This window comes from Glycomyces albidus, assembly GCF_009451885.1.
GTDB classification, from domain to species: Bacteria; Actinomycetota; Actinomycetes; order Mycobacteriales; family Micromonosporaceae; genus Glycomyces; species Glycomyces albidus.
In genome coordinates, this window is the sequence record NZ_WIAO01000007.1 from 1 (window position 1) to 191022 (window position 191022).

The 191022-nt window shown below is 72.4% G+C and carries 165 protein-coding genes and 5 pseudogenes; 81 read left to right on the top strand and 89 right to left on the bottom strand.

Translation table 11 applies throughout. The features are described 5' to 3' along the window. Positions 1-132, top strand: a pseudogene (locus GFD30_RS07845) (integrase core domain-containing protein); the annotation flags it as partial. On the opposite strand, the gene GFD30_RS07850 reads toward GFD30_RS07845, so the two are convergent. The 3 genes from GFD30_RS07850 to GFD30_RS07860 all read right to left on the bottom strand — a co-directional run bounded on the left by GFD30_RS07850 (position 129) and on the right by GFD30_RS07860 (position 3350). Beyond that, positions 129-1727 carry a CotH kinase family protein gene (locus tag GFD30_RS07850; RefSeq protein ID WP_153024643.1) on the bottom strand — a complete coding sequence of 533 codons (1599 nt, stop codon included), beginning with the start codon at positions 1725-1727 and terminating at the stop codon, positions 129-131. The pseudogene GFD30_RS07845 and the gene GFD30_RS07850 overlap by 4 nt on opposite strands. Before the next feature lie 17 nt (positions 1728-1744). Then, complete coding sequence (locus GFD30_RS07855) at positions 1745-2428, bottom strand: DUF4956 domain-containing protein (RefSeq protein ID WP_153024644.1); 684 nt, start codon at positions 2426-2428, stop codon at positions 1745-1747. Between the two features lie 85 nt (positions 2429-2513). After that, complete coding sequence (locus GFD30_RS07860; protein ID WP_153024645.1) at positions 2514-3350, bottom strand: polyphosphate polymerase domain-containing protein; 837 nt, start codon at positions 3348-3350, stop codon at positions 2514-2516. Between the two features lie 326 nt (positions 3351-3676). Here GFD30_RS07860 and GFD30_RS26780 point away from each other — a divergent pair, with 326 nt between their 5' ends. Further along, entirely contained in the window at positions 3677-4585 is a 909-nt protein-coding gene (locus GFD30_RS26780) for an alpha/beta hydrolase (protein ID WP_153024646.1), read from the top strand. Between the two features lie 161 nt (positions 4586-4746). Here the strand turns inward: GFD30_RS26780 and GFD30_RS07870 are convergent. After that, positions 4747-5559: pseudogene (locus GFD30_RS07870) on the bottom strand (helix-turn-helix transcriptional regulator); the annotation flags it as partial. A gap of 192 nt (positions 5560-5751) precedes the next feature. Between GFD30_RS07870 and GFD30_RS07875 the strand changes: the two are divergent. Then, positions 5752-6579, top strand: coding sequence for an oxidoreductase (locus tag GFD30_RS07875; RefSeq protein ID WP_407648998.1), 828 nt, complete (start codon positions 5752-5754; stop codon positions 6577-6579). A gap of 430 nt (positions 6580-7009) precedes the next feature. Further along, positions 7010-7711, top strand: a complete 702-nt coding sequence (locus GFD30_RS07880; protein ID WP_153024649.1) for a glycoside hydrolase family 11 protein — start codon at positions 7010-7012, stop codon at positions 7709-7711. Between the two features lie 150 nt (positions 7712-7861). On the opposite strand, the gene GFD30_RS07885 is transcribed toward GFD30_RS07880, so the two are convergent. Continuing rightward, complete coding sequence (locus tag GFD30_RS07885; RefSeq protein WP_153024650.1) at positions 7862-8872, bottom strand: MsnO8 family LLM class oxidoreductase; 1011 nt, start codon at positions 8870-8872, stop codon at positions 7862-7864. Positions 8873-9256: 384 nt separating this feature from the next. Between GFD30_RS07885 and GFD30_RS07890 the strand changes: the two genes are divergently transcribed. The 3 genes from GFD30_RS07890 to GFD30_RS07900 all read left to right on the top strand — a co-directional run bounded on the left by GFD30_RS07890 (position 9257) and on the right by GFD30_RS07900 (position 12435). Further along, positions 9257-9736: a carboxymuconolactone decarboxylase family protein gene (locus GFD30_RS07890; protein ID WP_153024651.1), complete on the top strand. Its 480-nt coding sequence runs from the start codon at positions 9257-9259 to the stop codon at positions 9734-9736. A 79-nt stretch (positions 9737-9815) separates the two neighbouring features. Beyond that, positions 9816-10985: a serine hydrolase domain-containing protein gene (locus GFD30_RS07895; protein WP_153024652.1), complete on the top strand. Its 1170-nt coding sequence runs from the start codon at positions 9816-9818 to the stop codon at positions 10983-10985. Position 10986: 1 nt separating this feature from the next. Further along, a complete protein-coding gene (locus GFD30_RS07900; protein ID WP_153024653.1) occupies positions 10987-12435 on the top strand; it encodes an MFS transporter in 1449 nt (482 codons plus the stop codon). Positions 12436-12672: 237 nt separating this feature from the next. On the opposite strand, the gene GFD30_RS07905 is transcribed toward GFD30_RS07900, so the two are convergent. Beyond that, positions 12673-13242: a TetR/AcrR family transcriptional regulator gene (locus GFD30_RS07905; RefSeq protein WP_153024654.1), complete on the bottom strand. Its 570-nt coding sequence runs from the start codon at positions 13240-13242 to the stop codon at positions 12673-12675. Between the two features lie 108 nt (positions 13243-13350). Between GFD30_RS07905 and GFD30_RS07910 the strand changes: the two genes are divergently transcribed. From GFD30_RS07910 to GFD30_RS07925, 4 genes are all read left to right on the top strand, one after another. Then, entirely contained in the window at positions 13351-13710 is a 360-nt protein-coding gene (locus tag GFD30_RS07910) for an alpha/beta fold hydrolase (RefSeq protein WP_153024655.1), read from the top strand. A gap of 99 nt (positions 13711-13809) precedes the next feature. Further along, positions 13810-16533, top strand: coding sequence for an ATP-binding protein (locus GFD30_RS07915; protein WP_194201889.1), 2724 nt, complete (start codon positions 13810-13812; stop codon positions 16531-16533). 479 nt (positions 16534-17012) lie between these two features. Further along, positions 17013-18434, top strand: a complete 1422-nt coding sequence (locus tag GFD30_RS07920; protein WP_153024657.1) for an FAD-dependent monooxygenase — start codon at positions 17013-17015, stop codon at positions 18432-18434. Positions 18435-18636: 202 nt separating this feature from the next. Next, positions 18637-19212, top strand: coding sequence for an SMI1/KNR4 family protein (locus GFD30_RS07925; protein ID WP_153024658.1), 576 nt, complete (start codon positions 18637-18639; stop codon positions 19210-19212). Between the two features lie 208 nt (positions 19213-19420). On the opposite strand, the gene GFD30_RS07930 is transcribed toward GFD30_RS07925, so the two are convergent. Together GFD30_RS07930 and GFD30_RS07935 are read right to left on the bottom strand one after the other, a co-directional pair. After that, positions 19421-20083, bottom strand: a complete 663-nt coding sequence (locus GFD30_RS07930; protein WP_153024659.1) for an NADPH-dependent F420 reductase — start codon at positions 20081-20083, stop codon at positions 19421-19423. A gap of 204 nt (positions 20084-20287) precedes the next feature. Beyond that, complete coding sequence (locus GFD30_RS07935) at positions 20288-20767, bottom strand: hypothetical protein (RefSeq protein ID WP_153024660.1); 480 nt, start codon at positions 20765-20767, stop codon at positions 20288-20290. Between the two features lie 171 nt (positions 20768-20938). Here GFD30_RS07935 and GFD30_RS07940 point away from each other — a divergent pair, with 171 nt between their 5' ends. Next, positions 20939-24052, top strand: a complete 3114-nt coding sequence (locus tag GFD30_RS07940; RefSeq protein ID WP_153024661.1) for an AfsR/SARP family transcriptional regulator — start codon at positions 20939-20941, stop codon at positions 24050-24052. Between the two features lie 21 nt (positions 24053-24073). Here GFD30_RS07940 and GFD30_RS07945 read toward each other — a convergent pair whose 3' ends face one another. Further along, the gene (locus GFD30_RS07945) at positions 24074-24601 is read right to left on the bottom strand and encodes a DoxX family membrane protein (RefSeq protein WP_153024662.1); all 528 of its coding nucleotides are present in this window, start codon (positions 24599-24601) and stop codon (positions 24074-24076) included. A 234-nt stretch (positions 24602-24835) separates the two neighbouring features. Here GFD30_RS07945 and GFD30_RS07950 point away from each other — a divergent pair, with 234 nt between their 5' ends. Both GFD30_RS07950 and GFD30_RS07955 read left to right on the top strand, forming a co-directional pair. Continuing rightward, complete coding sequence (locus GFD30_RS07950) at positions 24836-25822, top strand: glycosyltransferase family 2 protein (RefSeq protein WP_194201890.1); 987 nt, start codon at positions 24836-24838, stop codon at positions 25820-25822. After that, the gene (locus tag GFD30_RS07955) at positions 25819-26775 is read left to right on the top strand and encodes a lysylphosphatidylglycerol synthase domain-containing protein (RefSeq protein ID WP_153024664.1); all 957 of its coding nucleotides are present in this window, start codon (positions 25819-25821) and stop codon (positions 26773-26775) included. The genes GFD30_RS07950 and GFD30_RS07955 overlap by 4 nt, the downstream gene beginning before the upstream one ends. On the opposite strand, the gene GFD30_RS27810 is transcribed toward GFD30_RS07955, so the two are convergent. From GFD30_RS27810 to GFD30_RS07995, 8 genes are all read right to left on the bottom strand, one after another. Then, a complete protein-coding gene (locus GFD30_RS27810; RefSeq protein WP_322633061.1) occupies positions 26739-27860 on the bottom strand; it encodes a glycosyltransferase family 4 protein in 1122 nt (373 codons plus the stop codon). The two genes, GFD30_RS07955 and GFD30_RS27810, sit on opposite strands and share 37 nt — an antisense overlap. A gap of 9 nt (positions 27861-27869) precedes the next feature. Beyond that, a complete protein-coding gene (locus GFD30_RS07965) occupies positions 27870-29009 on the bottom strand; it encodes an endonuclease/exonuclease/phosphatase family protein (protein WP_153024665.1) in 1140 nt (379 codons plus the stop codon). A gap of 8 nt (positions 29010-29017) precedes the next feature. Beyond that, positions 29018-29962: a UbiA prenyltransferase family protein gene (locus tag GFD30_RS07970; protein WP_153024666.1), complete on the bottom strand. Its 945-nt coding sequence runs from the start codon at positions 29960-29962 to the stop codon at positions 29018-29020. Then, positions 29910-31025 (bottom strand): NAD-dependent epimerase/dehydratase family protein, encoded by a 1116-nt coding sequence (locus GFD30_RS07975; protein WP_322633062.1) that lies wholly within the window; start codon positions 31023-31025, stop codon positions 29910-29912. Before GFD30_RS07975 ends, GFD30_RS07970 begins: the two co-directional genes overlap by 53 nt. Continuing rightward, positions 31022-32434, bottom strand: a complete 1413-nt coding sequence (locus GFD30_RS07980; protein WP_153024667.1) for an aspartate aminotransferase family protein — start codon at positions 32432-32434, stop codon at positions 31022-31024. Before GFD30_RS07980 ends, GFD30_RS07975 begins: the two co-directional genes overlap by 4 nt. Then, the gene (locus GFD30_RS07985) at positions 32421-33455 is read right to left on the bottom strand and encodes a glycosyltransferase family 2 protein (protein ID WP_153024668.1); all 1035 of its coding nucleotides are present in this window, start codon (positions 33453-33455) and stop codon (positions 32421-32423) included. The genes GFD30_RS07980 and GFD30_RS07985 overlap by 14 nt, the downstream gene beginning before the upstream one ends. 188 nt (positions 33456-33643) lie before the next feature. Next, complete coding sequence (locus GFD30_RS07990; RefSeq protein ID WP_153024669.1) at positions 33644-34624, bottom strand: aldo/keto reductase; 981 nt, start codon at positions 34622-34624, stop codon at positions 33644-33646. 19 nt (positions 34625-34643) lie between these two features. Then, the gene (locus tag GFD30_RS07995; protein ID WP_153024670.1) at positions 34644-35450 is read right to left on the bottom strand and encodes an AfsR/SARP family transcriptional regulator; all 807 of its coding nucleotides are present in this window, start codon (positions 35448-35450) and stop codon (positions 34644-34646) included. A gap of 416 nt (positions 35451-35866) precedes the next feature. On the opposite strand from GFD30_RS07995, the gene GFD30_RS08000 reads away from it, so the two are divergent. From GFD30_RS08000 to GFD30_RS08010, 3 genes are all read left to right on the top strand, one after another. Then, the gene (locus tag GFD30_RS08000) at positions 35867-36445 is read left to right on the top strand and encodes a GNAT family N-acetyltransferase (RefSeq protein ID WP_227995949.1); all 579 of its coding nucleotides are present in this window, start codon (positions 35867-35869) and stop codon (positions 36443-36445) included. 368 nt (positions 36446-36813) lie between these two features. Next, positions 36814-37689, top strand: coding sequence for an NAD(P)-dependent oxidoreductase (locus GFD30_RS08005; protein WP_153024671.1), 876 nt, complete (start codon positions 36814-36816; stop codon positions 37687-37689). Positions 37690-37963: 274 nt separating this feature from the next. Beyond that, positions 37964-40570 carry a DNA/RNA non-specific endonuclease gene (locus GFD30_RS08010; RefSeq protein WP_153024672.1) on the top strand — a complete coding sequence of 869 codons (2607 nt, stop codon included), beginning with the start codon at positions 37964-37966 and terminating at the stop codon, positions 40568-40570. Positions 40571-40845: 275 nt separating this feature from the next. Here the strand turns inward: GFD30_RS08010 and GFD30_RS08015 are convergent, their stop codons facing one another. The 3 genes from GFD30_RS08015 to GFD30_RS08025 form a co-directional block, all read right to left on the bottom strand. Next, positions 40846-41370 carry a hypothetical protein gene (locus GFD30_RS08015; protein WP_153024673.1) on the bottom strand — a complete coding sequence of 175 codons (525 nt, stop codon included), beginning with the start codon at positions 41368-41370 and terminating at the stop codon, positions 40846-40848. 309 nt (positions 41371-41679) lie between these two features. Further along, the gene (locus tag GFD30_RS08020) at positions 41680-42168 is read right to left on the bottom strand and encodes a MerR family transcriptional regulator (protein WP_153024674.1); all 489 of its coding nucleotides are present in this window, start codon (positions 42166-42168) and stop codon (positions 41680-41682) included. Positions 42169-42177: 9 nt separating this feature from the next. Beyond that, positions 42178-43029, bottom strand: coding sequence for an SDR family NAD(P)-dependent oxidoreductase (locus GFD30_RS08025; RefSeq protein WP_153024675.1), 852 nt, complete (start codon positions 43027-43029; stop codon positions 42178-42180). 431 nt (positions 43030-43460) lie between these two features. Between GFD30_RS08025 and GFD30_RS08030 the strand changes: the two genes are divergently transcribed. The 3 genes from GFD30_RS08030 to GFD30_RS08040 all read left to right on the top strand — a co-directional run bounded on the left by GFD30_RS08030 (position 43461) and on the right by GFD30_RS08040 (position 45650). Continuing rightward, entirely contained in the window at positions 43461-43967 is a 507-nt protein-coding gene (locus tag GFD30_RS08030) for a DUF4383 domain-containing protein (protein ID WP_153024676.1), read from the top strand. A gap of 144 nt (positions 43968-44111) precedes the next feature. Beyond that, positions 44112-44717 carry a ribosomal protein L7/L12 gene (locus GFD30_RS08035; protein WP_227995950.1) on the top strand — a complete coding sequence of 202 codons (606 nt, stop codon included), beginning with the start codon at positions 44112-44114 and terminating at the stop codon, positions 44715-44717. Between the two features lie 192 nt (positions 44718-44909). After that, complete coding sequence (locus tag GFD30_RS08040; protein WP_153024678.1) at positions 44910-45650, top strand: class I SAM-dependent methyltransferase; 741 nt, start codon at positions 44910-44912, stop codon at positions 45648-45650. 52 nt (positions 45651-45702) lie between these two features. Here GFD30_RS08040 and GFD30_RS08045 read toward each other — a convergent pair whose 3' ends face one another. Beyond that, positions 45703-46137 (bottom strand): DUF418 domain-containing protein, encoded by a 435-nt coding sequence (locus GFD30_RS08045; RefSeq protein WP_153024679.1) that lies wholly within the window; start codon positions 46135-46137, stop codon positions 45703-45705. A gap of 180 nt (positions 46138-46317) precedes the next feature. Between GFD30_RS08045 and GFD30_RS08050 the strand changes: the two genes are divergently transcribed. After that, positions 46318-46920 carry a class I SAM-dependent methyltransferase gene (locus GFD30_RS08050; protein WP_153024680.1) on the top strand — a complete coding sequence of 201 codons (603 nt, stop codon included), beginning with the start codon at positions 46318-46320 and terminating at the stop codon, positions 46918-46920. A gap of 21 nt (positions 46921-46941) precedes the next feature. Here GFD30_RS08050 and GFD30_RS08055 read toward each other — a convergent pair whose 3' ends face one another. Continuing rightward, positions 46942-47520 (bottom strand): hypothetical protein, encoded by a 579-nt coding sequence (locus tag GFD30_RS08055; protein WP_153024681.1) that lies wholly within the window; start codon positions 47518-47520, stop codon positions 46942-46944. A 196-nt stretch (positions 47521-47716) separates the two neighbouring features. Between GFD30_RS08055 and GFD30_RS08060 the strand changes: the two genes are divergently transcribed. Then, entirely contained in the window at positions 47717-48256 is a 540-nt protein-coding gene (locus tag GFD30_RS08060; RefSeq protein ID WP_153024682.1) for a DinB family protein, read from the top strand. 127 nt (positions 48257-48383) lie between these two features. Here the strand turns inward: GFD30_RS08060 and GFD30_RS27815 are convergent, their stop codons facing one another. The 3 genes from GFD30_RS27815 to GFD30_RS08075 all read right to left on the bottom strand — a co-directional run bounded on the left by GFD30_RS27815 (position 48384) and on the right by GFD30_RS08075 (position 52998). Then, positions 48384-50963 carry a caspase, EACC1-associated type gene (locus GFD30_RS27815; protein WP_153024683.1) on the bottom strand — a complete coding sequence of 860 codons (2580 nt, stop codon included), beginning with the start codon at positions 50961-50963 and terminating at the stop codon, positions 48384-48386. A gap of 6 nt (positions 50964-50969) precedes the next feature. Beyond that, on the bottom strand, positions 50970-51344 hold the full coding sequence (locus tag GFD30_RS08070; RefSeq protein ID WP_153024684.1) for an effector-associated constant component EACC1: 375 nt from the start codon (positions 51342-51344) through the stop codon (positions 50970-50972). Positions 51345-51531: 187 nt separating this feature from the next. After that, the gene (locus tag GFD30_RS08075) at positions 51532-52998 is read right to left on the bottom strand and encodes an MFS transporter (protein WP_153024685.1); all 1467 of its coding nucleotides are present in this window, start codon (positions 52996-52998) and stop codon (positions 51532-51534) included. Positions 52999-53117: 119 nt separating this feature from the next. Between GFD30_RS08075 and GFD30_RS08080 the strand changes: the two genes are divergently transcribed. From GFD30_RS08080 to GFD30_RS08090, 3 genes are all read left to right on the top strand, one after another. Next, on the top strand, positions 53118-53486 hold the full coding sequence (locus GFD30_RS08080; RefSeq protein ID WP_153024686.1) for a YciI family protein: 369 nt from the start codon (positions 53118-53120) through the stop codon (positions 53484-53486). After that, positions 53483-54673, top strand: coding sequence for an RNA polymerase sigma factor (locus tag GFD30_RS08085; RefSeq protein WP_322633063.1), 1191 nt, complete (start codon positions 53483-53485; stop codon positions 54671-54673). Before GFD30_RS08080 ends, GFD30_RS08085 begins: the two co-directional genes overlap by 4 nt. Positions 54674-54894: 221 nt before the next feature. Further along, positions 54895-56268 (top strand): serine hydrolase domain-containing protein, encoded by a 1374-nt coding sequence (locus tag GFD30_RS08090; RefSeq protein WP_153024687.1) that lies wholly within the window; start codon positions 54895-54897, stop codon positions 56266-56268. Between the two features lie 153 nt (positions 56269-56421). On the opposite strand, the gene GFD30_RS08095 is transcribed toward GFD30_RS08090, so the two are convergent. Beyond that, positions 56422-56823: a nuclear transport factor 2 family protein gene (locus tag GFD30_RS08095; protein WP_153024688.1), complete on the bottom strand. Its 402-nt coding sequence runs from the start codon at positions 56821-56823 to the stop codon at positions 56422-56424. An 87-nt stretch (positions 56824-56910) separates the two neighbouring features. On the opposite strand from GFD30_RS08095, the gene GFD30_RS08100 reads away from it, so the two are divergent. Together GFD30_RS08100 and GFD30_RS08105 are read left to right on the top strand one after the other, a co-directional pair. Continuing rightward, positions 56911-57477 carry a TetR/AcrR family transcriptional regulator gene (locus tag GFD30_RS08100; RefSeq protein ID WP_153024689.1) on the top strand — a complete coding sequence of 189 codons (567 nt, stop codon included), beginning with the start codon at positions 56911-56913 and terminating at the stop codon, positions 57475-57477. 240 nt (positions 57478-57717) lie between these two features. Beyond that, positions 57718-58542, top strand: coding sequence for an alpha/beta fold hydrolase (locus GFD30_RS08105; protein ID WP_227995951.1), 825 nt, complete (start codon positions 57718-57720; stop codon positions 58540-58542). Positions 58543-58586: 44 nt separating this feature from the next. On the opposite strand, the gene GFD30_RS08110 is transcribed toward GFD30_RS08105, so the two are convergent. After that, on the bottom strand, positions 58587-59984 hold the full coding sequence (locus tag GFD30_RS08110; protein ID WP_153024690.1) for an FAD-binding oxidoreductase: 1398 nt from the start codon (positions 59982-59984) through the stop codon (positions 58587-58589). A gap of 361 nt (positions 59985-60345) precedes the next feature. Here GFD30_RS08110 and GFD30_RS08115 point away from each other — a divergent pair, with 361 nt between their 5' ends. Beyond that, positions 60346-60825, top strand: coding sequence for a hypothetical protein (locus GFD30_RS08115; RefSeq protein WP_153024691.1), 480 nt, complete (start codon positions 60346-60348; stop codon positions 60823-60825). A gap of 176 nt (positions 60826-61001) precedes the next feature. Here the strand turns inward: GFD30_RS08115 and GFD30_RS27820 are convergent, their stop codons facing one another. The 9 genes from GFD30_RS27820 to GFD30_RS08160 form a co-directional block, all read right to left on the bottom strand. Next, positions 61002-61877 (bottom strand): C40 family peptidase, encoded by an 876-nt coding sequence (locus GFD30_RS27820; protein WP_194201891.1) that lies wholly within the window; start codon positions 61875-61877, stop codon positions 61002-61004. A gap of 631 nt (positions 61878-62508) precedes the next feature. Next, entirely contained in the window at positions 62509-63120 is a 612-nt protein-coding gene (locus tag GFD30_RS08125; RefSeq protein WP_322633064.1) for a dihydrofolate reductase family protein, read from the bottom strand. Between the two features lie 72 nt (positions 63121-63192). Then, positions 63193-64035, bottom strand: coding sequence for a helix-turn-helix domain-containing protein (locus GFD30_RS08130; RefSeq protein WP_153024693.1), 843 nt, complete (start codon positions 64033-64035; stop codon positions 63193-63195). Positions 64036-64162: 127 nt separating this feature from the next. Continuing rightward, entirely contained in the window at positions 64163-65071 is a 909-nt protein-coding gene (locus GFD30_RS08135; RefSeq protein WP_153024694.1) for an OmpA family protein, read from the bottom strand. Beyond that, positions 65068-67587 (bottom strand): Hsp70 family protein, encoded by a 2520-nt coding sequence (locus GFD30_RS08140; protein ID WP_153024695.1) that lies wholly within the window; start codon positions 67585-67587, stop codon positions 65068-65070. Before GFD30_RS08140 ends, GFD30_RS08135 begins: the two co-directional genes overlap by 4 nt. After that, a complete protein-coding gene (locus GFD30_RS08145) occupies positions 67571-68080 on the bottom strand; it encodes a hypothetical protein (protein WP_153024696.1) in 510 nt (169 codons plus the stop codon). The genes GFD30_RS08140 and GFD30_RS08145 overlap by 17 nt, the downstream gene beginning before the upstream one ends. Next, complete coding sequence (locus GFD30_RS08150) at positions 68077-69642, bottom strand: hypothetical protein (RefSeq protein ID WP_153024697.1); 1566 nt, start codon at positions 69640-69642, stop codon at positions 68077-68079. The genes GFD30_RS08145 and GFD30_RS08150 overlap by 4 nt, the downstream gene beginning before the upstream one ends. An 8-nt stretch (positions 69643-69650) precedes the next feature. Then, positions 69651-70508, bottom strand: a complete 858-nt coding sequence (locus GFD30_RS08155) for a serine/threonine-protein kinase (protein ID WP_153024788.1) — start codon at positions 70506-70508, stop codon at positions 69651-69653. A 180-nt stretch (positions 70509-70688) separates the two neighbouring features. After that, positions 70689-71093, bottom strand: coding sequence for a DUF1801 domain-containing protein (locus tag GFD30_RS08160; RefSeq protein WP_153024698.1), 405 nt, complete (start codon positions 71091-71093; stop codon positions 70689-70691). Positions 71094-71272: 179 nt separating this feature from the next. On the opposite strand from GFD30_RS08160, the gene GFD30_RS08165 reads away from it, so the two are divergent. After that, a complete protein-coding gene (locus GFD30_RS08165) occupies positions 71273-72463 on the top strand; it encodes a cellulose binding domain-containing protein (protein ID WP_153024699.1) in 1191 nt (396 codons plus the stop codon). Between the two features lie 99 nt (positions 72464-72562). Here the strand turns inward: GFD30_RS08165 and GFD30_RS08170 are convergent, their stop codons facing one another. After that, the gene (locus tag GFD30_RS08170) at positions 72563-73081 is read right to left on the bottom strand and encodes a winged helix-turn-helix transcriptional regulator (protein WP_153024700.1); all 519 of its coding nucleotides are present in this window, start codon (positions 73079-73081) and stop codon (positions 72563-72565) included. 81 nt (positions 73082-73162) lie between these two features. Here GFD30_RS08170 and GFD30_RS08175 point away from each other — a divergent pair, with 81 nt between their 5' ends. The 4 genes from GFD30_RS08175 (at position 73163) to GFD30_RS08190 (ending at position 76695) form a co-directional block, all read left to right on the top strand. Beyond that, positions 73163-74503 carry an MFS transporter gene (locus GFD30_RS08175; RefSeq protein ID WP_153024701.1) on the top strand — a complete coding sequence of 447 codons (1341 nt, stop codon included), beginning with the start codon at positions 73163-73165 and terminating at the stop codon, positions 74501-74503. Positions 74504-74649: 146 nt separating this feature from the next. After that, positions 74650-75093, top strand: a complete 444-nt coding sequence (locus tag GFD30_RS08180; RefSeq protein WP_153024702.1) for a DoxX family protein — start codon at positions 74650-74652, stop codon at positions 75091-75093. Between the two features lie 91 nt (positions 75094-75184). Beyond that, the gene (locus GFD30_RS08185) at positions 75185-75523 is read left to right on the top strand and encodes a YciI family protein (RefSeq protein ID WP_153024703.1); all 339 of its coding nucleotides are present in this window, start codon (positions 75185-75187) and stop codon (positions 75521-75523) included. A 2-nt stretch (positions 75524-75525) separates the two neighbouring features. Next, positions 75526-76695, top strand: a complete 1170-nt coding sequence (locus GFD30_RS08190) for an RNA polymerase sigma factor (RefSeq protein WP_322633065.1) — start codon at positions 75526-75528, stop codon at positions 76693-76695. A gap of 142 nt (positions 76696-76837) precedes the next feature. Here the strand turns inward: GFD30_RS08190 and GFD30_RS27825 are convergent. Next, positions 76838-78475 (bottom strand): annotated as a pseudogene (locus tag GFD30_RS27825) (CBM35 domain-containing protein); the annotation flags it as partial. Between the two features lie 202 nt (positions 78476-78677). Here GFD30_RS27825 and GFD30_RS08200 point away from each other — a divergent pair. The 6 genes from GFD30_RS08200 to GFD30_RS08225 all read left to right on the top strand — a co-directional run bounded on the left by GFD30_RS08200 (position 78678) and on the right by GFD30_RS08225 (position 85245). Next, positions 78678-79700 carry a LacI family DNA-binding transcriptional regulator gene (locus GFD30_RS08200; protein ID WP_153024704.1) on the top strand — a complete coding sequence of 341 codons (1023 nt, stop codon included), beginning with the start codon at positions 78678-78680 and terminating at the stop codon, positions 79698-79700. Positions 79701-79774: 74 nt separating this feature from the next. Further along, positions 79775-81031, top strand: a complete 1257-nt coding sequence (locus GFD30_RS08205; RefSeq protein ID WP_153024705.1) for a sugar ABC transporter substrate-binding protein — start codon at positions 79775-79777, stop codon at positions 81029-81031. 16 nt (positions 81032-81047) lie between these two features. Beyond that, positions 81048-82034 (top strand): carbohydrate ABC transporter permease, encoded by a 987-nt coding sequence (locus tag GFD30_RS08210; protein WP_153024706.1) that lies wholly within the window; start codon positions 81048-81050, stop codon positions 82032-82034. Then, positions 82031-82846: a carbohydrate ABC transporter permease gene (locus GFD30_RS08215; protein WP_153024707.1), complete on the top strand. Its 816-nt coding sequence runs from the start codon at positions 82031-82033 to the stop codon at positions 82844-82846. Before GFD30_RS08210 ends, GFD30_RS08215 begins: the two co-directional genes overlap by 4 nt. Positions 82847-82849: 3 nt before the next feature. Beyond that, positions 82850-84766, top strand: a complete 1917-nt coding sequence (locus GFD30_RS08220) for a glycoside hydrolase family 127 protein (protein ID WP_227995952.1) — start codon at positions 82850-82852, stop codon at positions 84764-84766. A 35-nt stretch (positions 84767-84801) separates the two neighbouring features. After that, the gene (locus GFD30_RS08225; protein ID WP_153024708.1) at positions 84802-85245 is read left to right on the top strand and encodes a hypothetical protein; all 444 of its coding nucleotides are present in this window, start codon (positions 84802-84804) and stop codon (positions 85243-85245) included. A gap of 155 nt (positions 85246-85400) precedes the next feature. Here GFD30_RS08225 and GFD30_RS08230 read toward each other — a convergent pair whose 3' ends face one another. The 4 genes from GFD30_RS08230 to GFD30_RS08245 all read right to left on the bottom strand — a co-directional run bounded on the left by GFD30_RS08230 (position 85401) and on the right by GFD30_RS08245 (position 88921). Continuing rightward, a complete protein-coding gene (locus GFD30_RS08230; RefSeq protein ID WP_153024709.1) occupies positions 85401-85544 on the bottom strand; it encodes a hypothetical protein in 144 nt (47 codons plus the stop codon). 230 nt (positions 85545-85774) lie between these two features. Next, positions 85775-86602: a fructosamine kinase family protein gene (locus GFD30_RS08235; RefSeq protein ID WP_153024710.1), complete on the bottom strand. Its 828-nt coding sequence runs from the start codon at positions 86600-86602 to the stop codon at positions 85775-85777. Between the two features lie 151 nt (positions 86603-86753). Continuing rightward, complete coding sequence (locus GFD30_RS08240; protein ID WP_153024711.1) at positions 86754-88088, bottom strand: erythromycin esterase family protein; 1335 nt, start codon at positions 88086-88088, stop codon at positions 86754-86756. Between the two features lie 128 nt (positions 88089-88216). Then, positions 88217-88921, bottom strand: coding sequence for an RraA family protein (locus GFD30_RS08245; RefSeq protein ID WP_153024712.1), 705 nt, complete (start codon positions 88919-88921; stop codon positions 88217-88219). Positions 88922-89188: 267 nt separating this feature from the next. On the opposite strand from GFD30_RS08245, the gene GFD30_RS08250 reads away from it, so the two are divergent. From GFD30_RS08250 to GFD30_RS08260, 3 genes are read left to right on the top strand one after another with little or no spacing between them, the layout of a single operon-like run. Next, positions 89189-89578 (top strand): hypothetical protein, encoded by a 390-nt coding sequence (locus tag GFD30_RS08250; RefSeq protein ID WP_227995953.1) that lies wholly within the window; start codon positions 89189-89191, stop codon positions 89576-89578. 8 nt (positions 89579-89586) lie between these two features. Further along, entirely contained in the window at positions 89587-90003 is a 417-nt protein-coding gene (locus GFD30_RS08255; RefSeq protein ID WP_153024791.1) for a MerR family transcriptional regulator, read from the top strand. Between the two features lie 13 nt (positions 90004-90016). Further along, on the top strand, positions 90017-90349 hold the full coding sequence (locus GFD30_RS08260; protein WP_153024713.1) for a YnfA family protein: 333 nt from the start codon (positions 90017-90019) through the stop codon (positions 90347-90349). Positions 90350-90388: 39 nt separating this feature from the next. Here GFD30_RS08260 and GFD30_RS08265 read toward each other — a convergent pair whose 3' ends face one another. The 3 genes from GFD30_RS08265 to GFD30_RS08275 form a co-directional block, all read right to left on the bottom strand. After that, a complete protein-coding gene (locus GFD30_RS08265; RefSeq protein WP_153024714.1) occupies positions 90389-91789 on the bottom strand; it encodes an MFS transporter in 1401 nt (466 codons plus the stop codon). Positions 91790-91875: 86 nt separating this feature from the next. Next, on the bottom strand, positions 91876-92235 hold the full coding sequence (locus GFD30_RS08270; protein ID WP_153024715.1) for an ArsR/SmtB family transcription factor: 360 nt from the start codon (positions 92233-92235) through the stop codon (positions 91876-91878). Positions 92236-92451: 216 nt separating this feature from the next. Further along, positions 92452-93267: a helix-turn-helix domain-containing protein gene (locus GFD30_RS08275; RefSeq protein ID WP_153024716.1), complete on the bottom strand. Its 816-nt coding sequence runs from the start codon at positions 93265-93267 to the stop codon at positions 92452-92454. A gap of 89 nt (positions 93268-93356) precedes the next feature. Here GFD30_RS08275 and GFD30_RS08280 point away from each other — a divergent pair, with 89 nt between their 5' ends. Next, positions 93357-94628: a glycoside hydrolase family 27 protein gene (locus GFD30_RS08280; RefSeq protein WP_227995954.1), complete on the top strand. Its 1272-nt coding sequence runs from the start codon at positions 93357-93359 to the stop codon at positions 94626-94628. A gap of 61 nt (positions 94629-94689) precedes the next feature. Here GFD30_RS08280 and GFD30_RS08285 read toward each other — a convergent pair whose 3' ends face one another. Beyond that, positions 94690-95610, bottom strand: coding sequence for an alpha/beta fold hydrolase (locus tag GFD30_RS08285; RefSeq protein WP_153024717.1), 921 nt, complete (start codon positions 95608-95610; stop codon positions 94690-94692). Positions 95611-95793: 183 nt separating this feature from the next. Here GFD30_RS08285 and def point away from each other — a divergent pair, with 183 nt between their 5' ends. Then, positions 95794-96351, top strand: a complete 558-nt coding sequence (def, locus tag GFD30_RS08290) for a peptide deformylase (protein ID WP_153024718.1) — start codon at positions 95794-95796, stop codon at positions 96349-96351. Positions 96352-96389: 38 nt separating this feature from the next. Here the strand turns inward: def and GFD30_RS08295 are convergent, their stop codons facing one another. Next, positions 96390-97622 (bottom strand): Gfo/Idh/MocA family protein, encoded by a 1233-nt coding sequence (locus tag GFD30_RS08295; protein WP_227995955.1) that lies wholly within the window; start codon positions 97620-97622, stop codon positions 96390-96392. 114 nt (positions 97623-97736) lie between these two features. On the opposite strand from GFD30_RS08295, the gene GFD30_RS08300 reads away from it, so the two are divergent. Together GFD30_RS08300 and GFD30_RS08305 are read left to right on the top strand one after the other, a co-directional pair. Beyond that, entirely contained in the window at positions 97737-98558 is an 822-nt protein-coding gene (locus GFD30_RS08300) for a helix-turn-helix domain-containing protein (protein WP_153024720.1), read from the top strand. Positions 98559-98743: 185 nt separating this feature from the next. Next, the gene (locus GFD30_RS08305) at positions 98744-99430 is read left to right on the top strand and encodes a hypothetical protein (protein ID WP_153024721.1); all 687 of its coding nucleotides are present in this window, start codon (positions 98744-98746) and stop codon (positions 99428-99430) included. A gap of 138 nt (positions 99431-99568) precedes the next feature. On the opposite strand, the gene GFD30_RS08310 is transcribed toward GFD30_RS08305, so the two are convergent. Next, the gene (locus GFD30_RS08310) at positions 99569-99790 is read right to left on the bottom strand and encodes a hypothetical protein (protein WP_153024722.1); all 222 of its coding nucleotides are present in this window, start codon (positions 99788-99790) and stop codon (positions 99569-99571) included. 1016 nt (positions 99791-100806) lie between these two features. Here GFD30_RS08310 and GFD30_RS08315 point away from each other — a divergent pair. Beyond that, the gene (locus tag GFD30_RS08315) at positions 100807-101976 is read left to right on the top strand and encodes a sensor histidine kinase (protein ID WP_153024723.1); all 1170 of its coding nucleotides are present in this window, start codon (positions 100807-100809) and stop codon (positions 101974-101976) included. Further along, a complete protein-coding gene (locus GFD30_RS08320) occupies positions 101973-102620 on the top strand; it encodes a response regulator transcription factor (protein ID WP_322633068.1) in 648 nt (215 codons plus the stop codon). Before GFD30_RS08315 ends, GFD30_RS08320 begins: the two co-directional genes overlap by 4 nt. A gap of 128 nt (positions 102621-102748) precedes the next feature. On the opposite strand, the gene GFD30_RS08325 is transcribed toward GFD30_RS08320, so the two are convergent. After that, positions 102749-103372: a TetR/AcrR family transcriptional regulator gene (locus GFD30_RS08325; RefSeq protein ID WP_322633069.1), complete on the bottom strand. Its 624-nt coding sequence runs from the start codon at positions 103370-103372 to the stop codon at positions 102749-102751. Positions 103373-103496: 124 nt separating this feature from the next. Between GFD30_RS08325 and GFD30_RS08330 the strand changes: the two genes are divergently transcribed. After that, positions 103497-104474 (top strand): SDR family NAD(P)-dependent oxidoreductase, encoded by a 978-nt coding sequence (locus GFD30_RS08330; protein WP_153024724.1) that lies wholly within the window; start codon positions 103497-103499, stop codon positions 104472-104474. 159 nt (positions 104475-104633) lie between these two features. Here GFD30_RS08330 and GFD30_RS08335 read toward each other — a convergent pair whose 3' ends face one another. Further along, complete coding sequence (locus GFD30_RS08335; RefSeq protein WP_153024725.1) at positions 104634-105050, bottom strand: tautomerase family protein; 417 nt, start codon at positions 105048-105050, stop codon at positions 104634-104636. Positions 105051-105205: 155 nt separating this feature from the next. On the opposite strand from GFD30_RS08335, the gene GFD30_RS08340 reads away from it, so the two are divergent. After that, the gene (locus GFD30_RS08340) at positions 105206-106222 is read left to right on the top strand and encodes a sigma-70 family RNA polymerase sigma factor (RefSeq protein WP_153024726.1); all 1017 of its coding nucleotides are present in this window, start codon (positions 105206-105208) and stop codon (positions 106220-106222) included. A 120-nt stretch (positions 106223-106342) separates the two neighbouring features. On the opposite strand, the gene GFD30_RS27830 is transcribed toward GFD30_RS08340, so the two are convergent. Continuing rightward, the gene (locus tag GFD30_RS27830) at positions 106343-107221 is read right to left on the bottom strand and encodes a DUF2867 domain-containing protein (RefSeq protein ID WP_322633070.1); all 879 of its coding nucleotides are present in this window, start codon (positions 107219-107221) and stop codon (positions 106343-106345) included. 51 nt (positions 107222-107272) lie between these two features. Between GFD30_RS27830 and GFD30_RS08350 the strand changes: the two genes are divergently transcribed. After that, on the top strand, positions 107273-107845 hold the full coding sequence (locus tag GFD30_RS08350; protein ID WP_227995956.1) for a TetR/AcrR family transcriptional regulator: 573 nt from the start codon (positions 107273-107275) through the stop codon (positions 107843-107845). A gap of 60 nt (positions 107846-107905) precedes the next feature. Here the strand turns inward: GFD30_RS08350 and GFD30_RS08355 are convergent. Both GFD30_RS08355 and GFD30_RS08360 read right to left on the bottom strand, forming a co-directional pair. Next, positions 107906-108119: pseudogene (locus GFD30_RS08355) on the bottom strand (AAA family ATPase); the annotation flags it as partial. Further along, positions 108118-108999, bottom strand: coding sequence for a helix-turn-helix transcriptional regulator (locus tag GFD30_RS08360; RefSeq protein WP_322633071.1), 882 nt, complete (start codon positions 108997-108999; stop codon positions 108118-108120). The pseudogene GFD30_RS08355 and the gene GFD30_RS08360, both read right to left, overlap by 2 nt. Before the next feature lie 186 nt (positions 109000-109185). Between GFD30_RS08360 and GFD30_RS08365 the strand changes: the two genes are divergently transcribed. The 7 genes and pseudogenes from GFD30_RS08365 (at position 109186) to GFD30_RS08395 (ending at position 119532) form a co-directional block, all read left to right on the top strand. Next, the gene (locus tag GFD30_RS08365; protein ID WP_153024729.1) at positions 109186-110202 is read left to right on the top strand and encodes a zinc-dependent alcohol dehydrogenase family protein; all 1017 of its coding nucleotides are present in this window, start codon (positions 109186-109188) and stop codon (positions 110200-110202) included. Positions 110203-110519: 317 nt separating this feature from the next. Beyond that, positions 110520-111473: a carbohydrate ABC transporter permease gene (locus GFD30_RS08370; RefSeq protein WP_227995958.1), complete on the top strand. Its 954-nt coding sequence runs from the start codon at positions 110520-110522 to the stop codon at positions 111471-111473. 10 nt (positions 111474-111483) lie between these two features. After that, positions 111484-112299 (top strand): carbohydrate ABC transporter permease, encoded by an 816-nt coding sequence (locus tag GFD30_RS08375; RefSeq protein ID WP_153024730.1) that lies wholly within the window; start codon positions 111484-111486, stop codon positions 112297-112299. Between the two features lie 106 nt (positions 112300-112405). Next, complete coding sequence (locus GFD30_RS08380; protein WP_194201892.1) at positions 112406-113725, top strand: ABC transporter substrate-binding protein; 1320 nt, start codon at positions 112406-112408, stop codon at positions 113723-113725. A 28-nt stretch (positions 113726-113753) separates the two neighbouring features. Beyond that, positions 113754-114740: pseudogene (locus GFD30_RS28230) on the top strand (LacI family DNA-binding transcriptional regulator); the annotation flags it as partial. 50 nt (positions 114741-114790) lie between these two features. Continuing rightward, the gene (locus tag GFD30_RS26810) at positions 114791-117355 is read left to right on the top strand and encodes a carbohydrate-binding protein (protein ID WP_153024732.1); all 2565 of its coding nucleotides are present in this window, start codon (positions 114791-114793) and stop codon (positions 117353-117355) included. Between the two features lie 101 nt (positions 117356-117456). Next, on the top strand, positions 117457-119532 hold the full coding sequence (locus tag GFD30_RS08395) for an alpha-galactosidase (RefSeq protein WP_153024733.1): 2076 nt from the start codon (positions 117457-117459) through the stop codon (positions 119530-119532). A gap of 21 nt (positions 119533-119553) precedes the next feature. Here the strand turns inward: GFD30_RS08395 and GFD30_RS08400 are convergent, their stop codons facing one another. The 4 genes from GFD30_RS08400 to GFD30_RS08415 form a co-directional block, all read right to left on the bottom strand. Next, entirely contained in the window at positions 119554-120405 is an 852-nt protein-coding gene (locus GFD30_RS08400) for an arylamine N-acetyltransferase family protein (RefSeq protein ID WP_153024734.1), read from the bottom strand. Between the two features lie 43 nt (positions 120406-120448). Then, positions 120449-121654 (bottom strand): ROK family transcriptional regulator, encoded by a 1206-nt coding sequence (locus tag GFD30_RS08405; RefSeq protein ID WP_153024735.1) that lies wholly within the window; start codon positions 121652-121654, stop codon positions 120449-120451. Positions 121655-121771: 117 nt separating this feature from the next. Beyond that, positions 121772-123907 (bottom strand): alpha-galactosidase, encoded by a 2136-nt coding sequence (locus GFD30_RS08410; RefSeq protein WP_322633072.1) that lies wholly within the window; start codon positions 123905-123907, stop codon positions 121772-121774. After that, positions 123904-125154, bottom strand: coding sequence for an ROK family transcriptional regulator (locus GFD30_RS08415; RefSeq protein WP_153024736.1), 1251 nt, complete (start codon positions 125152-125154; stop codon positions 123904-123906). The genes GFD30_RS08410 and GFD30_RS08415 overlap by 4 nt, the downstream gene beginning before the upstream one ends. A 142-nt stretch (positions 125155-125296) precedes the next feature. Here GFD30_RS08415 and GFD30_RS08420 point away from each other — a divergent pair, with 142 nt between their 5' ends. The 8 genes from GFD30_RS08420 to GFD30_RS08450 all read left to right on the top strand — a co-directional run bounded on the left by GFD30_RS08420 (position 125297) and on the right by GFD30_RS08450 (position 137031). Further along, positions 125297-126976, top strand: coding sequence for an ABC transporter substrate-binding protein (locus GFD30_RS08420; RefSeq protein ID WP_153024737.1), 1680 nt, complete (start codon positions 125297-125299; stop codon positions 126974-126976). Positions 126977-127007: 31 nt separating this feature from the next. After that, positions 127008-127997, top strand: coding sequence for an ABC transporter permease (locus tag GFD30_RS08425; RefSeq protein ID WP_322633073.1), 990 nt, complete (start codon positions 127008-127010; stop codon positions 127995-127997). A gap of 15 nt (positions 127998-128012) precedes the next feature. Further along, positions 128013-129038, top strand: coding sequence for an ABC transporter permease (locus tag GFD30_RS26210; RefSeq protein ID WP_194201893.1), 1026 nt, complete (start codon positions 128013-128015; stop codon positions 129036-129038). After that, positions 129035-129934: an ABC transporter ATP-binding protein gene (locus tag GFD30_RS26215; protein ID WP_194201894.1), complete on the top strand. Its 900-nt coding sequence runs from the start codon at positions 129035-129037 to the stop codon at positions 129932-129934. The genes GFD30_RS26210 and GFD30_RS26215 overlap by 4 nt, the downstream gene beginning before the upstream one ends. Further along, entirely contained in the window at positions 129931-130839 is a 909-nt protein-coding gene (locus GFD30_RS08435; RefSeq protein WP_153024738.1) for an ABC transporter ATP-binding protein, read from the top strand. The genes GFD30_RS26215 and GFD30_RS08435 overlap by 4 nt, the downstream gene beginning before the upstream one ends. Beyond that, positions 130836-132920 (top strand): beta-galactosidase, encoded by a 2085-nt coding sequence (locus tag GFD30_RS08440; RefSeq protein WP_153024739.1) that lies wholly within the window; start codon positions 130836-130838, stop codon positions 132918-132920. The genes GFD30_RS08435 and GFD30_RS08440 overlap by 4 nt, the downstream gene beginning before the upstream one ends. A 47-nt stretch (positions 132921-132967) precedes the next feature. Then, on the top strand, positions 132968-135499 hold the full coding sequence (locus GFD30_RS08445) for a glycoside hydrolase family 2 protein (RefSeq protein WP_153024740.1): 2532 nt from the start codon (positions 132968-132970) through the stop codon (positions 135497-135499). 158 nt (positions 135500-135657) lie between these two features. Continuing rightward, on the top strand, positions 135658-137031 hold the full coding sequence (locus GFD30_RS08450; RefSeq protein WP_153024741.1) for an MATE family efflux transporter: 1374 nt from the start codon (positions 135658-135660) through the stop codon (positions 137029-137031). A 69-nt stretch (positions 137032-137100) separates the two neighbouring features. On the opposite strand, the gene GFD30_RS08455 is transcribed toward GFD30_RS08450, so the two are convergent. Then, positions 137101-137256 (bottom strand): hypothetical protein, encoded by a 156-nt coding sequence (locus GFD30_RS08455; protein WP_153024742.1) that lies wholly within the window; start codon positions 137254-137256, stop codon positions 137101-137103. A gap of 116 nt (positions 137257-137372) precedes the next feature. Between GFD30_RS08455 and GFD30_RS08460 the strand changes: the two genes are divergently transcribed. Further along, complete coding sequence (locus GFD30_RS08460; protein WP_153024743.1) at positions 137373-138209, top strand: MBL fold metallo-hydrolase; 837 nt, start codon at positions 137373-137375, stop codon at positions 138207-138209. A 29-nt stretch (positions 138210-138238) separates the two neighbouring features. Here the strand turns inward: GFD30_RS08460 and GFD30_RS08465 are convergent, their stop codons facing one another. After that, positions 138239-138775, bottom strand: coding sequence for a glyoxalase superfamily protein (locus tag GFD30_RS08465; RefSeq protein ID WP_153024744.1), 537 nt, complete (start codon positions 138773-138775; stop codon positions 138239-138241). A gap of 265 nt (positions 138776-139040) precedes the next feature. Here GFD30_RS08465 and GFD30_RS08470 point away from each other — a divergent pair, with 265 nt between their 5' ends. The 3 genes from GFD30_RS08470 to GFD30_RS08480 all read left to right on the top strand — a co-directional run bounded on the left by GFD30_RS08470 (position 139041) and on the right by GFD30_RS08480 (position 141745). Next, the gene (locus tag GFD30_RS08470) at positions 139041-139601 is read left to right on the top strand and encodes a YbaB/EbfC family nucleoid-associated protein (RefSeq protein ID WP_153024745.1); all 561 of its coding nucleotides are present in this window, start codon (positions 139041-139043) and stop codon (positions 139599-139601) included. Then, complete coding sequence (locus GFD30_RS08475) at positions 139574-140770, top strand: NAD(P)/FAD-dependent oxidoreductase (protein WP_153024746.1); 1197 nt, start codon at positions 139574-139576, stop codon at positions 140768-140770. Before GFD30_RS08470 ends, GFD30_RS08475 begins: the two co-directional genes overlap by 28 nt. Before the next feature lie 78 nt (positions 140771-140848). Then, positions 140849-141745: an RNA polymerase sigma-70 factor gene (locus GFD30_RS08480; RefSeq protein ID WP_153024747.1), complete on the top strand. Its 897-nt coding sequence runs from the start codon at positions 140849-140851 to the stop codon at positions 141743-141745. A gap of 37 nt (positions 141746-141782) precedes the next feature. Here the strand turns inward: GFD30_RS08480 and GFD30_RS08485 are convergent, their stop codons facing one another. The 5 genes from GFD30_RS08485 to GFD30_RS08505 all read right to left on the bottom strand — a co-directional run bounded on the left by GFD30_RS08485 (position 141783) and on the right by GFD30_RS08505 (position 146939). Next, positions 141783-142541 (bottom strand): alpha/beta fold hydrolase, encoded by a 759-nt coding sequence (locus tag GFD30_RS08485; RefSeq protein WP_194201895.1) that lies wholly within the window; start codon positions 142539-142541, stop codon positions 141783-141785. Beyond that, complete coding sequence (locus GFD30_RS08490) at positions 142538-143662, bottom strand: lyase family protein (RefSeq protein WP_153024749.1); 1125 nt, start codon at positions 143660-143662, stop codon at positions 142538-142540. The genes GFD30_RS08485 and GFD30_RS08490 overlap by 4 nt, the downstream gene beginning before the upstream one ends. 363 nt (positions 143663-144025) lie before the next feature. Further along, positions 144026-145264 carry a D-mannonate dehydratase ManD gene (manD, locus tag GFD30_RS08495; protein WP_322633074.1) on the bottom strand — a complete coding sequence of 413 codons (1239 nt, stop codon included), beginning with the start codon at positions 145262-145264 and terminating at the stop codon, positions 144026-144028. 171 nt (positions 145265-145435) lie between these two features. Further along, positions 145436-146371 (bottom strand): cation diffusion facilitator family transporter, encoded by a 936-nt coding sequence (locus GFD30_RS08500; protein ID WP_153024751.1) that lies wholly within the window; start codon positions 146369-146371, stop codon positions 145436-145438. A gap of 133 nt (positions 146372-146504) precedes the next feature. Further along, the gene (locus GFD30_RS08505; RefSeq protein ID WP_407648994.1) at positions 146505-146939 is read right to left on the bottom strand and encodes a CBS domain-containing protein; all 435 of its coding nucleotides are present in this window, start codon (positions 146937-146939) and stop codon (positions 146505-146507) included. Between the two features lie 231 nt (positions 146940-147170). On the opposite strand from GFD30_RS08505, the gene GFD30_RS08510 reads away from it, so the two are divergent. Beyond that, a complete protein-coding gene (locus GFD30_RS08510) occupies positions 147171-148151 on the top strand; it encodes a hypothetical protein (protein WP_153024752.1) in 981 nt (326 codons plus the stop codon). Between the two features lie 55 nt (positions 148152-148206). On the opposite strand, the gene ligA is transcribed toward GFD30_RS08510, so the two are convergent. From ligA to GFD30_RS08525, 3 genes are all read right to left on the bottom strand, one after another. Beyond that, the gene (gene ligA, locus GFD30_RS08515; RefSeq protein WP_407648995.1) at positions 148207-150294 is read right to left on the bottom strand and encodes an NAD-dependent DNA ligase LigA; all 2088 of its coding nucleotides are present in this window, start codon (positions 150292-150294) and stop codon (positions 148207-148209) included. A 196-nt stretch (positions 150295-150490) separates the two neighbouring features. Next, the gene (locus GFD30_RS08520; RefSeq protein ID WP_153024754.1) at positions 150491-152116 is read right to left on the bottom strand and encodes a right-handed parallel beta-helix repeat-containing protein; all 1626 of its coding nucleotides are present in this window, start codon (positions 152114-152116) and stop codon (positions 150491-150493) included. Positions 152117-152436: 320 nt separating this feature from the next. Continuing rightward, positions 152437-152877, bottom strand: coding sequence for a DUF6223 family protein (locus GFD30_RS08525; protein ID WP_153024755.1), 441 nt, complete (start codon positions 152875-152877; stop codon positions 152437-152439). 227 nt (positions 152878-153104) lie between these two features. On the opposite strand from GFD30_RS08525, the gene GFD30_RS08530 reads away from it, so the two are divergent. Both GFD30_RS08530 and GFD30_RS08535 read left to right on the top strand, forming a co-directional pair. Next, entirely contained in the window at positions 153105-154232 is a 1128-nt protein-coding gene (locus tag GFD30_RS08530) for a sensor histidine kinase (RefSeq protein ID WP_153024756.1), read from the top strand. Beyond that, positions 154229-154891 (top strand): response regulator transcription factor, encoded by a 663-nt coding sequence (locus GFD30_RS08535; RefSeq protein ID WP_322633076.1) that lies wholly within the window; start codon positions 154229-154231, stop codon positions 154889-154891. The genes GFD30_RS08530 and GFD30_RS08535 overlap by 4 nt, the downstream gene beginning before the upstream one ends. Positions 154892-154905: 14 nt before the next feature. On the opposite strand, the gene GFD30_RS08540 is transcribed toward GFD30_RS08535, so the two are convergent. The 3 genes from GFD30_RS08540 to GFD30_RS08555 all read right to left on the bottom strand — a co-directional run bounded on the left by GFD30_RS08540 (position 154906) and on the right by GFD30_RS08555 (position 156906). Continuing rightward, complete coding sequence (locus GFD30_RS08540; protein WP_227995960.1) at positions 154906-155181, bottom strand: LysR substrate-binding domain-containing protein; 276 nt, start codon at positions 155179-155181, stop codon at positions 154906-154908. A 253-nt stretch (positions 155182-155434) separates the two neighbouring features. Beyond that, complete coding sequence (locus GFD30_RS08550; protein WP_194201896.1) at positions 155435-155941, bottom strand: AAA family ATPase; 507 nt, start codon at positions 155939-155941, stop codon at positions 155435-155437. A gap of 59 nt (positions 155942-156000) precedes the next feature. Continuing rightward, entirely contained in the window at positions 156001-156906 is a 906-nt protein-coding gene (locus GFD30_RS08555) for an NADP-dependent oxidoreductase (protein WP_153024757.1), read from the bottom strand. A gap of 155 nt (positions 156907-157061) precedes the next feature. Here GFD30_RS08555 and GFD30_RS08560 point away from each other — a divergent pair, with 155 nt between their 5' ends. Then, a complete protein-coding gene (locus GFD30_RS08560) occupies positions 157062-158327 on the top strand; it encodes a helix-turn-helix transcriptional regulator (protein ID WP_153024758.1) in 1266 nt (421 codons plus the stop codon). A gap of 94 nt (positions 158328-158421) precedes the next feature. Then, positions 158422-159585 (top strand): hypothetical protein, encoded by a 1164-nt coding sequence (locus GFD30_RS08565; RefSeq protein ID WP_153024759.1) that lies wholly within the window; start codon positions 158422-158424, stop codon positions 159583-159585. A 54-nt stretch (positions 159586-159639) separates the two neighbouring features. On the opposite strand, the gene GFD30_RS08570 is transcribed toward GFD30_RS08565, so the two are convergent. The 5 genes from GFD30_RS08570 to GFD30_RS08590 all read right to left on the bottom strand — a co-directional run bounded on the left by GFD30_RS08570 (position 159640) and on the right by GFD30_RS08590 (position 167259). Beyond that, positions 159640-162084, bottom strand: a complete 2445-nt coding sequence (locus GFD30_RS08570) for an ATP-binding protein (protein ID WP_194201897.1) — start codon at positions 162082-162084, stop codon at positions 159640-159642. 274 nt (positions 162085-162358) lie between these two features. Then, complete coding sequence (locus tag GFD30_RS08575; protein ID WP_153024761.1) at positions 162359-164563, bottom strand: MMPL family transporter; 2205 nt, start codon at positions 164561-164563, stop codon at positions 162359-162361. A gap of 148 nt (positions 164564-164711) precedes the next feature. Continuing rightward, on the bottom strand, positions 164712-166370 hold the full coding sequence (locus GFD30_RS08580; protein ID WP_153024762.1) for a DEAD/DEAH box helicase: 1659 nt from the start codon (positions 166368-166370) through the stop codon (positions 164712-164714). 70 nt (positions 166371-166440) lie between these two features. Beyond that, positions 166441-166650: a cold-shock protein gene (locus GFD30_RS08585; RefSeq protein ID WP_153024763.1), complete on the bottom strand. Its 210-nt coding sequence runs from the start codon at positions 166648-166650 to the stop codon at positions 166441-166443. A 144-nt stretch (positions 166651-166794) separates the two neighbouring features. Continuing rightward, positions 166795-167259, bottom strand: a complete 465-nt coding sequence (locus tag GFD30_RS08590) for a heme-degrading domain-containing protein (protein WP_153024764.1) — start codon at positions 167257-167259, stop codon at positions 166795-166797. Positions 167260-167586: 327 nt separating this feature from the next. Here GFD30_RS08590 and GFD30_RS08595 point away from each other — a divergent pair, with 327 nt between their 5' ends. The 5 genes from GFD30_RS08595 to GFD30_RS08615 are packed head-to-tail and all read left to right on the top strand — an operon-like array spanning position 167587 to position 174364. Beyond that, positions 167587-169269, top strand: a complete 1683-nt coding sequence (locus tag GFD30_RS08595) for an ABC transporter substrate-binding protein (RefSeq protein WP_227995961.1) — start codon at positions 167587-167589, stop codon at positions 169267-169269. A 46-nt stretch (positions 169270-169315) separates the two neighbouring features. After that, a complete protein-coding gene (locus GFD30_RS08600; RefSeq protein WP_153024765.1) occupies positions 169316-170338 on the top strand; it encodes an ABC transporter permease in 1023 nt (340 codons plus the stop codon). A gap of 5 nt (positions 170339-170343) precedes the next feature. Continuing rightward, on the top strand, positions 170344-171264 hold the full coding sequence (locus GFD30_RS08605) for a carbohydrate ABC transporter permease (protein WP_153024766.1): 921 nt from the start codon (positions 170344-170346) through the stop codon (positions 171262-171264). A gap of 56 nt (positions 171265-171320) precedes the next feature. Further along, a complete protein-coding gene (locus tag GFD30_RS08610; RefSeq protein WP_153024767.1) occupies positions 171321-173681 on the top strand; it encodes a beta-xylosidase/alpha-l-arabinosidase in 2361 nt (786 codons plus the stop codon). Then, positions 173678-174364, top strand: a complete 687-nt coding sequence (locus tag GFD30_RS08615; RefSeq protein WP_153024768.1) for a DUF624 domain-containing protein — start codon at positions 173678-173680, stop codon at positions 174362-174364. The genes GFD30_RS08610 and GFD30_RS08615 overlap by 4 nt, the downstream gene beginning before the upstream one ends. Here GFD30_RS08615 and GFD30_RS08620 read toward each other — a convergent pair. After that, the gene (locus GFD30_RS08620; RefSeq protein WP_153024769.1) at positions 174355-175065 is read right to left on the bottom strand and encodes an alpha/beta fold hydrolase; all 711 of its coding nucleotides are present in this window, start codon (positions 175063-175065) and stop codon (positions 174355-174357) included. The genes GFD30_RS08615 and GFD30_RS08620 overlap by 10 nt on opposite strands. Before the next feature lie 422 nt (positions 175066-175487). Here GFD30_RS08620 and GFD30_RS08625 point away from each other — a divergent pair, with 422 nt between their 5' ends. Further along, positions 175488-176267: a class I SAM-dependent methyltransferase gene (locus GFD30_RS08625; RefSeq protein ID WP_153024770.1), complete on the top strand. Its 780-nt coding sequence runs from the start codon at positions 175488-175490 to the stop codon at positions 176265-176267. A 439-nt stretch (positions 176268-176706) separates the two neighbouring features. On the opposite strand, the gene GFD30_RS08630 is transcribed toward GFD30_RS08625, so the two are convergent. The 13 genes from GFD30_RS08630 to GFD30_RS08690 all read right to left on the bottom strand — a co-directional run. Continuing rightward, the gene (locus GFD30_RS08630; RefSeq protein ID WP_153024771.1) at positions 176707-177771 is read right to left on the bottom strand and encodes a glycosyltransferase family 9 protein; all 1065 of its coding nucleotides are present in this window, start codon (positions 177769-177771) and stop codon (positions 176707-176709) included. Then, positions 177762-178442 carry an SDR family oxidoreductase gene (locus tag GFD30_RS08635; protein WP_153024772.1) on the bottom strand — a complete coding sequence of 227 codons (681 nt, stop codon included), beginning with the start codon at positions 178440-178442 and terminating at the stop codon, positions 177762-177764. Before GFD30_RS08635 ends, GFD30_RS08630 begins: the two co-directional genes overlap by 10 nt. A gap of 15 nt (positions 178443-178457) precedes the next feature. Further along, complete coding sequence (locus GFD30_RS27835) at positions 178458-179849, bottom strand: PfkB family carbohydrate kinase (RefSeq protein ID WP_322633077.1); 1392 nt, start codon at positions 179847-179849, stop codon at positions 178458-178460. Continuing rightward, positions 179846-180421 (bottom strand): D-sedoheptulose-7-phosphate isomerase, encoded by a 576-nt coding sequence (locus GFD30_RS08645; protein ID WP_194201898.1) that lies wholly within the window; start codon positions 180419-180421, stop codon positions 179846-179848. Before GFD30_RS08645 ends, GFD30_RS27835 begins: the two co-directional genes overlap by 4 nt. Then, complete coding sequence (locus tag GFD30_RS08650) at positions 180418-181446, bottom strand: glycosyltransferase family 9 protein (protein WP_153024773.1); 1029 nt, start codon at positions 181444-181446, stop codon at positions 180418-180420. Before GFD30_RS08650 ends, GFD30_RS08645 begins: the two co-directional genes overlap by 4 nt. Continuing rightward, positions 181443-182858, bottom strand: coding sequence for an HAD-IIIA family hydrolase (locus tag GFD30_RS08655; RefSeq protein WP_153024774.1), 1416 nt, complete (start codon positions 182856-182858; stop codon positions 181443-181445). The genes GFD30_RS08650 and GFD30_RS08655 overlap by 4 nt, the downstream gene beginning before the upstream one ends. Continuing rightward, positions 182855-184480 (bottom strand): carbamoyltransferase family protein, encoded by a 1626-nt coding sequence (locus GFD30_RS08660; RefSeq protein ID WP_153024775.1) that lies wholly within the window; start codon positions 184478-184480, stop codon positions 182855-182857. The genes GFD30_RS08655 and GFD30_RS08660 overlap by 4 nt, the downstream gene beginning before the upstream one ends. Before the next feature lie 162 nt (positions 184481-184642). Then, positions 184643-185827, bottom strand: coding sequence for a glycosyltransferase (locus GFD30_RS08665; protein ID WP_153024776.1), 1185 nt, complete (start codon positions 185825-185827; stop codon positions 184643-184645). Between the two features lie 9 nt (positions 185828-185836). Continuing rightward, positions 185837-186817, bottom strand: coding sequence for a glycosyltransferase (locus GFD30_RS08670; RefSeq protein WP_153024777.1), 981 nt, complete (start codon positions 186815-186817; stop codon positions 185837-185839). Between the two features lie 56 nt (positions 186818-186873). Then, a complete protein-coding gene (locus tag GFD30_RS08675; protein WP_153024778.1) occupies positions 186874-187281 on the bottom strand; it encodes a four-helix bundle copper-binding protein in 408 nt (135 codons plus the stop codon). A gap of 134 nt (positions 187282-187415) precedes the next feature. Beyond that, positions 187416-188618, bottom strand: a complete 1203-nt coding sequence (locus GFD30_RS08680; RefSeq protein WP_153024779.1) for a sulfotransferase family protein — start codon at positions 188616-188618, stop codon at positions 187416-187418. Positions 188619-188711: 93 nt separating this feature from the next. Continuing rightward, the gene (locus GFD30_RS08685) at positions 188712-189557 is read right to left on the bottom strand and encodes a deoxyribonuclease IV (RefSeq protein WP_153024780.1); all 846 of its coding nucleotides are present in this window, start codon (positions 189555-189557) and stop codon (positions 188712-188714) included. Positions 189558-189813: 256 nt separating this feature from the next. Beyond that, a partial coding sequence (locus GFD30_RS08690) for a molybdopterin-dependent oxidoreductase (RefSeq protein WP_153024781.1) occupies positions 189814-191022 on the bottom strand: 1209 nt, incomplete at its 5' end.

The following is a 191022-nucleotide window of genomic DNA, read 5'->3' on the forward strand; positions in this document are numbered from 1 at the left end:
ACCTCAGAAACCGAGCGCAGGCAAGCCCTGCCGGGCTGGCTCCACTTCTACAATCACCACCGAGCCCACTCCGCCATCGGAGGCCAGCCACCGATCACCCGACTGAACAACCTCCCCGAACATCACATCTAGCCGGCGCCGAGTTCTGCCGCGAGGAACTCAGTGCGCTCCTGGATGACCGCCTTGAGCGACTCGGCGGCCTCAGCGGTGCCCGCGGCACCGCTCAGGGCGGCCGCGGCCGCGGCTTCGTCGACCGCTTCGAGCGCGGTCCCGGAGGCGTACAGCTGCTCGTACAGCTCGCTGTACGCCGTCGTGTACTCGTCATGGAACGCCTCGATGAACCGGGTCTTGAATTCCCCGGCTCCGCCGCTCATGCCGCCGAAGCCGCCCCCGCCCTCGGGCATCTCCATGCCCTCGGGCATCTCCATGCCTTCAGGCATTTCCATGCCTTCAGGCATTTCCATGCCTTCAGGCATTTCCATGCCCTCGGGCATCTCGCCGCCGCCGGGGAAGCCGCCTTCTCCTCCCATGCCGCCGCCCATCATCGAAGGCGTGTCGCCCGGGGCGAGCGTGGCGTCGGAGAGCGTCAAGTCCAGGTCCCAGGTGATGACGCTGATCAAGCCGGTGTCGTAGTCGTACCAGAGGTAGTAGTTGCTGCCCGGCCCTGACATGTCGTCGCCGTTGGTGAGCAGGTTCTGCAGCGCGGCGTAGTTGGCGAACGAGTCGACGTCGACCCACTCGCCCAGTTCCTCCTCGAAGGTCGCGTCGTCGGCTCCGTCGAGCCACTTGAGGAAGTCGACGAGGTACTGCAGTTCGTCGTTGCCCTCCATGTTGACCTGCTTGAAGTCGTCCTCGTAGTCGTCGGGGTCCTCGCCCTGGTAGGCGAATTGGCCGCCCGCGCGGGCCTTGTAGAGGACGCCGGCGTTCGCGCCGTACTCCTCGGTGGCCCACGTGGTGTCCATGACGTCCACGACCCGGCGGGTGACGGCCTCGGAGCCGTTGACGGACATGGTCGAGTAGGTCCAGCCGTAGCTCGCCTCGCCGCTGGCCTCGACCAGTTCCATCGAGACCGCCTCGTGGAGCGTGGACCCGCTCAGCCCGGAGTCGACGCGGAAGCTGATCTGCTGGTTGCCCTGGTACACCTGCCCCTCCACGAACTTCGAGAAGTCGACCAGCCAGGGGAGCCCCTCGGGTTCGTCGAAGCTCAGGTCGGCCATGCCGCCCATGCCGCCGCCGCCGGGCATCTGCATCCCGCCGTCCTCGCCGGCACCCTCGGGCATCTCCATCCCTTCGGGTATCTCCATGCCTTCGCGACCTTCCATGCCCTCGCCCATGCCGCCCATCGAGATGCCGCCGCCGAGCGAGGAGAGCGTCGAGTTGCCCTTCAGCCGGATGCCGACGTCGTGGATGGTGGTGCCGTCGATCGTGATGTCGGCCTTGATCCACTCCTTCTCGCCGGAGTCCTGGAAGATCGCGATCATCTCTTGGTAGTCGTCCTCGTCGTACTCCAGGCTGATCTCGTGCGCGACCGAGGTGTCGAACAGGTCCACGGTGCCCTCGATGTCGTAGCTCACTGCGAACCCCTCGTTGGAGTCGGAGTAGGCCAGGGCCGAGACCCGGACGGTGCCGATGACGAGGGCCAGCACCAGGAGGAGCCCGACCGAGCCGGCGATGAGCCTCCAGTAGTGCCGCAGACTCGCCGGGATCCGGTGGTGCAGCTTCCTCATGCCCTTGGCCCCCACCGCTACAGGTCCGTCTGGTCGTAGCCGGTCAGCACCGTGACCTGCTGGCCCTGCGTGACGTCGCGCAGCGCCGCGAGCAGGTCGGCGGAGGTCTTGCCCCGCTTGAGCTTGACGGTGTAGGTCATCTCGGTCAGCGCCCCGCCCCGTATGGTCTCGATGCTCACCTGCTCGTACTCGTCGGTGTGGCGGATGAGGACGTCGTCGATGTCGCCGGAGAGGTCCTCATGCGCCGGCACCTGGGCCTTGACGACCTGCCGCTGCACGTTGTGGTGGAACCAGTTGAAGCGGTGCATGATCAGCAGCGCCAGGCAGATGACGACGGTGGCGATGACTGCGAGGGTGTAGAAGCCGGTGCCGCAGGCCATGCCCACGCCCATGACCAGGAAGATGTACCCGACGTCGCGGGTCTCTTTGAGCGCGTTGCGGAAACGGATGATCGACAGGGCGCCGACGAGCGCGAACGCGCGGGCGACGTTGGAGCCGATGATGAGCATGATCATCGCGATGATCACGCCCATGACGATCATGGTCTGCACATAGGACTGGGAGTAGGAGACGTTGCGGTGGGTCTTGCGATAGACGATGCCGATGACGCAGCTCAGCAGGAACGACAGCGACAGTGCCAGCGCGATGTCCAGGTAGCTGAACTCGCCGGTGTTGTCGCTGAGGTTGGTCAGGAAATCCATTGAAGCAGGTTGCTTTCCATTGAGGCGAGGGCGCATCGCCCTCGCGTTGGGCCGTTGAAGAAGAGAGGTCGGGCGCTCACCGGCGCTAGGGAACCCGGGCGGTCTCGCTGTGCTCGGGTTTGGAGTGCACGGCGTAGTCCTCCTCGACGGGCACGTGGAAGACCGAGCGCGGTGCCTTGCCGAACGCCTCGATGCTCTGGCAGTACTTGGACACCCGCACCACTCCCATTCCGAGCCGGGCGGCGGTGTCGGTGACCCAGTACGGGACCCGCTCGTTCGCCTTGACCTCGACGATCGCCTTCTGCGGCGGGATGATGAGCCGGTTCTCGACCTCGGCGCCCAGGTGGAAGTCGCGATCGCGCCCTCGCACCCGGTGGTCGATGGTGACCCGCAGACCGAGGTCGGCGTCCGAACCGAGGTACGCCTCCCTGCTGTAGGAGGTGATCGCGGTCGGCCGCAGGCCGTGCCCTTCGATCAGGCTGAGCACCTCCTCCAGGAACGGGCGCTGCTCCGGTGCGTGGTCGATGAGGACCGCCTCGTCGCAGAGCCTGCGCGCCAGCCGGTACGGCACCTTCACGCGCCGCTTCTGGGTGACACGGTTGACCCGCTGCTTGATCTCGATGAACACGGGCGACTCGTCCGTGAGCTCGTGCCGCTCGCCGTAGTTGCGGATCCGCAGCTTGCGGCGGAACCGCAGGCCCTCGATCTTCTCCCAGTAGTACCGCAGCGAAGGCGAGTCGTAGTACAGGCTGCTCACCGGGTAGCCGCCCCTGACGGTGAACGGGTCGGCCTCCATGCGCGAGCGCAGGACCTCCCGCAGCCGGGGCACGTCTTGATAGGAGAGCAGGTACTTGATTTCGAACCGGTTGAACGAGTGCAGTGCGCTCGCAGTGCGGCGCAGGTGGCCGGCGTCTTCACTCATAGGCGCTCCTTGGTCGCTTGGGAACGACACGAGTGAAGCCCGAGTAGCTCTAACTGAACTTCCGGTGAACTCAAAGTTGCCTCAAAGAATCAGCCCAAATCAACCAAGGCGCACATACCATCACACTCCGTGATGATGCGCCGCAGGTCTGATCTGTTCCTTCCCGAATCACTGCACTGTGGACATCCGGCGGCAGGGCGTCGACCGTGCGATCGCACGTGGCGGTGTGACGACCGAGAGATTGGTCACTAACGGAGCTTGTCGGCTAAGCTCAACGCCGAGCACGGACATCGCGTCGCTTGGCGCATCGCCCGAACGGAGAGCTAATGACCACGACCTCGGCCACCAGCGACGCGCCCGCGGCGACCGAGCAGCACGGGATGACGCCGATCGAGATCCCCGCCCAGCCCGACGCGATCGAGCTCGGAACGGGGCAGCTGCCGGAGGCTTCGGCACCAGAGGCATGGCACAGCGAGTACGGCAGCATGTTCGCTCGCAACGTCAGCACCGCCACGCTCACCCCTTTCCTGCCGGATCCGGCCAAGGCCACGGGCACCGCCGTGATCGTGGCTCCTGGCGGAGGATTCATGTCCCTGTCCATGGAGAACGAGGGCTGGGACGTTGCGCGAGCGCTCGCGCACCGCGGCGTCGCCGCCTTCGTGCTGAAGTACCGGCTCAAGCCGACCCCGGAGGGTCTTGACGACTTCGCTGCGGCGATCAGGGTGATGCTGGCCGGACCGCGCCCATCGCACAGGCATGACCCGGCCACCGCGCTCCGCGCCCTGGACCCTCAGATCGCCGACGCCCGCGCAGCGTTCGCGCTCGTGCGCAGCCGAGCGACCGAGTGGGCGATCGATCCCGAGCGCGTCGGCATGCTCGGCTTCTCCGCCGGTGCCATGCTCACCGTCGCCACCGCCCTTGTCGGTGAGGATGCGAACCCGGCGTTCATCGGCGATATCTACGGTCCGCTCGCGGCGTTCGAGGTACCCGAGGACGCGCCGCCGCTGTTCATCGCACTTGCCGCAGACGATGGGCTGATGGACCCGAGCGGGTTCCCCCTTGTCGAAAGCTGGCGCGCTGCCGGGCGGCCCGTGGAGCTCCACTTCTACGAGCAGGGCGGGCACGGGTTCGGTATGTATCCGAAGGAGACGACCAGCACCGACTGGTTCGACTCCTTCGTGAGCTGGATGAGGATGCACGGTCTGCTCGAGCGCGCTGAGCCGACATCCCCCTGACGCCGCCTTCCTCGCACCCATACTCGGCTGACCGCGAGCTGCGGACCCGGCAACCGGCCTCCTGCTTCCGAGACCGCTGGAGCCCGCACTCCCAGGTTGGTCGTGTGGCCTCCATCTGGTGACGCTTCGGCAGCGGGCGGTAACGCCTCCTGCCCGAGGCGTCGGGTGGCTGCGAGGGTGCCCAGCAGGGCGAGCGCCTCAGCGCTCGCGGTATCGGGCTCGGCGTGGTAGACGATCAGTTCCTGGCCGGGCGCGGACTTCACGTCGAAGGCGTTGATGTCGAGCGTGATCGCGCCGACTTCGGGGTGCGTGAAGGTCTTGCGCTGCAGGCGCTCGCCGCGGGCGTCGTGACGTTCCCAGATCACTGCGAACTCCGGGCTCCGGGCCAGCATGAGCCGCAATACTTCGGCGATGCGCGGGTCGTCGGAGAACATCCCGTGCAGGACCCGGAATCCGGCGACGGTGTACGAGGCGACCTGCTCCCAGTCAGGGTAGAAGGACCGCGCGGCCGGGTCGAGGAATAGCTTCACCAGCAGGTTCGGGCCGTGCTGGAAGCCGTCGAACAGCGCATACGCCAATCGGTTGCCGGCGAGGACGTCGTAGGCGCGGCCGAGCACGATCGCGGGGTTGTCCGGCCACATGTCCATGAGCCGCAGCAACTGCGGGTCGATCCGCTCGGGGCCCGGGCGGCGCGGGCGCGGGCTGAGCCCCGCGATCCGGAACAGGTGCAGCCGGGCGTCGTCGTCCAGGTGCAGCGCCCGGCTCAGCGAGTCGAGGACGTTCGCTGAGGGATGCCGTTCGCGGCCCTGCTCCAGCCGGACGTAGTAGTCGACGCTGACCTTCGCGAGCACGGCGACCTCCTCGCGGCGCAGGCCGGGGACACGCCTGGCTCCGTAAACGGGAAGGCCCACTTGGTCGGGGCCGACCTGCCCGCGGCGGGCGCGCAGGTAGTCGCCGAGCCGGTTCTCAACCATGCGACCCATGCTAGTGCCGTTCGGCCGCGCGAGCCTGGGTGCGGGACTCCCAGGGGAGCCGCTGCCTTCTCCGGTGGCGGGGACCGTGCGAAGTTTGACGCCACGGCCTGCGCCGTTCCGGCGAGCGCGCCTTCCCGCGCGGCCTGTCGAGTTCGACAGGCGTCGCGCATTCCTCCCACCGCTGCAAGGAGCATCGACATGAAAACCTGGCTGATCACCGGCGCGTCGAAAGGACTCGGGCGCGCCTTCGCCGAGGCGGCCCTCGAACGCGGGGACCGCGTCGCCGCCGCCGTACGCGACATCTTGGCGCTCGAGGACCTCCGCGACCGGCATCCGGGCCTGCTCGTCCTGCCTCTCGACGTCACCGACGCCGCGTCCGTCCCGGAACGGGTCGCCGAGGCCGAAGCGCGCCTGGGCTCTATCGACATCTTGGTCAACAACGCCGGATACGGCCACTTCGGCGCCGTGGAGGAACTCACCGACGCCGAGCTGCGCGACCAGTTGGAGACCAACGTCTTCGGCGCCCTCCGCGTCACCCGGGCCGCGCTGCCGGCGATGCGCGAGCGCCGATGCGGCCACATTGTGCAGATCTCCTCGATCGGCGGCGTCGGCGCCTTCGCGAATCTCGGCGCCTACCACGCGTCGAAGTGGGCGCTCGAAGCGCTCAGCGAGTCGCTGTCGGTCGAGGTCGAGCCGTTCGGCGTACACGTCACACTCGTCGAGCCCGGCGGCTTCGCCACCGACTGGGCCGGCCCCTCGGCCCGACGGAGTACGCCGCACCCGGCCTACGACCCGATGCGCGCCGCGGCCGCCGCCCGACGCGGCGGCCAGGCCCCCGGCGACCCCGCAGCGGCAGCCCGCGCACTACTGGAGGTCGTCGACGCCCCCGAACCGCCGCTCCGCGTGCTCTTCGGTGCGCTCGCCGCCGGCATCGTCACCGGGATCTACGAACGCCGACTCCAGGAGTGGGCGGCATGGGAGGAGCTCGCCGTCCGCGCCCAGGGCGCCTCGGGGGACTGAGCGCCGAACCAGTAGTGCGATCACCGAAAGTGCCGCCCGATCAGACGATGCGGACGTCCTCGCTTGTGTCCCATCGGTCGAGGATTACCTGTCCGGTGCTAGATGGATCGCCCGGCGAACCACGGTAAACCTTGGAAAACGCGTATGAGGGCCGGACTTGTGTTTGACGCAGCGGAGTCGAGGGGTGGCCGTTGCGCCGCCGGGGTCCGGCCCGCCACGCAGTGGCCGCCGCCGTCGGGATGTTCCTGAGCTTTCTGTTGTCGAGGTGGGCCGGCTCCTCGGGTCCGACCCGCTCGGTGCGGCGGCTGCGGGCGATGCGGGCCGAAACTTCCGGAGAAAGTTCCGAAAGTTCTTCGAAACTTATTGACGAGCCTCGATGCCATGCGCATACTTCGTAAATCCATACTTTTCAATGCGATTTGGAGGACGCATGTCTGAGGCACAGCCCCAGAAGGAACTCTCAAGCCCGTTCAGCCGCAGGGGACTCTTGCTCGGCGGCGGGGCGCTCGCCCTCGGTGCGGCGTCGGCGCTCGTCGTGCCGGGCGCCGCGAACGCGCAGACGCTGACGCAGAACGCGACCGGCACCCACAACGGCTACTACTACTCGTTCTGGACCGACAGCCCGGGCCGGGCCTCGATGACCCTCGGCTCGGGCGGGAACTACAGCTCCCAGTGGAACGGCGCCAACAACTGGGTCGGCGGCAAGGGCTGGGCCAACGGCGGGCGCCGGACGGTGAACTACAACGGCTGGGTTCTCCACGGCAGCAACGGCTACCTCGCCCTCTACGGTTGGACCTCCAACCCGCTCGTCGAGTACTACATCGTCGAATCGCACGGCCCCTACAACCCCAGCAGCGGCGCCACGAACCGCGGCACCGCCTACATCGACGGCAGCAACTACACCCTCGGGCACTCCATGCGCTACAACGCGCCTTCGGTCGAGGGCACGAAGACGTTCGCGCAGTACTGGAGCGTCCGCCAGAACCTCCGCAGCAGCGGCACCATCAACACCGGTGCGCACTTCGACGCGTGGGCGCGCGCCGGGATGAACCTGGGCGCTTTCAGCTACTACATGATCATGGCGACCGAGGGCTATCAGTCCACCGGCAGCTCCAACATCACCGTCAGCTGACCCCAGTGGAGGGAGGCGCCCCGCGCGCCTCCCTTCTCCATGTCTCGATTTGGAGCCGGACCCTACTCAGTCGGGGGCGGGTACCGGTCTGCCGCACCGGCCCCATCGCCGGCCACAAAAGCGTCTTGAGCCGGCCGAGTGCCTCGCCTGCTAGGGGCGTGGGAGGCCGGCGAGTTCGGCGAGGCGGCGGTGGGAGTCAAAAAGGGCCTTGCGGTCATAGGATGAGGTGCCGATGAGGAGTTCGTCCGCGCCGGTGGCCTCGACCAGGTCGGCCAGGCGCGGCGCCACCTCGTCGGCGGTGCCGTAGATCGCGCCCGCCAGCGCCTGCTCGAGGTGCTCGGACTCGCGGCCGGTCTTCTCGACCGCCCTGATCTCGTCGGCTGGTCGCAGCGGCCGGAACTCGCCTTTGGTGCGGGACAACGCGGTCGACCAGTACTCGGGCAGGAGCAGGTCCTCGGCCGCCTCGCGGGTTTCGGCGACGGCGACGCTCTGCGCCACCACGACGTACGGCTCGGACCGCCATGCGGAGGGCCGGAAGTCGTGCCGGTAGGCGTCGATCTTGGCGCGGGTCCCCTCGAGTCCGTTGGACGGGGCGATGACCAGGCCTACACCGTGCCTCGCGGCGTACTCGCCGCCCGAGCCCACCGCGAGGACGAAGGGGTCGGGGCGCAGCCCTTCGCCGGGTCGGGCGTGCACGCCCGGGTGAGCATCCTGCTCGCCGGTGAAGTAGCCGAGGAGTTCGGTCAGGAGTTCGTCGAAGCGGTCTGCCTCGTCCAGGTCGTGGCCGAGCGCGGCTCGTACGGCCGGGACGAAGCCGAGGGTGCGTCCGAGGCCCATGTCGATGCGGCCTTCGAAGAGCGACTCGAGGACGCCGAACTGCTCGGCGACCACCAGCGGGCGGTGGTTGGGCAGCATGACGCCGCCGGTGCCGACCCGGATCCGCGAGGTCGCTGCGGCGACGGCCGCCGCCAGGACGGTGGGCGCCGAACCGGCGATGCCGGGCACGCTGTGGTGCTCGGCCACCCAGTAGCGGTGGAAGCCCAGTTCCTCGGCCTGCTCGGCATTGGCGACGACGTCGCGCAGGGTCTCGGCGGGCGTCTCGCCCTCGGCGATCACGGCGCGGTCGAGCAGTGAGAGCCGGAGGGGGTGCGGAGTCCTCATATGCCGCGCAACGCCCGCGCGGCCGCGATTGTTTCGCGATCCGCGCCGATCGTGCCCGGCCTCACCGGCCCGTTCGAGGCCGAGGTCCGGTCGCGGTCACCGACCATGGTCGGTCCGCGCTTCCGGCCGCTCGTTGTCTTGCCATGGGTGTTCACACCCCGGGTCGAGTCGCGCGATCGAGGACTCGGAATGTCAGAACGCTTGCAGCTGAGGAGTGTTCGCCGCGGCGTCACTGGCGGCGGCCGTCGGTCTCGTGCAGGAATTCGATCCGCCTGCTCAATGACGCAGGTCTCATCAAGCTCTCGGCCGTCGGCGGTCACGTCTGCGACGTCGGATCCGTCATGCGGGTGAATCACGACGACCACCACCCAGAGAGGGACCGACATGAGCACCACTCCGCGTTTTCCGAACCCCGCCGTCCTCAATCCCGCCATCGTCGAGTCCGGTGCGGTGATGCGCGGCATCGCCGCGAACGGGTCGCTGCCGCGACCGACGGTCTCCATGGTGCAGCTGCGTGTCGGGCAGCTTTTCGGAAGCGACTACCTGACCGCGCTCCACACCGGCCTCCTCCGCGCCGCCGGTGAGACCGAGGAGCGCATCGCCGCAGTCGCGGACTGGAAGCACGCCACGCAGCTCACCGATGCCGAGCGGGCGGCGCTCGCGCTCGTCGATGCCGTCTACGCCCCGGAAGTGTCCGACCGGCACGTCTCCGACGCCTTGTACGCCGAAGCCGCGAAGCACTACGACGAAGCGGCCCTGATGACCCTCGCCGGCGTCATCGGCCAGGTCGGCTTCTTCGTGCCCCTGGCCCTGATCGGCCTCCCCGCCCCCGGCCTGCCCCCGGAGCAGCAGTGGCGCGAGTGAACCGGTGACATCCGCGGGGCCCGCCCTCCGAGCGGGCCCCTCGCCCGGCCGACATCAACAGCACCCTGAAAGGAAACCCATGAACACCACCCGCATCGAAGGAACCGTCGCGACCGGCTTCGAGTCCGTCCGCGACGAGTTCGCCGCCTTCGTCACCGAGACCGACGGCCAGACGGGCTCGCAGCTCGCCGCCTACCACCATGGACGCCTGGTCGTCGACCTGTGGGCCGGCGACGGCACCGGCCCCGACACCCTCACCGGCGTCCACTCGGTCACCAAGGGCGCCACCACCCTGGTGACGGCGCTGCTGGTCCAAGACGGCCTGGTCGACCTCGACCTGCCCGTCGCCCGGTACTGGCCGGAGTTCGGCCGGGCCGGCAAGGCCGCCATCACCGTCCGCGACGTCATGAGCCACCGCAGCGGCGTCATCGGCATCCCCGGCGGCTTCACCGTCGAAGAGCTGGTCGACGAGCGCCTGGTCGCGGACCGCCTCGCTGCGGAAGCGCCGCTGTGGCGGCCGGGCACCGCCCACGGCTACGCCGGGTTCACCGTCGGCGCGCTGCTCAACGAGGTCGTCCGCCGCACGACCGGGCAGACCATCCAAGAGGTCTACGCCGAACGCGTCCGCGAGCCGTACGACCTCGACTTCCACCTCGGCCTCCCCGAGGAGCTCGAACCGCGCTACCGCGACATCCGGCCGTGGACGGCCACACCCGAGCAGGAGGCCGCCTTCGCCGCCTACTCGCCGAACCCGGACGGCATCGCCGGCATAGGGTACAACCTCGGGGAACGCGGCTTCACGCCCGAGACCGTGATGACCTTCCCGAACGCACGGATCGTCCGCGCCACGGGCCCGGCCTCCGCCGGCGGCGTCGCCTCGGCCCGAGGCATCGCCAAGCTGTACGCCGCGACGATCGGCGAGGTCGACGGCCGCGCCCCGCTGCTGAAGCCCGAAACGCTCACCGAGTTCACCACGATCCACTCCACCGGGACCAACCTCGTCACCGGCGACGGGTCCCCGTTCGCGCTCGGCTTCGAAGCCAAGGGCCTCATCCACCCGTTCCTGAGCGCGCGGGCCTTCGGCCACACCGGTTCGGCCGGTGCGGACGGCATCGCGGACCCGCTGCACGGCATCGCGATCGGCTACACCCGCAGCCTGGCGGCGTTCGCCTTCGACGCCCCCGAGCGCGGCCGCTTCGCCGCCGCCATCGCCGGCGCCGCCGCCGGCCTCGGGGGAGAGGAGTCCTGACATGACCGCACTCGACCGTCCACGCTCCCCCGAGCAGACCCGATACCGGCCCGGAACCGTGCTCGCCTTCGTCAGCGCGGCCCAGTTCATGGTCTTCCTCGCCGTCTCCGGGGTCAACCTCGCGCTCCCTTCGATCCAAACCGATCTGGGCATGTCCGATGTCAGCCTCGGCTACATCGTGACCGCCTATGCCACCGTCCTCGGCGGATTCCTGCTCCTGGGCGGCCGCCTGGCCGACCGGTCGGGCCGCCGCCGCGTCCTGCAAGCCGGCTTCTGGATCTTCGCCGCCGCCTCGATCGGCGCCGGCTTCGCGCCCGACGGGGCGACACTCATCGCCGCCCGGGCCGTCCAAGGGCTCGGGGCCGCACTCATCGCCCCGGCCGCCCTGGCGATCCTCACCAACGCCTTCCCCGAAGGGCCCGAGCGCAACAAGGCACTCGGTGTGTGGGGCTCGCTGGCCGGGATCGCCTCCATCGTCGGGGTCATCGTCGGCGGCGCGCTCACCGACGGACCCGGTTGGGCCTGGCTGTTCTGGCTCAACGCTCCCGTCGGCATCGCCGCCGCGGTCCTGGCGCCCCGGCTCGTTCCCGAGAGCCGCGCCGAAGGCGCACGGGTCCGCTTCGACTCCGCCGGAGCCGCGACCCTCACCGCCGGGCTCCTGCTGCTGATCTTCGTCCTCGGCGAGGCCACGCGCTGGGGCTGGAGCGATGCCCGCACCATCGGCGGGCTCGCGGGTGCGGCGGTGCTGCTGGCCGCCTTCGTCGCGATCGAGGCGCGCGCCGCCGCACCGATCATGCCGCTGCGCGTCTTCCGCCTCGGCACCATGCGCACCGCCAACCTCGCCGCGGTCCTGGTCTTCGGCTGCTTCACCGCGATGTTCTTCTTCGTCGCCGTGTTCATGCAGAAGGTCTACGGCTACTCACCCATGGAAGCCGGATTCGCTTACGTCCCACTGGCCGTCATGGTCGGCGCCGGCGCCGGCATCGCCTCCGGCATGACCGCGAGGTTCAGCGCCCGAACGATCCTGGCCGCCGGACTCGCCACCACCACTGCGGGTCTGCTGCTGATGTGGCGGGCGCCGGTCGGCGGCACCTACTGGACCGACCTGCTCCCGGCGTTCCTGCTGCTGGGCCTCGGCTGCGGCCTGTGCTACGTGACGCTGCAGATCGCCGCGTTCACCGGCCTCGACGACGCCGACGCCGGGCTGGGGGCCGGGCTCATCAACACCAGTCAGGAAGCCGGTGGGGCACTCGGCCTCGCCGTCATCGCCACCATCGCCTACAACGGCATGACGGACGAACTCGCGGACGCCACCGGAACCGCCGGAATCCTAGCCGTCCAGGCGCAGGCCGGCCATGACGCCTTCCTCACCGCGGCGGGCTTCTGCATTGCGGCGCTTGCCATCGCGCTCGCATTCATGCCCAAACCGGATCACACCGCCCGCACCTGAGCAATCTCCGGCCACACACCGCTGCATGCGGCCCTCGCCAGGGCGAGGGCCGCATGCAGCGTATTCACCGCTGAGCCGGCTCGGTGCCTCCGCGCCGTTCTCGCTGCAACGGGACGTGCGGCTGGAGTACCAGGCAGGCGATCCGCCAACTGGGATACCGCAAGTCGTGCGCGCGAATCGAAAGCCGATCGGCACGGTGCCGGCGGCGAGGCATTCCAGGGCTGCGTGCTCCATGCTTCACCTCGGCAGGTCGAGGGCGCGGCGGACGCCTTCCTCGAGGTGGGCCGCCGAGAGGCCGCCGCGGGTGACGAAGTCGAACATGAGCCCGTCGACGAGGGCGGCGATGACCCGGGCGTCGAACGCGGGGTCGGCCGAGCCGGCCTGGACCGCGACGAGTTCGGCGAGGTCGCGGAACTCGGTGCCGCAGCGGGCCATGGCCTCGCGCACCGCCGGGTCGCGAGCGCCGGCGAGCTCGAGTTCGAAGCGGGCCAGCAGGAGTTGGCGGCTATCGGTCCACCACCCGCGCAGCATCGCGGCGATGCCGGCGGGGTCGGGCCGGTCGCGGTCGGCGGCGAGCGCGCGCACGGCGCGGTTCACGGCGGGGAGGGCGCGTTCGCGGTCGACTTCGGTGATGCGCTCGACGACGGCGAGGAGGAGCTCGTACCGGGTTCTGAAGTAGTAGGTGACCGAGCCGTGGGGCAGGCCGGCCGCGTCCTGGACCGCGCGGTGGGTGAGGCCGCGGAGGCCGTGCTCGGCGATGACCGCGATCGCGGTGTCGAGCAGCTGGGTGCGCCGGTCTGTGGGCATGGCCGCAATTGTGCCATGGGGTCTGGACGCACGACGCGAGCTTATCTACATTTGTAGAGAAGATCTCTCCAGTTGTAGAACATTGCTCCATCTGTAGAACGGAGTGCCATGACCGCTCACCGCAGGTCCCCCCTGTCCGCTGCGACCGCGGCCGCGCTCGTGCTCCTCCTCGGCGCCACCGACTTCATCGCGGCCTGGTTCTCGCGCCCGGAGCAGCGGGACGCGTTCGTCGCGCTGGCCCGGGGCCTGGACTTCGACGAGACGCACGAGCGACTGGCGGACGTGCAGGCGCCGACCTTGATCGTCTGGGGTGCAGCGGACTCGTGGATCCCGTCGACGCAGGCGCAGGGCCTGGCCGAGCGGATCCCCGAAGCCACCGCCGAGGTCTTGGAGGGGTGCGGACACAATGTGCACGAGGACTGCCCGGGCCCGGTCATACGGCTCCTCACCGATTTCCTTGCGGCGTAACGGATGCAGTATGGCAGTCACTGTCAGTTGACAGTCACTGCCTATGATGTCGACAGGGCGCGGACGGCGCCGGAGCGCTCGGATTCCTTGGAGTGGCACATGCTGTACGGCCGGCGGGCGGAGCAGACCGCGATCGACCAGACGCTTCGCGACGTGCTCGACGGACGGCCCGGCACGCTGGTCCTCCGCGGAGAGCCGGGCATCGGGAAGTCGGCGCTCCTGGACTACGCCGCCGAGCGCGCCGAATACGACGGGGCGCAGGTGCTCCGGACGACGGGTGTGGAGTCGGAGGCGGAGCTGCCGTTCGCGGCGCTGCACGCGCTCCTGCGTCCGATCATGGCCCACGCCGAGGCCCTTCCGCCTCAGCAGGTCGAAGCGTTGCGCGGCGCGCTCGGGGTCGGTGTGAGCGCCGGCGGCGACCGGTTTCTCGTCGGGCTCGCCACGCTGAACCTGCTCGTCGAGCTCGCGTCCCGGCGCCCGCTGGTCTGCCTCGTGGACGACGCGCAGTGGCTCGACGGCGAGTCGGCCGACGCGCTCTTGTTCGCCGCGCGGCGCCTCTACGCCGAGCCCGTTGCCGTGCTCTTCGCGGCCCGCAGCGGCAGTGCGTTCACCCCGCCGGGGCTGGACGAGCTGCCGGTGGCGAGGCTCGATCGGGCGGCGGCCGAAGGACTGCTCGCCGAGCACTCGGGGACGCTGCCTCCGGCGGTCCGCGCCCAGCTGGCCGCCGAGGCGCAGGGCAATCCGCTCGCGCTCATCGAGCTCCCGCGGATGCTCTCTGCCGACCAGCGGTCGGGATCGCTTGCGCCACTGGCGTTCTCGATGTCGGCCGCGGAGCCGGTGACGAACCGGGTGCTCGCGGGCTTCAGCGAGCGGATCGCCGCGCTGCCCGAGGGCGCCCGCCTGTGGCTCCTGGCGGCCGCGCTCGACGACCGCGGCGACCTGGATGTCCTCGTCCAGGCCGGGGAGCGGCTCGGCGTCGCCCTCGCCGAAGCGGCGCCGGCCGAGCACGCGGGCCTCGTCCGCATCGGCGGCGACGGCGTCGTCTTCCGCCACCCGCTGGTGCGGGCCGCAGTCCCGTTGACGTGCGACATCAGCGCGCGGCTGGCCGCACACCGCGCACTGGCCGAGGCTGTGGACGACGACCGGCGGGCGTGGCACCTGTCCGCAGTCGCGCTCGGCGCCGACGAGCAGGTGGCGACGGAGCTCGAGCGGCTCGCGCAGCGCGCGCGCCAGCGCGGCGGCCAGGCGGCGGTCTCGGCGGCGTACGCCAGGGCGGCGGAGCTCTCGCCGGGTCCCGCCGACGCCGCGCGGCGGTACACCGCCGCCGCCTTGAGCGCCGCCGAGGCGGGCCTGCGCGACCGGGCCGCGGAGCTGGTCGGCCGGGCGACGGGCGCCGCTGGTCCGGCGGGGCCGGACGACACGGTGGCCGCCGATCTCGCCCGGGTCCGGGCCCGCTTGGCGTTCGAGTCGGGGAAGCCGTTGGAGGCGGCGCGAATCCTCTTGAGCCACATCAAGATGAGCAAGACCGACCTGGAGCGGCTGTCGTTTCTCGGGCTCGCGGCGTACTACGCGTGGACCAGCGCCGCGCATCCCGAGCAGGCCGAGACGGCCCGCCGCATCGAGGCGTTGACGCCCCGGGGGGCCGAGCCGATGGAGGCGCCCGAGGCGATCGTCCGCGACTTCTGCTCGATCCTGGGCGGGGGCACGAGGGTCACGACGTCGTTCCCCGCGTCGTCGCAGCGGACGCCGGCCGATCTGCGGCCGCTGGTGGGGATGCACCTGCTGGTCCAGGCCGACTTCGACGCGATGGAGCGCGAAGCCGAAGCGCTCGTGGGCGAGTGCCGGACCGAGGGGCGGCTCGGCCGCATCCCAGAGGCCTTGACCACTCTCGCGATCGCGCGGCTCGCGGGCGGGCGGCATCCGGCCGCGCGCGCCGCGACGGCCGAAGGGCTCGACCTGGCGGCCGACATGGACCAGCCGGTGTGGCGCGGCTACCTCGCCGGAATCCACGCCTGGCTCGCGGCGGTCGCCGGCGACGAGGAATCGCATGCGGCGCTGTCGGCCGAGGCGATGCGCAGCGCGGACGACCTGGCGTGGATGCCGAGCCGCTGCTGGGCCGAGTACGCCGGCGCGATGCTCGATCTGGGCGCCGGCCGGTACGCGGGAGTGCTCGACCGCATCGACCGGGCGGTCGCCGGGCCGTGCCGCCACGCGTTCGTGTGGCGGTTCGCCTGGCCCGACTACATCGAGTCGGCGGTGAAGACCGGCGAGCCCGAGCGCGCGTCGTCCCTTGTGGATCGCTACGCGACGTGGGCGAAGTCGACCGGCAAGAGCGGGGCCCTCGCCGTCCTGCACCGGGTCCGCGCGCTGACCGGGGACGACGAGCGCGCCGAGGCGGAGTTCGCGCGGGCGCTGGAACTGCACCTGCTGCACGAGCAGCCGTTCGACCTGGCGCGGACCCGGCTGGCGTACGGCGAGTGGCTTCGCCGCGAGCGCCGCCGCGCCGAGGCCCGGCAGCAGCTGGAGGCCGCCGTCGAGGCGTTCGACCGACTGGGGGCCGCCCCATGGGCGGCGCGGGCCGCCGGCGAGCTGCGCGCCGCGGGGGTCGCCGTCCCCGGCCGGGCCGCAGGCGACCCGCTGGCCTCGCTCACGGCCCAGGAGCTTGCGGTGGTGCGCTTGGCGGTCACGGGCGCGACCAACCGCGACATCGGGGCGCAGCTGTTCCTCAGTCCGCGCACGGTCGCGCACCATCTCTACAAGGCGTTCCCGAAGCTCGGGGTGGCCTCTCGTGCCGAGCTGGGCGCGCTCGTGGCCGGCGAGTGAGGCCGGCTCGTCCTCTCGCCTGAGCCGCGGCGCTCCTGGGTGAGGAGGACGAGTCGCCTGCGGCCGAAGGCGATCCAGCCGGTCCGGCCGAGCACCTGTGCAAGGGCCGGAATGCCGCGCCCTGGAGGGGCGGGGTGAGCGGCGCCCCGCGGCGAACGCGGCCGCCAGGACGCCCGCCTGATCGCCGAGTACGGACGCGCCGTCGAGGGATGATTTCGGTTGCCACGGCGCCGAACTCAAGGAGCACGGGGGCCGATCCGCTTCGGCAGCATGACCGGTGTTCGCGGCTCCCGCATAGGTCGACCGACCCAACGCCGGGCCGCACGCGCCCGCTCCGCCGGGCCGGCCGACGCCCTCTGTGCTCGGAGTTTGCGGACCAGTCGACCGAAACTTATTGCGTCCCTTGGGAAACGGAGGCGCCGTCACTACGCTCGGGTGGCATGCGGACCATCCGCTCGAACACTGCTAAGGAGCTCCCCATGTCCGAACACCAGCAAGCGGACGTCATCGTCGTCGGAGCGGGTCCGACCGGGCTGCTCTTGGCCGGCGACCTCGCCGAAGCCGGCGTCGACGTCCTCGTCCTCGAAGGCCGGAGCGCCGACCTCTCGAACCTCTCCCGGGCCTTCGGCGTCCACGCTCGCACCATGGAGGAGTTCGACGCGCGCGGCATCGCCGACGCGCTCCTCGCGTACGGCGGTGCGAAGCTGCCCGGCATCCGTCTGTTCAACCGGGTCACCCTCAACCTCGCCGACCTGGAGACGCGTTTTCCGTACCTCCTGATGACCCCGCAGTACACCGTGGAGGAGGTCCTGCGGCGGCGCGCGCTCGAGGCGGGGGCCGAGATCCGGTACGACCACAGGGTGACCGGACTCGAGCGCGGCGACGGGCGGGTCACGCTCAGCACCGCCGCCGGGGAGTACACCGCCACGTACGTCGTCGGCGCGGACGGCGTGAAGTCCGCAGTGCGCGAGGCGATCGGCATGCCCTACCCGGGCGAGGCGGTCCTGAAGTCGATCATGCTCGCCGACGTGAAACTGGCCGAACCGCCCGCCGAAAGCCCTGCGATCCACGGCATCAACGGCGCGTTCTGCTTCATCGCGTCGTTCGGCGACGACTACTGGCGGATCTTCGCCTGGAACTCCGCCGAGCAGAGGAACGACGACGATCCGATCGACCTCGACGAGATCAAGCAGGCCACCCGCCTGGTCTTCGGCTCCGACTTCGGCATGTACGAGCCGCGCTGGGTCTCGCGCTTCCACTCCGACGAGCGCCAGGTCCCCTCATACCGCGACGGCGACGTGTTCCTCGCCGGCGACGCCGCGCACTGCCACTCGCCCGCCGGCGGCCAGGGCATGAACACGGGCCTCCAGGACGCGGCCAACCTCGCGTGGAAGCTCGCGGCCGTCCTCAGAGGAGCCGACCCGGCCCTGCTCGACACCTATCACGCCGAGCGCCACCCCGTCGGCAAGATGGTGCTGCGCTCCAGCGGCACCATGATCCGCCTCGCCGCCGAGCGCTCGAAGATCAAGGCCGCCATCGGCGGGCTCGCGTTCGGCGCGGCCATGCACATCAAGCCCATCGAGGCCAGGGCCATGGGCGTCATCTCCGGGGTCGGGTTCCACTACGGGCACGACAAGAACGAGGACGCCCTCGTCGGCCACCGCGCCAACGACATCGCGCTCGCCGACGGCGGCCGCCTCTACGAGGCCCTGCGGGGCGGCCGATTCGTCGTCCTCGACAGCGCTGAGCCCTTCGCGGACCGCTTCGTCGCCGACGCCGCGTCGGCCGCCCCTGACGGCACCGCGAAGGTGATCCGCCCCGACGCCTACATCGGCTGGGCCGGCGCCGACGATCCCGCCGCCATCCGCGCCTACCTGGAATCCCACGCGGGCAAGCGCTGAGCGGTGGCCGCCCCCGGAAGCCGTTGAGCCGTCATGAGTTCGCGGACTGCGGGGGTCGGCGCCGGCTGCTCGCCCGCAGCCGGACGGGCGGCCCCGGTCGGTACGGTCGCGGGCAGTGCCGCGCGCAATGAACGCGCGGAGGCCCGGCTGCCCTGGGTGAGCGCATACGGCAAGCTCGCCGAACCCGGTATCGTCGGCGGTCATGGACATCCCGGTTGAGGAATCGTGGCGGCGGATCGCCGACTGGACGGCGCGGCACGCGCCGTCGACCGCGGCGGCGATCCGTCCGAGCGCGGGGAAGGCCGAGATCGGCCGCACCCGAGACGCGGTGGACCGTCCTTTGCCGGCCGATCTGCTCGACTGGTGGAGGCTCATGGACGGCATAGCCGACGCCGACTACCGCGTCTGGTCCCCGATTCCCCCGTTCTACCGGCCGTTGCCGGTAGCCGAAGTCCGCGAGCAGTTCGCAAGTCTCTCGCGGTTCGCCGACGAATCATGCTGCGGCGCAGCAGGTGCGCATGCCGCGGTGGCCGGGGAGCCGACGTTCGGGTTCTGCACCGCCACTGTCCCGATCTGTCGGGACAGTGGCGGAGACGTGCTCGTGGTCGACCTCCGCGACGGTGATCGGCGCGGCTGCATCATGGAATGGCTCGCCGAGGACGGCTACATTCCGACGGCTTGGGCCGGAACCGGGCCCATGCTCGCCGATGTCGCCGAGCGCCTCGACGACCCGGCGCAGACCGGGACCGGCGAATTCGGGATGCTGGAATGGGCCTGAAGCGGCGGTAGCACCGAACCGGGCGTCGATCCGGTGCGCAGCGCCGCCGCGCGGAACGTCAGGAACTCGGGCGTCCCCGGGCCAGCGACACCGTGGACGGCGGCGCGCTGCGGCGGGCGGTCGAGGGGCCGCATTCGGCGTCGCCGACCTGCCGGGCGTGAAAACCGGGCCGACAGGTCAGCGACGGCCCGGCCTGCGACCGGGGCCGTCAGCGCACGATCTTGAAGTTGAACGCGGCGGTGCCGAGCGCGCCCATGATCCGGAGCCAGACGGGCAGGAGCATCTCGGCGCCGCGGGCGGTGGTGATGTCGCCGAGGTCGATGACGTCGGTGTGGCCGAGTTCGTGGAGCAGGCCGGTCACGGTGGTCTTGGCTCCGGCGTCGTCGCCGGAGAGGAACACGGTGCCGGGCTCGGGCAGTGTTCCGGGGCGGGCCATGAGGTCGGCGGTGAGCGTGTTCAGGGTCTTGACCACAAGGGTCTCGGGGAAGGTGCGCTGGATGCGTTCGCCGAGCGAGTCGGTGTTGCAGTAGCGCAGCGTGGGCAGTTCGCCGTCGGGGAAGTCGAGCGGGTTGGCGATGTCGATCAGGACCTTGCCGGCGAGGTTGTCCGCGCCCGCCTGGGTCAGCACGCCGAGGCTGGACGCGCCGCTGGTGGCGTTCAGGGCGATCTCGGCCGCGGCCGCGGCGTCGGCGAAGGTCGCCGTTCGGACGCCCGCCCCTTCGGCCCAGTCGCGGTAGGAACCGCTGCCGGTGGCGCGGGCCGCCGTGGCGTCGGGGTCGCGGGTGCCGACCGTGACCTGGTGGCCGAGGGCGGCGAGGCGGGCGGCCATGGTCCGGCCGACCATGCCGGTGCCGAGGACTGCGATCTTCATGTGGGGCTCCTTGACAGTGAGAGGTTGCGGACCCGGTTCGCGGCGCGGGCGGCACCGCGAACCGGCTGCGGGCGTGAACGAGTGGACGGTCCTATTCGGCCACAGCGAGGGCCGGCCGTTGCCGGTGGCCCGCGCAGACGGTCTCGGCGGGCGAGCGGATCCGGTGCCGCTCAGGCATACGGAATCCCGACGAGCGCCCGGCGCTCACCGGCGATGCGAACGCCGCGGGGGACGTGAACGGCACCAGGCGCGCATGGCGGGGGTCAGCAGCAGCCACACCATGATCGCACCGAGCGCCAGGTCCCGGAAGTTCGATCCGCTCAGGTCCTCCGCGATCATCGAAGCAGACGACCTCGCCACCATCAGCGCGTAGTAGACCGCGAGCGTGATCCGAACCCAGTTCTTCCCCCAGAACAGGGCGAACGACAGCGCGAAGACGAAGGCGCCGCCCAGCACCGTCCACGCCCCGGCGAGCAGCGACAGCGCGAGGTCGTCCGGCAGCGCCATCTCCGCCGGTGCGGCGCCCGACCTGCCGAGCGCCAGCAACAGGACCAGCAGGCCGGTCTGGGACCAGATCAGGACCACGGCGGCCTTCCCGGGCGCCGGCATCGCCTGGAACCCGCGATCGGGGCCCTCCCCGGCGCCCCTGTGCACGCCACCGGATTCGACGACATCGGCGTCCATGCGGTCCCTCCTTCTCGATCGACGCGCTGCGGTCTTCCCGCTCACCTTGGCGGCGCCCGGTACGGAACCCGCACGGAAACGGCACGAGCGACCCGTGCGCAGCGGGTCGTCGCAGCCGCGATGGCGACGAGTCCTCGCCTTATAGAATCGGATCGCTAAGGAGGTCGGACCATGTTGGATTTCCGAATACTCGGTCCGCTCGAAGTCCGCACATCGCTCGGCCCGACGGCGATCAGCGGCCGCCACCACCCCAGACTCCTCGCCGTCCTGCTCGACGAGGCGAACCGGACCGTCCCGGTCGACCGGCTCGTCGAGGCCCTCTGGGGCACCCGGCCGCCGACCACCGCCGTCAGGCAGGTGCAGAACATCGCAGTCGCGCTGCGCCGCCAGCTCGGACCCGCCGGCGCCCGGCTCGAGAAGACCGACTCGGGCTACCTCATGCGCATCGGGACGGACGAACTCGACGCGCTCCGCTGCGAGCGCAGCGCGTCCGAAGCGCGCCGCCATCGCGCCGCCGGGCTGCTGGTCGAAGCCGAAGCGGCATACGGCGACGCGCTCGCCGAATGGCGCGGGCCCTCGCTCGCCGGACTCGCCGGCAGGGCGCTGGAGCAGGCGGCCCGGCGCCTCGACGACCTCCGGCTCACCCTCACCGAAGAACGCGTCGACATCGGACTGGAACTCGGACGGCACGAGTCGCTCGTGAGCGAACTCCAGCGGCTGCGGACCGAGCACCCCTACCGCCAGCGCCTGGCCGAGCAGCACATGCTCGCGCTGTACCGGAGCGGACGCGGGCCCGAGGCGCTCCGCGTGTTCGCGGAGGTCTGCGACCGCCTTGCCGACGAGCTCGGCACGGACCCCGGCAAGTCCCTGCGCGACCTGCACACCGCCATCCTCAGGGAGGACCCCGCGCTCGACGCCGCCGCGGCACCGGGACCGTCCGCGCCGGTCACCCTCCCCACCGGGACCGCCGCCTTCACCGGCCGCGGCGACGCGCTCGCGGCCCTCGACGAGTCGGTGCAGGCCGCCACGCCGTTCGTCGTCCTCGCCGGGCCGGGCGGGATCGGGAAGACGGTGCTCGCCCTCCACTGGGCGCATCGGGCCGCGGACCGGTTCCCCGGCGGCAGGCTCTACATCGACCTGCGGGGGTTCGCCCCGAACGCCGCGGCCGTGACACCGACCGAAGCGGTCCGGCAGCTCCTCGGCGCACTCGGGGTCGAATCGCGCCGGATCCCGGCCGACGCCGCCGCCCAGATCGGCTTCTACCACAACGTCATCGGTAGTGAACGCCGGCTGCTGATCCTCGACAACGCCCGGGACGCGGCCCAGATCCGCCCGCTCCTGCCGAACTCGCCGCTGGTCCACACGGTGGTGATCAGCCGCAGCAGGCTCGTGGGGCTCGCCGCCTCCCACGGCGCGCGCATCGTCGAACTCGGCACGTTCACCCCGTCCGAGGCCGCCGACCTGCTCCGCCGCCAGCTCGGCGACGAGCGGCCCGGTGCCGAACCCGAAGCGGTGGAGAGCATCCTCGCCGCGTGCGCCGGACTGGCGCTGGCGCTGGCGATCACCGCCGCCCGTGCGGCGACCCGTCCCGACCATCCGCTCGCCGCCATCGCCGACGAGCTGGAGACCTCCCGCCTCGACGCGCTCACGGGGGACGAGGCCGCCGCGGACCTCCGCGCGGTGTTCTCGTGGTCGTACCGCGCCCTCGACTCGGACGCCGCGCGGCTCTTCCGCCGCCTCGCGCTGACTCCGGGCCCGGACTTCACCTTGGACAGCGTCATCCCGCTCAACGGCGGCGCGCGCGGTGAGACCCTCCAGGCGCTGCGCCGGCTCGTCGACGCCCACCTGGTCGAACACGGGCGCCCGGGCCGGTACCGGCTGCACGACCTCGTCCGCCTCTACGCCGCCGAGCTGCTGTACTTCGAAGAGCCGCAGCCGGATCGGGACGCCGCCGCGACGCGGCTCCTCGACTGGTACCTCAGCGGCGCTCGCGCGTGCAGGTCGCTCCTGTGCCCCGAGGAGGTCAGCCTTCCCGGGCCCGGCGGCACCGGCGAGGCGCCGTTCACGACCGCCGCCGAGGCCGCCGACTGGCTCAGAGCCGAATGGGGCAACCTCGTCGCGGCCGTCGAGTTCGCCGCCCGGGACGGGAAGCACGCGACCGCCTGGCGGCTCGCCGACATGCTCCGCGGGCATGTGTGGCTCGGCATGCTGGGCGGTGACGGGCTGCGCCTGGGGCGGGCGGCCCTCGCCGCGGCCGAAGCGGCCGGCGACGTGTCCGGTCTCGCCGCCGCCGAGCTCGTCATGGCCTGCGCCCTGATCCGGTCGAACCGCACCGGCGAGTCCACTGCGCACGGTCTCGCCGCCGCCGCGCACGCCCGGCGGAGCGGCTGGACCGCAGGCGCCGCGGCCGCCGAGTTCAACCTCGGCGCCGGGGCGTTCTACCGGGGACGCATGCGCGAAGGACTGCGCCACCTCGACGCCGCGCTCCGCGACAACCGGGCCGTCGGCGAGCGGCACGCCGAATGCACGAATCTGCACTGGCTCGGCATCCTGCACGCCCTCCTCGGGGACCTCGACGTCGGCGTCTCCTTCTTCCACCAGGCGCTGGAGGTCGCCGGCGACATCGGCGCCGACTCGGCGAAACCCGTGCTGCTCATCCACATGGCCGAGATCGAGCTCTTCCGCGGCAGGCCCGAGGAGGCCGCCGCCCGCCTCGCCGCGGCCGCCGAACTCGAACGCGCGGGACCCGGCTACGACAAATCCGGCGACCTTCACGGGGCCACCGCGCGGCTGCGGCTCGCCGAAGGCGATGTCGCAGCCGCCCTGGACCTGTCGAGACGCGTGGTGGAGACCAGGACCGACGCGGCCGACCACCGGATCCGGACCCACGCGACGGTCACCCTGGCGGCCGCGAACGACGCCGCAGGCGAACACGAGGCGGCGATCGCGCTGTACGACCAGGCACTCGCGATGACCGAACAGGACGCCACCGGCTTCCATCGCGTCGAGGCCCTCGTCGGGCGCGCGGGCGCGCTGCTGCGGAGCGGCCGCACCGAGCGCGCCCGCGATGCGGCGGCGCAGGCGCTCGAAGCGGCCGAGGCGGGGGAGTACCGGTTCCTGGAAGCACAGGCGCACACCCGGATCGGAGAAGCCGAGCTCGCGATGGGACGACCGGAGGCCGCCACGGCGTCGGCTTGGCGGGCCCTGGAACTGTGCAAGGAGACCGGCCACCGGCCGGGCGAACCGCCGGCACGGCGCCTCCTCGCCGCGGCGGAACCGCGCTGACGACGGGCGGCGCCGCCGCCGCTATCCGAGGACGGGGTAGCGCTGGACGAGCCGGAGGCGCCGCCACCGGCGGGTCAGGCCCCACCGGGCGCCCGCGTCGGTGAACACGAACGCGACCAGCATCGTCGCGTACACGAAGTGCGGATCGACGACGGGATTGTTCTCGATCGGCAGCATCGAGAACCACAGGGCCGCCATGAGCGCCGCCCCGCAGCACGCCGCGATCCGCATCATGACGCCGAGCACCAGCCCGAAGCCGAGCCCCGCCTGCGCGGCCATGAACAGCCAGTCGGCCCAGGCCGCTCCCGAAGCGCCGCTGTACATCCCGCCGGCGCCGCCGGAGAAGAACTCCGCGGTCGGGCTGCCGCCGTCGATCCACCCCTGGTCCGCCGGGGTGTCGAAGCCGAGGCCGAAGGTCTTGTCGAGGAACGCCCACAGGAAGACCCAGCCAAGGGCGATCCGCACCACCGCGAGACTGCGCGGCGGCGGCGCCGCGGTCGCCGGGGGCTCGAGTTCGACGGGTTCGTTCACGGAAGCGTGCGTGGTCATTCGCAATCCTCGGGGTGAGCACGGAGAAGGTCCACTGAAACTAACATGTGGACGAACACGCGACAATGCTCGAAAGCGCGTCCATTCGCCATTCAAGAATTCAGAACGATGCATTCCATCGCGATTCAAGACCCATTCCAGACCCCGTACAGCAACCCCTCGAACGACCATTCGTCCACTGCCTGTCCAGACCGAATATCGGCCCGCTCCAGCACGGCGCGACACGCTTTCCCAATGACGACGCAGCTTCCCTGGTCGGTGGTCGTCCCCTGCCACAACGCGGCCAAGACCCTCGACCGGTGCCTCGCGGCACTCGCCGCGCAGACCGCGGCCCCGGCCGAGGTCATCGTGGTCGACGACGCCAGCACCGACGACACCGCCGCGATCGCCGAGCGGTTCCCCTGCCGCACCGTGAACATCCGCCCGAACCGCGGACCGGCGGCCGCGCGCAACACCGGAGCGGCAATCGCGACCGGACGCGTGCTCTTCTTCCTCGACGCCGACATCGAATTGCGCCCCGACGCGCTCGAAAACGCCGCCGCCGCGATCGCGGCCCCCGGAACGGGCATGGTCCAAGGCGTCTACGACGCCGATCCGATGATCGACGACGGACCGGTCGAACGCTACAAGACCCTCTTCGAGCACCAATGGCGCACCGGATCGGCGGGCGCCACCGACGTCACCCTGTTCGCGCTCACCGCCATCCGCGCCGAGGTCTTCACCGCCGCCGGCGGCTTCGACGAGACGCTCCGCTCCGGTGAAGACGTCGAGTTCGGCTCCCGCCTTCCCGCCGGGTGGACCGTCATCACCGACCCGACCGTCGTCGGCCGCCACGACGACGTCGACCGGCTCGGCCCGCTCCTCATCGAACAGTGGCGCCGCTCCCTCCGATTCGCCGAACTCCTCGCCCGCGCCCGCCGCGCCCCCGCCGCCGGCAACACCGTCCGGACCGGCGCCTACGGACCGGCCGCCGTCCTCGCCGCCGGCGCGATCGCCGCCAGCGCCCCCCTCGCGCTCTGGCAGCCCTGGCTCGCGGCCGTCCCGGCCCTCTTCGCGATCGCGTTCGGCATCGCCAGCGCCCCGCTCGTCGCCGCCGCGGCGGCCCGCAGCCTCCGGTGGGCCGCCGCGGTCTACGCCCTGCACCTGCTCTACGTCGGCACCGCCGGCCTCGCGAGCCTCGTCGGCGCCCTGCGCCCCGCGGTCTGGAGGCCCCGGCCGTGAAGCGGATCCTCTGGCGGCTCTCCGGCATCGCCGTCGTCATCGCCGTCGCGATCGCCGTCGCCGCGGCCATGCGCGGCCAGGACTGGAGCCAGGCCCTCGACTTCGCCACCGGCGAGCACCTGCCGCAGATCGCGCTCGCCGCCCTCGTCAACCTCGCCGGACTCGTCCTCGGCATGCTCGCCTGGCGCGCCCTCGTGAACGGCACCGGAGCACCGGTCCCCCTGCGCGACAGCGCGAACATCTACTTCACCGGGATGCTCGTCAAATACCTTCCCGGGCGCCTGTGGACCCTCCTGGTCAACGTGCGCATGGGCGCCGGCGTCGGCGTCGGCACCGCCCGCATGGCCGGCGTGTACGTCATCAACATCGCCGTCATGCTCAGCACCGGGATGCTCGCGGGCCTCCTCGCCGCCCCGGCCGCCCTCGGGAACCGCGGCTGGTGGGTGCTCCTCGCCGCCCTGCCCGCGCTCGTGCTCTTCGCCCGTCCGGCACTGGTGAACACCGCCGCGGCCCTCATGATGCGCCTCTTCCGCAGGGCCGCACCGCGACTGGCCTACACGGACCGGGCGATCCGGGCTTCCCTCGCCTACCAGGCGGTCTCGTGGCTCGTCGCCGGGCACCACCTGTGGCTGCTCGCGGTCGCCGCCGGAGCGCCCCCGGCCCGCTCCTACCTGTTGTGCGTGGGACTGTTCGGCCTGGCCCTCGTGATCGGCTCGCTCGTGGTCGTCGTGCCGGACGGCCTCGGCGTCCGGGAGGGGATCCTCGTGGCGGCCCTGGCGCTGGTGCTGCCCCTGCCCATGGCCGGCGCCGTGGCGGTGACGAGCCGCGCGGTGGCCACACTCGGGGAGGTCGGCGCCGCGCTGGCGGTCTACGCGCTGGCGGCCCGGGCCCGCCGCAAGCGGGCCCGGGCCGGCGTTCAGGAGCCGGCGGCCTCGGCGAGCACCGCCGCGTAGGACGCCAGTGTGGACTCCCGGCCGAACGAGGCCGACGCGCTCGCCGCTCCGGCCGCCCGCCGCCCGGCCGGGTACCCGCACACGCGCCGCAGGGCCTCCCGGATCCCGTCGGCGTCTCCGGCCTCGACGAGTTCGCCGAATCCGGTGGTCTGCAAGGGCACCCGCATGCCGGGCAGGTCCGAGGCGACGACCGGCACCCCGGACATCATCGCCTCGGTCTGGGTGATCCCGAAGGACTCCTCGGCGACCGACGGGAGCGCGAAGGCGTCGAGCGACGCGTGGAAGTCCGCGATGTCGGGCTCGTCGAGCCGGCCGAGGAACCGGATGCGGTCGTCGCCCGCGGCGAGGCGCCGCAACCGGGCGACCACGTCGCCTCCCGCGACGCCCTCGTCTCCGGCGAGGAGCAGCCGCGCCGACGGATCGTCCCAGCCCCGGAACGCCTGCACGAGGTGGTGCAGGCCCTTCTCGGGGGCCATGCGGCCGAGGAACCCGACGTGCGGTCCGGGGCCGTCGCGGAACGCCGGCGTCCCGGGTTCGCGGCGCTCGCACGGCGGCGGGATGGCGCACACCCGCCGCTGCTCCATGATGGGCCAGTGCCGGGACGCCTTGGCGTGGTCGGTGTTCGCCACGACCACGGCCGTCGAGCGGCGCAGCGCGGCGGCCACGGAGTACTCCACGACGGCGATCTGCGCCCCGGCCGTGACGCCTCCGGAGAGCCACACGTCGTCGTGGTGGTGCGCCACGATCGGAGTGCCGCGCGCACCGCGCGCGACGAGCCCCGCCTCGAGCATCGGCAGGTGCAGGTTGACCACTTCAGACCGGCGCGCGATGCGGCCGGCGAGGGCCGCGAACCCGGGGCTGACGACGCCGCGGCCGATGCGCGCGGCCACGGGCGCCCGGTAGACGTCGACGCCGCCGCGCCGCTCGAACCGCGGGAGCGAGCGGTCGTGCCTGGAGGCGACGGCCGCCACGCGCATCCCCCGGGCGGCCAGGGACTCGGCGACCTCGACCGCGACCTTGGTGAGTCCGCTCGTGTAGGGGGCGTAGTAGTTGAGCACGACGCACGCGTCGTATCGGCGGTTCACCGCGGCCTCCTAGCGGATGTCGAGTCCGACGGTCTGGGCGTCGTGGTCCGACAGCCCTTCGCCGGAGACGATCTCGTAGTGGGTGACCTCCAGGCCCTCGCTGGTGCAGACCCAGTCGAGCCGCCACCATTTGGGGAACGGGAACCGGATCGCGGGCCAGCTCACCGGCATCGCCGAGTCGGGGTCGGGGCATTCGAGACGGTCCCTCATGGACGCGATCCCGGCGCTGAGGATGGTCGAGTTGAAGTCGCCGCCGACGAACACGGGATTGGGGTTGGCGTCGATGTCCTCGTTGAGGATCGTGAACTGGGAGCTGCGCCGCTGGTACTGGGCGCGCACGTACTCGTAGAACTCGCCGCTGAGCGGTGACGCCTCGCCGGTGGGGACCGGCACCGAGAGGTGCAGGTTGTACATGGAGACGATCTGTCCGTCGACGTCGAGGTCGGTGCGGAGGATCTTGGTGGTCCAGTACTCGCGCCACGGGTCGTCGGCGGGAGGAGCGCCGGGGTCGTCCTCGTCGATGAGGGCTTCGGTGTCGAGGGCCTTGGACTCCACGACCGGGTACCTGGAGAGGGTGACCATCTCGCTGGCGATGACGAGCTCGTAGTCGGGGAAGTGCTCGCGCAGGGCCGCCTCGTCGTCGATGATCTCGACCCGGTCGGTGCGGGTGAGGTACTCGGTGAGCAGGTAGACGTCGGCGTCCTGCTCGAGCAGGTAGTCGTAGAACGCGTCGGCGTCGTCCCAGCGGTAGTGCCAGTAGTCGGCGTTCCAGGTGAACACTTCGAGGTCGGCGGCGCCGTCGTCGCCGCCGCCGGTGACCAGGGCCGAGAGGTTCAGGCCGGCGATCGGGTAGGCGATGGCGAGGAGCGCCGCGTGGACGGTCCACAGCCGCCACCGGATCCCGCGCCGGATCCGGACGGCGCACAGGCCGAGCAGGAGGGGCGGCACCAGGAGCGCGAACGGCGGGACCATCTCGATGAGCGACCACCACCAGACCCGTCCGCTGAGGACCAGGTGCGCCAGCAGGAAGAGCGCCCAGAAGGCGGTGGTGCCGACGGCGAGGCGGACGCCGAGGCGCCGGCGCCGCGGCTCGGTCGCCGCGTCCGGTTCCGGATTCGTCTCCGGCTCGCGGTTCTCGGTGAGGCTCATGGTCTCCTTCAATCGTTGGGGTAGAGGACGGAAAGGTCGAGCAGCGTGGTGGCGGCGATGCACGCGAGGCAGGCCGCGCCGATGGCGAGGAGCACGGGGTCGCGGACGAGGAGCCGCGTGGGGTCGCCGTCGCCGCCGCGCAGCTCGAGCCGCTGGAGGTAGCGGAACAGGGCCATGAGCAGCAGCGGCACCACCAGCATCGCCAGCGGCCCCTTGGACTCGGCCGCCTGCGGCCCGCCGAGGGCGAACAGCAGGAACGTGGCGGTGGCGAGGCCGCCGGCGATGGAGGTGAACTGCTCGAGGAGGGGCGCGGTGTAGCCCTTGAGGGCCGCCCGGTGGGCGGCGCCGGCCACCACGATCTCTCTGCGGCGCTTGCCGAGCACGAGCAGCAGCGACAGGAACAGGACCGAGAGCACGACCAGGTTCGCCGGCGCGGTGTCGAGCACGACGTATCCGGCGAGCGCCCGCAGGGGGAACCCGGCCGCGACGGCGAACAGCTCCAGCACCGGGACCTCCCTGAGCCCCCGGCTGTAGGCGAGGTTGAGTCCGATGTAGGCGGTGATCGGGACGAGCAGCAGCGGGTCGGCGGCGGCCGCGAGGGCGGCCGAGCCGGCGCCGCAGGCGACGGCGACGAGCACCGCTCCCCGCACGCTGACGGCCCCGGAGGCGAGCGGCCGGAACCGCTTGACCGGGTGGTGCCGGTCGCGGAACCGGTCGGCGATGTCGTTGACGGCGTACACGAGCGAGGACGCGAGCATGAACGCCGCCACCGCGAGCGCGGGGCCGGCGAGCGTGGCGCGGTCCCACACCTGCGGGTCGAGGAACGGCAGCAGGACCGCGACGTTCTTGACCCACTGGCGCGGCCGCGCCAGTGCGACCGCGGCCGCCGCGGTGCGGAGGTTAGGCGTCCGAGGGTCGGCCGGGGACAGCTCCCCGGTCTTGAGGCTGGTCATGGCGGCGCTCCTGCGGTCGTGCGGGCGGGAAGAGGATCTTGGCGCCGGCGAGCATGCCCTGGCGCCACCGGTCCGAGCTGGTGGCGCCGGCGGCGCCGCGCGGGGCCTGGGGCCGTTCCCGCCACCAGCGGAACGTGCGCAGGATCGCGTCACGGTTGCTGTGCTCGGGATGGAACCCGAGCCGCTCGGCGGCCTTGCTGATGTCCACATAGGAATCTGCTTTGAGCTTGCGCACCAGCCGGTCGTAGACGGGGGAGAGCCCGAGCGCCGAGGCCGCGCGTAGCAGCGCGATCGCGGGCGCGGCGGGGACGGACCGGATCCGCCGGCCGCGGCCGACCTCGTCGAGGACGACCTGGAAGTCCTCGCGGAGCGTCCCGAACTCGGCCGCGCCGATGTTGTAGGTGTCGGCCGCCGCGTCCTCGGGTGCGGCGAGCACCATGCGCACGGCCCGGGCGAGGTCGTCGAGATCGAGCATCTGGACGCGCACGTCGCCTTTGCCGATGACCGGGAAGTCGCGGCCCTCCTCGGCCCACTCGAACAGCATCCCGAACAGCCCCAGGCGGCCGGGCCCGAGGAAGGTCTTGGGCCGCACCACGGTCACGCACCGGTCGGCCCGGTGGGGGACCACCAGCGCCTCGGCCTCGGCCTTGGCGGCGCTGTAGGCGTCGACCGGCTCGTGCGGGTGGTCCTCGGGGGTGGGCACGAGCGACGGCAGCCCGTACACGGCGGTGGAGGAGATGTGGACGACGCGGCCGACTCCGGACTTCGCGGCTGCGGCGGTCATCGACCGGGCGCCGTCGACGATGATCGACCGGATGTCGGCCTTCGGGTACGACGGCAGCGCCGACGCGCAGTGGACGACGGCGTCGCAGCCGTCGGCCGCCTCGCTCAGCGCGGTCTCGTCGCGCACGTCGCCGGTGACGACCGTGAGGCCCGCGGCGGGCGGGAGCTCGCGCAGGTCGTAGCCGACCACGTGAGTGCCGTCCGCGAGGAGGTCGGCGGTCACGCGCGAGCCGAGGACCCCGGCGGCGCCGGTGACGAGGACGCGGGAAGGCGCGGTCACCACAGGCTGCTCACCTTCTGGGCCACGAAGCGGCGCACGAGCCGCCCGAGCCCGGCCGAGAGGGTCTCCTCGATCGCGGCCAGGCAGCGGTGCACCTCGTCGAGCGGTGTCACCAGGGGCGGCCCGATCACGACCGGATGCTCCCCGTTGAGCGTGTAGTACAGGTAGATCCCGTGGTCCTCGTACATGGCCTGGAGGAACGCCGACGACAGCAGCTTCTGCCGGAAGCCGGGGTCCTTGGCGAGCCCGCCGGGCACCAGTTTCACCAGCGTCTCTACAAGGGACGGACGACCTTGGAGGAACAGCCCCCACAGGGCGCCCGCGCCGCGCACGTCCGCGACCTCGTCCGGGAAGGCCTTCGCGATCCGGTCGAGCCCCGGGGAGAGCACCGCCTCGATCGCACGGGCCCTCGCCGGGTAGTCGTCCTCGATCGCGATCTTCACGGCCTCGATCGCGGTCGCGCACTCCTCGCCGAACCCGTAGTACGTGGTGCTCGTGGTCTGGAGCAGCGCGTCGCCGAGGTTGTCGTACGCCCGGCGGTAGATCCGGTTGCGCACCACGAACCCGGAGATCGAGGACTTGCCGCCCCCGAGCGCCTTCGAGGTGCACAGGATGTCGGGGACCGCGCCCTCGTGGCGCATGAAGTGGAACAGGCTGCCGGTCTTGCCCCACCCGGTGTAGATCTCGTCGTAGATCAGGACGATGTCCTCGCGGTCGCACAGCGCGCGCAGCCCCTGCAGGAACTCCTCGGAGCACTGGCCCATCGTGGAGGCGCTGAACGGCTCGACCAGCAGCGCGTACACGTCGCCGGGGTGCGCGGCCACGGCCCGTTCGACCGATTCGAGGTCGTCGTAGACGAAGTCGTCGATGCCCGGGATCGTCGGGAACCGGAACCCGTGGCCCTGGGCCGCGGTGAGCCCGCCCGAGCCGAGCAGCTTCCCGTGGAACGCCGAGGTGGCGCGCAGGACCGTGTTCCGCTTGCCGCCGTGGTACTTGTAGGCGCACTTGACCGCGCCTTCGATCGCCTCCGCCCCCGAGTTCGGGAAGAACGAGTGGTCGAGGTCTTCGGGCAGGACCTCGGCGAGGTTGTGGCTCAGCGCGGCGAGGTACGGGGAGAAGAAGGTCTTGTGGACCTCCATGCGGCCCCGCTCGGCGAAGCGGCGCCGCGCCTCGAGGATCCGCGGGTGGTTGTGGCCGTGGTTGAGCACCCCGACGCCGCCGGTGAGGTCGGTGATCCGGCGTCCGTCCTTGAGGTGCAGGTAGCAGCCCTCGGCGCGCGCCACGAGGTCGCGGCCGAAGCCGAACGAGGTCATGAGCGAGACCTGGCTGCTGTTGATGTATCGCCGGTAGAGCTTTTGGACCTCCTTGAGGTCCATCGCCTCGGCTTCGTCGATGTCAATGAGTCGCATGGGATTCGCTCCTGAAGAGAGGAATGGGGGAAGGCGCGCGGCGGCGCGCCAGGGGGATGCCGGCCGCGATGCCGCAGACCAGGACCGCCGTGAAGCACAGGTGCACCGCGGCCAGCGGCACGGTCCGCGCGGGGCCGAGGTGGCGGCCCGCGTAGCCGAGCATCCGCGCGTCGGCGGCCAGCACCGCCAGGACCGCCGCGGCGGTGACGAGCAGCGCCTCCGGCGCGACGGCCGCGACCGGCAGCGACGCGAGTGCGACCGCGGCCGCGACGAGCGACCGCATCCGGTTGATGCGTTCCAGCCGCACTCCCCGCGGATGCAGCGCCGGCAGCGGCAGCGACCGCTTCCACTGGGTCCGCAGGGCCCGCAGCAGGGTCGAGCCCGCGTCGTGGCTACCCGCCACGGACTCGGTGATGAGGATCGAGGACCGGCCGGCCATCCGCGCCGAGTACTCCACGTCCTCGCAGTCGCGCAGCCGCTCGTCCAACGGCCCGAACCGGTCGAGCACCGAGCGGCGCACGGCCGCGACCGCGAACACGACCACGTTGGCCGGGCCGGCGAAGCGGTGGCGCCAGAACGCCTCCCGCAGCACGAGGTAGCACTCCACAGTGCTCCGGCCGCGCATCGGCAGCGGCTCGTACGTGCCGTGCACGATGTCCAGGCCCGGGTCCGCCGCGAGCAGCGCCACCGCCCGCTCGACCGCGTCGGGGCGCAACGCCACGTCGGAGTCGACGAAGAACAGGATCTCCCCGCGCGCCGCGGCGATGCCGGCGTTGCGGGCCCCTGACGGACCGAGATTGCGCTCCAGCCGGATCACGGTGCAGCCGTGCTCGGCGGCGATGTCCGCCGAGCCGTCGGTGCCGGCGTCGTCGACGACGATGATCTCGTCGGGCGCTCTGGTCTGCGCCCGCAGCGCTGCGAGGCACTCGCGGAGCGTCGCGGCCGCGTCGTGGCAGGGGATGACCACGCTGACGAGCGGTGGCGCGCCTCCGGGAGGCGGATCGGGGCGGTCTCGGTCCATGGCTCACACTCGCTCGGTTCCGTAGCACCAATGGTGAATTCCTTGGTACCGAACGTAATCAGTGCGGCTGGACCGCCACCAGATCTCGTCTCGACGGGGACTCGACCGCGCCCCAACGCCTCCTCGACGCCGCCTGAAGCGAACCTGGACGGCGCCCGCGCCCCCACCGGCACGGGCGCCGCCCCGGTTCACGCCGCCGCGAGCCGCTCGTACACCTCGGCGTCGAGCCCGATCGACGCCGCCCCGAGCGCCTCCTCCAGCTGGCCCGTGCTGCTCACCCCGAGGATCGGCACGACGTCGGCCGGACCCGACGCCAGCCACGCCAGCGCGAGCTGGTTCGCCGTGACGCCGAGCGCCGCGGCCTCCTCGCGCAGCACTGTGATCCGGCGCTGCGAGCCCTCGTGGTCGTAGTCCACAGGCGCACCGGGCGGCCTGCGGTCCGGTCGCGAGAACGCCCCGCCCGACAGCGGCGAGTACGCGAACAGCGGCAGGCCCTCGCTCACGGCGTAGTCGAGCATCTCGTCGCCCGCCGCGAGCTGGATCGACTCGGGCACCGGCACGCGCAGCGGTCGCGGGAACAGATACGTGTGCCGCTGCTGCACCGCCTGGTACGCCGCCCGTCCGGCGCCGGCGGCCGCCGCCCGGGCCCGCTCCAGCCGCCACACCGCGTGGTTGCTGGCGCCGAGCACCCGGACCGAGCCGTCCTCGACCAGGCGCCCGAACGCGTCGACCGTCTCGTCCAGCGGCACCGACCGGTCGTCGGCGTGCGCGTAGTACAGGTCGACGACGTCGACCCCGAGCCGTTCGCGGCTGCGCGCGAACTGCTCCTCGATCACCTTCGGCGCCAAGCCCTCCCGGTTCCCCCCGTGGTACGGCTCGCCTGGGCGCGCCGGCGCGGCCCCGACCTTCGTGGCCACCCGCATCCGGCCGGACATGCCGCGCGAGGCGAGCCAGCGCCCGATGAGCGCCTCGCTCTCCTCACCGATGCCGCCTTCGGCCCAGAACGCGTAGCAGTTCGCGGTGTCGAGCAGGTCCCCGCCCGCCTCCGCGTACCGGTCGAGGATCGCGAACGCCTCGCGCTCCGCCACCGCGGTCCCGAAGTACATGGTGCCCAGGCAGAATCCGGCGGTCGTGAAACCCGCCTCACCGCCGATCAGATACTGTCGCATGGTCCTCCTCTTGTTCGGTTCACCGCGGTTGCGCGGTGAGGGTGAGATGCTCGGTCCAGAGCTCGTCGCTGGGGCGGTCGGCCAGCAGGTCGGAGAACAGCTCCTGCGCCCGCTGCGACGGACCGATCCCCAAGTCCTCCTTGAGGAGCGACCGCAGGTCGTGGTAGGCCACGAGCGCCTCGCCGCGCCGGTCCTCCCGGGCGAGGCCCAGCATGAGGAGGATCCACAGCCGCTCGCGGAACGGATGCCTCCTGACCAGTGTGGACAGATCGGCGAGCGTGTCGCCGCCGGTGCCGGTGCGCAGTTGCAGCGCGAGCGAGGTCTCGAGCGCGTCGAGGCGCAGCTCGTCGAGGCGGCGCCGCTCCTGGGTCGCCAGGGGACCGGTCGCGCCGTGCAGCGCCTCGGAGCCCGACCAGTGCTCGAGGGCCCGGTCGAGGGCTTCCGCGGCCTGGTCGAGCCGTCCGGCCCAGAGCGCGGCCATCCCGGTGCGCCGGTCGGACTCGAACGCCTCCGTGTCGAGGGTGATGGCGGCCGGGTCGATGGAGTATCCGGGCCGCAGGGAGCGGAGCAGGCCGTGCTCCTCGGTGCTGCCGGTGCGGCGCCGCAGCCGGCTGATGTAGGTGTGGACGACGTTGACGGCGCTGGCGGGGGCGCCGTCGCCCCACAGGTCGGCGATCAACTGGTCCACGAGGACGGGGGACCCGCGGCGGATGACGAGGATGCCGAAGCATTCCCGTTCTCGGGCGGGGCCGAGGTGGATCTGTTCGCCGTCGCGCGTCATGCCGATGGCGCCGAACAGGCGTACGGCGGTTTCAGGGGTTCTCATGACTCACCTTCGGGTAGGGGAATCGCGCCGGTCTGCGCAGTGGGGCGCAGGGGTCATGGATCGGCGCGGAAGGGGAGACGATCCACGGCCTCGTTGGCGCAGCGCTCCCACGATGGTCAAGACATGGGATCTGGATCTCGGCCGGATGGTGGGCCGGGTGTTCGAGAGGGTTGTCGACCCGTTGACACGAGGGTGACGTGTCCGTCACGGGTTTGGCCATCCTAACAAGAGGGTTCGATGGATGGCATCCCATGCGGTCACCGAACGTCAGTCACGCGTCACGAATCGGCGGGCGGGCAGAGCGCAGCCGCACGCATGTCGGTGCAGGTGTTCCTCCGGTCGAACTGCGAACGGACCGTCCGGACGGCTTCCTCGATGGAGGCGCCCGCTCGAACAGCCGTGTTAGCTTTCATCGCATGAACACCGAACCCGAGGGAGTCGCCGAGGCGCCGGCCGCCGTCGCGTTCAAGTCGATGAGCGGCGCGGCCGCGATCGAGGAGGCCCCGGCCTTCCGGCGCATCTACGCCGAAGTCTTCGCCGAGCCGCCGTACAACGAGACGGATTCGGATGCGGCCGAGGCGTTCGAGCGGTTCCCGAAGCAGACCCGGCAGCCCGGCTTCGCCGCCGTCTTGGCCCGGACCGATGCCGGGGAACCGGTCGCCATGGCGTTCGGGTACCTGGTGACCCCGGAGAACTCCTGGTGGGATGAGGTGACCGCGGCGGTGCCGCCGGAGATGAGCCGCGAGGACGGGAAGCGCACGTTCGCGCTCGCGGAGTTCGCGGTGCGCCGGGCCTGGCGCGGGAGGGGCGTCGCGCGCCGACTGCACCGATGCCTGCTCGAACGCGTCGGTGCGGAACGCGTCATGCTCTTCGTCCAGCAGGAGGCCGAGTCCGCCAGGCGGGCGTACCGGTCCTGGGGCTACACGAAGGTCGCCGAAGCGCGGGCCTGGGGCGTCGGCGACCTGCACGACGTCATGATCCTGCCGCTGCACTGAACGACCGGTCACCGGGTTCGACCGCGGCCATCGTGTCCTTCCGTCTCCAGAACACAAGACCCAAGTTCGCGCAGACCGGGCTCGACCTGTCGATCGGGCGATGCGCAGAGCTGGACTCGACCCGCGCCCGGCACCTGGTGGAGGCGGTCCCATACCCGGATGCGGGCGACAGCCGGGCAACAGTGATGCTCGTTCCCGCAGGTTTGACCTGCGTCACTGTCGGCGAGCCCCAGACCCCCCGCGGCCATTTTTCGAACCTCGAAGTAAGTAGCCCCACCTGGAAGTGCGGTCTTGCCGAGCCTGCCCGGGACGACCACCATTGAGTTCACAAGCGAACCAATGAACCATCACTTACCAAGGGGCACAACATGTCTGCTAAGAAATCCGTCTCCGTCCTCGGCCTGGGCCCGATGGGGCGGGCCACCGTCAAGGTCCTGCTGGAGGCCGGCTACGACGTCACCGTCTGGAACCGGTCCAGGCCCAAGCTCGACGCCATCGCCGCACTCGGCGCGAAGCCGGCCGACACCGTCGCCGAGGCCGTCGCCGCCAACGACGTCGTCCTCCTCTCCCTGATCCACTACGACGCCATGTACGGCGTGCTGGAGCAGGGCCCAGCCGACCTCACCGGCAAGACCATCGTGAACCTGTCCTCGGACTCGCCCGAGAACACCCGCAAGGGCGCCGAATGGGTCACCGGGCGCGGCGGCGAATTCCTCACCGGCGCCTTCATGACCCAAAGCGACGACCTCCACCACGCCGCCTCCCGCCTCTACGTCAGCGGCCCGCGGCCGCTCTACGAGGCGCACCGCGGGCTGCTCGAGACGATCGTCCCCGGTCTCGAGTACTTCGGCGACGACTACGGACTGGCCCAGCTGTACTACCAGGCCGCACTCGCGCAGTTCCACGCGTTCCTGACGTCGCTCGAACAGGCCGTGGCGATCGTCGACGCGGCGGGCGGCGACGTCGACCGGTTCATCTCGCTCGCGATCGGGACCGCGCAGGGCAACGGCGACTTCATCGCCTACTTCGGGCCGTTGACCAAGCAGGGCGGCTGGGGCGACATCGCGAACCTGAAGATGATGCACGCCGGCGCCCAGCACGTCATCGACGCCGCCGAAGAGGTCGGCGTCAACGCCGACCTCACCCGCACCATCCAGTCCTTCTACCAGCGCGCGCTGGACGCCAGCGAGCAGGCGGGGACCCCCGTCCCCGTCTACCGCATCCTGCGCGGCCAGAACGCCTAGGAGTGATGCGCGCGGAGGCCGGCCGGTCACCCGACCGGTCGCCCTCCGCCTACAGGGCCCATTGCCGGTCGGCGTCGGCCCGGCAGGTGGACTGCTGTCGGCGGGCACTGTCGGCGGTCGAGGCGCCGATGACCTCGATGCACTTGCCCCCGAGCGGCGGGCGACGAGCCACCCCGCGCACGCGATGACGAGGTGATGATCCACCTGAGACCGACCGGGGATGTGCGGCGCGACGCTGGCGGCCACTGACGTCGAACCTCCGGAGGACCACACCATGTACGCGCCATCACCACCGGTCCGTCCCCCTCGCCCGCGCTGGTACGAGAACCCGAACATCATCATCCCCGTCGGCATGACCGCCGCGCTGGCGGCGCTGTTCGCCGCCGTCACCGTCGTCATAGCGATCAACGACTCCCGCACCGGCACACTCGGCAACGACCCCGCCGCGAGCTTCGCCGAGGCCGACGCCGTCGACTTCGGCTACACCTACACCGCCCCTGACGGCACCCGATCCGGCGGGCAGTTCACCGTCACCGCCGACGGGTACGCGGCCGGGTCGGTCACCGACTCCACCGCCGGGTCCGCGACCGTCCACACCACGCCGGACGGATCGGCCGTATGGGGGGACGAGAACTGGTGGGCACGCCGCCAGCCGGCCCTCGCCAGCCATGTCAAGGACCAGTGGGTGCAGGCCGAGCACGGGACCGCGCTCCCGATCGACCCGGCCGCCGAGTTCACCCCGGCCGCCCTTGCCGACCTCGTCCGGACCATCGACGACCACGGCACGGCCGAGCCCGACGTCACCGTGCACCAGGGGACGGCGGTGACCGCGAAGACGTGGCAGGACTGGACCCTCGTCCGCACCAGGACCCTGCCCGCCGACGTCGTGTCCCTCTCCGGTCCGATCGATCCGGGCATGTTCCACACGGCCGCGGCGCCGCATGCCACCGTCGAGGCGGTACCGGCCGTATGGGACGGCGACCCGGATACGTTCCATCCGCAGACCGGCGGCAGTGCCGGGGTCCTCGTTCTCGAAACGCCGGCACCGGCGCCGCCGGGGGCCGCGGCCACCACGAAGGACACGACCAGGACGACGCTCGGCGGCGACACCGACGCTGCGACCACGACCCCGCCTCGCGGCGAAGCCGACATCGAGCTGCCTCCGGACCTCGCCTCGTTCGTCACTCCGCTCCCGGCCTTCACCGGAACGATCAACGCGAGCACCTGCTCCACGCCGACCTGCACCTGGTCGGCGACCGTCCAGAACATCGGAGACGGACCGGGCGAGGCGACCGCGACGGTTTCCGCCACTCCCGGGATGGGCTCGCAGACGATCCCGCTCGGCACCGTCCAACCGGGAAGCTCCGCGTCCACCGGGTCGTTGAGCTTCGCGAACCCCGCCCCCACCCCGCAGCCCGGCCAGACCACATCGGTCATGGTCACCTACTCGCTCGTGATCTACTCGCCGCAGATCGCCGGCCAGAACGCACCCCGCTATCGCGAACTGGTCGACCGCCTCGGCGGTTACACGATCCAGCCGCTTCTGGACCAGATCATGCAGCAGCTCGACACCGGTCTGAAGGACGCCGCGGTAGAAGCGATGCACTCGATGCTCGATGCGGAGGTGGCGCCCGAAGAAGTGCTCTCGGCGCTCGACCAGGCCGGGCAAGCCGACCCCGCCCGAGGCGAATACTCCGAGGCGCCCCTGCTGCGGCAGCTCGCCGCGGCAGGAGACCGGTTCGCCTCGTGGGCCCCGATCGCCGACCAGTTGACCACCGTCAGCCCGATCGAGCTGCCGTACTACCTCCCGGGTCTGGAAGCCGCCGCGCAGGAGCTGGCCCACCCCGCCTCGCCGACCGTCGCACTCACCTACACTCCAGGGTCCGACGGCGCACCCGCGGAGGCGGTCGTCGTCAGTGAATACCCTGATCAGGTGCGATGCACCGGCATCATCACCGCCGGAAGCGGCGGACTCGGCGCCGCCGTCGACCGGGGGGCCGCGATCACCGAGGACGCCGTCGACGACTGTCCCGCCACGGTCCGCATCACGATCCCCGAGACCGAACCGCTGACGACCGCGACGCCGCGGGAACTGCTCGAGCGTCTGCATGTCGACGCACCGGATCTCGCCGTCTGCCGAGGCGGAGGCGGATTCGAAGGCGCCACCGTCGTCAATCAGACCGGTGAATGGTCCTGGACGGCGCCGGAGATCTGCACAGCGAGCCTCGACGAGGTGAACAGGGAAGCCCTCGAGAGCTTGAACGAGCTTCCCCAGTCAGTGCGCGACGAGTTGAAGAACGCGAGCATCGTCACCCTCGACGCGGCGGGTGCCGTCACCGCGATCAACTGGGACGACCCCGACCGGCCCTGCAAGTCCGAGATCGTCAACCCCGACGCAGAGGACGTGCCCTTCGGCAGCGGAAACGACCGGAAAGGCGGGCCGCGGGCGGTCGGCGGATACGCGTACCTCTGCGCGCCGCTGAACGCCGGCCAAGGGCCGCAAGTGGACCCGTGGGACTACCCGGCGACCGAGAGGCGCACCCCGGGGAACGGCTGGGTGTTCGCACGCTGCCATCTCGTGGCCGACATCCTCGGAGGACAGGGGAACGGCGACAACCTGGTCACCTGCTACCACGGCGGCACCAACCTGCGCATGGAATGGTTCGAGCGGAAGGCGAGGGACTCGGTGACGGCCGAGAGCCACATGCTCTACATCGCCAGACCCGTCTACTACGGACACTCGGACGACCCGAACTATCCGCCGCTGGGGGCGATCCAACTCATCGCGATCTCGAAATGGGTGGTCATGGAGTACGTCTACATCAATTCGCCCGAAGGACTCTATTGGAGCGACAGGTTCGTGGAAGCCGACGTGCCGTAGCGCTTCGGTCCAGCAGTAGCGGGCAGTGAAGCGGCTCGGCACCGTCGGCCGGGCCGCGCTCGGCACGTTCCCCGAGGGCGCGCGGGCCGTCCCGGACCGTTCGCCGGAGGAATTCGGGGGCAAGGGGCTCGCTTCCCGGCCGGCCCGGCCGGGAAGCGAGCCCTGTGAGCCCGTTTCGCGCCGCGATCACCACCGTGGTCCGCGCGTCGAGCATCGGGCCGCGGTGCCCCGACCCCCGGACACGCACTTGGGGGAGCGTGATCCCCGCTCCCAGGTCACCCGGTGGACGCGTCGGGTCGGTCGGACTGTGGTCCGACGGGGCCTCGTGCTTCGTTCCATGAGGCGAGTACCTCGGATACGTGGGCGCGACTGACGCCCAGGCGCGATGCGACCTCGGCTCGGATCACCGCACAGGACCGGGGCCGGTCGCTCTCGGCATCGGTCGCGCCCGGTGCGGTGTGCTTCGCAGCGCTGTGGGCGTACCGGCTGAGTTCGCCCACGATGATCGGGACGGCGCAGATCAAGAAGTCGCCGCCGGAGTCCCGGTCGAACCGGTCGATCGCGTGGACGAGGGCGATGGCACCGACTTCCATCAGGTCCCCGTGGTCGGCGCCCCGGAGGCCCGCATACCGGTCTACGGCGTGCTCGACGATCGGCATATAGCCCGTGATCAGGCGTTCACGGCAGCGCCGCCACTCGGGATCGTCCTCGTCGAGTCGGGCGAGCTCGCCGAAGAGGGGACGAAGCCGGTCGAACTCGTCCGGGGCACGATCGCGGTGCCGATCGCCGCGCTCTGGCATGAAGGGATCCTCGTCCGCACCGCCAGCGGCCTCGAACTCCGTCTCCGCCGGCGCCCGACTCCGGCACCGCGTGAGCGGCGGCCGGCGGGTCGGGCGGGCGATTCGAGAGGGAGATGCCGTGACGGTGAACCGGAACGAATGAACCGGCTCCCTTGCGCCTGGAAATCCTCTGACGCGCTTCGTGTATTGCAGTTGCCTGGGAAAACTAGCGTACGGGCGAGGTCAATGGACTTGCCACGTTCTCAAGCGTGAGTGTCGCCTCGCACAACCCGGCGACCGTCCGCGGACCGCCGGTGGCGGTCTCGCGACTCACTCCGACGACTCCGCGTCGACCGCGTCCGGTGCCGCCCTGCCCCCGTAGGTGGCGATCTTGAACTCGGTGGCGGCGAGGGACAAGGTGAGCTCGCGGATGCGGCGGCGGAGGGTGTCGCGGTGCTCGATGAGCATGTCGAGGCGTTCGGGGACGGTGTCGTCGCCGGCGTCGGCGAGGGCGATGTAGTGCTGGAGGTCGCGCATCGGCATGCCCGACAGGCGCATCCGGGTGAGGAACACGAGCCGGCGGACGGCGGCGGGGTCGTAGACGCGGTGGCCGAGGGCGTCGCGGGAGACCTCGACGAGGCCGGCGCGCTCGTAGTAGCGGAGCGTGTGCGCCGAGACGTCGAGGAGCTCGGCGACTTCGGCGATGGTCATCGACTCGGCGAGCGCGCCGGGATCGGTGACGCGCTGGATCGCCTCGACCGAGAGCGGGTCGTCGCCGAGGAGTTCGAGCGCGCGGTGCAGGAGTTCATCGGTGGCCATGGTTCGAACCTAGACGGGCCGGACCGAGGGCGCGACGCCTTCGAAGTCGGCACTGCGGGCGAGGTCCGCGAGGCGGACGACGCCGTCGAGGTCGCGCTGGTAGGCGGCGTAGAGGCGCTGGACGGCCTCGGCGCCGAGCGGGAGGCGCAGCGGCAGGTCGTCGGTGGCGACGAGGTCGGTGATGATGCGGGCGGCCCGGTCGGGGTCGCCTTCCTGGCGGCCGGCGACGTCGGCCATGTCGGAGCGGATCGGCGCGAGGGCCCCGTAGGCGTCCGCGGTGTCGGTGAACTCGAGCGCGGAGTGGAAGCCGGTGCGGAAGCGGCTCGGTTCGACGATCATGACGCGGATCCCGAACGGGGCGACCTCGCCCGCGAGGGACTCCGACCAGCCTTCGAGGGCGAATTTCGAGGCGGAGTAGGCGGAGACGCCCGGGAAGGAGGTCCGCCCGCCCTGGCTCGACATCTGGACGATCGTGCCCGAGCCCTGGGCGCGCATCGCCGGGAGCACGGCGCGCGCGAGTGCGGCGGGCCCGAACAGGTGGAGGTCCATGAGGTCGCGAAGCTGCCGGTCGCCGACCTCTTCGACGGCGCCGACGACGGCGCGGCCGGCGTTGTTCACAAGGACGTCGACGCGGCCGAACCGGTCGAGCGCGGTCTGGACGAGGCCGGGTGCGGCGGCGGTGTCGGTGACGTCGTAGTCGACCGGGAGGAGGCGGCCCGGATGTGCGGCGGCGAGGCCGGCCATCCGGTCGGGGTTCCGAAGCGCGGCGACGACGTTGTGGCCGTTCGCGAGCGCGGCGTTCGCGAGGGACCGGCCGAGGCCGCTTGCGGTGCCGGTGATGATCCAGGTCGTTGCTGTCATGGCGACGACGCTACGGGTTCGAGCGCGCTCGAACGCAAACCCGAGTGAGCGGCGACACGGGCACCGCCGGTGGAACCGCTCCTGAGCCTGCGCCTCGACCCGGTCGGTCCGCGATGCGTGGGCGGCTCGGGGCGGACGGTCGTCGAGCGGTCGCCCGACGATGCCCGGCCGTCGACCCCGCCCTCGTCATCACCTCAGTACCGGTGTTCGAACTGCTCCTGCGATCGGCGACAAGGTTGCGAGACCCCCGTCGTTCATCGCAGTCGCTCCGGCGGCTCGGTCGTCCGGCGGCGGGCGCCGCGGGCGAGGGTGTCGCCCGGGGGCGACGGGGTATCCGGCACCGGACCTCGCCGCGCATCGACGGACGCTCGGCCCGCCGCCGCCGCGGGCGGCGCGGTGACGGCTCGAGACGGATGAAGGAGGCGTGAGCCATGGACATCGGATCGAAGTCCCCGCCCGGGTATTTCTGGTACGAAGTGGAACGGCGGCGCACCACCGCCGTCCAGGACGGCGCCGCCGGGACCGGTTGGATGCTCCTGCTGTTCGGTGTGATGGGCTTCGTCCCGCTCTCCACACCGGGCCTGTCCGGGATCAGCTTCGCCGGGACCGAGACCTCCGCCGAGCTCTTCGGCGTCTTCGCGGTCACGGTGCTCTCCAACCTCGTCCACCTCTCGGGCGGGGTGGTCGGGCTCGTGGCGTCCTTGTCGGTCGGGTCGTCGCGCTGGTACCTGCTAATCGGCGGCGCCTGCATCGTCGTGCTGGGCGTGTACGGGCTCTTCGCGGACGCGGTCGGCGCCGCCCGATTCCTGCCGGCCGACGTGTGGACCGGCGTCCTGCACCTGGGCCTGGGCTTCCTCATGATCGTGCTCGGCCTCGCATTGACCGCCAGGTTCCCCGGAGAGAGCGAATCGCGCGGCGACGGTGAGCGGCCGAGGTAGTGGAGCGCGAAGGACCGCTCGCCTGAGCGACCCGCGCGGCTCCGGGCGCTCCGAACGCATCGAACGGCGGAGCCGCGACCGACCCGGCTCACCCGGGTGCGGCACGGCCACTGGCCGTGGCGGTGACGCGGCAGAATGGCCGTCATGAATCGTGACCCCTCCTTCGCGCTGGTGGCATTGGCGCTGATCCTGGTAGCCGGTACGGCGGCGGCGATCGTGGCCGGGATGCGGGCCGACCGCCGGAATGCGCGCGGCGGCGGCACCGCCTCGTTCAGCGCCGGGTCGGTCCGTGAAGGCACGTGGTCGCTCGTCCTCGACGCCGTCGGCGCCAAGCCGATTCAGGTCATCAAGGAGATCAGGGTGATCACAGGTCTGGGCCTTGCCGAAGCGAAGCACCTGGCCGACCGTGCCCCGTCGACCGTCCTGGACGGCGTCGACCACGCGTCCGCCGGTGCCGCTCACCGGTTGCTCGCCGAAGCGGGTGCCACGGTGCGGATCACCGAGGCCACCGCCTCCGCGAGCGCCGCCCCTGAGGAGACCTTTGCCGTCGTCATGGACGCTTCGGGCGGCAGGCGAATCCAGGTGATCAAGGAGATCCGGGCGCTCAGCGGCTCGGGCCTCGCCGAAGCCAAGGCGCTGACCGACCGGATGCCGTCGACGGTCCTCTCCGGGGTGGACCATGCGACCGCGACCGCCGCGCGGCACAGGCTCACCGAGGCGGGTGCGTCCGTGCGCATCGTGGAGGCATGAGCCGGTGCGGTACCCGCGAACGCGCCGGCACGGCGGTCGCGTTCGCGAGTGGAGGGTCCGGGCGGAGTCCCGCAGACCTTCGCGGGCCGCACTGGCCAGGCCCTGCGCGGTCTTCCCGATGCGGTTGGCGGAACCCTTCGAATTCCTTGGTGCGCATGCTCTTCGACGGACTCGCCATGCCAGGATGGACCGATGTCCATCGATCGAGTGCATGCATCCGGATCAAGCGACCGGACTCCGACCACCGACTATGACGGCTTCGCCGAGGCGTACGCCGCCGAGACGGAGTCGAGCCTCCTCAACGGCTACTACGCGCGGCCCGCGATCCTGGATCTGGCCGGGGACGTGGCCGGGAGGCGGGTCCTCGACGTCGGCTGCGGTGCCGGGCCGCTCTTCGAGGCCCTCCGCGACCGGGGCGCCGACGTGACCGGCATCGACCCCAGCGCGAAGATGCTGGAGCTGGCCGGCAGGCGGCTCGGCGACGGCGCGGCGCTCCTGCAAGCGGACCTCAACGATCCGCTGCCCTTCCCCGACGACGCGTTCGACGACGCCGTCGCATGCCTGGTCCTGCACTACCTGGAGGACTGGACGGCGCCGCTCGCCGAGCTGCGGCGCGTGCTGGTGCCCGGCGGCCGGCTCATCGCGGCCGTCAACCACCCCTTCATTTACAAGGTCGCTTACCCCGACCGCGACTACTTCGCGACCCACGAGTACGCCGAGGAGTACACGTTCAGCGGCCAGAGCGCCGTGCTGAAGCTCTGGCACCGGCCGCTGCCCGCGATCACCGGCGCGTTCACAGAGGCAGGGTTCCGGATCGCGGTCGTCAGCGAGCCGCGTCCGGCCCCCGGCGCCCACGAGCGGTTCCCCGACGAGGTCAAGACTCCCGACTCGGCGTTCCTGTGCTTCCTGTTCTTCGTCCTCGAAGCCGCCTGAAGGCCGTCCGAGCCGGGGTCGATCGCCGGGCCGCGGGTGAACGCGTCCTGCGCTAGGTGCGGTCGATCATGCGGCGAACCAGCGCTTCGAGCGGGCCCCGGTGGCCGGCGCGGCGCATCCATTCGGCCAGGAGCACCGAGACCGCCCATATCGCTGCGGCCACGGCGAAGCTCGCGGCGAAGCCGATCGCGTCGTGCAGGCCGAGGGCGAACGGGTAGAACAGCACCACGAAGACGACCGACTGGAGCACGTAGAACGTCAGCGAGCGCTGTCCGAGCGCGGCGGTCGCGGCGGCCAGGGGGCCGGCGCCGCGCCCGGAGCGTTCGATGCGGATCGCGACCAGGGCGACGACGGCGGTGAGGCCGAGGCCGCCCGCGTAGCCGCCGAGCGTGTGCACGACCGAGGTCGCATCGCCAGACCGGTGGCGTCGGTCGTCCACACGTCGGCGAGCAGGAGCGTGAACGGCAGCCGGGTCGCGAGTGAGCATCCCGGCTCATGCCAAGCGGCCCAACGGCCTCCGGTTCCGAACCGCGCCCAGACGGCCCGATTTGCGGTTCCGGCAAGAAAACTTGCCGCGATCGGAGTGCGGCGGCGATGATGGCGGACGACGCCGCAGCCGCCCGGCCGGCGGACCACAGTGGAGATCTCGGCAAGGAGAGCAGAACGCATGGACGCACACGACTGGGACGAGCGCTACCGCAGCCGCGACCGCCTCTTCAGCGGCCGACCGAACGGCGTGCTCGTCGCCGAGGCCACCGGTCTCCGCCCGGGGCGGGCCCTCGACGTCGGCTGCGGCGAAGGCGCCGACGCGATCTGGCTGGCGCGCCGGGGCTGGCAGGTGACCGGCATCGACATCTCCGCAGTGGCGCTCGAACGCGCTGCCGCCGCCGGCGCGGACCTGGACGGACGTGTCACCTGGACCCAGGGCGACCTCACCGTCGCGCCGCCCGCGAAGGCCGCGTTCGACCTCGTGTCAGCCCAGTACTTCCCGCTCCCGAAACAGCCGGGCCACACGGCGCTGCACGGCCTGCTGGAAGCCGTGGCCCCCGGCGGCACGCTCCTGGTCGCCGGTCACGACCTCGCCGACCTCGGGCACCTGCGCGGCGAAGGCATCGACCCCACCGCCTTCTACCAGCCGTCCGAGATCGCCGGACTCCTCAACGGCGAGTGGGTCGTCGAGGCCGACGAGACCCGCGCCCGAACCGCGCCGGCCCCGCCCGGCACGCACCACCGGCACGACACCGTCCTGCGGGCCCGGCGCCTCGGCTGACGATCCGCGGCCGGAAGCACCTCAGCACAGCTCAACGCTCGCGAAGACGTCGCCGATCTCGCCTCGCGCGTCATCGAGGTCCAGGTAGTCGAATCCGTACAGCACTCCCGCACGGCCGGCGTCCACGGCGACGACGAGCAAGCGGACATAGGCGCCGCCGTGCACCGGGTCGGCGGCGGTCAACTCGATCTCGTGCGCGGCGCGCCCTCCGATGTCCACGGACTCCGACCGAAGGACCGTGAACGCCGTCGAAGCGGACAGCATGTCTCGCGGCAGCTCGACGGCCATCGACTCCGCCAGCGCTCCGAGGTCCCCGCCGGGCGCGAACTCCTCGCCGAACCCGCCCACGAACGGCCCGAGCAGCCCCGCGTCCGCAGCGGACGTGAACCGCTCGGCGCGGTCGTAATCGGGAAGCTCCTCCCAGCCCGCCGGCAGCTCGTAGGAGAGCCCGGCGGCATCGTCCTCGACCCGTTCGGCCTCCGGCAGCAGCCACCGGACCGCCGCCACCGCGAGCAGCGCCACCGCGGCGACGAGCGCCGCCCAGACGATGATCCTGCGCCGCGATCGAAACGCGCCCGTGCGAGTACTGGTGTCGGCCATGGCGTCGGCTTTCGTTCAGGGCGGATGCTGGTGCCAACATAGCAGCGCGCCAGACGATCGAGCCCATGCCGGCGGCGGCCCCCGGGGACGCCGGTGCAGAAGTCGCGGTCGGCGGTGCCGGAGCGCATCCGGTCCCCGGTCGTTCCGAGCGGGCGACTCCGTTGCCGCGCGGCAGGCGGTGGTGCAGGATCGGGCCATGACACCCGAGCAGTTCCCCGATCCCGGCGTCCGCCCGCGTACCGAACCGCCCGGGCAGGCCGGGGAGCGCGAGACGCTCCTGGGCTTCCTGCGCTGGCAGCGGGAGACCTTCGCCTGGAAATGCGCCGGTCTCAGTCCCGAGCGGCTGGCTTCGCGCTCGGTCGCCCCTTCCGGCCTGTCGCTGCTGGGCCTGGTGCGGCACCTGGCGGACGTCGAGCGCGGGTGGGTCCGGGGCCGGATCGCCGGGGACGTGAGCGAACCGCTCTACTGGCGCGTCGACGACAACGACGCCGACTTCAACGAGGCCGTGGGCACGCCCGAGTGCGTGGAGCAGGCATGGGCGGCGTTCTGGGAGGCGGCGGCCTTCACCGACCGGTTCGTGCCGGCGGCTCCGAGCCTCGACGTCACGTGCGACGACAGCCGGCGCGGCACGCTGTCGCTGCGCTGGGTCCTGCTCCACCTGATCGACGAGTACGCCCGCCACAACGGCCACGCCGATCTGCTCCGCGAGCGCATTGACGGCGCGGTCGGCCGATGACGCCGCGGACGACTTCCCAAGCGGCGCATATCAGGCGGGCCGAGGTGTCACCGCTCGCGCGAACGGCGTCGGGATGACCGTATCGCCGGCAGGGCGCAAGCCGAGCCGAACGAATGTCTCTTGTGGATCACCGCGCCGGTGGACGGTGTTCCGGAGCCGGGGCTGAAGCGACCGCGCCCGGGGCGTTCCGGAGCCCGCCGTGCGACCGCAGGTACGCTTCGGCCCGCTCGATCGTCCGGCGGTCCACCGAGGCGTGCACCTCGTTCGGCGGCCCGCCATCGGAGGCGGAGTCCAGCTCCGTGGCCGTCAAGTGAAGATGCTTATTGGCGTCGATGTCGACGCTCACCTCGATCAGCGGGACGCCTTGGGGTCTCGGGACCAGGCCGGTGAGCTCCAGCAGCGCGAGCGGCCGTGCGTTCTCGGCCGGGCCCTTCAGATCGCCTTCCACGAAGAGCAGCGCCGCCGTCGGCTGGCCGTCCTCGATCGTGGTGACATAGGACGACACCTTGGTGGGCACGATGGTGTGCTCCGCCAGAACCGGCTTCAGGACGCCGTAGTGCAGCAGGACGCCGACCCCCGCCAGGTTCGTGTCGAGGAGCAGGCCGTCCTTGTACGAGCCGAGGAGGGTGCCGGCGACGAGCGCGGCCCCAGTGGCGATGCCTTCGGGGATCAGGCCCCGGTACACCTTCGGGCTGCCCGTCACCGACCTGACCATCGGCTCCAGCGCGGGCATCCGCGACGCCCCGCCGGTGAGGATGACCTGATCGATCACGCCCGGCTCGATTCCGGCGTCGTCCAGCGCCCTCTGGACGGGACGGCGGCACCGGTCGAGCAGCCCGAGCGTGCCCCGCTCGAACTCGCTCCGGGTCACGGTGCGATCGAAGTGGTAGGGCCCGGCAGGACCGGTCGCGAGGTACGGCAGCAGCACTCTTGCGCTCGCGGCCGAGGAGAGTTCGATCTTCGCCTTCTCCGCGGCCTCCCAAAGCCGTTGCGCGACTTCGGCATTGGCCGGGAGGTCGACCCCCTCCGAGCGGGCGAGGCCCCTGAAGTGCGCGACGAGCCACCGGTCCCAGTCGTCGCCGCCGAGGCCGCCGTCGCCGGTGGTCGCCTTGACCTCCACCACCCCGTCCCCGATCTCGGCCAAGGTCACGTCGAGCGTGCCGCCTCCGAGGTCGAAGACCAGGACGGTCCGCTCGAGGTCCTGGCGCATCCCGAGCGCCATGACCGCCGCCGTGGGCTCGTTGTAGAGCCGCATCACCTCCCATCCGGCTTCGGACGCGGCCTCGACCAGCTCGAGCTGCTGCACCCGGTCGAAATCGGTCGGCACGGTCACGATCGCGTTCTTCACCTCGTGCCCGAAGTAGTCCTCCGTGTCGCGGTGGAGTTGCGCCAGGATGAGCTCGGTCGCCTTGCGGGCGTTCAATTCGACGCCGCCGCGCTCGATGCTCCAGCCGGTGCCGAGCTTGAGCTTGACCGATCGGGCCGTGTAGTCGGGATTGGCGATCATCTGGCGCAGTGCGGGGTTGCCGACCAGCACCGAGCCGTCGCCGGCGATCGCCACCAGGCTCGGCGTCGACCGGTATCCCTCCCGGTTGGGGATGATCCGGGCGTCCTCGCCGTCGTAATAGGCGACGGACGAGTTGGTCGTGCCGAAGTCGATGCCGACCGCGATCTTGTCGGCCGCACGCTGCCGGGACCCGTGACCGCCCTGCGCCCGTCGCGGACCGGGGATCTCGCCCAGGCCGCGCTCGTGCCAGAGGGCGCGGGCCCGGTCGGCGATCTGCGGGTCGGGGTCCTCCATGAAGCGCAGCAGGGCCGCCTCCGCCCGCTCCCGCTTGTCCTCGTGGACGCTGCCGAGCTCGGTCTCCAGTGCGAAGAGCGCACCGACGCGCCTCCATACGTTCGCGTCGTGCGCCGCCCCGGCGTCCGCTTCCGAGCGGCGCCTCCCCTGACGAGGATTGCGGGCGAGGTAGAGCACCCCTTGGATGTTGTCGACGCTCAGCGTCGGCGTCTGCCCCTCGACCGCTTCCTTGACCTGCTCGTGAATGTGCTGGAAGAGTTCGTGGACGGAGATTCGGCCGTCGCCGTCCCGGTCGGCGGAGCCGTCGCCCAGTCCGTTCACGAACGCCTTCGTGAACACCGAGGGGCTGGCGGCGTTCCGGCTGGACCTGATCTGCTCATCGGACTCGTGCGCGTACTGCAGCGATGTCGAGGCGGTGATCACCGCCCTGCCGCTGCCGTTCATCGGCTCGGTGACGTCGACTTCCGGGGTCGTGGTGGAGCGGCGCGCCCCGCCGACGACGAACGCCCCGCTGTAGCAGCAGTCGAGCGTGACCACGATGCGCTTCGAGCGGCTGCGGGTCATCCAGTCGCTGACCATCTCGGCCGCGATGGCGGTCGCCCCTGGATATGCGCGCTCGGTGTCGCGCATGACGAAGTGGAGCCGGTTGTAGAGGTCCTTCCAGCCGTGCACGGACAGATGGAGCAGCAGCAGGTCGTCGGGTCCCGCGCTCGCGAAGAAGCCCTCCAGCGACCGCATCGCCGCCCGCTGCGAGACGTCCACCAGGGACGTGACCTCGAATCCTCCGATCGCGGGATCGGCGAGCACCGCCTCCAGGGCCGCGGCGTCGGCGGCGGCCGCGGGCAGCGTCGAGAAGTGCTCGTCGTCGTAGGTCCCGTTCGCGATGATGAGCGCGCGCTTGGCCACGGGCGCTCACTCGCTGTGGCGCGCGAGGAACGCTTCGACCAGCCGCTCCTGCTGCTTCGGCGATACGCCGGTCAGCTCGATCTCGTCGTCGCCGAGCTTCACCCGGACGGCGCCGGAGCGCCGGCGCCGCAGCCAGTCCTGCAGCAGGCCGATCAGCGCCGGGACGGTCGCGCCCGCCCCGCCCACCGCGACGAGGAGCGTGCCCAGCTCGAACCCGCCGACGCCGCGGACCCCGTCCGGAGCGGACCGGGCGGGACGCTGGAGGTCCTCCAGGTCGAGCTCGTGCAGCTCCGCGATGAGCGACTGGAGATCGGCTTCGAGCTGCTCGGCGTCGTCGCCGGTCTCGAGTACGAGTTCGACCATGGGACGGGCGGGCTGCATGGCATCTCCGAATGACCGTGTGCGTTCGGTGAGGAGGGAATCCGGTTCCGTACACATTACCGTCTCCACCGCCGGTGAGGGGACCTGCGCCATGCGGGCGACAGGGACTCGCACGCCGGAGGCCGATCGTGGACGATCCACGGCGGCCGGGTGCCGCCGCAGCGTGCTCGACGGTTCCCGGAGGCGCCTAATCTCGGGGCAGGCGCGAGGTCATGGCCGCGACCAGGAGGCACAGTGCCGCCGCGATCACCGCCACGACGTGCAGTCCGTTCGTGAACGCCTCGCGCGCGGCCTGGAGCAGCGCGCCGCCCTCCGGCAGTGCCGCGTTCGCGCCGGCGATCGTCTCGCGGACCGCGCCGTCGGCTCCGGGCGGCAGGCCGATGCGGTACACGACGGCCGCGACCGTCCCCAGCAGTGCGATGCCCAGGTTGCCGCCGGTGTGGTTGCTTGATTCCGCCAGTGACGCGGCGGCGCCGGCGTGCTCGGGCGGGACCGACCCGATCACGAGGTCGGTTCCGAGCGCGAACAGCGGCCCGAACCCCAACGCCAGCACGCTGATGCCGACGAGCACCCCGGGCAGCCCGGTGTCCACGGCCAGGACGGCGGCGCCGGCGCCGGAGAGCAGCATGCCGCCGGAGACCAGCCGTGTGCGCCCCGCCCGGCGCGCCAGCCGCGGCGCGAGCAGCGTGCCCGTCGCCATCGCCAGTCCCATGGGCGTGAACAGCGATGCCGCCGCGATGGGGGAGTACCCGAGGACGCTCTGCAGGTACTGGGTGACGAGCAGCCCGACCCCTGCGAGCAGGATCCCGCCCAAGAGCAGGCTCGAGAGGACGACGGCGATCGCGGGCCGCCGCAGCAGCGCCAGGTCCATCAGCGGATCGTCCAGACGCGACTGGCGCCGGACGAACCACACCCCGAGCGCTCCGCCGACGGCGAGCGCCAGGGTCGGCACCGTCGCCGCCTCGCCGACCGCGAGGTTCTTGATGCCGTAGACCAGCGGCAGGATCGCTCCGAGCGAGAGCGCCACGCTGGGCAGGTCCATCGGGCGCGGCGTCGGGGAGCGGAACTCCGGCAGGACGAACGGCCCGAACACCAGCAGCACGAGCATGACCGGCACCGCCGGCAGGAACACCGATCCCCACCAGAAGTGCTCCAGGAGCAGCCCGCCGAAGACCGGCCCGAGGGCCGCGCCCGCGAACTGGCAGGTCGCCCACAGCGAGACGGCCTTGCCGCGCTGCCGGGCGTCGGTGAACATCGTGGAGATCAATGCCAGCGTGGACGGCATGAGGGTGGCGCCGGCGACGCCCAGCAGCGCCCGGGAGGCGATCAGCATGGCGGGCCCGGTCGCGAACGCCGCGAGCAGCGACGCCAGCAGGAAGCCCGCGGCGCCGGCGAACAGCAGCCGGCGGCGGCCCCACCGGTCGCCGAGCGTGCCCGCGGTGATGGTCAGGCCGGCGACCATGAACCCGTAGACGTCGCTGATCCACAGCTGCTCGACGCCGTCGGCGCCGAGGTCCGCCGACAGCCGCGGCAGGGCCAGGAAGAGGACGTTGACGTCGATCGCGACCAGCAGGGTCGGCAGGATGAGGACCGCGAGTCCGATCCATTCCCGTGCTCCGGCGCGGGTCGGTGGTGGCGAGATGTCGGTGGTCATGATGCTCCGTTCTGCGGTCGACGTGGCGCAGTCGGAGCCGAAGTCGAAATCTTGCGCCCCGCGGATGTCAAAATCGCGGCGGCGGCTCCGACTCGGGGGCGACCGACAAGGAGGACATCATGAAATTCCTGCTCATCATGAACATCAACCCGAAGGTGCTCGAATCGCTGACCGAGGAGGAGCAGGCCGCGATCGGCGCCGGGCACGGCGACTTCATCAAGGAGATCAGCGCCTCCGGCGAGATGATCAGCACGCAGGCGCTCGCCGATCCGTCCGCCAGCGTCACGGTCCGGGCCGTCGACGGGGTGCCGACCGCGACCGACGGCCCGTACGTGGAGGCCAAGGAGTTCATCGGCGGGTACTACCTCGTCGACGTCGATAGTAAGGAGCGCGCCGTCGAGCTGGCGAAGAAGATCCCGGACGCGGGGATCCCCGGTCTCGGGATCGAGGTGCGCCAGGTGATGTTCGAGGCCGGGTCGGAGATGTGAGCGACGTGGAGGACGCGCTGCGCGCGGCCGTGCCGCGCGTCCTCGGCGCGCTGACCCGCCGGTACGGCGACTTCGCGGCCTGCGAGGACGCGGTGCAGGACGCCGTGCTGGAGGCGAGCCTGGCGTGGCCGCAGGAAGGGCTGCCGGACAATCCGGGCGGCTGGCTCTACCGGGTCGCCTCGCGCCGCATGGTCGACCGCATCCGCGGCGACGAGGCCCGGCGGCGCCGGGAGGCGCTCGCCGCGGCGCGGGAGCTGCCCGTCGAGGCGATCGAGCACGACGACACGCTGGCACTGCTCTTCCTGTGCTGCCACCCGGCGCTGACGCCGGCCTCGCAGGTGGCGCTGACGCTGCGGGCGGTCGGCGGCCTGACCACGGGTGAGATCGCGCGCGCCTTCCTGGTGCCCGAAGCGACGATGGGCCCGCGCATCAGCCGCGCGAAGAGCAAGCTCGTCGGGGCGCGTTTCGCCCCGCCCCCGGAGGAGGAGCGGCCGCAGCGGATGCGCACGGTGCTGCGGGTGCTGTACCTGATCTTCAACGAGGGGTACACGGCCAGCGCCGGGGAGCGGCTGCAGCGCCGCGACCTGGCCGCGGAGGCGATCCGGTTGGCCCGCATGCTGTGCGAGGCCGCGCCCGGCGACGGCGAGGCGGCCGGCCTGCTGGCGCTGATGCTGCTCACCGAATCCCGTACGGCCGCCCGGGAATCCCCGGACGGGACGCTGATCCCGCTGGCGGAGCAGGACCGGTCGCTGTGGGACCGCGACTTGATCGCGGAGGGCACGCGGCTGGTCGAGGACGCGATGCTGTCCTCCGCGCTCGGCCCGTACCAGCTTCAGGCGGCCATCGCGGCCCTGCATGTGGAGGCGGAGGACGCCGCCGACACCGATTGGGCGCAGATCGCGGTGCTGTACCGGATCCTGAACCGGCTCGACCCGGCGCCGATCGTCACCTTGAACCGCGCGGTCGCGGTCGGCATGAGCGAAGGCCCGCAGGCGGGCCTCGATCTGTTGCGGCAGTTGGAGCCGGCGCTGGAACGGCATCACCGCTTCCATGCGGTGCGCGGCTTCCTGCTCGACCGCGCGGGCGACCGCGAGGCGGCACGGGAGGCGTTCCTCGATGCGGCGCGCATGACCGCGAGCCTCCCCGAACAGCGCTACCTGCGTCGGCGCGCCGAAGGCACCGGCTGAGGGAACCCGCCCGCACCCACCGCGTCCGCCGCCGCGCGGGCGTTCGGGCGTGATGCCGCCGACGACGGCGTCCTGCACGAGGCCGAGCCTCGCCGGCGACTCGTGCTCATGCACGCGCCCGGAACGCCGGCGCTGCGGCCACCGGGGTTCTTGCGGGAAACCGGTCGGCGGATCGCGGTGGGAGACTGGGAGTTCCAGGGAACCCGACGTTTGGAGACGCGATGCTCTCGATGGACGACGTGCGCGATCGATTGGGGCCCGACCTGGCCCGCCTGGCCGAGGAGCACGGCGTGCCCGGCGCGGCGGTCGCGGTCGGCATCGGCGATGCGACGGCCGAGGCCGCGACCGGCGTGGTCAACCGCAGGACGGGCGTCCCCGCGACCCCGGACGCGGTGTTCCAGATCCAGTCGATCACGAAGGTCTGGACCGCGACGCTGGTCATGCAACTGGTCGACGAAGGCCAGGTCGCCCTCGGCGACCCGGTCCGGGCGCACCTCCCGCGGTTCCGCACCGCCGACCCCGAGGCGAGCGCGCGCATCACCGTGGAGCACCTGCTCACCCACACCGGCGGCTTCGACGGCGACCTGTGGAAGGCCACGACCGGCGGTGACGATGCGCTCCAGCGCCTGGTCGAGGACGAGGTCCCGCGGCTGCCGCAGCGCCAGGCCCCGGGCGCGCGGTACTCGTACTGCAGCGCGGGCATGGCCGTCCTGGGGCGGCTCGTCGAGGTCGTGCGCGGCATGACGTTCGCGCAGGCGCTGCGCACGCATCTGGCCGGACCGCTGGGGATCGAGGAGCTGGCGTTCGACGCGAACGACGCGCTCGGCTTCAACACCGCCATCGGGCATGTCCCGCAAGGCGACCGGGGCATGTGGCCGCTGCCGGTGTGGGCGACCATGCCCGAGTCGAACCCCGCCGCCGGGAACCGCCTCGCCATGTCGGCGCGGGCGCTGCTCGCGTTCGGGATGATGCACGCCGCCGACGGCAGGGCGCCGGGCGGCGGGCAGGTCCTGTCCGAGGCGTCGGCCAAGGCCATGCGGACCGGGAGGGCCGCGATCCCCGCGTCCCCGGTGGTGCCGAAAGCGGTCGGGCTCGCCTGGGAGGTGTTCGGCGGCGGTGCCCTCGTCGGCCACGGCGGCGGCGCGATCGGGTTCGGGTCCATGCTGTACGTCGTGCCGGGACGGCGCGTCGCGATCGCACTGCTCACCAACGGCGGCGACGACAAGGCGCTGATCCGCGACCTCGTGGAACCCCTCGCCGAGGCGGCCTCCGGAGTGCCGCTGACCGGCCCGGACCTGCGGCCGAGACCGGTGGCCGATCCCGGCAGGTACACCGGCGTCTACGCCGACGGCACACAGCACCTCGCGGTGACGTCCGAAAGGGACGGTCTCAGCGCGGTCATCACACCGATCGGCGACGCCGCCGAGATGATCGAACGGGCCGGCCTCCCGGTCGCTCCGACCGCCTTCGGGCTGCGCGAGGTCGGCCCCGGGACGTTCGCGACCGACGGAGGCCGGTACGCCCAGTTCCTCGACGCCGACGAGGGTCCGGCGCGCTTCGTCCACCTCGGCGGCCGCTCGGTCCCGCGCGCATGAGACGGCCTGCCTGATTCGCGGCTCCCGGCCGACGATCCGCGCCGCCGCGCACCTCACGGGCTTGAACCGACCGGGCACCGGCGTCCCGCGCCGAATCAGCGCAGGCGGGAGCCGCGAAGGGCTGCCGCAGAGCGGCAGCCCCTCACGGCGCGGCTACCCCTCCTGCGCCGCCTCGTCGGCGGGGAGCGGGAGGTCGCCCGGGGTCTTGCTGTAGCCCAGCGCTTCGACGATGAGGCCGTCCCGCAAGCGCATGAGGTTGACGCCGCGCACCGAATCGGCGAGGCCCTCGCCGTAGCGCAGGCGCCAGCGGATCGTGGCGCGGTCGCCGGCGACGACGATCTCCTCGGCTTCGAACTGGGTCGTGCGGTCCGCGGCGAGTGCCAGCCAGAACGACAGGCACGCGTCGCGCCCCACGTACCGAGCGCCCTCGGGGGCGGGCTGGACCGCCTCCATGACGCAGTCCTCTGCGACGAGGTCTTCGAGGACCCCGGGGTCGTGGTCGACGAACGCGTCGTTGAAGCGGTTGATCACTTCGGCGGTGGACAGAGGGGCCATCATCACTCCTGTAGATAGAACAGTCGGTCTATTCCCAGAATATATAGACCGGTTGATCTACCTGTCAAGGGATGGAAGAATGCCCCCATGGCCACCCGCACCGCGGCCGGACCGCGCCAGCGCCTCCTCGAAGCCGCCGAAGAGCTCACCTACAGCCGTGGCATGAACGTCGGCGTCGACGCGATCCTCAAGCGCGCCAACGTCGCCCGCCGCTCACTCTACGAGCATTTCGGCGGCAAGGACGGCCTCGTCACCGCCGTCCTGGAGCGCACGACCGAGGCCGACGAGCGCCACTACCGCGAGACCATGGACGCCGCCGGCGACGACCCCCGGAAGCGCCTGCTCGCCGTCTTCGACGGCCTGGAGGCGGTCATCGCCGAACCGACGTTCCGCGGCTGCCGCTACCTCTCCGCCGACCTGGCACTGGCCGACCCCGACCACCCCGCGCACGCCGTCACCCGCGAGTACCGGCGCCGGATCACCGCGCTCCTCGAACACGAACTGACCCGGCTGCGGCACCGCGCGGCCGGCCGCGCCGCCGCGCAGCTCTTCGTGCTCATCGACGGCGCACTGGCCGCCGGAGCCACCCGGCGCGCGGAGGCGGCCACCGGCGTGGGCGAGGTCGCCGAGCTGATCATCGACGCCGGGCTCTGACATCCGCTGCGGCGGAACCGCTCTCAGCGGCAGCGGCGGCCGATCCGGCAACAGCGGTTGGTACCCAAGGCATTCCGTGTCTTCGTCATCAGCAGTCGGACAGGCCACGGACCACCGCCGACCCCGACACCCCAGCGCACGGTGCCTTGATCCCCTGGGGCACAACGGGAGTCGCGAGGCACGCCGTCGGACACCTGCGGCAGTCCTGAGCGGGTTGGAACCCGCGCTTAGGGTTGCGGTATGCCAATGCACTTCGTCACCCACGGGACGGGAACCCCCGTCCTCGCGATCCACGGCTGGACCCCCGACCACCGCCTCATGACCGGTTTCCTGGAGCCGTTCTTCGCCCGCCGCGCCGCCGCGCGCCCCGACGGGCGCTCCTACCGCCGCCTCTACCCCGACCTCCCCGGCATGGGGCAGACGGAGATCACGGAGAAGTACCAGGGCTCGGACGACATGCTCGAGGCCGTCCAGGGCTTCGTGGACCACATGATCGGCGGCGCGCCGTTCATCGTCGTCGGCGAATCCTACGGCGGCTACCTCGCCCGCGCCGTCGCCAATTCCCGCCCCGAGCAGGTGCTCGGCCTCGGCCTCGTGTGCCCGATCGGGAAGGAGGCCCGCCGCTCCAGGCGGACCCTGCCGCCCCACACCGTGATCGCCGCCGACCCCGAGTTCATGGCCGGGCTGCCCCCGGCTGACGCCGCCTCGTACGGCGAGCTCGCGGTCGTGCAGTCTCCGGAGACGTTCCGCCGCTTCCGCGAGGAGATCGCGCCGGGCCTGGCGCTGGCCGACGACGAAGGGCTGGTGCGGGTGGCGCGGCGGTACGAGCTGAGCACGGCCCCCGAATCCGGGGCGCCGTTCGAGCGGCCCGCGCTGATCGTGACCGGGCGGCAGGACGACAACACCGGTTACGCCGATGTCTATGCGCTGCTCGAGCACTACCCGCGGGCGACCTTCGCCGTCCTCGACCGGGCCGGGCACAACCTCCAGCTCGAGCAGCCGGTGCTGCTCGACGCGTTCCTGGACGAGTGGCTCGACCGCGTCGAGGAGGCCGCGGCCGACTGATCGGGCCCGCGGACGGGCCTGAGCGCGGCGGGCCCCGCGGGCCTTCAGCCGGCCGCCGGCGGGATGTTCTGGTTGGCGCGGAAGAAGTTCTCTGGATCGTAGGTGCGCTTGACCGATGCGAGCCGGTCGTAGTTGCCGCGGTACGTCGACTGCACGCGCTCCGGTCCCTCCTTCGAACCGAGGAAGTTGACGTAGGAGCCGCCCATGGAGTGCGGGTGCAGGTCGGTCGAGTAGTCGACGCACCACTGGCGGATCAGGTCGGCGCCGGCGGGGTCGGTGTCGATCCCGGCCACCACCCCGGACCACATGGCGTCCCGGTACGCCCACGCCGTGTCGTCCGCGCCGACGCGATGTGCCGCCCCGTCGACGGGGTAGAGGTGCATGGTCGACAACTCGGTGGGCAGGGCGCCGCCGTACCGCTCGTGCACGTCGATCGCCGCGTCGGAGATCGCGTCGAAGAAGGCGCCGCGCCAGTACCAGTGCAGCCCTTTCGGAATCTGCTCGTCGAACATGCCCTGCAGCGCGGGGTACGGCATCGGCGCGGCGAAGTGGAAGGCGGGCGGCGCCGGATCGTTCGCGACGGCCAGGACCGCCTCGAGGCGGCCTTCTGCCAGATCGCCGGTGTAGCACCAGACCACGGCGCACATCTTCTGGCCGTGGATCGGTTCGGGGAACGGCGGTCCGGGCGGCACCGTCAGGACGGCGAAGAACCCGTTGAGGTCCTCCGGCGCGCTGGGGAGGAACTCGCGGTACCACCGGAGCACCTCCTGGATGCGGTCGATCGGCCAGACGGTCAGGCCGACACCGACGTCCTCGACCTCGTGCAGTCGGAAGGTGAACGACGTGACGACCCCGAAGTTCCCGCCGCCGCCGCGCAGCGCCCAGAACAGGTCGGGGTGGTCGTCCTGTGAAGCGGTGACGAAGGCGCCGTCGGCGAGGACGACGTCGGCCGAGAGGAGGCTGTCTATCGTCAGGCCGTACTTGCGGGTCAGGTGGCCGTGCCCGCCGCCGAGCGTGAGACCGCCGACGCCCGTCGTCGACATGATGCCGGAGGGCATGCCGAGGCCGAACGTGTGCGCCGCATGGTCGATGGAGCCCAGTTCGGCGCCGCCGCCCACCTGCGCGGTGCCCGCGCCGGGGTCCACGCGCACCCCGCCCATGAGGGAGAGGTCAAGCGTGAGGCCGTCGTCGATCAGGCACAGTCCCGGGCCGCTGTGGCCGCCGCCGCGCACCGCGAGTTCGATGCCGGCATCCTGTGCGAAGGCGAGTACGGCCCGCACGTCGGCGACGTCGGCGCACCGCGCGATCGCGGCCGGCCGCCGGTCGATCATGGCGTTGTAGATGCTGCGGGCTTCGTCGTAACCGGGCTCTCCGGGGGCGAGGACGGGCCCGCGGAGCTCCTCTCGCAGCCTGTCGAGGTTCGTTCCGCTGTCGCTGCCCATGATCGAGCGCCTCCAATGGGAATGTGGAAGGCCCACGCGGTCCGGTCGAGCCGCACGGGCCCTGGCTCAGGGCGGCGAGCACCGGTTCGCACCTCGAATAGGAGACCTGAACGGGCCTCGACTTTCCGGCCCTGCAATGTCGACGTTACTCACGTTCGCGGACCCGGTCTCGCAATCCGCGCAATGCACAGCGGTGCCGGGCCCGACCGCGAGGCGGCTCACGGACGCCGGGATCGAACGGCTCGGCAGCGCCGAGGGGCACCGGGACCTCGCAGATCACTCAGTAAGGCATATATATCGAACGCGAGACATTCGGCTTTGTGCTCGACAGGGCAGACCGGCAGCACCTACGATTGCGGCGATGAACCGCATCGAATTCGCGCTCGTGCCGGCGAAGGCCGCGGATGTTCCCACCCTGAGCGAGGACGGCCAGTCGCTCGCGATCGCGGTCGACGGCACCCCGTTGATCGACCTCGCCCGCCGTGCGGAACTCGACGACGCCAGGGCGGACGGTCAGCCCCAACTCGCGGGCGGATATGCGAACCTGCTCTACCTCGACCGGATCTGCTGGCCGAGCCGGCACTTCCTCGATCAGCCGGCCCTGGTGTGGTTCGGGGACGGCGACACCGTGGTCGCCGGATGCACCTGCGGTGACTACGGCTGCTGGCCGCTGTGCGTCCAGATCGAGGTCACTCACGAACACGTCGTCTGGCGGGACTTCCGGAACGGCCACCGCACGAACTGGGACCTGAGCGCCTTGGGGCCCTTCGTCTTCGATCGCACCGAGTACGAGGCCGCGCTGCGACGTGCTACGCCTGCAAGGGAAACCGCGTCGAGCTGACGCGCACCGCCGAAGCAGTCGCAGTCGGCTGTGGCGGCCTCCTGCGACTGCCGGTCGATTTGCGGTCCGAGGCCGCAGGGCCGGCCCTGCGGCGATCCTGGTGGGCCTCTACCGGAACACTGACGGCGTGCGCACCGGTTCACGTTGAGCTGCATGGGATCTCGGCACTCCGCTGGTCAGTCCGGCACGCGTCGGTAGCCGTCGACGGGCAGGTATTCGAGTGAGGCGACCTTTACGGTGTCACCAGGTTTGGTGGCGTGCACCACCTGATTCCCGCCGACGTAGATCGCGACGTGGCCCAACCCGTGCGAGAACACCAGGTCGCCTGGAGCCAGCTCATCGCGGCCGATCGGGTCGGTCTGGTTCCACTGTGCTTGGGACGAGCGGGGCAGGTCCGCTCCCGACTGCGAGTAGGCGGCCACGACCAGCCCCGAGCAGTCGTAGGAGTTCGGGCCGGTCATGCCTGCGCCGTACGGCTTTCCGACTTGGGCGTAGGCGAACTGGACGACCGAGCCGGCGGATTCCGGGGGTGGTCCGGACGCCGTCGAGGCGCCGCTCGAGCGAACGGCCGTCTGTTCGCGTTCGCGTGCCTCTGCCCGTTCGAGGGCTTGCCGGGCCGTTTCGAGGTCGGCGGAGAGCGCTTCGGACCGGTCGGTGAGCCGGGCGATCATCGGGGCGAGGACTTCGAGGCGCTCGCCGGCGCGCTCGGCCGCCTCGTAGCGGACGGCTTGCTCGGTTCGCAGGTCCGCCAGTGACTCGATCTTGCTCGAGAGGTCGTCGCCCGCGGTCTCGATCGCCGTGGTGGCCCGCGCGAGCTGCGCTTCGACGGTGCCGAACTCCCGGTCGGCCTGCTCGACCAGAGCGTCCAGTTCGGACCGTTCGGTTTCGAGCCGTTCCAGTTCGTGCTCGACGGACGTGCGATCGCGAGCGAGATCGTCGACGTGTGCCCGAATCTCTGAGCTGTCCGCCTGCGCGAGGTCGATCTCTTCGGCTTGCGCCGGGGTCGCGGCGACCATCGCCGCGGCGAGGTGCGCCAGCGCGAGTGCGGTCACCTTGCGGGCCGCTGTGGGGCGCGCGAGGCGCCCACTATGCGAATCGTGTTCGGGGTCGATGTGGTTCGACATGCACATCAGCATCGGTCATTCGCCTCGCCTGCGACCGTCGGCAGTTCCCGCTGATGCGCGTCGTGTGCGGGTTGCGTGTGCTGTTGCGTTGGTGTGCATGGATTTCCTCCTTGCTCCTGTCCGGCGGCCCTCTCATGAGGGGGCGCCGCTTTCCACCTACGCTGGCGCGGGCACAAGGCGTTCGGACGAGTTCTTGGAAGATCGATACATTGGACTCCGGCCGACGTATGGTGATCCGGTTTGCCCCCTTCGCCATTCGCACGTCCGCTTCGCACGCCGTTGCGATCGGTAAGCGCCTCTTGCGCTTCTGGCCCGGCGTTCGCGAGGATCCCTTGTAGTACGAGTGAGTAGTCGCGACTGAATCTCTCATTCAGCCGGCGACAGCGGCGGTGGGACACGCAGCCGCGGCGCCGGTACGGTACCGGCGCGCTCGCGGCACGGATCAGCGGTGCAGCGACCGGCCGAAGCGTCAACGCGCTGGGGCGCAACGCAACAGCGCCGCCGCAGCGGGTGCTGCGACGGCATCGTCAGTGTCCTCGAACGTCACCGCATCGCGCGGTCACCGGCGGACCTTGTACCGCAGGTGCAGGACCCGTTCGCCCTGAACGACTTCGTGCGGGTCCTCGAGGAAGTGCTGTCCGTCGATGCCGCCGAAGTAGCGCTTGCCCGAGCCGAACACGACCGGCACCACGTCGATCGCCACCTCGTCGATGAGTCCCGCGGCGAGCATCTGCCCGCCGACTTCGCCCGCGGCGACGCTGACGACCCGGTCGCCGGCGAGGTGCTGCGCCTTGTCGACGGCGGCGGACAGGCCGTCGACGAAGTGGTACGACGCTTCGGGGTGCCAGCCTTCGGGCTTGGGCCGGTGCGACACGACGACCACGTGGTCGCCGACCGGCGGGCGGCCCTCCCAGCCGTTGACCAGGTCGAAGAAGCGGCGGCCCATCACGATCACGCCGATCGAGTCCCACATCGGCCGGACGTACGCCGCCGACGCCTTCGAGACCCGGAACCCGCTCCCGCTCCCCGAGTGGTCGAACTCGGGGTCGTCGCCGCCGGTGATCGGGGTGTCCCCGCTGAAGTACCAGTCGTGAAGCGGTCCGACGTCGTCCTGCTCGTCGGCGATGAAGCCGTCAACCGACATCACGTTGTGCATGATCACTGCGCCCACGGTCGCTCCTCGATGCTCGTGTTTGATTCGAGCCGACGGTATCGGCTCCCGGGCGGCCGGTCTTGTAGAAAATCACTCGGCGGGCATCGGGCCGGCGTCGGGCGGGAAGTCCCGCGCCGCCGGCAGTCGGCGCCGCAGGGCGAGGTACTCGGACGGCGTGTGGCCGGTGAAGTCCTTGAACTCCCTGCTGAAGTGCGCCTGGTCGTAGAATCCGGCCAGGTTCGCGAGGCCGGCCCAGTCCGCCGGGCGCAGCGCGTCGACGGAGAGGATCAGCCGCGCGAACCGGTAGATCCGGGCCACCCGCTTCGGCGTGACCCCGACATGGCGCCTGAACTGCGCGGTCAGGTGGTTGGGGCTGACTCCCGCCGCCTCGGCGAGCCCGGCGATCGGGAGCGCGCCGAACTCGGTCTCGAGGCGGAGGCCGGTGTGTCGGACCAGGTCGAGCCCTTGCGGCGGCGCTTCGGCGAGCCGTGCCCGCAGTTCCTCCTCCAGCGCCCGCAGCGCGTCGTCGGGGGACGCGGCGCCGCCGACCCGGTTGCGGATGCGGTCCAGCGAGCGCCGCCAGACGGCGTCGACCGGCACCCAGCGGTCCCGCAGCTCGTCCGCGGGCAGGCCGGCGAACGGCGACATCCCCCACGGCTTGAAGTGGACGCCGACCAGGTGTACGAACGCGGGGTATTCGACGGTGAAGCGCCTGGTCCACAATCCCATGAACCAGCCGTCGGCCATCGTCGCCGGCGGGACCGCCGGGTCGGAGTCGCACAGCCTGGCCGGTCCGCCCAGGTTGAGGAACAGGTGCGCCGAGGGCATCGGCGGGACGTTCACGCGGTGGTGCCGCGGCGTGCCGATGAGGCAGTAGAGGTCGTCGATGTACCGGTCGAGCGGCGGCGCCGGTACGCGGGCGACGTAATCCATGGCTCCAGTGTCACCGCCGGCGACGCCGATGCGCAGCCTGGTCAGCGGTTTGCACCGGGCCGTCGGCGGCGACCCGTGCTCGGACGCGGAGGCGCGGCGCCGGTCGAGTGCTCCGCGTCCGAGCGGGTCAGAAGGTGATCAGGAGGGTCGCCGTCTGGTTTCGGCGGCGGTCGGCGTCGGTGGTGTTGGGGTAGGGCGGGTCGTCGTCGCCGCTGGTCGCGATGGCGATCTCGTCGAGCGGGAGCGCGCCTTGGGCGGCGAGGGACTCCGCGGCGGCCAGGGCGCGGGCCAGGCCGAGTTCGGTGTTGTCGGCGTATCGGCTGCCCTCGCCGGTGGGGATGTCGTTGGTGTGCCCGACGACGGTGACCCGGGCGCCTTCGAGTCCGGCGATGCGCGCGGCGGCGTCGGCGAGCACGTCCTGCGCGGATTCGGGCAGGTCGGTCCCGCCGTCGGGGAAGATCGCCTCGTCGAAGGTGACCGTGACGCCGGCGCCGTCGATCCCGGTGGTCCAGCGGGGGTCTTCCAGCGCCGCTTGGACGGTGCTCAGTGCCGCCTCGGGGTTCTCGCTCGGAGTCGCCTCCGGTTCGGCGGGGGACCGCAGGGCGTCGAGTTCGTCGGCGAGCCGGTCGAGTTCGGCGGCGACGTCCTGGTCGCTCGACGGCTCCGGCGGCGCCGGCACGAGCGCTTCGCCGGCCACCGCTCCGGCACCCGCCACGAGCAGCACGGCCACTCCGAGACCGACGCCCCGGGCCGTGCGCCCGCGGGAGCCGGACCAGATCCGGTGGATGCGGCGGCGGCCCTCCCGCGCGCCGGCGTGGTCGCCGTCGAGCGCCTGGACGCGGGCCCAGCACGCGTCGGCGGCGGCGAGGTCGCCCTGCTGCGCGTGGATGCGGGCGAGCAGGTCGAGCGCGGCGACGTCCTCTCCGAGCCCGGCGAGGGCGCGGCGGGCGTCGTCGTAGCGCCCGGCCCGGGCGAGCCCGGTCGCCTCGGCGAGGGCCGATCGGGCGGCATGGCGGTTCGCGGTCCCGGTGCTCATCGCCGGTCACCCCCGCGGACGGTGCTGGCCTGGCCCTCGAGGTCGAGTCCGGAGCCCTCGTCGGGCAGGTGGGAGCGCAGCTTCGCGTTCACGGCCGCCAGCTGGTGGACGGTGCCGTCGTTGATCGAGCGGCGGCCTTCGGCGAGCAGGCGCTGCACCTGCGGGCTCGGGTGGTCGGCCAGGTCGTGCTCCAAGGACGCGAAGACCACCACCGGGAGCCGTCCGCTCTCGTCGAGCACGCGCACGGCGATCGTCCGGAGCTCGTCGGTCTGCCTGCGGATGAGCGCCTGGTCGCGCTCCTCGACGGCCGCGTCCAGTTCCGCCTCGGCCCGGCGCAGGTCGGCGCGGTGCTCGGCCTGCCCGGCCTGCTGGACGATCTCCTTGGCCATGCTCAGCGACTCCTTGGCCTCCTCGATGATCTGCGGGAGCTCCAGGTGCTCCTCGACCCCGTCGAGGACGGTCTGGGCCTCACGCAGCCGCACCAGGCAGGTCGCGGTGGCGTCGGGGTCGATCTCGGCCTGCCGCAGCAGTCGATCCACTTCGGACAGGGTGTCCTGCGAGTCGAACCGGTCCAGCAGCGCACGGGCCTCGGGCGCGTCGACCTCGGAGGCGCGCTCGCGCAGGTCGTCGTAGCGGTGCTCGAGTTCGGCGCGGTCGGCGCGCAGATCGGCGAGGCCGGGCGCGGTCGACCTGGCGAGGTCGACGTCGATCTCGATCTCCTCGTCGAGGATCGGCACGTACGCCTCGGCGGTGGCCCGGAAGCTGGTGTCGATGCTGACGGTCACCTCGACCTCGCTGCCGGCCGGGACGTCGCGCCTGACCTCGGCGGGCCGCAGTTCGAGCCGGCCGATGACGGTGTTGCGGTCGACCCGCGGGTGCTCCCCGGACACCAGGGGCACCCGGATGAGGCCGGTCCCGGCGTGCTTGTTCACGGCCACGGTGGTGAACGTGACGGTCCGCTTGCGCGCGGGCAGCTCGGTGCCCTTGGCCAGCACCGTCTCGATCGAGTTGTCGGAGAGGCCGATGCCGATGGAGTGGCTCAGGGTCGGGGCCGCCCCGATGAGGCCCGTGTGGCGGTAGGTCAGGCTCGTCGGATCGGTCGCCACGGGCGTGCCATGCCGGTCGCGCAGCACGATCGCGAACGTGTTCTTGGTGTTCTCCTCGGCGCGCAGCCGCAGGGTGAAGCCGCCGTCGGGGCGCAGCGCGACGGTGCCGCTGGTCCACGGCGGCTTCGACTCCCGGTTGGCGAACTCGACGGTGCAGCCCGTCCAGTCCTGGACGGCGTCGTCCCGTGCGCGGCCGCCCACGAGCGGGTCGGTGTCCTGGCCGACCGCCGCGTACTCCAGCTCGAGGGCCGCCGTCCCGGGGGCCGCTGTCGGCTTGGATTTGAGCGACCTGGGGATCCGCTGCGTGCCCGCGAAGATGGCCGCCCCGCGGGCGACGACCGTGACCGGGTCGAGGGAGTGGTCGAGCGGGATGCCGAGGCCCTCGGTCGGATCGGCGAGCATCTCCCGCAGCACGGGTGACTGGGACATGCCGCCGACGAGGAGGACGCGTTCGATGTCGCCGGCCTTGGTGCGGCTCTCGGCGAGCGCGCGGCGGCACAGCGCGATCGAGGTCTCGACCAGCGGGCGCGTGACGGCTTCGACGTCGGCCCGGGTGAGCTCGTGGTGGAAGTCGACGAGTTCGCCGTCCTCGCGGCGCAGGTCGACCAGGACGTCCGTCGCCTCCGATTGCGACAGTTCGATCTTGGCGTTCTCGGCCGCGGCCTTGAGCTTCGCGATGTTGCCCGCCGCGCGGCGGTTGTCCCGGGACAGGTTCCGCAGGCCGTACTCCCGTTCGGCCTTGGGGATCAGGATCTCCTCCACCAGCGCCCAGTCGGCCCGCTTGCCGCCCAGGAAGTTGTCGCCCGCGTGGTTGACGACCGTGAACTCGCCGTCCTCGATCTTCACCACCGCGGCGTCGAAGGTGCCGCCGCCGAAGTCGTAGACGAGCCAGAACGCCTTGGACGGCGCATCCCGGACGCTGTAGGCCCAGGCCGCCGCGGTCGGCTCCTGCAGCAGCGGCGCGAACTCGAGCCCGGCGAGGGCGGCGGCCCGGCTGGTGGCGTCGCACTGGTCGAGCGAGAACGCGGCGGGGACGGTGATGACGGCGGCCTCGATGGACTCGCCGGTCCCGGCCGTCACGTTGCCGCGCAGCGACTTGAGGACTTCGGCCGAGAGGTCCTCGGGTGTCATCGAGCGACCGGAGGCCTTGAACCGCATGTGCTCGCCGCGCTCGCCCATGCGCAGCTTGAACTCGGCGCAGGCGTTGTCGGGGTCGGCCTCCACCCGGGCTCGGGCGGCGTCGCCGACGTGGACGTTGCCCGATGCGCTCATGTAGACCGCCGAGGGCGTGAACTCCCGCTGGCGGTTGTTGCGGATGACGACCGCGTCGGCCCCTTCGGCCTTCGCGATCGCGCTGTTGGTGGTGCCCAGGTCGATCCCGAAGTCGACGGTTTCACGCTGCGTCGCCATGTGCGGCCTCCTTGCTCGGTATTGCCACGATCACTTGCCCGGTCTGGATGCGCCGGCCGTCGCGGTACACGGACGGCCGGATCGTTTCGAGGACTTGCTGTTCGAGGACGTTCGGGTCGTCCTGATAGGTCAGGACGTCCAGGTCGAGTCCGGCGTCGAACCGCATGCCGTCGTGCCCTTGCGCCTCGATGCCGGCCTCCTGCAACCGGTCCCAGGCGGCGTCGAGGTGGCGGCCCGCCTGCCGCTGCGAACGGGGAACCTCGGCGGTGCCGCCCCGGTCGCCGATCTTGCGGCTCGTGCGCCACAGCTCGGTGACGATGTCGGCCACGGCCCGGTCGGTGAGGCCGGCCGGGTCCGGGACCGGCTCCGGTGGTGCGGCGGCCGCCGGCTCCGGTTCGGGTGCCGCCGCCGGGACGGGCGGCCCGATGCGGAATTCGGCCGGGAAGCGGCGCTGCCGCAGCCGGGCGCCGATCCCGTTCACGTTCGCGGTCACGCTGCTTCCTCTCGTTTCTTGGCCCAGGAGCGGAGGTACTCGCGGCGCAGCACCAGGCATACGGTCGCGATCGAGGCGGCCACGGCGCCCACGTAGACGCCCGGCAGCGCGCCCGCGATCATGGCGGTGAGCAGGGCCGGCAGCCCGACCAGTGCGACCACGCGGTAGATCCGGGCGGCCTCGCTGAGGGGGACGCGCCCTCCGAAGACCCGCTCCCATGTGGCGGGGTCGTGGCCGACCAGGTGGGCGCTCAACGGCACCAGCGGGATCCACAGGAAGGTCAGGTACAGGGTCGCGATGTGGGTCTGGACCGACGATCCGGGCTCGGACCGCTCGTCCCGGTTGCCGTACTGGTGCGCGCCGATGAAGAAGATGCAGCCGGGATTGCTGTTGTAGGGCTTGGAGGCCAGGCGCCGGGGGTCGTCGAGGATCTTCTTCAGGGCCGCTTCGCGGTCCGGGTCGGTGGTCAACCGGTGCCAGGCCCGCAGTCGCGCGGCGGCCGCGTCGATCCTGCCGCGGTCGAGGAGCGGCTGGACCTCGCGGATCAGCGGTTCGCTCTCGACGACCGCGAGGTTCTCGTCGATGAGCTCGATCGTGGCCTTGGCGACGGCGACCTTGCGCGCCACCTGGAGGACGCGTGCGATGCCGGTGCCTTTGCGCCGCTGGTTGAAGTAGCCGACGGCGCAGCGGTTGGCGGTCTTCGCGACCTCCTCGCGGCAGGCGCGGTTGAGCGGGTCGTCGAAGCCCATCAAAGCCTCGACGACCCGGATCGGCTCGGCCGTCTCGAGCAGGAGGGTCCGGGCCGCTTTGAGGCCCTGCGAGTCGGACGCCTCCTTCGCGGTCTCGCAGGCGGTCTTGATGCGGGTCTCGGGGCCGTGGACCGCGTTCCTCGCGGCCTTGCGCACCAGGTCCTTCCCGAACGGCGACTCGTTCAGCACGCGCATGTGGCGCTCGGCCGCCGCGGTGCGGCGGTCGGCGGCGGCGCTCGCCGCGAGGGCGAGGCTGACGCCGAGGAGGTGCTCGGGGAGGCGTTCGCGCAGCGCCCGGACGGCGGCCAGCGTCAGGCGCGGATCGTCGATCGCACGCACCCTCGCCTTGGCCCACGTCCAGGTCGCCTCCGCGTCCAGGACCGCCGCCCAGGCGCGGAGCGCGTCGGTCCACATCGTCTCGAAGTGGTCGCCCGCCTCTTCTGCTTCCATTGCGGCGCAGTGCGTCCGCACGGCGACGTTGTGCGGGTCGCCGGCGTCGGCGTCGGGGCGCAGCCACAGCAGTTCGTGGGTGAGGCGCAGGAGCGGGTCGCGCAGCCCTTCGAAGGCGTGGTGGAGTTCGTCGGGGTCGGCGGAGGGCGGCAGGGGCGCCGCGTCGGCGCCGGCCGGCGGTTCGAAGTACGGGTTCAGGCGCTCCTCCCGGCCGCGGCGCACCTGGCGCGGTGAGGCGTCCCCGGGCAGGCCGGTGATCCGGAAGACGTTGCCGCGGTAGAGGGAGCGGCCGGAGAGCGATCCGAGGACGCGGTCCAGTTCGCTCTTGACCGCGTCGGTCGACAGGGGTTTGGATGTGACCATGCGGGGGACTACCTCGCGTTTCCGTTGGGCCAGTGCCGGAGTCGCTCGCCCAGGCGGGCGGCGTCGGGGATGCGGCGGCTCGGGTTCGGTTCCAGGGCGCCGAGGACGATGTCCGCCAGCTCGTCGTCGACCTCGGGGTTGAGCAGTTGCGGCGAGGGCGGGGGCTCGCGGCGCGGGGTGCCGAAGAACGCGACGGGGGAGCTCGTGTCGTGGAACGGCAGCGTGTCGGTGAGCATGAGGTAGGCGATGACGCCGACCGCCCACACGTCGCCCGCGGGCGAGTCGCCCTTCCGGTAGCGCAGGGCCTCAGGGGCTTTGAACGCGATCGTGCCCTTGGCGCTCGCCAGCCCGGTCAGGAGGTCCGTGCGCTTGGCGAGGCCGAAGTCGCTGATGCGCACCCGCAGCTCGTCGTGGTGGTAGCCGATGAGGATGTTCTGCGGGGTGAGGTCGCGGTGGACGATCGGCGGGCGCTCTCCGTGCGCGACCGCGAGGCCGTCGCAGATCTGCCGGAGGATCTCGACCGCGTCGCCGATGCGGGTGAACCGGTCGCCGTGGGCGTGCCAGAAGTCGTCGAGGTTCCCGCCGGGGACGTACTCCATCGTGAAGAACCCGAACCGGCCGGCGTCGGTCTCGACGATGTCCGCGTTGAAGACCCGCACGATGTTCGGGTGCCCGATCCTCGACAGGAGGATCGCCTCGCCGAGCAGCTCCTCCGTGGCCTCGCGGCTGCCGACGTGCTTGAAGACCTTCATGGCCTGGCGGCCGAGGAACCGGTGCCGGACGCGGTAGACCTCGGCGAAGGCGCCCTGCCCGAGGAAGCGCTCGACCTCGTAGTGGTCGCCGATCGCCTGGCCTTCGCTGAGCATGCCCACGTGACCGCCTCCCTTCGGTTCTCGGCGTCGCGCTCATGTGTAACCCGGAGGGCGCGGGAGGGGTCCCGGAAGCGGGCGCCGCGCACGCCGGCGGACGCGGTGCCGCCGATCAGCGGCGGGTCGAATGCGGATGCGCGACGGCGGATCCTGCGGATTCGGGTGTGCGGAGTCCGGTCAGTCCGCGTCGTGGGCGAGCCGGACGAGCGTCTTCAGGACATCGAGGTCGACGTCGTCGAGGTACTTGATGTACAAGCAGCCCTTGCCGGTCGAGTAGGTGCCGAGGCGCTCGAACAGGTCCCGGTGCTCGAAGTCCTCTGTGCCGGTGCCGTAGCGCCGGATGAGTCCGTACAGGACCAGCGCCGAGGCGCGCGGGGCGAAGCCGACCTTGACCGTGTCGCCTTCGCGGCCGGTCGCGTAGCGGTAGTGGTAGGTGCCGAACCCGATGATGCTCCCGGGCCAGAGCGCCGGTTCTTCTCCGGTGACCTCCTGCATGATCTGCAGGAGTCGGGCGGCGTCCGCTCGCCGGCGCGGCACGGTCACGCGGTCGAACAGCTCGTCGAAGTCCTGCTGCGCGGTCATGGCTCGATCCTATGACGGTCCGCCGGGGGCCGGGCCCGGCTCGCTCGAGGCCCCCTGGATCGGCGCGGAAACGTTGGCGCGCTCCCACGGACTGCCGAATCATGATATTTATTAATATCGATAGATTGTCCGTCCGCGGCGGGTTGGGTGATGCGGATTCCGAGCAGAGGAGAACCTGCATGGCTTCCATACCGACCCGGCCGCGGCGCCTCGCCGCGGCCGTCGCCTTGTCAGCGGCGGTCGCCGCCGGAGCGATCGCGACCGTCGCGGCGGGCCCGGCGCACGCCGTCGGCTGCCAAGCGCTCGACTACCGGGTCGTCAGCGACTGGGGCGGCGGCCACCAGGCCGCCGTCTCGCTCACCGCCGAGGACGGCGCCGTGAACGGCTGGACGATCGAGTTCCACCTCAAGCCGGGCGCGCAGGTCCAGAGCGCCTGGAACGTCGATTGGAGCCAGTCCGGCACCGCCTTCACCGGCTCCGACGTCGGCTGGAACGCGGCCGTCGCGGCCGGGCAGACCCGGGAGCTGTTCGGGCTCGTCGTCTCCGGCTCGGGCGCCCCGCCCGCGACGTTCAAGCTCAACGGCGTCGACTGCGGCCCGATGGAGGACCCCACCGACACGCCGAGCGAAGACCCGACGGACGACCCGACGGACGACCCGACGGACGACCCGACGGACGACCCGACCGACCCGCCCGGCGACTGCCCGGCCGGGGCGGTCTGCGACGGCTTCGAGGACCAGACCGGCACCGTCCCCGGCGGCGAATGGACCGTCGGCGCCCAGGACTGCACCGGCACCGGTACGGCTACAGTGGACAGTTCGGTGGCGAACGGCGGCGACCGCTCCATCCGCGTCGACGGCGGCGCCACCTACTGCAACCACGTCTTCGTCGGCCGCGACCTGCCCGCGGACGCCGAATGGTTCCGCGTCTACATGCGGCACACCACTCCGCAGCCCGCGACCCACACCACCATGATCGCCATGCACGACCGCAACGACGCCGGCACCGACCTGCGCCTGGGCGGCCAGAACGCGATGCTCCAGTGGAACCGCGAGTCCGACGACGCGACCCTGCCCGCCCAGAGCCCCGCCGGCGTCGCCCTCAGCGAGCCCTTCCCGGTCGGCACCTGGATCTGCGTCGAGTACCGGATCGCCGGCGGCGAACTCGCCACCTGGGTCGACGGCCGAGCGGTCGAGGGGCTCACCGTCGACGGCGTCCCGACCCACGACGTGGACGCGCAGTGGCTCTCCAAGCCCTCCTGGAACCCCGACCTCGCCGACCTCCGGCTCGGCTGGGAGAGCTACGGCAACGACGCCGACACCGTCTGGTACGACGACGTCGCCTTCGGCCCCGAGCGGATCGGCTGTTGAACCCGGTCGCCCGCCTTCGGGTCCGGAGGCGGGCGACCGCCAGGGCCGCCGGCCGGCCGCGGCGGAGCCGGCACGCTACTCGGGCTGACGGGCCGCCCGTCAGCCCGAGAGCGGGACGACCGGTTCGAGGAGCCGGCGCGGGCGGTTCATGGCCTGGCTGACCGGGTCGCTGCGCTTGGGACCGGGACCGGGGTACATCTCGACGTCGCCCGGGGGGACCGGCCCGCATTCGGGGCAGTCGCTCGTCGGCAGCAGCCCGCTGCCGCACTCGGCGTGGCGGAACAGCCGCGGCGGCTCGCCGCCGATGTGGCGGTGGCTCCAGACGCTGAGGGTGTACACCACCGGCCACAGCTCGACCCCGGCGTCGGTGAGCAGGTACTCGTACCGCGGCGGCGACGGCTGGTACTGGCGCTTCTCCAGCACCCCGCCCGCGGTCAAGCGGCCCAGGCGGTCGGAGAGGACCGCCTTCGGGATGTCAAGGCGGACTTGGAAGTCGCTGAAGCGCCGCACCCCGTAGAGCGCGTTCTGCACCACCAGCAGGGTCCACCGCTCGCCGAGCAGCTCGAGCGCGCGCGAGAGCGAGCAGTCCTGTCCGACGTAGTCCTTGCCGAGTGCCATGCCCGCATCCTACCCCGGTTCAATGACTGAACCAACACTGCTACGCTCCGATGGTTCAATGAACGAACCTAGGAGTCCCCCATGACGACGACACTCGCCCGGCCCCGGGCCGGGACCGGCGCCGCTCTGGCCGTCCTCTGCGCCGCCCCGCTGCTGGTGATCCTCAACTACTCGACGCCCCTGATCCTCGCCCCGCAGACCGCCGCGCACTTCGACGCCGGCGCCACCGGTCAGACCTGGATCATCAACGCCGTCTCCCTCGGACTGGCCGTCCCGCTGCTCACCTCCGGCAGCCTCGCCGACAACCACGGCCGCCGCAAGGTCCTCGTCATCGGCGCCTGGCTCTTCGCCGCCGCCGTCCTGCTCGCGGCGCTGGCCCCGAACACGGTCGTCTTCGCCGCCGCGCGCGTGGTCCAGGGCGCGGCCAGCGCCGCGCTGCTGACCTCGAGCCTGGGCATCACCGGCGCGATCTTCACCGGCGCCGCCGAACGGCGCCGGGCCACCTCCCTCTACGGCGCGATGATGGGCCTCGGCGTCGGCGCGGGCGCGATCCTCGCCGCCCTCCTCGACGCCGCCCTGGGCTGGAACGGCCCGTACTGGCTGTACGCGGCGTCCGCGGCGGGCCTGGCCCTGGCCGCCCCCGCGATCCTCCCCGAGTCGCGGGCCGAGCGCCCGCGCCGGGCCGACGCGGCCGGGACGGTCACCCTGGGACTCGGCGTCGCCGCACTCATGTCGGGGCTGACGCTCGGCCGCCAGGACTGGTCGGACCCGGTGGTCATCGCGCTCCTCGCCGCCGCGGCCGGGTTCACGGCCGCGTTCGTCCTCGTCGAACTGCGCGGCCGCGAGCCGATGCTCGACCCAGCGCTGTTCGCGCGTCCGGCGTTCCTGGTGGCCTCGCTCGGCGCGCTGGTCACGGGCGTCGCGGTCATCAGCATGATGAGCTATCTGCCGACGGTGCTCCAGCACGAGCGGACCGTGGGGCCGGTGGCGACGGCCGTGGTGGTCACGATCTGGTCGGTCTCGGCGTTCGCGGTCTCGTTGCAGGTCAAGCGGATCAGGCTCTCCGCCGGGGGTCTCCTGGTGGCCGCGCTGGTCGTCGCGGGCGCCGGTTCGGCGCTGCTGGTGGGGCTGGTCGACGGCTGGTCCTGGTGGCACGCGGTCCCGGCGCTCCTCGTCGCCGGGGCGGGTTACGGCGCCGTCAACCCCGCGCTGACCCGCTTGAGCATCGACAGCGTCCCGGCCGACCGCGGCGGGATGGGCTCGGGCGTGAACAACACCATGCGCTACATCGGCACCGCCGCGGGCATCCCGATCGTCGCGACCCTGGTGGACGCCATCGGCACCGACGGTGCACTGTGGATCTGCGCGGCACTCGCGGCCGCCGCGGCGGCGGCGTTCGCGGCCCTGAACCGCCGCGCCTGAGCGCCCGGCCGCATGGGACCGCCGCACCCGCCCCGCACTCGTGGGTGCGGGTGCGGTCCTTCCGATGCCGGGCCGGTGTCCTTCCGGGCCGCCTCCGTTCGTCTCCACTGCGACATCCGCAAGACGAGACCTTCAGAGGAGACCACATGGCGACTCGATCGCGGCCCCGGTGGCCGCTCACCGTTCTGTACTGGGCCCTGGCGGCCGAGTTCCTGCTCGGCGCCGCCACCAAGTTCTGGCAGGGCCCTACCTTCGTCGGCCCCGACTACGGGGACCGGTTCGTCGCATGGGGCTATCCGGCCTGGTTCGCGATCGTCGTCGGCGCCGTCGAGCTCGGGTGCGCGGTGCTGCTGGTGATCCCGCGCCGGCGGTCGAGGTTCCTCGCCTCGGCGGCGATGGTCCTGCTGCTCACCGGCGCGGTGACCACGCACATCGTCAACCACATGGCGGCCGTCGACAACATCGCGGTGTCCGCGCACCTGGTGGTCATGGCGATGCTCGCGCTGGCGAACTGGCCGGGAGACTGGAAGGAGCTGCTGCGGCCGTGGCGCGCCGATGCGCGGGAGCGCGGGTTCGGCGCCGCCGCCTGACGGCGGTAGGCGCCGGATCTCCCGGCCGCGGGTGTCCTGTACGCCCGGTCCCGTTCGTCTCCCATGTGACAATCCGGCAGAGGAGGAGACCATGAAGTACATGCTGCTGATCCACCACGGGGACACCGAGTGGGACGCGCTGACCGACGAGGAGCGGCAGGAGGTCGCCGCGGGCTACCAGGCGATCAACGACACCCCCGGCGTCACCCCCGGCCCGTGGATGGGCTCGCCCGAGACGGCCACGACCGTCCGCGTCCAGGACGGCGCCGCGCTGATCACCGACGGGCCGTTCGTCACCGTCAAGGAAGCGCTCGGCGGGACGCTCGTCTACGAGGCCGACGACCTCGACGCGGCCATCGAACTCGCCTCGCGCATCCCCGCGGCCCGCATGGGCGGCGCGGTCGAGGTGCGCCCGCTCGTCGGGGGCTAGCCGTGCTCGAGCAGGTGTTCCGCGACGAGTGGGGCGGGATCCTGGCCAACCTGGTCGGTTTCCTCGGCGACTTCGACCTCGCCGAGGAGGCCGCCCAGGAGGCGTTCGCGATCGCCGCCGAACGCTGGGCCCGCGACGGCGAGCCGCGCAGCCCCCGGGCCTGGCTGCTGACCACCGCCCGCAACCGCGCGGTCGACCGCATCCGCCGCGACCGCACGCTCGCGGCCAAGCTCCCGCTGCTCGCGGTCCCCGGGCCGGCGGAGGAGGACACCATGGACGCGACGGCGATCCCGGACGAGCGGCTCGAACTCGTCTTCACCTGCTGCCACCCGGCGCTCGCGCTCGAAGCCCAGGTCGCGCTCACGCTGCGCACGCTCGGCGGCCTGACCACCGCCGAGATCGCCCGCGGGTTCGTCGTCCCCGAGGCGACCATGGCGAAGCGGCTCGTCCGCGCCAAGCGCAAGATCCGGGAGGCCGGCATCCCCTTCCGCGTGCCCGCCGCGCATCTGCTGCCCGACCGGCTCGCGGCGGTGCTCGCGGTCGTGTACCTGATCTTCAACCAGGGGTACGACCGCGGGGACGGCGGCTTCGCCGGCGACGCGATCCGGCTGGGCCGCGCCCTGGCCGACCTCATGCCCGACGAGGCCGAGGTCCACGGCCTGCTGGCGCTCATGCTGCTGGGCGACGGCCGCCGCGCGGCCCGGTTCCGCGACGGCGAGGTCGTCCTCCTCGCCGACCAGGACCGTTCACTGTGGAACACCGACCGGATCGCGGCCGGCCGCGCCGCCCTCGACCGCGCCCGGCGTCCCGGCGCCGGCCCGTACGTCCTCCAGGCCGAGATCGCCGCGCTGCACCTGGCCGACGTCCCGGACTGGCCGCGGATCGCCGCCCGCTACGGCGAGCTGGCCCGGCTCACCGGCTCCCCGGTGGTCGAGCTCAACCGGGCCGCCGCCATCGCCGAAGCGGGCGACCTCGAAGGCGCCCTGGGGATCCTGGACGGCATCGACCTCGCCGGCTACCACTATCTGCCCGCCGTGCGCGCCGACCTCCTGCGCCGGCTCGACCGCGCCGAGGAGGCCCGCGCCGAGTACGACCGCGCGCTGGCCCTGGTGCGTTCGCCCGCCGAACACCGGTTCCTCGAACGCCGGGTCGCGGAGCTGCGGAGGCCCTGAACCGCGCCACGACGACCGGCAGCGGCGGGGGCCGGCCCGAGCCACGGGGCGGCCCCCCCCCGGGTGACGCGAGCCCGGAGGGGGCGGGGTAGGCGTAGCCGGTGCCGCCGGCGAAGTTCGGCGAACCCTTGGCCAGGCGGATCACGTTGTACCCGGCCTTGAGGGTGACGGTGACCGTGACCGTGCCGAACTGGCCCCAGCCGGCGGTCGGCGGATAGGAGACCGTCGACCAGGCCCCGCCGTTGTAGGCGAGGCCGTGGGTCGAGGCGGCTCCCGTCCCGTTGGCGTACCGGATCGTCATCGTGTAGCTGCGCGCGGTCGGAACGTTGACGGTGAAGTCGACGAAGGAGTCCGAGCGCATGTCGGTGTCGTTGTCGATGCCGCCGACGTAGAAGCCGTTCGACGCGCTGGACGAGGAGCGGGTCTGGGCGTTGACGACGGTGTTGTTCTCGGCCTCGTACACCTGCTGCCAAGTGCTGGTCGGGCCGCCCGCGGGCGTGACGACGAGCTGGTAGGCGCCCTCGGCGTTCATGCCGGCCACCGGGACCGAGATCGAGCCGCCGCTGGTCGTCATCGTGGTGCTGGAGACGAGGGTCGGCGCGGTGACCGCGGTGTGGCGGCCGGAGCCGGGCGTGTACAGGACCTCGACCTTGACGCTGGTGCCGAGGGCGCCGAGGCCGTTGACGCGCACGGTGTTGTCGCCCCAGTCGCCGCCGAAGACGACGCTCACGCGGCGGAGGGTGGAGTCGTAGGAGGCGACGCCGTCGAGCCAGGAGTGCGGCGTGGTCTTGACGATGTTGCCGGTCATCGCGCCGTACCAGCGGTAGAGCCAGTACGAGGCGGTCGGCTGGTTCTGGAGGGTGAACAGGCCGTCGAAGGTGCCGGCCTCGAACCAGTACGCGCGGTGGGCCTCGCGGGCGCCGTGGCGCTCCAGCACGGCCATCCAGTGCAGGGCCACGCTCGGGATGTCCATCTGGTCGAAGCTGTTGTACTCGTTGATCGCGATCGGCCGCGGCGAGATGCCCAGGGAGCGCTCGATCGCCCGGTAGTCGGCGACATGGTCGTCGAAGTTGTCCCAGTCCATGTTCCCGAGCTCGTGCCAGACGATCACGTCCGGAACGGTGTTCGTGCTCTTGGCGTGCGTCATGAACGACAGCATGCGGTCGTGGTCGTACCACGACCAGCTCGGGCCGACGATCGGCGTGACCGGATCGAGCGAGTCCACCAGCCGGTAGGTGCGCGTCCAACCGTCGTTGAACGAGCCGGCCTCGGCGGTGTCCCAGGTCCAGTCGGGCTCGTTCCACAGCTCCCAGCCGTGGATGTTCGTCGTGCCGGTCGCGGCCAGGCGCTCGTTGACCATGGTGCGGACCTTGGTCTCCCAGTCGGTCCAGCCCTGCCAGTCGTAGGGGAACGTCGGGTAGATGTCCGGCATGCGGATGAACTGCTGGGCGCCGGCCCGGGTGATGTTGTTCGCGACGTCGAGGGAGTCGCAGCACGGCTCGGTCGCGCCGTTGCCGAGGTGGGTGGTGCCGGGGGCGGGCTGGGTGAAGCTGGTGGGGTTGAGCGGCAGGAGCATCGCCGTGGTCGGCTGGCCGTCCGAGCCGACGCCGTAGAGGCCGCCCGAGGCGACCTGGGTCGCCGGCCGCACGACCTGGCCGACGTCGACGGTCAGGGTCAGGCCCGCGGCACTGGCCGGGACGGCGGCCCCGGCCACCGCGGCCCCGACGATCAGCACGACCGCGCAGGCCCGCGCGACCGTCCGTTTCAAGGGAAGGTGCATGTCGTCTCCTCATTGAGGGTTCGAACCGGTTCGACGGTTCTCTGTTCCGCAGAGGCTAGTTTCGAACTTCGTTCGATGCAAGTCCTTCGATATATACGGCTCTTGTGCTGGCAGATCTCTCCAAGGCCCCGGTTGCATTCTCAAAACGCGAGGGCTATGCTTCGAACCGGTTCGAATGACGATGGACACATGAGGAGCTTCGATGGTCAACATCGGCGATGTCGCCCGCGCCGCGGGCGTCGCCCGGTCCACGGCGTCGTACGCGTTGAGCGGCAAGCGGTCCGTGTCCGACGAGGTACGCCGGCGGGTCGCCGAGGTCGCGGCCGAACTGGGCTACACCCCGAACGCCGGCGCCCGCGCCCTGGCCACCTCGCGCGCCATGGTCATCGGCCTGCTCGCCCAGTTCCTGCCCGACGAGTTCGCCCCCGCGATGCTCCAGTACATCCAGGGCGTCGCGAACACCGCCCGCGACCTGGGATACGACATCCTCCTCAGCTCCGACCCCGACGGACCCGCGGCGCTCAAGCGCCTCACCGACTCCCGCATGGTCGACGGCGTCGTGCTCCTCAACGTCGCCGAGCACGACGAGCGCCTCCCCGTCCTGCGCGCCGCGCCGCAGCCCGGCGCGCTCGTGGGCCTCCCCGGCGACTGCACCGGCGTCGACGTGTTCGACCTCGACTTCGAGGAGGCCGGCCGCGCCATGGTCGAGCACCTCGCCGGCCTGGGCCACCGCGAACTGCTCCTGGTCTCCCAGCCGGAGCACGTCATCGAACGCGGCGGCGCCTACGTCTGGCGCCTCCAGAACGCCGCGCTCGAAACCGCCGCCGTCCGCGGCGTCCACCTGCGCGTCGTCCACGGCTCGTCCTCGCAACCCGACATCGGACGCGACCTGCACGCCCTGCTCGACGCCCACCCCGAGACGACCGGCCTGCTGCTCAACAACGAAGCCGCCGCCGCGGCCCTGCCCACCGTGATGCACGAGCGGCGCCTCACCGCCCCCGCCGACCTCTCGGTCATCGGCCGCTACTCCGACGAGTTCGCCCGGACCTTCTCGCTCCCGTTCTCCTCGATCGAGAGCGCCCCCGACCGGCTCGGCCGCATGGCCGTCCGGCAGCTCGTGCGCCGCATCGAGAAGGAACTCACCGACGACGCCCCCCACGTCGTCCGCTTCGTCGCACCGGAACTGGTCGACCGGGGCTCCACGGCCCCGCCGCCCGCGCGGTGACGCCCGTGCCGAGCACCGCCCCTCACCCCGGCAGGCGACGCCGCCGACCGGGAACCGTTCAAGGAGGAACAACCATGAAGTACCGATCCCTGCCCCTCGCCAGGTCGGCCGGGGCCCTCGCCGCGGCCGCCGCCCTGGCCGTCGTCGCCGCCTGCTCCTCCGGGGGCGGCAGCGGCAGCGGCGGAGACGCCGACACCTACACCTGGTGGGACCCCTACCCCCAGCACGACGAGAGCTCCGCGTGGGCCGAGCGCGTCAACGCCTGCGGGGAGGAGGCCGGGGTGACCATCGAGCGCACCGCGTCCGACACCACCGACCTGACCAACCGCGCCCTGCTGGCCGCCCAGGAGGGCACCAGCCCGGACATCATCCTGCTCGACAACCCCGCGGTGTCCACACTGGCCGACACCGAGATGCTCACCACCGTCGACGAACTCGGCCTCGACGTCTCGGGCGTCGACGAGAACCTGCTCGCCGCCGGCGTCGTGGACGACCAGGCGTACGGCATCCCGATCGGCGCCAACACGCTGGCGATCTACTACAACGCCGACATCCTCGCCGCCGCCGGCGTGGACCCCGCCTCGATCACCGACTGGGACTCCCTGACCTCGGCGCTCGCCCAAGTTACCGGTAACGGCGACCAGGGGATCACCTTCGCCGCCATCGGCACCGAAGAAGGCTCCTTCCAGTTCCTGCCCTGGTTCTGGGGCGCCGGCGCCGACCTGCGCGACCTCGACTCGCCCGAAGCCGTCGCGGCCCTGGAGCTGTGGAAGGGCTGGCTCGACGCCGGCTACGCCCCCAACTCGGTCCTCACCAACTCCCAGAACACCACCTGGGAGGAGTTCCTCACCGGCGAGTTCGCCTTCGCCGTCAACGGCACCTGGCAGGTCAACAGCGCCGCCGAAGCCGAGTTCGCGACCGGGCTCGTCCAGATCCCGGCCATGAACGGCGGCGCCGCGCCCGCACCCACCGGCGGCGAGTTCATCGTCGCCCCCGCCCAGTCCGACACCGACCGGTACGACGTGACCCGCCAGATCGTGGAGTGCATGACCACCCCCGAGGGCTTCGTCGAGACCGCGACCACCTTCGCCTACTACATCCCGCCGACCGCCGAAGGCCAGGACGCGCTGCTGACGGCCGAGCCCGAACTCGAACCGTGGGTCGCCGCCGTCCGCGAAGCCAAGGGCCGCACCAGCGACAACCTCGGCACCGACTACCCGAAGATCTCCGAGGCACTGTGGACCGCGGTCCAGAACGCGCTCTCGGGATCCGCGACCCCCGCCGACGCGCTCGCCCAGGCCCAGGCCGACGCCGAAGCCGCGCTCGGCTGATCGGAGCACACTCACCATGACCACGACCTCGGTCCACCGGACCGGCCGTGCGTCCGACGGTGCGGCGGGCCCCCGGCCCGCCGCACCGGCTCCCGAACGGCGCGCCCGCAAGCGGGCGCCCGGCTCGGCGAGCACCTGGACCGCGATCGGCTTCGCCGCACCGCTCCTCGCCTACCTCGCGGTGTTCTACGCCTACCCGCTGTGGCGCAACATCGAACTGAGTCTCCACGACTACACCGTGCGCTCCTTCGTCCTCGGCGACCCCGCGTTCGTCGGCTTCGAGAAGTACGCCGAAGTGTTCACCGCGAACGCCTTCCCCACCGCCCTGGTCAACACCGCCCTGTTCACCCTGGTCTCCATCGCCTTCCAGTACGCGATCGGCCTGGGACTCGCGCGGTTCTTCCACGCGAACTTCCGCCTCTCCGCCGTCCTGCGCGCCCTGTTCCTGGTGCCGTGGCTCCTGCCGCTGATCGTCTCGTCCTCCACGTGGGCGTGGATGCTCAACTCCGACCACGGCATCGTCAACTCGGTCGTCCAGGCCTTCGGCGGCGAGCAGATCAACTGGCTCACCTCGCCCGACACCGCGCTGACCGCCGTCATCATCGCGAACATCTGGCTCGGCATCCCGTTCAACCTCGTGATCCTCCACGCCGGACTCCAGCAGATCCCCGGCGAGGTCTACGAGGCCGCCGCCCTCGACGGCGCGAGCCCGCGACAGCAGTTCTGGCGCATCACCTTCCCGCTCCTGCGGCCGGTCTCGGCGATCACGCTGCTCCTCGGATTCATCTACACGCTCAAGGTCGTCGACGTCATCTGGATCATGACCACCGGCGGCCCCGGCAACGCCTCGCTGACCCTGGCGGTCTGGTCCTACCGGGAGGCGTTCGGCACCGGCCAGCCGGACTTCTCGCCGGCCGCCGCCATCGGCAACCTGCTCATCGTCATCGCCCTCGTCTTCGGATTCATCCACGTGCGGATGCAGCGCTCCTGGGAGAAGTCATGACCGACCGTCCATGGTGGAAGACCGCCCTCGGCGTCGTCTTCACCGCCGTCATGCTCTTCCCGGTCTACTGGATGGTGAACGTCTCGCTCACCGACGCCAGCGACCTGCGCCGCAGCTCGCCGAGCTGGTTCCCCGCCGACCCGACCTTCGAGGGCTACACCGCGGCGTTCTCGCAGCAGCTCCCCTCGCTCGGCACCAGCCTCGGCATCGGACTCGGCTGCGTCGCCCTCACCGTCGCGATCGCCGCGCCCGCCGCGTACGCGCTGGCGATCCTGAACCTCAAGGGCGGCAGGTCGCTGAACTTCCTGCTGCTGGTGGCCCAGATGATCCCGGCCGTGGTCATGGCCATGGGCTTCTACGCGATCTACGTGCGGCTCGGCCTGCTCAACTCGGTGTGGGGCCTGATCGTGGCCGACTCGACCGTGGCGGTCCCGTTCGCGGTCCTGCTGTACTCGACGTTCATGGCGGGCATCCCGCGCGAACTCGTGCACGCCGCCCGCATGGACGGCGCGAGCGCATGGGGGACCTTCACCAAGGTCGTCCTGCCGCTGTGCCGCAACTCGACCCTGACGGTGGCGCTGTTCGCGTTCCTGTGGGCCTGGTCGGACTTCATCTTCGCGTCCACGCTCAGCCGCTCCGGGGAGTACATCCCCATCACCCTCGGCATCTACCAGTACATCGGCAACAACACGACCCAGTGGAACGCGATCATGGCCACCGCCGTCATCGCCTCCCTCCCCGCGGCGATCCTCCTGGTCGTCGCCCAGCGCTATGTGGCCGCCGGCGTGACCGCCGGGGCCGTGAAGGACTGAACCTTGAAGCCCGGCACCACCACCAGGTCCCTGCCCGTCGCCCCGACCGCGAACCGCCTGCGCGGCATCGCACTCGATGAATACCGCCTCGCCGGCGGGTTCTGGGGCGGCCTCCAGGAGACGAACTCGACCGCGACCCTGCGCCACTGCCTGGAGTGGATGGAGCGCCTCGGCTGGATCGCGAACTTCGACCGCACGGCCGACGGCGACACCGCCGGGCCGCGGCCGGGCTGGCAGTTCTCCGACTCGGAGATCTACAAGCTCGTCGAAGCGCTCGCGTGGGAGCACGGCCGCACCGGCGACGCCTGGGCGAACGAGACCCTCGAGGCGCTCACCGACCGGATCGCGGCGGCCCAGGACGACGACGGCTACCTCAACACCTGCTACGGGCACCCCGGACAGGCCGACCGGTACTCGGACCTCTCCTCGGGGCACGAGCTGTACTGCACCGGCCACCTGCTCCAGGCGGCCGTCGCCCGAGTGCGCACCACCGGCGAGGACAAGCTCGTCGACGTGGCCCGCCGCGCCGCCGACCACGTGTGCCGCGAATTCGGAGCCGAAGGGCGCCAAGGCATCTGCGGCCACCCCGAGATCGAGGTCGGCCTCGCCGAGTTCGGCCGCGCGCTCGGCGAGCCGCGCTACCTCGAACAGGCGCGCCGGTTCGTCGAACGCCGCGGCCACGGCACGCTCGAACCCGTCGCGCTGCTGGACGCCTCCTACTTCCAGGACGACGTCCCGGTGATCGAGGCCGACGCCTGGCGCGGCCACGCCGTCCGCGCCCTGTACCTCGCCGCCGGCGCCGTCGACGTCGCCGTCGACACCGGATGGACCGACCTCCTCCGGGCCCTCGAACGCCAATGGGCCCGGACCGTCGAGCGGCGCACCTACCTGACCGGCGGCATGGGCTCGCGCCACCAGGACGAGGGCTTCGGCGAGGACTGGGAGCTGCCCCCGGACCGCGCCTACTGCGAGACCTGCGCCGGCATCGCCTCGAACATGGTCTCCTGGCGGCTCTACCTCGCCACCGGCCGCGTCGAGTACGCCGACCTCATGGAACGCACCTTCTACAACGTCATCGCCGCGTCGCCGAGCGAGGACGGCCGCTCCTTCTTCTACGCCAACCCGCTCCACCAGCGGACCGCGGCGGCCGACGTCAAGCCCGGCGAGGTCAACCCGCGCGCCGAAGGCGGCGTCCGGGCCCCGTGGTTCGACGTCTCCTGCTGCCCGACGAACCTGGCCCGCACGCTCGCCTCCTGGCAGGCGTACGCGGCCGCGGTCGACGGGGACGCCCTCACCCTCCTCCAGTACGCGCCCGGCCAGATCCGCGTCGAGCTCGACGGCGGACCGCTCGCCCTGCGGGTCGACACGACCTACCCGCTCGAAGGCACCGTCCGCATCGAAGTGCTCGAGGCGCCCGACCGCGAAGTCGAACTGCGCCTGCGCATCCCGGACTGGGCCGCCGGCGCGGCCGTGACCGGCCCGCACGGCCGGCGCGCCGCCGAGCCCGGCTGGGCATCGGTGCGGGGCGTGCTCGCACCCGGCGCCGCCGTCGTCCTCGAACTGCCGATGGGGCCGCGCCTGACCTGGCCGGACGAGCGCATCGACGCCGTACGCGGATGCGTCGCGGTCGAACGCGGGCCGGTGGTGCTGTGCGCCGAGACCGTCGACCTCCCGGACGACCTGCCGATCGACCGGCTCCGCATCGACACCCGGGCGGCGCCGCGCGCCGAAGGCGACGGTGCCGTCGTCCGCATGACCGCCCGCACCGCGCCGGACGTCGCCGAAGGCGGCGTCCCGTTCCGGGCCCGTCCGCAGCGCTCCGGCTGGGACTTCCCGCCGCAGGAGGTGCGGCTCGTGCCCTACCACCGGTGGGCCCAGCGCGGCGGCTCCGCGATGCGCGTCTTCCTCCCGGTCGCGTAGCGGCGCGGTGTGCGCCGGCGCGTTATGGTGCGACCGTGGAGGAACGATGGACCGCGTTCGTGGACGGCCGGGTCGCCGAACGGATCGTCGAGGTCGTGTCGGTCGCGGCGTTCCTCGATCCCGCGTGCAGTTGCGGACGCTTGTGCATGGGCCGGTACCGGTTCTGGTACGAGCGGGGAGGGTCGCTCTCCATTGTGGACGTGGACCGGATCCGGTTGGACTGGGCGATCGAGGAGGTCCTGGAAGCGGCTCCGGCGGACGGATACGCCGCGCTGCCGCGGCTGGTCCGGGACTGGAACGAGGACCGGGGATGGTGCGGCGCCGACGAGCACTTCGGCGCGGCGGTGGCCGCGGCCGACGTCGCCGCATTTGCCGACGTGCTCGGACCCCACATCGACGATGCGTTCACCGCGGCGCTGCACGGCCTCGTCCGCGAAGCCGTCGCCTTGCGTGCGCCGATGAAGGCGATGACCGACTGATCGAGCGGCGGTCGCTTCCCCCGACGGTCCTGTCATCCGCTGTCGGGCGTGAAGTCCCGGCCCCGGCGCGGGCCGGGGCCGGGACGCGCCGGCGGCGCGGCAGCGGGGTGCGCCGCATGCCGCGCTCCGGCCGCTCCGCGGTTGCTCGCGGACCGTCAGCAGCAGCCCACTTCGCTGTGCGTGCCGATCGAGCCGGAACCCGGCCAGGTGTTGCCCGCGGCGGCGGGCGCGGCGGACGCGAAGGTGAGCGCCGCCGCGGCGGCGAGGGCGAGCAGGACGGCGGCGATTCGTTTGCGCATCGGATTCTCCACTTCTTCGGAGGGTGCTCGAGACAGCGCCTCTCAGAAGTCAGACGAGTTCCCGCCGCGAATCGATGCGGCGCCTCCTGTCCCGGACGAATCGGGACAGGGCGTTCGACCCCGCTGCACGGTCGGCCGACGCGGTTCGACGCGCTGAGCGCCAGCCCGACCGTCTGAAGAGGACGATGCCGGGCCGACCGATCGTCCGCGGGCACGCCCGCCCTCGGCCGTCAGCTCTCGCTGCGGCGCTTGAACGGCGCGATGACGGTCCGGACGGCTTCCGCTGCGCCCCAGTCGTCGTCATCATGGGCGATGATGCTGAGCAGCTCCCGGAGATGCAGGATCGGCATCCGCTCCTCCCAGCCGTCGTGGAGACCCGCGATCTCCCGGTACACGGCGAAGAACCGCTCGGAGGCGGGCGGGCGCGGCGAGCTCCACAGCATGCTGAGGTCGGCCTCGGGCCAGCAGTAGGACACGGCCGGGTCGATCAGCACCGGGTCGCCGTCACCGGTGGCGACGATGTTCTCCCGCCAGAGGTCGCCATGGGTCAGGCACGGCGGCTGCGGCGGGATGAGGTCCGGCAGGGCGGCGCACAGCCGTTCGAGCGCCCGGCGCTCCTCACGGTCGAATGCCGCCTCGACCGGCGGCTCGGTCAGCCAGCGCAGGACGCGCCGTTCGGCGAAGAACCTGTGGCCGTTCCGGTCCCAGGTGTTGTCCTGGCGCAGCCGGCCGAGCCGGCCGTCGCGGTGCCACCCGAACCGGTCGCCGGCGGTCGACGTGTGCAGCGCGGCCACCATGTGCGCGAGCCGCTCCCAGAAGTCCTCGTCGTCGCGGCGCGGCTCCATCTTCTCGAGCACGAGCAGCCGTTCGGAGGCGTGCAGGACGTCGGGAGTGTTCGAGCCGCCGACATCGCGAAGCGCTGCGAGGCCGGCGGCTTCGACGACGAACACGTCCAGGGCCGGACCGGGCAGCGTCTTGGCGAAGACCTGCGAGCCGTCTTGAAGCGTGACCAGCCCGGCGACCGCGACCACTCCGCCGACGGCCTGCTCCACTCTCATTGCGGCATAACCTGCTTCACGGAGCCGTTCCGTGAGGATCTCCTCATCTGACACGCTCTGATCCAAACACGCCTCCGTCGGTTCCGCATAGCAGCCCGCGGCCTCCCGGCCCGACCGGTCGGCATAGGCCCCGGCGGCCTCACCCCGCGGTTCAGTCGAGCAGGGTGCTCGGACCGGTGGCGGCGAGGTAGGCGATCGCGTCGAACGTCCCGATCAGCGGGTCGGTGGACATGACGTACTGCGCGCCGTCCTGCCCCGCTTCGAGGTCGGGGTGGATCATCCGGGTCGTCACCGGCCCTTCGCGCCACCGGCGCACCGGCTCGGGCGCGTCGGCGTGCAGGTCGAGCAGGTAGTGCTCCCGCTTCGCCCTGCCCAGGGTCGCGTCGAGGAGGCCCTCCGGAGGCGGCCCGACCGGGACTTCGACGACCGGGAAGTACTGGGCGTTGACGACGCCTTCGCCGAAGACCGTGCCGATCGAGCGGTACGCGCGCCCCATCCGATGCCGCAGGTGCCCTCCGGCGTACCGGAACGTCGTCGTCTCGGCGGGCGTCGCGTACGTGGTCGAGGCCGCGGCGCTGGTGTGGATGTTGGCCGCCCAGTAGGCGGTCCGGCCGCCTTCCACCCGCTGCCACCACTGGATCGCGTCGGCGATGAACACCTCGCGCACGTCGCGGGGGAGTCCCGGGTCGACCGCGTAGTACTCGTGCCAGCCGATCACGGCGCGGGCGTGCTGCTCGGCGTATTCGCGTTCCTGTGCATCCACTTCGGACGGCAGCTCCTCGATGAGTGCGAGCGCGGCCTTGGCGTCGGCGATCATGGACTGCTGCGTCTCCTCGTCGAGGCCGAGGTACCACTGGATCTGGTTCGGCCGGGTGGGCCGGATCGGGTCGAGGTGCGCGGTGAGTTCGTCCAGGCAGTCGGGGGCGGCGGCCTCGACGTATGCGGTCATGGCCGTGAAGCTCGACTCGCGCAGGCTGAGCAGGTCGGCGCCGAAGAACCGGACCTTCCGGTGGGGGTGTGCGTCGTTGCGGGCGCGCATCCATTCGATGAGGTCCACGATCTCCTGCGTGGCCCACAGAGGCGAGGACATGCCGCGCACGAGTGCGGCCGCGTCGCCGTCGCCGCCGCGGACGTACCGGTCGATCTCGATGCCGTGGGCGAAGTCCTGTTCGAACGCGATGGTGCGGAACCCCATGCGCTCCACCAGGAACCGCACCATGCGGTGCTTGATGCGGAACTGCTCGCGCGAGCCGTGGCTCCACTCGCCGAGGCCCACGACCGGCGCGGCGCCGACGACGCGCCGCAGCGGCTCCAGGTCGTCGAGTCCGGCGGCCGGGTCGGTGGTGTCGATCGCCCGCGACCGGCGGTCGATCCAGGCGACGACCGGGTCGTCGGCGCCTTGGGCCGCGGACGGGAGGCCCGCCGCGAGCGCGGCTGCGGCGGCGGAGGAGAGGAGGACTCTGCGGGAGAGGCGCGTGCGTGACATCGGATCATCCTGTTCGGTCGGAGAGTGTTGCTCCTTCGATCCTCGACCGCCGCGGGATCGGGCGCATGCGCTCGAATGCTGATATCCCGCTACGTCCCGCCGCGTACCCGGGCGACGCCTCGGGGGCCTCACTCCTCGATGGCGCCGCCGATCGCGCGCAGGTGCTGCCGGAAGGTCGCGCCGTGGAGGTCGCGTGCGGCGAGGTAGTCCGCGAAGGCGACCTGGGCCCGGAGTCCGGTGCCCAGGCGCATGCGGGCGGCCTGGCGGCGTTCGGTGTCGCGGATCGCGGCCGCCGCGGCGGCGAGGTCGGCGGCGCGGGCGAGCGGGACGAACAGGACGCCGTCGTCGTCGGCGAGGACCACATCGTCGGCGGTGACCAGGTGTTCGCCGACTCTCGCCGAGGTGAGCGCTTCGGGCTCTTGAGGATCGAGCCGCTGCGGCCCGGCGGGGAGGGCGCCTTGGCTGAACACGGGCAGGCCGATGGCGCGCAGTTCGGCGGTGTCGCGGTGCAGGCCCCAGATCACGATGCCGCCCAGGCCGGCCTGGCGGGCTTCGAGGGCCATGAGGTCGCCGACGCAGGACTCGTCGGCGCGGCCGGCGTTGTCGACGACGAGGACCTCACCGGGCGCGGCTCGTTCGAGGGCTTCGAGGAAGACGTCGACGCTGCCGTAGTGGCGGGCGGGCCGGGCGCGTCCGACCAGGTGGACGCCGTCCCAGAGCGGCCGGACGGTCGCGGGCGCGCACCGGAGCGGGACGCCGAGGCGCAGGGCCGCGTCGGCGACGTGCGCGGTGGTGAGGTCCTGGTAGGTCTGCTGCAGCTCGAGCGCTTCCATCGGCTTCTCCTCGGTTCCGGCGCCCCGCTCCCCGAGAGCGGCGCTCGGTCAATAGTGCGGCAGCGGCCGCCTCGATCCCGCTCCCGGAGGGGCCTGGGCGGCGCGGAGCACGCGCCTCCGCAGACTCCGGGTCGCATTTGCCGATCAACGGACCGGCGTGTCGGGGACTCGCCGGTGATCTGCGCGACGTTCGGGTTGCATCCGGTACCGGGGTACGGGTTTACGGTTGTGGTCTACCCGGCCCATGACCTGCAGGAGGCGAGCGACATGACCGCATTCTCGACCGCCGCGGCCGGTGACGCCGGCGGCTTCCCGACCCGGGGTGTGCCGACGTGGATCGCCGACGACGCGTGCCTCCTGCCCGCGGCCGACCGGGCCGCGCGGCTGGCCGCGTTCGACGACCTGTTCGCCGCGGCGGTGCGGTCGGTCGAACGACTCGAGCCGACCCGGCTGCGACTCGGCCTCTCCCCGGATCCGGCGGTGGCCGCGCGCGCCGCCGACCTGTCGCTGCGCGAGGCCGACTGCTGCGGCTTCTTCACGTTCCAGCTCACCGCCGGCACCGGACGGCTCGAACTCGACATCGCCGTCCCCGAGCACCGCGCCGGCGTCCTGGACGGCATCGCCGCCCAGGCCGAAGCCGCGCGGACGTCCTCGTGACCGCGTCGATGCGGCCCGGGCAGGTCGCCGAGGCGGCAGGGGTCGGCCGGGAGACACTGCGCTACTACGAGCGTCGCGGGCTCATCGCCCCCGCCGCCCGAACCCTCGGCGGCCATCGCCTGTACCCCGCCGAGGCCGTCGACCGGCTGCGAGCGATCAAGGCCGCGCAGCGGCTCGGATTCAGCCTCGACGAGATCGCGGCGCTGACCGGTCGGCGCCGCGGTCCCGACGGCGGCCTGCAGCACGGCGCCCGCGTCAAGCTCGACCAGGTCAAGGCGCGCATCGCCGAACTCGAGGCCGTCGCCGCCCTCCTGGAGGAGGCCCTGACCGCCGGGTGCGACGACCTCGAGACCTGCGCGCACACCCCCGCGTGCCCGCTGCCCTTCCCCGGCGCCGCGGCGCCGACCCGCGCCGACCGGGGCTGATAGGTTCGCGCGCATGGACACCGCCCGGTCGATCAGCCTGTTCCTGCTCGCCGCCCTCGCCGAGATCGGCGGGGCCTGGCTGATCTGGCAGGGTCTGCGCGAGCACCGCGGGATGCTCTGGATCGCCGCCGGGATCGTTGCCCTCGGCGCCTACGGGTTCGTCGCCGCATTCCAGCCCGACCCGAACTTCGGCCGGGTCCTCGCCGCGTACGGCGGGATCTTCGTCGCGGGATCGCTCGCCTGGGGCATGGTCGTGGACGGGTTCCGCCCCGACCGGTGGGACCTCGTCGGCGCCGGCATCTGCCTGCTCGGCGTCGCGGTCATCATGTACGCCCCGCGCGGATAGGCGGCCTCGCCGCGCCGTCGGAAGAGGTGCGCGCCTCGGTCACCGGCGCGCTCCGGCCGCGGCCGGATAACGCCGGTTCGCGTCGCAGGGCGCGTCGGATCCGGTCGCGGGCCAGTGCGCGTGCAGGCCGTCGATGACGAAGTCGTGCTCGTGGCGCCAGCCGCCCGGCGCGGGCCGGGCGCCGGCCAGGTGGGGGTCGTCGGGGTCCAACCGGGCGTGGACGTGCGGGACGGTGGCGGCGTCCCGCTTCGGCCAGCAGACGAGCCCGGTGATCGCGGCGGCCCCGGCGAGGACGGCGAGCACGGTCGCGGCCGAAGCCAGGTCCGCTTGGGCGGCAAGCCATCCCGCGGCGGGATAGGTGACGAGGAACCAGCCGTGCGAGAGCGAGAACTGGGCGGCGAAGGCCGCGGGCCGGTCGTTCGGGGCCGAGGAGGCCGCGACCACGCGTCCGGTCGGGGTCAGGATCGCACCGGTGGCGGCGCCGAGCAGCGACCACAGGGCGAGGAGCCCGGCCCACCCGAGGGTGCCCGTTGCGAGCGCCGCGGCGAGCGCGGCCTGGCCGGCCCCGAGCGCGAATGCGGCCGGGAGCATGACCTGCCGGTCCGTGAGGCGCTTCAGGAGCCGCGGCAGCAGCAGCGCGGCGGTCATCGAGCCGATGCCGAAGGCCCCCAACGCGACGGCGACGGCACCGCCGCCGCGACCGAGCCCGTCATGGACGAGGACGACCGTGTTGACGACGACCATCGCGGTCGCGGCGGCCACGGCCAGGTGCATCAGCAGCAGGGCCCGGAGCCGGGGCGTGGCGAGGTACAGCCGGAACCCGCGCGTGGTGGCGGCCCACCGTCCGCCGGCCCCCGGAGGCGGGGCGGGCTTCGGGAGGACCACCGAGACGACCAGGACCGCCGAGGCGAGGAACCCGATGGCGGTCCCGGTGAACAGCCACTGGTAGCCGACCAGGGCGAGGAGCACGGCCGCGACCGCGGGACTGCACAGGCTCTCCAGGTCGTACGCGAGCCGCGACAGCGACAGGGCCTTCGTGTAGTCGTCCTCGCGGGGGAGGACCTCCGGGATGGCCGCCTGGAACGTCGGCGTGAAGGCCGCCGACGCCGACTGGAGCACCAGGACGAGGACGTACACCTGCCAGACCTCGGTCACGAACGGCAGCGCCAGCGCGACCGCGGCGCGCGCGATGTCCATGGCGACGAGGAGGGTGCGGCGGGAGAGGCGTTCGGCGAGCGCCGTCGCGACGGGTCCGATGAGGAGGTAGGCGAGCATCTTGATCGCGAGGGCGGTGCCGAGCACGGCTCCGGCGTCGGCCCCGGCGAGGTCGTATGCGAGCAGGCTGAGCGCCACCGTCGCCAGGCCGGTGCCGACGAGGGCGATGGCCTGGGCGGCGAACAGGCGGCGGTAGGTGCGGTCGCGCAGTACGGAGAACGGCATGCGGTCCTCGGGCAGGGGACGGTGATGACCCCGCGACCGTAACATACATGTGCGCACCTGCGCACATGTCTAGCGTATTTCAGGTGTCAGCCGTGCCAGGGCTTGCCGCTGACCTGGTGGTCGGCGCGGCTCAACGCCTCGAGCACGAGACGGCGCAGGTGCCCGTCGGTCATCGAGTAGACCGCGCGCCGGCCCTCCCGGCGCGCCTGGACGAGCCCGGCGAGCCGCAGCTTCGCCAGGTGCTGGCTCACCGCCGTCCGCGCCGCCCCCGTCGCCGCGGCCAGCGCGGTCACGTCCGCCTCGCCTTCGGCCAGCACCCAAAGCAGGTGCAGCCGGGTCTGATCGGCCATCAAGGCGAAGACCCCCGCCGCGGCGGCGAGCTGCTCGGCATTGGGCGCGACATGATGCAAGCCGTCTGCAGGAGCCGGTTCTTCGCGTTCGGGCATGCGGCAATCCTACGTGCGCACCCGCGCACGACGCCCTGCCCGGACCCGGGCCGCGCCCGCCGGCTCTGCCGGTCCGGGGCCCGCGCGGACGGTCGCTCTCCAGCCCGTTCGCCCTCGCCGCGTTGCCGAACGACCCGGCCGCCACGGGGAGCCGGGTCGCCCGCCTTGCGGGCGAACGGACTCGGAGCCCCCTCGCCCTGGTTCACCCGACCGGCCCTAGTCTCCGCTCGCTCGCAGCGAGGCGCGGTACTGGCCGGGGCTCGTGCCGGCGAGCTTCGCGAACTGGGCGTAGAAGGTGCTGCCGGAACCGAAGCCGGCCGCGTACCCGACCGCGGAGCAGTCGAGGTCGGTGGTGGCCAGGAGCCGCTGCGCCTCGGCCACGCGCCGGCGCAGCAGGAAGTCGCCGATGGTCATGCTCCAGGTCCGCCGGAACAGCGTCATCGCGTACTCGGTGTTCAGATGGGCCACCGCCGCGACGTCCGACGCGGTGATCGGGTCGCGGAACCGTTCCATGATGAACGCCGCCATCTCGAGCGGACGCGAGCTCGGGCCGGTGCCGGACGGCCGCGCCCGCGCCGCGCGCAGGGTCCGGCGCATCAGGGCCTGCACCTCCAACAGGGCGGCGTCCGCGTCGCGGCCGGCGAAGTCCTGCTCCCAGCGCCGCCACACCCGGCTCGCATCCACATCGGACGGCAAGGCCGCGAGGGCCGGCCGGCCCTCCAGGAGGGAGCGCATGTCGGCCGCGGGCAGGTCCCACGCCAGCACCGCCGAGAGCGGGACGTGCACCCAGCAGACCTCGGCCGGCGCACCGGCGGGCGCCAGCAGCCGGTGCGGCAGGCTCGCCCAGAACACCGCCGACTGGCCCTGCTCGACGCGGACGCGGCGCTCGCCCATCAGGTACTCGATCGCCCCGCTGGTGACGACGTTCAACTCGATGTCGTCGTGGCTGTGCGGGCGGGCCATCTCCGGGGCGGTCCCCTGGGCGACCCAGATCCCGGCGGGCGCGAGCTCCACCACCGCTTCGTACTTCACGAGGGGCGATGCTAGCCGAACAAAGGATCCCGGAGGAACGGCCAAGCGGGCCGGATTCGCATCCGCCCGGCCGCGGATACGGTGGTGCCATGACGTCGACTTCCGCGAGAAAGCACGCTGCGCAGCGCCCGCCCATGGGATGGAACAGCTGGGACTGCTTCGGCGGCTCGGTGACCGAGGACCAGGTCATCGCCAACGCCGAGTTCATGGCCGCCGAGCTCAAGCCCTACGGCTGGGACACCATCGTCGTCGACATCCAGTGGTACGAGCCGAACCCAGGGGCGCACGGGTACAACCCGGTCGCCGACCCGGTGCTCGACGCCTGGGGACGGCAGCTCCCGGCGCCGAACCGGTTCCCCTCGGCATCGGACGGGTCGTTCAAGGCCCTCGCCGACCGCGTGCACGCGCTGGGCCTGCGGTTCGGCGTGCACATGATGCGGGGCATCCCGAAGAAGGCCGTCGAACTGGACCTCCCGGTGCTCGGGGCCGACACGACGGCGTCGCGGATCGCCGACCGCGGCAACGCGTGCACCTGGAACCCGGACAACTTCGGGATCGACCACGCCGCGCCCGGCGCGCAGGCCTACTACGACTCGCAGGTCGCGCAGTTCGCCGACTGGGGCGTCGACTTCGTCAAGCTCGACGACGTCCTCCACCCGCCGACGCAGAGCGCCGACATCGCCGCGTACTCGCGCGCGATCGACCGGTGCGGGCGGCCGATCGTGCTGAGCCTGTCCCCCGGGAAGGCCCTGTCCTTCGCGCACCTCGACGAGCTCCGGCGGCACTCGGAGATGTGGCGGATCTCCGACGACCTCTGGGACGACTGGAGCGCGCTGCTGGAGATGTTCCAGCGGGCGGCGCGCTGGGCGCCGCATCAGGTGCCGGGCGCCTGGGGCGACGCCGACATGCTGCCGCTCGGGCGCATCGGCATCAGCGCGCACGTCGGCGAGGACCGGCTCTCGCGGTTGACGCTCGAGGAGCAGCGCACGATGCTGACGCTCTGGTGCATGATGCGGTCGCCGCTGATGTTCGGCGGGCACCTCCCGGACACGCCGGCCGACACGCTCGAGCTGCTCCGCAATCCCGAGGTCCTCGCGCTGCTGTCGAGCCGGAGCAGCCGCGAGATCGTCCGCGACCACTCGCTGGTGGTCTGGACCGCCGACCTGGGCGACGCGCAGGCGTGCGCGGTCTTCTGGCTCGGGGACGAACCGGCCGACCTCGACGTCCACCTCGCCGACCTCGGCGAGGCGCGCCCCGACCGCGTCCGCGACCTCTGGAGCGGCACCGACATCCAGGTCGAGGACGCGCGGGTCCGCCTCCGGGTCCCGGCCCACGGCACCCGGCTGTTCCGGTTGGGATAGCCGGCGTTCACGGCCGGAGCACGGCGGCCCGGGCCGGGCGCCGACCGTGCTCCGGCCGGTTTCACCGGTGCAGCAGGTCGCCGCAGAACGCGGTGACGGCCCGGTCGACCGTTCGCGGGCGCTCCCAGGGCATGAAGTGGCCGGCGCCCTTGACCCAGAACGGGCCGACCGCCGCGGGGAAGGCGATCGCGGCCTTCTCCTCGATGTGGTCGCCGACGGTCACCTGGTCCTCGCCGATGAGCAGGAGCGCCGGCTGCGCCACCGGGCGGTCGATCATCTCGGGGGCCGACAGCGGCCGGGTGCCCATGACGACCTCGTAGTCGGCGAACGAGGCGCGCAGTCGGGCCGCGTCGCCGTACGGCTCGGTGAGGAACGCCAGGTCGTCCTCGTCGAACGCGTCGGGCGGGCACCACATGCGGTGGCCGTAGAACTCGCCGACGTAGCGGCGGCGCCGTTCGGGGGTGTCGAGCTCGGCGACCAGCGCATCGGCGTGGCGGCCCTGGCGCCGCTGGTAGTCGTAGACGGCGGGCTTGGGCCTGCCCGGCGGGATGCCGGCCGCGGTGAACGCCTCGCCGAGGTCGGGCATGGAGTCGTCGAGGATCACGAGGCGGTCGACCCGGTCGGGGTGGCGGTTGGCCATGTCGATGGCGATCATCGCGCCGAGGTCGTGCGCGGCGACGACGGCGCGGTCCCAGCCGAGGGCGTCGAACAGGCCGACGAGGTCGGTGTTGAACGCGTTGAAGTCGTAGTAGCCGTCGGGCGCGAAGTCCGAGTCGCCGTAGCCGCGCAGATCGGGCGCGGCGACGTCGAATCCCGCTGCGGCCAGCGGTGCGAGGTTGTGCGACCAGATCCGGCTCGTGCACGGGAAGCCGTGGACCAGCAGCAGCGGCACGCCGCCGTGCCCGAGGCGGCGCACGGCGAGTCGGTGCCCGCCGTCGACGGGGACCATGACCGGTTCGATGATTTCAGCGGGAAGCACCACGCCGCCAGGTCTACACCATGCCGCGCCCCGGCCGGAACCTGGCACCGGTGAAGCCGCGCCTCCGCTCAGCGGGTGCCGGTCGGGCCGGTGACGCTGCGGCCGGGTCGCCGGCTCCCGCCCGCCGACCGGCCGGCGAGTCGGCGTTCTAAGCTGGTGCCGCCGACTGGAAGGGGTTGCGTGTTCATGCCGCTGGAGGAACTGATCGCGTCGGGGACGCCGAGGCCCATCACCAGGTGGGGCGCTCCGGTCCTGCACCGGCCCAGCGAGCCGGTCACCGAGTTCGGGCCCGAGCTGTGGAACCTGCTGTGCGACATGTTCGCCACGAACGCCGCGGCCGACGGCGCGGGCCTGGCCGCCCCGCAGATCGGCGTCGACCTCGCCGTCTTCGTCTACGACTGCCACGACATCTGGGGCCGGCGCCACCAGGGCCTGGTCTGCAACCCGCGCATCGAACTCGCCGCCTCGCCGGTGGAGGAGGACATGCTGGAAGGCTGCCTGTCCCTCCCCGGCGCGTACCTGCCCGTCTCGCGCCCGGACTTCGCGGTCTGCCACGGGCAGGACCAGTTCGGGCAGCCGATCACGGTCAAGGGGACCGGCGTCCTCGGCCGCTGCCTCCAGCACGAGACCGATCACCTCAACGGCGTCGTCATGGAAGACCACCTCACGGCGGCCGAACGCCGAGACCTGCGGCGCCAGCACCGCAAGGCCGCCAAGCGGTACCCGGACACCTGGCCCGCCTGACGCCTGCGGGACCGGCCCGCGGTCTCGGCGCCGGGCCGCTAGAGCGCCTCTGAAGCGAGGGCCGGGGCCGGCGCGACGCCCGGCGCGTCGCCGAAGTCGTCGATCCGGAGGCGCTCGCCGCCGCGCAGCGCGGACTCGTGGGCCACGATGCCCGGGAGGGTGTACCGCGCCGCCACCCAGGCGTTGACGCTCGGGAGCCGCTGCTCGTTCACGGCGGTCACGAAGTCGTGCACGAGGAGCTGGTGGCTGCCCATGTGCCCGTTGCCGAGCCCCTTGAACTCGACCGGGAGCCCGGACGTGTCGTGCACGGGCGCGTGCCCGGAGATGAAGGAGTCGTGCAGCTTCGGGTCCACATTGGCCAGCACGGGGTCGTCGGCGCCGCTCGCCCAGCCGGGCCTCACCAGGTCGGAGCAGTCCTGCAGCGGACCGGACCGCTCGTGCCACAGCGTCGACCGGGCGCCCTGCTCGAGGATCGCCTCGGTGCCGTAGAAGGTGAACCGCGACTCGGGGACCCCGCCGGCGAGGCCGACGCGGCGGAACTCGTTGGTCCGCATGCTGCCGCCGTCCGCCGTCTCGAACAGCGCGGTGGCGTTGGAGAAGTCGTTGGCGAACATGCTCACGGCCTTGTCGAAGACGCCGTCGCCGCGCCGATCGGGCACCCCGATGGCGCTGACGCTGACGGCGTGGGTGTTCCACGCGCCGAGCACGCCGCCGATGGCGTGGGTCGGGTACTTCATCGGCGGGAAGCTGGCGGTGCGCTTCCAGTCGGTGCCGCCGCTGTACTGGTAGGCGGCGTAGAACCCGTGGTCCATGTCGTGCACGTAGTCGCCCTCGGCGTAGAAGAGCCGGCCGAACGCGCCTTCGCCGGCCTTCTGCCGGGCGAGCACGGTGGTGGGGTTGTAGTAGCTGGTCTCGCCCATCATGTAGGTCAGACCGGTCTCCTTGACGGCGTCGATGATCTCGCCGATCTCTTCGACGGTGAACGCCATCGGCACCGCGGAGTAGACGTGCTTGCCCGCGCGCAGCGCCGCCACCACGAGCGGCCCGTGGGTCCACCGCTGCGTGAAGATCGCGACGGCGTCCGCATCGGAGGCGAGCATCGCGTCGAAGCCGTCCTCCGCCCCGGCCAGGCCGAGCTCGCCGACCAGGTTCGCGGCGCGCTCGGGGAGCAGATCGGTGACGGTGACGCGCGAGACCCCTGGGTGGGCGTTGAACAGCTTCGCGAACGCGCCGGCGAACTGCCCGGCGCCGACGATACCGAGAGAGAACAAGAAGACTCCTTGAGACATGCGATCAGCGATCGGATCGCGACCGGTGCCGGCCGCTGGGCCATCACCGTATAAGTTCTGATCGGAGAATTCTTCATTGAAAAGAGCGAGTGTCTCTTGGATCCTCAGATCGAGATCGCCCCGACGGCGCTGGTGGGGTGGGCCGGGCGCCCCATCCTCATGGACACCGCGCATCAGCACGACGACCTGGAGATCAACTTCGTCGCCGAGGGCGGCTCGATGCTCTACCTGTTCGGCGGCGAGCCGGTCGAGATCGGGCCGGGGTCGGTCGCCGCGTTCTGGGCCGCCGTCCCGCACCAGCTCGTCGCGAACGCCGCGACGCGGGCGCACTGGGTCCACGTGCCGTTCGCGACCTTCCTCGGCTGGGGCCTGCCGACGGCGCTCGTCGGCCGCCTGCTGTCGGGGATGCCCCTCATCGCACCGCCTTCGGCCGCAATGGAATCCGACACCGCGAGCTTCACCCGGTGGGCCGCCGACCTGGACAGCGCCCAACCCGAGCGCCGCCGCATCCTGCTGCTGGAGGTCGAGGCGCGGGTCCGCCGCCTCGCGCTGGACGCACCGCAGGAGCCGGACCGCCAGTACACCGGGGGCGATCCGGCGCTGCGCCACGCCGTCGCCATGGTCCGGCACATCGCCCGGCACTTCCGGGAGCCGCTGACGGTCGCCGACGTCGCGGGCGCGGCGCGGCTCCACCCGAATTACGCGATGACGCACTTCCGCAGGATCGTGCGCACGACGATCTGGGAGTACCTCACCAGGTGCCGTCTCGCGGAGGGCCGCCGCCTGCTCATCACGACCGATCTGCCGATCGCGGACGTGGCGGCCGAATCGGGCTTCAGCTCGGTCAGCCGCTTCTACAGCGCCTTCAAGCGCGAATGCGGCCTGCCGCCGGCGGCCTACCGCCGCCTGCACCGGTAGCGCCGCTCGACGCCGCCTGTCCGAGAACGCCCGCGCCGGCGTACCGCGGCACCCGCGGTCCGCAATCGTCCTCGGCCGGCGGCGACATCGCCCGTGATCCCCGGATCGCCTGAGGCCGGTGGCGAGGCGGGGCACCCCTGGAGCCGCCGTTCGCCGTTCGAGCCGGACTCGGGTTGAATCACGGCATGAGCGTTCACTCCTTCCACCTCGCGGCGATGCCCCTTCACACGGCCACCGGTGCCCTGCTGCGTCCGCCTTCGGCGCCGGGGCTGCGGCACATCGAAGTCCTCGCCGGGATGGAACTGGGCGCACCGGTGGTGTCGCCGAGCCGCATGCAGATCCGACGCCTCGCCGTGTTCGCGGAGTGGGCCGACGAGGCCGCGCTCGAGGAGTACCTCGCGCAGCGGCCCTTCGGCCGCCGGCTCGCCGCCGGATGGCATGTGCGGCTCGAGTTCCTGCGCCGCTGGGGCACGGTGCGGGAACTGGCGCACCTCCCCGTCGAAGCCGAGCGCACGGATCCCGGTGCACCGGTCGTCGCGGTGACGCTCGCCCGGGTCCGCCTGCCCGAGCTGCCGCGCTTCATCCGCTGGGGCAGACCGGTCGAACGCCAGGTCCGGGACCACCCCGAGACGACGCTCGCGCTCGCGGCGATGCGCCCGCCCCGGTCCGTCGCCACGTTCTCGGTCTGGACCAGCGCCCGCGCGATGACGGGCATGGTCTTCGGACGCGGCGACGGCGACACCGCGCGCCGCCACAGCGACGCGATGAAGGAGCGGGACCGGAGGGACTTCCACCACGAGTTCACCACGCTCCGGTTCCGGCCGCTGTCCGAACACGGCTCGTGGGACGGAAGGTCGAACATCATCCCCTGACGCGACCGGACGAGCCCGAACCGATCGTCCGAACCCGTCCCGGCCCTCATCCGGCCGAACGGCCGCATCCGCGGTCCGGCAGGCCGCGTAGAGGATCCGCCCGCAGCCGGTCTCCGCAGCGAGCCCGCCGCACGCGGATCAGCCCTCGCCGCAGACGGCGCACGCGCTGCGCCGCCGCCGGTGGTAGGCCATCGCCGCGGTGAACAGGGCCGCCCCCCACAGCACCCAGAGCGTCTCGGGCAGTTCGAGCGGCCACGTGCTCGCCGTGACACCGCCCCTGGCGGCCACCATCCTGATGTACATCCCGCCGGCCGATGCGACCAGGACCGCGACGAGCGTCGCCGGGACGACCGCGAGCATCGGCGGAACCGCTTGCCGCGCAGGCCGATCATCCAGCGCGGGAACACTTCGCCCCACCGCTGGATCAGCCCGAGCGTCAGCACCGCGCCGCCGGCGCCGAGCGTCGCCAGTGCGGCGCCGGCCAGCCACAGCCCGTACTCGCGTCCCTCCCGGTAGAACGCCGGATCGATGCCGAGACTGAAACCGAGCGCCCAGGCCCAGCGGGTCACGCAGTACAGCAGCGGGATCGCGAACGCGACCCATGCAGCCGGGCGGCCCCACCGCTGCAGCGCCCCCGACCGGTCCTCGCCGTTGCGACCGCAGTGGACGCACGCGCCGGTGACCTTGCGCCGGTATGCGACCGCGGTCAGCGCCCAGGCCACCCCGGCGAGCAGCAGCATGAGGAGGTTGAGCCGTTCGGGGTGGTAGAGCTCGGCGAACCCCGCGTTCTCAGGCCAGCCGAAGAGCGGCTTGGTGACGAGCAGGACCGGCGTGTACGCCACGACGATCAGCGTGCGGTAGTCCTGGACGGCCACCGTGAGCCCCAAGGCGACCGCCCACCCGTAGGTGGGCAGGAGCGCGTGAAGCGGCCCGGTCCGGACGCCGCGGGCCATGAGCACCCCCGCGGCGGCGCCGAGTGCGCCGAGCGCCGCGATGACGGGTCCGGCCGCCTCCGGCGTCGCGAGGCCCAGCAGCGAGACCTTGAACGCGAACGCGGGCTCGGCCATGAGTTCTTCGTCGCCCGTTCCGAACGGGAAGCCCGCACCCCCGAGCGCCCAGTAGACCCCGAGCGCACCGTACAGGAACGACCATGCTCCGGTCGCGTATCCGATCCACTGATGCCAGTGCCGCCAGGTGCTGACGGCCGTACCGATTGCCGTTTCGTTTGCCATACAACGATCCTCGGGCGAACCGGCGGACGCGCACAGGTGCCGATCGGCGGGTTCGGCCCCGCCGCGGCGGCTCGGATGGGCCGAACGGCACATGCGCGGGCCGAACCGCGGACCGTCCCGGTCGACCGTCCTAGGCTTGCGCCCATGAGTTCTGCTCGGGTGCTGGTCGCGGTGTGCGGCGCGCTCGCCCTCGGCTACGGGGCGGTGTGGTCGCCTCCCCGGCCCGCGGCGCACCTGCTCGGAGCGGTCACGGCCGGCCTCGTGCTCGTCGCACTGGCCGCCTGGTGGCCGCGGCTGCGCGGTTTCGCCGCGGCCGGCGCCCTCGTCGCGGCGTCGGGGTCCCTCGCCGCGACCTGGCTCGTGCGCGACGCCTTCCCGGGCGGCCGTGCCGAACCGGCTGCGGCGACGTCCGTCTGGGTCTTCGCGGAGGCGGCCGCGCTGACGGTGCTGGTCTACCTCGCGGTCCGCTGGGCGCGAAGCGCTGCGGGAATGGCCGTCGCGGTCGCGCCGGCGCTGGCGGCGGCACTGCTCTGGCAGCGGTTCGGGCTGGGCGGGGGCCTGTCGGGGGCCGCGATGGTGAGCGCGGTCTGGCTCCTGCCCGGTGCCGGGGCGGCGATCACGGCGGGATATCTGCGGTTCCTGGCGGCCGCGCGCGGCCGCGCCGTCGCCGAGGCCCGGAGGCGCCAGCGCCTCGATCTCGCGAACGACCTGCACGACTTCGTCGCCCACGACATCAGCGAGATCATCGCGCAGGCCCAGGCGGGCCGCATCGTCTTCGCCGACGGTCGGCCCGAGCTCGCGGCACTGCTGGAGCGCATCGAGACCGCGGGCGTGCGGGCCCTCGGGTCGATGGACCGTACCCTCGCGCTGCTGCATGATCCCGGCGAGGCGTCCCGCAACCCCGTCGGCGGGGTGGACGATCTCGCGACGCTCGTGGCGAGGTTCAACGACGGCGACGGCCCGCGGGCCGAACTCGCCCTGCGGCTCGATGCGCCGGTGCCCCGCGAGGCGGGTGCGGTCGTCCACCGCGCGGTCACCGAGGCGCTCACCAACGTCCGCCGCCACGCGCCCACCGCGACCGTCGTCGCCGTCAGTCTGTCCGAAGCGGACGGGATGCTGGTGCTCGCCGTGGAGGACGACGGCCGCGGAGCCCCGGCCCGTCCGCGGACCTCGTCGGGCCTGGGCCTGGCCGGGATGGCCGAACGGGCCGAGGGCCTGGGCGGCCGCCTCACCGCCGGCCCCCGCGAGCCCGCCGGTTGGCGGACCGAGCTGCGTCTCCCGTTGCAGCCGAACCCGAAGGAGGCACCCCTGTGACCATCAGAGTCCTCGTGGCGGACGACCAGGGCGGCATCCGCGACGCCTTCCGCATGGTGATCGACGCGCAGCCGGACATGAGGGTGGTCGCGGAGGCGGCCGACGGGGCGAGCGCCCTCGCCCAGGCCGAGCTCCTCCGCCCCGACGTGGTGCTCGCCGACATCCGCATGCCCGTCATGGACGGCCTCGAGCTGACCCGGCGCCTGGCGGGCCCGGATGCGGCCGACCCCCTGAAGGTGGTCGTGGTGACCACCTTCGACCTCGACGAGTACGTCTACACCGCATTGCGCGAGGGCGCCTGCGGGTACCTGCTCAAACGCTCGGGCCCGATGCTCGTCGTCGAGGCCGTCCGCGCCGCCGTCGCCGGCGACGCCCTCATCAGCCCGCAGATCACCGTCAAGCTGCTGCACAAGTTGGTGCCGAGCAGGCCCGCGACCGCTTCCGGTGAGCCGCTGAGCGAACGCGAGCTCGAGGTGGCCCGCCTGGTCGCCCGCGGCCGCACCAACGCCGAGATCGCCGCCGAGCTGTTCATCAGCGCCGGGACGGTGAAGAACCACCTGGCCAACGTGCAGCGCCGCCTGGGGGTCCGCAACCGCGTCGAGATCGCCGCCTGGGCCTGGTCCACCGGCCAGGTGAGCGACTGAGGGGAGCCCTGCGCGGCACGGTTCCCCGCCGCGCCGGCCGCCGGCCTCGCGGGCTTCCGCGCGGCGCCGGAATGGACTGAAGCGCGCCTGAGACGACGGTCGAACCGGCGAGCCCCCGCCGGCCCGCGTCAGTCCGATTCGGCGCCGAGGGCGTCGACGGTGTGCAGCGCGATGGCGGCGGCCCGCCGCATCGCCTCCGAAACGGCTTCCGGCCCTTCACCGTTCTCGAGACTCGCGATGGCGGCGGCGCACACGGCGCCCACGACGGCGCCGACGACGCCTGCGGCGGTCACCCGGTCCAGCGTCTCCGGGTAGGCGCCGCGCAGGGCTTCGGCGATGCGTGCCTGCGCGGTGAAGACCGCGCGCAGGACCCGGGCCTGGACCGCGGGGGAGTCGACCATGAGCCGGGCCCGCAAGGCGGCCATGCCGTTCGGCAGGTCCCCGGAGGCGGTGTCGGCGATCATCGCGTGCACCGCTTCGGCGAGGACCTCGCGCAGCGGCGCCTGCGGCGCCTGCTCGCCGATCACCCGCAGGGCCAGCTCGACCCGCGCGGGCCCGTCGCTCAGGAGCACGTCCTCTTTGGTGGCGAAGTGCAGGAAGAACGTCCGCTTGGTGACATCGGCGGCCTCGGCGACGTCGGCCACGCTCGTCGCGTCGTACCCTCGCTCGCCGAACAGCCTGGCGGCCGTCTCGATCAGGGCCCGCCTGGTCTGCTGCTTCTTGCGCTCGCGGCGCCCGGGTTCCTCCACCACGCCCCGAGCATAATGCATCCGGATCATGAATACACCTGGTATAGTAATATTCTCGGTATATCAGTATTCTGGGTGTACTGAGTTGCGCCGTCCAAGGCGCGACATCGAGAGGGAGGCCGCCGCAATGGGCGAACTGACAGGGCGAACGGTGCTGGTGACCGGTGCCGGCAGAGGGATCGGACGGGCGGAGGCGCTGCACCTCGCCTCGCTCGGCGCAAACGTCGTCGTGAACGACCCGGGCGTGGCCATCGACGGCCGCGGCGGCGACGAACGGGTCGCCGAAGCAGTGGTGGAGGAGATCCACGCGCTCGGCGGCCGGGCGGTCGCCGACATCGGCAGCGTCACCGACTGGGACGCGGCCGCCCGCATGGTCGAGCGGGCAGTCGACGCGTTCGGCGACCTGCACGCGGTGGTCAACAACGCCGCCACCGAGGTCAACAAGGGTCTGGAGCGGCTCACCGAGGCCGAGTTCGACGATGTGGTGGCCGTGAAGCTCAAGGGCACGTTCGCGGTGAGCCACTGGGCCGCCGCGCACTGGCGGCGGCGCACCGATGCGGGCGAGAACGCCGATCGCGCCATCGTGAACACCGCCTCGGGATCGGGGCTGTACAACCCGCTGCCGGGCCAGTCGAACTACGCGGCGGCCAACGCCGCGGTCGCCGCCATGACCACGGTGCACGCACTCGAGCTGGGGCGCTTGGGTGTCCGCGTCAACTGCATCGTCCCGTCCATGGTCCGCACCCGGCTGACCCTGGCCGTGCCGGGCATGGACCAGTCCCCGCCGGCCGGCGGACCCGACCCGAAGGACCCCGCCGTCGTCGCGCCGCTGGTGTCCTATCTGGTCAGTGACGGCTGCCCGCTCACCGGGCAGGTCATGTCGGTGCGCGGCGGCACCGTGAGCACCTGCCGCGGATGGACGCTCGGCGAGCGGGTCCGCAAGGACGGCGAACCGTGGACGGTGCCCGAGTTGGCGCGGGAACTGGAGGCCCTGCCGATCGAGGACCCGTTCGAGCGGCTCGCGGCCGCCCTCGGCACCGCCCTCGGCGCACAGGGACGCGAAGCGCTGGAGGCGATGATCAGCGCGGAACTCGACCGGCTCTGAAAGGCCGGCCGCCCGCGCGCGGCCGGGTCCGTTCGGGCGCACGGCGGTTCGGGCGGCCGTGTCTTCGTGTCTATTGGGCCGCATTGCCGGAGTCGCACGACTGCGTCGAGCCGCGATCCGGTGGCGCACCTCCAGTGCGCCACCGGATCGCGGCATCGGCTACCGCTCGTTCAGGCGCTTGACCGCCTCGACGACGGCCGGGTCGTCGGACTGGAGCCGGCCCTGGAATCCCGCGTGCTGCAGCGGGTAGTGGTTCATGAGGATCAGCGTCTCCTCGGTGTTGGCGATGCCGCGGTAGGCGACCTCGATCGCGTCGTTGATCCGCTTGGTCATCGTCCGGCTGGCGTCCTCGTCGGCGAGCTCGGGCGCTTCGAGGAAGCACACCGGCCGCATCGGCTCGTCGCCGTAGAGGCGCCCGTCGAAGGCGACGTCGTCGCCGGAGTACTCGCGGAGCCAGACCTGGATGTCCGGACGCATGCGGTACGCCTCCTCGATGGCGTCGGTGACCTCGCTCATCAACTGCTGCTTGGCTTCGTGGCCGATGCCCTTCGGCGCTTCGATGAAGAACTGCGGCATTGGGAACTCCTGGTTCTGTTCTCGAGCGATCTCGGACGTCGCCCGCTGCCCAGTACTGATACGAGGGCCGGTGAAAACTCATCGCGGATCGCCGATGAGTTTTCACCGGCCGGGGGATCTGTACTGGTGAGGAAACGACGAAGGGGGCACCGGTCATGGAGACCGTTCTGGCGAGGCCTGAGGCGGGGGAGTTCGCGCGGCTCACCGACCCGTACCGGCGCGAGCTGCTGGTGCACTGCTACCGGATGCTCGGGTCGGTCCACGACGCGGAGGACCTGGTCCAGGAGACGTACCTGCGCGCCTGGCGCGCGTTCGACCGGTTCGAGGGCCGGTCGTCGCTGCGGACCTGGCTGTACCGGATCGCGACGCACGCGTGCCTGCGCGCGCTGGAGAACCGCGGCCGCCGCCCGATGCCGTCGGGCCTCGGCGGACCCAGCGGCGATCCCGAGGGCGCCTTGGAGGCGCCGCCCCGCGAGGTGACGTGGCTGCAGCCGATCCCGGACGCGCTGCTGTCGGCCGATCCGGCGCAGATCGCGACGTCCCGCGAGGGCACCCGCCTCGCGTTCGCCGCGGCGCTCCAGCACCTGCCCGCCCGCCAGCGCGCCGTGCTGATCCTGCGCGACGTGCTCGGCTGGCGCGCCTCCGAGGTCGCCGAGCTGCTCGACACCTCGACGGCCGCGGTCAACAGCGCGCTCCAGCGGGCCCGCGCCCAGCTCGAACAGGCCGGCCTGGCCGAGGACACCCTGGTCGAGCCGTCCGACCCTGAGCGGCGGGAACTGCTGGACAGGTTCGTCGCGGCCTTCGAGAACGGCGACGCGGCGGCGCTCACCAGGATCCTGCGCGACGACGCGGTGCTGGAGATGCCGCCGTTCACGGCCTGGTTCGCCGGCCGTGACGCCATCGCCCGGTTCATGGCGTCGCAGGGGTTCGCCGCCTGCGGCGGCGCCCCGATGATCCCGACCGCCGCGAACGGACAGCCCGCGCTCGCCTCGTATGAGCGCCACGGGGACGGCGTCCGCCGCGCCCACGGCATCCACGTGCTCACCTTGACCGACTCGGGCATCGCCCGCATCCGGACGTTCCTCGACACGAGCCTGTTCGCGACGTTCGGGCTGCCGAGCAGCGTTCCCGATGCCGGCCGCGCCCGGACCGGACTGCTCACGCGCGTCTGAACCTCTGGCGCGGGATCGGCGGCTCGGGCGAGGGACGCCGGGGCCGCTGAGCCTCCCGCGCCCGGGACCGCCGGCGTGCGGAATGCTGCCGACGGCCGGGCCGCGCCGGACCGGAGGGGATCAGGAGCGCACGGACACCGCCCGAGCGCTGCCGACGCGGTGGACGGCGGACCGGAGCATGAAGCGCACGAAGACGCGGTGGAAGGGCTTGATGAGCGCGAATCGCTTCGGGCCCAGGCCGTTGCGGAACCGCACGACCGTCGACATGGTCAGCCGTCCCTCCTCCACGAGCACCGAGACCCGGAAGTCCATGTCCCGCAGCGACTCGCCGATCAGGGCCTCGTCGCCGGAGCGGTCGAGGAGCCCGAACGGCCGGTGGAAGAAGATCACCCGCGCCCACTCGTACGGATCGGTCGGCATCCCCGGCCGCAGGCGGATCCGGAACGAGTCGGCGTAGTCGACGCGGTCGAAGGCCCCGCGCGCGAGCACCGCGTCCCGGGGCGTCTCGACGGCCCGGGGCCGCTCGCTCATGACCGCGCGCAGCAGCCGCACCCAGGGTGAGCGCTTGGCGGGCCGGCGCACGGACCCGGTGGCGGCGCGTTCGGCGTTGTCGAGCAGATCCTCGATCAGGGCGTCGTGCAGCCACCGGATCGCCAACGGCCACAGGACGATCGCGGTTCCCTCCGTCCGTCCGCCCATGTCGTGCGCGAGCATGCAGGCGTCGGGGCCGTCCGGTGTCACCGAGAACTCGTGGAAGCCCGCCAGGCCGCTGCCCGGGCCGAACGCGAAGCGGACCCGGCGGCCCGGCTCGTACTCGTCGACACGGTAGCGGATCGAGGCGTGCCCGCCGTCCGCGCCGACGCCAAGGGGCCGGTCGAGGAGCAGCGGCCACCAGGCCGGGGTCGGCCAGAGCCGGTCGCCGGGACCGGCCAGACCGTCGATGAGGGCGCCGACGGCCGAGGCGGGGGCGTCGATCCGGCGCGAGTGCGTGTTCTCCACGGAAACCTCCATACGGTGGCGTATGGTTTTACCATACGCTAGCGTATGGACATGGTGCGCGCAAGCAATCGACTCACCGCCGACGACTGGGCCGACGCGGCGCTCGTGGCGCTGGAGGCCGGCGGCCTGGCCGCCGTCGCGGTCGAGCCCCTGGCGCGCGACCTCGGCGCCACGAAGGGCAGCTTCTACTGGCATTTCAAGAACCGCGAGGCCCTCATCGAAGCGGCGGTGCTCCGCTGGGAGCGCCGCGGCACCGAAGAGGTCATCGCCGCCATCGAGGACGCGCGCCTCGACGACCCGGTCGAACGGCTGCGCCGCCTGTTCGAGAAGGTGATCGAGCACGGGGCCACCCACCGGATCGAGACGGCGCTGGCGGCTTCGGCCGACCACCCGACGGTGGCCGCCGTCCTCGCGCGCGTGGGCAGGCGGCGCATCGAGTACGTCACCGCGCTGTTCGAGGCCGCCGGGTTCGCACCCGCACCGGCCCGCCATCGGGCCGTGATCTCCGTGAGCATGTACTACGGCATGACCCACCTCGCCGCCACCGCCGCCGAAGCCCTGCCGCGGACCCGCGAGGAACGCAAGGCACTGGTCGCCGCGGCCCTCGAAAGCCTGCTCGCCTAGCGAGCCGGTGCCGGCCGCCCGGCGACGTCACGTCTCACTGCTCGGTCCCGTCACCGACACGGTCGCGCGGTAGACGATGGCCTGGGCGATCGCCGACCTGCCTTCGGGCGAGCCGGGCCGCGCGTCCACGTCCCACGCGGCGGGGGCCTGCCGCACTGCGTTCGGGTCGGCGGTGCCGGTGTCCTCGTCGGCGATCCGGGTGAGGCGGGCGGGCGATGAAGCGCGCATCCTCGCCGCCGTCGGGCATGCGCGCGAGCCGGTACAGTGCCGCGTCAGTTCTCCGCGCCGGCCGGGTTCACGGGGGCGTCGGTGCCGGTCCAGCTCGCGAGGAGTCGGAGCCGCTCGTCGGAGGGCGAGGCCGGCTCGGCGGTGTAGACCAGGAGGGACAGTCCGGGTTCGGCGGTGAGTTCCAGTCCCTCGTAGACGAGGTCGAGTTCGCCGACGACCGGGTGGCGCACGATCTTGCCGCCGCTGCCGTGGATGCGCACGTTCCTTGCGGCCCAACGGGTCCGGAACTCCTCCGAGCGGGTGGACAGTTCGCCGATGAGGTCCTGGAGGCCCTTGTCGCGGGGGTCGCGCCCGGCCTCGGTGCGCAGGATCGCGACGCTCACCTCGGCCGCGTGGTCCCAGTCGGCGAAGAACCGCTGGGAGCGTTCGAGGTCGAGGAAGCAGAACCGGGCGAGGTTCGGGGTCCCCTCGGCGCCGTCGTACACGTCAGCGAACAGCGCGCGCCCGAGCCGGTTGGCGGCCAGGAGGTCGGTGCGGCCGTTGCGGACGACGGCCGGAGCGTCGATCGCGTCGAGCATCTGCGCCAGGCTCCGGCGCGGCGACCAGCGGTTGCTGCCGCGGCGGCGGGGACGCGTCTGCGGGGCGCGGCCGGCGGCCTTGGCCAGGTCGAACAGGTACGACCGTTCGGCCTCGTCGAGCCGGAGCGCGCGGGCGAGGGCGTCGAGGACCGCGTCGGAGGCCCCGGCGATGCCGCCGCGCTCCAGCCGTGCGTAGTACTCGACGCTGATGTTCGCCAGGACCGCCACTTCGGCGCGCCGCAGTCCGGGCACGCGCCGGTTGGCCCCGTAGGGCAGGCCCGCCTGCTCTGGAGTGAGTTTCGCGCGGCGCGACGTCAGGAACTCGCGCACTTCGTCCCGGTAGTCCACGCTCACGACGGTACGCCCCTCGCCGAGTTCGAGGGATGCCCTCCGAGTACACCCCTCAGCAGAGTGTTTTCCCAGGTCCGTGGGTGCGCTTTGATCGGTGGTGAGCGGGACGGCCCGGTGCCGGCCCGCACACGGCCAGGTCTCCGTCACCGCGCCTCAAGGCGCGCCGTTCAGGAAGTGCATCCCATGCGAGGAACGATCATCTACGCCCCCGGCGACATCCGCTCCGAGGAGCGCCCCGACGCGGCGGTCACCGCGCCGACCGACGCGGTCGTCCGCCTCAGCGCGACCTGCATCTGCGGCACCGACCTGTGGGCGTACCGCGGCATGGAGCCGATCGCCGAACCCCGGCCGATCGGCCACGAGTACGTCGGCGTCGTCGAACAGGTCGGCGACGGCGTGCGGAACGTCGAGGTCGGACAGTTCGTCGTCGGCTCCTTCGCGACCTCGGACAACACCTGCGAGATCTGCCGGGCCGGCTACCAGTCCCACTGCGTGCACCGGGAGTTCGTCGGCACCGCGCAGGCCGAGCTGCTGCGCGTGCCGAACGCGGACGGCACCCTCGTCGCCGTTCCCGGGCCGCCCGATCCCGACCTCGTCCCGCACCTGCTGGCCGCTTCGGACGTGCTCGGCACGGGCTGGTTCGCCGCCGACGCGGCCCAGGCCGGTCCCGGGAGGACCGTGGTCGTCGTCGGCGACGGCGCGGTCGGCCTGCTCGGCGTCCTGTCGGCGAAGCAGATGGGCGCCGAGCGCATCATCGTCATGTCCCGCAACGAGTCCCGCCAGAAGCTCGCCCTCGGCTTCGGCGCCACCGACATCGTCACCGAGCGCGGCGACGACGGCGTCGCGAGGATCAAGGAGCTCACCGGCGGGCTCGGCGCCCACTCCGTGATCGAAGCCGTCGGGACGCAGGAGTCGATGGCGCAGGCCGTCCGCTCCGCCCGCGTCGGCGGCCACGTCGGCTACGTCGGCATCTCCCACGGGGTCGAACTGTCCGGCCGGGAGCTGTTCTTCTCGGGCGTCCACCTCCACGGCGGCCCGGCCCCGGTCCGGCGGTACCTGCCGGACCTCGTCGACCGCATCTGGCGGCGCGAGATCGAGCCGGGCAAGGTCTTCGACCTGACCCTCCCGCTCGCCGACGTCGCCGAGGGCTACCGGGCCATGGACGAGCGCCGCGCCGTGAAAGTGCTCCTCCAGCCGTAGCGGCAACGGGTCGACGAGGACGAGGGGCCGCGTCCCCATCCTCGGCGCCGGACTCGCCGCGATGGGACTCCCATCGCGGCGAGGAACCCCCACGCGAATCGCGCCCCTTCTGTGAGCGCTAACGGAGGTCCGGCGACGAACGACCTCCGGTCGAGCGCCGGTCCGGCGTCAGTGCTGCACCACCTTCTGGCCTGAGCTGGGTCTCCGCCGCCTCGACCGTGAAGATCGAGAATCCATCGGGCATGTCTTGACTCGTGGTGACCGTGAGCGCTAACATTCATGCGCATCACTGCCCCCCACGTGACAGGCCAGGTGCCATGCGAACCCTTCCCGTTGCGGAGCCGCGCTCCGAGACCGAGACCGCCCGGCGAGCGGCCCCCCGAGCCGGCCGGCGGCGGAACCTGAGGACCGCGGTCGAGGCGTACGGCATGCTCGCGCCGAGCCTCATCGGCTTCGCGGTCTTCCTCATCGCGCCGATCGTCGTGGTCGTCGTCCTGAGCTTCTTCGACTGGAACCTGCTCTCCGATCCCGAGTTCATCGGCCTCGAGAACTACCGCGAGCTCGCGGGGGACGAGCGGGCGCTCCGGTCGATCGGCAACACGTTCTACTACGTGCTGCTCAACATCCCCGCCCAGACCGTGCTCGCCCTCCTGCTCGCGCTGGCGCTCAACGCGAAGATCAAGGCCCGCAACACCTTCCGCGTGCTGTACGTGCTGCCGTGGATGGCCATGCCGGTCGCGCTCGGCGTCATCTGGCGCTGGGTCTTCGACCCCGCCTACGGGGCGCTGAACCGCTTCCTGGACCTGTTCGGGATCGACGGCGCGGCCTGGCTGACCAGCTCCGCCTGGGCGATGCCCGTCATCGCCTCGGTCAACGTCTGGCAGTACACCGGCTACACGATGCTGTTCTTCCTCGCCGGTCTCCAGGCCATCCCCGCGCAGCTCTACGAGGCGGCCGATGTGGACGGCGCCTCGCCCGTGCACCGGTTCTTCGCGATCACGCTGCCGCTGCTGCGGCCGGCGATGCTGTTCGTGCTCATCACCAGCGTCATCGGCTCGTTCCAGGTCTTCGACACCATCCACGTGATGACCGCCGGAGGCCCGGCCGGCTCCACCGCGACGCTGAACTACCAGATCTACCTGGAGTCCTTCACCCAGCGCAACGCCGGCTACGCCTCGATGCTCGCGGTGATCCTCTTCGCGATCATCGCGCTCATCACCCTCACGCAGGCCGCCCTGTTCCGCAAGCGCACCGTCTACGACTTCAGCTAGGAGCACGCCGATGAAGAAGATCCCGCTCTACCTGGTGCTCGTGGCCGGCGCGCTGCTCTCGGTCGCGCCCTATCTCATGACCGTGAACGCCGCGTTCAAGTCCAAACAGGAGATCCTGACCTCGGAGCCGTGGGCGCCGCCGGCGAACCCGGTCCTCTCGAACTTCGCGGAGGTCTGGAGCCGCTACGACTTCGCGACCTTCGTCGTCAACTCGCTCGTCGTCGCCGTGGCCGTCACCGTCGGGCAGCTCGTGTTCTCCACCCTCGCCGCCTACGCGTTCGCGCGCCTCGACTTCCCCGGCCGCGACGCCCTGTTCTGGGCCTACATCGCGACCCTCATGGTCCCGCAGATCGTGACCCTCGTGCCCACGTTCATCATCGTGCGCGAGCTCGGCCTGGTCGACACCCACGTGGGGCTGATCCTCCCGTTCGTGTTCGGCTTCCTCATGCCCTACGGGGTGTTCCTGGTCCGCCAGTACTTCAAGACCATCCCCGCCTCCATCGAGGACGCGGCCCGCATCGACGGGGCCGGGACGTTCACGATCCTGTGGCGCGTCATGGTCCCCATGGCCAAGCCGATCCTCGGGACGCTCGCGATCATCAGCTTCGTCAACACCTGGAACAACCTCCTGTGGCCGCTGATCATCACCCACTCGGAGTCGACCAGGGTCATCACGCGCGGCATCGCGCAGATGCAGAGCCAGTTCAACCAGGAGTACCACCTCATCCTGGCCGCCTCCACCATGGCGCTGCTCCCGCTGGTCGCCGTCTTCCTGGTCTTCCAGCGCCACATCGTCCGCTCCATCGCCCTCAGCGGCATGAAGTGACGCCGGCACCCGGCGACCGGACCCGCAACCGATCCGGCAACCGACCTCGACCGACCTCTCAACCGACCTCTCAACCGACCTCTCAATGATGAGAAAGGCACGAAGGATGAACAAGACGCGCACGGCGGCCCTCGCCTCGCTCGCGCTCGCCCTCCCCGCACTCGCCGCCTGCGGCGGCGACGACGACGGAGCGGTGACCCTGCGCTACGCCTTCTGGGACGACAACCAGCGGCCCGCGCTGGAGGCCATGATCGCGGCCTTCAACGAGGACCACCCCGACATCGAGATCGAACTCGAGCAGAACCCGTGGGACGACTACTGGCCCGGCCTCGACAGCCGGTTCGCGGCCGAGGACGCGCCCGACGTCTTCTGGAACCACGTCTCCCGCTTCCCGACCTACGCCGACAACGGCGTCCTGCTGCCCCTCACCGACTACATCGAGGAAGACGGCCTCGACCCGTCGGTATACCCCGAGAACCTCTACGACTCATGGCGGTTCGAGGACGACCAGTACGGCCTGCCGAAGGACTGGGACTCCATCGCCCTCGTCTACCGCATCGACGCGCTCGAAGCCGCCGGGATCGACCCGGCCACCGTCGGCGACCTCGAATGGAACCCCGTCGACGGCGGCACCTACGTGGAGTTCCTGCAGAAGCTCACGATCGACGCGAACGGCAACAACGCCCTCAGCCCGGACTTCGATCCCGAGAACGTGGTCCAGTACGGAACCGCCATGGCCTCCTCCACCGGCCAGACCGACTGGTGGAACTACGCGGTCCAGAACGGCTGCTCGCTCCAGACGGAACCCTGGGGCGACTACGCCATCGACGCCCCCGAATGCGTCGAGGCCATCCAGTTCACCGCCGACCTCTACAACAAATGGGGCGTGGCCGTGCCCGCCGAGTCGACCAACCAGCCCAACGGCGGCGTCCCCGGCGACTACGTCGTCGCCGGCCAGGCCGCGACCGCGCTCGACGGCTCCTGGATGCTCAGCTTCTACCGCGACGGCCTCGAGCCGGGCACCTGGGCGGTCGCCGACAACCCGTCCGGACCCGTCGGCTCAGGCACCGTCATCAACGGCCTGTCCAACGCGGTCTACGCCGGCACCGACCACCCCGACGAGGCATGGGAGTTCGTCAAGTTCCTCGGCTCCGAGGAGGCGCAGGCCATCGCCACCGGCATGGGCTCCGTATGGCCGGGCGTGTCCTCCCTCAACCAGGACTTCGCCGACTACTGGGCCGGCGAGGGCATCGACGTGACCGGCTTCCAGACCGCCGCCGAGGGCACCACCATCGGCTACCCGCTGTCGATGAACGACGCCGCCTTCGGCACCGCGGCCCTCGACGAGTTCAATCAGGTCTGGCTGGGCCAGAAGGACGCCCAGGAAGCGGCGGAGGCGGTCGTCGAACTCGCCAACGCCGAATAGCAGCCGACTCGAGAGGTGACCGACCGCGATGAGCGCCGAATCCAAGCCCGTCAGCATCTTCGACGTGGCGAAGCACGCAGGGGTGTCGCACCAGACCGTCTCGCGCGTCATCAACGACGCGCCGATGGTCGCCGCCGCCACCCGCGCCAAAGTGAAGGCCGCGATCAGCGAACTGGGCTACCGGCCCAACCGCTCGGCGCGCGCCCTCGCCGGAGGCGCCGTGCGGTCGGTCACCGTCCTCACCACCGACACCTCGCTCTACGGGACCGCCGAGACCATCCGCGGCATCGAGGACGCCGCCCGGGCCGCCGGGTTCACCATCCTCATCTCGGTCCTCGACCCAGGCGAGACGTACTCCGAATCCGACGTCCTCGGGCGGCTCCCGCAGGACGGCGCCCCCGCGATCGTCATCGCCCACGACGAGACCACGTCGAACGCCGTGCGGGCGCTGCGCAGGCGGCAGCCCCGCGCCACCGTCGCCACCGGCGGCGAGCACCTCGACGAGGTGTCGGACGCGGCCGACTGGCTCGTCTCGCTCGACGACCGCACCGTCGCCGCCCGCGCCACCCGGTACCTGCTCTCCATGGGCCACGACACCGTCCACCACCTGGCCATCCCGTCCGAAGCCGGCCGGCAGGACGGCTGGGCCGACGCGCTCGCCGACGCCGGGATCGACGCCCCCGCGGTCGTCCACTCCGGATGGTCGATCGGATCGGCGGCCGAAGCGGCCGCCGGCCTCGTCGCCGACCCCTCGGTGACGGCGATCCTCTGCGGCAACGACGACCTCGCCTTCGGGGTGCTCCACGCCGCCGACCGCGCCGGCCGCACCGTCCCCGGCGACCTGAGCGTCATCGGCTTCGACGACTGCCCGCTCGCCGCCTACAACGTCCCGCCACTGACCACTGTCGACCTCGACTTCCGCGGCGTCGGCCGCGGCGCCTTCGAACTGCTGCGACACAAGCTCGAAGGCGGTCCCGAACCCCGACCCTCCTGGCGGTCGCCCGAACTCATCGTTCGGGAGACCTCCGGGCCTCCCCGTCAACGACGATTAGCGAAAGGCCTGCAATGCATCCACTCCTCCGCAGAGGACTCACGGCCGCCGCGGCGACCGGCCTGGTCGCCGGACTCGCGGCCGCGCCGGCCGGCGCCCAGGACCTCCCGGTCCTCTCCGTCGACTTCGGACAGCTCACGGGCGAGCCGACCCACGGCGCGGTCGGCTCCCTGTACGGGATCTCCGAGAACGGCGTGCCCGGCGACAACCTCCTCGACGCACTCCACCTCGCCTCCATGGCCCCCAAGCCGACCGGCGGCCTCCAGCACCCCAACGGCGACGCGAACGACGTCCTCGCGGTCCTCGCCGAGCACGACGGCGGCGACGCCTTCGTCAACCTCCAGGACTGGTACCCCGACTGGCCCTACCAGAACGACGGCATCGACGCCTACCTCGCCGAGATCGAGGAGATGGTCCCGGTCATGGAGGCGTCCGAGCACGCCGACCGGCTCGTCTACGTGCCCTTCAACGAACCGAACTGGATCTGGTACAACCGCGGCGCCGACTACGAGGGCACCACCGCCCGCTTCTTCCACGACTGGGACCTCGCCTACCGGCGCCTCCGCGAGATCGCCCCCGACACGCCGATCGCCGGCCCCAACGAATCCCACTACGACGCCCGGTTCATGCGCGACTTCATGGAGCACACCGCCGCGGCCGGCACCGTCCCCGACGTCATCACCTGGCACGAGCTCTCGCCGGACTCCCTGCGCTACTACGAAGGCAACCACGACCACTACCGCGCCCTCGAAGCCGAACTCGGCATCGAGCCGCGGCAGATCAACATCAACGAGTACGGCAACAACCGGGACTTCGGCATGCCCGGCCAGATGGTCCAGTGGGCCGCCATGTTCGAGGACACCGACGCCCTCGCCGACATGGCGTACTGGACCGCGGCGGGCGGCCTCTCCGGCAACGCCCCGCAGACCAACGTCCCCAACGGCGGCTGGTGGTTCCTCAAGACCTACTCGCAGATGACCGGCCAGACCGCGCTCGTCACGCCGCCGCAGGACAACGCCGTGGACACCCTCCAGGGCATCGCCACCTACGACGAGGCGAAGGGCCAGGCGCAGATCCTGCTCGGCGGCGGCTCCGGCGACACCGCCGTCGACCTGACCGGACTCGGCGCCGCCGGCATCGACCTCGGCCGCAAGATCACCGCCACCGTCCACGAGATCGCCTGGACCGGCAACGAGGGCTCCTCGCCCGCACCGCAGGTCGTCGACCGCATCGCGCTCCGCCCCGACCGCGGCGCCGCCACGATCGAACTCGCCGGCCTCGACCCCATGTCCGCCTACTGGATCACCCTCACCCCGGGCACCGGCCGGGTCGACGAGGTCGAACTGCCGTGGACCGGCACCTGGGAAGCCGAGGACGCCGCGATCACCGCCGGCACCGTCTACGACGAAGGCGGCCCCGCGAGGCCGTTCTCCTTCCCCGCCTCCGGCGGCAAGAGCGTCGGCTCGCTGATCCAGCCCGACAGCCGCGTCGAGTTCGACGTCGACGTCCCCGAGGCCGGCGTCTACGACCTCACCGTCACCTACGGGAACACCTACGGCCGCAACCTCCCCGAAGGCGCCTCGCCCACCGAGCAGTTCCTCACCGTCAACGGCGGCCCCGCCGAGACCATCACCTACCCGTCGACCATGCAATGGGGCTCCCGAGGCCAGGTCACCGTCCAGGTCGAACTCGAGGCCGGCGCGAACACGATCGCGCTCGCCAAGTCCGACCCCGAGGCCGGGACCGCCTACGGCGAGGCCGGACTCGACAAGATCGACCTCACGCCCTCCACCGTCGACACGCACACCTACCCGGCCGTCTTCGCCCGCACCGAAGGCGACGCCGACTACGACTACGGCCACCGGGAAGGCGTCGAAGTCCGCGGCGACGAGCGGATCGTCTTCGACGTCTACGCGCCCGCCGACGGCTACTACGAGGTCGCCGTCGACGCCGACGGCAAGGGCGAGCTCACCGTGCTCGGCCCCCACGGCGAGGACATCGCCTTCGACCTCGAGGACGAGCAGACCCTCGCCCTCCACGAAGGCGTCAACCGCATCGCCCTGAACGCCGCCGGCCGACGCGCCCTCGACGTCCACTCCCTCACCGTCACCGCCGACGGCGGCACCGAGGGCTTCACCGAGATCGCGGCCGCCGACGCCGACCTGTCCGGCACCGCCGCCCTGACCGACAACCCGTGGGCGACCGGCGGCCAGGCCATCACCGGCGTGGGCGGCGGCGACGGCAACACCGCCACCCTCACCGTCGAAGCCGACCAGGCCGGACCGCACCTGCTCCTCGTCCACTACGCCAACGACGAACGCAAGAGCGGCCACGACTACAACATCGACATCATCTCCCGCTACGCCGAGTTCACCGTCAACGGCGAAACGGTCCGCACCGTCCCCATGCGGGGCACCTGGAGCTGGAACGACTTCTGGTCCTACCCGCTCATCGTCGACCTCGACGCCGGAACCAACACCATCGAGATCGGCAACCCCGGCCTGTTCACCGACATCGGCGACCGCGAAGGCCGCGCCGCCGACTTCGACCGCTTCGCGATCGCGCCGCTCCTAGAATGACCCGCCGGCGCCGATGAGAGCCCGCCCCCGATCCCACGGGGCGGGCTCTCACCGCGACACCGCACACCACAGCACCACCGACACCCGTGAAAGGACGCCGCATGACCGCGCGCGAACCCCGCCTCTGGACCATCGACACGCCGAACACCAGCTACGTCGTGGCCCTGGACGACGACGACCGGCTCCGCGGTCTCCACTGGGGACCCCGGCTGAGCGCCGAGCAGGCGCTGGCCCTCCTCGACCTGCCCGAGTCCCCGTTCCGGCCCGTCATCGGCCGCGAGCCACGCTTCGAGCTCACCGCCGCATCGGCGTTCCAATACGGCCACAACGGCCTCCAGGTCCGCTTCGCCGACGGCACACGCGACCTCGAACTCGCCTTCGCCGAGGCGATCGCGGACGACGGCGACCTGACCTTCGTCTTCACCGACCGGCACTACCCGCTCGAAGTGCGCACCACCTACCGGACCCACCCCGGCACCGACGTCATCGAACGCTCGATCAGGCTGCACAACAGCGGCACCGAGGACATCGAAGTGATCCGCGCCGACTCGGCGACCTGGGTCGTGCCCGGACTCGACGCCCCGCGCCTGAGCCAGCTTCACGGCGAGTGGGGCGCCGAAACGCAGCTCACCCGGACCACGATCCCCTACGGCGAAACGGTGATCGGCTCCCGCCGCGGCGTCACGAGCCACCAGGCGAACCCGTGGGTCGCCATCGACGACGGCGAAGCCACCGAGACGTCCGGCCGGGTCTGGTCGACCGCCCTCGCCTGGAGCGGCACCTGGCGGATCACCGTGGAGAAGGGCCCCACCGGCAGCGTCGTCGTCTCCGCCGGCTTCGGCCACGACCCGATCGCGATCCGCCTGGGCGGCGGCCGGACCCTCGAGACCCCGATCGCGGCCGGACTGCACACCGAGGGCGGGTTCGCCTCGGCCGCGGCCGCCTGGCACGACTACGCGCGCGCACACGTCCTGCCGCACCCCGACGAGCTCCGCCCGGTCCTCTACAACTCCTGGGAGGCCACGGAGTTCGACTTCACCGCCGAAGACCAGATGCGGCTGGCCGACCGGGCGGCGGCGATGGGCTGCGAGCTGTTCGTCATGGACGACGGCTGGTTCGGCGCGCGCGTCAACGACCGGGCCGGGCTCGGCGACTGGACCCCGAACCCCGACCGGTTCCCCGACGGCCTGGGGCCGCTGATCAAGCACGTCCACGAGCGCGGCATGCGGTTCGGGATCTGGGTCGAGCCGGAGATGGTGAACCCCGACTCCGACCTGTACCGCGCCCACCCCGACTGGGTCTACCACCAGCCGCACCGCCGCCGCAGCGAAGTGCGCCAGCAGCTCGTGCTCAACCTGGCCCGCCCGGACGTGGCCGAGCACCTCCACGCCCGCCTCGACGAACTGCTCAGCGCCAACGAGATCGACTTCGTCAAATGGGACATGAACCGCCCCTTCACCGAGGCCGGCTGGCCCGGCGAGCCGGACCCGGACCGGCTGTGGTTCGACCACACCCGCAACCTCTACGCGATCCTCGACCGGCTCCGCGCCGACCACCCCTCCCTGCGGATCGAGTCCTGCTCGTCCGGCGGCGGCCGCGTCGACTTCGGCATCCTGCGCCGCACCGACCAGGTGTGGACCTCGGACAACACCGACGCCGTCGACCGCATCGCGATCCAGGAGGGCTTCGCGCAGGTGTACCCGGCGCGGGTCATGGGCGCATGGGTCACCGACTCGCCGAACCCGCTGACCCGCAGGGAGGTACCGCTCGACTTCCGCTTCCACGTCGCCATGGCGGGCGTCCTCGCCGTCGGCGGCGACCTGCGGATCTGGAGCGACGAGGAGCAGGCCCGCGGCGCCGAGCTGGTGGCGGACTACAAGCGGATCCGGCCCGTGGTCCAGCTCGGACGCCGCCATCCGCTCCGGGCCGGCGGCGTGTCGGGCGTCCAGTACGTGAAGGACGACGCGGTCGTGGTCCTGGCCTGGCGCAAGGCCCGCTCCTTCGCCTACCCCGACCCGCTGCTCAAGCTCCACGGGCTCGACCCGGACGCCCGGTACCGCGACGGCCGCACCGGCCGCGTCCACCACGGCGCCGTCCTCGCCGCCCACGGGATCGAACTGGGCCTCGACCCGGCCGACTACGCCTCGACGATGATCGAGCTCACCATGGTGCGGTGAGCACGGCCGAGGTCCGCGGTCCTACCCGGCGAGGTCGGCCAGCCGGCGCACCAGCAGCTCGGCCTCGTCGGGACCGGTGCGGATGCCGAAGACGTCGTCGAGGAGCTTGGGGACCTCGTGCGGCTGGACGGTCTCCTGCTTCCGGTCCCGGCCGGGGTGCTCGGTCGTCCAGGTGAGCGCGTCGAGCGTGTCGTACCGGTCGGTGCGCAGCCGCTGGACGTACGGGCGGATGACGAACGGGGAGCGGTCGTTCGAGGCCACGAAGTGGTTCCCGACCGCGTAGTCGACGGGGTACTGCGGGTTCTCGGTGAAGACCTGCCGCACCTGCCAGCCCTCGGGTCCGTCGGCGCCGTCGCCGGGCTGGTGCACGGCCCAGCCCGGCGACCCGTGGGTGATCTCCTGCCAGCGCAGCAGGTACGGCCAGGGGCCCGCGTTGCTCCGGGCGCCGTCCACCAGCTCGATGGGCTCCAGCGGGCTGGCGCCGAAGCCGACGTCGCTGAGCCAGCGCGTGCCCTCCAGCTCCACGAGCAGCATCGCGTGGGTCGCGGGGCGCGGCCTGCTCGAGTCCGCGCCGAGCTGCACGCGGCCCGAGACGGCCGTGAAGCGGAACCCGAGCTTCTCCAGCGCGGCGGCGAAGAGCGTGACGTGCTCGAAGCAGTAGCCGCCGCGGCCGCGCCGGATCAGCTTGTCCTGGAGCGCGGGGAGGTCGAGCCGCACCTCGCGGTACAGGAAGCTGTCGAGCGTGTCCCACCGCACGGTCAGCACGTGCGCGCGCTGGAGGGCCCGCAGCGTCTCGAGCGTGGGGGCGCGGTCGCCCTCGTAGGCGAGGAAGGCGAGGTAGGAGTCGAGGTCGAGGTCGTCGCTGTTCCACATGTCCGAGGCAACATCGTTGCCGCGGACCGTATTCCGGACCGGGTCAGGCGGTGTCGGGGGACTCCAGGAGGTCGCGGAGGACGACCGCCGCGGCTCCGACGGCCGCCGCCTGGGTGACGTCGGAGGCGAGTTCGACCTGGACGGGGTGGACGTGCCGCATGAACACCGCCCGGTCGAGCACGGTCTGGAGGGCGTCGCGGTAGACCGGCCCGATGTCGGTGAACGCCTTGCCCGCGAGGACGACCCGGCCGATGTCGAAGAGGTTCACGAGTGTGACGGTGGCGACGGCGAGCCGCTGCGCGGAGGTGTCGATGAGGCCGGCGGCGACCGGGTCGCCGTCGAGGGCGGCGAGGGCGACGGCGAGGAAGCCCGCGAGCGGGTCCGCGCCGGGGGCGATGCGGTGGGCGAGCGCCGGATCGGCGCGGGCCTGCGCCGTGGTGGTGATCGGTCCGGCGATCTCGTCGAGGCAGCCGCGGTTGCCGCAGTGGCACGGCGGCCCGAGCGCGTCGACCGAGATGTGCCCGAGTTCGAGCCCGTTCGAGGTCACGCCCCGGTAGGGCTGCCCGTCGAGGATGAGGCCGGCGCCGATGCCGCCGGACATGTAGACGACGGCGAAGCTCGATGCGGAACTCGAGGCGGAGCCGCCGAGGGTCTGGACGCCGATGCCCGCCGCGGTGGCGTCGTTCTCGACGGCCACCGGGAAGCCGGTGGCCGCGGACAGCGAGGTCGCGAGCGGGTGCCCCTGCCATTCGGGGGTCGGCTGGGGTGTGAGCAGGACGCCGGCCTCCCGGTCCTGGGGCCCGTAGGTCGCCAGGCCGATCCCGAGCACCCGCTCGCGCGGTACCGCGGCGTCCTTCAGCAGGAGGCGGACCCCCTCCGCGAGGTCGGCGACGACCTCCTGCGGGGGCCGCTGGCCGGGTGCGGGGAGTTCCCGCTGCGCCACGACCGTCCCGGCGGGGTCGACGACGACGCCGGTCGCCGAGTACGTGTCGAACTGGATGCCGACCATGGAGCAGGCGTCGGCCTTGATCCCGAGCAGCCGCCGGGGCGTGCCCCGGCTGGCGGGCGCGGTGCCGACCTCGTGGACGAGGCCGAGCTGCATGAGCTTGCGGACGGCGTGCGTCATGGTCGCCTGGGTCAGGCCGGTGGCCTCGGCCAGTTCGACGCGGCTCGCCGATCCGCGGGCGCGGATGAGGTCGAGGACGACGGCCAGGGTCGGCATGCGGGTGTCGGCCCCGAACGATCGCACTTGGCCTCCTGAGCTGTCGATGGGCGGGCGGCTGGGATCACGATACTGGATCGGTCCGGTTCCGTCGCCGCGGAATTTGCGGGGGCGCCCGTCTCCGGGCGCCCCGAGCGGTCGCCCTCACACGGCGGTGAGGTGCAGGAGCAGCGCCTGGACGGGCCAGAGCGTCGGCAGTTGGAGGCCGACCTCGGCCAGCGCGCGTCCGGAGAGGACGGGCGGTTCGCCGCCGAGCCATGCCGGTGTGACCCAGCCCCAGCGTGCGGCGCCGATCTCGTCGCGCACTCGGACGGCGTACCGCCGGCCGGGGTCGAGGCCGTCGATCCGCAGCCGTTCGGCCAGCGCGTCTTCGAGGCTCGCGACCGTGGCGACGGTGAACACGGCCTCGGTCCGGTCGGGTGCGACGACGCCGCGGATGCGCAGCGCCGGATCCGCGGTGTCGGGCCGGATGACGGTGCCGGTGTGCAGGAGTCCCCGGAGTTCCTTGTAGAGCGCGGCGAACGCCTTGACTTGGAGGAGTTCGTCTTCGGTGCAGGCGAGCAGGTCCCATTCGAATCCGGCGGAGCCCTGGAGTGCGGTGGCGATGCGGTAGTGGAGCGGCGTGGCCCGGCCGGAGGAGTGGGCGGGGGAGGGGCCGACGTGGGCGCCGACGAGTTCGGGCGGGAGCACGAGCTCGGTCCAGCGCTGGATGTCCTGGCGTTCGACCGGGTCGTTGGAGTCCGAGGCCCAGACGCGGTCGGTGCGGGCGAGGATGCCGAGGTCGGTGCGGGCGCCGCCGGAGGAGCAGGACTCGATCTCGAGGCCGGGGTGGTCGGTCTTGAGCCGTTCGATCAGCCGGTAGGCGGCGAGGGTCTGGGCGTGCGTGCCGGGCGCGCCCGCGTGGACCGGTTCGACGAGGTCCCGGTTGTGGTCCCATTTGATGAAGTCGATGCCGAGGGATTCGACGAGCGCGTCCATCTGGGCCCGGACGTGCTCGAACGCGTCGGGGTTCGCGAGGTCGAGGACGTACTGGGTCCGGAAGGACAGGCCCTCGGGGGCGGGCACGGACGCCGGGTTGGCGAGCAGCCAGTCGGGGTGGGCGCGGGCGAGTTCGGAGTCCAGGTTGACCATCTCGGGTTCGAACCAGAGGCCGAACTGCATGCCGAGGGAGTGCACGAGGCCGGCGAGCGGTTCGAGGCCGTCGGGCCACACGTCCCGGTCGACGGTCCAGTCGCCGAGTCCCCTGGTGTCGTCGCGGCGGGCCCGGAACCAGCCGTCGTCGAGGACGAACCGTTCGACGCCGACTTCGGCGGCGCGGCGCGCGAGCGCCGCGAGGCGTTCGGGGTCGTGGTCGAAGTAGACCGCCTCCCAGGTGTTGAGGACGAGCGGCCGGGGTGTGCGCGGATGCCGGGGCCGGGAGCGCAGGAACGTGTGGAACCGTTCGGCGATGCCGTCGAGACCGGTTGCGGACCAAGCGAAGTAGGCGGTGGGCGTGCGGTAGGTCGCGCCCGGTGCGAGGCGGATCTCGCCGGGGCGGAGCAGTTCGCCGGCGCCGATGAGCGTGCGGTGCTCGGTGTGGCGGTCGGTGCGGTGGCGGACGTCGGCGCTCCAGCCGAGGTGCACGGCCCAGACGTCGCCGGTGCGCGAGCGCGGCTCGCCCACCGAGGCGAGCGTGACCCACGGCGAGTCGTGGCCGCCGCGGCCGCGGCGCGATTCGCGCACGCCGGCGCCGTGCGGCATCGTGGCCGTCAGCGGCGACTTCTCGCGCGTCCACCGGCCGCCGAACGCGGTGAGCCGGTCGGCGTGCTTCGGGACCGGCAGGGTCGCCTCGAGCCACGCCACCTCCACCTCCGATTCGCCCTCATTGGACAGTTCGTACTCGACCTCCACCAGGCCGCCGGCGTTGACCGCGATCCGCGTCCGCAGGACGAGCCCTTCGCGGTCGTCGGTGGACGCGAACCGCACCTGGGCGCCGTCGGCGCTCTCGAGGGCGGTGGTCCACCGCGGGTAGACCGGCGTCCCGCCGCGGGTCGCGAGGAGGCCCGGCCTGCCGGCCCAGCCGTCCGACTCCTGCGGCACGAGCGGCACGCGCCAGGCGGCGTCCAGGGTGGCGGGTGCGGTCTGGCGGCTCGCGGCCCGGTCGAGGGACGCGAGCTCGGCCTCGTCGAGCGGCCCGAGGTCGGCTCCCCAGTGCAGCACCGAGGGCAGGCCGGTCTCGGCGGCGGCGAGCACGAGCGCGACGCCGTCGCGGCGGAGCACGGTCCAGGTCGTGGTGTTCACGGTTCTCCTTGGAGGGTGAGAGTGGATTCGGTGGTCGCGGGGAGGGCGGGCGGCGCCTCCACGGGCAGGGTGCGCAGGACGTGCAGGGCCGCGCCGATCGCGGCGGCCGTCCCGGCGTTCGAGGAGACCAGCACTCGCGGCCGGCTGAGGGAGCGGCCGAGCGCGTGCCGTTCGAGTTCGGCCGCGATGCGGTCGCGGTAGACCGGACCGGCGACGGTGAACGCGGGGCCGGCGAGGATCACGGTGTCGAGGTCGAACAGGTTGACGAGGGTGACGGCGGCCTGCCCGATCCAGGCCGCCGACGCCTCGAGCAGGCCGGCGGCGGCGGTGTCGCCGGTGCGCCAGGCGCGTGCGATGCGGTGGAAGTCGGCGAGGGTCCGGTCCGGCGTGCCGGCGACGCCGAGGCGCTCGGCGAGCGCGCGGTCCTCCAACGCCCTCGCCACGACGGCTTCCGGGCCGGCCTCGGCCTGGGTGCAGCCGGAGCCGCCGCAGACGCACGGCGTGCGGCCGCCGTTGAGGGAGACGTGGCCGATCTCGACCGCGTTCGAGGCCCGGCCGCGGTAGACCTCGCCGTCGACGACGACGCCGCCGCCGATGCCCGAGGCCATGTAGACCAGCCCGAACGTGTCCGTGGGCGGGCTGCCGGCCCAGAGTTCGCCGAACGCGGCGGCGCTCGCGTCGTTCTCGAGCAGGACCGGGAGGCCGAGGTCCCCGGCGAGGGCGTCGGCGAGCGGATACTCCAGCCAGTCGGGGCCGGGCTGGGCCGTGAGCAGCATGCCGCGTTCGAGGTCCTGCGGGCCGTGGGTGACCAGGCCGGTGCCGAGGACGCGGCCGCGCGGGACCAGGGACCGGTCGAGGAGCGCCGTCGTGTGCTCCGCGAGCGTGCGGACCGTGGCATGGGGGCCGCGCCCGGCCGTGCCGGGCAGGGCGGCGCTCGCGACGCGGCCGCCCGCGAAGTCGAGCACGACGATCGTGGTGGTGGTCCGGTCCACCTGGATGCCGACGGCGTACCAGGCCTCGGGGTCGAGCCGGAGGAGCCGTCGCGGCTGGCCGCGGTCGTGCTGCCGGTCGACGCCGGCTTCGCGCACGAGGCCGGCGTCGAGCAGGGGCCGCATGGTGTTCGTGATCGTGGCGGCGGTGAGGCCCGTGCGCTCGGCGAGTTCCACGCGGCTCAGCGTGCCTCGGGATCGCAGCAGGTCGAGCACGCGACCGGTGGCCGAGCCGCGCGATGCGGCGGGTCGGGGCATCGTGCGTGCCTCCAGGAAACGATTCGGACATCAATTCTTGACAGCTTAAATTTATCAGGTTAATAATTGGCGGGACGTCCGAGCGGGCGTCACCCCTCCCGTTCCGCGAGGCGACGGCGCCTCCGGACCCGAAAGGACGAAGATGTCTTCCAACCACGGCATGCGCCGCCGCACGGCCCTCTCCCTCATGGGCACCGCGGCGATCGGCGCCACCCTCGCGGCCTGCTCGGGCGACGGCGACGGCGGCGGCTCCGGCAACTCGATGATGGTCGTCTACACCGGACAGGCCGGCGACTACCAGGTCAACTTCAACCCGTTCTCGCCCTCCCGCATCGGCGGGCTCGGGACGATCTACGAGACCCTGTTCTTCCACAACAAGGCCCAGGTCGCCGACCCGGTGCCGCTGCTCGGCACCGAGTTCGCGTGGAACGAGGACGGCACGGAGCTGACCGTGACCCTCCGCGAGGGCGTCAAGTGGAGCGACGGCGAGGCGTTCACCGCCGAGGACGTCGCCTTCACCTTCGAGATGCTCCAGGCGAACCCGTCCATCAACGGCTCCGGCTGGGAGGGCACCGTCGCCGCGACCGACGACACCCACGTCGTCTTCACCTTCACGGCGCCCGCCTTCGTCAAGGGCCCGGACCTGATGAACACCGCGATCGTCCCGCAGCACATCTGGAAGGACCTCAACCCGGTCGAGGACGTCATCGAGAACCCGATCGGCACGGGCGCGTTCACGCTCAAGGAGTTCAAGCCCCAGGCGTACATGCTCGAGGCGAACCCCGACTACTGGGGCGGCGAGCCGAAGCTCAAGCAGGTCCGCTGGGACGCCCTCGGCGGCAACCAGTCCGCGGCCGACGGCGTCGCGGCCGGGACCATCGACTGGATCACCAGCCCGATCCCCGACATCCAGAACACCAACGAGAACTTCCCGAGCTACGAGGCGTTCACCCAGTGGCAGAACCAGATGGTGCTCGCCACGTCGTCCAACCCCGAACTCGGCAGCACCGGTCCGCAGACCGACCCCGCCGTCCGGCACGCCCTCTACTACGCGATCAACCGCGAGCAGCTCAACTCGCTGGCGTTCATGGAGACCGCGAGCGAGATCTCCCCGGCGTTCACGCTGACCCCGAGCCAGGACCAGTACCTCACGCCCGCGGTCGACGAGCTGAGCGCGCCGATGGGCGCCCAGCCCGACACGGCCGCGCAGATCCTCGAAGCCGCCGGCTGGGTGCTCGGCGAGGACGGGATCTACGCCAAGGACGGCGAGCGCCTCTCGCTCACCGTCGAGGTGGTGACCGGCTGGACCGACTACATCACCGCGATCGACGTCATGATCTCGCAGGCAAAGGAGGCCGGCATCGAGCTGGTCGCGGCCCAGTCCTCCTGGAACGAGTGGACCGAGAAGAAGGTCTCGGGCAACTTCCAGCTCGCCATCGACTCCCTGTGGCAGGGCCCGGCCCCGGACCCGTACTACCTCTACAGCTACTTCTTCGACTCCGCCTCGGGCGCCCCGGTCGGCGAGAGCGCCGGCAACAACTACTCGCGCTACGCGAGCCCGGAGGTCGACGAGGCGCTCGACGCGCTCACCAACCTGCCGCTCGACGACGTCGCCGCCCGCCTGCCGCACTTCGAGGCGATCCAGGAGGCGATCATCCGCGACATGCCGTACGTCCCGATCCTCACCGGCGGCACCACGAGCGTCTGGAACACCGCGAAGTTCTCCGGCTGGCCCAGCGAGGACGACCTCTACGCCTTCCCGGCGAACTGGTCCGCGCTCGACGCCGCCGAGATCCTCAAGCGGATCGAACCGCAGGGCTGACGAGTCCGCCCCGAAGAGGAGTCAAACCACAGTGAACTACTTCCTGCGCAAGCTCGGCTTCTACGCCGTCGCCCTGTGGGCCGCGCTGACGCTGAACTTCGCGATCCCCAGGCTCTTGCCGGGCGACCCGGTCGACATCCTGCTGGCCAAGCTCCAGCAGCGCGGCGGCACGGTGAGCCCCGAGACCCGCGAGGCCTACGCGCTCCTCCTCGGAGGCGACTCGTCCGATCCCCTGTGGATCCAGTACTGGGACTACCTGAAGAACCTGGCCCGCGGGGACCTCGGCGTCTCGGTGAGCTACTACCCGGCCAAGGTCTCCGACGTGATCCTCACGTCGCTGCCCTGGACGGTGGTGCTCGTCGGGATCGCCACGGTCCTCGCGGCCGCGCTCGGCGTCCTGCTCGGCGCGATCGTCGGGTGGCGCCCCGGCACCTGGCTGGACTCGCTCATCCCGTCGACGACCCTGCTCGCGGCCGTCCCGTACTTCTGGCTCGCGCTGCTCCTGGTCTACCTGCTGGCCCGGGTCCTCGGCTGGTTCCCGCTCCAGGGCGGCTACGACGTCATGCTCAGCCCGGGCTGGAACGGCGAGTTCATCGTCTCGGCGATCCAGTACGGGTTCCTGCCGGCGCTGACGATCGTGCTCGCCTCGATCGGCGGCTGGCTCCTGGGCATGCGCAACATGATGGTCTCCACGCTCTCCGAGGACTACATCCTCACCGCCGAGGCCAAGGGCCTGTCGCCGCGGAAGATCCTGCGCTCGTACGCCGCCCGCAACGCCGTCCTGCCCTCGGTCGCCGGCTTCGCCATCTCGCTCGGGTTCGTCGTCTCCGGCTCGGTCATCACCGAGCAGGTGTTCTCCTACCCGGGCATCGGCGGGCGCCTGCTCGGCGCGGTCACCAACAACGACTACGCCCTCATGCAGGGCATGTTCCTGTTCATCACCCTCGCCGTGCTGGGCGCGAACCTCCTGGTCGACCTGCTCTACGGCCTGATCGACCCGCGCACCCGCGCCCGGTCCTGACGGGAGACCCGACCGATGACGAACCTGAAACCCCCGCCCGAGGCGGCCCCGGCCGCCGACCCCGCGCTCGACCCCGCGCTCGAGGGCGCCACCGCGAAGGCGGGCTGGCGCTCGCTCCTGCCGACCATGACCCCCTGGCTCGCGATCGGCCTCGTCCTGATCGGGGGCATCGCCCTCTTCGGCCTCCTCGGCCCCCTCTTCGTCGGGGACCCGCGGCAGATCCGCGACATCGGCCTGACCGGCCCCTCCGCGGCGTTCCCGCTCGGCACCACCCAGACCGGGCAGGACGTGCTCGCCCAGCTGGCGTTCGCGACCCGCGGCTCGCTCGAGATCGGCCTGCTCGTCGGCCTCCTCGCCACCGCGCTCTCGGCGTTCTTCGGGATCTACGGCGCCTACAAGGGACGCATCGTCGACGAGGCGTTCTCCTTGTTCACCAACGTGTTCCTGGTCATCCCGGGCCTGCCGCTGGTCATCGTGATCTCCGGATTCGTGCCGCGCGAGAGCCGCGGGCTGTGGACCATCGCCGTCGTCCTGGCCGTCACGAGCTGGGCGGGCTCGGCGCGAGTGCTGCGCGCCCAGACGCTGTCGGTCCGCAACCGCGACTACGTGGCCGCGTCACAGGTCTCGGGCGAGCGCCCCTGGCGGGTCATCGTCGTCGAGATCCTCCCCAACCTGCTCCCGGTGATCGCCTCCCAGTTCGTGTTCGCGGTCATCGCGGCGATCCTCGGCGAGGCCGGGCTCGCCTTCATCGGCCTCGGCGCCTCGAACTCCTCGACCCTGGGCACCATGCTCTTCTACGCGCAGAACGGCTTCGCGCTCTCGCTCGGCGCGTGGTGGTGGTTCATCCCGCCGGGGCTCGTGATCGCCCTGTTCGGCATGGGGCTCTCACTCGTCAACTTCTCCATCGACGAGGTCATCAACCCCAAGCTCAAGAACGTGCGCCTGCACCGCAGGCGCGCCCGCCGGGCCGCCCGCCTCGAGCGCGAGGCCACCCGCGCCGCCCGGCGCGGCGCCACCACCGCGAAGGAGGCCGTCCGATGACGACCACCGCACCGAGCGCCAAGGCGCGCCCCGTGCTCACCGTCGAAGACCTCACGGTCGTCTACGAGACCGACGAGCCCGTCACCGCCGTCAAAGCCGCCGACCTCACCCTCCACCGCGGCGAGATCCTCGGCCTCGCCGGCGAGTCCGGCTGCGGCAAGACCACCCTCGCGTACGCCGTCAACCGCCTCCACCGGCCCCCGGCCCGCATCGCCTCCGGCCGGATCACCTTCCACGACCAGGACGGCACCGACATCGACGTCCTCGCCCTCGGCGACAAGGAGCTGCGGGCCTTCCGCTGGGACAGGCTCTCCATGGTCTTTCAGGGCGCGATGAACGCCCTCAACCCCGTGACCACGGTCCGGGCCCAGCTTCGCGACACCCTCCTCGCGCACCGGCCCCGCATGTCCCGCAAAGCGGTCCGCGAACGCTCCGAGGACGTGCTGCGCCGCGTCGGCGTCGACCCGCGCCGGCTCGGCTCCTACCCGCACGAGCTCTCCGGCGGCATGCGCCAGCGCGTCATGATCGCCATGGCCATGCTGCTGGAACCCCAGATCATGATCATGGACGAGCCCACCACCGCACTCGACGTGGTCGTCCAGCGCGACATCCTCCGCGAGATCGTGCGCCTGCGGGACGAACTCGACTTCGCCGTCGTGTTCATCACCCACGACCTGCCGCTGCTGCTGGAGATCAGCGACCGGATCGCCGTCATGCTCGAGGGCGAGATCGTCGAGCTCGACACCGCCGACCGGCTCTACCGCGAGGCGAGCCACCCGTACACGCGCCGGCTCCTCGGCTCCTTCCCGAGCCTGTCGGGCGAACGCGGCGCCTTCATCCGCACCGGCGTCGACGAGACCGCCGAGACCGCCGAGCCGACCAAGGAGCGAGCATGACCGGCGTCCGCGTCACCGACCTGGTGAAGGACTACACCATCCGCAACGGCCTCAAGCGCACCCGCCACCGGGCCGTCGACCACGTCAGCCTCGAGCTGACCCCCGGCCGCACCGTCGCGCTCGTCGGCGAGTCCGGCTCGGGCAAGTCCACGATCGCGAAGATCCTCACCCGCATGGAGCGCCCCACCTCCGGCACGGTGGAGGTGCGGCTCGACGACGGCACCCCCGTCACCGACCAGGCCCGCTACCGCCGCGAAGTCCAGATGGTCTTCCAGGACCCGTTCGCGTCGCTCAACCCGTTCCACTCCATCGAGCACCACATCGCCCGCCCCCTGCGGATCCACAAGCGCACGACCACCGCCGAGGAGACCCGCGAGCGCGTCCGCGAGATGCTCGAACGGGTCAACCTGACCCCGGCGGCCGCCATCGCGGGGCGGCGCCCCCACGAGCTGTCCGGCGGTCAGCGGCAGCGCGTGGCGATCGCCCGCGCGCTCGCCCCCGGCGCGAGCGTCCTCGTCGCCGACGAGCCCGTGTCCATGCTGGACGTCTCGATCCGCTTGGGCGTCCTGAACCTCCTGGGCCGCCTCCAGCGCGAGGACGACCTCGCCGTCCTCTACATCACCCACGACCTGGCCACCGCCCGGCACTTCTCCGACGAGATCACCGTCCTCTACCGCGGCCGCATCGTCGAACGCGGCCCCGCCGACGCGGTCATCCTCGACCCGCACCACGAGTACACGAAGCTCCTCGCCGCCGCCGCGCCCGACCCCGAGCGGGTCGGCGCGGTCCGCGACGCCGCCCCGGTCGACCGCGACGCGATCGACAGCGGCCGCTGCTACGACCACTTCGCGGGGGAGTGGCGGGAGGCCGGCGTCCCGTCGGCGAACGCGGGATCGGCCGCATGACCGCCGACCCCTGGTACGGCGGCGAACCCGGGACCGCGGTGCGCGCGAGCATCCCGGCCCCGGTCCCGCGGCCGCCGGTGCGGCTCGTCGACGGCCTGGCCTTCGGCGGCGACTACAACCCCGAGCAGTGGCCCCGCGAGGTTTGGGACGAGGACGTGCGCCTCATGCGCGAAGCCGGCGTCAACCTCGTCTCGCTCGGCGTCTTCGCCTGGGGCACGGTCGAGACCGCCGACGGCGTCCGCGACTGGACCTGGCTCGACGACGCGATCGGCCTGCTGCACCGGGCCGGAATCGGCGTCGGCCTCGCCACCCCGACCGCCGCCCCGCCGAGCCGGCTCCTGGCCGCCCACCCCGAGATCGCGCCCGTCCTCGCCGACGGGTTCCGCGAACCCGCCGGCGGGCGCCTCGCCTGGTGCCCGGCCAACCCGGTCTTCCGCCGCCACGCCCTGCGCCATGTGGAGGCGCTGGCCGAACGCTACGGCCGCCACCCCGCGGTCCGCCTGTGGCACATCGGCAACGAGTTCGGCGGCGGCAACGCCCGCTGCTACTGCGACCTCTCCGCCGAGGCGTTCCGCGACTGGCTGCGCGAGCGCCACGGCACCCTCGACGCCGTCAACACCGCCTGGGGCACCGCCCAATGGGGACACCGGTTCGGCGCGTGGGACGAGGTCCTGCCGCCGCGCGGGCGCCACGGCGCGCCCAACCCCGGCCTGTTCCTCGACTACGAGCGGTACTCCTCGGACGCCCTCCTCTCCCAGTACCTGGCCGAGAAGGCGGTCGTCGAGCGGCACTCGGACGCACCGGTCACGACCAACCTCATGGTCGGCGCCGGAGCGCAGGTCGTCGACTACGCGACCTGGGCCCCGCACACCGCGATCGCTGCCAACGACCACTACACGCTGGTCGACGACCCGCGCCGCGAGCAGGACCTGGCCTTCGCCGCCGACCGGATGCGCGGCCTGGTCGGCGACCGCCGCCCGTGGCTGCTCATGGAGAGCTCCACCGGCTCGCCGAGCTGGCAGCCGCGCAACCGCGCCAAGGACCCCGGCGAGATCGTCCGGCACTCGCTCGGCCACGTCGCCCGCGGCTCGGACGGCGCCATGTTCTTCCAGTGGCGGGCCTCCCGCGCGGGCGCCGAGCAGTTCCACTCCGCGATGCTCCCGCACAGCGGCACCCGCTCGCGCGTCTGGCGCGAAGTCCGCGAACTCGGACGGCACCTCCAGGCGCTCAAGGAGGTCCAAGGGACCCGGGTCGAACCCGCCCGGGCCGCGATCGTCGCGGACGACCCGGCCGGATGGGCGCTCCAGCACGGGCTCAAACCGCACCGGTCCCTGCGCTACGGCCGCGAACTGCGCGAATGGCACCGGGCCCTGTGGGAGCGGAACGTCCTCTGCGACGTCGTCCCCGCATCGGCCGCATTCGACGCCTACGACCTGGTGATCGTCCCGACGATGCTCGCGGTCGCCGAACCGGTCGCCGCGCGCCTCCGCGCCGTCCCCGAACGCGGCGGCACCCTCCTGGTCACCTACCTCTCCGGGGTCTGCGACGAGGACCACCAGGTGATCCCCGGCGGATTCCCCGGCGCGTTCCGCGACGTCCTCGGCGCCTGGACCGACGAGTTCTACCCGCTCCAAGCCGGCGAGGCGGTCGCCCTCGACGACGGCGCCGCCGCGACCGAGTGGACCGAGCGCGTCGTCCTCGAGACCGCCGAAGCCGTCGTCTCCTACACGTCGAGCTCCCTCGCGGGCGGACCCGCCGTCACCCGCAACCGCGTCGGCGACGGCACCGCCTGGTACGTCTCGGCACACCTGCCCTCCGCGTCCGTCGACCGCATCGCCGGGCTCCTCGCCGAGACCGCCGGACTCGAACCGACGGCGACCGCACCACCGGGCGTGGAAGCGGTCCGCCGCGTCGGCCCCGAACACTCGTACCTGTTCCTGCTCAACCACACCGACACCGACCAGGCGGTCGACGCCGCCGGCCGCGACCTGCTCACCGGCACCGACCACCCTTCGGGCGCCGGACCGCTCACCGTCCCCGCCGGGGGCGTCCGCGTCCTGCGCGAGACGCCCCGACCATGAGGCCCCGCCGCCCCGGACCGACCAGTCAACGACCCAGAGGACCCATCATGACCAACCTCCCGCCCACGTTCCGCGCCCTCCACACCGACTGGACCCTGACCGCCCCCGCCCTCCCCGAGACCGCCCCGGCGGCCCTCGCGGACGCGCTGGCGGCCGGGATCCCGGCCGCGGTCCCCGGCGAAGCCCACCTCGACCTGCTGCGCGCGGGCCTGATCGCCGACCCGTTCGACGGCGACAACGAGGCCGCCCAGCAGTGGATCGGCGACACCGCCTGGCGATTCACCACCGTCTTCGAGTGGACCGGCGGCGCCGAGCGGCACGACCTCGTCGCGTACGGCCTCGACACCGTCGCGACCGTGTCCCTCAACGGCACCGAGGTCGGCCGCACCGAGAACATGCACCGCTCCTACCGCTGGGACGTCCGCGAACTCCTCCGCGAAGGCGCCAACACCCTCACGGTCGCGTTCGCCGCCCCCGTACCGGAGGCGGCGGCGCGCGCCGAACGCGACGGGGCCCTGCCGCACGTCAACCACCACGAGTACAACCAGCTCCGCAAGATGGCCTGCTCGTTCGGGTGGGACTGGGGCATCGACGTGGCGGGTGCGGGCATCTGGAAGCCCATCGGTCTCGACTCGTGGTCGGGCGCCCGCGTCGCCGCCGTCCGTCCGCTCGTCGACGTCGCGGCCGCGCCCGGCGGCGGCCACGACGGCCTCCTCTCCGTCCACGTCGACGTCGAACGCGCCCAAGGGGACGCGCCCGTCGACGTCGCCGTCACCGTGACCGGCCCCGACGGCGACTCCCTGCACGCCACCGGAACCGTCGCACCCGGATCGAGCACCGCCGTGGTCGAGGCCGTCGTGCCCGACGTCCGGCGCTGGTGGCCGGTCGGCCACGGCGACCAGCCGCTCTACCGGGTCGCGGTCGCCGCCGGCGGCCGCGAGCCCGACTGGACCGGCCGGGTCGGCTTCCGCACCGTCGAACTCGACACCGCCCCCGACGAGGCCGGCGCCCCCTTCGACCTCAAGGTCAACGGCGAGCGCGTCCTGGTCCGCGGCGTCAACTGGATCCCCGACCACGCCTTCCTGACCGAGATCGACCGGGACCGGTACGCCCGCCGCGTCGCCGACGCCCTCGAAGCGAACGTCAACCTCATGCGCGTGTGGGGCGGCGGGATCTACGAGTCCGACGACCTCTACGACCTCGCCGACGAGCACGGCCTGCTCATGTGGCAGGACTTCCCGTTCGCGTGCGCCGCCTACAGCGAAGCGGACCCGATCCGGTCCGAAGTGGAGGCCGAGGCCCGCGAGAACGTCACGCGCCTGAGCCCGCACCCCTCGCTCGTGCTGTGGAACGGCAACAACGAGAACACGTGGGGCTCGGTCGACTGGGGCTGGGCGCACCGCCTCGACGGCCGCGGCTGGGGCGACGCCTACTACAACGGCCTCCTCCCCGCGATCCTGTCCGAACTGGACCCGACCCGCCCGTACTCGCCCGCGAGCCCGTACTCCTTCGGCGACTACCGGTACCCCAACGACGAGCGCTACGGCACCATGCACATCTGGGACGTGTGGAACCGCGAGGACTACACCGTGTACGCGAAGTACCGGCCCCGCTTCCTCTCCGAGTTCGGATTCCAGGCCCCGCCGGCCTGGTCGACCCTCACCCGGGTCGTCCACGACGAACCGCTCGACCCCTTCGGGCCCGAGATGCTCGTCCACCAGAAGGCGAACCTCGGCAACGAGAAGCTCGAACGCGGCCGGCAGGGCCACCTGCCCGAACCGAAGTCCGTCCTCGACTGGCACTGGACGACCCAGCTCAACCAGGCCCACGCCATCCGCTTCGGCGTCGAGCACGTCCGCTCCCTCACCCCGCACAACACCGGCACGATCCTGTGGCAGCTCAACGACAACTGGCCCGTCGTCTCCTGGGCCGCGGTCGACTTCGACGGGCACCGCAAGCCCCTGTGGCACGCCCTGCGCGACGCCTACGCGCCGCGCCTGGCGACCCTCCAGCCGCGCCCGTCCGAAGCGGCCATGGCGAACGCCTGGGAGGGCACCGAACCCGAGTCCGACACCCTCGCACTGATCCTGGTCAACGACACCGGCGAGGACTACCAGGGCACGTTCGCGCTCACCCGCGAATCGTTCGACGGGACCGTCCTCGCCAAAGCCGCGATCACCGCGACCGTGCCCGCCCGCGGGACCGCCCAGATCACCGTGCCCGACGAGATCGCCGCATTCGGCGACGCCGCATCCGAACTCATCGCGGCCGTCCCCGACGACGACCGGTTCGCCCCCGCCTACCGCTACGGCGCCGAGGTCGTCGACCAGCGCCTCGACCCCGCGCCGCTGCGGATCGAGGCCGAACGCGACGGCGACGGCGTCCTACTGCACCTCACCGCGACCTCGCTCGCGCGCGACGTGTTCTGCCACGCCGACATGGTCGACCCGGACGCCGGCGCCGACCAGGGCATGATCACCCTGCGCGCCGGCGAGACCGCGTCGATCCGCGTCCGCTCGACCACCGGCGACCCGGACGCGTTCGCCGCGGCGGTCCGCTGCGCCAACGACCTGCTCTGACCGCGAACCGCCGCCCGGTCCGATGAGGACCGGGCGGCGGCCCGGAAACCGCGATCCTGCACCGGTCCGCCGCGCGCCCGACCCGGCCCGCAGACCGCAGGAGCGGTCAGGCGCGAGCAGCGGCCGGGCGGACCCCCTCCGGACGCTAGAGTCCGGGCATGACCGACCAGCCGGCCCCCCGGGCGACGGCGGCCAAAGCCGTCGACGGCGTTGCGGCGCTTGCGACCGAGCCGGTCGGGCGCCTACTGCGGCGGGGGACCGCGCAGGCGACCATGTCGGTCGGCGTCTACGGAATCTACGCGCTCACCAACGCCTGGTTCGTCGCCCGCGGCGTCGGCCCGACCGCGATGGGCGCGGTCAACCTGGTGGCGCCCGTGCTCCTCGTCCTCGGCGCCCTGTCGACCACCGTCGGCGCCGGCGGGGCGTCCCTGGTCTCGCGCCGCCTCGGCGCGGGCGACACCGACGGCGCCGCCCGCGCCGCCGGCAACGCCTTCGCGCTGTTCTGGGCCGGCGCCGCCGGCATCGCCGTCGCCGGGCTGGCGCTCCTGGAACCGCTCCTGACCGCGCTCGGCGCCCACGGCGAGATGCGCGCCTACGCCCGCGAGTACGCGGTCGTCATCCTGGCCTCCACACTGGTCGGCACCGGCTTCTCCAGCCTCGTCCGCGCCGAGGGCCGGCTCCGGTTCGCCACCTGGCTGTGGGTCGCGCCGGTCCTGGTCCAGATCGCCCTCGACCCGGTCCTCATCTTCGGCCTCGGCATGGGAGTGCGCGGCGCCGCCGTCGGCACGGCCGGCGGCCAAGCCGTCTCGGCCGCGATGAGCCTGTGGTTCTTCTTCCTCCAACGCGACCGGCCCTACCGGATCCGCGCCCGCCACCTGCGCCCCGACGGCCGGACGCTCGGCGCCCTCCTGGCCGTCGGCTCCCCTTCGATGCTCGCGGGACTCGGCGCGACCGCGCTGGCGGTCATCGTCAACAACACCCTCGTCGGCATCGGCGCCGCCGCCGCGGTCACCGCCTACGCGGTGTGCGCCCGGGTCCAGACGTTCGCGACCATGCCGCAACTGGGCATCAGCATGGGCATGCAGCCGATCGTCGGCTTCAACACCGGACGCGAGGCCCCCGACCGCGTCCGCCGCGCCAGGGTCCTCGCCCTCCGCGCGACCCTGCTCTACGGCGCCACCGCCGCCGCGCTCACCGCGGTGCTCGCCGAACCGATCACTGCCGCCCTCCTCGGCGAACCCGCCCCCGAAGCCGCTGCGGCTCTTCGCATCCTCGCCGCCGGGCTCGCGCTCTCCGGCGCGCCCCCGCTGGTCTCCGCCTACTTCCAAGCGGTCGGCAGGCCGACGCCCTCCTACCTGATCTCCATCGGCACCCTCCTGGTCCTCAAGGTCCCGGCCGTCCTCGCCTGCGGCGCCGCGGGCGTCACCGGCGTGTGGACCGGACTCGCGCTCGGCGAACTCCTCTCGGCCGCAGCGGCACTCGCGCTCCTCAAACGCGCCGGCGCGCCGCGGGGGACCGAACCGGTCCGCTGAGGTACTCGGCGCGGCCGGCCGCTCGGATCCGACCGGAGCGGTCCCCGTGCCGCAGGCGTGCCCGCCGAGTCAGCAGCCGTGACCGGTCATGGTCGTCGACCAGCGCATTCCGGCGGCCACGTGCTCCAGGTATCCGGGATCGGCGACCGTCACCGCGATCCCGGCGTACGGATGGTCGGCGAAGGAGCGGTCGTGGATCGCGTCCCAGGTCTCGTACTCGTCCACGGCGGGCCCGTCGCGCTTCTGAGGAGGCGCCGGGGTCGATCGTCGTACCCTTCGTCCATAGTGATTCCCAGGTGTCACCGCGGTGAAGGGGCGCCGACCGCTGACAGGAGGAACCCATGCTGAGACAGGTCGCCGAAGGTGTGCTCACCCATCAGAGCGAGTTGCTCGAGAACAACGCCGTCGTGGTGCAGGGCCGGGGCGGCGTGCTGCTCGTCGACCCCGGACTGACGGGATCCGAGATGGACTGCCTCGCGAGCGACCTCGCCCGAGCCGGCCTGGGCGTGGCAGCGGGTTTCGCGACGCATCCCGACTGGGACCACGTGCTCTGGCACCCCCGGTTCGGCGACGCGCCGCGGTACGGGACCGCCCGCTGCGCGGCGTACATGCGGGAGGTCCGGTCGGACCCGGACTGGAAGGCGCGAGTCGCCGAGGCGCTGCCGCCGGAGATCGCCGACGAGGTGCCGCTGGACCTGTTCGGCCTGATCACCGGCCTGCCCGCCGGAACGGCGGAGCTCCCGTGGGACGGCCCGCGGGTCCGGATCATCGAGCACCCGGCGCATGCGCCCGGCCATGCCGCCCTGCTCGTCGAGGACCGCGGCGTGCTCGCCGCCGGCGACATGGTCTCCGACGTCCTGGTGCCGAACTTCGACACCCTGGACGACGCCAACGACCCGGTCGGGGAGTACCTCGCCGGGCTGCGGCTGATCGAGGACGCGTCCCACCAGGTCGAGGTCGTCGTCCCCGGCCACGGGTCGGTCGGCGGCGCCGAGGACCTGCGCGCGCGGATCGAGCTGGACCGGGCCTACGTGCTCGCCGTGCGCGAGGGCCGCGTCCCCCGCGACCCGCGGGTCGGCGCGACCGCCAAACCGGGCTGGGAGTGGGTCACCGACATCTCCGCCGACCAGGTCCGGCGCCTCGCCGAACGAAGCGAACGCGGCGGCGCGGGGGACTAGCCCGCGCACACCGCGTCCCGTGCGGCCTGCTACGGCCGCGACTCGTATTCGTTGAAGCGCAAGGTGTTCCCGAACGGATCGATCACGGTCATCGAGCGGGCGCCCCACGGGACCGCTTCGATGCCCGGCCTCAGGTTCGGGTAGTCCTTGGCCTCGAGCTCCCGGTGGAAGGCGTCGAGGCCGGTCACGGCCACGAACACGGCCGCGCCGGGGCTGCCGTCGCCATGGTGCTCGCTCAGGTGCAGCACCGTGCGGTCGCGCTCGACCTGCATGTACAGCGGCATGCCGGCCTCGAACCGGTGCTCCCACGCCAGGTCGAAACCGAGGTAGTCGAGGTAGAACTCCCTGGCCTTCTCCACCGAGAAGATCCGCAGGATCGGTACGGGCGCCTCCAGGGCGGTCCCGGCGGCGTTGAGCCTGGCGGCCAGGATGTTCCACTCGTCGAACCCGAACTGCTTCGCCACGATCTCGAGGCACTGGCCGTGGGTGAGCCCGGTCGACCCGAGGCGGCCCAGTTCGGCGCGCAGGGTCTTGGCCATGGTCTTGGCGTCGCGGAAATCGCGCATGATGTCGTCCTTCTGCGGGCGAATCCGTGATCGGTGCCTGCGTTGCCGACAGGTTCGCCGCTGGGAAGGTCCGAACCGGCGCGGGTCGCGATGCGTTCACCATGCCCCGGAGGGCGCAGGCGGCCGGCCGCATCAGCCGCGCCCAGCATAGCGAATCCGAAGCGGGGCGGACGACAACCGTTCACCCTCCGCGGGCAGTCTCTACGACGGGTCCCCGCGCCGCCGCGGGCGACCCGAGCGCACCCGCACTCCCCAAGGAGCAACCGTGAACCAGACCCCCGAGCACGAGCCGACGCAGCCCGGGACCTACCGGGTCCCGGAGTTCGACTTCGCCGGCTTCATGGACGGGTTCCGCGACCAGATGGCGAAGCTCGAGGAGCAGGCGCGCCCGGTGAGGCGGCTCATCGACGCGACGAGCGTCCGCGTCGAGTCCGAGGGCGGCGAGGTCGCGGTCACCGTCACCGTCGGCGGCGACCTGGTCGGCGTCGAGTTCCTCCCAGCGGCCGACGACGCGGACCCGGCCGACCTCGCGGCGGCGGTCGCGGCCACGCGCGACCGCGCCGTCGCGACCGCCCGCGACCGCTCGCCGGAGCTCCTCCGGGCGTGCCTGGACCTCCAGTGGCGGACCCTCGCCCAAGCCTGCGACCTGCTCGAACAGGCGCAGGTGCACCGGACCGACGCCGGCCCCGAATCCCGACCCCCGGGGACGGAGCGTCGCGGTGACCTGACTCACGAGTTGTTACGGGAGCCGGACGGCCGGTGTCTTGTGGTCGACCCTCTGGAAACGAAGGAGACACCATGTCCGACAGCACCGCAGTGGTCGTGATCGGCGGCGGATACGCCGGCGTCATGGCGGCCAACCGCCTGACGCGCCGCGACGACGTGACAGTGACCCTGATCAATCCGCGCCCGGCCTTCATCCAGCGGATCCGCCTGCACCAGGTGACGGCCGGCTCCGGCGAGGCCGTCGTCGAGTACGCGGACGTCCTCAGCCCGCGCGTCCGGCTGGTCGTCGACGCCGCGGACCGGATCGACACCGCTGAACGCGACGTGCACCTGGCCTCCGGCGACGCCGTCCACTACGACTACCTGGTCTACGCGGCAGGCAGCGCCGGCCCCGAGCCGCGCGTCCCCGGAGCGGGCGAGTTCGCGTACACGATGGACACTCTCGAGGCCGCGCAGCGGCTGCGGAAGGTCCTCGATGCGACACCGGAGTCCGCACCGGTGGTCGTGGTCGGCTCCGGCCCCACCGGCAACGAGGTCGCGGCCGAACTCGCCGAGGCCGGCCGCACCGTCACCCTCGTGGCCGGCACGACGGTCGCACCGTACGTGCACCCGCGCGCCCGCCGCTCGATCGCCAAGGGACTGGCCCGGCTCGGCGTGACCGTGCTCGAAGGACCCGACGCCAAGGCCGCCGAAGTGACCGCCGACGCCGTCCGGCTCACCGGCGGCAGGGAACTCCCGAGCGCGGTGACGATCTGGACCGCCGGCTTCGGCGTGCCCGACCTGGCCGCGCGCAGCGGCCTGCGCACCGACGAGCTCGGCCGCCTCATCACCGACGAGACGCTGACCAGTGTGGACGACGAGCGGATCGTCGCGGCCGGGGACTCGGCCTCGCCGTCGGGCGTGCCGCTGCGGATGAGCTGCCAGGCCGCGCTCCCGCTCGGCGCCCACGCCGCCGACACGGTCCTCAGCCGACTCGCCGCCGAACGGCCCGCGACCATCGACATCGGACTCCCCGCCGTGTGCACCAGCCTCGGCCAGGGGCACGCGACCATGCAGTTCGTCGCCAAGGACGGCGAGCCCATGGGCCTGTTCGTCGGCGGCCGGCTCGGCTCGCGGCTCAAGGAGATCACCTACCCGCACGTCCTGGAGAAGCTCGCACGCGAGGCGCGCGAACCCGGGGCGTTCGTCTGGAAGCCCAAGGACGAGCGCCGCCCGCGCCTGCTGGCCGAACGCGGCGAGACGGCGGCTCTCGCGGACCGGGCGGCGTAGCGTCGCCTGCAGGAGAGGAAACCAGGGCGCGCGCCGCGACACCCCGCGGCGCGCGCCACGCCCGACAGGAGCCCGAACATGAGCGAACCGACCGCCGACCCGGCGACCGAGGTCTTCGTCACCCACCGGAACCTGCTGTTCACCGTCGCCTACGAGATGCTCGGCTCCGCGGCCGACGCGGAGGACGTGCTCCAGGAGACCTGGCTGCGCTGGGTCGAGGTCGACCTGGACCAGGTGCGCGACCCTCGCGCCTACCTCGTGCGCATCACCTCCCGCCAGGCGCTCAACCGGCTGCGCGCCCTCCAGCGCCGCAAGGAGTCCTATGTGGGGCCGTGGCTGCCCGAACCGGTGCTCACCGCCCCCGACGTGGCCGAGGACGTCGCCCTCTCGGAAAGCGTCTCCATGGCGCTCATGCTGGTGCTCGAGACGCTCTCGCCGACCGAGCGGGCGGTGTTCGTCCTCCGGGAGGCGTTCGACCTCGGCTACGACGAGATCGCCGCCGCGGTCGGCAAGAGCCCCGAAGCGGTCCGCCAGATCGCCTACCGGGCACGCCAGCACGTGGACGCCCGCCGCCCCCGCGGGCCCGCCTCGGCGGCGCAGACGCGTTCGGCGCTGGCGCAGATGAAGCAGGCGCTGGAGAGCGGGGACCTCAAGGGCCTCATGGACGTGCTCGCGCCCGACGTGGTCATCGTGGGCGACGGCGGCGGCTTCAAGCACGCGACGCTGCGGCCGGTCGTGGGCGCCGAGAAGGCCGCCCGCATGTTCTTCGGCGGACTCGCCAAGCTCGAAGGCGTGCTCACCGCCGAGATCACCGTCGTCAACGGCAGCCCCGCGCTGCTCGTGCACCTCGACGGGGAGATCGACGGCGTCATGGCGGCCCGCATCGACGACGGCCGCATCACCGGCCTCTACTACGTCCGCAACCCCGAGAAGCTCACCCACGTCGAGAACGAGACCGGGCTGGCCCTCCGCTGACCGGCGCCGGCCCGCCCTCGGGCCGCAGTGCGTCCCTTCAGGACCGGAAGTGGTCCAGGAGCCACCGGTTCACGACTGCGGCCGCCTCGACCGAGACCAGGTGCCTGGCGCCCTCGACGGCCTCGAGGCGGGAGTCGGGAAGCCCCGCGTGGAGCGCCCGCGCGGCGGCCTCGGTGGTGATCTCGTCCTCGGTGCCGCAGAGCACGAGCGCGGGCGCGCGCACGGCGGTGAGGCGGTCGCCCAGGTCGGTCTGGCCCAGGACCCGGCAGCAGGCGGTGTAGCCGAGCGGGTCGCAGGCGGTGAGGTCGCGCCGGAACCGGCGGACGAGGTCGGGGTGCTCGCGGTGGAACCGCTCGGTGAACCAGCGCCGCGTGCCCTGCCCGGCCAGCGCGGCCATGCCGCCGGTGCGCACGATCCGCACCCGGTCGGCCCAGAACGCCGGGGTGGCGATCGCGGCGGCGGTGGAGAGCAGCGCGATGCGGCCCGTCCGCTCGGGGTGGCGCGCCGCGAACTCGAGGGCGGTGACGCCGCCGAGGGAGATCCCGAGCAGGTGCGCCCGGGGGACGTCGAGGTGGTCGAGCAGGTCGGTGAGGTCTTCGGCGAGGTCGCCGATCCCGAGGACGCCGCCGGTGGCGGGGGTGCGGCCGTGGCCGCGGGTGTCGTAGCGAATCACCCGGAACGCCTCCGACAGGGCGTCGACCTGCGGGGCCCACATGTCCAGTGTGGTCCCGAGGGCGTTGGAGCAGAGGACCGCCGCGGCGCCTTCGGGCCCGTCGACGGTGTGGTGGGGGATCACGTCGGCCCCTGGTCCAGGTTGCGCTGCATCGCGTCGGGGTCGATGCGCAGGCCCTCGAGGGACTCGCGGAGCCAGGTGGCGGCGGAACCGGTGAGGCGCAGCAGGTCGGAGAGGGTCTCCCATTCGCTGTGCCACAGGCCGGGGGAGCGCTGGAGCTCCTGCGGCATCGCGGCGTACAGCGTCGAGAGCAGCCCGGGCGTGCGGGCAGCGCAGGCGCGGGTGGCGGTCGCCGCGACCGGATTGTGCTTGTGGGGCATGGAGATCGAACTCCCGCCGCGGGCTTCGGCGGCTTCGCCGATCTCGTTCTGGCTCAGTAGCACGATGTCCACGGCGATCTTGCCGCAGGCGCCGGCCGCTTCGGCGGCGGCCGCGCCGATCCGCACCACCGGGGACCGATCGGCGTGCCACGAGCCGGGCGGGACGTCGAGTCCGAGCCGGGAGGCGAACCGCTCCCGCAGGCCGAGCGCCCGCTCCGGGCGCGATTCGACGTACTCCGAGTCCGCCGCCTCCGCTTCGGGCGGTCGCCGCCCGGGGCGGCCCCATGCGGTGCCCACCGGCCCCGCGAGCGACACCGGGAACGCGAGCCCCTCGAGCGCCGTTTCGGCCGAGGAGAGGCACTGCTCCCACATCGCCGTCAGATCGCCGAGTGCGATCGGTTCGGCCCGCTGCAGGAACGTGCGGGCCCACAGGCGCGGCTCGGTCTCGAATCCGGCGCCGAGCGCTCCCGCGGCGAGCCGGCAGTTCCGCAGCTCGGCCCTGATCCTGCGGGCGGCCTCCTTGGCGACGAGCATCATGGCCGTGTCGAGGACGTCCTGGCTCGCTGCGCCGTAGTGGACGACCGAGCGGTGCGCTTCGGGCAGGAGGGCCCTGAGCCGTTCGACGACGCCGACGACCGGGTCCCCGGTGCGCGCCGCCGAGGCCGCGACCGCAGCGAGGTCGAAATTGCCGGCGTCGGCGGCTCCCGCGACGGCCGCCGCCGCGTCGCCGTCGACCGCTCCGATGTCGGCCGCGGCCTGGGCGAGGGACGCCTCGGCCCGCAGCATCGCGCGGAGCCAGGCTTCGTCCGAGACGGCCACAGCGGCGGCGCCGCGCGCGAACACGGTCCCGAACAGCTCAGACATCGAAGCACCCCGTCTCGCCGCGCAGGAGGATGCCCGAGCACAGGTCGCCGCGGGCGGTCACCGCGAGCCGGCGCCCCTGGACGCTCATGACCGCTCACCTTCCTCGTCCTCGGACCGGGTCTCCCCGGGGCCGCGCAATGCCCCAGCAGTACCCGGCCGTCCGGCGATCCATGCCGGCGGCGGGCCCGAACCGGGCGGCCCCTCGCCGCCGATTGCGCACCATGCGATGAGGATCAGGAGCGCGTTCCCGCCGCGGCCGGCCGTCACCCCGCCGACCGGCCCTGCGAGGACCGGCCCGAGGGACGGCGGCCGCCCCGCCCGGTCCGCGGCGGGTTCTGCCGGAAGGCGAGGGGCCGGAGGCGCTCACCAGTCGTGGACCGTGCCGTCGGCGAGCCGGTTGAACGGCAGGTACGCCTGGACGTACGGGTACTTCCCGGCCTCGTCGGTGTCGAACTCGACGCCGAGTCCGGGCTCGTCCCCGGGGTGCAGGTATCCGTCCGCCCACGTGAACGACTGCCGGAAGACCTGGTCGGTCCTGGCGCCGTGCCGCATGTACTCCTGGATGCCGAAGTTGTGGATCGACAGGCCCAGGTGCATCGCGGCGGCCATGCCGACCGGCGAGATGTCGGTGGGGCCGTGCATGCCCGACTTGATCTGGTACTGCGCGGCGTAGTCGAGGACCTTCTTCAGGTGGCTGATGCCGCCGGTGTGGGTGACCGCGGAGCGCACGTAGTCGATGAGCTGCTCGCGGATGATCTGCTGGTAGTCCCAGACGGTGTTGAAGATCTCGCCGATGGCGAGCGGCGTCGTGGTGTGCTGCCGGACCAGGCGGAGCGCCTCCTGGTTCTCGGCGGGGGTGACGTCCTCGAGCCAGAACAGGTCGTACGGTTCGAGGGACTTCCCGAGCTGGGCGGCCTGGATCGGGGTGAGCCGGTGGTGCGCGTCGTGCAGCAGCGGCAGCTCCGGCCCGAACTCGTTCCTGACCGCCTCGAACACGGTCGGCACGTGCCGCAGGTAGGACCGGGTGTCCCAGTCCTCCTCATTGGGCAGTGCCCCGCGCTGGGCGGGTTCGTGGTCGTACCGGACGCCGTTCATCGCTTCGTAGGTGGCGTTGGAGGCGATGCCGTAGATGGACTTCAGGCCCGGCACGCCGGTCTGGACGCGGATCGCCCGGTAGCCCTGCTCCCGGTGCTCGCGGATGGAGTCGAACAGCGCTTCGGTGGTCTTGCCGGAGGCGTGGCCGTAGGCGAGGAGCCCGTTGCGGGAGGCGCCGCCGAGGAGCTGGTAGACCGGCATGCCGGCGGCCTTGCCCTTGATGTCCCACAGGGCGGTGTCGACGGCGGCGACGGCGGCCATGGTGACCGGGCCGCGGCGCCAGTACGCGGAGCGGTAGAGGAACTGCCAGGTGTCCTCGATGCGGTGGGCGTCCCGGCCCAGGAGCAGCGGGACGACGTGGTCCTTGAGGTAGGCGACCACGGCGAGCTCGCGGCCGTTGAGGGTGGCGTCGCCGAGGCCGGTGAGGCCGTCGTCGGTCGTGAGCCGGAGGGTGACGAAGTTGCGGTCGGGGCTGGTGACGATGACTTCGGCTCTGTCGATGATCACGGGGGTGTCGCTCCTGTTCGTTGTCGGGGCGGGGTTCGCGGCCGCCGAGCGGGTCCGGCGGCGGGGGAGCGCGGCGGCGCCCCGCAATCGGTCGACGCCCGCGCCGGCGCGCTTCGGCTCCTGGTCTCGGGTGAAACGGTACTGATTCTCGGGTCGGTCCGGATCCGGTGCTCAGCGCCGCTCGGCGTCCACCGGTGCGGGGCACCGGCCCGGTTCATCGCACGCGGCGTGGCCGCTCGGCTCGACCTGGACGGTCGGGTGGTCGATGCCGTGCCGGTCGCGCAGGAGGTCCTGCGCGCGGTCGAGGACGGCGTGGTCGTCGGCCCCGGCATCGGTGACGAGGTGCGCGGTCCCCACGTGCATGCCCGAGGTGAGCGTCCACAGGTGCACGTCGTGGACTTCGCGGACGCCGGGGATCGCCGCCAGGTCGGCGGCGACCTCCGCCGGCTCGACGCCCGCGGGGGCGTGCTGGGCCAGGATCGCCAGCACCTGGCGCCCCAGCGGCAGCGCCCGGGCGACGACGAACACGCCGATCGCCAGCGCCACGCCGGTGTCCCAGTACGCCTCGCCGGTGGCCGCGACCAGGACACCCGCGATGATCACGCCGACCGATCCGGCGGTGTCGGCGACGACTTCGAGGTAGGCGCCCTTCACGTTGAGGCTCTCGCCCGCCCCGGACCGCAGGAAGGCCATCGCGGCGATGTTGACCGCGAGCCCGATCGCACCGATCCAGAGCATCGGGCCCGCCTCGATCTCGGGCGCGTCCCCGATGCGCCCGATCGACTCCACCACGATGTAGACCGCTACGCCGAGCATGACCAGCACCGCGAACCCGGAGGCGAACATCTCCGCGCGGTAGGAGCCGTAGGTGCGCCGCCCGGTCGTGTCCGGCCGGGCGGCCAGCCGGGTGGCGGTGAGGGCCGCGGCGAGCGTGACCACGTCGGCGGCCATGTGCCCGGCGTCCGAGAGCAGCGACAGCGAACCCGAGAGCAGGCCGAAGACCAGTTCGACCACGAAGAACGCACCGATGAGCCCGAGTGCGGCCCCGAGCCGCCAGGCGTGCCTGCCGCCGGCGTGGACTGGAGCGCGGTCGTGGGAGTGGCCCATTGAAACTCGATTCCATAATCAATAGCATATTGCAATGAATGCATGTATAGCCCGTACGCTACTGGACGCCGGTCCGCGCGTCAAGCGGATCCCGGGACGACGTGATCAGGCCACGTGATCAGGCCGCGCGTGATCAGCTCGCGCCGGAGATGTACCCCTCGAGCTGCCGCTTCTCGAATTCGAGCTGGCCGATGCGGCCCTTCACGACGTCGCCGATGCTCACGATGCCGATGAGGGCCCCGCTGTCGGAGACGACGGGAACGTGGCGGATGCGCTGCTCGGTCATGAGGACCATGAGGTCCTCGATCGAGTCGTTCATGGTCCGGGTGTGCACGTCCGCGGTCATGATCCCCGAGACGGGCGCCTCGAGCAGGCCGGGGTCCGCGTTCAGGCCCCTGGCGACGTCGCGCTCCGAGACGATGCCGAGGACGTCGAAGCCGTTCGCGCTCACCACCAGTGCGCCGACGTTGTGCTCGGCGAGCTTCGCCACCAGCGCGCGGACCGAGTCCTCGGGCCGGATGGTCACCACGGCCTCGCCTTTCGACCGCAAAATATCACTAATCCGCACAGCGACCCTCCTGAGTGCACACCGAGTAGCGTTCCAGCATAGCCCAGGCAGGGCCGGAGGAACACCGTCAAATCCGACCGGTCCCAGGGCCCTCCGGCGCCCGAGCGCCAGGTGTTCCCCGGCGCGACACCATCGCCCCGGTGGTGCGGGTGGGGCTCGCGGCGGGGCCATATCATTGGCGCCGGTCGCATCGACCATGCCCCCAGCGCCCATGCCGACAGAGGAAACCCGATGACCTTCCCCCCGCCGAACCCCTACGACCCGAACCAGTCGCCGGGCGGCCAGCCGTCCCAGCCCGGTTACAGTGCGCCCCAGCAGCCCGGCTACGGCGCGCCCTCGCAGCCCGGATTCGGGGCGCCGACCCCGCCCGGTTACGGCCCGCCGCAGCAGCCCGGCTACCCGCCCCAGCCCGGGGGCCCGTACGGCGCCCCGCCGCCGATCCCGCCCGCGTCCGGTGGCTCAGGCGGCCTGGTCGCCAAGATCCTCAGCGGTGCCGGCGTGCTCGTCATCGGCATCATCGTCGTCGTGGTGCGGGCCTTGAGCTCGGACTCGGGCGACTCGAACGACACCGCCGGCGACGTCACCGACACCGCCACCGACTCCGTCACGCTCTCCGAGGAGGAAGTGGAGCAGGTGGAGGCGGCCGTGGTCGGCGACTGCATCACCGACGCGGACGTGAACGTCGACGACCTGGTCGTCCCCTGCGACGACCCGACCGCGTTCTGGACGATCACGCAGGTGTCCGACGACTCGGGCGCCGCGGTCACCATCATGGGCGACCTCGAGGACGCCTCGGTCGTCGCCACCGTCTGCGGTCAGGAGTACATGGGCTGGACCCCGGGCGAGCTGTGGAAGTCCTACCAGGTCGTCTACACCGAGACCATCGAAGGCATCGGCGGACCGGTCGACTACCTCTACTGCATCGAGGCGATCGACAAGGAGGACGCCGACGGCGGCCGCCCGGTCACGCCAGACACCGGCGACTGCACCGACGGCTCGACCCTGCGGACCTTCGACTGCTCGAACGCCGCGGCCCTGTACGTGGTCGACGACATCGAGGTCTACGACCCGCCGATCGACGAGCTCTCGTTCGACTACACCACCGCGCTCGGCGGATGCCCGGGCTCGGACTACTACGCCACGCCGGTCACCGGCGGCGAGGGGATCCTTCCCCAGGTCTACCTCGCCTACTGCAGCAGCGACAACGGCTGACCCGAGCGCTCGAGAGGCGTCGGCCGGCCCCGGGCCGACCGGCGCCTCCGCCGTCTCAGAGGTACGCCTCGACGCGTTCGGCGAACTCCTCGGGCGTGATCGTCTCGATGCCGAGTTCGCGGGCCTTGTCGAGTTTGGAGCCCGCGCCCTCGCCCGCGACGACGAGACCGGTGCGCTTGGAGACGCTCGAGGACGCCTTGCCGCCGGCGCGGGCGACGAGCTCGTTCATCTGGGTCCGGGAGTAGTCCGCGAGCGGGCCGCTCATGCCTCCGGTGACGACGACGGCCATGCCCTGCAACGGGAGTGCGCTCGCCTCGGGGTCGGGTTCGGCGTCGTCGGCCGCGGGCGGGACCCACCCCGGCTGCTCCATGTTCACCCCGGCGGCCTTGAGCTTGTCGATGACGGGGGCGAGTTCGACGAGCTCGGCGACGATGACCGGCGCCTTCTCGCCGCCGATGCCGTCGACTCGTTCCAGCGCGGTCGCGTCGGCGGCCTGGATCGCCTCCATGGACCCGAAGTACGAGGCGATCCGCAGGGACATGCTGCGGCCGGTGCCGAGCACGCCGAGGGCGCAGAAGACGCGGTTCAGGGGCTTCGACCGCGCCGCGTCGATGGCCGCGACGAGCTTGTCGGCGCTGACCTCGCCCATGCGGTCGAGCGTGAGGAGCTGCTCGCGGGTGAGCGTGAAGAGGTCCGCGAAGTCCTCGATGAGCTCCCGCTCGACCAGTTGGACGACGATCTTCTCGCCGAGCCCGTCGATGTCGAGGCAGTCGCGGGCGACCGCGTAGCCGATCGCCTCGACCCGTCCGCAGGCGCGGCCGCGCGCGCACCGCCAGCGCTCCTGGCTGCGGTCAATGCCGCCGCCGCAGCGCGGGCAGACCTCGGGGAGTTCGATGGGCTTCTCGGCGCCGGTGCGGAGGGTGGTCATGGCGCCTTCGACGCGGGGGATGACCTCGCCGGCGCGGTAGACGGTGACCTGGTCGCCGATCATGAGGTCGCGGCGGCGGATGTCGGCCGGGTTGTGCAGGGTCGCGTACGTGACGGTGGTGCCGCCGACCTCGACCGGTTCGAGGACGGCGCGCGGGGCGATGATCCCGGTGCGGCCGACGCTCCATTCCACCGCGAGCAGTGTCGTGATCTTCTGGGCGGCAGGGTATTTATAGGCCGTGGCCCAGTGCGGGACGCGCGAGCCGGTGCCGGCTTCGGCGCGGTCGGCCGGGTCGTCGGCCTTGACGACCGCGCCGTCGAGCTCGTAGGCGAGGTCGGGCCGCAGGGTGCCGATCTCGGCGATGCGGGCGACGACCTCTTCGAGGCTGCCGCAGGCGAGCGTGCCGACCGGTGTCCCGAGCGTGGTGCCCAGGCCGAGGGCGGCGAGGCGGGCGATGAGCTTCGTGTGCGGCAGGTCCGCGAGCGACGGGTCGCTGGTGTGCGCGGGGTCGGTGAGGGCGTCGTAGGCGAAGAACGTCTGCTGGACGCGGTAGGCGCGGTCCTTCGCGCGCAGCGAGCCGCTGGAGGCGTTGCGGCGGTTGGCGAACACGGCGCCGCCGTGTGCGGCGCGGGCCTCGTTCGCGGCGGCGAACTGCTTCTCGGTCATGAGGACTTCGCCGCGGACTTCGACCGTGACCGGCTCGGTCAGCTCCTGCGGGAGCCCGGTGAGGTCGCCGATCACGTGGGACACGTCCTCGCCGGTGCTGCCGTCGCCCCGGGTGACGAGCTGGACGAGCCTGCCGTCCCGGTACCGGGCGGCGAGGGCGACCCCGTCGAGCTTGGGCTCGACCACCCAGGCGGTGACGGCGCGGCCGCCGAGCCGCCGCTCGAGGCCCGCGGCCCAGTCGCGCAGCTCCGCTTCGGAGAACACGTTGCCGAGGCTCAGCATCCGCACCGCGTGCTCGACGTCTCCGGAGGTCACGCCGGCACCGACCTCCCGGGTCGGGGAGTCGGCGGCGACGAGGTCGGGGTGCTCGACCTCCCAGGCGGTGATGCCGCGCAGGAGCCGGTCGTAGGTCTCGTCGTCCATCGCGGACTCGCCGGAGCCGTAATACGCGTCGGCGGCCGCGCGGGCCTGCGCGACCGCCTGGAGGTACGCGGCTTCATCGGCGAGGGCGTCGGCAGGGGCCGCGGGAATCGTCGTCATGGCCACCATGTTGCCATCACCCTCCGACATCCGACGTCATGGCTGACCAGCGGTGTCGCGCCCGAACCGGCCGCCGTGCGCCGAGGCCGCCGCGGCCGATCGGCGCGTCGGCCGTGCGGGGGCCCCGGGCGGGGGGCGGCCGCCCGGCGTGGGGGGGGGGGCGGCCGGGGCGGGGCCCCCCCCCACGGCCGTGCGGTCGGGGCCGTCAGGTGCCGGTCGTGACGTCCAGGTGGTCGAGGTTCGGCAGGCCGCCGGAGCCCGTCGCGGCCAGTCGGACCGTGTTGGCGCCCGGGTTCAGCTCGACGGTGAGCGTCTGCGCGGACCAGCGGTTCCAGGCGCCGGTGCTCGCGAACGCGAGCGTGGCGATGGGGGAGCCGTTCACCGTGACGGTGCCCGGCCTGTCGGACGAGCCGCCGTTGGCGTACCGGATCACGACGGTCGCCGCGCCGGATGCCGAGGCATCCACTGTGAACCGGACGGTGGCTCCGCTCGCGTTGCGCGTGTTGCAGAAGCCGCTCCCGGTGTACCCGGCGTGATCGGTGTCGATGGTGCCGTCGCAGGTCGCCCCCGGTCCTTCGGCCTCGTATCGGACCGGGCCGCCGGTGCCGCCGCCGTCGCCGCTGAAGTCGGCGCCGAGGTCGTCGTGGTCGCGGGGCCGCAGGAAGTCGGTGGCCGGGATCGAGCCGTCGGCCCGGCGCGGGCCCTTGATCGCGGTGCTGTCCGTGCTCACCAGGTCGGCGCTGCTCCAGTCGTCCTTGATGTCCCAGGAGTTCCCGGTGCCGCCCGACGATCCGAGGTCGGCGCCGGCGCCGTTGGCCACCGCCAGGTTCCGGTTCAGGGTGGAGGCGGACCGGTCGAAGACGAAGCCGCTGCCGCCGTTGGCCCACGCGGTGTTGTCCTCGAGCCGGAGTGAGGCGGTGTTGCCGTTGTCGATGAACCCGCCGACGGCGTTCTCGAACGCGATGCTGCCGGTCACCTCGTGGTTCGCGTCGCCGCGGCCGAGTTTGAAGCCGTTGCCGTCGCCTTCCCAGTCGGGGAAGCCCCACCGGTCGACGCCGTTGCCCCAGGCCACCGAGTCCTCGATCACGATGGGGGAGAGGAAGTCCCAGGAGTCGAACCCGTCGTCGGCGTTGTTCCACAGCCGGGCGCCGATCACCACGTTGCCGGTGCCCGTGCCCTGCTTGATGGCGAGGCCGTCGGCGCTCTCGCCGTTCTTGCGGGGGTCCCGGTTGCCGTGGCTGTCGAGGCCGATGATCCGGTTGCCGCTGGAGTCCATGACGATGTGCAGGCCGGACTCGTAGTTGTCGCGGGTGGTCAGGTTCCGGTAGACGTTGTTGTTCCCCTCCTGGGCGTAGATCCCGTACGGGCCGTTGATGATCTCGAGGTCCTCGAAGCGCCACCAGTCGCCTTCGACGTGGACCGCGCCGCGTTCGATGCGCGGGATCGTGGAGCCGAGCGCGCCGGGGGTCCACGGCATGTTCTCGCCGTCGATGACCACGTGCTCGCCGTTGTAGGCGCGCATCGTGATCGGCTGCGACTGGGTGCCGTCCTCGAGGATCCGGATGTTGGTGCCGGGGGCGTAGGTGCCGCCGCGGATCTGGATCACGGTGCCGGGTTCGGCCAGATCGACGGCGCGCTGGAGCGTCTGGAGTGGAGCGGCGAGCGTGCCGGGGTTCGCGTCGCTCCCGTCTACGGCGACCGTGAGCGTGGCGGACTGCGCCGACGACGGCGACCCGGCCGCGACGGCGGCGAGCAGTCCCAGCGTCGCCGCCAGTGCGATCCGCACCGCCGCCGACCGCGGACCGGGGTTTCGAATGGTGCTGATTGACATGTTCGATACGACCTCCTAGCCATACCCCCGCATGTGGAGTTTCCGAAGAGCGAGAGCACAAGGGACGGTCCGGAATCCGTGCCCGCGCGGCTCGCGCCGGTCGCGACGTCGGCCGGCATGCTGCGAGGGGGCCGGGGGTCCGGTGCTCGCCCCGTCGCCGAGGCGGTCTCGGCGCCTTCCGCTGACACGATGTGCGTTCCGGATGTGCAACCGGTTGCCATCCACCCTACATAGGAGATCGAGACGCGTCAATATCTGACTTGGATCGGCAACACGGCATCGCAGTGGGACCGCCGCCGCCCGCGGTGCCGCCGCCCGTGTCAGTCGGCGTCCCCGGCACGTGCAGCGCGCCGCGTGCGGTTCGCCGCCAGGCCGAGCGAGAGGCCGACCAGGCCGAGCACGATCGCGAGGCCGGACCCGACCACGCCGTTGCCGGTCCCGGGACCGCCGTCGGCGACGGCCAGCGCCACCGCGGCGATGCCGATGCCGATCACGCCCGCGGCGATCGCGACCGCGGCGGCGACGCGGCCGCCGCCGCGCCCGCTTCTGCCGCGGGTCATCGCCAGGACGCCCGCGCCGACGCTCACCAGCGCCACGAGGTCGGCCGCGATCGAGGGTCCCCGGTCCTGGATGTCGTAGCCTCCGGCGGCGACCGCGTTCCCGGCCGCGGCGGGTGCGGCCGTCAGGGCCAGGACGACCGCGGCGCCGACGAGGACGAGCGGGAGCGTGATCGCGGCCTTGGAAGCCCGGGTTCGGAACATGGCGGTCTCCTTCATGAGTCGCTGATCCGGCGTTCGGATCCCTTCGATCGTCGCCTTCGATCCGTTGCGGGGCATCCGTCCTGGGGCGGCTCTTTCCGCTGCCGCGGGCGCCGCGGGCGCCTGCCGCACCGGTGGCAGTCGGGCCCGGGACTACTGCGTCCGCGGTAGACCGGCTGTCGGCCGTGCGGCGGTGTCGCCGCGCCCGCCGGCTCGTTAGAGTTCGCGGCATGGGCATGGGGAGGTCCGTTCTCCGGACCAGTGCGCGGGACTGGGCGATCCCGGTCGCGGTGGCGGTGCTGCCGCCGGCGACCGCGTGGACCGGCGGGTACGCCGCGACCGGCCTCGGTGCCGCCGCGTACGCGCTGCTGGCGGCCGGCGGCCTGGTCCTGTACGCCGCCAGGCGGTTCCCGGTGCACGTCCTGGCCGCCACCGGCCTGTGCGCGGCGGGGTACCAGGCGCTGGGGTTCGACGTCGCCGCGGTCGCCTTCCTGTTCGCGGTCTACGCCGCGTTCCGGGAGGGCCGCCGCCTCGCCGCCGTGGCGGCGTCCGCGGCGATGGTCGCCGTCCTGCCGCTCGCCGCACTCGCGTCCGGTGTGGACGGTCTCGGTCCGGCGCTCGCCCAAGGCCGCGACGCGATGCAGCTCGCCTGGCTCATCGCCGCCGGTGCCGCGGGCGAGGCGCTGCGGCAGGCCGAGCGGCGCGCCGACGAGGCCGAGCGGACGCGGGAGGAGGCCGCCAGGCACCGCGCCGACGAGGAGCGGCTGCACATCGCCCGCGAACTCCACGACTCGCTCACGCACCAGATCGCGGTCGTCAAGCTACAGGCGGAGGTCGCGGTCCATCTCGCCCGCAGGGCGGGCGAGCCCGTCCCGGAGCCGCTGCTGGCGATCCAGGCGGCCGGCCGCGAAGCGAGCCGCGAACTGCGGGCGACCCTCGAGGCGCTCCGCGACGACGGCACGAGCCCGCCCCGCGGCATCGACGACATCCCCGACCTCGTCGAGCACGCCCGCGCGATGGGCCTGGACGCGACGCTGTCCATCGGCGGCGAGCGGTTCACGGTGCCGGAGGCGCTGGGCCGCACCGCGTACCGGATCGTCCAGGAGGCGCTCACCAACACCGCCCGCCACGCGCGCGCCGCCACCGCGTCCGTCGACATCGGATACCGGCCCGAGTTCCTCGCCATCCGGATCGACGACGACGGCGACGCCGCCGCCGGCGACCGACCGGCGCCCGGCATGGGCCTCATCGGCATGCGCGAGCGCGTGGCCGCGCTGGGCGGCCGGCTCGACGCGCGACCGCGCGCCGAAGGCGGCTTCCGGGTCGAGGCGGAACTGCCGGTGGACCGGTCCGCGTGATCCGGGTCCTGCTGGTCGACGACCAGCCGCTGATGCGCAGCGGGTTCCGCGCGCTCCTCGAGTTCGAGGACGACATCGAGGTGGTCGCCGAGGCCGGCGACGGCGCGCGGGGCGTCGAGCTGGTCAGGGAGCACCGGCCCGACGTCGCGCTCATCGACATCCGGATGCCGGTGGTCGACGGCATCGAGGCGACCCGGCGCATCGCCGCCGACCCCGCGCTGGACGGCGTGCACGTGGTCGTCCTGACCAACTACGGCTTCGACGAGTACGTGCTCGACGCCTTGCGCGCCGGAGCGGCCGGGTTCCTCGTCAAGGACATCGAGCGCGAGGACCTTCTGCACGCGGTGCGCGTCGCCGCCCGCGGCGAGGCGCTGCTCGCGCCCTCGATCACGCGCAGGCTCATCGCCCGCTTCATCGCTCAGCCGCCGGCGCCGGACCCCGGCGCCCGCCTCGGGACGCTGACCGGCCGCGAACACGAGGCGATGGTGCTTGTCGCGCAAGGGTGCTCGAACGAGCAGATCGCCGAGCGCATGGCGATCAGCCCGATGACCGCGAAGACCCACGTCAACCGGGCGATGGCCAAGCTCCATGCCCGCGACCGCGCCCAACTGGTCATCATGGCCTACGAATCGGGCCTCGTGGTGCCCCGCGACCGGTGAGGACCGGGCGGGGTTCAGGCGGGCGCCGCCGCGACCTCCCGCAGGATCTCCAGCAGCGCCGCCACCCCCGGCGGGTCCGGCGGGTCGCCGTAGGTGACCGCGTGGATCCGCCGCGCGCTCCCTTCGAGTTCGGTCGCGTGGACGCCCGGGTGCCGGTGCGCCCGGAGTGCCAGTCCCGGCAGCGCGGCCGCGGCCATGCCGGCGGCCACCAGCGACTGGATGACGACCATGTCGTCGCTCTCGTAGGCGATCCGCGGCGTGAAGCCGGCGCGTTCGCAGGCTGCGACCATCGCGGCCCGGCAGCGTTCGCAGCCGCCCACCCACGCGGAGCGCCGGATCGGCCGCGGGCTACACCAGGCACACCCTCTACTGCGAGGCCGCGTTCTCGCTGTCGGCCGTCGTATGGCGTCCCGGCCAGATCACCGAGATCCACGACCACCTCGTATGGTGCTCGTTCATGGTGCTCCAGGGTGCCGAGACCGAGACCCTCTACGGTTTCGACGGCGGACGGTTCGCTCGCCGCCCGCGCTCGTCGGCGAGCCCCTACCGGTCCGCGGCGCCCGGAAGACCGGTCCGGTCGAGGAGCCGGCGCACCACCTCGTCGACCGGAAGACCGGTGTCGATCTCGAAGGCGGCCCCCGATCGCAGGAGCGGCTCGACCTCGCGCTGGTCGGCGAGGGCCTTGGCCAGCTCGCCAGGGCTCTTGCCGTACGGGTTCCCGGTTCGAGTGAGGAGCCGCCGGCGGACCGTTTCCGGTGCCGCGCTGAGGAGCACCACCTGGTCGAAGTCGTCGTAGAACTTCCACTGATTCGGCACGCAGCCGCTGACGAAGAGGGCCGGGCCTTCGGCGGTGTCGAGCAGGCGGCGCATCCGGGCCTCGTGCCAGACCCAGTCGGGCTGCGCCTCGGGCGCGGGCGGGTCGATGTCCGGGCCCGGCGCGCACCAGCCGCCGTAATCGGTGTCGACGGCCCGGTAGCCGAGCTCGGCGAGGCGGGCGACGATGGTGGACTTGCCGACGCCTGAGACGCCGGTGAGCAGGACGCGCATCATCAACAGCACTCTAGGGCCGGCGGCCCGCCGCGTGACGGGCCGCCCGCCCCCGGCCGGACTCAGGCGCCGACCTCGAGCGTGATCTTGCCGCCCGGATGCCCGGTCTCGCTGAGGAGCTGGGCCTCCGCGGCCTGCTCGAGCGGGAAGGCCGCGGCGAGCTTCACCCGGAGCTTCCCGGCGACCGCCTGGTCGGCCAGGTCGGCGAGGACCGCGCCGTTCTCGTCGCCCTCGCCGCTGAAGGCGATCCCGAGGCCGATCGCGGCCGGATCCGCGATCGTGAGGATCCGGTCGGTCCCGCCGCGCAGCTCGACCGCGTCGGGCAGCATGCCGTACCCGGCCGCGTCGAGCACCGCGTCCACCCGGTCCGCGACGGCGCGGACCCGCTGGACCAGCCCGTCGCCGTACCGGACCGGGGTCGCGCCGAGCGTCCGGACGTACTCCTCGCCGGCCTCGCCGACCGTGCCGACGACCTCGGCTCCGCGGCCCACCGCGAACTGCACGGCCAGGCTCCCGACCGACCCGCCGGCGCCGTTGACGAGCAGCGTGTCGCCGGCGGCGACATCGAGCGCGTTCAAGGCCCGCACCGCGGTCTCCCCGGACACCGGCAGCGCCGCCGCCTCGGCCCACGACAGGCCGGCCGGCTTCAGCGCGAGCACGCTCGCCAGCGCGAACTCCGCGTACGAACCCGAACCGCGGCTCCAACCGAACACCTCGTCGCCGGGCGTGAACGGCGCCCCCTCGCCGACCGCGTCGACCACCCCCGCCACCTCGATGCCGGGGATGTGCGGGAACTCGACCGGGGCGATCCGGGTCATGAGGCCCCGGCGGATCTTCCAGTCGATGGGGTTGACCCCGGCGGCCCGCACGGCGACCCGCACCTGGCCCGGCCCGGGCTCGGGCACGGGAACCTCCACGATCCGCAACCGCTCGGCGGAACCGAACTCGCTGAACTGCACTGCACGCATGATGTCTCCTATGGACTCGTTCGAGCGGCCCACAACGGCGGGCCGCGGTCTCCAGTCTCGGAGCGGCCGGACGGGGCCGCCCCTGATCGAACGAGCAGTCTTCGCCGTCCGAACGGCGAGCGCGACAGCGCGCGAAGCGGCCTATCGTTGCAGCCATGGACCAGGAATGGACGCGCCCTTCACGAGTGCTCGACGCGGTCGAGCGGATCCTGAGCGAGTCGCGCGGCGGCGTGCTGACGGGCTTCTCCGGCATGATCGCCGACCTGGTGCCGCACCGCGCCGCGGTGATGCGCACCGCCGACTGCCCGCGCGAACCGGTCAAGGTCAGCGGCGACACCGCGATCACCGACCTGGCGACCACCGCCGAGCTCGCCCGCCTCGCCGAACGGGCCGTCCCCGGCGCGGCCGCGGCCACGGAGGGGATGCTCGCCGGAGCGGTCCGGCCCCTGGTGGTCACCGCCTCGACCGACGGCGGCGTGGTGCTGGTCCTGGTCCCGACCGCGGCACCGTCCGATGCGGCGCTGGAGCTGCTGGCCCGCTTGTGGAACGTGCTCAGCCTCGACGCCGACCGCAGGGCCGTCGAGATCCCCGCGGCGGACTTCCAGAGCAACCTCGCGATCGCGGCCGCGCGCTCGCGGGCCATCGCGGACATGGAGCAGACCCACGCGGTCGCCCTGACCGGGCTGCTGTCCGTGCTGCGGTCGAGCCGGCTCCCCGACGCGGTCGCCCGCCGCAACGCCGAGGAACTGGCCGTCGACGCACTGCTCGAACTCCGCGCCTCCCCGGTGCGGGACAACGAGTTGTCCGCGGACGCCGCCGACGACGCGTTCGCGGCGCTGGCCGCCGGCCTCGCCCCGGTGATCGGCCACGCGGACACGGCGGTCGAGCTGTCGGGCCCGGACGACACGCGTCTGCTCCCGCGCGACCTCGTCCTGGTCGTCCAAGACCTCACGGAGGCGCTGGTGCTCTCCGCGATGGAGCAGCGGGAGGTCGGCCGGGTCCACGCGTCGTGGCGGCTGCGCGATTCGGCCCTGTATGTCACCGTCCGCGACGACGGGCCGGGCACCGACCCGGGCCCGGGCATCGCCGGCCGCCCGGTGGAGCGGGTCGCGGCCGTCGGCGGCCGCGTCGAAGCCGATGCGGTCCCCGGCTGGGGCACCACGGTCACCGCGGTGTTCCCGCTCGAACTGGAGGAGTCCCCGGCGGCGGCGCCGATCGACGGCCTGCACGCCCGCGAACTGGAGGTCCTCTCCGGCCTCGCCGAAGGCATGCGCAACCGCGAGATCGCCCAGCGGCTGCGCCTGAGCGAGCACACCGTCAAGTTCCACGTCCGCAACATCCTGGCGAAGCTCGGCGTCTCGACCCGCGGGCAGGCCGCCGCCCTCGCCCGGGGCCGGCGACCCGACGGCGCCGGCCGCTGACCGGGAACGATCCGAACCGCGCACCGGGCAACCCCGCGAGGGAGATGCGCTCGTATCAACCGCAACGAGCACGCATCACCGAGAGGAACGCCCAGTGCGATCGAGAACCCAGCAGCTCCGGATCCCCGCCGCCGTCATCGCGGCCGGAGCGGTCGCCGCCGCCGCGGCCTGCACCGGCGGTGCGGCGGACGATGCGGGGCCGGCCGTCGAGCCCGGACCCGGGGCCGTGGCGGAGGCGGAACGGCTGTACCAGATCGTCAACGACAGCCGCGCCATGGAGGACGAACTGATCGCGATCGAGAACCGGGTCGCCAAGCGCTGCATGGAGGACCAGGGCTTCACCGTCCACGATCCGGGATACTTCGCGGACACCGCCTTCGCGGCCTACGGCGCCTCGGGCTACCTCGTCGACGCCCCCGTCCTGGCCGTGCCGACACCGGAGGCGGCCGAGCGGTGGGGCTTCGGCGTGTGGACCCAGTTCGTCCTCCACCCCGGCAACGAGGACCTCGCCGAGGAGCTCCTGACCCCGGAGGCGCGCATCGCGTTCAACCTCCCCGAGACGGCCGGGGAGCCCGACTCGAGCGAATGGGACGCCCAGGGCCCGGACTACCAGGCCGAATGGATCGAGGCGTACACGGGCGCACCGGCCCTGGACAGCGAGGTCAAGGGCCCCGAGCCCGACCATGGGGCGCCGCCCGGCGGCTGCTGGCTCCAGATGGTCGAGACGATCTACGGCGAGCCCTACACGGTCGAGTCCGGCGGGTCCGCGGAAGAGGAAGGCGGATCGCACACCGCCGCCCACCGGCCGAATCCGATCACGACGATCGAAGAGTTCGAGGACGCCGACGCGCTGGCGGATCTGGTCGACGCCGAGGCCGCGGACTTCGACGCCTGCCTGGCCGGGAGCGGCTACGAGGGCTGGGAGCTCGGCGCGAGCCTCTTCCCGCCGCTGTGGGAGTACTTCGGCGCGATGTACGACCCCGCCTACTTCGAGGAGTTCGGCGATGAGGAGGGCGCCGCGTCGCCCGAGCCGCCCGACGACGTGCCCGGCGACTTCGCGGGCGTGCTCGAGCTCGAGCGAGCGATGGCGCTCGACTTCGCCGCGTGCGGCCAGGAGAGCGGCCTGCGCCTGGCGATCGAGGAGGGCTGGGCTTCGATGCTGGTCGAGGCGTACCAGCCGATCGAGACGGACATGCTCGCGTGGCAGGAGGAGATGCAGGTCCACCTCGACAACGCACAGGACTACCTCCGGGAGTAGCCGCCGCGCCGATCGGTCGCCAAGGCGCGCAGCCGAAGGTGCGCGCCGGGCCGCTTACGGTGCTCCGCGGAGCCGTCCTTCGATCGCCTCCGCTTCGGGGACGCCGCACTCCGCGTACCCGGCGGCCGCCTTCCGCAGGTGCGTCCGGGCGGCCGCGAGGTCGCCCCGGAGCCGGTGGGCGTCGGCGAGGCCGTGGTGGGCGCAGGCCAGTTCGTAGGCGTCCTGCTGGGACTCGGCGAGGGCCGCCGCCTGCTCGTGGTACCCGATCGCCTCCTCCGGGCGGCCGGAGGCGGTGAGCACGCGGCCGAGGCCGTTCCGGGCCGAGCGCTCGAGCGACCGGTACGACATGTCCTCGGCGTGCTCGAGGGCCTGCTCCAGGTACGCGACGGCCTCGGGGGCGCGCCCGAGTCGCAGCAGGTCCTCGCCCAGCTCGATGAGCACCGGGGTGAACCCCTCCCTGAATCCGTTGCGCCGGCAGCGTTCGAGGCAGTCCGTGTGGATCGACAGCGCCGCGGCCGGGTCGCCCTTCTCGCGGGCGAAGATCCCGCGGAAGTTCTCGATCCGGCTGGCGTTGTACTCGTCGCCGGGGCCGAGGAGCCCCTTCGACTCCTCCAGGCGGCGCTCGGCCTCGTCGAGGCGCCCGAGGCGCAGCAGCGGGACGACCATGTTCGACCGGATGTGCAGCATCGCCGTGACGTCGGAGGCGGCCTCGGCCATCTCGAGCGCGGAGCGGTAGACGCCGAGCGCCTCCGAGAACCGCCCGGACTGCCGGTACAGGATCCCGAGGTTCCTGAGCGCCCACGTCGCCGCGGCGACGTCGCCGAGCTTCCGGCTGAGCGCGGCGGCCCAGCTCAGGTAGTCGATCGCCTCCGCGCTCCTGCCGGCGACCGAGAAGTGCCGCCCGCGGTCGCCGAGCGAGTGGGCCTGCTTCAGCTCGTCGCCGAGCCGGCGGGCCATCTCCAGCGCGGTCCGGTTGATCGCGAGCTGGTGCTCGGTGTCGCCGTCGTACCAGCGGAACGCGCTGAAGGCGGACGCCAGGTGCCAGGCCGATTCGAGCCGTTCCGCACGCACCGCCGCGACGATGACGGCCGCCAGGTTCTCGCGTTCGGCCCGGAACCACGAGACGGCGTCGTCCTGGTCGGCGAAGCCGGGCAGCCCGAGGTCGTGCGCTTTCAGCTCCTCGGCGAAGATCCGCTGGTACGGCGACACCGCCCGGCTCGCCGCCTGGTACGCGAAGTGCACGTACACGTCGAGCAGGCGGCCGAACGCCTCGTCGAGCTCGCTCGGGTCCTCTTCGGCGGCGGCGAGCTGCGACGCGAACAGCCGCACCAGGTCGTGCAGCCGGTAGCGCCCCGACGAACGGGTCTCGGCGAGATGGACGTTCACGAGCGACTCCAGCATCGCCGAGGCCCGGTCGCGGTCGACGCCGCAGAGCGCGGCCGCGGCGTACGCGTCGACGTCGTCGCCGGGGACCAGGCTGAACCGCCGCAGCAGGCGCCGGTGGGGCGCATCGAGTTCCCGGTAGGAGGCGCGCAGCGCCGCCGCGACGCCGCGGTGGCCGGTGCCGAGCTCGTCGAGCAGCCGGTCCTCGTCGGTCAGCCGCTCGAGGAGGTCCTTCACGCGCCACAGCGGACGGCTGCGCAGGCGCGCCGTCGCGAGGCTCATCGCCAGCGGCAGCCGCCCGCACCGCTCGGCGATCGCGGCCGCCTCGGCGTCGGTGGCCCGGCCCGCGACGGCGGCGTTGACCATCGCCACCGCCTCCGGCATCGGCGGCGGCTCCAGCGGCACCGGTACGGCGTCCGGCACCGATGCCAGGTCGTGCCGGCTCGTCGCCAGCGTGAGCCCGTCCGCCGTTCCCGGCAGCAGCGCCTCCACCTGCTCGGCTTCCGCGGCGTTGTCGAGCACGAGGAGCACGCGGCGGCCGGCGAGCGCGCTGCGGTACAAAGCGGCCAGTTCATCCACATCAGACGGCAGGTCCGGCTCGTCGACATTCAGCGACCGCAGGATCCGCGCGAGCACGGACTCCATGCTCGGCCTCGGGCCGTCGGCGTGCGTGAAGCCGTGGAGGTCCACGAACAATTGGCCGCCCGGATACCGCGGCGCCAGCGCGTGCGCGGCCTGGACCGCGAGCGTGGTCTTCCCGACGCCGGCCATGCCGTGGACCGCGACCACGGTCGCCCCGCGGTCGACCGCATCCAGGACCGCGGCGAGGTGCCGCTCCCGCCCGGCGAACGAGGCGAGCTCCCGCGGGAGTTCGCGCGGTACCGCCGCCTCGCCGCCCACGGCGTCGGTGAGCAGCGTCCGGTCCTGGTCGCCGAGTCCGAGCGCCTTGACGAGCAGCCGCAGCGTCTTCGGCTGCGGCCGCACCCTCCCCGACTCGATGTCGCGCACGGTGCGGGTGCCGACGCCCGCCTTCGCGGCGAGTTCCTCCTGCGTCATCATCGCCCGCAGCCGGAGCGGACGGAGATTGCTGCGCGCGTCGAACCCTCGGTCAGACATGGAGCCATCGTAGGGCGGCGACACCGGCGAACCGGCGTGCGAATCCTGGAGGCCGCGGTTCTCCAGGGCGGTGTTCGCCGTGCTCAATCCCGGTGCGCGGGCCGGGCGTCCGGCTGAGGGCCGCCGAATTCCTGCCGGTGTCCCGCCGGTATGCCGCCTCGCCGATCCCGCATCGGGCTGGAAGAATGGCGCCGCCGTCACCGCCCTCGCGGGACTGCGTGCCACGCGAGTGAACGGAGCGGACGACAGGCACCCCTCCATCGCGTGGACCTCGTCAAGGCCGCCCGCCGCCGGGAGTCCCGGCGGCCGCGAGCGGCCGCCAGCGCGCGGGCCACCGGCCGAGCCGGTCGACCACGGCCATGAGGGCGGGCAGCACCATGACCCGGACGACGACGGCGTCGAGCAGGACGCCCAGCGCCAGCGCGAAGCCGAGCTGCTTCATCTCGATGCGGTCGATGAAGACGAACGCCGCGAACACCGACATCATGATCACGGCGGCGCTGGTGACCACGCTCGCCGAGGACAGGATCCCCTGGCGGATCGCCTCCCGGGGCGCGAGGCCGCGCTCGGCCGCCTCCTTGATGCGGCTCATGACGAACAACTGGTAGTCGAGCGACAGTCCGAAGAGGATCGCGAAGACCATGAGCGGCGTCCGCGAGCCGATGAACCCCGGCGAGTCGAAGTCGAGGAGGTCCTCGGCCCACGTGTACTGGAAGACCAGGACCAGTGCGCCCCAGGCGGCCAGGGTCGACAGGAGGTTGAGGACCATGCTCAGGAGCGCGAAGACGAGCGACCGGAAGGCGACGAGCATGACGACGAGCGTCGCGAGCAGGACGAACCCCACGACGAGGAGCAGGCGCGAGGACTGGTGGTCGGAGTAGTCGGCGGCGTAGGCGGGTTCGCCTGAGACGGCGTACTCGGCGCCCTCGACGCCGCCGATCGTCGCCGGCACCCAGTCCTCGCGCAGCAGCTCGAGCGATTGCGCGGCCCGCGGATCGCTGGTGGGGTAAGGGACCGGGAGGTCGATCGCGATCGCGGTGCCGTCCTGCGACACCCGCACGCGCGGCCCGTCGGTCTCGGCGAACAGCGCGTGCCCCTGCGTCCGGGCCTCGAGGTCGGCGACGGCCGCGGCGAGGTCCTCGGCGTTCGCGGCGTCCACCCGCGCGACCACCGTGTGCGCGACCCCGGCGTCGGGGAAGGCGGCGACGAGCTCGTCGTAGGCCGCGATGGTCTCCAGCGACTTGGGGAACGTCTCCTTGCCCTCAACGCTCGTCGTCATGGCCAGTGCGGGGACGGCGAGGCCGCAGACGACGGCCAGGCCGACGACCGCGGTGACGGCCGGACGCCGCAGCGCGGGCCGCAGCATCGCCGTCCACAGTCGCCCGTCCTCGCGGTCCGCCTTGCGCCGCAGGAGCCTGCCGCCGTCGACGCGCCGCCCGAGTTTCGCCAGCAGGGCCGGCAGGATCGTCAGCGAGCTGACCATGGCGATGGCGACGACGATGATGCAGGCGGTGGCGATGGAGGAGAAGATGACGTCGTCGACCAGGTAGAGCCCCGCCAGGGAGACGACGACCGCGATCCCGGAGGTGACGATGGTGCGTCCGGCGGTCTCGGCGGCCAGCTCGACCGCGGTGGCGAGACCGGCGCCCGCTCCCGCGCGCAGCCGCTCCTCGCGGACGCGTTTGAGGTAGAACAGCGAGTAGTCCACGCCCACGGCCATGCCGATCATGGCCAGGACGCTGGTGACGGCGCCCCCGGCGTCGGGGAAGAAGTGCGAGCTGAGGGCGTAGACCCCGACGGCGGCGAGGATCGAGCTGACCGCCAGCGCCAGCGGCACGCCCGCCAGGAGCAGGGAGCCGAACGCGACGAACAGGATGAGGAGCGTGATCGGCAGCGTGAACCGCTCCACTTCGGCCAGTCCCGCGCCGAGCTGCTCGTCGAGTTCCACGGACATCGACTCCCCGCCGGTCTGGGCGATCTCCAGTTCGGGATGGGAGTCCTGGAGCGCAGCGGTGGTCTCCAGGAGCGCGTCGACGTGGTCGACGGCCTCGTGCGCGGGCATGGACATCGTCACCGAGAGCATGACCGCGTCGCCGCCGTCGGCGGTCACCGGTTCGCTGACGGCGGCGACCTCGTCCAGCGCGGTCATCCGGGCGGTCGCGTCGGCGGCCGCCGCCGCGGCCCCGTCGAGGTCGCCGGAGGGGGACGTGATGAGGAGGTGCTCGACCGCGGGGGCGGCGACGCCGGCGTCGACGGCCATCGCCTCGGCCGAGCCGGCCTCGCCGATCCAGAAGTCGGAGAAGGCGGTCTTGTCGGTGCCGGCGGCCTGGCCGGCGCCGAAGCACACGGCCACGAACAGGATCCAGCCGATGACGGCCTTCCACGGGTTGGCGGCGCTCCAGGCGGCGACTCGGACCGTGAGCGGCCTTCGGCCCGGGACGGTCGCGGCGGGCGGGGGAGGGGCGGTCTGCGATGTCATCGATGCACTGCTTCTGCTCGGCGAGTCGGGACAACCCGACACTAAGCCGGAAAACGCTGCATGTCGGTAGGGCAGTCCTCACCAAACCTGCTGGGGTGCACCGGAAGTCCGCAGGTCAGCGCCCCTTGGCGTATTCCTCGGCACGCCCTCAGCCGCGGCGCGCCGGGTAGCGTTCGCGGCGCGCTCCCGGGCGCCTGCCCTTGATCGTGGTCTGGCGCAGCGCCTCGATCACCTCGTCGGCCGAGGACTCCGGCACCTCCACCAGCGAGAACCGGTCGGCGATCTCGATCGCCCCGATGTCGCGGCCGCTGAGCCGCGATTCCCCCGCGATCGCGCCGACCAGGTCCTGCGGCCGCACCCCCGCTGCGCGGCCGAGGTTGACGAACACCCGCGTCGTCTCGCCGCCGTCGGCACCGGAACGGCCGCGGTCGTCGTCGCGGCGCGGCCCCCGCCCGCCCGGGCCGGCGACCGCCGGGATCTCCCGCTCGTCGGCGTCGCCGCCGGTCGCCTCGTGCGCGAGCTTCACCGCCGCGAGCGCGACGTCCATGAGGTCGTACTCGTCGGCGAGCGCCTCCACCACGACCCTGAACCGGTCGGACCCGCCGGCGACGAGCGCGTCGCGCAGCGCGGACTGGGTGATCTCGAGGCGGCGGGCGCGCAGGTCGGTGACCGTGGGGACCTGCTCGACCGGGATGCGCCGCTTCGTCAGCCGCTCGATCGCCTTGATCATGCGGTGCTCGCGCGGCTCGGTGAGCGTGATCGCGACGCCTTCGCGGCCGGCGCGACCGACCCGGCCGATGCGGTGCACGTACGCCTCCGGCGCGGACGGCACGTCGTAGTTGACGACGTGGGTGAGGTGCTCGATGTCCAGGCCCCGGGCGGCCACGTCGGTGGCGACGAGCAGGTCGGCGCCCCCGCCGCGCACCCGCTTCATGACCCGGTCGCGCTGGTCCTGGCTCATGCCGCCGTGCAGCGCCTCGGCCCGGTGGCCCCGCCCGGCCAACGTCTCGGTGAGCTGCTCAACCTCCGCCCGCGTCCGGCAGAACACGATCGCCGCCTCCGGCGACTCCACGTCCAGCAGCCGCGCCAGCGCGTCGGGCTTGTGCGCGCGGGCGACGACATAGGCGGCCTGCCGCACCAGCGGCGTCTCCTCCGCGGCGGCCGCCTCCCGGCCGAGTTCGATCCGGACCGGGTCGCGGAGCTGCCGCCGGGCTATCCGGTCCAGCCGCGCGGGCATGGTGGCGGAGAACAGCATCGTCTGCCGGTCCTCGCGGGTCCGCGCCAGGATCGCCTCGATGTCCTCGGCGAATCCCATGTCGAGCATCTCGTCGGCCTCGTCGAGCACCACGGTCGCGACGCCTTCGAGCCGCAGGCTCCCGCGGTCGATGTGGTCGAGCGCCCGGCCGGGGGTCGCGACGACCACGTCCACGCCGCGCCGCAGCACCTGGAGCTGGCGGCCGATCGGCTGGCCGCCGTAGATCGGCAGCACGCGCACGCCCAGCTCACGGCCGTAGCGGTGGAACGCCTGCGACACCTGGACGGCCAGCTCGCGGGTCGGCACGAGCACGAGCGCGTCGGGGTCGCCCCCGTCCGCGTGCATGCGCTCGAGCACCGGCAGCGCGAACGCGGCCGTCTTCCCGGTCCCGGTCGCCGCCTGGCCGAGCAGGTCGCGGCCGGCGAGCAGGGGAGGGATGGCCTCGCGCTGGATCGGCGTCGGCTCCTCGTAGCCCAGGTCGGTCAGGACGCCCAGAAGTTCGGGCCCCAGACCCAGGTCGGCGAAGCCCGGCGCCGCCTCGTCAGCGTTCATGGCGTGCTGCCTCCCCTGTCGTCACCGCCCCTCGCGGGCGCGCTGCGGTCCGAGCCGCTCGGCGGCTCCGCTACACGGGTTCGACCTGCGTCGCCGCCGGCTTCCCCCGGTCGCCCGTGGTGACCTCGAAGCGGACGCGCTGGCCGTCCTCCAAGGTCCGGAACCTGCCGGTGTCGGCGATCGAGGTGAAGTGCACGAAGTAGTCGCCCTTCCCCTCGTCGTCCTCGATGAAGCCGTACCCCTTGTCGGCGTCGAACCATTTGACAGTACCGGTCGGCATCGTCTCCACCCCTTCTTCTGACCGTACCAATCGGGCCGGTGGGATACCCGCGCTCGACGGCGCCATGCCTGGCGGCCGCCCGCGCCCGTCACGGCTCGAAGGACGGGCCGGCGCGCCCGGCGGCGCCCCCCGGGCGGCCTCCGCTCACGACTCCTCGAGGTGCGCGCGGATGCCCGCGACCACCAGCTCGTGGTCGTCCATGGAAGACAGACCCGAGGCGGTGGCGGCCGCGACGACGCCGACGCCGCGGACGCGGATCGGGAACGACCCGCCGGTCACCGCGTACTCGGCGGCGTCGAGCCAGCCGGTCGAGGCGGGGTCGACGCCCTTGGCCTTGAGCCGCTCGTTGACGAGCGCGCTGCTCGCTTCGATGCGCAGTACGACCGCCGACTTCCGGGCGATCCACGACTCCTGGTCCGGTGTGCTCCCCGGCAGGGCCGCGCGGAACAGGATCAGGCCGGGGCGGCGGATGTCGATGCCCACGGGATGGCCGGCGTCCCGGGCCATCGCGGTGATCCGGGAGCCGAGCCGCCACGCGTCCGCGTGGTCGAACCGGTCGAAGACGAGTTCCGCCTCCTGCTGCTCCAGTGCGGCGATGATGTCGGTCATGAACGGTCCCTTCAGGGTTCGGTGATCGGGGCGCGGCCCGGTCGGCGACGTCCAGGATCCCCGCCCCTCCTCGGACGGGTCCACCGGGCCGCCGCGGGGGCGGCCCGCACGCCAGTTTTGTACGAGTTCATCACAGAGACGGCCCGAGCGCATGCGCAGCGTACGCGTCCCGTAGCGCAAGAGATTCATTGACATCACTACCGGTCACAACTATGCTCTGAAAACTATCGGTAAGATCCCCGAAAGTTTCGGCCGCAGCGAGTGTGATCGTGCGCATCAAAGCGGCAGAACGGGGTGCAATAAAGACAATTCTCAAGGAGGAGAGACATGTCGGACGTGTTCAGGCGCCCGCAGATGAGAGCCACCCGCCGCGGGGTCCTCGGTTACTCGATTGCCGCTTCCAGCGCGCTCGCCCTCGCGGCGTGCAGCGACGACGGCAACGGCGGCGAGGTCGACCTCGAGGCCCAGTCCAAGGGCGCCATGGAGGACTACACCGCCGACTCGCAGTTCACCGCGACCGAACCCTTCACCCTGTCGCTGCTGTGGACGGAATGGCCCGACCTGCCCATCACCGACACCTGGCAGTTCTTCACCGAGATCGAGAACCGCACCAAGGTCAAGCTCGAGATCACGACCATCCCCTTCAGCGACGCGACCGAGAAGCGCAGCCTGCTCATCAGCGCCGGCGACGCCCCCACCGTCATCCCGCTGGTCTACACCGGGGAGGAGAACTCGTTCGTCTCCTCCGGCGCGCTCCTGCCGATCAGCGACTACGTCGAGCACATGCCGCACTTCCAGAAGTACGTGGAGGAGTGGGACCTCGGCGGCATGATCGACAACCTCAAGCAGGCCGACGGCAAGTACTACATGCTGCCCGGCCTCCAGGAGGTCTCGGTCCCGGTCTTCACCCTCATCATCCGCAAGGACGTCTTCGAGACCGTCGGCGGCGGCATCCCCCAGACCTGGGACGAGATGCGCGAAGCCCTCGTCAAGATCAAGGCCGAGTACCCCGACTCCATGCCCCTCGCCGACGGCTTCGAAGCGTGGTCGCTGCTCAACTACGCCTCCCACGCCTGGGGCGCGCGCGCCGGCTGGGGCTTCGGCGACGGCATGGTCGACGACGGCTCGGGCAAGCTCGAGTACACCGCCGTCACCGAGGGCTACAAGCAGATGGTCGAGTACTTCCGCGGCCTCGTCGCCGACGGCCTGCTCGACACCGAGTCGCTCACCGCGGCCAACGACGGCAGCGGCGGCGGCAGCGTCGCCGAGAAGTTCGCCAACGAGCTCGTGTTCGCCGCATCGGGATCGAGCGGCACCGCCATCGAGTTCGCCCAGGCGCTCAACGCCACGGTCGGCGAAGGCAACTACGAGGTCCTCCAGATCGCCCCGCCCGGCGGCCCCGCCGGCATGGTGTGCGAACCGCGCAACTTCTGGAACGGCTTCATGCTGAACGCCGAGGTCGCCGAGTCCGAGCACTTCCTCGCCACCCTCCAGTTCCTCGACTGGATCTACTACAACCCCGAAGCCCGCGAACTGCTCCGCTGGGGCATCCTCGACCAGACCTACACCAAGGACGCCTCCGGCAAGATCACCCTCAAGCCCGAGTACTCCCTCAACGCCTACAACATCAACCCCGGAGCCCCCACCGACATCCAAGAGGACCTCGGCTGGTCCAACTCCGTCTTCGCCGACTCGACCGAGTCGCGCGCGCTCAAGGAGTCGTACAACACGCCGACCTTCGTCGAGTACATCGACTCCGTGCTCTCCTCGCGCACCCCGCGCGACCCCTACCCGCCGGCCCCGCTCAACGAGATGGAGCTCGAGCAGGCGTCGCTCCTCGCCACCCCGCTCAAGGACACCGTCGACACGAACACGCTGCGGTTCATCATGGGCGAGCGCGACATCGCTGAATGGGACGACTACGTCGCCGAGCTCGAGGCCCAGGGCCTCCAGCAGTACGTCGACCTGATCAACACCGCCCGCACCCGCTTCGAGGAGGAGAACTCCTGATCCGCCTGTCGGGGCGGCCGCCCCGACGCGGACGGGAGGAGCACACATGCCCCCCACACCCAACGAGCTGACGCTCGAGACCCGCGACGCGACCGGGGTGGCCGCACCCGACGGCCCCGCGGCAGGCGCCTCCGCAGCGAAGCCGGCCCCTCGGCGACGCAAGCGCAGGCAGACCTGGCGCGAGGCCTTCCGGCGCGACTGGCAGCTCTACAGCCTCGCCCTGCTGCCCCTGATCTTCTTCGCGATCTTCAAGTACGGCCCCATGGTCGGCAACGTCATCGCGTTCCGCAGGTTCCGCCCCGGCGGGAGCATCTTCGGCGACGAATGGGTCGGCCTGCGCTACATCGAGATGTTCGTCAACGACCCCTCGTTCTGGCACGTATTCTCGAACACGGCGATCCTGGGCGGCCTGACCCTCGTGGTCTGCTTCCCGCTCCCGATCGTCCTCGCGCTGGCGCTGAACGAGGTGCGCAAGAAGCACTTCAAGAAGCTCGTGCAGTCGATCTCCTACCTGCCGCACTTCCTCTCCATCGTCATCGTGGTCGGCATGCTCATGCAGCTCCTGTCGCTGCAGGGCACGGTCAACCAGATCATCGGGGCGTTCGGCGGCGAGGCGATCCCCTTCCTCCAGCGCCCGGAGTGGTTCCGCACCATCTACGTCGGGTCCGAGGTGTGGCAGACCGTCGGGTGGGGGACGATCCTCTACCTGGCGGCGCTCACCTCGGTCGACGACTCCCTCTACGAGGCGGCGCGGATCGACGGGGCCGGCCGGTGGCGGCAGACGTGGCACGTGACGCTGCCGGGGATCCGCCCGACGATGATCACCCTGCTGATCCTCAACATCGGGATGTTCCTCAACGTCGGCTTCGAGAAAGTGCTGCTGCTCTACAACCCCTTGACGTACCAGACGGCCGACGTCATCTCGACGTACCTGTACCGGGTCGGCCTGGTGTCGAACAACCTCAGTTATGCGGCGGCGATCGGCCTGTTCCAGGCCCTGATCGGCCTCGTGATGGTGCTTTCCGCGAACCTCATCTCGCGGCGGATCGTAGGGACGAGCCTGTGGTGATCGAAATGAGTGCGACCAAGCCGACGAGGTCGGCGGGGCGCCCCGGAGGGCTGACGCAGACGACCGGGACGCGCGTGTTCGCCGTCTTCAACACGATCTTCCTGGTCGTCCTGTGCGTGGTCACGCTGTACCCGTTCATCACGGTGCTCGCCCAGTCGTTCAGCTCGCCCGGCGCGATCAACGCCGGCCAGGTGAACTTCTGGCCGGTCGGCTTCAACGTCGACACCTACGACGCGATGCTGTCGAACGAGACGTTCTGGCGCAACTACGGCAACTCCGTCCTGTACACCGTGGTCGGCACCCTGATCGCGATGGTCCTCACCACGACCTACGCGTTCGTCCTGTCGAAGCCGCACCTCAAGGGCCGCAAGGCCCTCATCGGGATCGCGGTGTTCACGATGTTCTTCAACGGCGGCCTCGTGCCGAACTACGTGCTGATCTCCTCGCTCGGGATGAAGAACACCATCTGGGCGATCGTGCTGCCCGGCGCGATCTCGGTGTTCAACCTCCTGGTGATGAAGTCGTTCTTCGAGAGCCTGCCGAAGGAGCTCGAGGAGGCCGCGCAGATCGACGGGCTCGGCTGGTACGGGATCTTCACCCGGATCACGCTGCCGCTGTCGAAGGCGGTGATCGCCACGATGGTGCTGTTCTACTCGGTCGCGTACTGGAACGACTGGTTCGCCGCGTTCCTCTACCTCGACAAGAGCGAGCTGTTCCCCGTGACGCTGTTCCTGCGGAACCTCATCGCGGGCGCCTCCACGACCGCGTCCGAAGGCGCGGCCGCGGCGGGGACGACGACGGCGCTGGTCTCGGCGAACATCCAGGCGGTGACGATGATCCTCACCGTCATCCCGATCCTCTGCGTCTATCCGTTCGTGCAGCGCTACTTCGTCTCGGGCATCATGCTGGGATCGGTCAAGGGATGACGCGAACATCGCACACCGGCACGAATCCATATCCACGCGAAGGGAACCGTCCCACCATGACCACTGACGCCTCGACCGCCGAGGCGGCGGCCGCCGCAGACAGCGTCCCGCCGTGGCACGACCGCCGGCTCAGCCGGTCGGAGCGCGCGGCGGCGCTCGTGGCGGCGATGACGATCGAGGAGAAGTCGGGGCAGCTCGTCGGCCTGTGGGTCGGCGCGGACGCCTCCGGCGGCGACGTCGCACCCCACCAGAGCGACCTGAGCAAGGACGCGCCCGACTTCGCCGACGTGATCGCCGACGGCCTGGGGCAGCTCACGCGGCCCTTCGGCACGAGGCCGGTCGACCCGGAGCTCGGCGCGATGTCCCTGGCCCGGGCGCAGCGGCAGATCACCGCCGCCAACCGCTTCGGCCTCCCGGCCCAGGTCCACGAGGAGTGCCTCGCGGGCCTGGCCGCGTGGGGCGCGACCGCGTACCCGGTGCCGACGTCGTGGGGTGCGAGCTTCGACCCCGACCTGGTGGAGGAGATGTCCGCGCGCATCGGCCGCTCGATGCGCGCGGTCGGCGTGCACCAGGGGCTCGCGCCCGTCCTCGACGTGGTGCGCGACTACCGGTGGGGCCGCGTCGAGGAGTCGATCGGCGAGGACCCGTACCTCGTCGGCTCGATCGGCGCGGCCTATGTCCGCGGGCTCGAGAGCACCGGCGTCGTGGCCACGCTCAAGCACTTCGCCGGCTACTCGGGCTCGCGCGCCGGACGCAACCACGCCCCGGTCTCGGCCGGGCCGCGCGAGCTGGCCGAGATCTTCCTGCCGCCCTTCGAGACCGCGCTGCGGTACGGCAAGGCCCGCGCGGTCATGAACTCGTACGCGGAGGTCGACGGGATGCCGGCGGCCGGCGACCGGCGCCTGTTCACCGACCTGCTCCGCGACACGTGGGGCTTCGACGGGGTCGTCGTCGCCGACTACTTCGCCGTCACGTTCCTGCGCACGCTCCAGCGGGTGGCGGCGACCGACGGCGAGGCCGCGGCCCGCGCGCTCTGGGCGGGCATCGACGTCGAGCTGCCGTCCGTGGCGGCCTACGGGGCGCCGCTGGTCGAGGCGGTCCGCTCGGGCGACCTCGACGAGGCGCTCGTCGACCGGGCGCTCCAGCGCGTCCTCGAGCAGAAGATCGAGCTCGGCCTGGTCGAGGCCGACTACGACCCGACGCCCGCGAACGACGTGCCGTTCGACGACGCCGAATCCCGCGCGATCGCCCTGCGCCTGGCCCGGGAGGCCGTCGTCCTCGTCGACAACGACGGGACGCTGCCGCTCGCGGCCGACGCCAAGGTCGCGGTCGTCGGCCCGCTCGCCGACAACCCGTTCGCGATGCTCGGCTGCTACTCGTTCCCGGCCCACGTCGGCGTGCACCACCCGGAGGCGGGCCTGGGGATCGACATCCCCACGCTCCTCGCCGAACTGGGCGAGCGCCGCGACGTGACCGCGCACGCGGCCGGATGCGACGTGTCCGAGCCGGGCCGCGAGGGCTTCGCGGCCGCAGTGGCGGCCGCGCGCGGCGCCGACGCGGTCGTCGTCGCCCTGGGCGACCGCGCCGGGCTCTTCGGCCGCGGCACCTCCGGCGAGGGCTGCGACGCCGCCGACCTGCGGCTTCCGGGCGAGCAGCAGGAACTCCTCGAGGCGCTCCTGGAGACCGGGACCCCGGTCGTGCTCGTCCTGCTCACCGGGCGCCCGTACGCGCTCGGCGCCGTGGCCGGCCGGTGCGCGGCGATCGTGCAGACGTTCTTCCCCGGACAGCAAGGGGCGCAGGCCATCGCGGAGGTCCTCACGGGCGAGGTGAACCCGAGCGGGCACCTGCCCGTCGGCATCCCGCGTGACCCGGGCGGCCAGCCCGCGACGTACCTGGCGCCGCCGCTCGGCCGCGCCACCGAGGTGTCCAACCTGGACCCCACGGCGCTGTACCCGTTCGGGCACGGGCTCTCCTACGACACGCTCACCTGGCACCCGGCCACCGTGGACGAGGAGGACTGGGCGAGCGACGGCACCACCGCCGTCTCGGTCGTCCTCTCGAACGAGACCGCCGCCCGCGTCGACGACGTCGTGCAGGTCTACCTCCACGACCCGGTCGCGCAGGTGACGCGGCCCGTGCAGCGCCTCGTCGCGTTCCGGCGCGTCTCGCTCGCGGCGGGGGAGCGGGCCGAGGTCCGGTTCCGGCTCCACGCCGACCTGACCTCGTTCATCGGGATCGACGGCGACCGGATCGTCGAGCCCGGAGCCGTCGAACTGCGCATCGCGCGCTCGAGCGCCGACGTGCACGCCGCGGTGCGCCGCCGGATCGTCGGGCCGCTGCGCCGCGTCGGGGCCGACCGGGCGCTCCTCGCCGAAGCGGAGGTGCGTACGCTCGGCGAAGCGAAAGGGGAGGCATGAGCACTGAACGCGTCGGCGAGATCGGCCCGGGGACGCTCTCGAGGATCACGGCGGCGGTCTACCGCTACCTCGTCCTCGGGGCGTTCCTGGCGGCCGCCGGCCTGCCGAGCCTGCTGCTGTGGACCCTGCTGTCCCCGCAGCCGTCGAACACGGTGCTGTTCGTCGCCTCGCTCCTGCCGGCCGCACCCGCGCTCTCGGCCGCGCTGTACGCGCAGCGCTCCTGGGCGAAGGAACCGGACCTGAGCCCGCTGCGGCCGCTGCTGCGCGGACTCCGGCTGAACCTGCGGGACACGCTCGCGTGGTGGATCCCCGTGCTCGCGTGCGCCACGGTCCTGGCGGTGAACGTCCTCTTCGCCGACCAGGTCGCCGGCGGCACGATCGTACGGCCGGTGTGCGCGGTGCTCCTGGTGGTGCTCGCCGTCTGGTCGGGCCACCTGCTCGTGGTCTCGTCCTTCTTCTCGTTCCGGTTCCGGGACGTGCTCCGCGTCGCGGTGGTCGAGTTCTTCCTCTCCTGGAAGTCCACCCTCGGCATCCTGTCGCTCCTGGTCGTCGCGACGGCCACCGTGCTCCTGAGCTCGGAGGCGCTCCTCCTGCTGCTCGGGTGGGCCTTCGCGGCCTCGCTGTGGCTGATCGTCCGGCCGGTCGCCGCCGACATCACCGCGCGGTTCACCGCTCAGGAGTGAAGCGCGGCGCTGCAGGCGTCGGAGACGACGGCGGTCCAGACCTCGGGATGGGTCGCCCAGAAGTCGTGCGGCACGCCCGGGACCTCCGCGTACGAGCCGCGCGGCGCCAGCGCCGCGAGCTGGCGCAGCGGCCACGAGGGGCGGATGTCGCCTTCGGCGGCGATGACGGCGATCGGGACCGGGCAGTCCGCGACGCTCCGGTACAGGCCGGGCTCGTGGATCCACTCCACGAACGACTCGCCCAGCGACCGGTGCACCTCGCGGTCCCACTCGATCGGGACCGGCGGCTCGGTGTCCTTCAGCGACTCGTACACCTGCGACCAGGTGCGGTCCTTGTGCAGGCCGTGGGCGGCGACCGCGACGACCGCGCGGACCCGTCCGGGATGGCCCAGGGCGTACCGGACCGCCAGGTCCGCGCCCCAGGAATGACCGAGCACCACCCAGCGCTCCGCTCCGGCGGCGCGCCTGACCGACTCGAGGTCGGCGACGGCCGCTTCGATGTCGTGCGGGCCGCCGCCCGAGCGGCCGACGCCGCGCGGCTCGGGGTACCAGGCCCGCATCCCGCGAGGCGCGATCTCGTCCCGCTCGAGGTAGTGGACGCACCCCGGGCCACCGGAGAGGACCACCACGTCAGGGCCGCTCCCCGTGACCCCGACGTGCAGCGGGGTCCCGTCGTCGGCGTGAACGATCCTCGACTCCATCGGCTTCCTTCGTGAGTGCTACGGCCGGCACGGCCAGTCGGACTGGGGATCAGCGTGGCCGCCCGCGCCTCGTACGCGGCCGGCTCCCCGGCGCTCAACAGCTCCGCGCCCGACCGGCGCCGCGGCTCCGCGTGAGCCCCATCGGGTCGGGCCGTCGTCGCCGCTTCGGACGGGGAGGTCGAACCGGTGGCGGCCGTCCTCCACTTCGGAGCGGTACCGGTGCGGCGCCACCGCAGGAGTGTAGTCGTCTCCGGTGCCGCGGGTCTCGGCGTTTTTCCCGCACGCTCGCGGCCGCGAACCCGCGGCCGGCCGAGCGGCTTCCGTTCACTGCGGCGGGTCTGCCGCCGGTGCCTCGCGGGCGCGTCAGACTTATTGGGAGAGTTCCCGACCGGCCGCCGCGGCGGCCTGAATCAGGAGGATCGATGCGACCTGGAGACCTGTGGAGCCTCGGCGACTACGCCGCAGCCGGAGACCGGTGGGCGGAGGCGAGCCTGCGACTGGCGGAGACGTACGTCCGGCCCGGACTGGCCGTGCTCGACATCGCCTGCGGCCCTGGCCCGTTCGCGATCGCGGCCGCGCTGGCGGGCGCCCGGGTGACCGCGCTCGACGCGGCCCCGGCGCTGCTCGACCTGGCCCGGGCCCGAGCGGCCGACGCGGGCGCCGAGATCGACTGGATCGAGGCCGACATGACCGCCGTCCCCCGCCCGGACGCGTCCTTCGACGTGGTGGCCTCGGCCTTCGGGTGCATGTTCGCGCCCGACCCCGAGGCGATGGCGGCCGAACTGGTCCGCCTGTGCCGCCACGGCGGGCGGGTCGCGGCCCTGGCGTGGACGCCCGAGTCGCCCTTCGGGGCCATGGCGGGGCTGGCCGGCAAGTACCTGCCGAACGGCGGCGACCCGGCGACGGTCGAGCGCTGGACGACCGCCGACAGCGTCCGCGACCTCTTCGGCGGCCTCCCCGTCCGCGTCCAGTTCGCCGAGCGCAGCGTCGACGTGGTCTGGAGCAGCCTCGATCAGGCGGTCGCCGAGATCACCGACGGCAATCCGGCCTGGATCATGATCCGCACCGCGGTCGAGTCGACCGGCCGCTGGGGCGCGCTCGAAGCCGACCTGCGCGATCTTCTCGCCGACCACGGCAGGGAGGAGAACGGCCGCTTCACGCTCCCGGTCGCCTACCTGGAGACCGTCGCGCAGCGCCTCTGAACCGCCCCGCCCCGTCGGCTCACCGCGCCCTCAGCTCACGCAGTCCCCGCCTGACCGGTGCGCTATGACGGCAGGGCCGGGCGCGGATACCGAGCTTCGCCATGGCCGGTCCATGCGGGTCTTCGCCGCCTCCGGTACGGGAAGACCCGCGATGACTGACCGGGGCTCCGCGCGAAAGCGGCTGCGCGCCGCTTCCAGTGGCGCGCAGCCGTTTCGCCGCTCCCGTCAGACGCGAACGCGTCCTGGTGCGCGCAAGGAGCACACGGCCGCATACTGCTCGCGGGGGTGGAGCCACGACGTATCAATCGACCTGATCGCCGTGCGGAGACGCGTGAACTGGAGGCCCCGCCGGAGGGACGCGCCACCGGCCCGGGCCCCGAAGCATTCCGGCGGCCACAGGCCGGTGAAGCGGACGAAGCGTTCCGAGCGCCGCCACGACCTAGCGCGGCGGCTCCGCTCGCGAGTGCGACGCGGCAGGGGCCTGCGCGAGCGGTCCCGCACCGACCCCGCCGTGCAGCGTCAGATGGTCTTCGAGTCCCGCGAAGTCCCCTTCGGCGAGCAGCTCCCGCGCCGCTTCGAGCGCCGTGTCGCAGTCCAGTTCCAGCAGGCCCGGATCCGGCTGCTCGCCGTGCGGATCGCCGTGGCGCCCCGCCCAGAGCGCCCGGTGCTGCCGGCGGTGCGGCGGCGGTCCCCACAGGGCCGGCGCCACCGGTCCGAACAGGACCACCGACGGCGTGCCGAACGCGGTCGCGAGGTGCGCCATCCCGGTGTCCCCGCACAGGACCAGTCGCGCCGACCCGACGACCGCCGCGAGGTCGCCGAGATCCGTGCGGCCCGCGAGCACTCGCGACGGCTCGAGCCCCGCACCCGCGGCGACGGACTTCGCGAGTGCGATCTCGCGCCGGTCGCCGGTGACGACGACTTCGCGCCCGTCCGCCGCCAGAGCCCGCGCGACCCGCGCGAAGCGCTCGGCGGGCCAGCGGCGTGCCGCGGACGCCGCACCGGGATGCACCACCACGTCGTACTCGTCCGGACTCGACGGCGCGTCCAGGAACAGGTCCGTCGGGTCGGTCGGGATACCCCGCAACCGCAGGAGCCGGCACCAGCGGTCGACCTCGTGCAGGTCGGGCCGCCAGCGCGGCCCCGAGATCCCCGGCAGCGCGGTGCTCCCGTGCGTGATGAGCTCCTCCGGGCCGGTGTAGAGCAGGTCGCGGGTGCTCTCGGGGCCTTCGCCGTGGAGGTTCACCGCGACCGCGGGCGCCTCCCCGTGCCAGTCGAGCGCGCCGAGGCCCGCCGTCGGATGGAGGAGGTCGACCGCGTCGATCAGGTCGGCGAGGGGCCGCAGGTGCTCGGGCGCCGCGAGGACGATCCGCCGGTCGGCGAACGCCCTCCGCAGGGCCCGCAGGGCCGGGACTGCCGTGAGCAGGTCGCCCACGCCGAGCGCCCGCAGCACGAGCACAGTCCCGTTCAGCGCTCGCGGCTCGGGCTCGCCTATCAGGGCCATGACGTCTCCTCCGAACAGCAGACGACCATCTCGCGCACCTCGCAGCCGGGCTTCTGATCGAGCGCGAACAGCACCGTCCGGGCCACGTCGCGCGGGTCGTTGAGCTTCGCGTCCGGCGCGGGCTTGTACTGGTCGGGTCGACCGTCGAAGAACGCGGTGCGCATGCCGCCGGGCACGAGCATCGTGACGCCGACCCGCCCGGCGAGCTCGGCCGCGAGCGCCCTGGTGAACCCGACGATCCCGAACTTGGAGGCGCAGTAGGCGGTCGCGTCGCTCACCGCCTTCAGCCCCAGCGTGGAGGCGCAGGTGACAACGGTCCCGCGGCTGCGCTCCAGGTAGGGCAGCGCGGCCCGGACGACCGCGGCGGTGCCCAGGAGGTTGACCTTGACGACCTGCTCCCACTCGTCGGCGGGGACGTCGCCGAGCTTCCCGCACGCGTCGGCCCCCGCGGCGGTGAAGACGGCGTCGAGTCCGCCCGCCTCCTCGGCGAGCTCCACGACGGCCTGCGCGGTCGCGGTCGAGTCGGCGAGATTGACGCGGCGGTACGGGAAGTCGCCCTGCGGCGGCTTCATGTCGAGCACGACGGGGGTCCCGCCGGACTCTGCCACGGCTTCGACGGTGGCGGCCCCGAGGCCAGAGGCGCCGCCGGTGATGAGGACGGTTCGCTGCATGGTCGTTCCTTCCGTTCAGGTGCGCTGGTACGCGGCGGCGATGAGCGCGCTGGTCGAGTGGCCGTCGACGGCGGGCACGGTGACGATCTCGCCGCCGTGGCGCCGCACGACCGCGGCTTCGGGCAGGACCTGCCCGGCGTAGTCGGCGCCCTTGACCCAGATGCTCGGCCGCAGGCGCTCGAGCAGGTCCGCGGGCGTCGGCTCGTCGAAGACCGCGACGGCGTCGACGGCGTCGAGCGCGGCGAGGACGCGGGCGCGGTCCGCGGCGGTCTGGACCGGCCGTCCGGGGCCCTTCAGCTCGCGGACGGACGCGTCGGAGTTGATGCAGACGATGAGCGCGTCGCCCATGTCGCGGGCGCGCCGCAGCAGGTCGATGTGGCCGGGGTGCAGCAGGTCGAAGCAGCCGCCCGCGGCGACGAGCACCCCGCCGCGTTCGCGGACCCGCTCGGCGAGCGCGAACGGGTCGACGCCGATCTCGGCCGCCCCGTTCAGGTCCGGTTCGTCAGGCGGCGTCCGGGCCGCCGCCGGTTCGGCGAGCGTGGCGACGCCGCCCTCGGCCACGAACCGGGAGGCGGCCTCGACGGCCGCGGCCACGGCGCCGTGCACGTCCCGCCCGTACAGGAGCGCCGTCGCGGTGGCGGCGCTGAACTGGTCGCCCGCGCCGCACGTGTCGACCCAGTGCCCGTCCCGGATCCACGGGGCGGGGACGCGCACGGTCTGCTCGGCCGTCGCCAGGGTCGCCCCCAGGGCTCCCTGGGTGACGGCGACGGCGCCGCTGCCGAACGTGCCGCGCAGGTACTCGGCCGCCGCCGCGGCGCTGTCGGCCCGGGGCGCGAGCCGCGCGGCCTCGGCCGCGTTCGGCACCACGATCGCCGTGCCGCGGATCGGCATGGCGCCCTTGGGATGCGGGTCCCACACGACCGGCACGATGCTGGCGAGGTTGTCGAGGGCGCGCCGCAGCCCGTGGTGCTCGGTCAGGCCGCGCCCGTAGTCGGCGACGAGGACCGCGTCGGCTTCGGCGAGGGCCGAGGCCGCCGCCTCGGGGAGGTCGGCCTCGGTGTCGGCGCGCCCGTCGCCCTGGTCGACGCGGGCGATGAGCTGCCCGTCCGAGCGGATGCGGGTCTTGCGGACGGTGCTACCGCGCATGGGCAGCGGCGTCACGTCCACGCGGGCCTGGAGGAGCCGCTTGAGCCGGCGGCCGGGCGGGTCGTCGGCGATCGCGGTGATGAGGTGGACGTCGGCGGCGTCGCGGGCGGCGAGGACCGCGGCGAGGCCGGCGCCGCCGGGTCGGGCCCGCTCGGTGTCGGCGTCGACCACCGGCGCGGGCGCTTCCGGGCACAGCCGTTCGCTGTGCCCGATGACGTCCGCGTCCAGGAGCGCGTCGCCGACCACGACGAGGCGCTTCACCGGACACCTCCCACGGCCGCGTCGAACGCTTCGCACAGGGCGTGGATGATCGCCAGGTGCGCTTCCTGGACGGTGGCGACGCTCGGGGCGTCGACCGCGACGGCGTCGTCGGCGAGGGTCGCGAGCGGGTTCGGCGCGGGCCCGGTCAGGCCCCACACGGTCAGCCCCTCCTGGGCCGCGGCCTTGGCCGCGTTGAGGACGTTCTGGCTGGTGCCGCTGGTCGACAGGGCCACGAGGACGTCCCCGGGCCGGCCGTGCGCGCGCACCTGCCGGGCGAAGTACTCGTGCTCGCCGTAGTCGTTCAGGATCGCGGTGGCCGCCGAGGTGTCCGCGTGGAGCGCGATCGCCGAGAACGGCGGCCGGTCGCCGCGGAAGCGCCCGACGAGCTCGCCGGTCAGGTGCTGCGCCTCGGCGGCCGACCCGCCGTTGCCGCAGGCGAGGAGCCGCCCGCCGCCGGAGAGGACCGCGGCGAGCTCGGCACCCCAGCGCTGGACGCGCGGTGCCTCGGCGCTCAGGCGGTGCATGGCGGCGCCGAGCCGCCTCCAGTGGCGTTCGGGATCAGCCGTGTTCATCGTGTGATCTCCTCTCGAAGTCGCCCTTCGCGGACGAGGGATTCGACGGCGTCGAGCACGGCGCCGGGCGTGACGGTCTCGAGGCACGGGTGGCCCGCGACGGGGCACTCCCGCGCGCGGGTGCCGCGGCACGGGGCGTACTGGTCGCCCAGCAGCACCTGCGGCACTCGGTACGGGCGCCACTGGGACGCGGGCACGACCGGGGAGAAGAGGCTGACGACGGGCGTGCCGACGGCGGCGGCGAGGTGGGCGGCGGCCGAGTTGGGGGCGACGACGGCGTCGGCGCGCTCCAGGACGTACGCGAGTTCGGCGAACGAGGTCCGCCCGGCGAAGTCGAGGCCGTGCACGCCGGCGACCTGCGCGGTCAGACCCGCTTCGGAGGCCGCGCCGGTGACGACCACGTCGTGGCCGGCCGCGGCGAGCGCGGCGACGGCCTCGGCGAGCCGCCCGGGCGACATCCGCCGCGCGGGCGCCGTCGCGCCCGGGTGCACCGCCACGTACCGGTCCGGGAGGCCCTCGACCGGCGGCAGCGGCCGGGCGACCGCGAGCCGCCCGTCGTCGCCGGCCGGCAGCCGGTACCCGGCCGCCTCGGCGAGGCTCAGGGCCCGTTCGGCCTCGGGGAGCCCGGCGGGGACCCGGTGCCGCAGGTCCAGGAGCGAACCGGGGTAGTCGTCGCTGATCGCCCCGACCCAGGGGACCCCGGCGAGGCGCAGCACCGTCGCCGTCGGCAGCGGCGACTGGTGGAACGAGGTGAGCACGAGCGCGGCGTCGAAGTCGCACCGCGCGATCGTCTCCCTGATCCGCTCGACGTCGGCGCGTTCGACCGGCTCCGGCTCGGGGTCGATCCACGGCGCCCGCCAGGTGATCACGTCGTCCACGCCGGGCAGGAGCGCCGCCGCGGCGGCCCCGCGCGGCCCGGCCAGGACGGTCACCGACGCGGCCGCGGCGACGGCGCGCACGCAGGGGCCGGCCAGCAGGACGTCCCCGAGGTTGTCCTGCCTGACGACGAGCACCCGCGATCTCATGCGATCGCGCCCAACGCGAGGTTGACGGCCTCGGCCAGGTCGCGGGCGACCGCGGCGCGGCGGCGTGCGGCGGCGATCTCCTCGGGACGGGTCCGCTCGGTCGGCACCAGGATCGCGCGCGCCCCGGCCGCGAGCGCGGCCTCGACGTCGGCCCCGATGTCGCCGATCATGACGCACCGCTCCGGCCGGGCCCCGAGCCGCGCGGCTGCGCGGGCGACCATCGCGGGGGAGGGCTTGCGGCAGGCGCAGCAGTCCTCGGCGCGGTGGGGGCAGACCTCCCAGGCGCCGAACGGCCCGAGCAGCTTGTCGACCCGCTCGTTGACCGCCTCCAGCGCGGCCTCGTCGAGCAGCCCTTTCGCGATCGCGGACTGGTTGGTGACCACGCCGATCGGGATCTGGAGGGCCCGCAGCCGCGCGGTCGCGGCGAGCGCGCCCGGCATCGGCTCGACCAGGTCGGGGTCGGCGAGCGCGGGGATGTTCTTGATGAGCGTGTCGTCCCGGTCGAACAGGACCGCCTCGACCGGCGGCGCCGGCCGGTGCCGGATCGTGCCGATCACGTTCCACGCCACGGCGACCGGCGGAATGAGCGCGCTCGAGACCGCCAGGTCGGCGATCTCCCCGGCGTTGCGCGGGCCGGGCGTGATCCGGCGGCCGATCGCCCCGGCGAGGGCCGCGACGCCGAGTGCCGTGGTCGTCAGGTGGCCCGGGAACCGGGAGCGCTGCTCGCCGGCGCGGCGGCGCCATGTGGCGCCGTGCTTGGCGCGCATGAGCGCGTTGTCGGCGTTGCCGATCTGGTCGCGCACGCTCGAGAGGAACCCGCCGGGCCGCACCGGGTGGCGGGAGCGGCGCCGGCCCTCGGCGATCCGCAGCCCCGAGTCGACGATCCGCAGCGCCAGGTCCGTGTCCTCGCGGAAGGCGCGCTTGAACCGCTCGTCGAACCCGCCGACGGCTTCGAGCGCCGAGCGCCGGTACGCCATGTCGGCGGTGATCCAGCGGGCGTGCTCGAGCGCGAGCGTGCGCCGCTCGGCGTCGGTGGGGCGGCGGTCGACCGGCACCGGGACCTCGATGCACCCCTGGGAGCCGGCGTCCTGCTCGCCGAGGTCCTTCAGGTCGGCGTGGAGCCGCGCGAACCAGTCCGCGCCCGGGACGACGTCGTCGTCGAGGAACGCCACCCACTCGGTGTCCGCGGCCCGCCAGCCCGTGTTCCGCGCCGCGGCCGGACCGCGGCCGCCGCTGCGCAGGACCACGTGCGGGAACGGCAGGTCCGGTACGCGCAGCGGACCGGGCTCGGGCCGGTCGTCGACCAGGACCACCCGCTCCGGCGGCGGCCCCTCGGCCGCGGCCAGCGCCGACAGGAGCGTCTCGAGGCTCGCCCGCCCGACCGTGGGGACGACGACGGTGACGGCGCTCATGACCGCCTCACCGCGTACGGTCCGAGCGCGAGCAGGTCGATCGGCGCCGATCCGAAGACCTCCAGCGCCTCGCGCGGATGGTCCACCATGGGCCGGCCGGCCGTGTTGAAACTCGTGTTGACCACCACGGGCAGGCCGGTGCGGCGCTCGAACCCGGCGAGCATCGCCGCCAGCAGCGGCTGCTCGGCGGCGTCGACGGTCTGGATCCGCGCGGTCCCGTCCACATGGGTCACCACCGGGAGGCGGTCGCGCCAGTCGGGGGCGACGTCGTGGACGAACAGCATGTACGGCGACGGCACCGGGCCGCGCCCGAAGATCTCGGCGGCCCGCTCAGCGAGCACCATCGGCGCGACGGGACGGAACTGCTCCCGCCCCTTGACGTCGTTGAGCCGCTCCAGGTTCGCCGCCTGCCCCGGGTGCGCCAGCAGCGACCGCTGCCCCAGCGCCCGCGGCCCGTACTCGGCCCGGCCCTGGAACCAGCCCACGATCCCGTCCGCCGCAAGGGTCTCGGCCGCGGCCTCGGCGATGCTCTCGGGCTTCTCGAACCGCAGGCCCGAGCGGCGCAGCTCCGCCTCGATCTCGGCGTCGGTCCAGCCGCGCCCCAGCGCGGCCGTCCGCATCGGCGCCGGGCGCTCGCCGCCCTCGGCCGCCACGTGCAGGGCCGCCCCGAGCGCCGTCCCGGCGTCCCCGGCGGCCGGCTGGACCCACACCCGCTCGAAGGGGCTCTCGTCGTGCAGTCGCGTGTTCGCGACGCAGTTGAGCGCCACCCCGCCGGCCAGCACCAGGTCCCTGGCCTCGGTCTGCTCGTACGTCCACCGCGCCAGGTCCAGCAGTACGTCCTCGACGCAGCGCTGGAGGCTCGCGGCCAGGTCGGCGTGGATCCCGAGCGGGTCCTGCCCTTCGACCCGCCGCGGCGCGAGCCGCTCCCAGTCGATCGGCTCGGTGCGGAACCCGCCGTCGCCGGTGGCGTAGACCGCTTGCGACAGTTCGGGAAGGAACCGCGGCTCACCGTACGAGGCCAGCGCCATCACCTTGTACTCGTCGCTCGACCGCGCGAACCCCAGGTGCTCGGTGGCCTCCTCGTACAGCAGCCCGAGCGAGTGCGGCAGGTCCTGTGAGGCGAGTTCTTCGAGCTTGCCGTCCCGGTACCGCCCGGCCAGGTGCGAGGCGTGCTCGCCGCGGCCGTCGGCCACGATCACGGCCGGGTCCTCCAGCGGCGACGCGAGCCCGGCCGACGCCGCGTGCGCGACATGGTGGCGCACGAACACGACCTGGGCCGGGTCCAGGCCCGGCAGCGCGGTCTTGAGGAAGTGCGGGGCGCGCTTGGCGAACAGGGTCCGCAGGCCCTCCCACGTCGGGTCGAGTCCGGGACCGCCGTGCCGCACCTCCGCCGGGTCGTACCCGTAGGCGACGGCGTCGAGGTCCTCCGGATTGAGCCCGGCACTGGCGAGGCACCAGGCGGCGGCCTGCTCGGGCAGTTCCCATGCCGAGAACGGCACGGCCCGCTTCGCGTGCTTGCGGCGGCTGAACCGCTCCTCCTCGGCCGCGGCGACGGTCTCACCGTCGACCACGAGTGCCGCAGAGGAATCGTGGAAGATCGCGTTGATTCCCAGAATCTTCATCCCCGGCCCCGTTCCCGGCGCGGCGGTCGCGCCTCGTCTCGGGGCACTTACCCGCCGACCTCCCCGGTAAACCGAGCCCAGGTGAGAACCGCTTCGCCGTTTTTCCAGGTGCGGGCCGCATGCCGGTGCGGCGCGAATGTCCACACCTCGGCTCGCGCGGTCCTAATGGTGCAGAAGCGTCTTGTACGCCCGCAGCGTCCCGTCCGCCACGGCGTCCCACGAGTACCGCTCGGCGGCGCGGATCCGGCCGGCGCGGCCGGCGCGGCGGCGCAGCCCGTCGTCCTCGAGGTACGGGCGGACGGCCTCGGCGACGGTCTCGGGCGTCACGCGGGGGACGAGCGTCCCCGTCACGCCGTCCTCCACAGTGTCCTGGAGGCCGCCGACGGCGGCGGCGACCACGGGCACGCCGCAGGCCATGGCCTCCAGCGGCACGATCCCGAACGGCTCGTACCAGGGCGTGCACACGACCGCGTCGGCCGAGCGGAACTGGGCGGCCATCGCCTCGTGGGCGACCTGTCCCGGCATCCGGACCCGGTCGGCGACGCCGGCGGCTTCGGCGACCTCGCGCAGCCGCCGCGCCTCGGGGTCGTCCTCGATGGCGCCCTCGGCGGGGCCGCCGGCGATGACCAGCTCGGTGTCCGGCAGCTCCCGCAGCGCCTCGATCACGGTGTCGACCCCCTTGCGGGGCACCAGCCTGCCGGCGACGACGAGGCGGTGCGGCAGCGTTCGCGCCGCGACCGGGCCGTGCGGCGTGAACCGGTCGAGGTCGACACCGCACGGCACCACGGCGATCTTCTCCTCGGGCACGTCCATCGCGGCGAGTTCGGCGACCTCGTCGGCGCAGGTCGCGATGACGCCGGTGCAGCGCGCGCCGAGAAGGGTCTCGAGCGCGATCCGGTCGGGCGGGCTCGTGTCGGCCGCGCCCTGGTGGCGGCGCTTGACCGTGCCGAGCGCGTGGAAGGTCTGCACGACCGGGACGTCGAGGTCCTCGGCGGCCCACAGCGAGGCCAGGCCGGACATCCAGAAGTGGGCGTGGACCACGTCGGGCGCCTTCACCGTCCAGTCGGACCGGAGCACGTCGGCGAACGCCCCCATGTGCGGGAGCAGGTCGTCCTTCGGGACCGGTTCGGGCGGCCCGGCGTCGACGTGCACGACCTCGTACCCGCCCGGCGCTTCGACGCGCTCGTCGAGTCCGGCCGCGTCCCTTCGCGTGTACACCGACACGTCGTGGCCGCGGGCGGCGAGCGCCGCGGCGAGGGCCGCCACGTGGACGTTCTGGCCGCCCGCGTCCGCGCCTCCCATGGACGCGAGCGGACTCGCGTGCTCGGACACCATTGCGATTCGCATGTCTGGTCCTCATTTCTCGACGGCACGTGCGAGCAGCACGTCCCAGCGGCGGAGAAAGTCGTCGAGCCCGTGGTGCGCCAGGGCGTACGCGCGGGCGGCGCGCCCGACCTCGGCGGCCAGGTCGCGGTCGCCCGCGAGCTCGGCGAGGCGCTTCGCGAGCGCCTCGACGTCGCACGAGACGGCCCCGACCTCGGGAGGGAGCGTCGCCGCGGCGGTGCTCGCGACGGCGACGACGGGCAGGCCCAGCAGCATCGCCTCGATCAGCGAGAGCCCCATGGAGGTCCAGCGGGCCGGGTGGACGTACACGCGGCGCCGCCCCATCTCGGTGTGCAGTTCGTCAAGGGGCAGGTCGGGAAGGCCGGTGAGGGCGTGGCCGCGGCCGTCTGGGCCGCTGCCGACCGCTTCGGCGGCCATGCCGAACAGGTCGACGGGTGCGGCGGCGCGCAGGGCCTCGAGCAGGTCGGCCCCGGCGGCCCGGCCGCGGCGCGCCGGTTCGTTCACGACGGCGACGGCGTGCGGCAGCTCGCCGGTGAACCGCGGCCCGGGATCGACGACCCCGTGTTCGATGACGACGGTGGGCGCGAGGCCGCTGTCCCACATGAGTCGGTTGAAGTGCGTGACGTGGACGATCGGGATGTCGCTCCGGTCGGCGAGCGGGTGCAGGGTGGTCGCCGCTCCCGCGCCGGGCGTGTTGTGCTCGACGTACACCGCGGGCACGTCCCGTCCGGGCCGGCGCCCGAGCCATTCCTCGGCGATCGCGAGCTCTTCGGGCCGCTGGAGGACGATCACGTCGATCTCCGTGTCGCGCAAGGCTTCCACCTTGACCTCGACGACGTCGTCCGACCACGGCCGCCCGGCCCGGCCCAGGCCGAACCTGCCGCGGTCGGCGTCGACGGGCAGCAGGTAGCGGTGCGCTCCCTGCACGAACGAGTGCATCCACGACCCGTGGACGTGCCAGGCCAGGATCTGCAGCGGGTTGGTGTCTCGCATGGGGCACCCATACCCGCTGCGAGCCGCGTCAACCGTCGGCCGAGGATCGGCGCAGGTCAGGACATGGCGGCCTGGAGGTCCCGGCACACCTGCGCGCATTCGCGGCACGTCTCGGCGCACACGCGGCAGTGCTCGTGCATGGACGCGTGGTGCTCGCATTCGTCCGCGCAGGTCTCGCAGGCGACGATGCAGGCGTCGAGCAGCGAGCGGCTGATGTTGGCGTCGTAGCCGGTGTGCCGGGACAGGACGCGTGCGGCGGCGCCGCATATGTCGGCGCAGTCGAGGTCGGTGCGGACGCATTTGGCGAGCTCGGCGACGTTCTCCTCGCTCAGGCAGGCGTCGGCGCACGCCGTGCACGCCTCGGCGCAGGCGATGAGCGCGTCGATCGCGTTCGCGAGCCGGTTTCGGTCCAGGTCGATCTCGGCCGGGTAGGTCTCGAGCATGGTCATCGCGGTGGTCGGCATGGTCGCTCCCCCAGGTGGTCGGTCACCGGGGTCGCCGGCCCGACCCGGGCCCTCTACTTCCGGGCCGGGCCGGCGGTCCGGTGTCGCGCCGCGGCGGCGTCGCGATCTGCGACGGCTACCCGGCCCGGGCCCGCTTATTCCAGCTTGAGCTTCTCGACCAGGCGCGGATAGTCGCCGAACGCCGTCTCCACTTGGCGCGGGCTGAGCCCGTACCGGCCGAGCTCGTATTCGTGCTGCCGGCCGATGCCGGGCCGGGCGAGCACGCTCGAGAGGGTCGCCGCGTCGGCGTTCGTCCACTTCGCGCCGAGCCGCTCGTACAGGATCGGGACCTTCTCGTGCGGCTCGGCGGCCAGCCACGGGTACGGGACGTCGATGAACGCCTCCCGCGGCCAGTCGACGCGGGCCTTGCGGGCGCGCTCGATCGCGTTCGCCTGGAGCTCGAGCCAGGTCTCGCCGATGGCGTGCAGGTCCGGGCTGCGCTCGTGCATCACCTGCGAGGACTCGACGAGCGAGCACAGCGAGCCGAGGACGGTGATCGGGTCGCGGTGGGTCCACACGACCGTGGCGTCCGGGAACACCTTCCGGATCTCCGGCAGGTGGTCGAGGTGCATGGGGGACTTGAGGATCCAGCGTTTGCGCTCGCGCCCGTACTGGAGGACCTGCAGCGCGAGCCTGAGGTACTCGTAGTCGGGGAGCGCGTCGCGCTGCTCGAACCACCGCCGGTATTCGGGCATGTGGACCCGGGCGAGGTGCTGGTGCCCGTGCGGCAGCAGGTAGTTGCACTCGTCGGGTTTCTCGGCGTCGAGCGGGTGGATGACCTTGAACGCCGGGGCGAGCCGCATGAAGGTCCCGACCAGCCGCTCGGTCTGCTTGATGCGCCGCTGCTTGGCCTCTTCGCCGCGGTCGATGTCGGTGAACATCCACTCCCACAGGGCCGGGCCCCGGTGGGCGGTGGACTTCGCGATGATGTTGTGCGCGAGGGTCGTCGCGGTCCGCGGGAGGCCGACGATGAACACGGGCCGCTCGATCGGCTCGGCGGTGATGGCGGGGTGCTCGGCGGCGAGGCGCTCGACGCGCATCCGGTTCTCGATCCGCAGCCGCAGGTCGCCCTGGACGCTCTGCCAGCCCATCGGGCTCAGCTTGGGGCTCTCCGAGAAGCAGCGCGTCAGGGTCCGCATGCCGTCGAGGAAGTCGGCGATCGGGGCCCGGTCGCCGCCGGTGGCGGCCTCGGACTTGGCGACGATCGCGTCGAAGACCTTGTCGGGGTCGCGCCGGCTCGACATCGTCGGCTGCAGCAGCACGTTGAGCACGCTCGTGGTCATGGACTTGCGGCGCATGGGGTTGCTTCCCGTCCGTGAGGGGTCGAATGCGCGCCATTCTCGCACAGGACGCGGTGTCGGTCCAGTGCGGACGATGCCGGCCGGTCCGCTTCAGCCGCGGTCGAGCCGCTTCGCGAACGCGACATCGTGCGCGCGGGTGGCGGTCTCGATGATCAGCGGGACGCCCGCCAGCAGCGGTGTCGCGGCCACCGATCGGAGCCCGGCCTCGCCGAGCATCCCGTCGCCGAGCTTCTCGTGCCGGTCCCGGCGCGATCCCTGCGGGTCCTTGCTGTCGTTGAAGTGCACCAGGCCGATCCGGCCGGCGCCGACCGCGGCGTTGAGCCTGCGCAGCGACGCGGCGAGGCGCTTCCGGTCGGCCAGCGGCTCGCCCGCGGCGTGCAGGTGGCAGGTGTCCAGGCACAGGCCGACCTCGTCGATGCCGACCGCCTGCAGGTATTCGGCGGTGCTCTCGAGGTTCGAGGCCATCGAGTTGGCGCTGCCCGCGGTGGGCTCCACCAGGAGCCTGACCGACGGCGGTGCGCCCTTGAGCACCGAGCGGAACGCGCGCCCGATGCGTCCGAGCGCGGCCTCCCGGTCGCCGTCGATCGACGAACCGGCGTGCACGACCACCGCCGCGGCGCCGAGCCGCCCGGCGGCGGCCATCGCCGCCCGCAGGTGCTCGGCCGAGCGCTCGACCGTCTCCGGGACGGGCGAGGCCAGGTTGATCAGGTACGACGCGTGGACGAACACCGGCCAGCCGCGCTCCTCGCACGCGCGGCGGAACGCCAGGGCCGCCGCTTCGTCGACGCGGGGCGACGCCCAGGTCCGCGGGGATCCGACGAAGATCTGGAGGACCTCGGCCCCGATCTCCTCGGCCTCGGCCACGCCCTTCTTGACGAGCCCGCCCGCGACCGGGACGTGCGCGCCGATCCGGCGCCCGGTCGACTTCGCACCCATCCGTCGCTCCCCCCGCGGTCGTCTCCGAGCCGCAGCCTAGCCGACCGCGCCCGCCCCGACTGCGCTTCCCGCCCGGCGGTGCCTTCCGGACGACAGTGCCTTCTGGACGAGTGCTTCCTCAACGACAGTGCCCCCTGAACGAGGTCGTGCTCGAACGACGGCGCCTCCTACTGGAGGACCGAACATCGCGAACGACGGCACGTCCCGAAGCGTGCGCCTCGAACGACAGCGCCTCTCGAACGACGGTGCTCCAGGCCTACGCAACCGTGACGGTCACGCTGTGGAGCCCGGTGGCGCCGTCGGGGATGACGCCCTGGACTTCGCTGGTCTGGACGACGCCGTCGCCGTCGGTGGCGCGGACGGTCAGCGTGTGCTCGCCGCGCGGCGCGTCCCACTCGAACAGCCACTGCCGCCACGTGTCGCCGGTCGCCACGTCCGACAGCCGGCACGGCGTCCATTCGCCGTCGTCGACGCGCAGCTCCACCGCGCTGATGCCGCGGTGTTGCGCCCACGCGACCCCGGCGACCGCGACGGTGCCGGCGTCGGCGCGCGAGCGGGGCGTGTCGATGCGCGACTGGGTCTTGATCGGCCGCGGCGTGGACCAGCCGCGGGTGATCCAGTACGCGTCGTAGGAGTCGAATGTGGTCAGTTCGAGTTCGGTGAGCCACTTGGTGGCCGAGACGTACCCGTACAGGCCCGGGATGACCAGCCGGGCGGGCCAGCCGTGCTCGAGCGGGAGCGGCTCACCGTTCATGCCGACGGCGATCATGGCGTCGCGCCCGTCGAAGACCAGCGACGTGGGCGACCCGGCGGTCCAGCCGTCGTCCGAGCGGGACACGAGCTGGTCGGCGGCCGGGTCGGGGCCGGCTTCGGCGAGGAGCTCGGCGAGGGAGACGCCGAGCCAGCGGGCGTTGCCGACCAGGTCGCCGCCGACCTGGTTCGACACGCACGCGAGCGTGATGTCGCGTTCGATCAGCTCGCGGCCGAGCAGGTCGTCGAACGTGTAGGTCCGCTCGCGGTCGACCATGCCGTGGACGCGGATCGACCACGAGTCGACGTCGATGCGCGGCACCGTGATCGCGGTGTCGATCCGGTAGAACTCGCCGTTGGGGACCCGGTAGGGCGCCAGGCCCTCGACCTCGAAGTCCGCGACCGGGCCCGGTTCGACCGCGGGCACGTCCGGCTCGGGCAGCGCGACGGCGTCGCGGTCCGCCTCGATCCCTGCGGGCCCGACCCGCCCGGCCAGCCACGAGCCGGCGAACGCGGCCGCGGCGACACCGCCGACGGCCGCCAGGAATCCGCGCCGGCCCGTCTCCGAGCGCTCGTCGAAGCGCGACGCCCACCACTCGAGGCCCCCGAGCGCGACCGCACCCGCCAGCAGCGAGGGCACCGCCGCCGCGGCGCCGAGCCCGGGCCTGGTGACCGCCGCGGCGGCCCCGATGAGCGCGAACCCCACGACCGCGGC

What these genes read in the sequence shown, in the direction of transcription:
- GFD30_RS08170 (WP_153024700.1), bottom strand. Translation starts at nt 73,081, where the DNA reads ATGGCACTCGGCAAGGACTACGTCGGACAGGACTGCTCGCTCTCGCGC.
- GFD30_RS08580 (WP_153024762.1), bottom strand. Translation starts at nt 166,370, where the DNA reads ATGAACGCTGACGAGGCGGCGCCGGGCTTCGCCGACCTGGGTCTGGGG.
- def (WP_153024718.1), top strand. Translation starts at nt 95,794, where the DNA reads ATGCCGCTGGAGGAACTGATCGCGTCGGGGACGCCGAGGCCCATCACC.
- GFD30_RS08040 (WP_153024678.1), top strand. Translation starts at nt 44,910, where the DNA reads ATGTCCATCGATCGAGTGCATGCATCCGGATCAAGCGACCGGACTCCG.
- GFD30_RS08490 (WP_153024749.1), bottom strand. Translation starts at nt 143,662, where the DNA reads ATGTCTGAGCTGTTCGGGACCGTGTTCGCGCGCGGCGCCGCCGCTGTG.
- GFD30_RS08540 (WP_227995960.1), bottom strand. Translation starts at nt 155,181, where the DNA reads ATGGTCGCAGCCTGCGAACGCGCCGGCTTCACGCCGCGGATCGCCTAC.
- GFD30_RS08200 (WP_153024704.1), top strand. Translation starts at nt 78,678, where the DNA reads ATGGTCAACATCGGCGATGTCGCCCGCGCCGCGGGCGTCGCCCGGTCC.
- GFD30_RS08245 (WP_153024712.1), bottom strand. Translation starts at nt 88,921, where the DNA reads ATGGAAGCGCTCGAGCTGCAGCAGACCTACCAGGACCTCACCACCGCG.
- GFD30_RS08045 (WP_153024679.1), bottom strand. Translation starts at nt 46,137, where the DNA reads ATGCTCACTCGCGACCCGGCTGCCGTTCACGCTCCTGCTCGCCGACGT.
- GFD30_RS07855 (WP_153024644.1), bottom strand. Translation starts at nt 2,428, where the DNA reads ATGGATTTCCTGACCAACCTCAGCGACAACACCGGCGAGTTCAGCTAC.
- GFD30_RS08330 (WP_153024724.1), top strand. Translation starts at nt 103,497, where the DNA reads ATGGGCGAACTGACAGGGCGAACGGTGCTGGTGACCGGTGCCGGCAGA.
- GFD30_RS08570 (WP_194201897.1), bottom strand. Translation starts at nt 162,084, where the DNA reads ATGTCTGACCGAGGGTTCGACGCGCGCAGCAATCTCCGTCCGCTCCGG.
- GFD30_RS08340 (WP_153024726.1), top strand. Translation starts at nt 105,206, where the DNA reads ATGGAGACCGTTCTGGCGAGGCCTGAGGCGGGGGAGTTCGCGCGGCTC.
- GFD30_RS07990 (WP_153024669.1), bottom strand. Translation starts at nt 34,624, where the DNA reads ATGCGACAGTATCTGATCGGCGGTGAGGCGGGTTTCACGACCGCCGGA.
- GFD30_RS08180 (WP_153024702.1), top strand. Translation starts at nt 74,650, where the DNA reads ATGGCGACTCGATCGCGGCCCCGGTGGCCGCTCACCGTTCTGTACTGG.
- GFD30_RS08075 (WP_153024685.1), bottom strand. Translation starts at nt 52,998, where the DNA reads ATGACCACCGACATCTCGCCACCACCGACCCGCGCCGGAGCACGGGAA.
- GFD30_RS08160 (WP_153024698.1), bottom strand. Translation starts at nt 71,093, where the DNA reads ATGACCGCGCAGCAGGACTTCGACGAGCTGTTCGACCGCGTGACCGTG.
- GFD30_RS08510 (WP_153024752.1), top strand. Translation starts at nt 147,171, where the DNA reads ATGACCTTCCCCCCGCCGAACCCCTACGACCCGAACCAGTCGCCGGGC.
- GFD30_RS08210 (WP_153024706.1), top strand. Translation starts at nt 81,048, where the DNA reads ATGACCACGACCTCGGTCCACCGGACCGGCCGTGCGTCCGACGGTGCG.
- GFD30_RS08420 (WP_153024737.1), top strand. Translation starts at nt 125,297, where the DNA reads ATGTCTTCCAACCACGGCATGCGCCGCCGCACGGCCCTCTCCCTCATG.
- GFD30_RS08585 (WP_153024763.1), bottom strand. Translation starts at nt 166,650, where the DNA reads ATGCCGACCGGTACTGTCAAATGGTTCGACGCCGACAAGGGGTACGGC.
- GFD30_RS08005 (WP_153024671.1), top strand. Translation starts at nt 36,814, where the DNA reads ATGTCTGCTAAGAAATCCGTCTCCGTCCTCGGCCTGGGCCCGATGGGG.
- GFD30_RS08015 (WP_153024673.1), bottom strand. Translation starts at nt 41,370, where the DNA reads ATGCCAGAGCGCGGCGATCGGCACCGCGATCGTGCCCCGGACGAGTTC.
- GFD30_RS08445 (WP_153024740.1), top strand. Translation starts at nt 132,968, where the DNA reads ATGACCAACCTCCCGCCCACGTTCCGCGCCCTCCACACCGACTGGACC.
- GFD30_RS08305 (WP_153024721.1), top strand. Translation starts at nt 98,744, where the DNA reads ATGAGCGTTCACTCCTTCCACCTCGCGGCGATGCCCCTTCACACGGCC.
- GFD30_RS07945 (WP_153024662.1), bottom strand. Translation starts at nt 24,601, where the DNA reads ATGACCACGCACGCTTCCGTGAACGAACCCGTCGAACTCGAGCCCCCG.
- GFD30_RS08185 (WP_153024703.1), top strand. Translation starts at nt 75,185, where the DNA reads ATGAAGTACATGCTGCTGATCCACCACGGGGACACCGAGTGGGACGCG.
- GFD30_RS08655 (WP_153024774.1), bottom strand. Translation starts at nt 182,858, where the DNA reads ATGAGCGCCGTCACCGTCGTCGTCCCCACGGTCGGGCGGGCGAGCCTC.
- GFD30_RS08665 (WP_153024776.1), bottom strand. Translation starts at nt 185,827, where the DNA reads ATGCGAATCGCAATGGTGTCCGAGCACGCGAGTCCGCTCGCGTCCATG.
- GFD30_RS08235 (WP_153024710.1), bottom strand. Translation starts at nt 86,602, where the DNA reads ATGAGAGTGGAGCAGGCCGTCGGCGGAGTGGTCGCGGTCGCCGGGCTG.
- GFD30_RS08415 (WP_153024736.1), bottom strand. Translation starts at nt 125,154, where the DNA reads ATGCCCCGACCCGCCGCATCGCGCGGCTCGGCCACCGGTCGCGTGCTC.
- GFD30_RS07900 (WP_153024653.1), top strand. Translation starts at nt 10,987, where the DNA reads ATGACCGCACTCGACCGTCCACGCTCCCCCGAGCAGACCCGATACCGG.
- GFD30_RS08030 (WP_153024676.1), top strand. Translation starts at nt 43,461, where the DNA reads ATGGACATCGGATCGAAGTCCCCGCCCGGGTATTTCTGGTACGAAGTG.
- GFD30_RS08480 (WP_153024747.1), top strand. Translation starts at nt 140,849, where the DNA reads ATGAGCGAACCGACCGCCGACCCGGCGACCGAGGTCTTCGTCACCCAC.
- GFD30_RS07885 (WP_153024650.1), bottom strand. Translation starts at nt 8,872, where the DNA reads ATGAGGACTCCGCACCCCCTCCGGCTCTCACTGCTCGACCGCGCCGTG.
- GFD30_RS07905 (WP_153024654.1), bottom strand. Translation starts at nt 13,242, where the DNA reads ATGCCCACAGACCGGCGCACCCAGCTGCTCGACACCGCGATCGCGGTC.
- GFD30_RS08600 (WP_153024765.1), top strand. Translation starts at nt 169,316, where the DNA reads ATGCCCCCCACACCCAACGAGCTGACGCTCGAGACCCGCGACGCGACC.
- GFD30_RS08080 (WP_153024686.1), top strand. Translation starts at nt 53,118, where the DNA reads ATGAAATTCCTGCTCATCATGAACATCAACCCGAAGGTGCTCGAATCG.
- GFD30_RS07980 (WP_153024667.1), bottom strand. Translation starts at nt 32,434, where the DNA reads ATGCGACTCATTGACATCGACGAAGCCGAGGCGATGGACCTCAAGGAG.
- GFD30_RS08240 (WP_153024711.1), bottom strand. Translation starts at nt 88,088, where the DNA reads ATGTCACGCACGCGCCTCTCCCGCAGAGTCCTCCTCTCCTCCGCCGCC.
- GFD30_RS26780 (WP_153024646.1), top strand. Translation starts at nt 3,677, where the DNA reads ATGACCACGACCTCGGCCACCAGCGACGCGCCCGCGGCGACCGAGCAG.
- GFD30_RS08370 (WP_227995958.1), top strand. Translation starts at nt 110,520, where the DNA reads ATGCGAACCCTTCCCGTTGCGGAGCCGCGCTCCGAGACCGAGACCGCC.
- GFD30_RS08500 (WP_153024751.1), bottom strand. Translation starts at nt 146,371, where the DNA reads ATGGGCCACTCCCACGACCGCGCTCCAGTCCACGCCGGCGGCAGGCAC.
- GFD30_RS08380 (WP_194201892.1), top strand. Translation starts at nt 112,406, where the DNA reads ATGAACAAGACGCGCACGGCGGCCCTCGCCTCGCTCGCGCTCGCCCTC.
- GFD30_RS07910 (WP_153024655.1), top strand. Translation starts at nt 13,351, where the DNA reads ATGACCGCTCACCGCAGGTCCCCCCTGTCCGCTGCGACCGCGGCCGCG.
- GFD30_RS08020 (WP_153024674.1), bottom strand. Translation starts at nt 42,168, where the DNA reads ATGGCCACCGATGAACTCCTGCACCGCGCGCTCGAACTCCTCGGCGAC.
- GFD30_RS08530 (WP_153024756.1), top strand. Translation starts at nt 153,105, where the DNA reads ATGGGCATGGGGAGGTCCGTTCTCCGGACCAGTGCGCGGGACTGGGCG.
- GFD30_RS07895 (WP_153024652.1), top strand. Translation starts at nt 9,816, where the DNA reads ATGAACACCACCCGCATCGAAGGAACCGTCGCGACCGGCTTCGAGTCC.
- GFD30_RS07940 (WP_153024661.1), top strand. Translation starts at nt 20,939, where the DNA reads ATGTTGGATTTCCGAATACTCGGTCCGCTCGAAGTCCGCACATCGCTC.
- GFD30_RS08460 (WP_153024743.1), top strand. Translation starts at nt 137,373, where the DNA reads ATGCTGAGACAGGTCGCCGAAGGTGTGCTCACCCATCAGAGCGAGTTG.
- GFD30_RS08590 (WP_153024764.1), bottom strand. Translation starts at nt 167,259, where the DNA reads ATGACCGACATCATCGCCGCACTGGAGCAGCAGGAGGCGGAACTCGTC.
- GFD30_RS08670 (WP_153024777.1), bottom strand. Translation starts at nt 186,817, where the DNA reads ATGCGAGACACCAACCCGCTGCAGATCCTGGCCTGGCACGTCCACGGG.
- GFD30_RS08130 (WP_153024693.1), bottom strand. Translation starts at nt 64,035, where the DNA reads ATGGATTACGTCGCCCGCGTACCGGCGCCGCCGCTCGACCGGTACATC.
- GFD30_RS08055 (WP_153024681.1), bottom strand. Translation starts at nt 47,520, where the DNA reads ATGGCCGACACCAGTACTCGCACGGGCGCGTTTCGATCGCGGCGCAGG.
- GFD30_RS08650 (WP_153024773.1), bottom strand. Translation starts at nt 181,446, where the DNA reads ATGAGATCGCGGGTGCTCGTCGTCAGGCAGGACAACCTCGGGGACGTC.
- GFD30_RS07985 (WP_153024668.1), bottom strand. Translation starts at nt 33,455, where the DNA reads ATGGACCGAGACCGCCCCGATCCGCCTCCCGGAGGCGCGCCACCGCTC.
- ligA (WP_407648995.1), bottom strand. Translation starts at nt 150,294, where the DNA reads ATGGTGGCCATGACGACGATTCCCGCGGCCCCTGCCGACGCCCTCGCC.
- GFD30_RS08050 (WP_153024680.1), top strand. Translation starts at nt 46,318, where the DNA reads ATGGACGCACACGACTGGGACGAGCGCTACCGCAGCCGCGACCGCCTC.
- GFD30_RS08605 (WP_153024766.1), top strand. Translation starts at nt 170,344, where the DNA reads ATGAGTGCGACCAAGCCGACGAGGTCGGCGGGGCGCCCCGGAGGGCTG.
- GFD30_RS08250 (WP_227995953.1), top strand. Translation starts at nt 89,189, where the DNA reads ATGACCGCATTCTCGACCGCCGCGGCCGGTGACGCCGGCGGCTTCCCG.
- GFD30_RS08230 (WP_153024709.1), bottom strand. Translation starts at nt 85,544, where the DNA reads ATGCGCAAACGAATCGCCGCCGTCCTGCTCGCCCTCGCCGCCGCGGCG.
- GFD30_RS26210 (WP_194201893.1), top strand. Translation starts at nt 128,013, where the DNA reads ATGACGAACCTGAAACCCCCGCCCGAGGCGGCCCCGGCCGCCGACCCC.
- GFD30_RS08620 (WP_153024769.1), bottom strand. Translation starts at nt 175,065, where the DNA reads ATGGAGTCGAGGATCGTTCACGCCGACGACGGGACCCCGCTGCACGTC.
- GFD30_RS07915 (WP_194201889.1), top strand. Translation starts at nt 13,810, where the DNA reads ATGCTGTACGGCCGGCGGGCGGAGCAGACCGCGATCGACCAGACGCTT.
- GFD30_RS08465 (WP_153024744.1), bottom strand. Translation starts at nt 138,775, where the DNA reads ATGCGCGATTTCCGCGACGCCAAGACCATGGCCAAGACCCTGCGCGCC.
- GFD30_RS07880 (WP_153024649.1), top strand. Translation starts at nt 7,010, where the DNA reads ATGTCTGAGGCACAGCCCCAGAAGGAACTCTCAAGCCCGTTCAGCCGC.
- GFD30_RS08035 (WP_227995950.1), top strand. Translation starts at nt 44,112, where the DNA reads ATGAATCGTGACCCCTCCTTCGCGCTGGTGGCATTGGCGCTGATCCTG.
- GFD30_RS08350 (WP_227995956.1), top strand. Translation starts at nt 107,273, where the DNA reads ATGGTGCGCGCAAGCAATCGACTCACCGCCGACGACTGGGCCGACGCG.
- GFD30_RS07995 (WP_153024670.1), bottom strand. Translation starts at nt 35,450, where the DNA reads ATGAGAACCCCTGAAACCGCCGTACGCCTGTTCGGCGCCATCGGCATG.
- GFD30_RS26810 (WP_153024732.1), top strand. Translation starts at nt 114,791, where the DNA reads ATGCATCCACTCCTCCGCAGAGGACTCACGGCCGCCGCGGCGACCGGC.
- GFD30_RS08365 (WP_153024729.1), top strand. Translation starts at nt 109,186, where the DNA reads ATGCGAGGAACGATCATCTACGCCCCCGGCGACATCCGCTCCGAGGAG.
- GFD30_RS08070 (WP_153024684.1), bottom strand. Translation starts at nt 51,344, where the DNA reads ATGCAGCCCGCCCGTCCCATGGTCGAACTCGTACTCGAGACCGGCGAC.
- GFD30_RS08435 (WP_153024738.1), top strand. Translation starts at nt 129,931, where the DNA reads ATGACCGGCGTCCGCGTCACCGACCTGGTGAAGGACTACACCATCCGC.
- GFD30_RS08260 (WP_153024713.1), top strand. Translation starts at nt 90,017, where the DNA reads ATGGACACCGCCCGGTCGATCAGCCTGTTCCTGCTCGCCGCCCTCGCC.
- GFD30_RS08165 (WP_153024699.1), top strand. Translation starts at nt 71,273, where the DNA reads ATGGCTTCCATACCGACCCGGCCGCGGCGCCTCGCCGCGGCCGTCGCC.
- GFD30_RS08400 (WP_153024734.1), bottom strand. Translation starts at nt 120,405, where the DNA reads ATGTGGAACAGCGACGACCTCGACCTCGACTCCTACCTCGCCTTCCTC.
- GFD30_RS08680 (WP_153024779.1), bottom strand. Translation starts at nt 188,618, where the DNA reads ATGCGCCGCAAGTCCATGACCACGAGCGTGCTCAACGTGCTGCTGCAG.
- GFD30_RS08150 (WP_153024697.1), bottom strand. Translation starts at nt 69,642, where the DNA reads ATGGTCACATCCAAACCCCTGTCGACCGACGCGGTCAAGAGCGAACTG.
- GFD30_RS08175 (WP_153024701.1), top strand. Translation starts at nt 73,163, where the DNA reads ATGACGACGACACTCGCCCGGCCCCGGGCCGGGACCGGCGCCGCTCTG.
- GFD30_RS08280 (WP_227995954.1), top strand. Translation starts at nt 93,357, where the DNA reads ATGACGTCGACTTCCGCGAGAAAGCACGCTGCGCAGCGCCCGCCCATG.
- GFD30_RS07925 (WP_153024658.1), top strand. Translation starts at nt 18,637, where the DNA reads ATGGACATCCCGGTTGAGGAATCGTGGCGGCGGATCGCCGACTGGACG.
- GFD30_RS08595 (WP_227995961.1), top strand. Translation starts at nt 167,587, where the DNA reads ATGTCGGACGTGTTCAGGCGCCCGCAGATGAGAGCCACCCGCCGCGGG.
- GFD30_RS08560 (WP_153024758.1), top strand. Translation starts at nt 157,062, where the DNA reads ATGGACCAGGAATGGACGCGCCCTTCACGAGTGCTCGACGCGGTCGAG.
- GFD30_RS08100 (WP_153024689.1), top strand. Translation starts at nt 56,911, where the DNA reads ATGGCCACCCGCACCGCGGCCGGACCGCGCCAGCGCCTCCTCGAAGCC.
- GFD30_RS08095 (WP_153024688.1), bottom strand. Translation starts at nt 56,823, where the DNA reads ATGGCCCCTCTGTCCACCGCCGAAGTGATCAACCGCTTCAACGACGCG.
- GFD30_RS08550 (WP_194201896.1), bottom strand. Translation starts at nt 155,941, where the DNA reads ATGATGCGCGTCCTGCTCACCGGCGTCTCAGGCGTCGGCAAGTCCACC.
- GFD30_RS08110 (WP_153024690.1), bottom strand. Translation starts at nt 59,984, where the DNA reads ATGGGCAGCGACAGCGGAACGAACCTCGACAGGCTGCGAGAGGAGCTC.
- GFD30_RS08630 (WP_153024771.1), bottom strand. Translation starts at nt 177,771, where the DNA reads ATGGCCCTGATAGGCGAGCCCGAGCCGCGAGCGCTGAACGGGACTGTG.
- GFD30_RS07890 (WP_153024651.1), top strand. Translation starts at nt 9,257, where the DNA reads ATGAGCACCACTCCGCGTTTTCCGAACCCCGCCGTCCTCAATCCCGCC.
- GFD30_RS08335 (WP_153024725.1), bottom strand. Translation starts at nt 105,050, where the DNA reads ATGCCGCAGTTCTTCATCGAAGCGCCGAAGGGCATCGGCCACGAAGCC.
- GFD30_RS08375 (WP_153024730.1), top strand. Translation starts at nt 111,484, where the DNA reads ATGAAGAAGATCCCGCTCTACCTGGTGCTCGTGGCCGGCGCGCTGCTC.
- GFD30_RS08155 (WP_153024788.1), bottom strand. Translation starts at nt 70,508, where the DNA reads ATGCTCAGCGAAGGCCAGGCGATCGGCGACCACTACGAGGTCGAGCGC.
- GFD30_RS08645 (WP_194201898.1), bottom strand. Translation starts at nt 180,421, where the DNA reads ATGAACACGGCTGATCCCGAACGCCACTGGAGGCGGCTCGGCGCCGCC.
- GFD30_RS08660 (WP_153024775.1), bottom strand. Translation starts at nt 184,480, where the DNA reads ATGAAGATTCTGGGAATCAACGCGATCTTCCACGATTCCTCTGCGGCA.
- GFD30_RS08060 (WP_153024682.1), top strand. Translation starts at nt 47,717, where the DNA reads ATGACACCCGAGCAGTTCCCCGATCCCGGCGTCCGCCCGCGTACCGAA.
- GFD30_RS08615 (WP_153024768.1), top strand. Translation starts at nt 173,678, where the DNA reads ATGAGCACTGAACGCGTCGGCGAGATCGGCCCGGGGACGCTCTCGAGG.
- GFD30_RS08215 (WP_153024707.1), top strand. Translation starts at nt 82,031, where the DNA reads ATGACCGACCGTCCATGGTGGAAGACCGCCCTCGGCGTCGTCTTCACC.
- GFD30_RS08000 (WP_227995949.1), top strand. Translation starts at nt 35,867, where the DNA reads ATGAACACCGAACCCGAGGGAGTCGCCGAGGCGCCGGCCGCCGTCGCG.
- GFD30_RS07965 (WP_153024665.1), bottom strand. Translation starts at nt 29,009, where the DNA reads ATGAGCCTCACCGAGAACCGCGAGCCGGAGACGAATCCGGAACCGGAC.
- GFD30_RS08440 (WP_153024739.1), top strand. Translation starts at nt 130,836, where the DNA reads ATGACCGCCGACCCCTGGTACGGCGGCGAACCCGGGACCGCGGTGCGC.
- GFD30_RS08685 (WP_153024780.1), bottom strand. Translation starts at nt 189,557, where the DNA reads ATGGGTGCGAAGTCGACCGGGCGCCGGATCGGCGCGCACGTCCCGGTC.
- GFD30_RS07970 (WP_153024666.1), bottom strand. Translation starts at nt 29,962, where the DNA reads ATGACCAGCCTCAAGACCGGGGAGCTGTCCCCGGCCGACCCTCGGACG.
- GFD30_RS07950 (WP_194201890.1), top strand. Translation starts at nt 24,836, where the DNA reads ATGACGACGCAGCTTCCCTGGTCGGTGGTCGTCCCCTGCCACAACGCG.
- GFD30_RS07930 (WP_153024659.1), bottom strand. Translation starts at nt 20,083, where the DNA reads ATGAAGATCGCAGTCCTCGGCACCGGCATGGTCGGCCGGACCATGGCC.
- GFD30_RS08205 (WP_153024705.1), top strand. Translation starts at nt 79,775, where the DNA reads ATGAAGTACCGATCCCTGCCCCTCGCCAGGTCGGCCGGGGCCCTCGCC.
- GFD30_RS08450 (WP_153024741.1), top strand. Translation starts at nt 135,658, where the DNA reads ATGACCGACCAGCCGGCCCCCCGGGCGACGGCGGCCAAAGCCGTCGAC.
- GFD30_RS07850 (WP_153024643.1), bottom strand. Translation starts at nt 1,727, where the DNA reads ATGAGGAAGCTGCACCACCGGATCCCGGCGAGTCTGCGGCACTACTGG.
- GFD30_RS08575 (WP_153024761.1), bottom strand. Translation starts at nt 164,563, where the DNA reads ATGACATCGCAGACCGCCCCTCCCCCGCCCGCCGCGACCGTCCCGGGC.
- GFD30_RS26215 (WP_194201894.1), top strand. Translation starts at nt 129,035, where the DNA reads ATGACGACCACCGCACCGAGCGCCAAGGCGCGCCCCGTGCTCACCGTC.
- GFD30_RS08520 (WP_153024754.1), bottom strand. Translation starts at nt 152,116, where the DNA reads ATGTCAATCAGCACCATTCGAAACCCCGGTCCGCGGTCGGCGGCGGTG.
- GFD30_RS08310 (WP_153024722.1), bottom strand. Translation starts at nt 99,790, where the DNA reads ATGCTCGCGGTCGTCCCGGCGACGCTCGTCGCGGTCCTGGTCGCATCG.
- GFD30_RS08395 (WP_153024733.1), top strand. Translation starts at nt 117,457, where the DNA reads ATGACCGCGCGCGAACCCCGCCTCTGGACCATCGACACGCCGAACACC.
- GFD30_RS08025 (WP_153024675.1), bottom strand. Translation starts at nt 43,029, where the DNA reads ATGACAGCAACGACCTGGATCATCACCGGCACCGCAAGCGGCCTCGGC.
- GFD30_RS08610 (WP_153024767.1), top strand. Translation starts at nt 171,321, where the DNA reads ATGACCACTGACGCCTCGACCGCCGAGGCGGCGGCCGCCGCAGACAGC.
- GFD30_RS08270 (WP_153024715.1), bottom strand. Translation starts at nt 92,235, where the DNA reads ATGCCCGAACGCGAAGAACCGGCTCCTGCAGACGGCTTGCATCATGTC.
- GFD30_RS08265 (WP_153024714.1), bottom strand. Translation starts at nt 91,789, where the DNA reads ATGCCGTTCTCCGTACTGCGCGACCGCACCTACCGCCGCCTGTTCGCC.
- GFD30_RS08140 (WP_153024695.1), bottom strand. Translation starts at nt 67,587, where the DNA reads ATGGCGACGCAGCGTGAAACCGTCGACTTCGGGATCGACCTGGGCACC.
- GFD30_RS08010 (WP_153024672.1), top strand. Translation starts at nt 37,964, where the DNA reads ATGTACGCGCCATCACCACCGGTCCGTCCCCCTCGCCCGCGCTGGTAC.
- GFD30_RS08625 (WP_153024770.1), top strand. Translation starts at nt 175,488, where the DNA reads ATGCGACCTGGAGACCTGTGGAGCCTCGGCGACTACGCCGCAGCCGGA.
- GFD30_RS07860 (WP_153024645.1), bottom strand. Translation starts at nt 3,350, where the DNA reads ATGAGTGAAGACGCCGGCCACCTGCGCCGCACTGCGAGCGCACTGCAC.
- GFD30_RS08475 (WP_153024746.1), top strand. Translation starts at nt 139,574, where the DNA reads ATGTCCGACAGCACCGCAGTGGTCGTGATCGGCGGCGGATACGCCGGC.
- GFD30_RS07920 (WP_153024657.1), top strand. Translation starts at nt 17,013, where the DNA reads ATGTCCGAACACCAGCAAGCGGACGTCATCGTCGTCGGAGCGGGTCCG.
- GFD30_RS08315 (WP_153024723.1), top strand. Translation starts at nt 100,807, where the DNA reads ATGAGTTCTGCTCGGGTGCTGGTCGCGGTGTGCGGCGCGCTCGCCCTC.
- GFD30_RS08525 (WP_153024755.1), bottom strand. Translation starts at nt 152,877, where the DNA reads ATGTTCCGAACCCGGGCTTCCAAGGCCGCGATCACGCTCCCGCTCGTC.
- GFD30_RS08675 (WP_153024778.1), bottom strand. Translation starts at nt 187,281, where the DNA reads ATGCCGACCACCGCGATGACCATGCTCGAGACCTACCCGGCCGAGATC.
- GFD30_RS08090 (WP_153024687.1), top strand. Translation starts at nt 54,895, where the DNA reads ATGCTCTCGATGGACGACGTGCGCGATCGATTGGGGCCCGACCTGGCC.
- GFD30_RS08135 (WP_153024694.1), bottom strand. Translation starts at nt 65,071, where the DNA reads ATGAGCACCGGGACCGCGAACCGCCATGCCGCCCGATCGGCCCTCGCC.
- GFD30_RS08105 (WP_227995951.1), top strand. Translation starts at nt 57,718, where the DNA reads ATGCCAATGCACTTCGTCACCCACGGGACGGGAACCCCCGTCCTCGCG.
- GFD30_RS08635 (WP_153024772.1), bottom strand. Translation starts at nt 178,442, where the DNA reads ATGCAGCGAACCGTCCTCATCACCGGCGGCGCCTCTGGCCTCGGGGCC.
- GFD30_RS07935 (WP_153024660.1), bottom strand. Translation starts at nt 20,767, where the DNA reads ATGGACGCCGATGTCGTCGAATCCGGTGGCGTGCACAGGGGCGCCGGG.
- GFD30_RS08115 (WP_153024691.1), top strand. Translation starts at nt 60,346, where the DNA reads ATGAACCGCATCGAATTCGCGCTCGTGCCGGCGAAGGCCGCGGATGTT.
- GFD30_RS08555 (WP_153024757.1), bottom strand. Translation starts at nt 156,906, where the DNA reads ATGCGTGCAGTGCAGTTCAGCGAGTTCGGTTCCGCCGAGCGGTTGCGG.
- GFD30_RS08255 (WP_153024791.1), top strand. Translation starts at nt 89,587, where the DNA reads ATGCGGCCCGGGCAGGTCGCCGAGGCGGCAGGGGTCGGCCGGGAGACA.